Source organism: Turicimonas muris (assembly GCF_002221595.1).
Lineage (GTDB): Bacteria > Pseudomonadota > Gammaproteobacteria > Burkholderiales > Burkholderiaceae_F > Turicimonas > Turicimonas muris.
In genome coordinates, this window is record NZ_NHMP01000004.1 from 55,425 (window position 1) to 286,110 (window position 230,686).

At 44.6% G+C, this 230,686-nt stretch carries 207 protein-coding genes, 5 tRNA genes, 1 other RNA gene and 4 pseudogenes (2 of these 217 only partly in view); 111 read left to right on the plus strand and 106 right to left on the minus strand.

Going from position 1 to position 230,686, the window contains the following annotated elements:
• The 3 genes in view from ADH67_RS07320 to yihA are tightly spaced (at most 21 nt apart) and all read left to right on the plus strand, a layout consistent with a single transcriptional unit that may run on beyond the window.
• Positions 1-701 carry the 3' portion of a GMP reductase gene (locus ADH67_RS07320; RefSeq protein ID WP_066594972.1) on the plus strand. It extends 340 nt beyond the left edge of the window, so 701 of the gene's 1,041 nt are visible here — the last part of the coding sequence; its start codon lies beyond the left edge, outside the window; its stop codon occupies positions 699-701.
• 21 nt (positions 702-722) lie between these two features.
• Positions 723-1,850 (plus strand): polyphosphate kinase 2, encoded by a 1,128-nt coding sequence (gene ppk2, locus ADH67_RS07325; protein ID WP_236578412.1) that lies wholly within the window; start codon positions 723-725, stop codon positions 1,848-1,850.
• Positions 1,851-1,862: 12 nt separating this feature from the next.
• Complete coding sequence (gene yihA / locus ADH67_RS07330; protein ID WP_066594977.1) at positions 1,863-2,504, plus strand: ribosome biogenesis GTP-binding protein YihA/YsxC; 642 nt, start codon at positions 1,863-1,865, stop codon at positions 2,502-2,504.
• Positions 2,505-2,648: 144 nt separating this feature from the next.
• Here the strand turns inward: yihA and ADH67_RS07335 are convergent, their stop codons facing one another.
• From ADH67_RS07335 to ADH67_RS13470, 4 genes are all read right to left on the minus strand, one after another.
• The gene (locus ADH67_RS07335) at positions 2,649-3,161 is read right to left on the minus strand and encodes a DUF4411 family protein (RefSeq protein ID WP_066594982.1); all 513 of its coding nucleotides are present in this window, start codon (positions 3,159-3,161) and stop codon (positions 2,649-2,651) included.
• Positions 3,158-4,282, minus strand: a complete 1,125-nt coding sequence (locus ADH67_RS07340) for an ImmA/IrrE family metallo-endopeptidase (RefSeq protein ID WP_066594984.1) — start codon at positions 4,280-4,282, stop codon at positions 3,158-3,160. Before ADH67_RS07340 ends, ADH67_RS07335 begins: the two co-directional genes overlap by 4 nt.
• Positions 4,283-4,664: 382 nt before the next feature.
• Positions 4,665-5,462 (minus strand): PD-(D/E)XK nuclease domain-containing protein, encoded by a 798-nt coding sequence (locus tag ADH67_RS13465; protein WP_236578413.1) that lies wholly within the window; start codon positions 5,460-5,462, stop codon positions 4,665-4,667.
• A 111-nt stretch (positions 5,463-5,573) separates the two neighbouring features.
• Positions 5,574-6,299 (minus strand): AAA family ATPase, encoded by a 726-nt coding sequence (locus ADH67_RS13470; RefSeq protein ID WP_236578414.1) that lies wholly within the window; start codon positions 6,297-6,299, stop codon positions 5,574-5,576.
• A gap of 284 nt (positions 6,300-6,583) precedes the next feature.
• On the opposite strand from ADH67_RS13470, the gene hemB reads away from it, so the two are divergent.
• Positions 6,584-7,594, plus strand: a complete 1,011-nt coding sequence (gene hemB, locus ADH67_RS07350; protein WP_066594985.1) for a porphobilinogen synthase — start codon at positions 6,584-6,586, stop codon at positions 7,592-7,594.
• 152 nt (positions 7,595-7,746) lie between these two features.
• Here hemB and ADH67_RS07355 read toward each other — a convergent pair whose 3' ends face one another.
• The 3 genes from ADH67_RS07355 to ADH67_RS07365 are packed head-to-tail and all read right to left on the minus strand — an operon-like array spanning position 7,747 to position 11,628.
• Positions 7,747-8,373 (minus strand): response regulator transcription factor, encoded by a 627-nt coding sequence (locus ADH67_RS07355; RefSeq protein WP_066594986.1) that lies wholly within the window; start codon positions 8,371-8,373, stop codon positions 7,747-7,749.
• Positions 8,330-10,165: a sensor histidine kinase gene (locus ADH67_RS07360; protein ID WP_066594987.1), complete on the minus strand. Its 1,836-nt coding sequence runs from the start codon at positions 10,163-10,165 to the stop codon at positions 8,330-8,332. Before ADH67_RS07360 ends, ADH67_RS07355 begins: the two co-directional genes overlap by 44 nt.
• Positions 10,162-11,628 carry an FAD-dependent oxidoreductase gene (locus tag ADH67_RS07365; protein ID WP_066594988.1) on the minus strand — a complete coding sequence of 489 codons (1,467 nt, stop codon included), beginning with the start codon at positions 11,626-11,628 and terminating at the stop codon, positions 10,162-10,164. The genes ADH67_RS07360 and ADH67_RS07365 overlap by 4 nt, the downstream gene beginning before the upstream one ends.
• A gap of 190 nt (positions 11,629-11,818) precedes the next feature.
• On the opposite strand from ADH67_RS07365, the gene ADH67_RS07370 reads away from it, so the two are divergent.
• The 3 genes from ADH67_RS07370 to ADH67_RS07380 all read left to right on the plus strand — a co-directional run bounded on the left by ADH67_RS07370 (position 11,819) and on the right by ADH67_RS07380 (position 14,345).
• Complete coding sequence (locus tag ADH67_RS07370; RefSeq protein ID WP_066594993.1) at positions 11,819-13,411, plus strand: FAD-dependent oxidoreductase; 1,593 nt, start codon at positions 11,819-11,821, stop codon at positions 13,409-13,411.
• A 67-nt stretch (positions 13,412-13,478) separates the two neighbouring features.
• Positions 13,479-13,811, plus strand: a complete 333-nt coding sequence (locus tag ADH67_RS07375) for a cytochrome c3 family protein (protein ID WP_066594995.1) — start codon at positions 13,479-13,481, stop codon at positions 13,809-13,811.
• A gap of 78 nt (positions 13,812-13,889) precedes the next feature.
• Positions 13,890-14,345 (plus strand): FMN-binding protein, encoded by a 456-nt coding sequence (locus tag ADH67_RS07380; protein WP_066594997.1) that lies wholly within the window; start codon positions 13,890-13,892, stop codon positions 14,343-14,345.
• Between the two features lie 62 nt (positions 14,346-14,407).
• Here ADH67_RS07380 and ADH67_RS07385 read toward each other — a convergent pair whose 3' ends face one another.
• A complete protein-coding gene (locus tag ADH67_RS07385) occupies positions 14,408-16,219 on the minus strand; it encodes an IS1634 family transposase (RefSeq protein ID WP_089275736.1) in 1,812 nt (603 codons plus the stop codon).
• Between the two features lie 144 nt (positions 16,220-16,363).
• The gene (locus ADH67_RS07390; protein WP_066594999.1) at positions 16,364-17,368 is read right to left on the minus strand and encodes a MalY/PatB family protein; all 1,005 of its coding nucleotides are present in this window, start codon (positions 17,366-17,368) and stop codon (positions 16,364-16,366) included.
• Positions 17,369-17,454: 86 nt separating this feature from the next.
• Between ADH67_RS07390 and ADH67_RS07395 the strand changes: the two genes are divergently transcribed.
• Positions 17,455-18,009, plus strand: coding sequence for a helix-turn-helix domain-containing protein (locus tag ADH67_RS07395; RefSeq protein WP_066595001.1), 555 nt, complete (start codon positions 17,455-17,457; stop codon positions 18,007-18,009).
• 305 nt (positions 18,010-18,314) lie between these two features.
• Here the strand turns inward: ADH67_RS07395 and hmpA are convergent, their stop codons facing one another.
• The 5 genes from hmpA to ADH67_RS07420 all read right to left on the minus strand — a co-directional run bounded on the left by hmpA (position 18,315) and on the right by ADH67_RS07420 (position 26,069).
• Positions 18,315-19,478 (minus strand): NO-inducible flavohemoprotein, encoded by a 1,164-nt coding sequence (gene hmpA / locus ADH67_RS07400; protein WP_066595002.1) that lies wholly within the window; start codon positions 19,476-19,478, stop codon positions 18,315-18,317.
• Between the two features lie 150 nt (positions 19,479-19,628).
• Positions 19,629-21,443: an ABC transporter ATP-binding protein gene (locus ADH67_RS07405; protein WP_066595007.1), complete on the minus strand. Its 1,815-nt coding sequence runs from the start codon at positions 21,441-21,443 to the stop codon at positions 19,629-19,631.
• Positions 21,443-22,858 carry an ABC transporter permease gene (locus ADH67_RS07410; RefSeq protein ID WP_066595008.1) on the minus strand — a complete coding sequence of 472 codons (1,416 nt, stop codon included), beginning with the start codon at positions 22,856-22,858 and terminating at the stop codon, positions 21,443-21,445. The genes ADH67_RS07405 and ADH67_RS07410 overlap by 1 nt, the downstream gene beginning before the upstream one ends.
• On the minus strand, positions 22,855-23,832 hold the full coding sequence (locus ADH67_RS07415; protein WP_066595009.1) for an ABC transporter permease: 978 nt from the start codon (positions 23,830-23,832) through the stop codon (positions 22,855-22,857). Before ADH67_RS07415 ends, ADH67_RS07410 begins: the two co-directional genes overlap by 4 nt.
• Positions 23,832-26,069, minus strand: coding sequence for an ABC transporter substrate-binding protein (locus ADH67_RS07420; protein WP_066595010.1), 2,238 nt, complete (start codon positions 26,067-26,069; stop codon positions 23,832-23,834). The genes ADH67_RS07415 and ADH67_RS07420 overlap by 1 nt, the downstream gene beginning before the upstream one ends.
• A 243-nt stretch (positions 26,070-26,312) precedes the next feature.
• Here ADH67_RS07420 and ybgC point away from each other — a divergent pair, with 243 nt between their 5' ends.
• From ybgC to ADH67_RS07445, 5 genes are read left to right on the plus strand one after another with little or no spacing between them, the layout of a single operon-like run.
• The gene (ybgC, locus tag ADH67_RS07425; protein WP_066595012.1) at positions 26,313-26,720 is read left to right on the plus strand and encodes a tol-pal system-associated acyl-CoA thioesterase; all 408 of its coding nucleotides are present in this window, start codon (positions 26,313-26,315) and stop codon (positions 26,718-26,720) included.
• Between the two features lie 23 nt (positions 26,721-26,743).
• A complete protein-coding gene (gene tolQ, locus ADH67_RS07430) occupies positions 26,744-27,424 on the plus strand; it encodes a protein TolQ (protein ID WP_066595013.1) in 681 nt (226 codons plus the stop codon).
• Between the two features lie 12 nt (positions 27,425-27,436).
• Positions 27,437-27,856, plus strand: a complete 420-nt coding sequence (locus ADH67_RS07435; protein WP_066595015.1) for a biopolymer transporter ExbD — start codon at positions 27,437-27,439, stop codon at positions 27,854-27,856.
• Positions 27,856-29,097 (plus strand): cell envelope integrity protein TolA, encoded by a 1,242-nt coding sequence (gene tolA, locus ADH67_RS07440; protein ID WP_066595017.1) that lies wholly within the window; start codon positions 27,856-27,858, stop codon positions 29,095-29,097. The genes ADH67_RS07435 and tolA overlap by 1 nt, the downstream gene beginning before the upstream one ends.
• Positions 29,098-29,130: 33 nt before the next feature.
• Positions 29,131-30,657 (plus strand): mechanosensitive ion channel family protein, encoded by a 1,527-nt coding sequence (locus ADH67_RS07445; RefSeq protein WP_066595018.1) that lies wholly within the window; start codon positions 29,131-29,133, stop codon positions 30,655-30,657.
• 43 nt (positions 30,658-30,700) lie between these two features.
• On the opposite strand, the gene ADH67_RS07450 is transcribed toward ADH67_RS07445, so the two are convergent.
• Together ADH67_RS07450 and ADH67_RS13475 are read right to left on the minus strand one after the other, a co-directional pair.
• Entirely contained in the window at positions 30,701-31,654 is a 954-nt protein-coding gene (locus ADH67_RS07450; protein WP_236578600.1) for a M20/M25/M40 family metallo-hydrolase, read from the minus strand.
• On the minus strand, positions 31,543-31,935 hold the full coding sequence (locus tag ADH67_RS13475; protein ID WP_236578415.1) for a hypothetical protein: 393 nt from the start codon (positions 31,933-31,935) through the stop codon (positions 31,543-31,545). The genes ADH67_RS07450 and ADH67_RS13475 overlap by 112 nt, the downstream gene beginning before the upstream one ends.
• A gap of 211 nt (positions 31,936-32,146) precedes the next feature.
• On the opposite strand from ADH67_RS13475, the gene ADH67_RS07455 reads away from it, so the two are divergent.
• A complete protein-coding gene (locus ADH67_RS07455; protein ID WP_066595020.1) occupies positions 32,147-32,692 on the plus strand; it encodes a methylated-DNA--[protein]-cysteine S-methyltransferase in 546 nt (181 codons plus the stop codon).
• A gap of 81 nt (positions 32,693-32,773) precedes the next feature.
• On the opposite strand, the gene ADH67_RS07460 is transcribed toward ADH67_RS07455, so the two are convergent.
• A complete protein-coding gene (locus ADH67_RS07460) occupies positions 32,774-34,519 on the minus strand; it encodes a proline--tRNA ligase (protein WP_066595022.1) in 1,746 nt (581 codons plus the stop codon).
• Positions 34,520-34,626: 107 nt separating this feature from the next.
• On the opposite strand from ADH67_RS07460, the gene ADH67_RS07465 reads away from it, so the two are divergent.
• The gene (locus ADH67_RS07465; RefSeq protein ID WP_066595025.1) at positions 34,627-35,166 is read left to right on the plus strand and encodes an RNA pyrophosphohydrolase; all 540 of its coding nucleotides are present in this window, start codon (positions 34,627-34,629) and stop codon (positions 35,164-35,166) included.
• A 68-nt stretch (positions 35,167-35,234) separates the two neighbouring features.
• On the opposite strand, the pseudogene ADH67_RS07470 reads toward ADH67_RS07465, so the two are convergent.
• Positions 35,235-36,191: pseudogene (locus tag ADH67_RS07470) on the minus strand (RNA-guided endonuclease InsQ/TnpB family protein); the annotation flags it as partial.
• An 18-nt stretch (positions 36,192-36,209) separates the two neighbouring features.
• On the opposite strand from ADH67_RS07470, the pseudogene ADH67_RS07475 reads away from it, so the two are divergent.
• A pseudogene (locus ADH67_RS07475) lies at positions 36,210-36,367 on the plus strand (transposase); the annotation flags it as partial.
• A gap of 70 nt (positions 36,368-36,437) precedes the next feature.
• Here the strand turns inward: ADH67_RS07475 and proB are convergent.
• The 5 genes from proB to ADH67_RS07500 all read right to left on the minus strand — a co-directional run bounded on the left by proB (position 36,438) and on the right by ADH67_RS07500 (position 41,115).
• Positions 36,438-37,574, minus strand: a complete 1,137-nt coding sequence (gene proB, locus ADH67_RS07480) for a glutamate 5-kinase (protein WP_066595029.1) — start codon at positions 37,572-37,574, stop codon at positions 36,438-36,440.
• Positions 37,561-38,664 carry a GTPase ObgE gene (gene obgE / locus ADH67_RS07485; RefSeq protein WP_066595031.1) on the minus strand — a complete coding sequence of 368 codons (1,104 nt, stop codon included), beginning with the start codon at positions 38,662-38,664 and terminating at the stop codon, positions 37,561-37,563. The genes proB and obgE overlap by 14 nt, the downstream gene beginning before the upstream one ends.
• 300 nt (positions 38,665-38,964) lie before the next feature.
• Positions 38,965-39,225 carry a 50S ribosomal protein L27 gene (rpmA, locus tag ADH67_RS07490; RefSeq protein WP_066595033.1) on the minus strand — a complete coding sequence of 87 codons (261 nt, stop codon included), beginning with the start codon at positions 39,223-39,225 and terminating at the stop codon, positions 38,965-38,967.
• 26 nt (positions 39,226-39,251) lie between these two features.
• Positions 39,252-39,563, minus strand: coding sequence for a 50S ribosomal protein L21 (gene rplU / locus ADH67_RS07495; RefSeq protein ID WP_066595037.1), 312 nt, complete (start codon positions 39,561-39,563; stop codon positions 39,252-39,254).
• Between the two features lie 262 nt (positions 39,564-39,825).
• Positions 39,826-41,115 carry a ferric reductase-like transmembrane domain-containing protein gene (locus ADH67_RS07500; RefSeq protein WP_066595038.1) on the minus strand — a complete coding sequence of 430 codons (1,290 nt, stop codon included), beginning with the start codon at positions 41,113-41,115 and terminating at the stop codon, positions 39,826-39,828.
• Between the two features lie 783 nt (positions 41,116-41,898).
• On the opposite strand from ADH67_RS07500, the gene ADH67_RS07510 reads away from it, so the two are divergent.
• Positions 41,899-43,230: a dicarboxylate/amino acid:cation symporter gene (locus ADH67_RS07510; protein WP_066595042.1), complete on the plus strand. Its 1,332-nt coding sequence runs from the start codon at positions 41,899-41,901 to the stop codon at positions 43,228-43,230.
• Positions 43,231-43,279: 49 nt separating this feature from the next.
• On the opposite strand, the gene ADH67_RS07515 is transcribed toward ADH67_RS07510, so the two are convergent.
• Positions 43,280-44,470: a M20 metallopeptidase family protein gene (locus ADH67_RS07515; protein WP_066595044.1), complete on the minus strand. Its 1,191-nt coding sequence runs from the start codon at positions 44,468-44,470 to the stop codon at positions 43,280-43,282.
• A gap of 258 nt (positions 44,471-44,728) precedes the next feature.
• Here ADH67_RS07515 and ADH67_RS07520 point away from each other — a divergent pair, with 258 nt between their 5' ends.
• The 4 genes from ADH67_RS07520 to ADH67_RS07535 all read left to right on the plus strand — a co-directional run bounded on the left by ADH67_RS07520 (position 44,729) and on the right by ADH67_RS07535 (position 47,465).
• Entirely contained in the window at positions 44,729-45,709 is a 981-nt protein-coding gene (locus ADH67_RS07520) for a polyprenyl synthetase family protein (RefSeq protein ID WP_066595046.1), read from the plus strand.
• A 23-nt stretch (positions 45,710-45,732) separates the two neighbouring features.
• Positions 45,733-45,809: transfer RNA gene (locus ADH67_RS07525), tRNA-Pro, on the plus strand.
• 184 nt (positions 45,810-45,993) lie between these two features.
• Complete coding sequence (locus ADH67_RS07530) at positions 45,994-47,337, plus strand: tyrosine-type recombinase/integrase (RefSeq protein WP_066595052.1); 1,344 nt, start codon at positions 45,994-45,996, stop codon at positions 47,335-47,337.
• A gap of 51 nt (positions 47,338-47,388) precedes the next feature.
• A tRNA-Pro gene (locus ADH67_RS07535) sits at positions 47,389-47,465 on the plus strand.
• On the opposite strand, the gene mobC is transcribed toward ADH67_RS07535, so the two are convergent.
• Positions 47,466-48,068 (minus strand): plasmid mobilization relaxosome protein MobC, encoded by a 603-nt coding sequence (gene mobC, locus ADH67_RS07540; protein WP_066595053.1) that lies wholly within the window; start codon positions 48,066-48,068, stop codon positions 47,466-47,468.
• 1,239 nt (positions 48,069-49,307) lie between these two features.
• Between mobC and ADH67_RS07555 the strand changes: the two genes are divergently transcribed.
• Together ADH67_RS07555 and ADH67_RS07560 are read left to right on the plus strand one after the other, a co-directional pair.
• The gene (locus ADH67_RS07555; RefSeq protein ID WP_236578416.1) at positions 49,308-50,645 is read left to right on the plus strand and encodes a site-specific DNA-methyltransferase; all 1,338 of its coding nucleotides are present in this window, start codon (positions 49,308-49,310) and stop codon (positions 50,643-50,645) included.
• A gap of 5 nt (positions 50,646-50,650) precedes the next feature.
• A complete protein-coding gene (locus ADH67_RS07560) occupies positions 50,651-53,428 on the plus strand; it encodes a DEAD/DEAH box helicase (RefSeq protein WP_066595061.1) in 2,778 nt (925 codons plus the stop codon).
• Between the two features lie 188 nt (positions 53,429-53,616).
• On the opposite strand, the pseudogene ADH67_RS07565 reads toward ADH67_RS07560, so the two are convergent.
• Positions 53,617-53,805, minus strand: a pseudogene (locus ADH67_RS07565) (HU family DNA-binding protein); the annotation flags it as partial.
• Between the two features lie 264 nt (positions 53,806-54,069).
• Between ADH67_RS07565 and ADH67_RS07570 the strand changes: the two are divergent.
• The 7 genes from ADH67_RS07570 to ADH67_RS07600 all read left to right on the plus strand — a co-directional run bounded on the left by ADH67_RS07570 (position 54,070) and on the right by ADH67_RS07600 (position 62,314).
• Positions 54,070-57,762 carry an autotransporter outer membrane beta-barrel domain-containing protein gene (locus ADH67_RS07570; RefSeq protein ID WP_066595063.1) on the plus strand — a complete coding sequence of 1,231 codons (3,693 nt, stop codon included), beginning with the start codon at positions 54,070-54,072 and terminating at the stop codon, positions 57,760-57,762.
• A gap of 45 nt (positions 57,763-57,807) precedes the next feature.
• On the plus strand, positions 57,808-58,272 hold the full coding sequence (locus ADH67_RS07575; protein WP_066595065.1) for a hypothetical protein: 465 nt from the start codon (positions 57,808-57,810) through the stop codon (positions 58,270-58,272).
• The gene (locus ADH67_RS07580; RefSeq protein ID WP_066595067.1) at positions 58,273-58,548 is read left to right on the plus strand and encodes a hypothetical protein; all 276 of its coding nucleotides are present in this window, start codon (positions 58,273-58,275) and stop codon (positions 58,546-58,548) included.
• Between the two features lie 339 nt (positions 58,549-58,887).
• Complete coding sequence (locus ADH67_RS07585) at positions 58,888-59,406, plus strand: DNA-methyltransferase (RefSeq protein ID WP_066595069.1); 519 nt, start codon at positions 58,888-58,890, stop codon at positions 59,404-59,406.
• Between the two features lie 65 nt (positions 59,407-59,471).
• On the plus strand, positions 59,472-59,762 hold the full coding sequence (locus tag ADH67_RS07590; protein ID WP_066595070.1) for a hypothetical protein: 291 nt from the start codon (positions 59,472-59,474) through the stop codon (positions 59,760-59,762).
• A complete protein-coding gene (tnpB, locus tag ADH67_RS07595; protein WP_066595071.1) occupies positions 59,759-60,115 on the plus strand; it encodes an IS66 family insertion sequence element accessory protein TnpB in 357 nt (118 codons plus the stop codon). The genes ADH67_RS07590 and tnpB overlap by 4 nt, the downstream gene beginning before the upstream one ends.
• 177 nt (positions 60,116-60,292) lie before the next feature.
• Complete coding sequence (locus tag ADH67_RS07600) at positions 60,293-62,314, plus strand: IS66 family transposase (RefSeq protein WP_066595072.1); 2,022 nt, start codon at positions 60,293-60,295, stop codon at positions 62,312-62,314.
• 182 nt (positions 62,315-62,496) lie between these two features.
• On the opposite strand, the gene ADH67_RS07605 is transcribed toward ADH67_RS07600, so the two are convergent.
• The 3 genes from ADH67_RS07605 to ADH67_RS07615 all read right to left on the minus strand — a co-directional run bounded on the left by ADH67_RS07605 (position 62,497) and on the right by ADH67_RS07615 (position 68,913).
• Positions 62,497-63,183 (minus strand): hypothetical protein, encoded by a 687-nt coding sequence (locus ADH67_RS07605; RefSeq protein WP_066595073.1) that lies wholly within the window; start codon positions 63,181-63,183, stop codon positions 62,497-62,499.
• A gap of 92 nt (positions 63,184-63,275) precedes the next feature.
• The gene (locus ADH67_RS07610) at positions 63,276-67,784 is read right to left on the minus strand and encodes an autotransporter family protein (protein WP_236578417.1); all 4,509 of its coding nucleotides are present in this window, start codon (positions 67,782-67,784) and stop codon (positions 63,276-63,278) included.
• A gap of 817 nt (positions 67,785-68,601) precedes the next feature.
• Positions 68,602-68,913, minus strand: coding sequence for a helix-turn-helix domain-containing protein (locus ADH67_RS07615; protein ID WP_066595077.1), 312 nt, complete (start codon positions 68,911-68,913; stop codon positions 68,602-68,604).
• A 239-nt stretch (positions 68,914-69,152) separates the two neighbouring features.
• Between ADH67_RS07615 and ADH67_RS13645 the strand changes: the two genes are divergently transcribed.
• Together ADH67_RS13645 and ADH67_RS13650 are read left to right on the plus strand one after the other, a co-directional pair.
• Positions 69,153-71,324 (plus strand): autotransporter outer membrane beta-barrel domain-containing protein, encoded by a 2,172-nt coding sequence (locus ADH67_RS13645; protein WP_255202347.1) that lies wholly within the window; start codon positions 69,153-69,155, stop codon positions 71,322-71,324.
• Positions 71,321-71,791, plus strand: coding sequence for an autotransporter outer membrane beta-barrel domain-containing protein (locus ADH67_RS13650; protein WP_255202346.1), 471 nt, complete (start codon positions 71,321-71,323; stop codon positions 71,789-71,791). The genes ADH67_RS13645 and ADH67_RS13650 overlap by 4 nt, the downstream gene beginning before the upstream one ends.
• On the opposite strand, the gene ADH67_RS07625 is transcribed toward ADH67_RS13650, so the two are convergent.
• A complete protein-coding gene (locus tag ADH67_RS07625) occupies positions 71,788-72,000 on the minus strand; it encodes a hypothetical protein (RefSeq protein ID WP_066595079.1) in 213 nt (70 codons plus the stop codon). The two genes, ADH67_RS13650 and ADH67_RS07625, sit on opposite strands and share 4 nt — an antisense overlap.
• A 13-nt stretch (positions 72,001-72,013) precedes the next feature.
• Positions 72,014-72,196, minus strand: a complete 183-nt coding sequence (locus ADH67_RS07630) for a type II toxin-antitoxin system RelE/ParE family toxin (RefSeq protein WP_084081567.1) — start codon at positions 72,194-72,196, stop codon at positions 72,014-72,016.
• Positions 72,197-72,726: 530 nt separating this feature from the next.
• Between ADH67_RS07630 and ADH67_RS07635 the strand changes: the two genes are divergently transcribed.
• A complete protein-coding gene (locus ADH67_RS07635; RefSeq protein ID WP_066596006.1) occupies positions 72,727-73,104 on the plus strand; it encodes a DMT family protein in 378 nt (125 codons plus the stop codon).
• Positions 73,105-73,107: 3 nt separating this feature from the next.
• Here the strand turns inward: ADH67_RS07635 and fumC are convergent, their stop codons facing one another.
• From fumC to ADH67_RS07655, 4 genes are all read right to left on the minus strand, one after another.
• A complete protein-coding gene (gene fumC, locus ADH67_RS07640) occupies positions 73,108-74,520 on the minus strand; it encodes a class II fumarate hydratase (protein ID WP_066595080.1) in 1,413 nt (470 codons plus the stop codon).
• 218 nt (positions 74,521-74,738) lie between these two features.
• The gene (locus tag ADH67_RS07645) at positions 74,739-75,935 is read right to left on the minus strand and encodes a cation:proton antiporter domain-containing protein (protein WP_066595082.1); all 1,197 of its coding nucleotides are present in this window, start codon (positions 75,933-75,935) and stop codon (positions 74,739-74,741) included.
• 77 nt (positions 75,936-76,012) lie between these two features.
• Complete coding sequence (locus ADH67_RS07650) at positions 76,013-76,807, minus strand: ABC transporter permease (RefSeq protein WP_066595084.1); 795 nt, start codon at positions 76,805-76,807, stop codon at positions 76,013-76,015.
• Positions 76,804-77,724, minus strand: a complete 921-nt coding sequence (locus ADH67_RS07655) for an ABC transporter ATP-binding protein (RefSeq protein ID WP_066595086.1) — start codon at positions 77,722-77,724, stop codon at positions 76,804-76,806. Before ADH67_RS07655 ends, ADH67_RS07650 begins: the two co-directional genes overlap by 4 nt.
• Before the next feature lie 273 nt (positions 77,725-77,997).
• Between ADH67_RS07655 and ADH67_RS13485 the strand changes: the two genes are divergently transcribed.
• Genes ADH67_RS13485 through ADH67_RS07705 form a run of 11 tightly spaced genes read left to right on the plus strand, consistent with a single transcriptional unit; the run spans position 77,998 to position 87,222 of the window.
• Positions 77,998-78,501 carry a hypothetical protein gene (locus ADH67_RS13485; RefSeq protein WP_236578418.1) on the plus strand — a complete coding sequence of 168 codons (504 nt, stop codon included), beginning with the start codon at positions 77,998-78,000 and terminating at the stop codon, positions 78,499-78,501.
• Positions 78,502-78,546: 45 nt separating this feature from the next.
• Positions 78,547-79,389: a hypothetical protein gene (locus ADH67_RS13490; RefSeq protein ID WP_236578419.1), complete on the plus strand. Its 843-nt coding sequence runs from the start codon at positions 78,547-78,549 to the stop codon at positions 79,387-79,389.
• Positions 79,390-79,393: 4 nt separating this feature from the next.
• The gene (locus ADH67_RS07665; protein ID WP_066595087.1) at positions 79,394-81,535 is read left to right on the plus strand and encodes a TonB-dependent receptor plug domain-containing protein; all 2,142 of its coding nucleotides are present in this window, start codon (positions 79,394-79,396) and stop codon (positions 81,533-81,535) included.
• Positions 81,536-81,564: 29 nt separating this feature from the next.
• Positions 81,565-82,146, plus strand: coding sequence for an MptD family putative ECF transporter S component (locus tag ADH67_RS07670; protein ID WP_066595089.1), 582 nt, complete (start codon positions 81,565-81,567; stop codon positions 82,144-82,146).
• Positions 82,124-82,894 carry an energy-coupling factor transporter transmembrane component T family protein gene (locus tag ADH67_RS07675; protein WP_066595091.1) on the plus strand — a complete coding sequence of 257 codons (771 nt, stop codon included), beginning with the start codon at positions 82,124-82,126 and terminating at the stop codon, positions 82,892-82,894. The genes ADH67_RS07670 and ADH67_RS07675 overlap by 23 nt, the downstream gene beginning before the upstream one ends.
• A complete protein-coding gene (locus tag ADH67_RS07680) occupies positions 82,894-84,318 on the plus strand; it encodes an ABC transporter ATP-binding protein (protein ID WP_066595092.1) in 1,425 nt (474 codons plus the stop codon). Before ADH67_RS07675 ends, ADH67_RS07680 begins: the two co-directional genes overlap by 1 nt.
• Before the next feature lie 14 nt (positions 84,319-84,332).
• Complete coding sequence (hutX, locus tag ADH67_RS07685; protein WP_066595094.1) at positions 84,333-84,836, plus strand: heme utilization cystosolic carrier protein HutX; 504 nt, start codon at positions 84,333-84,335, stop codon at positions 84,834-84,836.
• A 6-nt stretch (positions 84,837-84,842) separates the two neighbouring features.
• The gene (locus tag ADH67_RS07690; RefSeq protein WP_066595096.1) at positions 84,843-85,340 is read left to right on the plus strand and encodes a flavodoxin family protein; all 498 of its coding nucleotides are present in this window, start codon (positions 84,843-84,845) and stop codon (positions 85,338-85,340) included.
• Between the two features lie 9 nt (positions 85,341-85,349).
• Positions 85,350-86,018 (plus strand): MotA/TolQ/ExbB proton channel family protein, encoded by a 669-nt coding sequence (locus ADH67_RS07695; protein WP_066595099.1) that lies wholly within the window; start codon positions 85,350-85,352, stop codon positions 86,016-86,018.
• An 11-nt stretch (positions 86,019-86,029) separates the two neighbouring features.
• Positions 86,030-86,419, plus strand: coding sequence for an ExbD/TolR family protein (locus ADH67_RS07700; protein WP_066595101.1), 390 nt, complete (start codon positions 86,030-86,032; stop codon positions 86,417-86,419).
• Positions 86,419-87,222, plus strand: coding sequence for a TonB family protein (locus tag ADH67_RS07705; RefSeq protein WP_066595103.1), 804 nt, complete (start codon positions 86,419-86,421; stop codon positions 87,220-87,222). The genes ADH67_RS07700 and ADH67_RS07705 overlap by 1 nt, the downstream gene beginning before the upstream one ends.
• A 68-nt stretch (positions 87,223-87,290) precedes the next feature.
• Here ADH67_RS07705 and ADH67_RS07710 read toward each other — a convergent pair whose 3' ends face one another.
• Together ADH67_RS07710 and ADH67_RS07715 are read right to left on the minus strand one after the other, a co-directional pair.
• Entirely contained in the window at positions 87,291-87,650 is a 360-nt protein-coding gene (locus ADH67_RS07710; protein WP_066595106.1) for a cytochrome c3 family protein, read from the minus strand.
• Positions 87,651-87,722: 72 nt separating this feature from the next.
• Positions 87,723-89,432, minus strand: coding sequence for an FAD-dependent oxidoreductase (locus tag ADH67_RS07715; protein ID WP_066595107.1), 1,710 nt, complete (start codon positions 89,430-89,432; stop codon positions 87,723-87,725).
• A gap of 382 nt (positions 89,433-89,814) precedes the next feature.
• Here ADH67_RS07715 and ADH67_RS07720 point away from each other — a divergent pair, with 382 nt between their 5' ends.
• The gene (locus tag ADH67_RS07720; protein ID WP_066595109.1) at positions 89,815-90,087 is read left to right on the plus strand and encodes a DUF6429 family protein; all 273 of its coding nucleotides are present in this window, start codon (positions 89,815-89,817) and stop codon (positions 90,085-90,087) included.
• 185 nt (positions 90,088-90,272) lie between these two features.
• A complete protein-coding gene (locus ADH67_RS07725; RefSeq protein ID WP_066595111.1) occupies positions 90,273-91,235 on the plus strand; it encodes a LysR family transcriptional regulator in 963 nt (320 codons plus the stop codon).
• A gap of 50 nt (positions 91,236-91,285) precedes the next feature.
• On the opposite strand, the gene dcuC (ADH67_RS13290) is transcribed toward ADH67_RS07725, so the two are convergent.
• Complete coding sequence (gene dcuC / locus ADH67_RS13290; RefSeq protein WP_066595112.1) at positions 91,286-92,629, minus strand: C4-dicarboxylate transporter DcuC; 1,344 nt, start codon at positions 92,627-92,629, stop codon at positions 91,286-91,288.
• Positions 92,630-92,654: 25 nt separating this feature from the next.
• Positions 92,655-94,133, minus strand: coding sequence for an argininosuccinate lyase (locus ADH67_RS07730; protein ID WP_066595113.1), 1,479 nt, complete (start codon positions 94,131-94,133; stop codon positions 92,655-92,657).
• Positions 94,134-94,439: 306 nt separating this feature from the next.
• Between ADH67_RS07730 and ADH67_RS07735 the strand changes: the two genes are divergently transcribed.
• Positions 94,440-95,525, plus strand: coding sequence for an RloB family protein (locus tag ADH67_RS07735; RefSeq protein WP_158212632.1), 1,086 nt, complete (start codon positions 94,440-94,442; stop codon positions 95,523-95,525).
• Between the two features lie 95 nt (positions 95,526-95,620).
• Positions 95,621-96,160, plus strand: coding sequence for a rubrerythrin (rbr, locus tag ADH67_RS07740; protein WP_066595116.1), 540 nt, complete (start codon positions 95,621-95,623; stop codon positions 96,158-96,160).
• 67 nt (positions 96,161-96,227) lie between these two features.
• Here the strand turns inward: rbr and ADH67_RS13495 are convergent, their stop codons facing one another.
• Positions 96,228-96,980, minus strand: a complete 753-nt coding sequence (locus ADH67_RS13495) for a 4Fe-4S binding protein (RefSeq protein WP_066595117.1) — start codon at positions 96,978-96,980, stop codon at positions 96,228-96,230.
• A gap of 222 nt (positions 96,981-97,202) precedes the next feature.
• On the opposite strand from ADH67_RS13495, the gene coaE reads away from it, so the two are divergent.
• The 3 genes from coaE to ADH67_RS07760 all read left to right on the plus strand — a co-directional run bounded on the left by coaE (position 97,203) and on the right by ADH67_RS07760 (position 98,975).
• Positions 97,203-97,814 carry a dephospho-CoA kinase gene (coaE, locus tag ADH67_RS07750; RefSeq protein WP_066595120.1) on the plus strand — a complete coding sequence of 204 codons (612 nt, stop codon included), beginning with the start codon at positions 97,203-97,205 and terminating at the stop codon, positions 97,812-97,814.
• A gap of 151 nt (positions 97,815-97,965) precedes the next feature.
• Positions 97,966-98,739, plus strand: a complete 774-nt coding sequence (gene zapD, locus ADH67_RS07755; protein ID WP_066595122.1) for a cell division protein ZapD — start codon at positions 97,966-97,968, stop codon at positions 98,737-98,739.
• A gap of 5 nt (positions 98,740-98,744) precedes the next feature.
• The gene (locus tag ADH67_RS07760; protein WP_169711908.1) at positions 98,745-98,975 is read left to right on the plus strand and encodes a DNA gyrase inhibitor YacG; all 231 of its coding nucleotides are present in this window, start codon (positions 98,745-98,747) and stop codon (positions 98,973-98,975) included.
• Here ADH67_RS07760 and ADH67_RS07765 read toward each other — a convergent pair.
• The 4 genes from ADH67_RS07765 to secA form a co-directional block, all read right to left on the minus strand.
• Positions 98,962-99,360, minus strand: coding sequence for a (deoxy)nucleoside triphosphate pyrophosphohydrolase (locus ADH67_RS07765; RefSeq protein ID WP_066595125.1), 399 nt, complete (start codon positions 99,358-99,360; stop codon positions 98,962-98,964). The genes ADH67_RS07760 and ADH67_RS07765 overlap by 14 nt on opposite strands.
• Positions 99,350-100,231, minus strand: a complete 882-nt coding sequence (locus ADH67_RS07770; RefSeq protein WP_066595127.1) for an ATP-binding protein — start codon at positions 100,229-100,231, stop codon at positions 99,350-99,352. Before ADH67_RS07770 ends, ADH67_RS07765 begins: the two co-directional genes overlap by 11 nt.
• Before the next feature lie 6 nt (positions 100,232-100,237).
• Positions 100,238-101,467, minus strand: coding sequence for a bifunctional glutamate N-acetyltransferase/amino-acid acetyltransferase ArgJ (gene argJ / locus ADH67_RS07775; RefSeq protein ID WP_066595129.1), 1,230 nt, complete (start codon positions 101,465-101,467; stop codon positions 100,238-100,240).
• A 79-nt stretch (positions 101,468-101,546) separates the two neighbouring features.
• Positions 101,547-104,249, minus strand: a complete 2,703-nt coding sequence (gene secA, locus ADH67_RS07780) for a preprotein translocase subunit SecA (RefSeq protein WP_066595131.1) — start codon at positions 104,247-104,249, stop codon at positions 101,547-101,549.
• A gap of 245 nt (positions 104,250-104,494) precedes the next feature.
• On the opposite strand from secA, the gene ADH67_RS07785 reads away from it, so the two are divergent.
• A complete protein-coding gene (locus tag ADH67_RS07785; protein ID WP_143597736.1) occupies positions 104,495-104,818 on the plus strand; it encodes a hypothetical protein in 324 nt (107 codons plus the stop codon).
• A gap of 32 nt (positions 104,819-104,850) precedes the next feature.
• Here the strand turns inward: ADH67_RS07785 and ADH67_RS07790 are convergent, their stop codons facing one another.
• Positions 104,851-105,597, minus strand: a complete 747-nt coding sequence (locus tag ADH67_RS07790) for a GntR family transcriptional regulator (protein ID WP_066595133.1) — start codon at positions 105,595-105,597, stop codon at positions 104,851-104,853.
• Positions 105,598-105,872: 275 nt separating this feature from the next.
• Between ADH67_RS07790 and purB the strand changes: the two genes are divergently transcribed.
• The gene (gene purB, locus ADH67_RS07795) at positions 105,873-107,219 is read left to right on the plus strand and encodes an adenylosuccinate lyase (protein ID WP_066595134.1); all 1,347 of its coding nucleotides are present in this window, start codon (positions 105,873-105,875) and stop codon (positions 107,217-107,219) included.
• A 56-nt stretch (positions 107,220-107,275) separates the two neighbouring features.
• On the plus strand, positions 107,276-108,688 hold the full coding sequence (locus ADH67_RS07800) for a DASS family sodium-coupled anion symporter (protein WP_066595135.1): 1,413 nt from the start codon (positions 107,276-107,278) through the stop codon (positions 108,686-108,688).
• Between the two features lie 98 nt (positions 108,689-108,786).
• Here ADH67_RS07800 and lpxC read toward each other — a convergent pair whose 3' ends face one another.
• From lpxC to rnpB, 17 genes and pseudogenes are all read right to left on the minus strand, one after another.
• Positions 108,787-109,704 carry a UDP-3-O-acyl-N-acetylglucosamine deacetylase gene (gene lpxC / locus ADH67_RS07805; RefSeq protein ID WP_066595136.1) on the minus strand — a complete coding sequence of 306 codons (918 nt, stop codon included), beginning with the start codon at positions 109,702-109,704 and terminating at the stop codon, positions 108,787-108,789.
• 834 nt (positions 109,705-110,538) lie between these two features.
• A pseudogene (ftsZ, locus tag ADH67_RS13500) lies at positions 110,539-111,504 on the minus strand (cell division protein FtsZ); the annotation flags it as partial.
• A 69-nt stretch (positions 111,505-111,573) separates the two neighbouring features.
• Entirely contained in the window at positions 111,574-112,896 is a 1,323-nt protein-coding gene (ftsA, locus tag ADH67_RS07815) for a cell division protein FtsA (protein ID WP_066595141.1), read from the minus strand.
• A complete protein-coding gene (locus tag ADH67_RS07820) occupies positions 112,886-113,686 on the minus strand; it encodes a cell division protein FtsQ/DivIB (protein WP_066595143.1) in 801 nt (266 codons plus the stop codon). The genes ftsA and ADH67_RS07820 overlap by 11 nt, the downstream gene beginning before the upstream one ends.
• Positions 113,687-113,689: 3 nt before the next feature.
• Positions 113,690-114,640, minus strand: a complete 951-nt coding sequence (locus ADH67_RS07825) for a D-alanine--D-alanine ligase (RefSeq protein ID WP_066595145.1) — start codon at positions 114,638-114,640, stop codon at positions 113,690-113,692.
• The gene (gene murC, locus ADH67_RS07830) at positions 114,630-116,033 is read right to left on the minus strand and encodes a UDP-N-acetylmuramate--L-alanine ligase (protein WP_066595146.1); all 1,404 of its coding nucleotides are present in this window, start codon (positions 116,031-116,033) and stop codon (positions 114,630-114,632) included. The genes ADH67_RS07825 and murC overlap by 11 nt, the downstream gene beginning before the upstream one ends.
• A gap of 8 nt (positions 116,034-116,041) precedes the next feature.
• Complete coding sequence (gene murG, locus ADH67_RS07835; RefSeq protein ID WP_066595147.1) at positions 116,042-117,118, minus strand: undecaprenyldiphospho-muramoylpentapeptide beta-N-acetylglucosaminyltransferase; 1,077 nt, start codon at positions 117,116-117,118, stop codon at positions 116,042-116,044.
• Positions 117,115-118,350, minus strand: coding sequence for a putative lipid II flippase FtsW (gene ftsW, locus ADH67_RS07840; RefSeq protein WP_066595148.1), 1,236 nt, complete (start codon positions 118,348-118,350; stop codon positions 117,115-117,117). Before ftsW ends, murG begins: the two co-directional genes overlap by 4 nt.
• Positions 118,344-119,774 (minus strand): UDP-N-acetylmuramoyl-L-alanine--D-glutamate ligase, encoded by a 1,431-nt coding sequence (gene murD / locus ADH67_RS07845; RefSeq protein ID WP_066595149.1) that lies wholly within the window; start codon positions 119,772-119,774, stop codon positions 118,344-118,346. The genes ftsW and murD overlap by 7 nt, the downstream gene beginning before the upstream one ends.
• Before the next feature lie 7 nt (positions 119,775-119,781).
• Complete coding sequence (gene mraY, locus ADH67_RS07850; protein WP_066595151.1) at positions 119,782-120,945, minus strand: phospho-N-acetylmuramoyl-pentapeptide-transferase; 1,164 nt, start codon at positions 120,943-120,945, stop codon at positions 119,782-119,784.
• 2 nt (positions 120,946-120,947) lie between these two features.
• On the minus strand, positions 120,948-122,309 hold the full coding sequence (locus ADH67_RS07855; protein WP_066595156.1) for a UDP-N-acetylmuramoyl-tripeptide--D-alanyl-D-alanine ligase: 1,362 nt from the start codon (positions 122,307-122,309) through the stop codon (positions 120,948-120,950).
• Positions 122,302-123,762 carry a UDP-N-acetylmuramoyl-L-alanyl-D-glutamate--2,6-diaminopimelate ligase gene (locus ADH67_RS07860; RefSeq protein ID WP_066595162.1) on the minus strand — a complete coding sequence of 487 codons (1,461 nt, stop codon included), beginning with the start codon at positions 123,760-123,762 and terminating at the stop codon, positions 122,302-122,304. Before ADH67_RS07860 ends, ADH67_RS07855 begins: the two co-directional genes overlap by 8 nt.
• Complete coding sequence (locus tag ADH67_RS07865) at positions 123,755-125,686, minus strand: peptidoglycan D,D-transpeptidase FtsI family protein (protein WP_066595164.1); 1,932 nt, start codon at positions 125,684-125,686, stop codon at positions 123,755-123,757. The genes ADH67_RS07860 and ADH67_RS07865 overlap by 8 nt, the downstream gene beginning before the upstream one ends.
• On the minus strand, positions 125,683-126,030 hold the full coding sequence (gene ftsL, locus ADH67_RS07870; RefSeq protein ID WP_066595165.1) for a cell division protein FtsL: 348 nt from the start codon (positions 126,028-126,030) through the stop codon (positions 125,683-125,685). The genes ADH67_RS07865 and ftsL overlap by 4 nt, the downstream gene beginning before the upstream one ends.
• On the minus strand, positions 126,030-126,992 hold the full coding sequence (gene rsmH, locus ADH67_RS07875; protein WP_066596012.1) for a 16S rRNA (cytosine(1402)-N(4))-methyltransferase RsmH: 963 nt from the start codon (positions 126,990-126,992) through the stop codon (positions 126,030-126,032). Before rsmH ends, ftsL begins: the two co-directional genes overlap by 1 nt.
• 15 nt (positions 126,993-127,007) lie before the next feature.
• Positions 127,008-127,439 (minus strand): division/cell wall cluster transcriptional repressor MraZ, encoded by a 432-nt coding sequence (gene mraZ, locus ADH67_RS07880; protein ID WP_066595167.1) that lies wholly within the window; start codon positions 127,437-127,439, stop codon positions 127,008-127,010.
• 231 nt (positions 127,440-127,670) lie between these two features.
• An RNA gene (gene rnpB / locus ADH67_RS07885) (RNase P RNA component class A) lies at positions 127,671-127,966 on the minus strand.
• A gap of 207 nt (positions 127,967-128,173) precedes the next feature.
• Here rnpB and ADH67_RS07890 point away from each other — a divergent pair.
• The 5 genes from ADH67_RS07890 to ADH67_RS13655 all read left to right on the plus strand — a co-directional run bounded on the left by ADH67_RS07890 (position 128,174) and on the right by ADH67_RS13655 (position 134,809).
• Positions 128,174-129,322: an outer membrane beta-barrel protein gene (locus tag ADH67_RS07890; protein WP_066595169.1), complete on the plus strand. Its 1,149-nt coding sequence runs from the start codon at positions 128,174-128,176 to the stop codon at positions 129,320-129,322.
• 70 nt (positions 129,323-129,392) lie between these two features.
• Positions 129,393-130,685 carry a glutamate-1-semialdehyde 2,1-aminomutase gene (gene hemL, locus ADH67_RS07895; RefSeq protein ID WP_066595171.1) on the plus strand — a complete coding sequence of 431 codons (1,293 nt, stop codon included), beginning with the start codon at positions 129,393-129,395 and terminating at the stop codon, positions 130,683-130,685.
• Positions 130,682-132,772, plus strand: a complete 2,091-nt coding sequence (locus ADH67_RS07900; protein WP_084081570.1) for a protein-disulfide reductase DsbD family protein — start codon at positions 130,682-130,684, stop codon at positions 132,770-132,772. The genes hemL and ADH67_RS07900 overlap by 4 nt, the downstream gene beginning before the upstream one ends.
• A gap of 165 nt (positions 132,773-132,937) precedes the next feature.
• Positions 132,938-134,272: a sodium-dependent transporter gene (locus tag ADH67_RS07905; RefSeq protein WP_066595173.1), complete on the plus strand. Its 1,335-nt coding sequence runs from the start codon at positions 132,938-132,940 to the stop codon at positions 134,270-134,272.
• A gap of 411 nt (positions 134,273-134,683) precedes the next feature.
• Complete coding sequence (locus ADH67_RS13655) at positions 134,684-134,809, plus strand: hypothetical protein (RefSeq protein ID WP_269089519.1); 126 nt, start codon at positions 134,684-134,686, stop codon at positions 134,807-134,809.
• A gap of 12 nt (positions 134,810-134,821) precedes the next feature.
• On the opposite strand, the gene ADH67_RS07910 is transcribed toward ADH67_RS13655, so the two are convergent.
• Entirely contained in the window at positions 134,822-136,711 is a 1,890-nt protein-coding gene (locus tag ADH67_RS07910; RefSeq protein ID WP_066591418.1) for an IS1634 family transposase, read from the minus strand.
• 361 nt (positions 136,712-137,072) lie between these two features.
• Between ADH67_RS07910 and leuC the strand changes: the two genes are divergently transcribed.
• From leuC to pyrF, 4 genes are read left to right on the plus strand one after another with little or no spacing between them, the layout of a single operon-like run.
• On the plus strand, positions 137,073-138,482 hold the full coding sequence (gene leuC, locus ADH67_RS07915; protein ID WP_066595175.1) for a 3-isopropylmalate dehydratase large subunit: 1,410 nt from the start codon (positions 137,073-137,075) through the stop codon (positions 138,480-138,482).
• Positions 138,483-138,486: 4 nt separating this feature from the next.
• The gene (leuD, locus tag ADH67_RS07920) at positions 138,487-139,095 is read left to right on the plus strand and encodes a 3-isopropylmalate dehydratase small subunit (RefSeq protein ID WP_066595178.1); all 609 of its coding nucleotides are present in this window, start codon (positions 138,487-138,489) and stop codon (positions 139,093-139,095) included.
• A gap of 41 nt (positions 139,096-139,136) precedes the next feature.
• Complete coding sequence (locus ADH67_RS07925; RefSeq protein ID WP_066595179.1) at positions 139,137-140,351, plus strand: MFS transporter; 1,215 nt, start codon at positions 139,137-139,139, stop codon at positions 140,349-140,351.
• 24 nt (positions 140,352-140,375) lie between these two features.
• Positions 140,376-141,188, plus strand: a complete 813-nt coding sequence (gene pyrF, locus ADH67_RS07930; RefSeq protein ID WP_066595180.1) for an orotidine-5'-phosphate decarboxylase — start codon at positions 140,376-140,378, stop codon at positions 141,186-141,188.
• Here the strand turns inward: pyrF and ADH67_RS07935 are convergent.
• Positions 141,185-142,153 (minus strand): LysR family transcriptional regulator, encoded by a 969-nt coding sequence (locus tag ADH67_RS07935; RefSeq protein ID WP_066595182.1) that lies wholly within the window; start codon positions 142,151-142,153, stop codon positions 141,185-141,187. The two genes, pyrF and ADH67_RS07935, sit on opposite strands and share 4 nt — an antisense overlap.
• Positions 142,154-142,542: 389 nt before the next feature.
• Here ADH67_RS07935 and ADH67_RS07940 point away from each other — a divergent pair, with 389 nt between their 5' ends.
• Together ADH67_RS07940 and dcuC (ADH67_RS07945) are read left to right on the plus strand one after the other, a co-directional pair.
• Positions 142,543-143,973 carry a lyase family protein gene (locus tag ADH67_RS07940; protein ID WP_066595184.1) on the plus strand — a complete coding sequence of 477 codons (1,431 nt, stop codon included), beginning with the start codon at positions 142,543-142,545 and terminating at the stop codon, positions 143,971-143,973.
• Positions 143,974-143,975: 2 nt separating this feature from the next.
• Entirely contained in the window at positions 143,976-145,346 is a 1,371-nt protein-coding gene (gene dcuC, locus ADH67_RS07945; RefSeq protein WP_066595189.1) for a C4-dicarboxylate transporter DcuC, read from the plus strand.
• A gap of 65 nt (positions 145,347-145,411) precedes the next feature.
• Here the strand turns inward: dcuC (ADH67_RS07945) and ADH67_RS07950 are convergent, their stop codons facing one another.
• Together ADH67_RS07950 and ADH67_RS07955 are read right to left on the minus strand one after the other, a co-directional pair.
• On the minus strand, positions 145,412-145,735 hold the full coding sequence (locus ADH67_RS07950) for a hypothetical protein (RefSeq protein WP_084081571.1): 324 nt from the start codon (positions 145,733-145,735) through the stop codon (positions 145,412-145,414).
• Positions 145,736-145,797: 62 nt separating this feature from the next.
• Entirely contained in the window at positions 145,798-146,421 is a 624-nt protein-coding gene (locus tag ADH67_RS07955; RefSeq protein WP_066595192.1) for a hypothetical protein, read from the minus strand.
• A gap of 396 nt (positions 146,422-146,817) precedes the next feature.
• Here ADH67_RS07955 and fdnG point away from each other — a divergent pair, with 396 nt between their 5' ends.
• From fdnG to nrfD, 3 genes are read left to right on the plus strand one after another with little or no spacing between them, the layout of a single operon-like run.
• Complete coding sequence (gene fdnG, locus ADH67_RS07960) at positions 146,818-150,000, plus strand: formate dehydrogenase-N subunit alpha (protein WP_066595194.1); 3,183 nt, start codon at positions 146,818-146,820, stop codon at positions 149,998-150,000.
• A gap of 2 nt (positions 150,001-150,002) precedes the next feature.
• Entirely contained in the window at positions 150,003-150,932 is a 930-nt protein-coding gene (locus ADH67_RS07965; protein ID WP_236578422.1) for a 4Fe-4S dicluster domain-containing protein, read from the plus strand.
• Positions 150,933-150,944: 12 nt separating this feature from the next.
• The gene (gene nrfD / locus ADH67_RS07970) at positions 150,945-151,850 is read left to right on the plus strand and encodes an NrfD/PsrC family molybdoenzyme membrane anchor subunit (protein WP_066595197.1); all 906 of its coding nucleotides are present in this window, start codon (positions 150,945-150,947) and stop codon (positions 151,848-151,850) included.
• Between the two features lie 42 nt (positions 151,851-151,892).
• Here the strand turns inward: nrfD and ADH67_RS07975 are convergent, their stop codons facing one another.
• A complete protein-coding gene (locus tag ADH67_RS07975) occupies positions 151,893-152,540 on the minus strand; it encodes a YczE/YyaS/YitT family protein (protein ID WP_236578423.1) in 648 nt (215 codons plus the stop codon).
• Positions 152,541-152,735: 195 nt separating this feature from the next.
• Here ADH67_RS07975 and ADH67_RS07980 point away from each other — a divergent pair, with 195 nt between their 5' ends.
• Genes ADH67_RS07980 through ADH67_RS08000 form a run of 5 tightly spaced genes read left to right on the plus strand, consistent with a single transcriptional unit; the run spans position 152,736 to position 156,209 of the window.
• Positions 152,736-153,503 (plus strand): DUF4198 domain-containing protein, encoded by a 768-nt coding sequence (locus tag ADH67_RS07980; protein WP_066595198.1) that lies wholly within the window; start codon positions 152,736-152,738, stop codon positions 153,501-153,503.
• Positions 153,504-154,112 carry a cobalt transporter CbiM gene (cbiM, locus tag ADH67_RS07985; RefSeq protein ID WP_066595200.1) on the plus strand — a complete coding sequence of 203 codons (609 nt, stop codon included), beginning with the start codon at positions 153,504-153,506 and terminating at the stop codon, positions 154,110-154,112.
• Positions 154,096-154,728, plus strand: coding sequence for a hypothetical protein (locus tag ADH67_RS07990; protein ID WP_066595205.1), 633 nt, complete (start codon positions 154,096-154,098; stop codon positions 154,726-154,728). Before cbiM ends, ADH67_RS07990 begins: the two co-directional genes overlap by 17 nt.
• A gap of 24 nt (positions 154,729-154,752) precedes the next feature.
• The gene (locus ADH67_RS07995) at positions 154,753-155,469 is read left to right on the plus strand and encodes an energy-coupling factor transporter transmembrane component T family protein (RefSeq protein WP_066595206.1); all 717 of its coding nucleotides are present in this window, start codon (positions 154,753-154,755) and stop codon (positions 155,467-155,469) included.
• A gap of 8 nt (positions 155,470-155,477) precedes the next feature.
• Complete coding sequence (locus tag ADH67_RS08000; protein WP_066596022.1) at positions 155,478-156,209, plus strand: energy-coupling factor ABC transporter ATP-binding protein; 732 nt, start codon at positions 155,478-155,480, stop codon at positions 156,207-156,209.
• 211 nt (positions 156,210-156,420) lie between these two features.
• On the opposite strand, the gene ADH67_RS08005 is transcribed toward ADH67_RS08000, so the two are convergent.
• The gene (locus ADH67_RS08005) at positions 156,421-157,785 is read right to left on the minus strand and encodes an FAD-dependent oxidoreductase (protein WP_066595207.1); all 1,365 of its coding nucleotides are present in this window, start codon (positions 157,783-157,785) and stop codon (positions 156,421-156,423) included.
• A 101-nt stretch (positions 157,786-157,886) separates the two neighbouring features.
• On the opposite strand from ADH67_RS08005, the gene ADH67_RS08010 reads away from it, so the two are divergent.
• Positions 157,887-158,849: a LysR family transcriptional regulator gene (locus ADH67_RS08010; RefSeq protein WP_066595209.1), complete on the plus strand. Its 963-nt coding sequence runs from the start codon at positions 157,887-157,889 to the stop codon at positions 158,847-158,849.
• Between the two features lie 414 nt (positions 158,850-159,263).
• Here the strand turns inward: ADH67_RS08010 and dcuC (ADH67_RS08015) are convergent, their stop codons facing one another.
• Complete coding sequence (gene dcuC / locus ADH67_RS08015; RefSeq protein ID WP_066595214.1) at positions 159,264-160,634, minus strand: C4-dicarboxylate transporter DcuC; 1,371 nt, start codon at positions 160,632-160,634, stop codon at positions 159,264-159,266.
• Between the two features lie 205 nt (positions 160,635-160,839).
• Here dcuC (ADH67_RS08015) and ADH67_RS08020 point away from each other — a divergent pair, with 205 nt between their 5' ends.
• A complete protein-coding gene (locus ADH67_RS08020; protein ID WP_066595216.1) occupies positions 160,840-161,940 on the plus strand; it encodes an adenosine deaminase family protein in 1,101 nt (366 codons plus the stop codon).
• A gap of 112 nt (positions 161,941-162,052) precedes the next feature.
• Here ADH67_RS08020 and groL read toward each other — a convergent pair whose 3' ends face one another.
• On the minus strand, positions 162,053-163,687 hold the full coding sequence (groL, locus tag ADH67_RS08025; protein WP_066595218.1) for a chaperonin GroEL: 1,635 nt from the start codon (positions 163,685-163,687) through the stop codon (positions 162,053-162,055).
• A 43-nt stretch (positions 163,688-163,730) separates the two neighbouring features.
• Positions 163,731-164,018 (minus strand): co-chaperone GroES, encoded by a 288-nt coding sequence (locus ADH67_RS08030; RefSeq protein WP_066595220.1) that lies wholly within the window; start codon positions 164,016-164,018, stop codon positions 163,731-163,733.
• A 294-nt stretch (positions 164,019-164,312) separates the two neighbouring features.
• Between ADH67_RS08030 and dacB the strand changes: the two genes are divergently transcribed.
• From dacB to ADH67_RS08050, 4 genes are read left to right on the plus strand one after another with little or no spacing between them, the layout of a single operon-like run.
• Positions 164,313-165,944 (plus strand): D-alanyl-D-alanine carboxypeptidase/D-alanyl-D-alanine endopeptidase, encoded by a 1,632-nt coding sequence (gene dacB, locus ADH67_RS08035; protein WP_236578424.1) that lies wholly within the window; start codon positions 164,313-164,315, stop codon positions 165,942-165,944.
• Positions 165,945-165,977: 33 nt separating this feature from the next.
• Entirely contained in the window at positions 165,978-166,280 is a 303-nt protein-coding gene (locus ADH67_RS08040; RefSeq protein WP_066595222.1) for an ElaB/YgaM/YqjD family protein, read from the plus strand.
• A 4-nt stretch (positions 166,281-166,284) separates the two neighbouring features.
• Entirely contained in the window at positions 166,285-166,701 is a 417-nt protein-coding gene (locus ADH67_RS08045; RefSeq protein WP_066595223.1) for a phage holin family protein, read from the plus strand.
• Position 166,702: 1 nt separating this feature from the next.
• Positions 166,703-167,107, plus strand: a complete 405-nt coding sequence (locus tag ADH67_RS08050; protein ID WP_066595225.1) for a hypothetical protein — start codon at positions 166,703-166,705, stop codon at positions 167,105-167,107.
• A 57-nt stretch (positions 167,108-167,164) separates the two neighbouring features.
• On the opposite strand, the gene ADH67_RS08055 is transcribed toward ADH67_RS08050, so the two are convergent.
• The 13 genes from ADH67_RS08055 to glyA form a co-directional block, all read right to left on the minus strand.
• Complete coding sequence (locus ADH67_RS08055) at positions 167,165-168,226, minus strand: C45 family autoproteolytic acyltransferase/hydrolase (RefSeq protein ID WP_066595227.1); 1,062 nt, start codon at positions 168,224-168,226, stop codon at positions 167,165-167,167.
• A 260-nt stretch (positions 168,227-168,486) separates the two neighbouring features.
• Positions 168,487-169,722 carry a M48 family metalloprotease gene (locus ADH67_RS08060; protein ID WP_066595229.1) on the minus strand — a complete coding sequence of 412 codons (1,236 nt, stop codon included), beginning with the start codon at positions 169,720-169,722 and terminating at the stop codon, positions 168,487-168,489.
• A gap of 194 nt (positions 169,723-169,916) precedes the next feature.
• Positions 169,917-170,885 carry an AEC family transporter gene (locus ADH67_RS08065; protein ID WP_066595231.1) on the minus strand — a complete coding sequence of 323 codons (969 nt, stop codon included), beginning with the start codon at positions 170,883-170,885 and terminating at the stop codon, positions 169,917-169,919.
• Between the two features lie 282 nt (positions 170,886-171,167).
• Positions 171,168-172,493, minus strand: coding sequence for a hemolysin family protein (locus ADH67_RS08070; protein ID WP_084081572.1), 1,326 nt, complete (start codon positions 172,491-172,493; stop codon positions 171,168-171,170).
• Between the two features lie 3 nt (positions 172,494-172,496).
• Entirely contained in the window at positions 172,497-172,985 is a 489-nt protein-coding gene (locus ADH67_RS08075; RefSeq protein WP_066595233.1) for a CinA family protein, read from the minus strand.
• Positions 172,985-173,518 carry a phosphatidylglycerophosphatase A family protein gene (locus ADH67_RS08080; protein WP_066595234.1) on the minus strand — a complete coding sequence of 178 codons (534 nt, stop codon included), beginning with the start codon at positions 173,516-173,518 and terminating at the stop codon, positions 172,985-172,987. The genes ADH67_RS08075 and ADH67_RS08080 overlap by 1 nt, the downstream gene beginning before the upstream one ends.
• 3 nt (positions 173,519-173,521) lie before the next feature.
• Entirely contained in the window at positions 173,522-174,559 is a 1,038-nt protein-coding gene (gene thiL / locus ADH67_RS08085) for a thiamine-phosphate kinase (RefSeq protein WP_066595236.1), read from the minus strand.
• Positions 174,559-175,020 (minus strand): transcription antitermination factor NusB, encoded by a 462-nt coding sequence (nusB, locus tag ADH67_RS08090; RefSeq protein WP_066595238.1) that lies wholly within the window; start codon positions 175,018-175,020, stop codon positions 174,559-174,561. The genes thiL and nusB overlap by 1 nt, the downstream gene beginning before the upstream one ends.
• A gap of 19 nt (positions 175,021-175,039) precedes the next feature.
• Entirely contained in the window at positions 175,040-175,525 is a 486-nt protein-coding gene (ribH, locus tag ADH67_RS08095) for a 6,7-dimethyl-8-ribityllumazine synthase (protein WP_066595242.1), read from the minus strand.
• 106 nt (positions 175,526-175,631) lie between these two features.
• Positions 175,632-176,237 (minus strand): riboflavin synthase, encoded by a 606-nt coding sequence (locus tag ADH67_RS08100; RefSeq protein WP_066595243.1) that lies wholly within the window; start codon positions 176,235-176,237, stop codon positions 175,632-175,634.
• A 25-nt stretch (positions 176,238-176,262) separates the two neighbouring features.
• Positions 176,263-177,354, minus strand: a complete 1,092-nt coding sequence (gene ribD, locus ADH67_RS08105) for a bifunctional diaminohydroxyphosphoribosylaminopyrimidine deaminase/5-amino-6-(5-phosphoribosylamino)uracil reductase RibD (RefSeq protein ID WP_066595244.1) — start codon at positions 177,352-177,354, stop codon at positions 176,263-176,265.
• Positions 177,351-177,827 carry a transcriptional regulator NrdR gene (gene nrdR, locus ADH67_RS08110; protein WP_066595246.1) on the minus strand — a complete coding sequence of 159 codons (477 nt, stop codon included), beginning with the start codon at positions 177,825-177,827 and terminating at the stop codon, positions 177,351-177,353. Before nrdR ends, ribD begins: the two co-directional genes overlap by 4 nt.
• Positions 177,828-177,841: 14 nt before the next feature.
• Complete coding sequence (gene glyA / locus ADH67_RS08115; protein WP_066595249.1) at positions 177,842-179,107, minus strand: serine hydroxymethyltransferase; 1,266 nt, start codon at positions 179,105-179,107, stop codon at positions 177,842-177,844.
• 190 nt (positions 179,108-179,297) lie between these two features.
• Between glyA and erpA the strand changes: the two genes are divergently transcribed.
• Positions 179,298-179,669 carry an iron-sulfur cluster insertion protein ErpA gene (gene erpA, locus ADH67_RS08120; protein ID WP_066595251.1) on the plus strand — a complete coding sequence of 124 codons (372 nt, stop codon included), beginning with the start codon at positions 179,298-179,300 and terminating at the stop codon, positions 179,667-179,669.
• 73 nt (positions 179,670-179,742) lie between these two features.
• Here the strand turns inward: erpA and ADH67_RS08125 are convergent, their stop codons facing one another.
• Both ADH67_RS08125 and ADH67_RS08130 read right to left on the minus strand, forming a co-directional pair.
• The gene (locus tag ADH67_RS08125) at positions 179,743-180,843 is read right to left on the minus strand and encodes an anhydro-N-acetylmuramic acid kinase (protein WP_066595252.1); all 1,101 of its coding nucleotides are present in this window, start codon (positions 180,841-180,843) and stop codon (positions 179,743-179,745) included.
• Between the two features lie 44 nt (positions 180,844-180,887).
• Positions 180,888-182,213 (minus strand): M23 family metallopeptidase, encoded by a 1,326-nt coding sequence (locus ADH67_RS08130; RefSeq protein ID WP_084081573.1) that lies wholly within the window; start codon positions 182,211-182,213, stop codon positions 180,888-180,890.
• Positions 182,214-182,409: 196 nt separating this feature from the next.
• Here ADH67_RS08130 and tyrS point away from each other — a divergent pair, with 196 nt between their 5' ends.
• Genes tyrS through ADH67_RS08145 form a run of 3 tightly spaced genes read left to right on the plus strand, consistent with a single transcriptional unit; the run spans position 182,410 to position 184,776 of the window.
• On the plus strand, positions 182,410-183,660 hold the full coding sequence (tyrS, locus tag ADH67_RS08135) for a tyrosine--tRNA ligase (RefSeq protein WP_066595256.1): 1,251 nt from the start codon (positions 182,410-182,412) through the stop codon (positions 183,658-183,660).
• A gap of 1 nt (position 183,661) precedes the next feature.
• Positions 183,662-184,111, plus strand: coding sequence for a D-aminoacyl-tRNA deacylase (gene dtd / locus ADH67_RS08140; RefSeq protein WP_066595258.1), 450 nt, complete (start codon positions 183,662-183,664; stop codon positions 184,109-184,111).
• Between the two features lie 11 nt (positions 184,112-184,122).
• Complete coding sequence (locus tag ADH67_RS08145; protein ID WP_066596036.1) at positions 184,123-184,776, plus strand: YbhB/YbcL family Raf kinase inhibitor-like protein; 654 nt, start codon at positions 184,123-184,125, stop codon at positions 184,774-184,776.
• Positions 184,777-184,836: 60 nt separating this feature from the next.
• Here ADH67_RS08145 and argC read toward each other — a convergent pair whose 3' ends face one another.
• The 3 genes from argC to hemG form a co-directional block, all read right to left on the minus strand.
• Positions 184,837-185,895, minus strand: a complete 1,059-nt coding sequence (gene argC / locus ADH67_RS08150; protein WP_066595260.1) for an N-acetyl-gamma-glutamyl-phosphate reductase — start codon at positions 185,893-185,895, stop codon at positions 184,837-184,839.
• 132 nt (positions 185,896-186,027) lie between these two features.
• Entirely contained in the window at positions 186,028-187,725 is a 1,698-nt protein-coding gene (locus ADH67_RS08155) for an AMP-binding protein (protein ID WP_066595262.1), read from the minus strand.
• Positions 187,726-187,803: 78 nt separating this feature from the next.
• Entirely contained in the window at positions 187,804-188,349 is a 546-nt protein-coding gene (hemG, locus tag ADH67_RS08160; RefSeq protein WP_066595264.1) for a menaquinone-dependent protoporphyrinogen IX dehydrogenase, read from the minus strand.
• A gap of 224 nt (positions 188,350-188,573) precedes the next feature.
• Between hemG and infA the strand changes: the two genes are divergently transcribed.
• Positions 188,574-188,837, plus strand: a complete 264-nt coding sequence (gene infA / locus ADH67_RS08165) for a translation initiation factor IF-1 (RefSeq protein ID WP_066595266.1) — start codon at positions 188,574-188,576, stop codon at positions 188,835-188,837.
• Positions 188,838-188,964: 127 nt separating this feature from the next.
• Here the strand turns inward: infA and ADH67_RS08170 are convergent, their stop codons facing one another.
• Both ADH67_RS08170 and ADH67_RS08175 read right to left on the minus strand, forming a co-directional pair.
• A complete protein-coding gene (locus ADH67_RS08170; RefSeq protein WP_066595267.1) occupies positions 188,965-189,438 on the minus strand; it encodes a YjiG family protein in 474 nt (157 codons plus the stop codon).
• Positions 189,431-190,126: a nucleoside recognition domain-containing protein gene (locus ADH67_RS08175; protein ID WP_066595268.1), complete on the minus strand. Its 696-nt coding sequence runs from the start codon at positions 190,124-190,126 to the stop codon at positions 189,431-189,433. Before ADH67_RS08175 ends, ADH67_RS08170 begins: the two co-directional genes overlap by 8 nt.
• 195 nt (positions 190,127-190,321) lie before the next feature.
• Here ADH67_RS08175 and ADH67_RS08180 point away from each other — a divergent pair, with 195 nt between their 5' ends.
• The 5 genes from ADH67_RS08180 (at position 190,322) to ADH67_RS13365 (ending at position 193,134) form a co-directional block, all read left to right on the plus strand.
• Positions 190,322-190,555: a hypothetical protein gene (locus ADH67_RS08180; protein WP_066595269.1), complete on the plus strand. Its 234-nt coding sequence runs from the start codon at positions 190,322-190,324 to the stop codon at positions 190,553-190,555.
• Positions 190,556-190,823: 268 nt separating this feature from the next.
• Positions 190,824-191,687: a hypothetical protein gene (locus ADH67_RS13350; RefSeq protein WP_201415695.1), complete on the plus strand. Its 864-nt coding sequence runs from the start codon at positions 190,824-190,826 to the stop codon at positions 191,685-191,687.
• A 92-nt stretch (positions 191,688-191,779) separates the two neighbouring features.
• Positions 191,780-192,019 (plus strand): hypothetical protein, encoded by a 240-nt coding sequence (locus ADH67_RS13660; protein ID WP_330873121.1) that lies wholly within the window; start codon positions 191,780-191,782, stop codon positions 192,017-192,019.
• Positions 192,016-192,882, plus strand: a complete 867-nt coding sequence (locus tag ADH67_RS13360; protein WP_201415697.1) for a cbb3-type cytochrome c oxidase subunit I — start codon at positions 192,016-192,018, stop codon at positions 192,880-192,882. The genes ADH67_RS13660 and ADH67_RS13360 overlap by 4 nt, the downstream gene beginning before the upstream one ends.
• Before the next feature lie 24 nt (positions 192,883-192,906).
• Positions 192,907-193,134 carry a hypothetical protein gene (locus ADH67_RS13365; protein ID WP_201415698.1) on the plus strand — a complete coding sequence of 76 codons (228 nt, stop codon included), beginning with the start codon at positions 192,907-192,909 and terminating at the stop codon, positions 193,132-193,134.
• 108 nt (positions 193,135-193,242) lie between these two features.
• Here ADH67_RS13365 and ADH67_RS08190 read toward each other — a convergent pair whose 3' ends face one another.
• From ADH67_RS08190 to ADH67_RS08200, 3 genes are all read right to left on the minus strand, one after another.
• Positions 193,243-194,358, minus strand: a complete 1,116-nt coding sequence (locus ADH67_RS08190) for a M20 family metallopeptidase (protein WP_066595270.1) — start codon at positions 194,356-194,358, stop codon at positions 193,243-193,245.
• Positions 194,359-194,497: 139 nt separating this feature from the next.
• Complete coding sequence (gene pncA, locus ADH67_RS08195; RefSeq protein ID WP_066595271.1) at positions 194,498-195,118, minus strand: bifunctional nicotinamidase/pyrazinamidase; 621 nt, start codon at positions 195,116-195,118, stop codon at positions 194,498-194,500.
• Positions 195,111-196,175: an NAD(P)H-dependent flavin oxidoreductase gene (locus ADH67_RS08200; RefSeq protein ID WP_066595272.1), complete on the minus strand. Its 1,065-nt coding sequence runs from the start codon at positions 196,173-196,175 to the stop codon at positions 195,111-195,113. The genes pncA and ADH67_RS08200 overlap by 8 nt, the downstream gene beginning before the upstream one ends.
• A 192-nt stretch (positions 196,176-196,367) precedes the next feature.
• On the opposite strand from ADH67_RS08200, the gene ADH67_RS08205 reads away from it, so the two are divergent.
• The 3 genes from ADH67_RS08205 (at position 196,368) to mnmA (ending at position 199,630) form a co-directional block, all read left to right on the plus strand.
• A complete protein-coding gene (locus ADH67_RS08205) occupies positions 196,368-197,357 on the plus strand; it encodes an MlaD family protein (RefSeq protein WP_066595275.1) in 990 nt (329 codons plus the stop codon).
• A gap of 162 nt (positions 197,358-197,519) precedes the next feature.
• Complete coding sequence (locus tag ADH67_RS08210) at positions 197,520-198,482, plus strand: LysR family transcriptional regulator (protein WP_066595284.1); 963 nt, start codon at positions 197,520-197,522, stop codon at positions 198,480-198,482.
• Between the two features lie 68 nt (positions 198,483-198,550).
• Complete coding sequence (gene mnmA / locus ADH67_RS08215) at positions 198,551-199,630, plus strand: tRNA 2-thiouridine(34) synthase MnmA (RefSeq protein WP_066595285.1); 1,080 nt, start codon at positions 198,551-198,553, stop codon at positions 199,628-199,630.
• 59 nt (positions 199,631-199,689) lie between these two features.
• Here the strand turns inward: mnmA and ADH67_RS08220 are convergent, their stop codons facing one another.
• From ADH67_RS08220 to recA, 5 genes are read right to left on the minus strand one after another with little or no spacing between them, the layout of a single operon-like run.
• A complete protein-coding gene (locus ADH67_RS08220; protein WP_066595287.1) occupies positions 199,690-200,403 on the minus strand; it encodes a TerC family protein in 714 nt (237 codons plus the stop codon).
• A gap of 11 nt (positions 200,404-200,414) precedes the next feature.
• Complete coding sequence (gene sucD / locus ADH67_RS08225; RefSeq protein ID WP_066595292.1) at positions 200,415-201,308, minus strand: succinate--CoA ligase subunit alpha; 894 nt, start codon at positions 201,306-201,308, stop codon at positions 200,415-200,417.
• Position 201,309: 1 nt separating this feature from the next.
• The gene (gene sucC / locus ADH67_RS08230; RefSeq protein ID WP_066595296.1) at positions 201,310-202,476 is read right to left on the minus strand and encodes an ADP-forming succinate--CoA ligase subunit beta; all 1,167 of its coding nucleotides are present in this window, start codon (positions 202,474-202,476) and stop codon (positions 201,310-201,312) included.
• 49 nt (positions 202,477-202,525) lie between these two features.
• Positions 202,526-202,999 (minus strand): recombination regulator RecX, encoded by a 474-nt coding sequence (gene recX / locus ADH67_RS08235; RefSeq protein ID WP_066595298.1) that lies wholly within the window; start codon positions 202,997-202,999, stop codon positions 202,526-202,528.
• Complete coding sequence (recA, locus tag ADH67_RS08240) at positions 202,992-204,098, minus strand: recombinase RecA (RefSeq protein ID WP_066595299.1); 1,107 nt, start codon at positions 204,096-204,098, stop codon at positions 202,992-202,994. Before recA ends, recX begins: the two co-directional genes overlap by 8 nt.
• Positions 204,099-204,360: 262 nt before the next feature.
• On the opposite strand from recA, the gene ADH67_RS08245 reads away from it, so the two are divergent.
• From ADH67_RS08245 to ADH67_RS08265, 5 genes are all read left to right on the plus strand, one after another.
• Positions 204,361-204,436 (plus strand) — tRNA-Lys (locus ADH67_RS08245).
• 2 nt (positions 204,437-204,438) lie between these two features.
• Positions 204,439-204,514 (plus strand) — tRNA-Lys (locus ADH67_RS08250).
• Positions 204,515-204,720: 206 nt separating this feature from the next.
• Positions 204,721-206,463, plus strand: a complete 1,743-nt coding sequence (locus ADH67_RS08255; protein WP_066595300.1) for an IS1634 family transposase — start codon at positions 204,721-204,723, stop codon at positions 206,461-206,463.
• A gap of 264 nt (positions 206,464-206,727) precedes the next feature.
• Positions 206,728-207,099 (plus strand): hypothetical protein, encoded by a 372-nt coding sequence (locus tag ADH67_RS08260; RefSeq protein ID WP_066595304.1) that lies wholly within the window; start codon positions 206,728-206,730, stop codon positions 207,097-207,099.
• Between the two features lie 167 nt (positions 207,100-207,266).
• Entirely contained in the window at positions 207,267-207,614 is a 348-nt protein-coding gene (locus ADH67_RS08265; protein ID WP_066595306.1) for a hypothetical protein, read from the plus strand.
• 184 nt (positions 207,615-207,798) lie between these two features.
• Here the strand turns inward: ADH67_RS08265 and ADH67_RS08270 are convergent, their stop codons facing one another.
• The 4 genes from ADH67_RS08270 to iscB form a co-directional block, all read right to left on the minus strand.
• Positions 207,799-208,005 carry a tautomerase family protein gene (locus ADH67_RS08270; RefSeq protein ID WP_066595308.1) on the minus strand — a complete coding sequence of 69 codons (207 nt, stop codon included), beginning with the start codon at positions 208,003-208,005 and terminating at the stop codon, positions 207,799-207,801.
• 3 nt (positions 208,006-208,008) lie between these two features.
• Complete coding sequence (locus ADH67_RS08275; RefSeq protein WP_066595310.1) at positions 208,009-208,593, minus strand: pyridoxamine 5'-phosphate oxidase family protein; 585 nt, start codon at positions 208,591-208,593, stop codon at positions 208,009-208,011.
• Between the two features lie 83 nt (positions 208,594-208,676).
• Positions 208,677-209,609, minus strand: a complete 933-nt coding sequence (locus ADH67_RS08280) for a helix-turn-helix transcriptional regulator (RefSeq protein WP_066595312.1) — start codon at positions 209,607-209,609, stop codon at positions 208,677-208,679.
• Complete coding sequence (iscB, locus tag ADH67_RS08285) at positions 209,606-210,961, minus strand: RNA-guided endonuclease IscB (protein WP_066595313.1); 1,356 nt, start codon at positions 210,959-210,961, stop codon at positions 209,606-209,608. Before iscB ends, ADH67_RS08280 begins: the two co-directional genes overlap by 4 nt.
• A 613-nt stretch (positions 210,962-211,574) precedes the next feature.
• Here iscB and ADH67_RS08290 point away from each other — a divergent pair.
• The 14 genes from ADH67_RS08290 to trmB all read left to right on the plus strand — a co-directional run bounded on the left by ADH67_RS08290 (position 211,575) and on the right by trmB (position 227,894).
• Positions 211,575-213,356 carry a sensor histidine kinase gene (locus ADH67_RS08290; RefSeq protein ID WP_066595314.1) on the plus strand — a complete coding sequence of 594 codons (1,782 nt, stop codon included), beginning with the start codon at positions 211,575-211,577 and terminating at the stop codon, positions 213,354-213,356.
• Positions 213,349-213,972 carry a response regulator transcription factor gene (locus ADH67_RS08295; RefSeq protein ID WP_066595316.1) on the plus strand — a complete coding sequence of 208 codons (624 nt, stop codon included), beginning with the start codon at positions 213,349-213,351 and terminating at the stop codon, positions 213,970-213,972. Before ADH67_RS08290 ends, ADH67_RS08295 begins: the two co-directional genes overlap by 8 nt.
• Before the next feature lie 12 nt (positions 213,973-213,984).
• A complete protein-coding gene (locus tag ADH67_RS08300; RefSeq protein WP_066595319.1) occupies positions 213,985-215,373 on the plus strand; it encodes an FAD-dependent oxidoreductase in 1,389 nt (462 codons plus the stop codon).
• Between the two features lie 99 nt (positions 215,374-215,472).
• Complete coding sequence (locus tag ADH67_RS13260) at positions 215,473-215,613, plus strand: hypothetical protein (protein ID WP_157108113.1); 141 nt, start codon at positions 215,473-215,475, stop codon at positions 215,611-215,613.
• 105 nt (positions 215,614-215,718) lie between these two features.
• A complete protein-coding gene (locus ADH67_RS08305) occupies positions 215,719-217,608 on the plus strand; it encodes an IS1634 family transposase (protein ID WP_066591418.1) in 1,890 nt (629 codons plus the stop codon).
• A gap of 71 nt (positions 217,609-217,679) precedes the next feature.
• Complete coding sequence (locus ADH67_RS08310; protein ID WP_066595320.1) at positions 217,680-219,164, plus strand: FAD-dependent oxidoreductase; 1,485 nt, start codon at positions 217,680-217,682, stop codon at positions 219,162-219,164.
• An 11-nt stretch (positions 219,165-219,175) separates the two neighbouring features.
• Positions 219,176-219,514: a cytochrome c3 family protein gene (locus tag ADH67_RS08315; protein ID WP_066595322.1), complete on the plus strand. Its 339-nt coding sequence runs from the start codon at positions 219,176-219,178 to the stop codon at positions 219,512-219,514.
• A 379-nt stretch (positions 219,515-219,893) separates the two neighbouring features.
• The gene (locus ADH67_RS08320) at positions 219,894-220,604 is read left to right on the plus strand and encodes an SAM-dependent DNA methyltransferase (RefSeq protein ID WP_201415699.1); all 711 of its coding nucleotides are present in this window, start codon (positions 219,894-219,896) and stop codon (positions 220,602-220,604) included.
• Positions 220,597-222,135: an Eco57I restriction-modification methylase domain-containing protein gene (locus ADH67_RS08325; protein ID WP_066595324.1), complete on the plus strand. Its 1,539-nt coding sequence runs from the start codon at positions 220,597-220,599 to the stop codon at positions 222,133-222,135. Before ADH67_RS08320 ends, ADH67_RS08325 begins: the two co-directional genes overlap by 8 nt.
• Before the next feature lie 157 nt (positions 222,136-222,292).
• Complete coding sequence (locus ADH67_RS08330; protein WP_066595326.1) at positions 222,293-224,869, plus strand: DEAD/DEAH box helicase family protein; 2,577 nt, start codon at positions 222,293-222,295, stop codon at positions 224,867-224,869.
• A 368-nt stretch (positions 224,870-225,237) separates the two neighbouring features.
• Positions 225,238-226,296, plus strand: a complete 1,059-nt coding sequence (locus ADH67_RS08335; protein ID WP_066595328.1) for a methionine ABC transporter ATP-binding protein — start codon at positions 225,238-225,240, stop codon at positions 226,294-226,296.
• Positions 226,286-226,939 (plus strand): methionine ABC transporter permease, encoded by a 654-nt coding sequence (locus tag ADH67_RS08340; protein WP_066595330.1) that lies wholly within the window; start codon positions 226,286-226,288, stop codon positions 226,937-226,939. The genes ADH67_RS08335 and ADH67_RS08340 overlap by 11 nt, the downstream gene beginning before the upstream one ends.
• Positions 226,940-226,986: 47 nt before the next feature.
• Positions 226,987-227,060: transfer RNA gene (locus ADH67_RS08345), tRNA-Gly, on the plus strand.
• 114 nt (positions 227,061-227,174) lie between these two features.
• Complete coding sequence (gene trmB / locus ADH67_RS08350) at positions 227,175-227,894, plus strand: tRNA (guanosine(46)-N7)-methyltransferase TrmB (protein ID WP_066595332.1); 720 nt, start codon at positions 227,175-227,177, stop codon at positions 227,892-227,894.
• Positions 227,895-227,972: 78 nt separating this feature from the next.
• Here trmB and ADH67_RS08355 read toward each other — a convergent pair whose 3' ends face one another.
• The 3 genes in view from ADH67_RS08355 to mnmC are tightly spaced (at most 8 nt apart) and all read right to left on the minus strand, a layout consistent with a single transcriptional unit that may run on beyond the window.
• Entirely contained in the window at positions 227,973-228,800 is an 828-nt protein-coding gene (locus ADH67_RS08355; RefSeq protein WP_066595334.1) for an undecaprenyl-diphosphate phosphatase, read from the minus strand.
• Positions 228,801-228,808: 8 nt separating this feature from the next.
• Positions 228,809-229,159: a hypothetical protein gene (locus ADH67_RS08360; RefSeq protein ID WP_066595336.1), complete on the minus strand. Its 351-nt coding sequence runs from the start codon at positions 229,157-229,159 to the stop codon at positions 228,809-228,811.
• Positions 229,160-230,686 carry the 3' portion of a bifunctional tRNA (5-methylaminomethyl-2-thiouridine)(34)-methyltransferase MnmC2/FAD-dependent 5-carboxymethylaminomethyl-2-thiouridine(34) oxidoreductase MnmC1 gene (gene mnmC, locus ADH67_RS08365; RefSeq protein WP_066595338.1) on the minus strand. Its footprint extends 354 nt past the window's final position, so the window shows 1,527 of its 1,881 coding nt (coding positions 355-1,881); the start codon falls outside the window, past its right edge; the stop codon is at positions 229,160-229,162.

Here is a 230,686-nt window from a genome sequence, read left to right on the forward strand (position 1 = left end):
TCATGAAGGCCGCTCCCGATGCAATTAAATATGTCTGCATCGACGTTGCTAACGGTTATACGGAGACTTTTGTTTCCTTCGTCAGCTCTTTCAGAAAGAGCTTCCCGAACATGGTCATTATGGCCGGTAATGTTGTTACAGGAGATATGACCGAAGAATTGCTCTTAGCAGGTGCTGATATCGTTAAGGTCGGTATCGGCCCAGGTTCCGTCTGCACAACCAGAAAGATGACAGGCGTTGGTTATCCTCAGCTCTCTGCTACGATTGAGTGCGCAGACGCAGCTCATGGCCTAGGCGGACTGATTTGTGCTGACGGCGGTTGCACAAGACCGGGGGACATTGCAAAAGCATTCGGTGCCGGTGCAGACTTTGTTATGCTCGGCGGCATGTTTGCCGGCCACGATGAAAGCGGCGGTGAAGTTTTAGAGAAAGACGGCAAGAAATACAGAGCTTTCTACGGCATGAGCAGTAAATCTGCTATGGATAAGTATGCCGGCGGAGTCGCTCACTACCGTGCCGCAGAAGGCAAGACAGTTCTGCTTGAAGACAGAGGCCCTGTCGAAGGAACTATTCAAGACATTCTCGGCGGCGTTCGCTCCGCATGTACTTATGTCGGTGCAAGACGTCTGAAAGAGCTTACAAAGAGAACCACGTTCGTTCGTGTAACTCAGCAGCTCAACGAAGTTTTCGGGAAGTCATAAAACTCAATTTTGGAGAAGACAGTGACGGAACAATTGAAGCAAGAGGAACAAACCGGTTTAGAAGAGCTGGACACTAAGCTTTTTGATCTCAGTTCACTCGAGCCGGCTTCGAAGTATCTGAAGACTGCTGTCAAAGCGTTAAACGGAAAATCCCCCAAGGAAGTGACGAAGATTGTTCTTTCTCATTTAACGGCTGACGGGAAGCAGCGTCTCCTAGAAGACCTAGTTGCTGATAAGGTCTTAAAGGAAGACAAGAAAGCCTCTCCAACCGAAGAAATGGATGAAAGAAATCCTGACACGTCTCCTTCGGCCTATCCGTATATTCATGGCTACAATCCGGACCTTTACAAGAAGCAGCTATATCAGCTTCAGATTGAATTGCTGAAACTGCAGAAGTGGGTTAAGGAAAATAACAAGAAGGTTCTGATTCTTTTTGAAGGCCGAGACGCGGCCGGAAAGGGAGGAACCATTCTTCGTTTTACCGAGAGCCTGAATCCTCGCGGCGCTAGAGTGGTTGCTCTGCCGAAACCTACGCCGGAACAGCAAGGTCAATGGTATTTCCAACGCTATTCGTCTCAACTGCCTTCTCCGGGCGAACTCGTTTTCTTTGACAGATCCTGGTACAACCGTGCGGTAGTAGAGCCAGTCATGGGATTCTGCACGGAAGAGCAGACAAAGCAGTTTTTGCAGGAAGTTCCTTATTTCGAAAAGAGCATTATCAACAGCGGGACGATTCTGATTAAGTTCTGGCTTTCTGTTTCCAGAAAAGAACAAAAAAGAAGATTTAAGCAGCGCCGCACGGATCCGCTGAAGAGGTGGAAACTTTCTCCTGTTGATTTGGCTTCATTAGACAAGTGGGATGAGTACAGCGAAGCTATTCATAATATGTTCGTAGCTAGCGATAATTTCTATGCCCCTTGGCTGGTAATCCGCAGCGACGACAAGATGAGAGCACGTCTCAATGCCATCCGTTATGTATTGAAGACCATAGACTATGCTGAAAAAGATCCTAAGGCGATTGGACAAATCGACCCGTTAATCTTGTATCCTGCCGGTTCTTGCCTTGGCGAAACTAACGACAAGCTTGATATGCCAAGGGAAGATAAGAAGGAAAAGTCCGAAAAGCACAAGGACAAAAAGAAAAAGTAAAGAAGGACAAAGATGAGTTCATTATTTGATTCTGCAAAATTTGTGATGTCCGTAGCCGACATTGAAGGTTTGCCGGACTCTGAACTTCCGGAGATTGCCTTTGCGGGCCGTTCAAACGCAGGGAAATCAACCTCGATCAACTGTATTTGCCGCCAGTCCCGTTTGGCATTTTCCTCAAAGACTCCGGGCCGTACTCAGCTTTTGAATTTCTTTGAGCTCTCTGTAAAAGGAGAAAAGCCTAGAGAAAGAATTCCAAAAGGCTATTTGGTTGATTTACCGGGATATGGCTTTGCTAAAGCCGCGCCTGAAACCAGAAAGACCTGGGAAAACTTAGTCGGCGGCTATGTTGTCGGAAGAGAGCCGCTCAAAGGCATTGTCATCGTGATGGATGCTAGAAGACCTTTTATGCCGGCCGATGAATTCTTGCTCGACTTTCTGCTTCCTCGAGAAGACCTGGCGATTCACTTTCTTTTGAATAAGTCTGATCAGCTCAAAACAACTGAGAAGAGAGCCTCCATGGAGATGGCCCGCAAGAGGGCGGCCGAGCTTGGCGGCAACATTACATATCAGCTGTTTTCCGGCCTTAAGAAGGAAGGAATTCAGGAACTGCAGGATGTGCTGACCGGTTGGCTTGGGTTGCCGAAAGGATCTTAAAGATATTTTTTTCAGTAATTTGGAAGCGGGCGTAGGCCCGCTTTCGTTTTGAGAGTGTTGAACGGAATTCTTATCCGAAGGAATTTCTTCTAAAGGTTTTAATCTTATGCAAGTTTCCTATTTTTCTTTTGCTAGACGTTTGCTCTAAAGGAAAGGATCTGTTTTTAACTCGAAGATAGGCTTGCACTTTCTAATAAGAGAGTACAGTCCAATGGATTTACATCCAAATTTTCTGGCTACGGCTGGTAACTTCGGAGACTTACAGTTGGCGTCTATATCAGTTTTTTCTAAAGTGACAATGGTTGAACCGTTGATACTGGCGTGTGCTACAAGCCACGGATCAGCTCCATCCAAAAAAGCATCGACTTTTCTTTCCCATTGCGGCTGACTCACAGTATAAGTGCAGACTTCCTTGTATTTTGTCATCTCTTCTGGTGACGGACTCTTTACTTTTGGCTCCCACAGCGCAACTCGTTGGCTGAGTTCGTCTCGTCCTTTTCTTAATTCTTCATAGACTCGCCGATGAAGAATAAAGGTTCCGTTATTTATCCCCAAATCCAAAAACTTCCAAAAGCCCGGATGAAATTGTGGGTCGTAGTATGAATTTTTGGATGTAATAAATACATTAGCATCCAAGATATATTTTTGTTCTATCACAGGCCCATCTCCAAGGCTTTTTTCTGAATTGTATTTGCACTGTATAGAGTTAACCGCATTGCTTCAGAAAAAGGAATCTCTCCCGAATAGGCTGCTTTTATAGCGTTATCGATCAGCAACTTTCCTAGGCGAGCTTGTTGAATCACGGTGTAACTGGGCCCTCCTTTTCCTTTTTCTTTTGGTTTACTGAAAGCAAGAAGTTTATTTAATTCCTCATGGAAGAAAGCATCCGATATGAGATGCAATTCATGAGCGCGACGAATTATCACCCACTTACTCACACAAAACTCTTCGGCCAGAGAATCTAGCAGTTCTAAGGTCTCTTGGGAATCTCCTCTCTCCCAGCAATTTCTAAAATCCTTTTCGGGGACCAAATACTCTACAGTGATACGGTCACAAAGTCGTTCTACACCGCGAGCGCTACCATCGCCTCCAGATATGCCCGTCTCCCCAAGCAAGATATGACAAAATTCATGGATCAAAGTAAAAATCTGCGCCTTAGACGAGTCGTTTTCATTGAGAAAGATCAGAGGACAGTACTTGTCACATAATGCGAATCCACGGAATTCGTCGCTGTCCAACTTATGTTTTATAGAGTTAAGCACATGGCTATTTTTTTGTATTAACACGCCTAAATTTTCGATAGTATGGAGAAGGTTCTTAAAGCGATTTTCCTGGCTACTAAGCTTCTTTTCTCCCAGGAGCTTCTTTAGTATGTTTGCTCCTTCTTTCGGAGTGTTATGTTGAGAAAGGACTCCTTCATATAAAAAAGGTTCAGCGTCCGCATTTTCTAAACGTTCACTGAGGAAGGCTTGGCACTCTTTTGCGTGCTCAATCGTTTTTCTTAGGCCTAAACTAATTTCTTTTACTGGATGGTTCCCTTTTGTTCTGAAATCCGGAAGTAATGGTATTTCCTCTGGAGGAGAAGGTAAGCAAAAATAACCAAAAGGTACAGACAGCTTATTGGAAAGCTTCTGAGTTTGTGTGATTGTCGGCTTTCGTTTTCCTTCTAACCAGCTCTGAATAAAAGGAAATTCTTTGACTAGATCTCCAGCAGTGTATCTGGCTCTCTTAAGAGCCCAGGCTAAAATTTTCTCATTAAAAACAATAAATTCGCTCATATTTTTCAACCTGCTAACTCAAATAGAACCTCTGCAGACAGCTTTATTATTTTCAGAGAAATCGCAATACGCCAGTTCCTTTGACGACACATCTTCTAATTTTAGATTATCACAGATTAAAAACAATACGCCACTTGTAGTGCGAAGGCTGAGATTAACCTTTTATAAAAAGAAGTGGCTAGAGCATCCAAAGTTTGTCGCTGGTTCGACAGTTCCGAGGAGCACAGCCAATCCAAGGCCATATAGAGTTAAAAGATTTTTCTCCAGACAAAAGTTCGAACGAGAAGAGGACACGTAGTTCCGAAGCCAAGAACTGACAGATAAGGACTTTTTCGAAAGGTAAAGTTAAAGGAGTATCGCTTTCGTTCTCCTCTAGCAAGTCTTATGAGCTCTGCACGGCAGGTTCAGTGCAACGATGAAACTTTCGTATCTCAGCACTCCTTCCAACGAACAAATTCTCTTTTGTCCAGGCTATAGACCGGATTTTTTCAAGACTGGAAATTTGCTCTCCGTACTTCCTTTCTTCAATCTGGCGTACTGCTTCATCAAGTTTATTTTGGGCATCTTCATTTCCGTGAGAGGTTTTGAATTCAAGGAGCCAATGCCTATTGCTCGCGCCAACATCCAAATCGCTTCGGCCATGAGAGTTGGGACGTTCCACGATTGGATCAAGGCCTGCGGCGGCAAAATAGATCTGAACAAAAGCTCTGACGGAGAATTCGTCTCTGACAGGGAACCGATGATAATCAATGGAAAGAAAAAGTCGATTAAGAATGTGGAATAACGATTCAGGACCGTCTTCAGACAAAACCTGGACAATGGGACCCGCGCCGACTTGTCCCGCAACGCGCCCGCCAAGCAGTTGCTCCATGTAAAGTTGAGCCATCACTGTCCTGACCTCTTTGTTTGGATAGCCGACAAAAACAGAAGTTCCGTATTCTATGGTCTTAATTGTGAGATAGCCTGTTTGAGTCAACAGCGCGACATCGGTCAAAGCGTTGAGCTCAGTAGAGCTGCTAAGAATACCCAACGACAGAGTTTTGTCTTTTCTATATTCTTCGGGATTTCTCAAAGGGCTGGATTGTAAAGACTTGAGAAGCACGCTTGGATGGCCGCCGCTTGCAAACCAATAGTCTTTGAAACCACGGTTGGGAGAGGAAAAAACTTTAGTAGAGACCATGGAGAAAAGACTGTTTGTTTTGCGGTTTCTTCAAAACAGAGGCCATCATAGTATTCAAGTAATTCCTCTATTAACTTTGGCTTATCTTTTTGAAGAACTTGAGAGGTACTCTCAAGGAAAGCACCAAAATATTTTTTGGACCTCTTCACGAGTAAAGCCGAGAAGAGCACCGTAGTCAGGTGAAAGTGAAATATCCGACAAGTCATTGAGTTCAGCGAAGAGGCAGGTTTTATTGAATTTCGTAATTCCGGTAATAAACAAGAATCTCAGAGCTCTACCATTTGTCTTAAGAACCGCATAGAACTCGGTTAACTTGCGGCTCACATATTCAAACTCATCGGCGCTGTCCAAGCATACGGTGAGCGGAGCGTCATACTCGTCAATCAAAATTACAAGTTGATTGACCGGCTGTGTTTGCAGCCAATTCGATAACTGTTCGGTTACGGAAAGGGCACTATCCTCCTGGTATGAGAAACCAGCAGACCGAAATTTCCGAGCAAGCAAGGACGTCAATTTTTGAGAAAATTCTTCAACATTCTCAAAGTCCCGAGTTTCTGAAAAATCAAGTCTAACAACGGTATATTTTTTGTCATCTTTCCATTTCTTTTCAATCGCTAATCCTTTGAAATCTCGGATACCGTTTTTAAATAAGGCTTCAAAGGTTGAAACGAGCAAAGATTTACCAAATCTTCTAGGACGCGATAAGAAAACCTGGGCTCTTATGGATGCAAGCTTGAAAATATATTCACTCTTTTCCACATATATTTGGTTGGCATTGCGTAAAGCTAAGAATGAAGAAGTTCCTAGCGGTAACTTTTTTATTAAAGGCTCTTCCATTTTTACGTTTATATCTTCTCGATTTCATTATAAGAATTGCTTCTTTTCAATTCTCTCAGTTAATCAAATGAAAGACGAATATGGGACATCATAGGTTTTCTAAAATTTTTTGGGAAAGGACATACATTCGCTCTCAAAGCACGGATGGCGGCCTTGAGTCTTCATTTTGAAAATATTCTTAATAATCGATTTCCTTGAATAGAGAGCCATTCTGCCTTAATAAATTCTTCAAAAAAATTGACTATCATTAAAAAGTTAATCATTGACTCTTACCGTTAAAGAAAATGCAAACTTTAGGAAAATACCCATCCGTAAGAATGAGAAGAATGAGACATGATGATTTCTCCCGTAGATTGATGCGTGAAAATCGTTTGAGTCCCGATGATTTAATCTACCCGGTATTCGTTGTTGAAGGCGAAAACAGAAGAGTTCAGGTTCCTTCTATGCCCGGCGTAGAAAGACTTTCTTTGGATTTGTTGACTAAGAAAGCTGAAGAATGCGTCAAGCTCGGAATTCCTGTGATGGCTCTATTCCCATCTATTGACGACTCTCTTAAGACTCCGGACGGCAGTGAAGCTGCAAACCCGAACGGATTGATTCCTCGCGTTGTTCGTTCTCTCAAGAAAGATTTTCCTGAACTTGGAATCATGACAGACGTTGCTCTTGATCCATACACTACCCATGGACAAGATGGCTTGATCGATGAAACCGGCTACATTCTCAATGACGAAACAATTGAGATGTTGGTTAAGCAAATGCTTACTCATGCAGAAGCCGGCGCTGACATCGTTGCTCCGTCCGATATGATGGACGGCCGCATCGGCATCATCCGTGATGCGCTTGAAAGCAGAGGTCTAATCCATACCAAGATCATGGCTTATTCTGCTAAGTATGCTTCTTGTTACTACGGTCCGTTCCGTGATGCCGTTGGTTCCAGCTCTAACTTAGGTAAGAGCAATAAAGCCGTATATCAGCAAGATCCTGCTAATTCCAACGAAGCTTTGTGGGAAGTTGGTCTTGACTTGGCCGAGGGTGCTGACATGGTGATGGTTAAACCAGGTTTGCCGTATTTGGACGTTCTCTGGCGTGTTAAACAAGAATTCATGGCTCCGACATTCGCCTATCAGGTCAGCGGCGAATACGCCATGATGAAAGCCGCTTTCCAGAACGGATGGCTTGATGAAAAGAAGACGGTTTTAGAATCCCTCTTATGCTTTAAGAGGGCAGGCGCCGATGGCATTTTGACTTACTTTGCTGTCGAAGCCGCAAGATGGCTCGCTGAAGACAGACTGTAAAACTATTCTGTTTTTACTCGTACCCGCTCAGTGCTAGTTCCCGAGCGGGTTTAATTTTTTGTGCTTTTTCAAAAAAGAATTCTGTCTATCGTGGTAGTTGCTTCTAATTGGATTTGGCTCCTGATTTTTACCGAAAGCTCAGAGTCGATTTGCTATGAATTCACGGCAGCTTCTAATTCCTCCTTTATTAGGAAGAATTTATCTTTTAATTGCTCAGCTGAGTTCACGCCTAGCTTGCGATAAGCTGCCGCTCTGTGGTTTTCTACGGTTCTTGGAGAGAGATTCAACCGTTCCGCAATGCTTTTATTGGAGATGTCCTGGAAAATTAACCCGATAATCTGTTTTTCTCGATCGGTAAGCTTCTCGGCAAGCAAGAGCAAATCTTGAGGATTGTAGAGGTTACCGGTCCTAAGCTGATCCAATTTGAGGGCCTCTTGCACTATTTCTAAGAATTTGTCGGCGTTAACCGGTTTTTGAAGGAAGTCCAACGCTCCTTTCTTGACGGCTCCCACCGCAATATCAATGTCTCCGTGGCCGGATAGAAAGATAATCGGATGAGGGTATTTGCGTTCAATCAGAATATTCTGAAGTTCAAGTCCGCTCATGCCCGGCATGCGGATGTCAAGAATGATGCAGCCCGGTACCGAGGCTGCGTCACCTGCTAAAAAAGCTTCGGCACTTTCGTAAACTTCACTCTCATATCCCTCGGACATGAGCAAATATTCCAGACCATTTCTAACGGAAGGATCGTCTTCTACTACTCTTATTGTTTTGGGCATTTTGTTCTTCCTGTTGATTATTCTTGGAAGTAATGAGCGGCAGGAGAATCGTCACCTTTAAGCCGCCTTGTTCACTCTTTGAGAATCGAATCTCTCCGCTGTGAGCTTGGACAAGCGTTCGAATAATAGATAGGCCGAGACCCATCCCTTCCGCTTTTGTCGAATCTCCAATGAGAGAGATTTCTTTAATTTTTTCTTCTGATAATGCCGGGCCTTTGTCCCAAATTTCAATCTGAACATAAGGTCCAACGTTGGAGACTTCCATCCACGCGACCGCACTCTTAAGATGAGACTGGGCTTGGGCCGCATTGCGAAGCAAATTGGTGAAGATAAGTTCCAACTCGAACTCTTCGCCGCGAATCACATGGTCGCCACCGTGATCCATGAAATGGACAGGCATGTCTCCGACGCTGGTGGTTTGAAAGTCTGCAATGGACCTCTGAAGAATTTCTTTCAAATCCTGCTGGTTTTGTCGGGAGGATTTGTTCTTAGCATAGTTCCTGACTTGCTCGACAATGGCGCTTGCTCGTTCGGCTTCAGCTTCTATTCCTTCAATACCTTTATCAATAAATGCCTTCGCTTTTTCCGGATTTTTAAGGAAGCGGCGTAAGCCGTTGGCATAGCAGTTAATCGCGTTCAGAGGCTGTCTGAGTTCATGGGCAAAAAGGCTCGACATCTGGCCGATAACCGAAATCTTTTGAAGTTTCTCATAACGTCGGTTAGCTAGATTGGCTTCTTTATGGAGAAGTTTCTGCTGTTCCAAGGCTTTTGATAGTTCTTCAGTTCTTTTGCGGACGATAAATTCGCTTCGAATACTGTGAAGAATTAGCAGCAGGATGAAGGCGGCGGCAGCGGCAAACCATTTCCAGTAAGCTTTGGCGAACTCGGTAATGGTTTGAGAAAAGTCTTTTTGCCAAGGTCCGTTTCTAAGATTCTGAAGAATTCTGTCAATGGCACTGAAGTCAGTCGCTACGCCCCAGGTCATACCGTCCGTCTCATCCATACCAAGCAAAGCTGTTGTAATTGTCTTCGATTCATAGGGAGACAGGCTGGGCATCGAAATGACCGTGATGCCGGGAAAGGGAGCGGCAGAATGCATACATGACAAGGACTCATCCTGTCGGGGAAGAAGTATGCGGAGCCAACCTGTGTCATCTGTCGTTTGCTGACTATAGCGCTCCAAAGAACAAGCGGGGACGACCGCTAAGTCTGCTTTTCCTTCTTTGAGTGTACGAAGCACATGGCTGAGGTTGGCCGGTACATAGATGATGTCCTTAAAAAAATTATCGGGCTTGACTTTGAGCTGCTCTGCAATCGTGCTTAATAAGGACGCAAGCCCTGAAAGTCCGAATTCTTTACTCGTCACAACAGTCTTTCCTTGCATTTCCTGCAGGGTAGTGGCTTTTGTTCTTTCTCCGTCGACTAGGAAGACACTGGATTCCGCACGGTTTGTATTGGTTGAGTTCTCATGGTCAAGAGAGGCTATATCACGGGCACCTTGAAGAATATAAGTTCGGGCAAAGCTGCTCGGAGCAATGACTAAGTCCAAACGGTTTTCTTTAATTTCTTTGGCGAGCTCTTCGTCATTTAAAAACATGACGCGCAGCGAGTATCGGGAAGTCAATGCACCTTGCAGGTCGGAAATGGTTTTAATCAGGAAATCTTCATAGTCACTAAAAGTTCCGGAGGTAGAAATGCCGATCTGGACGACTCTTGAGTTGACATTAGACAACGCAATTACCGAATAGACGCTCAATACAACCGAAAAGACCAGGAGGAGAAGTTTTTTCATTCCTTGACCTCCCGTAAAGCTTTAGTCGCCGAGAGGCCAGCGATTCTTCCGAAGCCGAAGGCTGATGACAAGGGTACACCCATCGCCGCGGCTGCCCCATGCACACCTCCCGTGACTTCTCCCGCTGCCCAAAGGCCGGAGATCGGTTTTCCGGATTTGTTCAGGACCTGGGCGTCCGTGTTGATTTTTAGCCCTCCGTAAGTCCCGAGAAGAGCCGGTTTAACAGGAATTACATAGAACGGCGGTTTGACGATTTGGGCCAGTTTTGCCTTTCCCGTAAGGTCCTTTCGGTAAAAGTCAGGATCTTTTCCGAGTTTGGCGATGGCTTCGTTATACATGTCGACCGTGTCTTTGAGCCCGACCGGATCAATGTGAGCATTCTGAGCTACCTCTTCGACCGTCTTTCCGGAAAAAACGGGTAAATTACCTATTTTGCCTGTGCCCCAAAACTCTTTTAGAGGACCAGAGGAGTTAGCTAGTCTGGAAACCGTTTTACGAATCTCATCATCAAAAACCAGATAGCTCTTTGCTTCATGCTGCTGAATGACTTTTTGAGCGATTTCTTTGTATGGCGCAGATTCGTTGACGAAGCGTGCACAGTCGTCATTAACAATAATCGGACCATAGTAATACGCGAAAGTCATGTCTTGGTAGGTAGAGGGATTGTCAGTGAAGGCATAAGAGGCTTTAATGTGTTCGAGATCAGCAGTGGCAGCCCCGACCTTAATCCCCATTTTTAATCCGTCACCGGTCAAACCAGGAGGGGCGATGGTCGCTACGTTCTGCAAACCTTCTTGTACCGATTCCAAGAGGGACTTGTTTCTTGAAAATCCTCCGGAACACAAGACAACACCCAGAGAGGCAAAGGCTTTCCTGTCGGCTCCCGCTCTAGTAAAGACAACTCCTTTTATCCTGCCTGTAACCTTATCTTGGATAAGGTCTTTAACAGGACATCCTGTCCAAATTTTGACACCGAGAGACAAGGCTTTTTTACGCAGAAAAAAGATGACTTCAGGCATATCGAATTTATGGATTCTTCGCACACCCTTTTCTGCAAAAAGCGCAATGGGACGGATGCCGTTTTGTTCAAACCAGACTATTTGTTCTCTGGCCGCCGGAAGCATGGCATCGAGCAGACTTTCATCGTTTTTGCCCAAACCTTCGGACTTTAGGTAGAGGACAGCATCATGGTCAGAGTCTTTAACTCCCCGAGTGGTTTGAGAAGCAGTGCCTGAAGCAAACCACGTTCCTCTTGCAATAAGTGAAGATCCTCCGATAACCGGATTTTTCTCTAGGACAAGGATATCTTTGACACCGTTTTCTGCAGCAATGCAGGCGCAAGTGAGTCCTGCTGCACCGGCCCCTACAATGATGAGCTGAAAATGATCCATGGAAGACGAAGCCCAGCAGAGCGGGCTTAGAGCCGTCAGAGCGGCGGTTCCAATCAGTTGTCTTCTTCTCATTTATTTCAGCTTAGGATTTCTTTAATCCCAATTTAACCGCTTTCGTTTTTCTGTCAAACCATGGTTTTTACTTAGACATAAAAAAATCTGAAGAAAGTTTGATCAAGGTCAAACTACCTAGGTAATGACTTTGGAAAAATGAGCACATCCGAAAGGAACAACGATTAACCAACCACCAAGGAAAAACAAAATGTCAAAGCTGATTTCCAAGAGAAGTTTTCTTAAAGGTTTCGCCGCTGCAGCCGCTGGTGCCGCTGCTGCTCCTTTAGTTCATGCAAAACCCGGTGATCCTCTTCCTCAGAAATGGGACCGCGAAGCTGACGTCGTTATTTTAGGTTACGGCGGTGCAGGTGCTTCTGCTGCCATCACAGCCAAAGACGCAGGCGCTGATGTCGTTATCTTCGAAAAATGCCCGCAGGGCGGCGGCAACACAGCTGTTTCTTCCGGCGGCATGATGATCCCTAACAACAGAGAACGTGCCATCGAATACTTGAGAAAGACATACGATTTTGCCAACAGCGAAAAAGATGACGAACTCTTGACAGCTTTCGTTGACGAAGCCATGAAGTCCAAAGACTTCCTCCTTTCCTTGGCTCCGGATCAGAAGGTTTACATCTACGGTCACGCCGGTTTCCAGAGCATTCCTGAATCCGATGGTATCGACAAATGGCGTTTCCGCACTCCGAAAGGACAGAAGACACGCGGCGGCGATATGCTCTTCAATAACTACCGCTACGCTGTTGAAACCGTCAGAAAGATCCCTGTTGTTTACAATGCACGCGCTCTTGAATTGATCACCAGAAACGACGAAGTTCTCGGTGCTTGGATTGAAATCGACGGCAAGAAAGAAGCTGTTAAGGCTAAAAAGGCAGTTGTTCTTGCTACAGGCGGCTACGAATTCGATGACAAGATGCTCTCTAACCACACAATGGGTCAGAAGTTCCATCGCTTAGGCCACCCGGGCAACACCGGTGACGGCGTTCGCATGGCTCAGGCAGCCGGTGCAGACCTCTGGCACATGAATGCTCTTTCCTGCCCATTGGGACTCGTTGTTCCGGGCTTGAAGACAGCTCTTCAGATCAACATGCTTGCTCCTTCTCACATCTATGTTGACCAAGACGGCAAACGCTTCGTTAACGAAAAGATGGACAACCACACCTGCATTTACGGTGTTAACCTTCTTGACGCTGTCAAGCATCGTTATCCGAGAATTCCTTGCTTCGTTATCTTCGATGAAGAAGCCCGCAAACGCGGCCCGATCATCGGCGGTGCAACTTCCGGCTACGCTTTGAACCGTGAAGACTACAAGTGGAGTAAGGACAACAGTGCTGAAATCGAAAAAGGCGTTATCGTCAGCGCTCCGACAATCGAAGAATTGGCTAAGAAGAACAACGTTTCTGCTGAAAACCTTGTTGAAACCGTCAAGAGATGGAATGAACAGATTACAGCCGGTGCCGATAAAGACTTCGGACGTCCTCTTGAAAAGAAAGACAAAGTTGCTTTCGAAGGCCGTGAAGCTCCGATCATTTCTCGTCCAATCGGTGAAGGCCCATACTACGCAGCTGAACTCTACCCAGCCATTCTGAACACTCAGGGCGGCCCGAAGAGAAACAAACTCGGTCAGGTTCTTGATCCGTTCGGCAACCCGATTCCACGTTTGTACAGCGCCGGTGAATTAGGTTCTATGTGGGGCCACATCTACCAGGGTGCTACCAACAACTCCGAAGCATGCGTATTCGGAAGAATTGCAGGACGCACAGCTGCCGGCGAACAAAACTGGTAATAAGCTCTTCAATAAATTCTTTTAACTAACAAGTGCCGCGCAAGCGGCACTCCTCCCGAGATTTATCATGTTAAAGACCGTTGTTTCCATCTTAGTTTTAGCTTTATCAGCTACGACTTCTTTTGCAGCTGATAAGATGCTCGCTGATCGCCACATGGAAAGAGGCGGTAAGTGCGAAGCATGCCATACCACAATGCCTCCGAAAGCGGTAGCCACTCAGCAGTGTCTGGTTTGCCACGGAAGCTATGACAAAGTCGCAGCCCGTACCGACAAGAATGACATCAATCCGCACGACTCACACATTGAAAATCCGGATTGTACAAGCTGTCACCGCGGTCATAAGAAACCAGTTCTCTTGTGCGACGAATGCCACGAATTCAGAGAACTTAAGGTTCCTTAATTAAAAACCGGAGAGGCCCGGTCACCAAAAAAACCTCATCTCAATTTCTCTAATCAACTTCAAATCAAAGGTTTTGTTATGAAACAGATCACATTGGCCGTTTTAGCTGCCTTTGCAATAGCAGGAACATGTTCTGCAGCCGTCAAAGACGGTACATATACTAAGACGGTTACGGGCCACAATGCGCCGATCACAGTGACCGTTGACATCAAAGGCGGCAAAATTGCTTCCATCGCAACTAAAGACCTGGAAAGTCCGGGCGTCGGTAAAGTTGCCATCAAGAAACTCGAAGACAGCGTTATCAAGAACCAGTCTACAAACATTGATATCGTTTCCGGCGCTTCCGTAACAAGCTTCCAGCTCCTTGGCGCCATTAAGGATTGCTTAAAGCAAGCAGGTGCTGAAAAAGGTGACTTCAACAAGCGTATAACAGACGCCAACAAAGCTCCCGTCACAGAACGTGCTGACGTCGTGATCGTTGGAGGCGGCGGAGCTGGCTTAGCTAGCGCGGTTTCCCCCGTCTTTAGCTTGTAAAAATAAAACAAAACTCTCTTAATTCAGAGAGTTATATAATTTTTGAAGCAGACAAAAGTCACTTATATTGGCAATCTAACTCCGAGACGCTTCGTAATATCAACCACGGTGGTGAGTGTTGGAAGCGGCTCAACTCCAAAGACAGCCATCACTTTTTCCGCTTCTTGGTTTAGATCCACGCTCTTCGAGCAGCTGCTTTCCGGTTTCTCCAGCTCTTGTTCTCCTGTTTTAAGGTACAGCTTCACTTTGTTTTTTACCCCTTCAATCGGAGAGACTGTCGGAGACATCAGCAGTTCAACCATCATCTCCGCAGAGTACTCTATGCCTTGCTCTCGCAGCTTAAATGCCATGAACCTCTCCAAAGCCAGTGCCAGAACACAAACGACAAAGTGACCTCGGATATGTGCTTCTGTTCTTACATAAATCGGTCTCGTACACAGTACTGATTTCATTACTCGGAAGCAGTTCTCTATCTTCCATAATTCTCTTAGTCTCGAGTAAATCTCCTCATCACTCAAGTCTTCGCAGCAAGTAATCAAACCGTAATAACCTGCAAACCTTATTTTTCGTTCATAAAGCTCACGGTTTAATTCATAACGCTCCTCCGGCGCCTTTTCATCTGGATCTGACTGCTTTACTCTTTTCAAAAATTGTCTCGCGCCTCGTTTAAAAGAGGCATCAATTCTGCCGGTGCCGGCACTTACCATTTTTTTGGCTTGCTCCCATTGCAAATTTAATTCCTTCATGTCATGGGCATACCGCTTAGCCGACCAAGTCACTATCAAACGCGGTTTAACAGCTTCTTGTGATTCTTCTTGCTTAACCGCATCAGGACAGTCCATTGTCTTCATCTTCCATGACATCTCTCCTGTTTCTGAATCAAATTTATATTTCCAGCCGTCCTCGCTAAACAAGCTTCCCAACTCTTTGCTGCTGAGCCGCTGAAGACTGTGCGCCACGATAAAAGCACAGTCGTTTTTAATCAGTTTGGAGAGATTGTCTTTGCTGTTGAGTCCTCTGTCGGCTACAACAATGGGTTTGCCCTGCGGACATTTTTCTCGGAACGACTCAACAACTTTCATTAAAGTTTTAACTTCTGCCGTATTGCCGCGGTAGATTTCATAGTCGAGAGGAATGCCGCAACGATCAATTAATAAACCGAGCAGAACCTGTGTCTCATGAGTCCGGTGTTCTTTACTCATGCCTCTTTCACGTAAACAATCAGGTTCAAAGCTCTCAAAGTAAAAAGTGGTTACGTCATAAAAGACTAAGGAACAGTCCCGCGAAATTTCTTTGCATACGGCTTCATCAAGTTTTTTGATAATAGTCGGTTTAGAAGCAGCCAGAATGTCTAAAGCTTCGTAGTGATGATCCAGTGAGACAGAGTCAAACTTGAACAAATGACGGGGACATTGACGCCTCATTCCTCGCCGGCTCAAGGGACTGAGAATACGGCTGGCCACTTGATAGAACACGGCTAAATCTAAATCCCAGGAAAGTTTTCTGTTGTATCCGGCCTTACGGAACCACGCGTTTAATCCAAGCTTTTCCCAGACTTTTCGTATGGGCGCCATTCCGTAATGGAGCCGAGGAGATGAGGCGTCTGCCGAAGAATTAAAAACCGCGGGCGCAATCCGCCGAACCGCAGCCTCTTGGAGCTGTTCTGCACGTGAGGCATCCGAGCGCAGAGCTGTGACTCTGTCTTTTAAAGATTGAAGGTAGTTCGGATCCTCCTTCATTTTTTCAGAAATATCTCCTAAAGCTTCCAAAGTCCGAGAAGAGTTCTTACGGGTAACCGGGTCTCGAAAGGTTTCGATGATGCTGGCGTAATAGTGCGATCCTCGTTTGTAGTGCTGCAGAGCAATAGTAGGCATATCCTCTCCAGAATCTAATTTTTATTAATTATACCACAAAAGTAAAAACTAAGTATAATATAAATCAAATATAAGTTAAATTTGTCTTCTATAAAAAGTGGGAACAATTAAGCATTCACAAGGGTTGGAGAAGAATTTACATGGCTAAAGACGGGAATAAGTAGCTTCAGGAACTCTGTATTTAACCTTTGGAAGATTTTCTTTCAAGAACTTGTCAAGAAACAAAGCATTGCCATGCAGATATGTTAGAAGAGCCTCGAGCCAAGTTTCTCCTTCATTGTATGCGGCAATCTGAGCAACGGAACCAAAACTGCCGGGCCATAAGTAGTAAGGAGCCATCCGATAGCGAAACTCTTTTCGAATCTTCTCATTCGGAATAATGATGTCAGACACAAGAAGTCCCGCCAAATTGAAACTCTTCGAAGGTGAAGTACAGATAATGCAATTGTCTGCGGCTTTTTCGGAGATAGTGGCATATGGAATAAATTTACTTTCTCCAAGAATGAGGTCTGAATGTATCTCATCGACAACAACTTTGACGTTGTTCCTCTCACAGATTTCATGAACCATTTTCAGTTCGTCTTTTTCCCAACATCTTCCAACAGGATTATGCGGACTGCAGAGAATTAGCATTCGTGTATCTTTTTGTGAAGCAATTTTCTCGAGCTCAGCAAAATCCATCTCGTATCTTCCACCCTTGTTTAATAAAGGATTGAAGGCAATCTGCCTTCCTTTGTAGGTAACATAGTCATAATATGGATAATAGACGGGAGACTGAATAATGACTTTTTCTCCCGGTTCCGTAAACATTTCAACTGCAACAACAATAGCCATGTTTATCCCCGGAGTATAGGTTATCCAGCCTGACTCAATCTTCCAATGATTTCGTCTCTTTTGCCAATTTACACAAGCGTCTAGATACTCTTCACTGCTGAAACCGTAACCATACGTTTCGTGAGCGGCTCTTTTATTGATAGCTTCCACTATTGAAGGAGCGCATTTAAAGTCCATGTCCGCGATTCCCATCGGGATGACATTACTGTCGCCATACATCTTTTGCCTTAACGAAGAAGACCATTTGATCGAAATAGTGCTGCTTCTATCTATAAGAGTATCAAAATCAAAAACGTTTGGTTCTATCGGCTTCATATCGATCTCTTTCTTATTTAAAATTAAAAGATTAATGTTGTTTATTATACAGAACAGTTGTTCTATTTAACGAACAAGGAGAAATTTTGGAAGATATTTTTTTAATAGTTGCGCAAAATTTAAAACAAATAAGAAACGAGCGAAATTTGAGCATTAATGAACTGGCAGAAATGTGCGGTTTGAGCAAAAGTATGTTGTCTCAGATTGAAAAAGGCGGAGGAAATCCAACGCTTGGCACATTGTGGAAAATAGCCAATGCACTTTCTCTTCCATTTGATGCTCTGGTTAAAAGGAAGAACGCTGATTGCGAATTAATAAATCTTTTTAACATATCTCCAATTCTTGAAGATGGAGGAAAAACTAAGAATTATTCTGTTTTCCCGGATGACGGCATTCGAAACTTCGCCGTATATTTCTTAGTCCTTGAGCCAAAGTCCGCTTGGAGTTCTGAGCCTCATGTTCGCGGGACAACTGAGTTTATAACTGTTGTAGAGGGTCTCCTTGAGCTCACGATCGGGACGGCGAAAATGGTTATTAAGAAAGAAGAGAGTATAAGGTTCTCCGCAGACGTCCCTCATGCTTACAAGAACATTGCAGAAGGGGTAACGAAGCTGCATATGATCCTTTCAAGGCAAGATTAAGACTCAGATTTTTAGGAGTTGCCAGAATCCAAGTTCTTTGCGAAAACCCAGTGGATATGGCTCTGTATTTGTTAAGTTTTGACCTTCAAGAAGCGACAGAGTTGCATGCTTAGAATACTGGCAAGCAAACCGAATCTCTCTATCAGTTGAGCTTCAAGAACAAAGTTAATCTCAATACTTATTACGAACGAGGTTCTTTGAAATTACTTTATAAAGGTGCTTGGACTGCAAACCCGAGTACTGAAAGAGAAATACTCGATTTTGCAGCCCGATGATTTATCTTGCTCTGGTCACTTAAGATAGGACTAGAGAGCCCCTGTGCCGAATTTTTCAGTGAAGATGTGCTCCTTGGCAACGTTAGCCCTTTCCAAGGCTTGAGTTGCATCCTTCATGAAACCAACAGGACCGCAGACTAGATATTCGGTATTCGGTTTTACTAAGGAAGTGAAGAAGGCTTCGTCCGGACGACCGGATTTAGAAGTAACGCATGTCACTAATTCAACAGATCCGGATTTGGATAAAGCTTCGACTTCATCGAAAAGCGGATAGTCTTTTTCCTCTTTGCATATATGAACGAAAGTAACCTGACGTTGAGGATTATGAGCTATCGCCTCTTTCAGCATTGCAAGCATTGGTGTGATGCCGATACCCGCACTGATCAAACAAAGCGGATTATTGCCTTCCGGAACATTGAACTCGCCTGTCGGGAAAGAAACTTCGACCAAGTCCCCCTGGTTAATATCCTGATGCAATGCGTTGGAAACCATACCGGCAGGAGAATTACCTTCAGCGACGATCTTTTTAACGGAGATACGCAAAGAATGCTTTGTAGCATCCGTCACTGTGTACTGGCGGGGCTGAATCAGATTTTCTTTCTTGACGTAAACACGGACTGACACGTATTGACCAGCCTTTGCCTTCGGCATCTTGCCGTGATCAACCGGGACCAATGTGAAGCTGGTAACTTCATCAGTTTCAGGTTTCTTTTCTTCGACTTTGAAGAATCTCCAGCCTGACCAACCACCTTCTTCATTAGCGTGCTTGTCGTACAAAGCTTTTTCGGCATCGATCAGAACATTGGCCAACTGCCCGTATGCTGTAGCCCAGGCATCAATCAATTCCGGAGTTGCAGCCTCACCGAGGACTTCTCTAATAGATGCCAAAAGATGTTTTCCAACGATTGGATAATGTTCTGCGCGAATACCGACAGAAACATGCTTATTGGCAATGTGTTTAACCGCATTAAGGAGGACGCCTAAATTTTCAATATTTTCTGCGTAAGCAAGAACAGCCCCGGCCAAAGCTTGTTGCTGAGCGCCTGCTCTTTGGTGACCTTGATTAAAAACCTGCATCAGCTCCGGATTATGGCTGAGCATCCTCTTGTAAAAGTGAGAAGTGAGAGCAACTCCGTGTTCTCTAAGCACCGGTACAGTGGCTTTAACGAGTGCAATTTGTTCTTGTGTAAGCATAGAATTCCTCTAATAGATTAGTATTTTCTAATGGTAAACCAGAGCCTTTTTGTCACCCTTAAAAAATTGTTAAGAGCGTTACTTATCACTTCACAGGCAGAAACAAGCCGCATATATTCAGAAACCGCCCAATTTGCAGATTGAAAAAGGTTATTCCACGCTTGGCCTGAAGTGAGGTACTGCTTCAAGGAGTTTCTGAGTATAAGAATGCACTGGAGAATTTAAGACCTGAGAGGCTGGTCCTGTTTCCACAATTTCACCCGACTTCATCACCACAATCTCGTCCGATAAATATTGGACAACACCAAAGTTATGCGTGATAAACAGATAAGAAAGTCCACGCTCTTTCTGGATATCATTCAAAAGATTCAAAATCTGTGCTTGAACGGAAACGTCTAAGGCAGACGTAGGTTCATCACAAATCAATAACTCCGGTTCCACGACAAGGGCCCTGGCTATCGCAAGACGCTGTCTCTGTCCTCCTGAGAACTCATGCGGATAACGATAAAGAGAGTCGGTCCTTAAACCGCATTTCTTCAGCATCTCGGCAATTCGATCTAAGTTTTCACTGAGGGAGTGCTCCGGATGAAGACTTTCCAGCCCTTCTAAGAGCACTTCTTGAACTCTCATTCGAGGATTCAAACTCGAGAAAGGATCCTGGAAAACAATCTGCATTTTTTTACGCAGTGTTTTCAGTCCCTTTTCATTGACAGCACCGAGATCGACTCCCTCTAACCTAGCCTCACCGGAAATGAATGCTTGTCCTCTCAGAAGCTGCAGCACACCTCTGGCCACGGTCGTCTTACCGCTGCCGCTTTCCCCGACCAGGGCAGTGGTCAGTCCTTTCTTCACAGCGAAATTTACGTCTTTAACAGCCTTGAAATAAGACTTCTTTTTAAAGATAGAACCTCTATTCGGAAACCAAACGTTGTAGTTTTGAAGCCCAAGTACCGTCGGCCTTTCCTCCGGTCTTGTTTCTACCGCAGAAGCCGGTAAAGGCAGTACAACTTTTTCCTCAATAGGGAATAAGCAGCGAACTCGATGACCGGCTAAATCATGCAATTTAACCGTTTGTATTTTGCATTCTTCCCTTGCCTCAGCACACCGCTCTGCAAAACGGCAGCCTTTAAAGTCAGTGGTGAGAGGCGGAACTACCCCGGGAATAGCATCAAGCCGTTCAGTTTTGCGCTTGCCGTCCGGAAGAGCACGCAGCAAAGTCCTTGCATATGGATGGAAAGGTCTTTTAAAGAAACTTTTGGCATCTGCTTCTTCAACCATTTCTCCGGCATACATCAGGCCGACTTTATCGGCAACCTGCGCCACCACGGCTAAATCATGAGAAATTAAGAGGATACCGATTCCTTCCGAATCTCTAATTTCTTTTAAGAGATTCAAGATCTGTGCCTGAATGGTCACATCCAAGGCGGTTGTGGGTTCGTCAGCAATTAAGAATCCCGGCTCGGCCGCTAAGGCAAGAGCAATCATCACTCTTTGCTTCTGACCTCCGCTGATTTCATGCGGGAACATATCTATTCTTTTTTCCGGCTCCGAAATTCCGACTTTGTTCAGCCAATCTAACACTTTGTTTTTAGCACTTTGCCCACGCAAAGAAGTGTGAAGATAAATCGTTTCAAGAATTTGATCTCCGATTGTCATGACAGGGTTCAACGAGAGCCCGGGCTCTTGAAAAATTAGGCTGATCTTGCTTGCACGAATACGTCTCATCATGGATTCGGGCAACCCCATAATTTCAGTCCCGTCAACGGTCACAACACCGGATGACACGAGGCCTGTCTCCGGCAACAAACGCAAAAGAGAGAGCGCTGTCATTGACTTTCCGCAGCCGGATTCTCCCACGAGAGCGTAGATTTCTCTCGGAGCTATAGTTAGAGTTAAGTCATCAACGGCTTTGATTGTTCCTTCTTGAGTTTCAATCTCGGTGACGATATTTTTGACTTCCAGCATTACTTGTCTCTCTTTCTTTTCAAAGCCAAACGCGGGTCAAAGGCATCTCTCACCACTGACGCAAATAAATTGGCTGATAAAACCAGCGTCAGCATAAAAGTAAACGAAGCTGCCAAGTTCCACCAAACTACCGGACTGCGGGAGAGCTCAAGTCTTCCTGCATTGATCATCGAACCAAAACTATGAGTCGTCGGATCCACACCGACTCCCACGTAAGAAAGCACGGCTTCATAAAGAACAATTCCCGAAAAATCCAACACGGCTACGATAAGAACAATATGAATTAAATTGGGAAGTATATGGCGTCTCATGATTGTCCAATGACTGACACCGAAAGTTTTAGCCGCTTGAATATAATCCAACTGAGAAATTCGTAGAGTCTCGGCTCTCAGCAGTCTCGCTAGTGTTGCCCAACCGGTAATTCCTATAATCAAAGAAAGCATGAACAGCCTTAGGTCAGCCCTCTCCAATCCGGTTTCATATAAGTCCGGATGGCCGTCGATAAAGACTTGTATCATCAAAACCGCCGCAGCGATCAATAAGACACTCGGAATAGAAGACAAAGTCGTGTAGATGTACTGAATCAAGTCATCCACCCAGCCTTTAAAGTATCCAGCGCAGATTCCGAAAATAATGGCAAACGGTAACGTCGTTAAAGTCGCTAATGAACCGATAACAAGAGCTGTTCTCAAAGACTTTAAAACTTGGTAAAGAATGTCGTTTCCTGTCTGATCCGTGCCTAGCACGTGGTAAACCGGCCAAAGAAATGCGACTAAGCAAATCAGAATAATGAACACCGTCAATGGAAGCAGAACATATTCATACGGAATCGCATCTCTGCGCTTAAAGAATCGGGAGAACTCTTGACCTAAGGTCACGGACTTTCTTATTGCCGCAACCTTGGCGACCAAAAGCCACAACAGAATACTCAGAGCACTTCCGGCACTGAATCCCAAAAAGACTCTCCTACCTATATCAAAGGCTTTAGATTCTCCTTGAGCTAAATGAGCCCCTCCTGCGGCTAAGGGCTCGTAATCACGTACGGGTTTGTCGTTTTCTATGCGTGAGATTTTTTCAAACGTCTTCGTGGCAAAGGGTTCGGAATACGTTTTTTCCTCTGCCGAAGCCGCTTTCCCTAAACTTTTATCCAAAAGAGAGCTTGTTTTCACATCGTAAACAACCTGCTCCCCGTTTGTATCGATTGCGCTTCGGAAGTGAATGGAGTCAATGATAGCTACAGTCAGAAAAACAGTAAGAATCGTACAAGTGCACAAAGCCGCGGGAGAATGGAACACATGGCTCCACCTCATTTTCAGTTCGTCAGAGCGACGAACGTGAAAAATATAAAAGACCAAAGCCGCCACAAGGCAGAAAAGAACGCAGTCAGTTGCCAGAAATACAGGTTTAAACATCATTTCAATCTAATCCTCGGATCGGCAATGGTGTAGGCAACATCCGTCAAAATCAAACCAATCACGTAGAGCACCGTACCAACGAACACCATGGTTCTGACAATGGCGAAGTCCTGAGCATTGATCGCATCGATAGTAAAACTTCCAAGGCCCGGAATGCCAAAAAAGCTTTCCATAATCAAAGAACCGAGAAACAGCATGGGCAAAACAGCGACCGTTGAAGTAATAATCGGCAAGCTGGCATTTCTAAGGACATGCCTGAAGAGAACAGCAGTTTCCGAAAGACCTTTCGAGCGAGCAGTACGAACATAGTCCTTGTTAATTTCTTCTAAAAACATGGAACGGTACAGCAGCGCATCACCACCGATGCGGGAGAATACTCCAATCGCAATCGGAAGAATCAGAAAAGTAATCATGGCCGTTCCGGTTTCAAATCCCGAAATAGGAAAGAGTTTAAAAACTTTAGAAAACAGCCACTGCCCGAAAATGATGTAAAAGAGCGAGGAAATAGACATCATCACGACCGCCAAAATGACTCCTCCGTATTCGAGTTTAGTCCTGCGAAAGAACACCAAACCCAAAGAAAAAGTCACAATAACGATCACTCCGAGCAAAAATGTCGGCAATGCAAGAGCAAGCGAAGGCCACGCTCTTTCCTTAATTTCATAGGCAATATCTCGGCCCGCATCCGAAGATCCTAAATCCCCGACCATCAGCCTTGCGCTATGAGTCCAAAAAATAGTATCTGTCGCTTTTTCCGTTCCTTGAGCCTTGGAATTCCAAATCAAAGGCTTATCGTAGCCGTGAGCTTCTTTCCAATTCTGAATGGCTTCGGCCGTCACTCGCTTACCGCCGATATTCAGTCGAGCCATATCATCGGGCGTATTGACCGCAAAGAACAATAAGAAGGTCAAGAGGTTGACACCCAGCAGAATCAGAAAGCCGTATCCTATTCTTCTTAAAAGATACCTCAGCATTACGCTTTCTCCTTTCTTGCTGTCATCGCTTCTCGTTTCTTATGAAGCAAGTACATCGGCACAATGATGAGAGACAAAAGCACAACAATTCCAAACAGCGGCCAGTAAATAGGTTTGTTCCACTCTTTGATTTTTTCAATTCTAAGTTCCGGATTTATTCTCAAGTACTGAATATGATTACGGACAATTTGAGTCGGCTTCCCGTTATAGACCCATTGATGAAATGCCGCTGCACTCGTCGGAAAATAGCCGAAGGTCCATGGAGCATCTTTCTGCGCAATAGCAATTAATTGCTCAATAGCTTTGGCTTTTTCCGGTCCGTCGCTCATATAACGCATTTTCTCGAAGATGCGGTCGTATTCGGCGTTTTGATAGTTAGAGGCATTCTCCCCGGATCCTCCGGTCTTAGACTTGGCGTTAGGTCCGTAAAGCAGGAAAAGAAAATGCTCTGCATCCGGATAGTCTGCTAACCAGCCCCATAAAAAGAGCTGGTGACTGCCGTTGATCACTTTATCTTGGAAACGGTTATAGTCCGTTGCTCTAATATCAAGCTGAATGCCGAGTTTAGCGAATTGTTTTTGATACCAGTCGAGAACGGCTTTTGTCCCCGGAGAGGCGGCTGCCTGGAAGTCCAGACTCAGCACCAACGGTTTTCCCGTTTTCAGATTCCGGCCGTCAGGGTAACCGGCTTCCGCTAATAACGTCTTCGCCTCTTCCAAAGATTTACGTATAACGGTCCCGTCTTCAAGTTTGTTATACACATACGGATTGAAGCCCGCGGAACCCTCCGGATTATGACCAAATAGACCAGGCGGAAGCGGACCATGAGCCGGGGTTGCCAAGCCTTTCTCAAAAATCTGAATATATTCTTCCCAATCCATCGCAATCGCAATGGCCTGTCTGAGTTTTCTATTTTTTTCTTTTTGTTCTGGGGTTGCGCCCTCCCCTATAACGGGGTCAAGCCAGTTGAATCCAAAATAGGTGTTGTGAGCTTCAATAACTTTCGGAAACTGAAGTTTTTTATTTTTGTATTCTTCTTCCTTCTCTTTACTGTCGGCCATCCCGATTAAAAAACCTTGCCCATTGTCCAATCTCTCGATTTGCGGAGAGTCGTAATAGCCCTGTAAAAACTTTGTCCTAAGAGGCACACTTTCTTTTTCTGCGGAAATCTCGATGCGATCGATAAAAGGCAGCGGTTTGCCGCAATCTTCCAAGTAGCCTTTTTCCTTGTCGCCCGGCTCGCCCTCGCAAGGATACAGCTCAGTCTTTCTAAACAGAGGATTTCTCTGCATCACATGCCGTCTATTTTCAATTGATTCAACCAACTGATAGGGCCCCGTGCCCACAGGCCAGTAATTCAGAGAGAGGTTGTTTTTAGCCATTCCCCTTTGAGCATAGAACGCTTCCGCCTCCCAGGGGATTGGAGCAAAAAATGTCATCGCCAGCCAATTCGGGAACTGAGGATACTTTCCCTTGACTTCTATTCTGAGTAAGTGAGATTCAGGTGCAGATACCCCTTCCAGTTCAAATTTACGCAGATCCAGAAAAGGCAAGTCTCGCTGGCTCGCAGGAAGATTGGCTCTGAGCTGTTTATCGTATTCACGAACTTGCGCAGCCAATTTTTCCAATCCCGGCAAATGAGACACAATTGTTCCATAAATCGGGGAAATGATCCTAGGATTGGTCAGGCGCTTGATGGCATAGACATAATCTTCCGCGACTAACTCTCGGGTTCCTTTGTTCGGCAGATCCAGAGGATTACGTAGTTTTTTTGTGACTTCCTCGGATAAGTGATGATTTACATAATTGCCTTTTTCATCTTTTGCAAAAGCCGGATGAGGAGCAAACAAGATCCCTTTCTTGATAGGAATTTCGTAAATGCTCAAGGCGACTTTATCTGCCGGAGCATCCTCCGGAAGCACATTGCCCTCTTTATCCAAAAAAATCGGAGCCGGAACTGCAGCTGCCGTGCGGGGAATCAGCTGGTAGGGACGTTTCAAATAATGATATTGATAAAGCGGCTCATAAATACTGTAAGTAAACGGCGTCTCATCAGAAGAATAAGAACTGGTCGGATCCAAATGCTTCGGACTGCGGCCGGAGAACGGCGTAAACAACGTATTGGAACTTAATTCTTTAATGGAATGAACGGAATTTGGGATAGGACCGCAAGAACTCAGCATTAATACAGCTGCCAGACACCCGACAGCTGAGGTTAATAGTCTTTTTTGGTCCATCTTTTCCTTTGAATTAAGTCTTTGGTTAATATACTGCCTACTTTGAGGCTATCGATTTTATCAAGAACTCTTTGATTTTAATGAGTTGAATTAACTTCTGATACAGCTTCAAACAGGTTGTATCAAAGTGGCTCCGGATGATATTCCTTTCCATTATGACCACCCAGACTTAGCAAAAAATTACGAATCTCACTCTAAGATTTCTACAATTTAGGCTTCTAAATATGATTTCTAATAAACGCAATGAAATTAGTACAATTTGAGTGGCTGGTGCGCGTTTACTACGAAGACACGGATTGTGCCAGAGTGGTTTACTACGCTAATTATTTAAAATTTCTTGAAAGAGCCCGCACTGAGTGGCTCAGAAGCCTCGGTTGGAGCCAAGATCAGATGCTCAAAGAACTCCATTTGATCTTTGTGGTAGCCGGTGTAGAAATCAAATACAGAAAACCTGCAAGACTCGATGACCAGTTAACAATCAAGTGCCGCACACTCAATGTAGGGAAGGCCTCTATCGTTTTCGAACAAGAAATATGGCGCAAAGATGAATTATTAATCTCCGCACAGGTAAAATGCGGGTGTTTAGACTCAGATACTTATAGACCTAAGTTAATGCCTGAGGCGTTGGCAGAAAAATTTCATCAAAAATAGGATTTGGATAAAAAAGGATTGCAATGGAAGCTACTGCAGATTTATCAATTATCACGTTAATTACTCGTGCGAGTATTGTCGTCCAAATCGTTCTAGCAATTCTCGTCATTTTCTCTTTGGCGAGCTGGACTGTAATTTTTCAGAAATGGTTCCAAATTAGCAAAGCGAGAACTGAAGCAAAGAACTTTGACAAACGCTTCTGGGGCGGTGCTGATCTGAATCAGCTTTATGAAACTGCTTCTGACAACAGAAGTTCCATTGGGCCGATGGAAGGCATCTTCTATTCCGGCATGACGGAATTTCTCCGCTCCCGTTCCAGACCCGAGAGTGCTAACGGAAGCTTCACCCTTATCGACAGCATTGCCCGTGCAATGAGAGCCCGATTCCAAAGAGAGTTGGACGGCCTTGAATCCGGCCTCAGTCTTTTGGCTACCATCGGTTCCGTTTCTCCGTACATCGGTTTGTTCGGGACAGTATGGGGCATTATGGACGCCTTTACCGGCCTTGGAAACTTAGAGAGCGCCTCTCTTGCCGTTGTTGCCCCTGGTATTGCCGAAGCCTTGGTAGCTACTGCTATTGGTCTTTTTGCTGCTATTCCTGCTGTTATTGGATACAACAGATTTGCTTACTCCATTGATCGCTTATCCATCCAATACGAGAGCTTCATGCAAGAATTCCAAAACATTCTCAGCCGTCAAAACTAATAGGAGTCTGAGATGTCCAGAGGAAATAGCAGACGCCGTCTTTTAGCGGAAATGAATGTGGTTCCGTACATTGACGTGATGTTAGTGCTCGTGGTCATTTTGATGGTGGCTGCCCCATACGTTAATCCGTCAATCGTTGACCTCCCGAAGGTTCATAAAGCTGCAAAAACACCCGACACCATTGTCGAAGTCGTTGTCGCTCCTGACGGCAAACTTTCTATCAAAGATAAGAAAAACATTATGCCGGTTGACTTCCCGGCGCTTGTTGCAACTATTGAGTCTTTGCAGAAAGACGGAACTCAGGTCCCAGTTGTCATTGCCGCAGACAAGACAGTTGCCTACGAGAAAGTTATTGATGTTATGAGAGAGCTCCAAAAAGCCAACATCAACCGAATTGGACTTTCTCTAGAACTTGAGCCTGGTATACGTTAATGAGCACATCCTTACCAAACAAACCGAACGGATCTTCTGAAGGATATTGGGGCGTCTCGTTTATTTTGGCACTGATTGCCCATGGACTTCTCTTTTGTTTACTGTTTGTAGCCTTTCAGTGGAAATCGCAACCGATTGGGCCTGTGTACGCAGAGTTATGGTCACCCTCTGCAATGAATGCCGCAGAAACTCCTTCCGTTGAGGAAACGGCCGAACCGGAATCCCAGCCAGAGCCGGAACCTGCTCCCGAACCAGAGTCTCAAGCGGAACCGGAGCCACAGCCGGCTCCTGAACCAGAACCTCAGCCTGAACCCGTTCCGGAACCAGAACCTCCGGCAGAGCCGCCTGCGCCTGCAGTTCCTCCAATTGCCAGAACTGACTTGGATACCCAGGCTAACCTTCTTGAAGATCCCGAAATTGTTCAGGAGCGCCTAGACCGTGAAGTCAAGAAGCAAGAAGAGGAACGTCAGCGTATTCTCGAACGAGAAAGACAACTAGAAGAAGCTCGCCGCGCTGAGGAACAAAGAAAGATAGAAGAACAAAAACGGGCTGAAGAAAGACGACTTCAGGAAGAACAAAGAAAAATCGAGGAACAAAAGAGACTCGAGCAACAGAAGATTGAGGAAGAAAAGCGCCGTCAGCAGGAAAAGATCGAAGAAGAAAAGAGACTTGAAAAAGAACGTCAGCTCGCTGAGGAACGCCGTAAACAAGAACTTGCTAAGCAGCAGCAGGAACTCAAGCGTCAGGCACAAGAGCGTGAAAAACGCATTGCTGAAGAAAAAGCAAAACGCGAAGCTGAGCTTGCTGAGAAGAAACGTCAGCAAGAAGAACTCAGCCGTCAGCACGCAGAAGCTGAAGCTCAGCAGAAACGCAGAGCTGCCCTTCTTAACAGATTGTCAGGTCAATCGGGTTCTGCAATGGGCCAAGGAAGCGGCATGACTAGCTTCCAGAAGGCTCAGTATGAGAATCGCATCCGCAGCTGTATCCGTCCTCATATAACATTTAACCCTCCTGCTAGTGCAAGAAGAGGACAATACGTTGCTAAGTTTGAGGTCAGTCTTTTGAGAAACGGCAGACAAACCGGTCAGCCTAAGATGCTGCAGAGCAGTAAACTCGGAGCCTACGATAAAGCCGTTGAAAAAGCTATTCTCAGCTGCAATCCTTTCCCGAAACCAGCAGTGGGAGATATTCCGTCAACGATCATTCTCAACTTTGACCCTGTTGACGATACTTCAAACTGATACTAAAACTAATTAAAAGTTGAGGGTGACAATATGCCTACCGCAGCTGAACTGGAACTACAAAAGGTAGTGAAAGCTACCCATTCTGCAGAAGATTTATTGGCGGGAGACCATAATATTCTGGACCAATTTATGGTGATGTTTGAAGAAGGATTCTTCAAACCCATCATTTATTGGCAGCTTTTATCAGTAATCGTTCCAATCTTTATCGGCTGGCTGGTTTTCTACTGGCTGAGAAAAAAAACTCTAAATGCCTATGCGCAAAAACTTGCAATGGAGCATTTAGAAAAAAGCCAGAGGATTGAAGGAATTACGGATGAAGAAGGAGCAGCGGAAAAAGCTAAAACCAAAGAAGAACTCTTCTGGTTAGGCATTAAACGCGGCCTCTTTAGCCTTTTCATGAGCATCTGCTGGCCGTTAGTCAGCTTGTTTTTAATCTTCATCTGCACAGTAACGGCAAGGTTATTTAAGCTTCTGCCTCAGCAGCCGTTACCCATCGAATCCGTGGTTTGGCTGATCTTATGCGCGTTCGTTGTAATTCGAGTCTGCGTCTTTATCATTCATCACAGTTTCCGAGCCGGCCGAGCCGCCTCAAGCCTCGAAAGCTTTATTTCCTTCTCTTTATGGATCGGCGTAGCACTGCAAGTTGTAGGTGTTCTTCCAAAGTGCCGAGAGTGGCTTGAGTCAACCAAATTTGCTTTAGGATCTTCGGATGTTTCCCTTTGGTCCATGCTGCTGTCGTTCTTTACGATTGCGTTAGCCTTATTCATCGCGAAATGGCTCGGACAGTTAGCAGAAAAGTGGCTCAACTCCATGAACGGCCTTCATACGAACCTCAAAGTCGTTTTGATCCGAATCCTCAAGGTCGCTTTAATGTTCATTGCGATTTTGATTGGCTTGTCATCGGTAGGTATTGACGTCACGGTTCTCGGAGTATTCGGCGGTGCGGTTGGTGTGGGTCTTGGTTTCGGCTTACAGAAAATTACTTCAAACTACATCAGTGGCTTCATTATCCTTCTGGATCGAAGCGTAAAAATCGGTGACTTAGTGACCGTATCCGGCGTTGAAGGCATTGTTGCTGATATCAAAACCCGCTATACCGTAGTCCGAGCTTTTGACGGCAGCGTCACGATTATTCCGAATGAGTCGTTTGTTACGGGCAATGTGAAGAATACCTCTTACCTCTCCGGCCCCGGCCGTACAACGGTAGCAATCAGTGTCGACTATTCTTCCAATATCGACGACTGCATCAACACGATGAACGACATTGTCCGCAGCCAGCCGCGTGTTTTGATTAACCCTGCTCCCTACACCATTCTTACAAACTTCGGCAATGACGGAATAGATTTGACTTCATATTTCTGGGTAGCAGATCCGGAAAGGGGAACAGCCGTCTTACGCTCTAACATCAGCCGTGCAATTCTCAAAAAATTTAATGAAAAGGGGGTCAACATTCCCTTTCCTCAGCGAGATCTTAGGATTCTCCAAATGCCGGAAATTTCCTGCAAGTTTGAGACAGGCACGCCTGCTAAGGCAGCGCCTGAGCCGAAAGAAAGTTAAAACCTTGAGCCTCTTAGCGAGGCTCTTATTTTCCTTTGATATCTTAATAAATCGGCTTTGACACATCAGTCAAACCGGCAAGAAGCATGAGCATCAAGATTGATTTTTGCTCGCACAAATACACGTCTTTCGGATCAAACCACTCTGCCAGTGTATGAGTGCCGAATTCTCTGCCCCCGCGTCCCAATGTCACAGCAGGAATTCCTCGGGCAATCGACATATTGGTGTTAGTACATCCTCCGGGCTTAAAATTGGCTTCCAGCCCAACGGCCGCAGTAACTGCCTTCGTAGCTTGGATAATCAAGGCGTCGTCATCTTGATTTCCGGCAGGAACATCCAGAATTTTTTCATAGCTGACCTTAACCTCTTTCTCGTTACTGTATTTTGCATTTTCTTGTTCACAGGCCAAATGAAAGATTCGTACGAGCTCTTCGTTGAGCTTATTCAGTTCAACCTGACTGTTGGAGCGAGCATTGATTTTGAAGCTAGCCTGTTGGGCAATGCCATGAATGGCTTGTCCACCTTCAATTAAGCTCACTGTAATGGTCGTCTTCGGATCTTCCGGCAAGCAAAGATCGCTAATCATAGCTACCGCTCGAGCTGCAGCATGGATAGCACTTGGAGTTTTGAATGCTGTCCATGCATGTCCGCCCGGTCCAGAGAAAATAACATCCCAATCTACCATTCCGGTAGCGTTGGCGTAGAAATCAACAGCTGTAGGCCCATCGATTGAAACAGTCGCCACAATATGGTTCTTTTTAGAGAGATCTTCCAGAATCCATTTCATGCCGCACATTCCACCTAAACCTTCTTCGCGGACGGTTGCCCCGATAACGATATCGTAAAAAGGTTTGATTCCGGAATCAATAAGTGCTTTGGCGACGGCTAAGTTAGCAGCAATCGCCCGTGTATCGTCGCAAATACCAGGGCAATGGAGCTTTCCGTCTGCACCTTCAATAATTTCTTTGACATCTCCGAATGAGAAAACAGTATCCAGATGGCCTTCCAAGAGGACACAGTTCCCTTTTTTTCGCTGCCGCGAATCCACCCCCAAACATTATTATGTTCGTCAGACTCAACATCATTTAAACCGACAGATTTGAGCAATTCTTTATATCGTTTTGAACGTGTTTCTTCGTGGCCTGTCGGCGCTTCAATGAGCACAAGCTCTTTTTGAATTTCGATAGTTTCAGGTAAGTTAGTCTTAACCACATTCAAAGCGGTTTTGACTTGTGAGTTTTCAAGAACTTCTTTCAATGTTTGACAAATTTCACTCATTTGTTTTCTCTCGGGATGTTTTTGGGAAATAAATTAGAGTAAAGGCTAACAACCTAGCCATTGAGTGTCAATCATTTTTCACTAGTTCTAACCATAAGTTAGAGAAAAATATCCCGGCTTTCGATAAATCAAATCTAGAGACTTCCTTCTAAAATGGAATAACTGTCGCCTTTTCATTTAAGCTCAATTTTTTTAATCCTTAGGTCAAACAATGCAATACACCAAAACGTACGACTCACCTTTAGGAGAAATTCTTTTAGCAGCCGACGAACAAGGACTGACAGGCTTGTGGTTTGACAAAGAAAAATACTTTGCACGAAACCTTGATCCGGAGCACAAACGAGGAGATCCCCCGGCGCTAAAAGAAACCTGCCGCTGGTTAGATGTTTACTTTTCGGGAAGGGAGCCAACATTTACTCCACCTTTGCATATCATCGGCACGCCTTTCCAAAAAGAAGTTTGGCAGATCCTTCTCCAAATTCCTTATGGAGAAACCGTAACCTACGGTGATATTGCACACCAAATCGCATCCAACAGAGGGGTGGGAGAAATGTCAGCCCAAGCCGTGGGAGGTGCTGTTGGTCACAATGAAATTTCGATCATCATTCCTTGTCACCGTGTGGTCGGAGCCAACGGATCGTTAACAGGATATGCAGGTGGAGTTGATAAAAAGAATTTTCTTCTGAGATTAGAAGGAGCGGATATATCGAAATTTTCTATTCCGACAAAAGGAACAGCGATCAAATCCGAGTGGTAAAACGAAAAGAGGCTCCGGATTTTCCGACAGCCTCCTCATTCAAAGATTTTGGAACTGGCCAGCAACAGACCAGTTAATTTTTTAGTATTTCAATTTTTCTTTGAGAAGCTCTTCAACTTGCTCGTAAGAAACTTTTTCGGTATTCATATCGCGGCGGTTGGTATATTCCACCACACCGTCCTTAAGTCCTTTGTCGCCGATGGTAATGCGATGAGGAACTCCGATAAGCTCCCAATCGGCAAACATGACACCCGGTCTTAAACCACGGTCATCGAGGATGACATCAACGCCGTCAGCTTTCAGTTTGTTGTAGAGAGTATCTGCCTTTTCTCTGACAGCTTCGCTCTTGTCGTACCCTAATGCGCAGATAACAACTTCAAAAGGCGCCATGGCTTTTGGCCAAATGATTCCCTTGTCGTCGTGGTTCTGTTCAATAGCAGCGCCCAAAAGACGGGAAACACCAATTCCGTAGCAGCCCATGTGAATAATCTGAGGCTTGCCGTTTTCGTCCAAGAAAGTGGCCTTCAACGGTTTGGAATAACGATCGCCTAAGTAGAAGACGTGACCGACCTCAATGCCTCTTTGCATTGTCAGTTTGCCTTTTCCGTCCGGAGACATATCACCTTCAACGACATTGCGAAGGTCAACGACTTGAGTCGGTTCCGGCAGATCCCGACCCCAGTTAACACCGGTAATGTGATATCCCTCCTTATTAGCACCGACAACAAAGTCACTCATGTTGGCAACAGTAAGGTCAGCAATCACCGGAACGTCTTTGGACAATCCGACCGGCCCTAAATAACCCGGCTTGCTTCCGAAGGTATTCATAATTTCGTCGTCAGTGGCAAAACGATAGCCGCCTTTAAGAATATCTACCTTACCTGCTTTCACTTCGTTCAAAGAGTGATCGCCGCGGACTAACAAAAGCACAACTTTAGCCGGAAGTTCCTTACCTTCTTCATCTTTCCGGTCAATAGCCAAAACGATGGCCTTGACGCTCTTTGTCAAAGGAAGGCCAAGATACTCGGTCATGGTTTCGCACTTTTCTTTACCCGGCGTAGCGACCATCTTCATTTCTTCAGTTGGTTCAGCTCTCTTTTCGATAACGGATAAAGCCGGAGCCAATTCAATGTTGGCTGCGAAGTCGCTTTCCGGGCAGTAAACGATGACATCCTCACCGGTGTCTGCGATTACTTGGAATTCTTGAGACAAATTACCGCCGATGGCGCCCGAGTCAGCCCTAACCGGTCTATAGACCAAACCAAGTCTGTCAAAGATCCTGCAGTAAGCATCGAACATCAGTTTGTAGCTCTTTACAGCCTGCTCTTCATTACGGTCAAAAGAATAGGCGTCTTTCATGACAAACTCACGGCCTCTCATCAAGCCGAAGCGAGGACGTCTTTCATCTCTGAACTTGGTTTGAATTTGATAGAAGTTGACAGGCATTTGCTTCCAAGAATTGATCTCCTGTCTGGCAATATCAGTTACTACTTCTTCAGAAGTTGGCTGGAGTGCAAATTCTCTTCCATGACGGTCTTTGAGACGTAGCAATTCATCGCCGTATTTCTGCCAACGGCCGCTTTCCATCCATAATTCAGCGGGCTGAACCATCGGCATAACGATTTCCAAAGAACCGGCTTTATCCATTTCTTCACGGATAATTTTTTCAACTTTCTTTAATGTCCTTACGGCCAACGGCATGTAGTTATAAATACCGGCGGCTTCTTTACGGATCATTCCTGAACGGAGCATGAGCTTCTGGCTCACAATCTCAGCGTCTGCAGGAGCTTCTTTCTTTGTCGAAATATGAAACTGACTTGCTCTCATTGTGTGGACTCTAATAATTTGAGTAACTTTAAACCTGAGCAAAAATCACATCTGAATGCCTTTATATATAATGCTCAGGCGCAAAGTATTTATTTTAATTTAAGTTTATGCTCGATAGAGAAGGATATCGGCCAAATGTCGGCATCATTTTGGCTAATCCGCTTAAACAGGTCTACTGGGGAAAAAGACCTCGTCAACATTCCTGGCAGTTTCCACAGGGCGGCATCAATAGAGGAGAGACTCCTAAAGAAGCCATGCTCCGGGAACTATGGGAAGAGCTCGGTTTAACTCCTGACAAGGTAAAAATTATTAACAGCACGAAAGACTGGATTCGTTATGACGTTCCCGAACGCTGGGTGCGCCGAGACCTCAGAGGCATCTATCGAGGGCAAAAGCAAATCTGGTTTTTACTTGAGCTTACCGGTAAGAACATCGATATCGATATCAACGCCACTAATCATCCGGAGTTTGAAGCTTGGAGATGGAACAATTATTGGGTTCCGCTAAGAGATGTGATTGAATTTAAACGTGACGTATACAAGAAGGTGCTTTTAGAGTTTGCTCCCTCCTTGTTTACCTCTCATCGTGATCTGACGCCGCCTGAGAATTGGGGCAAAGTTGAGAGCACTTCCCGCTTTCGCAGATAGTACCTTCCATTGACTTCCTCCTCTTCGTAAATGAAGAGGATTCCTACCACCATTACAACAGCCGTAGCCTATTGTTGTAGAAAGTCTCGTTGGGTTCCTGCTGACAACAGCCTTACTGCACCGTTCATTTCACAGGCTAACCGGGCGTGTCCGGCCCTTAATACATTTATCGCTCCCACGATATCGGCATTTTCTTTGTATCCGCATTTGACACATTCGAAATGTGCTTGCGTTTGTCTGTTTTTTGCCGAAATATATCCGCAATTCGGACAAGTTCTGCTCGTATTTTTCGGAGGAACCAATACCAGCAACCCTCCTCTTTCTTCCAGCTTGTAAGCCAACATTGTCTTGAAAGAAAACCATCCTTGGTCAAGAATTGAACGATTTAAACCGCTTTTCTGTCTGACCTTTTTTCCGGGCTGCTCAACTATACCTGACGCCGATGCAGACATATTCGATACTTTTAGATCTTCCATGAACACAATACCGTGGTTTTTGGCTATTGTTGTCGTGATTTTATGCAAAAAGTCTCTTCTTATATCTGCTATGCGTTTGTGCAGTTTCGCGATTTTGGTTTTGGTTTTCTTAGAATTGCTACTTCCTTTTTGTTGTCGAGATAATTTCTTTTGTAGTTTAGCTAACTGCTTTAGACAATTTCTCAAACTATTGACCGGCTCTACAAAAGTCCCGTTCGAAAAAGTAACAAACTTCTTAACGCCCATGTCAATTCCGATTTCGGAATTAATCATCCGCTTAGGCTCTATTTCAAATTCAGTCTGAATGGAAACGAACCATTTTAGACCCTCTCGAGATACCGTAATATTCTTTGGTTTGCCAATGATGCTTCTGCTCTTTCTATAGCCGACTGTCCCTATTTTCGGCAAATAGATCCTTTGTTTATCCTCATCTATTTTGAATCCCTGCGAGAATCGGAATGAATCGCGCTGAAATTTCTTTTTGAACCTTGGAAATTTCGTTCTCTTGGCAAAAAAATTCTTGTATCCCTTCTCCAAATCTTTCAATGCTTGTTGGAGGACTGAGAATTATCGAGCCGTCTTATTCGAAAAAAGAAATATCCCTCCATTCGTAGTCAATTATGGGCAACTACTCTCTGGTCGCCTTCTTATTTCATCGCAAGTTGTGGAGGCGCCCTACTTCTATTATCAACCAGTACATTGAACAGCAGAATACGCCTGACTGAAAAAATTTTAGATCCGGCCCTTATATCACCGTCCTAAAGAACGGTGTTTTACGGGCCTGCCTGATAAAGATTAATTCGCTGACTGGATGAGAACCATATTGTCGTGGTGAATGAGTTCCTGACGTTCAATATAACCAACAGTATCTTCGATTTCGCTACTGTGCTTTCCTTTCAGCTTTCTCGCAGTCTCCGCAGAGAAATTAGAAAGACCTCTGGCAACTTCTTTGCCTTCTTGGTCGAAACAAGAAATGACCTCGCCCTTCAAAAATTCGCCCTGAACGGATTTAACGCCAATCGGCAGTAAGCTCTTGCCTTTTCTGATGGCTTGAACTGCGCCTTCATCGATCACGCAGTAACCTTTGAGCTGAAGATGATCTGCCATCCATTGTCTGCGCGCAGAGAGAGGCTCCGATTCGCTTACTAACAAGGTTCCTAAGGATTCGCCTTCAGACAGGCGAACTAAAACATCCGGAATTCTTCCGCTAACAATAACGGTTGAAGCGCCGCTTCTCGCAGCTCGTTTTGCGGCTAAGATTTTAGTTAGCATTCCGCCTTTCCCGATGGAGGATCCTGCTCCGCCTGCCATAGATTCCAAATCGGCAGAGCCGGCTGCGGCACGTGAAATCAATTCTGCATTCGGATCATTGCGCGGGTCAGCGGTAAACATGCCTTCCTGATCAGTCAAAATAACCAGAATATCGGCATCTACCAAGTTGGTCGTCAGCGCCCCTAAAGTGTCATTATCCCCGACCTTAATTTCGTCGGTGATGACAGTATCGTTCTCGTTAATAATGGGAACCGCTTTGAGTTTTAAAAGGGCAAGAAGCGTGTGACGAGCATTCAGATAGCGTTCACGGTTAGCTAAGTCAGCATGGGTAAGAAGCAATTGAGCCGCGACCAGATCGTGGGCAGCAAAACACTTCTCATACGCGTGAGCCAAACCCATTTGACCTACCGCAGCGCAAGCCTGTAATTCATGAATTTCCGTTGGCCGTTTTTCAAAGCCTAATCTGACGACACCTTCAGCAATAGCGCCGGAGCTCACCAGGATAACTTCCTTACCCTGTTCCTGGAGGTGTCGGAACTGACTGACCCAACGATTAATAGCCTCTTGGTCCACTCCTTTCCCTTCATTGGTAACAAGAGAGGATCCGATTTTGACTACGATTCTTTTAGCTTTTTCCCAGATCTCTTTATTTTCTTTCATCGCCTTCGATTTTTTGAGCATTCTCCTCATCTTCATCGAAATCATCGATGACAGGCTCGGAGTCTTCGATTAGCATCTGCCGCTGTTGCTGCAAATCTTCGGAGATAGCTTTAACTAAAGTGTCGCAGCCTTCTCTGGTAGCAGCTGAAATCGGGAAAATAGGTGTTTCATCACCGAATTCCCTGCGGTACTTGGCAATGACCTCTTCTCTCTCGTCTTCGGGCACTAAGTCCATCTTATTAAGTACCAACCAACGAGGTTTATCAGCCAAAGCCGGATCGAAATTATAAAGTTCTTTAACGATGGCACGGGCGGCTGCTATTGGATCAGTAGTTTCATCAACAGGAGCAACATCAATAACGTGCAAAAGCAGGCTGGTTCTAGATAAGTGCCTCAGGAAGAGATGTCCCAAACCGGCTCCTTCAGAAGCACCTTCGATTAATCCGGGAATATCCGCAATAACAAAGCTTGTTTCCGGACCAACTCTGACAACCCCCAAATGCGGGTGCAAAGTAGTAAACGGATAATCCGCAATCTTTGGTTTTGCATTAGAAACTGCTGAAATCAAGGTTGATTTTCCAGCATTCGGCAAACCCAATAGGCCGACGTCGGCAAGAACTCTCAGCTCAAGGTTGAGTTCTCTTTCTTCCCCAGGCTCTCCCGGTGTGCACTGACGAGGAGCCCGGTTTGTTGAAGATTTGAAGTGCAAATTTCCGAGTCCTCCCTTTCCTCCTTTTGCAAGGAGAGCTCGTTGTCCGTTTCTATCTAAGTCAGCAATGACCTCACCTGTGTTTTTATCTGTAATAACCGTCCCTACGGGAACTTTCAATTCAATATCAGGCGCACCTTTGCCGTAGCAGTCACTGCCGCGACCGTTTTCTCCGTTTTTAGCCAAGAATTTTCTGGTGTAGCGATAATCGATAAGAGTATTGATATTTCTATCTGCAACCGCGTAAATAGAACCTCCTCGGCCTCCGTCTCCACCGTCCGGACCTCCTTTCGGAATAAATTTCTCTCTTCTAAAAGAGGCAACACCGTTGCCGCCCTTTCCGGCTTTAACTTCTATTCTTGCTTCATCAACGAATTTCATGATTTAACAAATTTTCTAATATGCTTAACGATTTCTCAATGATAGTCAAAAAATGGGACTCACCTCCTAACTTCTGCCTACTCTAGTGCACACAAGTTCCGGAAAAAGAGGAGAGGCAACGGTTTGGAGGAAGATCTATAACAGTCCGAAGCAATGCCGCTCGAATGGTCCAAACAAGATTATTGCAGCACTACCAGAAAGAAATAGTGGAAAACAAAAAGGAGGCCTGCAAAAGAACCTCCAAGAAAAACAAAAACCTCAGACCAACTAAGGAATGAGGTTTTAAAGCCGAACCTGAGATTAAGCTACAGGAACAACATTCACATAATGACGGTTAAGGCGACCGTGAACTACGAATTCAACCTTACCTTCAGCCTTTGCGAACAAAGTGTGATCACGGCCCATGCCTACATTTTCACCGGCATGGAAATTTGTGCCGCGCTGACGGACGATGATTGCGCCCGACTTGATCATCTGTGAACCGAAAACCTTAACGCCCAAACGCTGTGCATTGGAGTCGCGACCGTTTCTTGTGGAACCGCCACCTTTCTTATGTGCCATTTCAAATACCTCTTATCAAAAATCAATTAAGCAGAAATCTCATCAATCTTGAGTTCTGTGTAGTTCTGACGGTGACCGGCACTCTTGATGGAGTGTTTACGGCGACGGAACTTGAAAATACGAACTTTTTCATGACGGCCATTGGCGACAATAGTTGCTTTAACTGCTGCGCCTTCGATTGTAGGAGCGCCAACTTTCATACCAGCGTCATCTTTAATAGCGAGAACTTGTGTAAGTTCGATCTGGGAACCTACTTCTCCGGCCAAGGACTCGACGCGGAGCTTATCGCCAACAGCAACAGTGTACTGTTTGCCGCCGGTCTTAATAATTGCGTACATAAAAACCTCTTCACTTCAATGCAGTCCACGATCTGCTGAAGCCTTTTTGTGTGGTAAAAGAGTAATTCGTGGAACGTGCGATTATTACACAACTTTCCTCTCAAATCAAACAGTAAAGTTAAAAATAGGAAAAAAGCCCTAGCAACTCGAGAAATCCACTAGAAACAAAATAGAAGAAAATCTGACTCCGTCCATGTGCGAGAGCCTTTTGAAGAAATCAGTCTGTCTGCGGCTTATCCAAAAAGCTTCTTTCTGCCAACAGTTAAATGTCGCGCCAGTTGAAGACTTCATGTTTGATTATGAGATTTTTCGAATAATTTTCGTTCCGCAGCTGCTTTTGAAGCAGAGCCAGTCCGCAAAAAGCTACAAACTCCGGTTTACCTTGCATGATTTGCTTCACCGTAAGTCTGGCCTGACTTTTGTCAATCAGCATTAAAGGAACGTCCGCTTCCTCTGCTTCCTTACGCACAGCCTCTACAAAAGGCGCAGTTCTTTGATCTTTTACGGTCCAAAAAAGTGTGATCGAACCATGTTTGTTCTTGGCGGCTGCTTTAAGCCATGCATTAAAAGGCGCAATTCCTATTCCGGCGGCACACCATGACTGAGGCTCTTTCGAAAAAATCGGGATGAACTCTCCCCAAGGACCTTCAACCTCAAAAATATCTCCCGTGTGCAGCCTCTCTAGGAGGAAATTGGTAAAGTCGCCTGACTTCTTAATCCACAGTATTACTTCGTCATCGCTAAATTCCGCAATAGAAAACGGATGGCCTTCATCTCCGGGAAGATGCACAAACAAAAACTGTCCGGGCAGTACCTCTTTACCCAAAGGAGTTTTCATTTCAAGACGAATGCAGTCGCTGCCAACTTCTGAGATAGAAGTGACGTGGGCTTTCATCTTTTTTTGCCAACCGGGTCCTTTTCTTAACAGATTGATGCTTGCCCATAATCCCACGACCGTAATCGCAACGATACTTAGTCCGAACGGCATGTAAAAATCGGACACTTTCATCAAGCGCAGAGAATGCAAACTTAAAAATATAAAAACCCAAGCAAAAACAGAATGGATTTTTAACCAGCGTTTGTAAGGAATCTTCTTCGTTAGACAAAGAAGCACAAGAATCAAAGCTATCCAAGTAAGCCATACGGAAGACTCTTTGGCCACAGTTCGACTCATAGACCACACCAAATCCCAAAAAGCCGGATCGGCGAGCATCTCTTTTTTCGGTGGTTTTGGAAGCGTCCAGATAAGTCTTAGGATCGGACCGAAAATGTCTTTCACAAAGTAATGTACAAAGGCCATTGCAACGGCTGCAAAACCGAGCCATTTGTGAAAAACATACAATCTGTCGAGCGGTGAGCGAAAAACCTTTTCAATCCAAGACGGACGAGCAGCGATGACAAGGCAAATGGTCATCCACAACCAAGCAATTGCGCCGGTAATATAAAAAATCTCATGAGTATAGGAGCGGGCGTCAAAGTTCGGCGGAAAACACCACAAGCCAAGAATCCAAAAAATGAAAAGTGAAATGGTCAGGATTGAAGTAAGTATCATTTTTCTTTCCTTGCAAAACGTCTTCAATTCAAGTTTAAGAATGGGAATCCTTGAATTCAAAGTCTTTCATCAACCATTTGTTGGAAAACTTTTAAAATTGTTTGGTTCCGTAAATTTTTCAAGCAAAACAATTAAGGCACTTCTGATACTTAATAATTCATACTTTGCTTGTTCACGTTCAATCCACTTAGCAATTACGTGCATTCAAAAATCTTCCTACCTCCAATTAGTATTCTTTTGCCTGGCAGGAATTTACGAAATACATTGTTTTTTCCCTTCAGAGCTGACAGTTTTCTGTTTTCTTCCAGTAATCAAAGAGTTGAACACAGCTGGAAGGAAAAGAAAGACGGCAAAATAATATGATGAAATCTGCGAAATCCAACTGAGAAATAACTATTCAAACAGAGTGTTCTCCAGTTATGTCCACTGAGAATTTATTTTTTACTTTATATGCGAAACATTTTGCATTGAAAAAATATTATTTCATAATACAAAAACAATTTCACAATAAGCAAGATTTAACAACTAAACACAATTTTAAAAGAGCCTAAGTTCTTCGTTTTGAAGATCGGATCATTTACTTAGAAATTAACTGAGCGTCAAACCATTTCAGAAAATTTTTTTTAAATATTTATAAGGGTAAACATTTACATTTATTCTCTAAAAGAAGTAAGAAACTATTAATTTTCTATCTGACACATAGAGGAAATACCTATATTTTCTTCTATTATTTTTTCGAAAGCACAACTTTCAACCCCATCAACTTAACGAAAGAAGGGCTATATGAGAAGTAGAAGACCTTTATATAAAACCCTGTACTTCCAAGTTATTTGCGCCATCATTATCGGCGTTCTTTTGGGATATTTTTACCCCGAGCTTGGTGCCCAGATGAAACCCCTTGGCGACGGCTTCATCAAATTAATCAAAATGATCATTGCTCCGGTAATTTTCTGTACCGTTGTTATCGGTATTGCCGGAATGGAAGATATGAAAAAAGTTGGCCGCGTCGGTGGCTATGCTCTTCTGTACTTTGAAGTGGTATCAACCTTCGCTCTGATAATCGGCTTATTGATGGTTAATCTCCTCTCCCCCGGTTCAGGGATGCATGTCAATCCGGCCACTTTAGACATGTCGGCCGTCTCCGCCTACACCCAGCATGCCTCTTCCCACTCCACCGTTGACTTCTTTATGAATATCATTCCGTCAACAGTGGCAGGTGCCTTTGCATCCGGAGACATTCTTCAGGTCTTATTCTTCTCTATTCTTTTTGGTTTTGCCTTACAAAAAATGGGCGGCCAGAAATCTCAGCTTTTCCAGTTAATTGACAAAACCTCGAAAATTCTTTTCTTGATAGTCGGCTGGATCATGAAAGTTGCCCCTATCGGCGCATTCGGTGCAATGGCTTTCACGATTGGCAAGTATGGTATTTCTTCCCTACTTCCTCTGGCCAAACTAATGGGTGCTTTCTACTTCACCTGTTTCATCTTCATCTTCGGTGTTCTCGGAGCTATCTGCAGAAGCCACGGTTTCTCTCTTATTAACTATTTGAGATATATCAAAGACGAACTTCTCATCGTGCTCGGCACTTCCTCTTCTGAATCAGTGCTTCCGAGAATGATGGTAAAAATGGAGCATGCCGGCATCAGCAAGTCCGTCGTCGGCCTGGTAATTCCGACCGGCTATTCATTCAATCTTGATGGGACAGCTATTTATTTGACAATGGCAGCTGTGTTTATCGCTCAAGCCTGCGACATTCAGATGACGCTCTTCCAGCAACTGACTCTTCTTGCGGTGCTCCTGTTGACAAGTAAGGGAGCTGCCGGCGTCACTGGCTCTGGCTTCATTGTCCTTGCCGCTTCCCTTTCCTCTCTCGGCGATGTTCCGGTTGCCGGATTGGCGTTGATTCTCGGCATCGACCGTTTCATGAGTGAAGCACGTTCCATTACCAATATGATCGGGAACGGCATTGCCTGTATCGTAGTCGGCAACTGGGTCAAAGAGGCTGACATGGACACCGTTAAGAAGCACACTCACCCGGCTTACATCCATCTAGCAGAACAAGCATTGGAAGCTCTCGAAGGCAAAAAAGCACAAAACCTAGAACCGACAGCCTAATATTTATTCTGCAAAGGCCGCTTTCGCGGCTTTTGCTTTATCCGAGGCCTTAAGAAGCTGCGCGATTCAGCGCGATTGTAAGTAAAGTTGCGGCACCTACTTGAATCGCTTTATCGTTAAAGTCAAACATTGGATGATGAACACTGGCAAAGTGAGTTTCATCTTTCATGCCCAGACGGAACAAACATCCAGGCTTGGCTAAAAGCATAAAGGAGAAATCTTCTCCACCGCAGGTTCTATGCCATTGCTTGACGCGCTCTTCGCCCAATAATTCTTTAGCATAACCGGAAGCCTTTTCCACCAGCTCAGGAGTATTAAACATCGCCGGATAAAGCTTGGTGTACTCAACTTCGACCTCCATATCATTGGCAAGAGCAATTCCATCGGCAACCTGCTTCATTCTCCTAATAATTGTTTCCTGAACTTCCGGTTCAAAAGATCTGGCTGTTCCCGATATCTTGGCTTCTTGCGGAACAACGCTCGGTCCATCTCCAAATCCACTTTGAATGCATCCGGCAGAAACTACAGCGGTTTTCATCGGATCTACACTTCTAGCTACAATCGTTTGGAGTGCCAATACACATTCACAAGCTGCCACCAGAGGATCTTTTGTCATATGAGGACGAGAGCCGTGTCCGCCTTTTCCTTTGAAGGTGATTTCGAACTTGTCGGCATTTGCAGTGGCGTATCCCGGAATAAAACCGACATCACCGAGATTAAGGCTTGGCTCGGCATGAAGTGCATAAAACTCATCGATACCAAATCTTTCTACCAAGCCGTCAGCAATCATGTGTTTTGCGCCGGCAAAACCTTCTTCTCCGGGCTGGAAAATTGCAACTAATGTTCCAGCAAAATCTCGATGCTGGGCCGCATAATGACAAAGCGTCAGTAGTGTCGCGACATGTCCGTCATGGCCGCAAGCATGCATTTTCCCTTTGACTCGACTTGCCCAGGCAGCGTTGGTTTTTTCCTCCAATGGAAGTGCGTCAGAATCTGCGCGAAGCCCGATTGTTTTACCTGGTTTTGTCCCACGGATAACGGCAACTACGCCGGTCACATCTTTTCCTCCAACATACTCATACACTTCATTCAAAGAAAAAGAGGCAAGGCCTTTCGTTATTTTCTCTTGAGTTTTATATAAACAAAGACCAAGCTCCGGTTCTTCATGGATTTTGTGGCGGATATCGGTGCCGATTTTTGCGCTCTCTGCCATTTGTTCCGGCTTAATTAATATTGTCATTAGTCGTGCTCCTGAAAAAAAGGTTTTGAGAATTCAAAGTGTAGCAACCGTCAGTGCTGCATATTCGTAATTGATAGATGTGCGGTTCTAAGCGATTTCAAAAAGTTAAAAATTTTGCTGATTTCAGCGTAATAAATTTTTGTCTACGATATTTTCTGTTTCTAATCTCAAACTTAGACCTCAAAACCTCTTTTTTATCTCTTCACACTCAGAAAAAATTCGGTAATATGCTTTGGTTAAGAACTAGGAGGAGGAGCAATGTCACACGTTGCAGAAACAGTAAAACAGATAATTGAACCCGTCGCTTCTGATTTAGCTGAAGTCGAGAAAGCGGTACTTAGCGATCTGCAAAGTGATATTCCTCTGATAAAGAAGATAAGCGATTACATTGTTTCTGCCGGCGGCAAAAGAATGCGACCTTTAATTCTTATCCTTATTGCCAGAGCGTTGGGCTATCAAGGAAAGGAACATATTTTCCTGGCTACGATGATTGAATATGTCCATACAGCCAGCCTCCTGCATGACGACGTCGTCGATGAAAGCGATCTCAGACGCGGAAAATCAACAGCTTGCTTTAAGTGGGGAAATTCAGCTGCCGTTCTGGTAGGCGATTTCATGTACTCTCGGGCTTTCCAATTAATGGTCAAAACCAAAAACATCCGAATCTGCGAAATCGTCTCCGGTGCCGTCAATCGAGTCTCCGAAGGCGAGGTAATTCAGCTTCTTAACATCCACGATACCACTGTAGACGAGAAGCGCTACTTTGAAGTCATTGAAAGAAAGACCGGAGTTCTATTCGAAGCCGCCGCCCGGATGGGAGCAACGATTGGAGGAGCAACTAAAGAAGAAGAAGAAAAGCTCACACAGTACGCCTTAGCCTTAGGAACGGCCTTCCAAATTATCGATGACGTTTTAGATTACCGCGGCGATGAAGAAAAGACCGGCAAAGCCTTAGGTGCAGATTTGCGTGAAGGCAAAATGACGATGCCCTTGATCTATGCATTGAGAAAATGTTCAGACGAAGAGGCCAAAGAAATTAAAGAAGCCGTTAAACAAGGGGAAGGAGATCTCAACTCCATTACTCGTATTCTTGAAGAGACAGGAGCAATTGAAGAATGCGCAATCACCGCAAAACAAATTGTTTCTTCCGGAATAGATGCGATTTCTTTCTTAAAACCTTCCCTTTATAAAGAATCTTTGGTAAAATTGCTCTCCTTGACTGTGGAGAGAGATTTATAATTACTCTCTGAAGTTAAAAATGTCGGAGTATAGCTCAGCCCGGTAGAGCACTGCGTTCGGGACGCAGGGGTCGTAGGTTCGAATCCTGTTACTCCGACCAAATCGGAGTGACAAGCAATGACAAGTCATACAGAAAACTCCGTAAATGTCGCTTTTTCGAACACCTTTTAGTAAATCTCCCTGTGACAAACCGTGCCAACCAGTGCCAAACAATGACATGGTTTTAGGATGACTATTTTTATGTCTGTTAAAATTATAAAAAACAGCACTCTCAATAGTCATCTATGCCACAAAGAGCGAAAGAGTTATCTGCACTTGCCGTTAAACGACTTACCGAGGTTGGGTTTTACTTTTTGGGCGGAGTGCCAGGCTTTGCCCTCAAGGTCCAAAAGAACTCAGCCAGTTACGTTTTAAGATATTCGGATGCCTACGGAAAAAAGCATGACGTTTTCATCGGTCCGCGCTCTGTTCTGAGCTTATCCCAAGCACGGGGTATTGCATTAGAGCTGAAAGCCAAGATTCTTGCGGGAAGAGATCCTCTTGAAGAAAAGAAACAAGCTCGACAAAAAATCAAAGAAGAGAAAAAACAGCAACAAATCCCAAACTTCGAAAAAGTAGCTAATGATTGGCTTAAGGATCGCGCAAGAAACGGATTTTTCCGAAACAACCCGGAAGGTGAAATCCGAACGTTTTGGGTTTTAAATCGGCATATTTTCCCAAAACTCGGGGCTAAATCTATCAATGCAATAACACCTGAAATGATCAGGGATATTATCGGACCTTTATGGGAAACTAAAACAAACACTGCTCAAAAAGCACTAACCTACTTACGGCAGATTTTCAACTGGTCAATTGCTCTTCGGATTAGGGAAGACCGCGAAAATCCTGCTGATTTGAGATCTGCGCTAGGCGTTCTGCTCGAACCTCAAAAACGAAATCGACGCGAAAAAGAAAATCATGCTGCCATCAGCGTTGAGGAGCTTCCAGCGCTTTATGCCGCGCTGGATAAACTTCAGGGAACCTCTCCTCGTGCTTGTCAGTTCGCGATCCTTACCGCTTCTCGATCCAAAGCGGTACGGCTCGCAACTTGGGATGAGTTCGATCTCGAAAACAAGATATGGAATATTCCGCTTGAACACGACAAAATGAAACAGGCGAAGAGAGACAGAACCATTCTTCTTTCTGACGAAGCTGTCCAACTACTTAAAGATTTGCCAAGATACACCGGACAAACAAAAGTCTTCTTAAGTAATCAAATGCAAACATTGTCTGATATGACTATGTCGATGGTTCTTAGGCGATTGCATAAAAAGCAAAAAAATATAGACGGTATCGGTTGGATTGATAAAGAAAAAAGCCAGAGAACCGAAAAAGATTGCATCGTTACTCCTCACGGTTGTGCACGTGCAACATTCAGAACTTGGGCAAAAGACGACACTATTGGGAACAATAAAGTCTTTGATCAAGAAGCTGTAGAACTTTGTTTATTGCATTCAAAAAGAGACGTCTATAACGGTGCTTATGACAGGGCGAGGCTTTTAACCGAAAGAAGAAAAATAATGGATGCCTGGGGAAAGTATTGTATATCTGCGGTTCGAGAAAAAACATCTCAAATAAAAGACTCGTGAGAAACTTACTTTATTCTGTAGACGTGATAGACTACGTGTCTTTGGTGAAATCGGGGTGTAGCTCAGCCTGGTAGAGTACTGCGTTCGGGACGCAGGTGTCGGAGGTTCAAATCCTCTCACCCCGACCATCACATTTTTATATTAGTTCTCGTCTTTGCGCTTTTCAAAATCTTCTCCGTTTTGTACAAATGATTTTCAATAAATGAACTTAATTTGGCAATTTGGAGCTTAAGTTCTTTGAATGGGATTGACCTTTTCTCGCGATTGTCCACCAATATATTCAAGGCATGAGCAATTTGGTTTAAGTTAACTCCGATTTTATTCATCGCAACTGTCGAATCGATAACGGCCTCCCTTTCTTTTTCCAACAACATTATCGTACCTAGAAGATCCTTTCTAAGAAGCAACGTAAGGTAACCTTGTTTAGAAACGCCGAACTCTTTGGCTCTGCAATCTAATGCGGCCAGCTCACTTTTTGTTAACCTTAAGAAAAGAGGAATCTTTTTCTCTTCTGGGAATTCTTCTGCTTTGGCTTCAGAAAAAACAGTCCTAATAACACTTTTGTCCGAAGAGTTTTTCTGGCCTTTCAGCTTTTCTTCGATAGTTGCATTAATAAATGCCGAAAGACTTTCTCCGGATTTTTTCGCATACTCCTTGGCTGCATCTTTTGTTTCCGTTTGAACGCGAGCCGTAAGAACACTGGTTTTCTTTTCTGAACCTCTTTTTGGCATGACAAACCTTTTTGGTATTAACTCAGATCGTGTGTAACGTATCCACCGAACGCTCCCGCGTTCGACCGCCTTAGCGGTGTGGCAGGACAACCGAAAATGAAATTTTCGACCGAGCCCTCGGCGAGGTGTTGATGCATCTATGGTATCAAATGTATACATTTGATATCAAGATGCGATCCTGCCTTAGCAGTAGTTAGTCGTACATCCTCAGTTGTTATCCCCAATTCAGCTTGTCAAAATTGTGGGTAACTACTCTGGCTGCTGAGAGTTGTCCGCATTTTCTCCCGGTAAGCGCTTGTCTCCGAAACTGGCCGTAGTGAACCAAGTGAAAATTCTGGGCAACTCGAAGCCGAAAAGTTGATACGGATCAACTTTTGACTTCTCACGAAGTGGAGGCTCTATCTTTTGAAAAATCCGGCAGTAACCCATGCTGGCGGAATTTTCCTCTCTTCAGCATTGCCGGCAGAGACGGAATGCCGAAGCTGATTTCTGATTTGATTTTCAGAAAAAGTTGTTCCAGAACAACTTTTTCCCGATCCGATTTTTCTGTTGCCGTCTTTTTCAGCAGTTATCCCTAATCCGGGTTGCCAAGGATTGTGAGTAACCGCTCTGGTTGCTGAGAGTTGTCCTCATTTTCTCTCGGTGAACGCTTGTCTCCGAAACTGGCCGTAGTGAACCAAGTGAAAATTCTGGGCAACTCGAAGCCGAAAAGTTGATACGGATCAACTTTTGACTTCTCACGAAGTGGAGGCTCTATCTTTTGAAAAATCCGGCAGTAACCCATGCTGGCGGAATTTTCCTCTCTTCAGCATTGCCGGCAGAGCCGGAATGCTGAAGCTGATGTCCGATCTGATTTCAGGAAAAGTTGTTCCGGAACAACTTTTCCCCGATTCGATTTTCCTGTTGTGGATTTTTTCAGCAGTTATCCATAATTTGGTTTAGCAAAATTGTGGGTAACTGCTCTGACCGCTGAGAGTTGTCCTCATTTTCTGGAAGTTCTGCTATGGCAATGTTTTAGAATTCAAGGGCCTGAAAGAATCAATTTAAAGAATACCAAAATGCCGCTTTTAACTTGGATTAACGACAAAAGAGCACGTAGTGCTGCGACAGAAGTTCCCTTCCATCTTTTAAAGAAAATCTCCTCCTATGGTGATGAGAAGGCCGTAAAAGAAAATCTGCTAATTCAAGGAGATAATCTTCTCGCACTCAAGGCATTACTGCCATTTTATCGGGGGGGGGGTGAAGTGTATTTATATTGATCCTCCTTATAACACTGGGAGCGCTTTTGAACACTATGATGACCATTTAGAACATTCTCAATGGCTTTCCATGATGTACCCTCGTTTGGTCCTCCTTCGTGAGTTTTTATGCGAGACCGGAACGATTTGGATAACATTAGACGATAGAGAAGTTCACTATGCGAAGGTTATATGCGACGAAATTTTTGGCCGTAAATGTTTTGTTAGTAGCGTAATTTGGAAATCAAGTGACAATAGCAACAACGATGAAAAGAAAATTTCAACCGACCATAACGAGATATTAGTTTATTCAAAATCTGAAGGATGGATTAGCAACAAACTAAACGATCCGAATAAGAGAGCACATTTCAAAAATCCGGATAACGATCCAAACGGCCCTTATTTTGATGGGAATCCCCTTAACTCTCCAAACTACCGGGAAAATTTAATATATGACATTGTGGCCCCAAACGGAAACATCATAAAGCCACCAAAAAATGGTTGGAGATGGTCGAAAGAAACGTTAAAGGACAAATTGCAAAGTGGGGAAATCCGTTTCAACAATTCTATGAATGGGATCTTTAGGAGGACGTACCTTAAAGATATGGCTGGTCTTCCACCGTCTTCTCTCTGGGTTGACCATGAAGAAACCGGACACAACCGTAGAGCAGCTACGGAACAAAAGCAACTAATAAAAGATAGTGGACAAACTCCTTTCAAGACTCCTAAACCAGAGACTCTGATTAAGAGGATTATTGAGATTTCTACTTCTCAAGGCGACCTTGTTCTCGATTCATTCCTTGGTTCTGGAACTACTGCGGCGGTTGCACATAAAATGCGAAGGAAATATATAGGAGTTGAACTTGGAGAACACGCACGCACACATTGCCTGCCCCGGCTTGAAAAAGTAATACAGGGAGAAAGGGGCGGCGTTAGCGCTGTTGTTGGATGGACTGGTGGGGGAGGTTTTTCCTTTTATGAGTTAGGTCCGAAAGTTTTCGATCAATTTGGCAGTATCAACACAAATGTTGATTTTGAAACTCTCGCTGCATATATCTGGCAAAAAGAAACAAATACTGTAACAGTTCCGTCTAAGTCTCCTTATCTCGGAACCACTGACGAAGTTTCTATTTTTCTCCTTTATAACGGAGTCCTAGGCGATAAAAAACCGGAAGCAGGTAATGTTCTTACTCCAAAGATCCTACGGATATTAGAAAAAGAGTATCCGATAAGCAGACAAAAAATCATTTATGGGGAAGCCGTAATTGGCCTCTCGGAAACAGAGCTCAATAAAAAAGGTATCACTTTTAAACAAATCCCCTACGATATAACGGAGTAATTTTTATGTTCGAGCTGAAAAAATATCAACAAACGGCGATAGATACCCTCGCCGAATTTCTTTCCGTTCATCAACAGAAAGGAGCGCAAGAAGCTTATAGAAAACTTTGCGTGCTCAACGGATGGGGACAGCAAAGTGAATATTGCGATCTCTTTAATGGAGCACCGGCCGTTTGTCTCCGTGTCCCTACGGGGGGTGGAAAAACGATAATTGCAGCCTCTTCTATCAAGACAATAGACCAAGGAACATTGGACACCGGAGCCCCGGTCGTTTTGTGGTTAACACCGTCTGATGCCATTACAACTCAAACCTTTTCGGCCTTAAATAGTCCCAGTCACCCGTATAGAAAATCCTTGGAAAAACAATATCCCGGAAAGGTCAAAGTTTGCGATATTGACTCAGTTCAAAGCTTGGCTCCAAGTGATTTTCGTCAATATTGCATCGTCATAGTTTCTACCAACCAAACCTTCAATATTCGTGACACCGGTAAGAGAAATGCATATTCATTTAATGAAAATTTAGAATCTTTTTTTCTTGATTTGAGCGCCGAACAAACAGAAAGCCTCGAAAAAGTCACGAAACAAGAAATTGAAGAGTATCCAAATGGAGTTCTGACAAGGCAGGATGAAGGCCGAGTCAAATATTCCTTAGCAAATTTATTAAAGTTGTACCGGCCAATACTTATTGTCGATGAGGCACACAACAACCGCACTGAGACTTATTTCAACACTTTGAACCGGCTCAACCCTTCGGCCTCTTTGGAATTAACTGCAACCCCGCAGAAAATGAACAATACTATCTTTACGGTTAGTGCTTGGGATTTAAAGGCCGAAAACATGATTAAGATCCCTATCCTTCTTACGGGAGAAGAATTGGGATGGGAACACTGTTTGATTCAATCAATAGAAAAATTGAAAGAATTGGATAAGCTTTCTATTACCGAAAATAAATACATCAGACCAATTTTACTGATACAAGCAGAGAAAAAAGAAGGGACGGCTACCGTCGATATGATTAAAAAGTATATGACAGCTAATTTAAATATTCTCGAAAAAGAAATTGCTGTCTATACCGGAGAAACCAAGGATTTTTCAGGAAATGAACTCTTTTCTCCAAATTGCCCGATTCGATATGTAATAACCATCAAAGCTTTGGCTGAAGGTTGGGACTGTTCCTTTGCCTATGTTTTATGCGGACTTCAAAACATAAAGAATGCAAAAGATACGGAGCAGCTTCTTGGAAGAATTTTGAGAATGCCCTATGCAGAAAAGCGGGTACATCCGGAGTTGAACAAGGCTTACGCTAATATTCAATCCTCTGCTACGATGAAGCTTGCCCTGACTTTAAAAGAAGGTTTCGTCCGTAACATGGGCTTTGACAGACAAGACGCCTCAGACTTGATCCAACTTTCTGTTAAGCCAGATATTGAGACTTGTCCAGATCAACCTTCTTTATTTGAGCTCGGTGACGATAGGAAAGATTCGGATAACGCTAAAAAAAGAACTCCTGTGGCTCAAATAGCAGTAACGCTCGGCAATAAAGACCTCACTAGCTTGATTGAAGAAAAAGAAATTAAAGACATTCAAGTATCTGAGCTGAACCCGGATGAATCCAAAAAAGAAAGGACATGGATTATTACCACGCCCACCTTAAACGAGGAAGAAAACCGGAAGCTGATAGACATAATTTTGTCCAATACCCCAAAGAAACTATTAGATACCAATAAAGAAAAGATAGACGATCTTTATTACCAACAAAATAAAGAACGTTGTAAGAGCATTCAAAAAGAGCCTATAAAGCCAATCCCTCTTCTTCTACTTAAAGACCCAGAGGGGGAGGACAGAATTTTTTCCTGTGAGGTTCTGAACAGTCAGGAATGGGAGCCTTCCAAATATGGATACGAATTAAAAGGGTTTACACCTGTTAAAGAGTTGAAAGGCTACCTGTTTGATTCGAAAGAAAACGGAAAATTCCAGCTAAACGAGATTCGATCTTCTATCTCTCAAAAAACTCCTGTCTTCAATTCCGAGTTTGAATTGATAACGAAGGAACAACTGATATATTGGCTGTCCAGAGAGGTCAAACGGAATGATCTGACTCCTCAAACTGTCAGAAAATTTGTGGAAGCCATTGTTACGAGAGATCTTCTTACGTCCAAGGGCTATTCTCTTGAAAGCTTATATCAAAGTCGTGTTCCGCTGGCTAAGGCAATTAAAAACCTTCTCGAATCAAATTTCAAATTATCAAAGTCGGCCAATTACCAATGGGCCCTTCCACTTACTTTTATGGAGCCTGCCAAGGAGGAATTTTGTTTTAAATTCGATCCTCAAAAATACACCCCAAGAAATTGTTATGTAGTTGAACAAGGTTCAAGACAATTCGAAAAGCACTATTTCCCGAAGATCCATGACTTGCATTACAAAACTCCCAGCGGCAACGCTGTCTCTGAAGAGTATTTATGCGCGGTTGCAATTGATATGAATCCGAAAGTTGAATTTTGGATTCGGATCATAGAAAAGTCTGATGACTCTTTTAGGCTGGAAACGCCTTTCGGTTTCTTCTATCCCGATTTTTATGTCCAATTAGAAGATGGTCGACGATTCATTGTCGAATATAAAGGCGAGCAACTGTGGAGCAACACCGATTCACAATTAAAAAGAGACATCGGCAAGCAATGGGAAAAAGCTAGCAATGGAGAATGCCTTTTCCTAATGTGTCGATATGAAGACAAAGGCTTGGATATCTCTGAACAAATCAACAATAAGATAGACGGAATCCGTTAATCTTTATTTTCGAAACTCCGGAGTTTCGACCGCTTCTGATTTCCGATTTGATTTGCTGGGAAAGTTGTTCCGGAACAACTTTCTTCCGACTCGGCTTTCTTAACTATGAAAAAAAGACCACAATAAAACAGTCTATCGGGTCAAAAAAAAGACCGCAGAGAAAGCGGCCTCTTTTATTTAAAAGTAAATTATTTTGTATTTAGTGCGTCTTTAAAAAGTTTTCCTGCAACAAATTTCGGCTGAATCAAAGCTGGAATTTTAAGTTCTGCACCTGTCGCAGGATTTCGACCAACACGAGCCTCGCGCTTGGCTGACTTAAAAGTGCCAAAACCCATTAAAGTGACTTCATCTCTGGATTTTACCGTTTTGATGATTTGACCGTCTACCTAGCTCCTTCTCTTTTTTCTCATTTGGTTCTTCAAAGACATACTCAGGCGTGTCATAGGAGATCACCTCTTTATGCGCCATCGTCGGCGGTTATAACTCTAAGCTGGATTTACTTCTTCGTTAGATTTAATATAGGGAAATTCCCAGTATATGCCCCCCCCCGATAGAGTCCAGAAGCATTGTGAATTTGTTCGAATTTAGTACAATAATTATAAGAAAAAGTCTCAAGATAAAAAACACACCTGAGGAATTAAATGCTACTAACACTCTCTTCGGACTGTGATCATTGTCCGATTTATAAAAAAAGAAAGATTTTTCAGATCTTGTCTGAACTTTTAAATAAAAATTTAACGGTGGGGCAGCGCAGTAAGTTTGCATTTTTGCCAATCGTAGGTCTAGGGACAGTCGTGGCTGCAGAGCCACCTGTTGAGCCAACAGATGTGTTGGAAATAACGGCGCAGGTTACATCAAGCGAGACTTACAATGATTTAAAAGAAATTTCCTCATCTGTAAAGAATGTCTTTCAACTTGCTAACACGAGTGGCGAACAAAACCTTCGATTTAATAATGTTGCACAAATTAGTCTAATAAATAAAAGCAATAGTAGCGGATTTTATATTTTCCAAGTATCTTCTCCCAAAGATACCCAGAAACAAAATATTTATTTTACACAAAAAGCCCCTCTTATCAGTTCTTCTTCTGGCGTGATTTTCTCTGCAATAGGAAATTTAAATGGACGACTTCTGAGCCAGCAGAATGTCTATGGAGATATAGAAGAACTCTTCGTTACTAAGGGATCAATTGCTAGACCACTAAATATTGATGGAGAGTTCACCCCAGAAACACCGAGAAAACAGGGTGCTCCGTATGGCGTTATTTCGCTAACTACAGGCGCTCGTCAGGTTTTTTATGGGAATATTGGTGCCATATCAACAGGTTCGAATGCTCTTGGTACGGCGATTTATGTCCGTGGAGATAATCCGAATAGCACTTCTTATCCTGCTCCTACTGAACAAGCTTTCCTAGGGACTATCGGAGATATTGGTTCTGCTTCCAATCGTTTCCTTTACGGAATTTCAATGCTTCAGCAGGCTGATCAATATATAGAAGAAGTCGGAACAATTTATGCAACCTTTAGAGGGGTGCGTAATTATAGGTCGGAGCATGGTTCAGGAAACCAGCTAACAACATTCGGAAAACCAACTGGACAGTACCTTAAATCTGTAGAAATGATAGATTTAAAACGAGCTGGAACTTCATATAACACTATTGCTGTTTATAACTGGAACGATAATGGCAACAAAAGTTGGGGAAGACAATACATTGGGCTCAGAGGGAAAAAAATTGGTGACGAGTATGTCGGAATAAGTGTAGAAGACAGTTTACGAGTACCAATTGCACTGCAAAATATTGGAGGCGTGCAGGAAATAGAAGCATTAAATCATGAGGGAGTAGCAATCAATTTAATAGGTAATGCAGGCTATACAGCTTTCGTACAGGGACAAATTAACAATAAAAACGACTCGAGTCGGGAAAGCGTTCTCACAAAAACAAGTTTTACAGGGCCATTTACAATTACTGCTCCACTAAAGGTAAGGTCTACCTTATGGATAGGGTCCTCAGCTAAACCTCCCTTGGAAAAAGGAATTTCTGCATTAGAGTTTTCTTCCAACGAATTTGGCAGAGGAAGTAAATTTAATCCCGGAGCTTACATTGATATTGAAAAGAGTACAAATACAACACCTTTACAAGGGGATGAAAATGCTTATAACAATACAAGACTAATTTTTTCTAACTCTGGTCTGACCTGGAGCTACTCAAACTACATCCATAATCTAGGCGTTTTGCGTTCCTCACCTCTTGTTAATCCGTCCCAGGGAACGTCATTGGCTACATCCTCTTTTGAATTTAATACTGTTTACATTAGTTCTAATCATGTAAATCCAGATAATCAGCCTTCACCCCCTCCCTCTCCCGATACTGAAGAGCCAGATCCCGACTCTCCGGATCCAGTATTCCCTGAAGGTGGCAGCCCTGAGGGTGGCAGTTCAAAAAATGACGGTGGGGCGATAAAGTTTAACAGTTTGACACCTTCTGCTCTTATAGGAAGTACTGCTTCTCAGACTCCGGATGAAGGTTCTGAAGAGCCGAAAGATCCAGATGAGCCGGATATTGAGGTTCCGGAGATCAAGGTAAGATATAAGTATCCCTATGGAAATGGTCCTTACATGAATTATTGGGCTATTGGAAGCTCCGCAACTACGGCCCCTTATTTCTATTTTGAAAAAATAGAAACCTCTGATGGAAAAGCTGTCAAGGCAGACCGCTCCAATGCATCTTCTCTGGATTTTTATGTAAAACCAACAAATTTCTATAAAGATGGGGTTTCAACAGTCGGAACATTAAATGCAGATAATTTTTGCGCCGGAGAAAGCTGCGGAGATACTAAAGAAATTGCTCCTGGATGGCAGGGAGCACCAAGTGATAAGCGCTTGGCAGCTGCTTTTTGGTTGCTTAGAAGTGCTGCAAACTCAATTTATGCTAAAGAGGGAATAGAGAACATTGGTTCTCAGGATTACATTCTGATTAAAGATGACTATGAGGAAGGTTTTAATGGTCTGACTAAAGGAACTATGTGGATTAAAACCACAGATGAAGAGGGAAATGAAATTGTTAAGAGAGACGATCCGAACGGAGAAAATCCTAAGTATGCTCATGCTGCAGGTTGGGTGATTATTCCGGAAGGTGTCGTTAACCATGCTCTTAAAGCTCAATGGTATTTTGAGGATATAGATCTAGTCCAAGAAGCAAATAGTGAGGTACCGGAAAAAGTTAAAGATGCAGGGGCAAAATACAGAGGTGAAATCATTGATCTCGCAACATGGTTCCCTTGGGAGCCTATGGAACCCGGGTTTACTCATCCCATTCCTTTGATTCCTGCTACACCTATTCCCAAGCCGCAGCCTACTCCAACGATGAAATCCATAGAGTCGGTATCTCTTAGTCATTATTTCACTTGGCGTCAGGAAATAGACACCCTCCATCAAAGACTGGGTGAAGTTCGAGATAATTACGAATTGGAAGGTCTTTGGGCAAGAGGCTACGTCGGACGCAATAGATTTAACCATAACGGTTATTACTTCAAGGATAATTACAAGGGTATCCAGATCGGAATAGATCGGAATTACTTCGAATACAAAGACTCCTACCGCTGTCGCGATAAAGACGGAGAAAATTTCCCCTGTAAGAGAGAGAAGGCCCATGAATGGATTTACGGTGCAGGTCTGTCCTATACAGACGGAGACCTGAAACTTAGCAGAGGCGGAAATGCAGACAATTGGATGGCCAGTTTCTGGCTCTACGGTGTTAGGAAATTTTCCAATGGCGGTTATCTTGATCTCGTCGGTAAAGTCAGCCGATTCTCCAATAAGTTCTCCGCCTGGAGCAGCGACTATCTCCTAAATACCAAAGGTCATGACAGAACTTGGGGCTACACATTAAGCGCTGAGTACGGTAATAAGCATTACATTTACAAAAATAAAGATTGGTACTTTGACCCACAGCTTCAGATCATTTATGGCAGAATCTTAGGCTCTGATTTTAGGACTAACAATAATGTTAACGTCCGCCATAAAGCGGTCAATAGTTTGATAGGTCGTGCTGGCATTGCGCTTGGATATGAAGCAAAGGAAGGTTCCGCATTTGTCAAAGTTGATGCACTAAGAGAGTTTAAAGGCCGCTTAGATACGACATATAAACTCGATGACGGCAGTTCTAACCGTTCACGCTTTAATCTTAAAGAGACTTGGGGAGAAGTCTCTGCTGGGGGCACTTATACCTTCTCACAGAAAAAAGACAAATTTGCTCACTTCTACGTAAAAAGAAGTTTTGCCTCTAAGCTGAAGGCCGATTACCGCGTTGATATCGGATTCGAATACATTTTCTAATAAGAGTTGCCTTTGCTAAAAACGCAAAGGCAGCGGAGAGATACAATGAACAGTAAATCACTACTGCTGATGCTTAGCATTTCCACAATGTTAAGTTTATTTGGCTGTGCCTCCATAGTTGATAAAGACGTACAGGAAATTGAGATTACAACAATTCCGGAAAATTGTTCGATTTCAATCAAGGATAAGGATGGTGAAAATGTTTATACGGGACAAACGCCGTTTAAGGAGGAACTGACAAAAGCAAAGGGATATTTTTCCGGACAAAGTTATGACATCCATATTGAAAAAGGCGGATATCGTCCGGTAGATCTTGTAGTCAAATCAAGGAATAGTGTTTGGTATGTATTCGGGAATACCTTCAGTGGCTTTATCCCAGGATGGATTGGGGTGGATGCAAAAACACGTTCAATGTATGAAATGTCACCTTCAAGAATTGAGATTAGATTAATTTCAGATACCGAAACTGATTTTCCGGGGCAATTGGAAACAGAAAAAGGACAAAATTAAATGAGAAAGATTCTTTGGATCGTGTCGCTGTTTTTACTAGCCGGCTGCACTACAGTAGACAAAACGTCTATTGAAGAGCAAGAGGACGGTTCTTTCAAGCTGAGTTCTATTAGCGAAAACGAGTGGTCCGGTTCTTTTTTATCGGCTAAGGCCATAAAAGAAGCGGAGAAATTTTGTATGGAGCGTGGAAAAGTCTTAGAAAAAATAAAACTCAAAAAAATGAATGATGGCAGGTTTAATTGTGCAGAGTCGCAGTTGTTTTTTGTGTGCCGATAAGCAATAAGAACGGTTCATGCTGAGAAGGGAAGGCCTTGAATTTTAATGGATTTAACAAGAAGCTCTCAAAGTTTAAGGCACTCCCGAAGTTTAGATAGAAGCTTAGTGACTTCTCTTCTCCCGCTAAGCGCTTATCTCTGAAACAGGCTGTAGCTAGCCGGAAAATTATGGGGGACTCGAAGCCGAAAAGTTTATACGGATCAACTTTTGAACTCTCTTGAAGAACAAAACTTTGCCTTTTGAAAAGTTCCGTCACACCTGCATCCTCACGCTCAAGCAGGGGAATTTCGAGGTATTTGGTAAAATTCGAATAAACGATACTTTCGAGGTCTGAAAAAATTGAAACCCATTTACAAAACGACTGAAGGAGAACTTTATCAGTACGATTGCCTCGACTTTCTAAAAAACATTCCATCCGAAAGTGTAAGCACGGTTTTTGCCGATCCGCCTTACAACATTAAGAAAGCCAAGTGGGATTGTTTTACTACGGACGAAGAATATATTAACTGGTCCATTGAGTGGATATCCGAGTGTTCGAGGGTCTTAAAAGAAGAAGGAACGCTTTACGTTTGCGGCTTTTCAGAAATTTTGGCAGATCTTAAAAGACCTTCCATGCAATACTTTAAAAAATGCCGTTGGCTTATTTGGTATTACGATAATAAGGCCAATCTAGGGAAAGATTGGGGCCGAAGTCATGAGAGTATTCTCTGTTTTAGAAAAACAGAGGATTTTATATTCAATATTGACCAAATAAGAATTCCATATAATTCTCACACCTTAAAGTATCCCTCCCGTCCGATGTCTGGGAAAACCAGCGTAAGGTTCCCATGGCTCGATAAGAGCGTAAGGTTCCCATGACTGTGATGAATATTTTCTAGCGAAGGTGAAAAATTGGCTTATTGAACAACCGAGAGGAGTTTTACATGAGCCAAGCCGACTACGTTCTTTCCTTTCCATCCGTTACAGTGGAAGCCAATCCGAGCCCAACAGTTGTCCCCGACGAACTTGAGGCAGCCGAGCAAGATATGCAAGAAGACGAGGTTGAGATATTTGAAATCGAGCCGGCCGCAGTAGAAAAGCCGGCAGAATTAGGACCAGCCTCGAAGCAAATTACCGTTTCTGTAAGATCGGAGGTTACTGTGAGCTATGAAACGGCGGATCCTAGCCTTGAAGCCAGAGGTTTGATAAAGATGCTTCTCGGAGTGCAGCCATGAGTTTTCTGAACTTTAAAGGATGCAAGATTACGGTCGTCACCACTGCCACTGATCTACGAGCCGGTTACTTTAGACTGGAAGCCTTTGCTAGAAGCACTCTTAATATAGACATCTGCTCGGGCCATCATTGTGTTGTGTTTTTATCTCGTACACGGGCGCTGGCCAAGATTATCGCAGCTGACCAGTCGGGAATGACTTTGATAACCAGACGGCTGCATCATGGGAGCTTCCAACAGCTAATGAGTCTTCTTGACAGCCCGGCTAAAAGAAGCCTAACAGCTGAACAGCTCGTATCCTTTTTAAATGGAAAACGCATTGAAGGAGCCCGCAAAAACTACTTTAAGGAACAATAAGTTGTAACACTTTGTTTGATAACCAGCGTTAAAAAAATCCATCCTATAAACCTTGATCACCAAGGCTTTTAGCCATGGTATTTGAGAGCTTTGGAGGGGACTGCGAAGGCCGGTTTTAATCTGCTTTCAGTTGCTTCATAATTGAACAGTGTTCGGCATTCCCAACCGGAGAGCAAAGTGTTCAACAAGAAGCAGCTCAAAAATTTGTCACAAGAAGAACTCATTGAGCTTGTGCTTAAAACGGAAAAAGAAAAAGAAGAAATACAGGCGCGATTTCGCGGGCTCTCCACAATTGTCATCAACGCATTTCACAACTGTAAAGAAGTGGCCTTATTAGCCGACAAATATCTGATTGCCGAAGATAAATGGATGGGGCTAGCCATTGAACAGCAGATCAGCCATATGCTTGAATCGCTCAGAGTCTTGGCTGAAAATAGTTCGAGTCAATTTCAAGCGTTACTGGGAAAAGGATCGGAAAAAATTGGTAGGGCTGAGGTTGATAAAGAACTCAAAGAAAACAAAGGTTCGTGGGTTAACGGCAGCAAAGAACTGATAGAGGCCACACGCATCGTTGATCAAGTCGTTAAATCGTTGCCGGAAAACACTCCGTTAGCCGGAGAATTTAAAAGCATCGTCAATGAGCCTGCTGCTTCAATTGCCGCTTTAGAAAAGAAGCCGAGCCTTGGGCGCCAAAAGGTAAATCCAAAGGTAAGAGAGCGCACCGTTGTTCCTGCTTCCGACAAAGTTCCTCACTGCAAAGGCTGCACGGAAGAGATGATAAAGCTCTCTAGCTTTGTAGAAACAATAAGAAGAAAGACACTGCCAAAACTGGACAATCTTGAGGCTCTCTCTCAGCGGCAAGATGTTTATGTATGTCCTAAATGCGGACAAGCACATGTCAGGCTCCCGGTCGATGCAGAGCATCCGGTTAACTGCGCACGCACAGTCGGTACATCGATGCTGGTTGAGCTAGCTATGGGCCTTTACAGCGGAATACCGCTGCACAGACAGATTAAGGAGCTGCAGCAAAAGCTTTGCTTGGGCCATGACACCGTCTCGTACAACTTGCATGATTTAGCCCGCTTTTACCTGCATCCTCTTGCTCTGCTTTATGAATCCTCTTTAAAGAAAGCCGATGTACTAATCGCAGATGAAACTGTATTTCCGGTGCTTGAAGCTCAGGGAAGAGGAAAGTGTGCCAAGGAGCGCATGAATGAGTCTAAGCTGCGCAAACAGAATTATCTTCTGGCTCTGACAACAGCAGCTTCAGCGCCTGAACAAATATTTATCCTTAAGTATTTACCAAGCCGAAGCGCTCAAGCAATTAGCTCACAAATCACATCAGACTTCCAGTTCAATACTTTAGTAACCGATGGCTATAGCGCCTATGAAACAGTTCTTCAGGCACTAGGCGGGGAAAGAAAGCATCAAAGCTGTTTAATTCACTACCGGCGCAAACTTCTCAGTGCTCTGTTAAGCAGCAGTCTTTTAAAAGAACTTCATCAATCAGCGCTCGGTGAAAAAGAAAAGCTCAAGCAGATGAAGATAAGAGTCCAACAGGCTGAGCCGGGCAGCTGCGTGCTTATCTGTGTTGAGGCACTATCAAAGCTGTATAACCTGCAAGAGGCAATATCGAAGGAAGTCTCGCAGAGGAAGCAGGAAGAATACCGCAGGCGCCAGGACTCTTTATTAACGGCGGTAGACAAAATAATGTCCTACCAAGCCGACAAAATCTGTATAAAAACTCAATCTGGTTTATATAAGAAAGGAGTCGGAGGCGGGTTGTACTCAGCGGCATGCGCTTACTATATGAATTTGCGCAACGAATTTAAGGTCTTTATCGATGACTTCAAAGTACCGGCTGACTCTAATCTGGTAGAAAGCCGCTTGAGGCCGGTGACAGTTCTGAGGAAAAACATTTGGTATAAACAATCGGTTGAGTATGCGGTGGATATGTGCGACATCTACTCTATCTTTAAGACGCTCGAACTCAACGGCATAGCCCCAGTGGAATATTTGAAAAAGTACTGTCGGAGCGTCTATGGTCACGTCCTCGATAAGGCTTGGACGGAAGCGTTAAAAGACGGACACGATAAAACCAAGAAGATAGGTTCCTTGGACTTCAAGCACGGACTGGAAGATTACGACCTCAAGCCATGGCTTCCGTCTACCTACAAACAATTGCAAGCAGAGAGCTAATGCCGGAAAATCCACGGCTCTTATCGAGCCATGGGAACCTTACTAAAAATTGAGCCTTGATTTTTTCAAATCAAAGCCCCAACCAACGACGCTGCCCGAGGGAATAACTTCGTTTTTGACGGTCTAACTACAACAAAAATACAACAAAAACAAATTAAATCTTTACCGCTTTCTTGATGCTATCAAGGCAGTTTGTTTTCCAGCTGTTTTACGCTTTCAAAAACCATCTGCTTATAAAAGCGGCGGACAAACTCGGTATGAAAGTCCATATTATTAAAATAGGAGAAAGTAAATCTCTTCGGATCTTGTCCAAGCTCTTTTTCTTTAGAGTCTTCATGTCCGATGAACATGTGATCCGTTGTCGGAGTTGCTTCCAATTCCGGCTTATCTTTTAATTGGACGGTCATCTTCATCGTCATGTCATACTCATAGACGATTTTTTCAGGATGATTTTCCGGATCTGCTTTCTTGGCTTCGATTGCGGTTTTTGTCTTGGGATCCATTTCTCTGGAAAGATCCACCACGACTTCACCTTGTCTATCTTCTGCGTCTGCTTTTACGATCTTAAATAAGCCGGTTTGCTCAAGATAGCGCTCTGTTGCAAACCACAGGCCGTATTGCTCACGCCAATCGGCAGGACGCTTTTCAAAAGGTTCTGTCACAATGGGGCGCCCTTCCCAAAGATAGTTAACAACCAATGAAACTTTTAATGGTTCTTCAACTTTCTTAAACTGATAGGCTTCGATCACGGTAGTCGGCTGAACAAACCAGCTTTCTCTCGGATAGTCTTTGTGATCATAAGCGCAGCCGCTGAGCGCCAAGCTAAATGCGCAGATCGATGCTGCCAATAATGTCTTTTTCGTTGTCATGATGAGTAAATTCCGTAAAGTATTCGAGTCGGGTTGCGGGGCGCAGAGTTTTTGCTCTGCGCCGCCTCAACAGCTAAAAGATCTGCTCTCGGCTAGAACATGTACTTGATGCCGATCTGAGCGGTTTCGTTGTGATAACCAGCTTTACCGGCCTGTACGCCGAAGGTCGCCCAGCCTAATGTGTTGCGGGTGATGTGACCTTCTAAGCCCATACGGAATTCACCGAGGTTGCGTCCGCCGTCCATGTAGACTCTGTCGCTTCCCATCTGAACACCGGCTTTCTTGGTGTTATGAATCCAGTTACCTTCGATAAAGCCTAAGCCCTTGTTCATGTAGTTAGCATGAAGTCTGGCGCCGACACGCAGCGTTACGTTGTCCGTTCCTAACTGACGATACTTGGTGCCGGTAGCGTCTGTTGCAGAATTGGCCTTAACTCCGTCCCAAATCAACTGGGCTTCAGGCTGGAACGTCCAAATCAGCTTGTTGTAGTCCTTGGTTCCGGTTTCATTCAGAGGGATGGTGTAACCGGTTTCCACTGACCAAACCCAGCCATGAGACTTGTAGTTAAACGGAGAGAGTTCATCGCCCCAAACCTTGTTGTCATAGCGTCCGAAGAGAAGCCAAGAGTCGACATAGAAGCCGTCATCAGGGCTGTTGCCTGTATAAAGCGTTCCGTAGATGCCAAGAGAGTAGCCGTCTGAACGAGACTTGGCGCTATCCCAAGAGCGGCTGTCTGTACGGTTATAAAGACCGCCGGCAAAGACACCGCCGATATACTTCCAATCCTCATTAAACTCGTTTCTCAGTAAATCTCCGCCAATCTGAGTAACCGCGGTACGAGAATGACTCTTGCTTTGACCACCGCCCATATTGAAGTGTGAGTGAGAGCCAACCTGACGAACCCATGCGGCTGCCGGCTTTTCCTCTCCGTCAAACGGATCGATGTAGTAGGCCTGACCGAAGCGGTCATGCAGTCTCATATGCATCTTCGCCCAGGATTGAGAGGCTCCGACATAAGCGCCGGCTTCAGGTCTGAGAACCGGAACTTCAGGTTCTACTGGTTCGTAATGATCTCCATCATCATCGGAGTTGTAGAGAACCCACGTTCTTCCTCCGTTTTCATCTTCGTTATAGCCCAATGAGTAAACCCACTTATAGGCCTCATCATCCTTAGCGACGACACCAAAGGGTTTCATTTCGAGTCGAAGCTGACTTCCGCCTTGTCCCTTGTCGGTAATCACAAAAATCGGAATGCCTTCACTCTTGATTGTCTTTTCCCCGCGAGATTCTGCGAAGACGCCGCTAACCGGAATCTTGTTGTGGTCATCTCCAAAAGATACCGTAGAAGTACCTGTGGCCGTTAGTGCATGAATAACGTCAACGGAAGAGTTTGCAGGGCCCTGGACCAAACCTCTGTAGTGAATAACAGAACCTTCTTCACCTGCATAGTTTTCTGCAACATGCACATGATTCAGATTAGAGATCTGATTATCCCCACCGGACAGGAAAACATCTCCGGCATTCTTAATGCCATATATATTGGCAATGCCTGTTGAGCTAAGGAATGATAACGAAGATCTTGAAGAAATATCCGCAGTTCCCTTGACTAAGGCATCTTGATGGTAAAGTTCAGCAGAAGCGTTACGCAAGGCGTAAGTACCTAAAAAGTCCGGATTTGCGCTGTATACGGAAGATGCTCCATATGTGACAATCAACTTAGATTGATCGTTACCGGTCAAATTTCCTCTAATCGTTGCAAGTTCACTTCGTGTACTCGGTCCAAGAACGGTCAGCTCTCCCCCAGTACTTCCCTTGAGAGCTTCGTCCGTACCATCCGGCGCTGTTAAATTAACGACAGCTCCCTCAGCAACATCTAATCCACCTACAGTTTGGGTAAATCCCATTAAGTCATAAGAACCCGTGGTACCATCTTCGCCCTTAGCAAAGGCTAACAATTGTGTATGAATTGCCTCTGAACCTAATGCGTTATTTATCCCTTGAATAAGGTGTGCATTTTGACCTACCGTTGTCACACCAATATAACGATTTTGGTTTTCTGCAAGGTTTTGTTTTTGGTATGGATTTTCAGGGTCACCCACCACAACTGTTGTATTATCCGCAATATACAAACCTCCGCGTCCAGTTACTTGTGCAGAAAGCTGATACCGGCCTCGTTCATAGTTCTCTGTCTCATTCTCATTTAGTCCGTAGAGAACTAACTGTTGTCCTTCTAGAACATTTAAAGATTTGAGCCAGTACTTAATTCCTATGCCCCCTTCCTCTCCTTCACCTGTTGCCTTACTGCTGAAGTCTCTATCGACCCCATCCAAATCCGTCACGGTAAAAGTCTCATCTTTCCCGTCAAAGTGCATGTATTTATAGAAACCGTAGGTAGCTATAGCGACAGGAGTCGGGCCTCCCTGATAGATTTCAAATCCAGGAATATCGATCGTCATATCTTCCCAGCTTGTTGAAGTATTCCCGCCTTTGATAGGCTCTTTGTAGTAAAGCTGATTCCTATCGGCGTTCATGAATATGCCGATTGCTGTATTTCCAAAAGCATTTGTTCCCTGTCCGGAGTCCTCCCGGAACTTTGCGATTTTATCGAAATCTATGGCAACAGATCTCACATCTTGCCCGTTTGCATCCTTGCCGTTATTAACCCCTAAATATAAGACTAAGCCATCATAATGGTAACGGAAATTGTGCATCAAAGCCTCTGAATGGTCCGTAGAAGACGAAGCGTCTACGTTCTTGCTGAACACCATTCCATCGTCATGAGTGAGGAGAGAAAGATCTCCTCCTTCATATTGATGGCGAACTTCGCTTCCATTAAATAACTTGCTTTCAGTTTTTAAGGACTTACCTTGACCATCTACCTTGTTCGTTAAATTGGTGTAGGCTGCCACCCAAAAATTATGATCACCATTTGTTGAGGGGCTATCATTAGAATTACGTTGAGAAAGACTCGAATTAAAACCCCTTCTATTAACGACATAAGAGCCGGCGACAAGTTGTCCGAGCTTGATTGCCTCAGGATCATCAGGATTAGAAATTCTTACTAGGCCCGGATTGTCGGTCTCATTAGCTGGTCCATCCACATCTTTGTTATATAACAGGTAGAAATTCTGGATTACATTGGTATCTTGATCAAACACCATCGTATTGGGATCAAAATACTGGCCGAAATGCACATATCTTGCGTATACGCTGTCAGCAAAGTTGGAGCCGGCCACGTACACGATTCCTCGTCTTCTATTAACAGGATGCAATTCATCTTCATTGAAGAAAACCTGACCATCTGCTCCGTAGTTAAGATCACTGTTCGTAGATATTACCGTATCGGCAGTTGCTGTTCCATATACTGCATTACCCGGCATTATTTTTACGTTATGAAGAGAGACAACATTTGAATGAAGTTCTCTCAATCCATTTTGCCCAGTCAGCTGATTTTGGAGTTCAAAGCCGCCATAAACATTTCCATTAATAATTGAATTTTCTACTACAACGATATTGTCTTTAGCAGAACCTGCGGAGTAGCCGCCGAATACTGAATATTTACACCAAGCTGTAGCGTCCGCATTGTTCGACATGTTGTCGCTAGACCATTTATAGGATGAATCAAGACCCAGATGACTGTTAGAAATAACGACTACGTTGTTATTTGCAATAGCGCTTTCTGTGCCGTAGGCCAGTGAACCTTTGTCGGCATAGCCTGTATTGAGGCGGTAACTAAAAAAACCTCTTCCGCCTATAACACCCATGGCTTCTGTCTTATTGCTTTGTCCGACAAGAGTGGCATCTTTGATGCTCACAAAATTCTTCGAGGCATTCCATCCTTCAGCCCCCCAAATTCCGGCTCGTGAGAGTATCTCTGCATTCCCAGGCGCTTCGTTATTAAATGCGTTTTTACCCTTCAAAGAGGAGCCCTGGACGATGACTTGGTTGTATTCGGTAGCATAGCCACTGTATGACTGGAACTTTTCTTTTTGAGCAGACCGGCCCCCAAAGAGAATTTGGGCAGCTAGAACTGCATCTTCACCCAGAGTCACGTTCAGCGTGTTATAAGAAGAATCGCCGTCGCCGTTCCCAAAGTAATCGTTTCTACCGCCGTAAAACTTCCCCGTTACAGAAGAACCGGCCGATATCTCAACATTTAAAATATATTGGGAGTTTTTGCTGCCTGTTGTCGGCGTGTATGCTTTCTCTGGATTATCGGTGTTATCGCTCGTTAGATAACGGTTAGGTGTCGTATTATCATTTAATTTATAAACACCGTTGGCCTGTTCTGTCGATGAGACGCCCAACAACGGCTTTACAGTAGCTTGCGGCCCAACCAATGATATGAAAGTTGCCGATCCGTAGATCCTGTTTGAAGGGTCGAATTTTTGAACATCTGAATATGCGGCGCCAACGATCAGCCCTGCACCATTAAAAGTCAAGGTCAGTACATGATCGCCTTCTCCGGAGGTTTTATTCAAGTAGTAATAATGACCAACTGTGGGACCATCAAGTCCATCTTCATAGTTAATGGCATCAACCACTGCACCATTTGTTCCGCCAGCATTTATAGTTAGATTTTGTGCCTGAGCAGGCGTCAAAAAAGCGACTGAAGAAATGATTAATAGAGTAAGTAAATTACGCTTAAAAGAGGTGGCAGGGGGGGTAATAAAATACTATTATTTGCTTTCATGATTTCCTCGGGGTATTTTTATCTTTGCATTTTCATTATAGAAGTACTGAAGGATATGCAAAGTGTTAATTAAGATTCAAATCTAGAGGAAAACCCGCAATAAAATTCAGTCTACCCCCCCCCTTCCCGTGAATAAGCTATCTTTCTAAAATCTTCAAGCGATCAATATTGCTTAAAAAATTGTTTCATGATTTATGCTTTAACTGGATTTACAGGTGTTTTTCTTTTATTTATCCGAGCATTCAGGCAGTTAGACTTCACTTATCCAGATCAGATGCATTGGTACCAAAGTAATCTGCTTTGAAACTGAATTTCCACCGAACCTTATAAGCTTAAGTCCGCAAACAAGCTGGTTTTCCAATCTTGTTACTGTTGACCTTTCAGTCGAAGTGGACTCCGTACTAATTGAGTACAATTGACTTCCTCCTCTCCATAAATAAAGAGGACTCCTACCGCTTCTCCGGCAGCCGTAGCTTAATGTCGAAGTTGCCTCGGAGGGTTTCTGCTTCAGCGGGATTGCCCAAAGGAGTACAGCTTGGTTTTTGCACGTTCTCCAAAAGGAGTTTTACGCGCTTGAACACAACCGTATACTCCTTCAGGTCTCACATCTCTCCACAGACTTCACTTCGGGACAGCCCGCCCCTAGATCTGAAAAGATAGAGCCAGTTTAGCATAGCCAGTCCTTCGGACTGGGCCCTTATTTCACCGTCATGAATGACGGCGCTTTACGGGCTAATTGGTAAAGGAATGACTACTCCCTTTCCGGAGGGAAGGATCACTTGGAGCGAGAGATGACCGCCAAGAGCATTCACATACTTAATGAGCGTGGACAACTTCACATCCTCTGCGTTTTTCTCAATCTTGCAAACAGCAGGCTGTGAGATATTGAGGTTATTAGCTAACTCCTTTTGAGACATTTGCAGTTCTTCCCGAAGCCTGGATAGAGAGTATTCCATCGCCATTTCGGAATACTGTTTATCCACTTCTTTGCGGAATTCCGGACTTTTTGAGGCTAAATATTCATCAAGGGGGATCATAATTTGACTCCGCCTAACGTAGAAAGATGTTCTCGATATTCCTCCTCCGCAATTCTGCGGAGCGTCACCGCCTATATTGGGGTGCAGAAAAACTTCATAGTGCTTATTATCGTAGATCATTCAACGTTGTTTAATTGATGCAAAGATTGATTTTTTCAACATGAAAAGAATGAGAAATTAACCTAATTCTCTTTCGTTGAATTCTTTCCAAAGGAAAGTAAAAAGTTTAGACATTCGAAATGAAGAAAACTACTTTTCCATATGCAAAAACTGTTTTGACAATGATGTTTTTTGCATCTACAAAGCTAGTGCTGGCTGGTCAATTCGATGCTTTGCATGGAGGCTTTAATCAAGTTAAAAGTTCACAAATTGAAACTTGGAATCAATTTTTTCCAGGCTTAGAAGATAAGATCAACGCTGCTTTTGAGGAAGCTAAGAAAACAGGAAACTTTATCTTTCATAGCAATGCAGCTCCAGTAGCATGGAACATTGCTGAGAATGGAGATATATACATCAACTCAATCAATGTCGGTTATTTTAAAAACCGCTACGACCCGGTAACCCATAAGCCTCTTTTTCCAGGGCTTACGGTAGAAAGCCAAAATATTAATATCTCAGCTGGAAATAATCTTATAGTTACGCCGGTACCGGTAGAAGAGCAAGGCTTCGGTTACGCTCTCAGCGTAGATCCGGATCAAAAAGTAAATATCCGTGCCCAAGGTCAAATTGTTTTTATGGTACCCCAAGACTTTGACACTGATTCCTTTTTTGATGAACTTTCTATTGCACTTTCTGAAGGCTCGTCTGCAGAGCTTCAAGCTCAACAAATTCTAATATTTGGGGGAATTTCAGCCCAACATGGCAGCCAGTTAAAAATGGTTGGTAATTCGGGAATATATTTCTTATCTCCAAGCGAAAAATTAGAAACTTCAATTTCAACCATCCAACTCATGGGTTCTCAGATGAGTATGGATGCTCCAGATATTTTGATTGACAGGACAATTCAGATCGGTCAAGTTATTTTTGGACAAGGATATCCCAGTGTTTTAAACATAGGTAAAGATCCCAGTCTTACAGGTTTTACTAAGAATGTATATTTCACAAAAAAAGTGGATGTAGAGCGGGATAGCCAGCTTAATGTCTCCTCTGAAAATGCTGCAATTTTTCAAGATCATTTGAATTTGATTCAGAATGCCCAAGCCAACGTTGAATCAAGACAAATTGCGATTAATAAACTTTTTCTTGGAAATCTCGGTGCGCATGCAAAATTTTTAGTAAACCCTAATGGGTATATGTATGTCAATGAAACAGTTTTAGTCGGCATAAATTCCCAACTTACAATTGACCTAGGAGAGAATTCAGTTCTATCCAGTGTTTTTAAGACACACAAGGACGGTCAAAGCAATCTGAACTTGCAGCGTAATTCATATTGGTTTGTTCCCCAAAGCAGCACGTTGTCTACCCTTTCCGTTGAACCCGACAGCTACATTCAGTTGGGACAAAGTAACACTTCCGTTCAAGTTGAGATGGAAAATCTCAAGGGAAGCGGGAGTTATTTTTATCTCCCTGCAGGCGCGACAGGAGCTTTGAATATAACTGAAAGCAGCGAAGGTAAACATACCGTCCTATTGGGCTCAACTGGTTCGTCTTTGAGCAAAAGCGGCTATCTCAACCATGTTATAGCAAGTGACGCATCCCCAGACGGTCAAGATAAAGCTCAGTTTTCTCTCGCTAATGATGGGATTATTGACGCTGGTCCCTATGAATATAAATTAGGACTGTATCCGTTTAAGCAAGGGGATTCTCGTGTTTGGGCAATTCTTGGAACTCAAACACTCAAGCCAATCGTTCCCATAGATCCGTCTCCTCCCGAAGAAAATATTCCTAAGCCTGATCTTCCGGATCTTCCGTTTAACCCTAATGATCCGCCTCAAATTGATAATCCGATCGGATTGTCTCCTGCGGCTAAACTAACTCTAGCAAGTGTTTCCTCCGTAAACCATGTCGCTCAGTTTTTAGGATCGCTTGAAGATCTGCGAGGGAGAGTTGGAGAGATTCGTGAAGGAGTCCGAGACGGTATATATGCTTTGTATCGACATGATCAAAGCCGTTTTAATTCAAGTTATTCCACAAGTAGCAAGTTCAAGTACTCAGCAGTTACATTTGGAGCGGACAATAAAATCAATCCAAATTGGCTCATAGGAGCTAATTTGATTTTGACAAGAGGTAAAATTCGAATTCATGATGCGTCTGGCAGCGGCTCCCGAATAGAATCAATCGGTGCGAAAGTTTATGCGGCTTGGATAGGAGATCGAGGACAATATGTCGATTCAGTTGTCTCTTTGAATCGCTATAAGAATGAACTACATGCTCAAAATCTAGACGAGAGTTCTACTACAGCGGATTATTGAACTACGGTTTAGGCCTATCTTTCGAAGTAGGTCATCGACTTAAACTCCTAGAAGATCCAAAGGGTTTTTGGTTTATTGAGCCTCAAATTCAATTAAGTTATTTCAGAACGACGGGTAATTCCTTCCATTTTAGCAATGATATGAGTGTTCATGCAAAAGCCGCAAATAGTCTGAACGGTCGGATAGGAATTGATGTGGGAAAAAGTTTTTATGATGCCGATGGAAAGGCTTTGGGACAAATATACCTAAAGGGAGGAGTTAATCACGAATTTTTAGGCAAAAGCGTGATCCAAATGAATGAATTTTCTTTTAAAGACCATTCTATTGGGACAAGGTTCTACTACGGGCTCGGAGGGGAAATAAATATTCAGGATCGAGTGAAGGCTTTTGCTCAGATCACTAGAGAGTCAGGAAATAGTTTCAAGACAGACTTTCAATTTAAAGTCGGCCTTAAGTATCTCTTTTAGAAAATGAGCGTGGACAACTCCACATCCTCTGCGTTTTTCTCAATCTTGCAAAAAATATTGAGGTTATTAGCTAACTCCTTTTGAGACATTTGCAGTTCCTCCCGAAGTCTGGATAGAGAGTATTCCATCGCCATTTCAGAATACTGTTTATCCACTTCTTTGCGGAATTCCGGACCTTTTGAAGCTAAATATTCATCAAGGGTAATCATAATTTGACTCCGCCTAACGTAGTAACGTAGAAAGATGTTCTCGATATTCCTCCTCCGCAATTCGAATGAGGCGCAGGTAAAAAGTTTTGTCATTAGACTTGTCCCCGGCACACAGAATTATCGCTTTGCGTTCTGGATCGAATGCAAAGAACGCACGTATTGGGCATCCTTTTTCCTGAATCCGAAGCTCTTTCATTCGAAAGGCTCGAGCCCTCGAAGTGAGAAACCTCGTCCGTCAGGACGGGGAGAAGTCACCAACAAGCTGACTGAACATTTAATAAGAAACACGCGAGCCCCTTTGCTTATGCTCTGGGGCTCTTTACTTACGCGCCTAGCACATCAGCAATAAAACCGTAACGACCACTAGTTTAATGATGATTCGAGTTAATTGCCGTATACTAAAGGTTGTTGATGCTTTGTCGAGCATGAATCAACTCCCTTCAAGCACCTCCTGACTACGAATCAAGGAGGCGTTTAACATGGTTTCTACTCCGAACAGAAAGATAACCAAGAACTTTCCGATTCCGTCCCTGTCATGCCCACCAGAGTTGGTTTTTGCATTCTGGCAAAACAGCTTGGAACTATATATGGCGAGATGTTCCTTCTCTCATATTCCATCAAGCATACAGGTACTTATAGATGACTTTTTGGATTATATTTTCTCGATACATCTATAACTACTTGAATTTATTTGAATATTATAATGCTCTCACTGTCGAAAAAAGAATGGAAACATTGATTAATTTATGGCACTCGATGCCCCCGGTCGCTAAAACGGTTCTCCTTCTTCTGATTTCTAACACATTCATGAGCTTTGCTTGGTATGCTCATTTAAAAAATCTCGGTAGCGCTCCTCTTTGGGTGGCAATCGTAACCAGTTGGCTGATCGCTTTTTTCGAATATATAGTCATGATTCCGGCCAACCGAATCGGGTTCGGCTCTTTATCTCTCGGCCAACTAAAGATTCTCCAGGAAATCGTTTCGCTTTCTATCTTCGTTCCTTTTGCGGTACTGTACATGAAAGAGCCGCTCAAGCTTGATTACCTCTGGGCGGCTCTTTGCATGTTGGGTGCTGCTTACTTTATCTTCCGTGACCACGTTTGATAACTAGTACCCGGGCTGAAGCATATGGCTCGGATTAACGAAGCTTTCGAATTCCTCGGCATCACATACTCCCAAGTCAAGAGCTGCTTGTTTAAGAGAAATATTGTCCTTATAGGCTTTCTTTGCTACTTTTGCCGCATTTTCGTAACCCACAAGCGGCGCCAACGCTGTGATTAGCATCAGAGAGCGCTCGACATTCTCTTTTAATTTATCCGGGTTGGCCGTTATGCCCTCAATGCAGTGAACCGCAAAAGAATTCTGAGCATCCGAAAGCAAACGAATGCTTTGATCGAGGTTATAAGCAATCAGCGGCAAAAATACATTGAGCTCAAAGTTACCTTGAGAAGCCGCAATGCCAACTGCATTATCATTGCCCATCACCTGTACGGCGACCATAGTCATGGCCTCACTTTGTGTCGGGTTAACTTTACCGGGCATAATGGAAGACCCCGGTTCGTTAGCAGGAAGATTGATTTCACCTAAACCGCAGCGGGGACCAGACCCTAGCCAGCGGATATCATTGGCAATTTTCATAAGATTGGCCGCCAAGGACTTCAGCGCTCCATGCATAAATACGGCACCGTCCTGAGATGTGAGGGCATGGAATTTATTCGGTTCGCTGACGAACTTCTCGCCTGTCATTGCGGTTAATTTTTCACATACTTTGGTTCCGAACCCAAATGGAGAATTCAATCCTGTTCCAACCGCCGTCCCTCCGATAGCTAATTCACGGCAAAAACGCAATGCTGCGTTTATTTGTTCGGCATTATGGTCAAGCATCGAAACATAGCCGCTGAATTCCTGACCTAAAGTCAGAGGTGTAGCATCCTGCAGGTGCGTCCTTCCGATTTTGATTAAATCTTTGAATTCCTCTGCCTTACGATTTAAAGCTTCACGGAGTGTTTTAACCGCAGGCAACAAGCGGCCCGTAACCTCCAGAACAGTCATAATGTGCAGTGCGGTCGGAAACGTATCATTAGAGGACTGGGACATATTGACCTGATCGTTTGGATGAACAACTTCTTCTTTGCTCAGTCTGTCTTTAAATCGGAAATCCCCGTTCAGAATTTCGGTCGCACGATTCGCCACCACTTCATTTACATTCATATTGGTTTGAGTCCCAGAACCGGTTTGCCAAACGGCTAAAGGAAAATTTCCGGGCAACGCGCCGGCTAGCAATTCATTGCAAGCCTGGACTATGGCGTTTTTACGCGTTTCATCCAGCTTACTGAAGTCACAGTTGACTTCTGCACAGGCTTTCTTCAAATACAGCATGGAACGAATCAGAGATTCAGGCATCTTTTCGATACCAATTCGGAAGTTCTCAAAACTTCTTTCCGTTTGGGCTCCCCAGTACTTATTGTCATCAACTTTTATATCACCTATGGAGTCATGCTCAATGCGGTAATCTTTCATTTTGTTCTCTCTAACAAGACAAATTTCGACGCCGGACTTTGTCTCGAACGTCTTTAATATTTCTCAGAGTCTACCTTGGTACAGAGTTTTCGATTAGATAAAAAGTCCAAACTTGGCACCTTAATCTGAAAGAATCTGATTGAGTTCAACCTGTTATTAGCAAATTGAACATCCGCATTCAGACTTGCTCATCAAAATGAAAATTAGAAAAATAAGGATCAGTTCTTCTGAAGGAGCTTTTGATAGCTTCCATCGATTGCTATAGTCCCAATGAAGGAAGTAAAGAAAATTCCAACTACTGCAACGGAAAGCACCAAATGCCCGCAAGGAAGCCCCATTGCTAACGGCACAGAACCGATGGCAGCTTGCACGGTAGCTTTCGGAAGATAAGAAAGAACGCAAAACAGCCGTTCGTCAAAATTGAGATTGGTGCCCAGCAGGCTCAAAACAACCCCTAAAGAACGAAGCACTAAGCCAATACATACGATCCAAAGTGCTGCGAGTCCGGCGTTTAGGATATAACTGATGTCAATTGCTGCCCCTACCGTCACAAATAAGATGACTTCAGCGGCCAACCACAACTTGCTGAACTTTTCTGACAGTCTTTTAGTGACAGAAAATGATGCTTTGAAATTCAAAGTACACGCCATACTCATCACTGCAAAAAGTCCCGAGACGCTGACAATTTCTTTGGTCCATCCTTCCAGAGCAATCAGAATAAAGGCAACGCCTAAGACAACCATTACTTTGAGGCTGTTCCGAACATAGTGCTTTACAGCGTAAGCGGTTTCAAAAAACCAACTGAGCAACAATCCGGCCCCGACACCGACCGCCATTCCAAGAATCAGCGAAATCGGCACTTGAATGAAGATCCCGAGTTCCGTATGTCCGGCCTGAGTAAAACCAAGAAATGTGGAGAAAAGCATGATGACGAAAACATTATCCAGCCCTGCTCCAGCCATAATCATTTGAGGAATGCTTTTCTCCGTTCCGTAGGCACGGTTGGTCAACATCACCATTCGAGGAATAACTACTGCAGGTGAAACAGCAGCTAATACGGAACCCATTACCAACGCTTCGAGTTTCGAAATGCCGAAGAAATAAGGTGCAAAAAAGAAAAAGGCAGCAATTTCGAAAAGTGCCGGAATGCAGCCGAGCAAAAAGAGTGGACGTTCAACTTGCTTAAGTTCCGAGACTTTTATGGACAGTCCTGCTTTGATAATGATGATGACCAACGCCAACTTCCAGAGGTCCGGCGATATGCTGAGAATTTTAGGATCCAACAAATTGAGGGCCTGAGGTCCGAGCACAATACCTGTAAGCATCATGCCGATGATTGCAGGTACTCTTATCGCTTTGCAAGCCGCCCCGATTGCCAAACCAAAAAGAAAAATAAGTGCCAGTGAGGTAAGCATCTATCCTAAAATCTCAGAAGTGAACGTTCATCTCAAAAAATTCTACTCGCTGCCTTATTTCTTTTTTGCAAAAAGGCCTATTTTTGAATCTTATAGCCTCGCTGCATAAGCAAAACCGCGAAGGCCGCTGACCCAACGGCACATACTAAGACAACACTAAGACTTATCCATGGATTGAAATCGCTTTGGGAAAAGAAACCATAGCGGAATCCGTCAACGATGTAGAAAAACGGATTGAATTGGGAAAGAGTCCGCAAAGTTCCCGGTAATTGCTGGATGGAGTAGAAAACACCGGATAAGAAAGTCAGCGGAAGAATAACGAAGCTTTGAAAAGCTCCGATTTGATCGAACTTATCGGCCCACAAACCAGCTATCAATCCCAGAGAGCCCATCAGGACCGCACCCATAAATCCAAAGACTACGACCCATAAAATATGATCTACAGGAGGAGCTGACCAAAAAATAGAAACCAACAGCACTCCAGCCCCCACTATCAGTCCTCTGGCGACGGAAGCTCCTATCATCGCCAATCCAAGCTCCCATCCTGCAAAAGGAGGCAATTGAATGAAGATAAGGCTTCCCATAATTTTTGCTGAGAGCATGGAAGATGAGCTGTTGCCGAAAGCGTTCTGCAGCAGAGACATCATCACCAGGCCCGGAACTAGGAAGTGAATATAACTTACGCCTTCAAACGTCGGCATTCGTCCTCCAAGCACTTGTCCGAAAACGACCAAATACAGTGCTGCCATGAGGATCGGTGCAAAAATCGTTTGAATCGCAATCTTCTTAAAACGCAGGACTTCTTTTTCCAACAAGGTAAGAAAAGCGGCACCTCTGCTGTATGGTTTTGGGTCTATTTTGAATTGTGTCATTTGCCTGTAATCCTTATGAAGGCTTCTTCGAGATTTGCTTTTCCAATTTCAAGTTTTTCCGGCATTAAGCCCACTTTTGAAAGCTCATTTAAAAGCGTGTGCAAGTTTTCCGGACTGCCGTAGGCCGTACAGTAAGACCCGTCAGAAAGCTTCGTACAATTGATAGAAAAATCCTTCGGCAGTTCACTTGGCAAAGAAAACAAAATTCGTTCTTTTGAGTATTCCTTGAGCAAACTTTGAGTGCTCTCTAAGGTCACAATTTTTCCATGATTAAGCAAAGCTACATTACGGCAAAGCTTCTCTGCCTCTTCCAGATAATGTGTCGTAAGAATAATCGTATGACCTTTTCGATTTAGATCTGCCATGAACTCCCACAGACGATGGCGCAGAGAAATATCCACGCCTGCTGTCGGTTCATCGAGCACAATCACCGGCGGCTGATGAACCATGGCCTGGGCAATCAAGACACGTCTTTTCATTCCTCCCGAAAGGCTCATCACACTGGAGTTTTTCTTATCGGATAGGTCCAAAACATCCAGCAGCCGTTCAATCCACTTCTGATTGCCGCGAAGACCGAAATAGCCGCTCTGCAGACGAAGCGTGTCGTAAACAGTAAGAAAAGGATCAAACGTGATTTCCTGAGGAACGATACCCAAGCACATTTTGAATTGACGCCATTGAGTTTCTAAATCAAAACCCAATGCCTTGATTGTTCCTGAATTCAGTTTAACTGTCTTTGCAAGAACTCCAATAAGCGTACTTTTGCCAGCACCGTTCGGTCCTAACAAACCAAAAAAATCACCTTGTTCTATTGTGAAGGAAACATCACGCAAGGCTTGTTTCGACTCGTTTCCTCGATAAAAGGTTTTTGAAACGTTTTCTAACGAAAGAGCCGGTAAAAGAAATTTTTGACTCATATACAAAACAAAATTAACCCCGCCTTAAGTCTTAATTAAGTAAACGAGGAAATAATTGGAAATAAGTTTTTTCTAAAATTTAAAAATTCACTCTTTATTCTTGCCTAACTTAATTTGATTTAAGAATCATATAGTTGTCTTTATCAAAAATACACCACCTTTCCGTTTACTAGGGAAATCTCTAATGAGAATGATAATTACTTAATAGAATTGTTCAATTAATATTGGCATTAATGATAATCATTCTCATTCAGTTTTAAAAGCAGAATCTATATGACAGTAATCAGCGGCGTCTCATCGGACAAAACGAAGATCGTTAAATTTAACAAGATGATGAGAAAAGACTCTGACTCTCCTTCTTGGAAAGCCAACATATCTGACAATCCACTTGTCGAAGCATTTCCTGAGTCTATCGATATTCATCCCGGCCTGCAAAGCAGTCCGATTGCACCGGCTCAAGTTCAGTCAACTCTTTCCGATTTGACTTTCCGCAAACGTACCAGAAGGACGGTTACCTATATCAATGTGCCTTATTGCGAAACAAGGTGCCTGTACTGCCTTTTTTATATCAAGCCTTACAGAAACAAAGAAGAAAGCAAGGCCTACGCCGACACTCTTATCAAAGAACTTCAGCTATGGGCCGACAAACCGATTCAGCAAAACGAACCGGTACATGCGGTTTATTTCGGGGGCGGTACGCCGACGGCTCTTGAAGCCGCAGATATCGAACGCGTCATTAAAGCCGTTCGTCAGTACCTCCCACTGGCCAATGACTGAGAAATCACTTATGAAGGCAGATTATCGGGTTTCGATGCAGAGAAGATGGAAGCTGCGGTACAAGGCGGGGCCAACCGTTTCTCCCTAGGCGTACAGACTTTTGACACCAAAGTTCGTCAAGCTGTCGGCCGCCGTTCCACTAAAGAACAACTCGTCTCCCAGCTAAGCCGCCTTACTCGCTTCAACCAAGCAGCTGTCGTTATCGATTTGATTTACGGTTTTCCTTTCCAAACCATGGGAACTTGGAAAGAAGATCTTGCCATCAGCCGTGAATTAAACCTAGACGGAGTGGACTGTTATCAGCTTCGCGTTTTTGAACGCTCTCCGCTCTTTAAGTACATTGCAAACGGAAAACTTCCGGCCGGTCCGAATCACGAACTCCGTGCCCTTATGTTCGCTGAAGCAGTACAAAGCATGCGAGAAGCAGGATGGAGCCGCCTATCCATCAGCCACTGGGCTGCAAATACAAGAGAACGCAACTTCTACAACTATTACGCCAAAACTCGTTCGGACTGTTTAGCTTACGGTCCGGGAGCCGGCGGCAATATCGACGGCTATGCATACATGATGGACAGAACACCAGATACTTGGAAAAAAGCAATAGAAGAAGGCATCAAACCGGTCTCTATGATGCTTGAACCGGCTCCGCATTGGCAATTATGCCGAGCCGTTGCAGAACAGCTTGAACTTAACTTCCTAGATCCGTCGAGATTAGCTGCGGAATTCACTCCCCAACTCCTCTACGTTTTTGAACCGTTGGTAGAAAATTGGACCAAAGCAGGATTGCTTAGTCCAATCGGAAGCCGCTATGAGTTAACGGTCGCCGGCCAATTCTGGCAAGGCCGCATGAACCAACATCTTCTTAATCAGATTAAATCTCTTCTCTAATATCATGAAAAACATTGTCAAACTAAGCGTTCTTTGCGCCGCTACTTTAAGCGCATGCTGGTCCTTGTCTCATGCCCAAGAAGTGCATAAGACCGGTGAAGTCAAGGTTACGGCAGGCCGAGTTGAACAGCAACTTCTTGATATTCCGATGAGCGTCTCCGTGCTTACCGCGGAAGAGATTCGTGATTCTTCCGCAAGAAATATCGGAGAACTGTTAGCAGACGTTCCCGACGTAGAGGTTGGAGGTGATGGTTCCCAAGGTCTGAAACGCATCAAAATCAGAGGTGAAAACGAATACCGCAGCCTAATTCTCATCGACGGCCAGAAAGTCTCCGAACATAAGTCCATGTCCGGCCCTGCCCTTCTCATTGATCCTTCCTCCGTTGAAAGAATTGAAGTGATTAAAGGACCTGCCTCCGTACTTTACGGGTCGGATGCTATCGGCGGTGTCATCAATATCATTACTAAGAAAGGCTCTAAAAAACCTTTTGAGGCAGAGGCCTCTGTCGGTTGGAACGGAGCAGGACATGGCTGGAGCGAATCCGTTTCCCTCGGAGGAAGCGCAAAAGGATTTAAATATCAATTGGATGCCGGCTATCAAAGCCACGGCAACATCAAAACTCCGAAAGGCTATCAAAAGAATACCGAGTTCCGCCAAAAGAACCTCGGTGCCTTCCTGAGCTATGACCTGACCGATAATTTCACGGTCGGCATGCATGCGGACATTTTTGATTCCAAAATCAATTCTTCCAGCTGGACCTATGAAAACGATCCGGACTCCGACTTCTTCGTCAAAATTCCAAAATGGAGAAGAGACAAGATCAGTCTGTTTGCCGAAGTCAAAGATATCAACGAATATCTGACTAGACTGAGAGTTGACGGCTACTGGCAAAAAAATCACAAGATGATGCAGAACTACGTGAGCCAGTCTGAGAAAAGTCCAAAATCTTCTATGAGCGTCACTACTGATTCTCATGCTGACAACAGAATTAAAACTCTCGGCTCCAGCCTGCAAGCGGATTGGCAATTGGGAGACAACAACTTCCTTATTACCAGGTATGAATTTTCTCAAGATCGTCTGACGGCAAATACAGAAGCAGATTTTGCTATGTCTATGAAAATGACCGGGATGCCTCGTCCAATGCTCGACCAGTCCTACGTTACAGACCGTTATGTAAAGGGCAAAGAAACGACTAACGCTATTTTTGCTGCAATGGAAACTACACTGCCTCATGACTTTTCTTTGAACTACGGGGTGCGCTATACCTGGGTAAGTTCTGAGCTTTCTAAGGCAACTTCCTTCCGGAACGGTTATAAAACCACTCCGGCGGGAACAACGGTTTTCAACAATACGGCGGTCAATGATTCAGGCACTCCAGGCAGCGAAAACAACAGCCGTCCTGTTTTCAATTTAGGTGTAATTTGGAAAGGCCTGGACAACACCTCCTTGCGTGCTCAGTGGGCTCAAGGATTCCGTGTTCCTAACCTGCAGGAAAAATTCTTGATTAACAGCATGGGAGGCGGTACCGTCTACGGCAATCCGAACCTCAAACCCGAGAAGTCCAATAACTTTGAAATCGGAGCCCGCTACAGTACTGATTTGATGGATATCGATGCGGCTTTGTTTTACAACCTCTCCGATGACTATATCTCCACAGAAATCGTCGGTGATGCTGATAGTGGAATCAGTCGATACGTCAATGCCGATAAGGCAAAGACATTCGGTTCAGAACTTTCTCTTAACTTGAGAGCAACGGAAAACCTTAATCCTTATTTCTCTCTGTCCTGGATCAAGAGAAAAACGGAATGGGCTGACGGCACCTCAACGTATGCCTCGGGCACTCCTGAATTCACGGCTCGTTACGGTCTGCGCACAATTTACCCGCTCTTTAACGGCAAATGGACAACCGACACTTATTTGAGAAGCAGTACCGCGAAGAAGTCGTACTCACTGTCAACTAAAGAAACCACTCGTATTGCAGGCTACACCACCTTGAACTTTGCAACCGCATATCACTTCGGTCCAAAACAGGCTTTTAGCGCAAACTTTGAAGTTCTCAATATTACTAACCAGCTTTACGGTTATGAGACCTCCATTTACGAGCCGGGCAGAAGATTCAACCTCAAGCTGACAGCCCGTTATTAATAAAGATGTAATTTATTCCGCTGAAAATCATGACAACAATGACTTTAAAAAGGGCCCGAACATCGCGCCTAGCCGACTTCTGTGGAAGATGGTCTGCCCGTGAACTTATCATCATCGGCGTTTTTGCAGCCACTGCAAAAGTCTCTACTGTACTGATTGCCATGGTTGGAGGCGGAATGAATCCTCTCTCCCTGCTGCTGAAGAACATGGTATTTACTACCTTGTTAGTGGCCATGCTCTTCAAAGTGTGCAGGCCCGGCACTCTCTGTCTTTTTGTCATCGTCAGCTCAGTAGTGAACTTCCTGCTCCTCGGCGGAAATTTGACTTTGATTCCGCCGATGCTTTTAGCGGCCGTTATTGCCGAGCTTTTGATGCGTTTTATTCAGAAGAACAACCTCCCGGGAGCTGTTTATTGGGGAGTTGGGTGCTTTGATTTACTTTGCAAGTTCGGCTCTCTCGGCATCTCGTTTTTAATGATGCGTGAATCTCCCGCCATGATGGCTGCGGTAGTGCCGATAGTCATCATCGGCTATATCGGTTCTTTAATCGGCCTGTGGACAGGCAGCAAATCAATTAAGGAGTTGCGACATGCAGGCCTCATCCGTTCCTAATTTATCTCTGCTCAACGCAGTGGACATCCGCGTCAAGATGATGATTACGGCTCTGGCATCCGTGATGACAGTAGCTATATCTTCCCTTTACGCACAGTGCTTTCTTTTTGCTGTTTCTTTTCTGTATTTATTGATGATCAGAAGGCCTAAGCTCATCCTTGTGTCATACCTTCTGTTCTTGATAATGATGGCCATTGCCTGCGGTTTCGGCCTGGTGTTAGCTCATTTTCTTCCTATGATGGGAAAAGGCATGGAGCTGAAATCTTTAGCTGTTCCGTTCATGAGAGCTTTTACGATGCTCAATGTCGTACTGCCTCTGGCATTCACAGGCAGACTCCAGCAAATTCTGAATTCGCTGCAGAAGCTTAAATTGCCCTTCGTCATTTATCTTCCTGCCGCCGTCATCGTTCGTTTTATTCCAACGTTTACTAACGACATTAAACAAATCTGGGAATCGCTCAAAATCCGTGGTTACCGCATCAATCCTTGGACGATGACGATTCATCCCTTTCAGACGACTCGACTTCTTTTTACACCGCTCTTAATCAGAGCCTTAAAAACAGGAGATGAACTCGGCATTGCCGCAGAACTCAAAGGCCTTAATGCAAATACTTCTGCCATCAAGAAGGATCCGCCATCTTTCACTAAGAAAGACTATGCCGCCGTTTCTTTGACCGCAGCTGTCCTTGTTGCCGCCGTTATTCTGCAAATTTATTTTCCGAACACTTCACCGGTCCTGATGAAATAATGATTGAATTAAAGAACGTAACTTATACCTATCCGCACAGTGACAGACCTGCCCTGAGCAACCTTTCTTTTATGGTCCGTCCCGGAGAGGCTATTCTTGTCACCGGTGTATCCGGATGCGGCAAATCGACACTTATCAGACTGATTAACGGACTATGTCCTCATTATTACGGAGGCAACGTAGAAGGCACAATTTGCATCGATGGAAAAGACAATATGAAGGAAAAGCTCTGCGATATTTCGCACCGAGTAGGAACTTTGTTCCAGAATCCAGAAAGTCAATTTTTCGCTTTAGGAGTTGAAGAGGAGATTTCCTTCATTTCGGAATGCAAAGGGGTGCATCCGAAGGAAATTCAAACAAAACTCTCACAAACCGCAGAACGTTTTAATTTAAAACCGTTTCTTAAAAGCATTATTCATGAACTGTCGCAAGGGCAAAAACAGAAAGTTGGCCTTGCCTCTCTCATGATGGAACCTCTGAAGGCCTTAATCCTGGATGAGCCCACAGGGAACCTGGATCCGGAAGCAACCCTAGAATTGGCCGAAGAAATCAAAAAACTTAAAGCTCAGGGCGTTGCCATTCTGATTGTAGATCACCGTCTGTACTGGCTCAAAGATGTTGTCGATAAAGTGATCGTCTTGGAAAAAGGTAAAGTGGTTCGGGAAGGCATCTTTCCGGATTTAGATTCTGAATTTAGAGAAAAATACGGCCTGAGAAAGCTCGAGGTCACGGACAAGCGCCTTCTCCTTCCGGTCAAAACGTCTTCCGGTAAACCTATCATGAAGATTTCAAAGCTGAGTTTTTCCTATCCTCGCCAGCCTGAAATCATCACGGACGCCTCTCTCGAGTTTCAACAAGGCATCTGTGGAATTTTCGGAGACAACGGTGCAGGCAAAACAACTTTGGCACGATTGATTACCGGTCTGAATAAAGCAAAATCCGGCACTTTTCAGGTTAAAGGGAAAACAATCCGTCAAAAGGACTGCTTAAAGCACGTTGCGGTAGTTTTACAGAATTCTGATCATCAGCTCTACATGAGAACCGTCTTTGAGGAGTTGAGAGCCAGCTTGGAAGCAGCCGGATGCAAAGGCGGCAACGATGCTGCCGAAGAGCTTCTTGGCATCTTCGATCTTCAGGAGCTAAGAGACCGTCATCCGCACTCTCTTTCAGGAGGCCAGAAACAAAGACTTGTTATCGCTTGTGCATTTGCCAAAAAGCCAGACGTCATTATTCTCGATGAGCCCACTAGCGGCTTAGATGGAGCCAATTTAAAAAGGATTGCCGGCGCCCTCAAGAAACTGTCTTCAGAAGGCAAAGCCGTCCTTGTTATTACCCATGATTTGGAGCTGGTAGATCTTATCTGCGACACAGCTCTACATTTACCGCTGCCAGTTCAAACTGCCAACCAACCTTTTATTAATTGATTTATAGGATTTTTATGACAAATAAAGACCCACAGCAAGTTATTCAAGAAGTTATCAACTCGGGCCGTCCGGTTACTTTGGACTCTTTGGCTTCCGCACTGAACTGCTCGGCCCTTGAAGCTGCACATCATTTGCCTAAAGAAACTTGTACTTTTGCTCCGGGAGAAGATTTTGAAAAAGTTTGGGAAAGCATTTCTCAGTGGGAAAAAGCAACATTTATCGTGATTGCCGGAGAAAACGTCATTGAAGTAGAAACCAAAGTGGCTTGCGGCAAAAAAGCCATGGGTTATTACAACTTGATGGGCGGCAAAAGCCCGCTGCAAGGCCACTTCAAATACGAAAACATTATTGAGATCGGGTTTATTACCATGCCGTTTATGGGAAGAGAAAGTCATTTTGCCGCCTTCTTTGATAAAAACGGAAAATGCGCCTACAGCTTTTATGTCGGCCGAGAAAAGCATAAATTAATCGAATCTGCAAAAGAGCAGTTTTTAGCTCTTCAATCTTCTTATAGGTGATTCGATATGAAAGTACTAGTTGCATATTCCAGCATTACAGGCAATACGGAAAAAATCGGTAAAACTATTGCGGAAGCCATTCCTAATAGCGAATGCGTCAAGCTTCCTACCGACAAAAAAGCTGAAGACTATGACTTAGTATTCTGCGGTTTTTGGTGTGACAAAGGGGTTCCTGACAATAATTGGAAGCAATTCTATGAATCCACAGGTACAGTTCCTGTCGCTGTTTTCGGCACCCTCGGAGGAGATCCGCACAATGAAGGCGGGATGAGATTCCTTCAGAAAGTCAAAAATGAAATTCATAAATCCTCTTTGCTTGATCTGCGTTTGTGGCAAGGAAAAGTCGATCCGAAAATCATTGAAATCATGACACGTATGTCCGGGAAACCAATGACCGAGGAACGCAGACTGAGACTGGAAGAAGCAAACAAACATCCGGACAGCAAAGATTTAAGAGAGGCCGCTCAATGGGCATTTGAGATTTTCAAATCCCGACAAGCATAGGAAGAGAATATGAACTTTAAAGAGATATATGACCTCATCGGAGGCGCCGGAGTGATGTTGATTTTGGTCGGCATCGCCGCTTGCTACATTACCATCTGGAATGTAATTTATCTGCAGGGCGTCTTGCGCCGGTTCAAGAAATCCAAGATTGGAAAAGACCGTTCTTCCTCTCGGGAACTTCATGACAAATTCGGAGCCAGCACAAATCCCTTGATTTGTATTGTGCGCGACATCGTCACAACTCACAGTGCTCACTCCGAAGATATCCGCGCCGAGGTCTCTTATCTCTTTCATAAAAACTTCAAGCCGGTTAATAATGCATTGACATGGCTCAAGCTTTTCGCCGCAATCTCCCCGCTGCTTGGACTGCTCGGCACAGTCCTCGGAATGGTTCAGGTTTTTAAAACCATCGCCGCGAGTGCCTCACCGGATTCGGCTCTCTTAGCTGCGGGAATTTGGACTGCTCTGATTACCACAGTAATGGGCCTTGTGGTTGCCATCCCTGCTCTAATGGCCTACTACTATCTCTTCCTTAAAGTTAAGGAAATGAGGATTGAAGCTGTGGAATACAGTTATCGAGCTATTGAACTGTCCAAGCCTGATTCTCCAGCTTCCGTTGTTTGCAAACATCCGAATGCTTCCTGTGTGCTCCATGGAAAACAAGCCCTCTCTGCCTAGGAATAAAATTCATGTTTGATGATTTAGATGAAGAACCGAAAGTCGATCTGACGCCTTTAATTGATGTCATTTTCATGCTTGTTATTTTCTTTGTCATGACCATGACTTTCAGCAAGCCGGTCATTGATTTGACATTACCTGCCGCAGAAAACTCTTTGGCTCAGAAAAACAATCAGGAATTGATCCTGCAAGTCAACGAAGCAGGAACCATTCTCTGGAACGACAAGGCTCTTTCTAAGGAAGAGCTGCCTGTCTTTCTTGATGAGCATCCGGAAGGGCTTCTTACTCTTATGATTGACGAAAAAGCGCCTTTTCAAAGTTTCGTCTGGATCGTGGATGTAGCCAAAGTAAAACGAGAGGGCCGTTTCGTTATCGGTACCAGAAAGAATAATAGTGGCTAATGATGGATACCTGTACTCAGTTAGATTTGAACGGCATAAGGAAAGCCAAGAACGCAGCTCGGCTGTTTATTATTTCCGCTTGTGTGTGTTCTGTTTACTTGGCGACCCTTCCCTCCCAAATAAAACCGCTCACCGTTACAGCGCTCCCTACAATTGAACTGAGTTTTGTGCAGTTTGAAGAACCGCCCCTCCCTACGGAGCCTGCACCCGTTGAGTCTGTTGAACGTTTGCTAGCCGAGGAATCCGAGATAAAAGTAGAAACTCCTCCAGAACCTAAAGAACCTGCAGTTGTTCCGGCGGAGCCGCCTGTAGCTGAACCAACGGTGATTCCTCCTCCGGCAATACCTATCAAGAACATCAAGAAAAAAATAGTTCAAGAAAAGCCTCGTAAAAAAGAAGTCAACCCTGTGCCAAAACCTTTACCCATCAAAAACAGCAAACCTGAGACTAAGCCTTCTTCAAACGAATCTATAAAACCCGCTTCATTAGCAGGAAGTGCCTCTGATCTGCAAGCAAACAACAAGCTTGCTTCCCTTTTGATTGCCTTGATTGAAAAAAAGAAAAAATACCCGAAAGCTGCGATTCGAAGCGGAACTGAAGGGACTTGTCATGCGAAATTCAGATTCGATAAAGAGGGCAGGATTATCGCCGCCTCTCTTTCCGTGCCGTCCGGAAAAGGAGTTCTTGACCGAGCTTCCAATCAATTGGCCCAGCAGCTGATCGGTACAAACTTTAATATTCCAAATTCCGGAATCGGAATCGAAATCCAAGTCCCTATCAAATTTGAACTGGTGAACAGATAGGATCACCATTTTCTCAACAAAAAGGCGCCTGAAAACAGGCGCAAAATGAATGAGAAACAATAGCTTGTTTAGGGTACCTTGAAATTGTAGTAGTGACACTCAGCGCAATAATTAACGCTTGGTTTGTGTCCCTTGTGGCATGTTGAACATGGCAGATTACCGTCATGCTGGCTATGCGGATTCATTTCTTCCGGATTCTCCGGTGTGGTCTTCTTAGCTACTTGATCATAGAAACCGTGACATTGGACACATGGTTCATGTCTTTGATCATCTTCTTTGAGCTGGGCCGAAATTTGCGGTCCGTGGCATACTTGGCACTGAACTCCGCGCGCAACGTGACGATCACCTAGGAACTGCGGCTTGTCCTGGGCGATAGCGCTGAATGAAAGAAGAGCGCCAAAAAATAAAACAACAAGCTTGGTTTTCAATTTAGTTCTCCTTTACACAATCGGCCGGAAACTACGTTCACGGCCGACTGTACTATTGCTCAGAGAAAGCGATTATCCGCGGTTAGGCTGTTTTGCAACTTCCTTACCGGCAACCTGACCGAATACTAAGCATTCTGTCAAGTTTCCGCCACCCTGATAAACGAACTTCAAAGCAGAAGCGATTTCACCAACAGCGTAAAGGCCAGGAATCGGCTGGAGGTTCCAATCGAGAACTTCACGCTTAGCGTTAGCAGCCAAGCCGCCTTTAGTATTTGGACCGCCGGCTACGAGAGGAACAGCATAGAATGGACCGTCAGAAACAGGCTGCAATGTGCTCTTGAGGCGTCCGAACTCTTTATCTTCGCCTGCTGCGCAAGCAGCGTTGTAGTTCTTAACGGTTTCTGCAAGAGCTGCAGGATCCATCTTGTTACCGTTTTCCTTGATAGCTTTGATCTTCTTGCCGAGTTCTTCAATAGTGTCAGCTTTCAGGATCCAGCCTTTCTTAACAGCATCGCTGTTGTCAGCTGCGCCGTAATCAACAAAGCCATAACCCGGAGTGGAGATGCCGAGACCTACGAGAGGTTTGCTCTTACGGAGAGTTTCGTCGAAGATGAACCAAGACGGGCTGTTTGGATAGTCGAGTTTGTCGATATCAAACTTAACGGCTTCTTTATAGAAGAAGTAGCGGCTTGGATCCTTAGTAACTTTGTGTTCAGCAGCGTAACGTTTACCGTAGTTATTAACAACGATAGCGTGGCCGGAACCAACTGCAGGAGTGATCATGCCCAAACGCATGCCGTTGTGGCGTACTGGAGCAGGCATAATGATACGGGAAGCGGCTTTACCGGCTTTCATAATACCGGCGCCAGCCTTCTGACCCATAGCGATACCGTCGCCTTCATTAAATGTTGTACCGTAGAATGCCCAGCCTTCAACGCCCGGGCCTTCCAAGAATGCTTGACGCATCGGGAGGCTGTATTCGTAACCGCCGGAGCAGAGAACAACGCCCTTGCGTGCCTTGTAAGCAACTTTTTTGCCGTTCTGTTCTGCGATAACACCGATAACTTCGCCCTTATCATTCTGAACGAGGTCGCGGCCGCGAGTTTCATAATCAACTTTGATCTTGTCGGCACGGGTCTTGATACCGTTGTCTAAGCAAAGCCAGAAAGCTTCACCGGAAATTGCTTTTTCCTTAGGACCGTTGTAGCAAGGAGTATTGAAACCTGCCGGGATACGATCAGGATAAGAAGAACGATAAACCTGATAGCCACAGTCCTTAGCGCCTGGGAATGTCGGGAAAGCTGCACCCTTGAAGCCCGGAGTAGCAAATGCCTGAAACTTCGGATCCTGTTTCTTCATCCAGTCAAGAAGGCCCGGAGTGTATTCGGCCCAAGCTTCGGCCAAGCCGTCGGAAACCTGAGGCTGTTCGCCTTCGAGTTTTCCAGGAATGTTTTCGCCGGAGAACATGGCCTTAGCATATTCTTTCAATGCAGCCTTATTGCCTGATTTATCCGGGCAGTGGAAGATACCGCCGGACATACGAGTATTGGAGCGAAGTGTTGCGGCTGGCTGTCTTTCGATAACGATAACATCTGCACCGTTGTCGGCAGCAGTGATAGCTGTAGCAGCGCCTGCACCACCCAAACCTACAACGATAACGTCGGCTTCCTTATCCCATTTTTGCTGCTGAGCAGAAGCGGTTGCAGCGGTAAATGTACCGACTGTAGCAACAACGCCTACGCCAGATGTTTTAAGGAAACCACGTCTTGAGATATTGGTCATTTATTTCTCCTTGTTTTGTTTTTTGAGATAGCTCACTGAGCTACGTATTTGAATTTACACGGTTGCAAAGGGGGCGTAAAGGGAGAAAGTGCGGTTGATTTGACCAAAAGAGAAGAGTAAACTTTTTAAGTTAAGCTTAAGGAATTGCCCGTAGCCTCAAGCAATTTTTCTCAGAAATGCAATCGCAATTTCTCCCTTCTCTTTCTCCTCACCATTTACTTTTGAAACAATTAGTTACTTTTGTTGAGTTCTAAATTGATGATTTTCTATTTCTTATAACAAAGTCTTTTCATAGAAAACCATGTTGTACTCAATTGCGGGAAGATCCTCCCCTGTAGAAAAAAAAGATTTTTATCATGCTCTTTAACTTGGAGATCTTCCGATGAATCTGAACGAAACGGCTAAAGAAACTCTCGTTGAGAACTTGACTCTCGTCCTCTTGTACCTCACTAGCAGGTGCGAAGAGCTTCCAGTAACTCACGAAAAAATTTACTCGACTTGGAAAAGTTATGACTGGAATGCTATGGATAAGCTAATTGAAAACGGCTGCCTGTTTCCTCCAAAATGTCGAAGAACACATACGAGATACTTGACCGATGAAGGCGTAAAAAAAGCAAGAGAACTCTTGGAGGAACTACATCTGACAGCAAAATAGCGTCCATAGCAGTCGAGCACTTCCCCCGCTAAAAAACACTAGTTTTTCTATGAGAACTTTTACTATAAATCTTAAGGCTACTCTGAGATTATGAAAAAAGACCCAATCAATTAATACTTATATTCCTGTGCAAAAGACTCTTTGATTTAGAATGTTTTTTGTTCTTGGTTATCCTACGGTGTTTCATGCTAACAAATCAATGGAAGTCCAAACATTTGGGAATGTGGGAGCTATTATTTAAAGTTTTTGAGAAAGGTTCCGTAAGTCGCGTTGCTGATGAGACTGGGGTCGATCGAGGACAACTTTCTCGCATGATAAAGGCCTTGGAAAACGAAGTCGGTTGCGAGCTGGTGGAAAGAATTGGACGAACCGCAAAGCCAACTCTTGCCGGCGCCCAAGCAAGAAAAGAGATTTTACCGTTATTGGAATCTCTGGATAAAACTATCGTTGACTTAACTACCTCCCAACAGCTATCCATCGGCAACATTAGATTCGGAGCTATGCCAGGATTCCTTCAAACTCAAATCGTTCCATTGATTGCCGAATTCCAAAAGCTGCACCCAAAAGTGACTTTTGATGTCATAGGTGACGATGATCCAAAAGCCATAATGTTCGGACAAAGCGATGTCATGCTCTATTACGGACCAAACAATAATCCGCACCTCGTTGAACACTGGGTAACTCGCTCTCTTTTCATTCCTTGTGCGGCGCCAAGTTATTTGGAACGCTATGGTTCTCCAACATCGCCTACTCAACTCGTGGATCACGCCGGAGTGATATATAACGGCAAAGTCCGGCCTCTCTCTCCCGCCTTGGTCAAAGGATCTCTCCAAGAAACAATCCATTGGAAATCCGAAATTCGATTTAACAATATTTTGTTAGCCAAAACAGCAGCCCTGGAAGGCTGCGGAATAGTGCTGGACATGCCTCTGCATCACTGCTACCAAGAAATTCTTGCCGGAAAATTGGTTCCAATACTCAACGGCTGGCATATTCCCAATCTTGATAATTACATTGGAACAACCTTAGAAGCTCACAAACTAAAAAGAGTTCAAACCTTTATCGATTGGTATGTAATGAGAAGAAGAGAAATAGAGGGCGAACAGAAGAGGCTTGTCCAAGAAAAATTTCCCTTTATTGTTTACTAGAAAGCCTGAGAGCTTCAGTTGACGGCTCAGGCTTTCAAAAAGAGAATAATTTAAAACATAAACATACAGAAGGTTGTGACCACTAAGGCGACGATAACCGGAATCGCTGTTCGTTTGGCAATTTCCATTGGGTTAACTCCGGCTAATCCCGCAAGAATAATTACGCCGCCTGCCACTGGGGACATGGTGCGGCCGAGACCGGCAGCAATTTGGGCAACAGCGCCTAACTGCACAATAGTTAAGCCGAAATCTGCTGCATGCGGAGTAATAGCCTCGTTAAAAGCCAAGGCAGCGGCATTTCCAGAACCGGAGATCGCGGCCATAACAAATGGGCCTGCTGCTGCAGCGAACATGGCCACTGACTGAGACCCCTTCATTGAGTCAACTAATGCTCCAGTAAGGCCAATAGATTTCATACCGGCAGCAAATAATGCGGCAGCGGCAATAAGGATGACAACATCACAGAATCCGTCTCCAGCGCCTCGGCAGAAACGCTTGGAACAATCGCCTATTTTTTGTTTGTTGATAATGGCAACCATCAAACCGATAGCTGTTCCAATAAGCATACAAACCGGAACCGAGAATACTTTTGTGGGTAATACGCCTACTTGCTTTGAGGCCAAAACAAGAAGAACAAGAGGAACAACAGGTACAACGGCGTAGATAGGATTTACCTTGAAATCCTTCTTGGTTTCTTCTGCCAGTCCTCCTTCTAAAGCGTCTCCTGCGGAAGACAACTGAGTAGAGCCCACACCTTCTTTCAAGAACATACAAATCAGAGCGAGCACGGCGGCAACGACTAGTGCGCCAATTGCACAGGGCAAAAACTCTTGCATAATAACAATCATCGCATCAGGAGCACCAATCTCTTTTGCTTTGAATGCAATGTCAGCAATCTGGGGATTAAACATCAAACCCGGGCTTACAACCGATCCCCATGTTCCAGCAAAAACAGCAGATGCTGCCATGACAGGCCTAACTTTTAGTGCGATTAGAGCCGGTACCAGCAGCACACCGACAGCCGCGGCAATCCCGGCCGCAGAAGGAAGAACGATGTTAAGCACCCACGTAATTAATACTGCGCCGGGAATAACAATCGCCGGTACGTATTTCAACGGCTTTACCAGAGAGTTGACTAAGTGATCTGAGCATTTTGTGAATGTCATGACATATCCGAAGCCCATCACTGTTACAATGGTCGGCACTAGACCACCGTTTACCAGCTGTTTGATGAAAGCGTCAACAGCAGTGCTTAATGTGACATTTGATCCGCAAACATATTGCCCTATCAAAGCCATCACAATGCCTGATAAGCACAAAACAAGACGAGCTTCATAATTCTTATATATGAGCCAAAAAGTAACGACAACTATTGCTAATCCAATCCAGATCATATGTATCTCCTGAGATTTATTAGGTTTATAACTTTGAAAACTCTGCGTCTAATTTGATTGCTGCCTCTGAGAGATCCTTCTTTTTCTTATTTAGCCAAAGCTCATCCTGCTCGAGTTGTTTGGCAATTGAAACTAAGTTTTTAGAAGTACTTGTAGGTGAAGGAGCTCCGGTTCCAACGCGAGACCTCACAACATTTTCAGGTGCGAGATAGCCTCTGAACTCCTGCTCGGAAAGTGGCAGATGCTGGGATTTTCCCTCCAATTTCTCTGTTATTTCTTCATAACTTTTTCGAACCGTTTCGAAAGGAATATTTTTAGGTAACCAACCGTTTTTGCGACCTTTTGACACCACATCACTGGCAAAGTTGTGCCCGACCCTGAAAGGCACCTGGTAGTGCATTTGAAGAGCTTCAGCCAATGCCATGGTGCATGTCCAGTCATTTTCCAATTCCTCTAAGGCACGTTCTTTATTGATGCGAAGCATGGAAAAAGCCTGGGTAGTAAGAGCCAACATAGACACAGCCAAAGAAAACACCTTGGCATTATCTTCAAGCACGCTTTCCTTGTTGTCATACATCCCGAGATTGAGGTTATGGGCCCTAAAAAATGCACTTGTAGAAGCACCAATTACGTCAGAGGCTCTCGCGCGGGTCTTATTTAAGATTCCTGGATTTCTTTTTTGAGGCATTGCCGAGGAGCCATAAGCATCCGAATCATCCAACATAATCCAAGGCCTCGTCTGCGAATACTGCTGAGCTAAATCTTGTATTAATACCGTTATTCTTACGGCGATATTGGATGCAATTGAAGCCGCTTCTAATGGAACGTCAAAAAGGCTTACTTGACTGCTATCCAATCCATTGATAATAGGAGCATCAAATCCAAGTAACTCGGCCAATCTTTCTCTTGAAAGAGGCCATGCTGAACAAGCAAGGACACCGCTTCCAAGTGCGCACTGATTTACGCGCACCCAGGACTCTTTGATTCTGGCCGCATCTCTTTCGAACGATTCCAAAAATGCCCAGAGATAAAAACCTAGTGTTATAGGCATTGCCTGTACACCGTTGGTATAGGCCGGCATCCATGTTTCTACATTGTGTTCCGCAACTGCTAACAGTTGCCTTCTTAATTTGTTCAGTCTGTCAAAAGTGTCGAGAACTGCTCTTCGTAAACGTGCTTGGTTGAGTGTGGCAAAAATATCCTGACGACTTCTTCCGGTATGGATGAGCGTAGCTTCCTGCCCGCAATGTTTGATTAGAAGCTTCTCCAGAGGCATGATATCGAAAATTGGAGCAGTCCCAGGCGCATTCAACTCTCTCTCAGCTTCTCGCTGTGCCTCTGCAATCTTCTCTGTTTGCTCCTTAGAAAGAATTTTCTGTTCACTTAACATCACTAGAGAGGCTCTGTTTATCCTGTTTTGCCAATACTGCCAGGTCTCATTAGCTGCCTCTTCACTAGTTGGTCCTAACGTGTCAGGACCCCAAGGAATTCGAGAATTTGTCATAAGGTACCTCAAACTTTTTTCTTCAGTCTAATTTGAGGAGCCCATAATTGCGATGATTTTTTAAACAATAAAATGTTTAATATTTCTTCAAATAATTCTTGAAACAAAATTATTTATTGTTCTTTTCTTTTGATATTCATGGGAAAATCAAACATACGAAGCTTAAGAAAATTATTTAGTGAAGAATTTATCATCCTTACTATATGCATTTTTTCATCATATAAGGGGAAATATCTAGAAGAGTTAAACGTGTGCTTGACATTATTTGTCGCAAGGGGTGACCAAAATAAAGAAAAAGGACCTCCTATGCGATTCAAGAAAAATAACAACAACTCTTACCACGTCTACTCTAGTACAAAGCCGGGCTCAGACCTTTTTTGCAAGATTTCCTTTTGTCCGTCAGAAGGAAACCTGGAAGAACAATATCAATTCGAATGGAAAACGGAAGATGAGAAAATTCGACGACAGATTATTCGAGAATGGAAATCCAAACAAAAGAAAATACCGTTTCTCACCATTCTTTGCGAAGGAAAAACCGAGCTGATTTATCTTTCGGAGATTATCAAAATCCTCGGCCTTACCAATAATGTCGCCATCTCCTCTTACAATGGCGGCGATCCAAAAGTTCAATTTATCCCGGCTACAAATAACTTCCTTTGGCAAAAGCAATTCAAGCATGACTTTAACCAGGAACTCTGGTTTGTCTTCGACAAAGACGATCATCCAGGCTACAAGAGTCTGACTGAAATGCCCAAAATTAATTCCGATGGGATCTTTTTAGCGTGGTCTAATCCATGCATTGAGTATTGGTTCTTACTTCACAGTAAAAAATTTAAAGACGAAGATCTGCCTCGAACACAAAAAGAAGAAATTGAAAGGAAATCTTGGGTTGAAACTGGAAAAGGCGATCACGTTGAGAATGTCCTTACGCAAGTCACATACCAGTCTCAAGTCTCTCCGGAGGATTGTTTTGCCAAACTCAGGTCTCAGTCTAGAGGCTATAGCAAAACTTCGCCGGATCTTTTCCATCGTTTTTCTCCTCATCTTCCATTCGCACTGAACAACTGTAAAAACAGAACTAATCCGGCTCAACATGGAAGTGCCATGCCGCTTCTAATTGAGCGCTTGATTAAATATTCACCTTATTCTCGTACTGCAGCTTTGAAATTGCTGAGCAACGCGAAACCTGCCCCGAAGAAAATTAAAGCTCCTCCTTCTCAATGGTCAACAAAGGAATTCAATCGTTTCAAGACGTTGGCAGGTACTGTGCAAAGCTCTAAAACAATTAGCGACGACAATTCAGAATTTATGGTGTGTTTCTTGAAAAAACTCCTCACAAACATCTCTCAAAAAACAAAACCGGAAATTATCAAAAACTACTTTCCCAATTGATTACTTCTATACTCTAATTTGCGTATTAACGATTTGGTGCCGAGCGTGTAGAATGAGCCAACCGTTAACTACTTCTTTCGAACTAAGGAGAACTCATGACTAAGTCTTTAAAAGGAACAAAAACTGAAAAGAATCTTTGGACAGCATTTGCCGGTGAATCACAGGCCCGCAACAAATACGACTATTTTGCAGGCGTAGCTAAGAAAGAAGGATTCCAGCAGATTGCTGCCATTTTTGAAGAAACTGCTTCCAACGAAAAAGCTCACGCTAAGATTTGGTTTAAAGAATTGCAAGGTATCGGCAACACAGCTGAAAACCTCAAAGCCGCTGCCGGCGGAGAACACTACGAATGGACCGATATGTATGATACATTCGCAAAAGAAGCTGAAGAAGAAGGATTCCCTGAATTAGCAGCTAAGTTCCGCGGCGTTGGCGCCATCGAAAAGCACCATGAAGAACGTTTCTTGAAGCTTCTCGACAACATCGAAATGCAGAAAGTATTTGAAAGAAGCGAAATCGTTATGTGGCAATGCAGAGAATGCGGCAACTTGGTAATGGGCCCAAAAGCTCCAGAAGTTTGCCCGGTTTGCAGCCACCCGCAAGCCTACTTCCAATTGCAGGAAAAGAACTTCTAATTCAACAGTTCTGAATTAAGAATAAAGGCTGACGAGTCGAATAACCGTCGGCCTTTTGTTTGGTTAATCAATAGAAAAACTCATTAGCTTTTCTCACTCCGGCCAAAGGAGAAAGTTTTGCTAAGAGCATTTCCTGCACTTTTTGCGGAAGAACTCTTCCTTGACTAGGACAGTTCTGCACACAACGCATACAATCAATACATTTCAGGGCATCAGTCTGAGTCGGATCTTCTTTTGAAATGGCTCCAACGGGACAGTTGGTCGCGCAAGTCCCGCATTTGAAACAAGAGGCTGGATCAGCTATCGGTGCCACCGGCATTCCGGCAAATTCTCGATATGGCTTTGAGCCAGGCACTTTTGGCTCAGAGTAATCCATCTCATCGTATTTGTATTTTGCGCGGTTAGCAAACGCCTCTGCTTCCTGGAAGTCTTGTTTATCCGGTCTGTCAGCAGCAACCTCCGGATGGAAAACATGTCGGGCCACAAACGCAGCACTGGCGAACACCTCGAAGCCGTCACCAACAAGAATGCTATTTAGTTCCAATAAAGCATCGTCATAAGCTCGATTTCCATAAACAACCATAGTTATTACGTGTGATTGATCGCCTCGCATGCGCTCTAACTTTTCTACCAAAGGAACCGGAAGCCGTCCGCCGTAAACCGGCGCTGCAAAAATAACAATGTCTTCTCTCTGAAAGTCGAGACGTCCATCAGAACGTGTTAGATCGACGTAAATAGGATTCGGGCCGAGGGTCTCGGCAACCTTGACGGCGTACTCTTGCGTGCTTCCGCACGGGCTATAGTAAAGGCAGTAGAGCATATTTTGTTTTTTAATCTAAGGGTTGAGGATATTGATATTTTCTCAGAAAATCCTTGTATTGAAGAGTGCAGATGCTGATTTCCTTATCAGGATTGAGAGAGCCATAGGCCGCTTTTCTCCTTACTCTTCAGCGAGTGCCGGTCCTACGAGAACTCGTTGCTGGTCCATCCCGTTTTCCCTCGACTACAATTAGTCAACTATCTAAACATCTAAGGTGCAGCTTTGTTAATCGGACTAACTGGCGGAATCGGATCTGGCAAAACAACGGTCTCCGATCTTTTTGCGGAGCTTGGCATAAAAATTATTGATACCGATGTTATTTCTCAGAATTTAACAGCTGCGAGCGGAAGTGCAATTTCTTTGATCTTAGAAAACTTTGGCCCGCAATCTATTGCCCTTGACGGAAGCATGGATAGAAAATTTATGAGAACAAAAGTCTTTAACTCATCCAATGAAAGAAAGAAACTCGAAAGCATTCTGCATCCTCTTATCCGTGAAGAAGCTAAACGTCAAATTCAAAACTTAGACGGCCCCTACTCCATCCTCGCTGTCCCTTTGATGAATAAAGATTCAAGTTGGATCCGGCTTTGCGATAGAATTCTTTTAGTGGACTGTCCGAAAGAAGAACAAATCCGCAGAGTGGAACTTAGAAACGGACTTGGACCGACAGAAATACAAAAAATCATCAATAGCCAGTCTTCAATTCGGGACAAACTATCTTTCGCAGACGATGTGCTTTTCAATTACGGAGAGAGAGAGTACCTCAAAAAAGAGATTCTGCGCTTACACCAAATCTATTTAAAGCTATCTGGAGCCTGCTCAAAATCGGTTTAAATGAGACGACCTTTACTTCTGTCTTACTTTTGTTATTTAGAATGCGAAGCTTTATCGATTCACTTTATTTATATGCTCGGCGACTTGATTTTTAATATTTAGTCCTAGCGGTATGCTAAATTATTAAGTGGTGCATAGGGTCACAGAACACATGAGTAATGATCTTTTGAGATATGAGTTTCCGTCTACAGAAAAGACTCGTACTTTTCTGAGACTTTCTTATCTCTTTAAACAATTGGAATGGTTTGCCGAACAGGAGTTCCCGCAAGATCATCAGGCTGCAATACGAAAATATTTTGAAATCCAAGAAGTAACAAACCGAGGAGATCAAAAGAATGATATTTTGCAGGAATTAGAAAGATTTAGAGTCTATTTGTCTCCTCTTGCCTCCAGTCCAAATGTCGATCAGTCTTCTCTTAAGAACACTCTCAACGAGATTCAGGCTTGCCGCTCCGCTCTTACTAGTGTCGGAATCCGAATCTCTCATTTAGCGACTTTAAACGAATTCCTTAAGCTTCTCGCTCAGCGATCTTCCATTCCTGCCGGCACATGCGAGTTTGATCTCCCTATATACCACCATTGGCTTAATTTACCGGCAGAAAGAAGAAAAGCCGACCTTCAAGGCTGGATAACTCCCTTAAAACCTTATCACCAAGGGATCGACCTAATTCTTAAACTTCTTAGAGGAAGTGCTGAAGTTACCGAAGCAATTGCTGAAAAAGGTGGGTATCAGAAAGATCTTCAGGGCAAAACCTTCACACTTTTGCAAATTTACGTAGACCCAAAATACGAGGTTGTTCCGAAAGTCTCTGCAAACCGGTACATGCTCTCCGTACGCTTTATCCCGGTATCTTTTAATAAACCCGCCGTCACCGGCGCAATTTCTCAAGATATTCCGTTTAAATTGGGAATCTGCAATATTTAAAGAAAATGGCTATTCAAGTTAAATGTCCGCAGTGCGGAAAAATGACTGAGTATTCAGATAAGAACCCATGGCGCCCATTTTGCTGTGAGAGATGCAAAATTATTGATTTAGGCGCATGGGCTAATGAGGATTACGTAATTCACGGACGTCCCATTGAAGGCGATGATGATCTGGATATCTCAAAAGATTCTTTGGCAAAAGGGAAAATCCATACCAAAAAATCTATTGAGCATTAATCAAAGAAGGCAACAAGGGCACTGTTGCCGGTAGAATGGGAGCAGGAAGATTATTCTCAGAAAAGAACCCGTAGTCCTGTCCCTCTTTACAAGTGATGCTCCCTTCCCAGTCAGTACATCTGAAAAAATGCAGGCGAACATCTGCGTGGGGATAGGAAAATTCTTCGCAGTCCACCTCTTTAAAATCTTTAGGAATTATTCCTAACTCTTCTTCAAGTTCTCGGGAAAGCGCCTGTGCAAGATCCTCCCCTTCTTCAACTTTACCGCCCGGCAACTCCCAGTAACCTGCGTAAACCTTTGGTTCGGGACGGCTAGAAAGAAGAATTTCTCCTTCCTTGTTGATTAGTGCCGCAACTACAACTTCCGTAAACTTCTTATTTGTCATTCTTCAGCTTATTTCTGCCGGTCCAATCTCTTGCGAACTGATAAGCGACTCGGCCGGAGCGAGAGCCTCTTTGTAAGGCAAACTGCAAAGCTTCTACCTTCCATTCTTCATTGATTGGCCCATTAAAGTGTCTTGTCCAACCTTCTGCAATCCTCAGGAATTCCTCCTGACTGAAAGGATAGAAACTGAGCCAAAGTCCAAATCTTTCGGACAAGGACATTTGCTCTTCCACCGTTTCCGCAGGATGAATTAATCCAGTTTCATCCATGCCGCAGGCCAAATTGTCCTGCATCTTTTCAGGCATTAAATGACGCCTGTTGGAAGTTGCATAGATAATCATGTTCTCGCTCGAGGCCGAGATAGAACCGTCAAGAATCGCTTTTAAAGCCTTATAAGCCGCCTCTCCGGGCTCAAAGGACAAGTCATCACAGAAAATAATGAACTTCTCCGGGCGAGTCCGAACTAAAGCTGTTATTTCTCCCAAATACTTCAGATCCGCCTTATCGACTTCGATCAGACGCAAGCCCTCAGGATAGAACTTAGACAAACACGAACGAATCAATGAAGACTTTCCGGTTCCTCTTGCACCCGTCAGCAATACATTGTTTGCCGGCAGTCCCTTCACAAACTGCTCGGTATTCGATAAAAGGATCTCCTTCTGTCTTTCGACGTTCTGAATGTTTTTTGGATCAACGAAAGCTACTTCTACGATAGGTTCCAGAGTTCCTAATTCCACGCCGAAATAACTTTTCTGTCTCCAACGAAAGGCTGGTTTAGACCAGTCAATCTCATCAGGAGAAGAGGGCAGAAGAGGTTCGATCTTTTCAATGAAGTGACCAAACCTTTCATAAAACTCTTTTCTTTGGCTCATAGACAATTAGCTGCGGTAATCGGCATTAATGGAAACGTAATCGTGAGAAAGATCAGTTGTCCACACTGTTTCGCTGGCTTCTCCTCTTCCGAGATTGACGGTGACGAAGATTTCCGGCTTATTCATAACGGCTTGGCCGTCTTCTTCTCGATAAGAGGCATAACGGCCTCCATTCTTGGCAACAAGGACGTCATCAAGCCATAAAGAAATCTTATTGGCATCCAAGTCATCGATACGAGAGTTTCCGACCGCAGCCAAAATTCTTCCGAGGTTAGGATCGGAAGCAAAGAAGGCTGTCTTGACTAAAGGAGAGTGAGCAATAGCGTAAGCCACTTTAAGAGCTTCCGCTTCGTTCTTTGCACCGTCAACAGTAATCGTAATGAATTTAGTAGCACCCTCTCCGTCTCGAATCATGGACTGAGACAATTTCTGAGCCACTTCAATTAAAGAATCAAGAAGATCGTTGTATCTAGGATCTTCATCGCTTTCAATCGGAGGGCAATCCGCGCGGCCGGTCGCAATAAGAATAAAGGAGTCATTCGTTGAAGTATCGCCGTCCACTGTGATGCGGTTGAATGAAGCATCTGCAACAGCACGAACTGTATCCTGAACGAGCTCAGCAGACATTCCGATATCTGTAGCAATAAAGCCGAGCATTGTTGCCATATTCGGTTCAATCATTCCTGAACCTTTGCTGATGCCAGTAACGGTAATCTCAACCCCATCCAGCTCAACTCTCTTGGAAGCAGCCTTTGGCACCGTATCCGTTGTCATGATCGCTCTGGCAGCATCAATCCAATTGTTTCTGCCCATATTCTGAGCTGCTTTGGGGATACCGGTCAAAAGTTTTGTCATTGGCAGCGGTTCCATGATCACGCCTGTTGAGAAAGGAAGAACCTTAATCGGAAGCGTGTTAAAGATATCAGCCACGGCCTGGCAGGTTTCTTCTGCATCGTGCAAACCGGTCAAACCGGTACCGGCATTAGCGCATCCTGTGTTAACCACAATTGCTCGGATGTCATTAGTCTCAAGCAAGTGTTCTCTGCAAATCTGTACCGGAGCGGCTGCAAATCGATTCTTTGTAAAGACCCCAGCGACCTTTGATCCGGGAGCTAGTTCCATCAACATTAAATCTTTTCTGCCAACTTTCTTGATACCAGCTTCAGCGGTTCCTAGAACCACCCCGGAAACCGGGAGAATGTCTTCAGCGACGGGAGCCTTAAGATTGACTGCCATGTTTTTTCCTTTTTAAAGTGATCTTTTTATTGTATAAAAAGAAAACCGACCATAAGGCCGGCTTCTTAAAGAAAAACCATTATTTCAGTTTTCCGTGGCAGTCTTTGAACTTCTTGCCGCTTCCGCACGGGCAAGGATCATTTCTGCCTACATGAGCAAATTTCTCTGCTTCCTCAGCTTCTTGTTCGAACATTGGTCCCTTCAACTGACCTTCGGACTCATCAACGTGAGCTTCCTGAGCCTGCATAGCCTGTTGCTGGGCCTGTTCTTCAGGAGTCGGCTGGCGGATCTGAACGTTCATCAGAACTCTTGTGACATCCTCACCGACAGTCTGGAGAAGAGCACTGAACAATTCGAACGCTTCGCGTTTGTATTCCTGCTTAGGCTGCTTCTGAGCATAGCCGCGTAAATGAATGCCTTGACGAAGCATATCGAGCTGGCTGAGATGTTCTCTCCAATGCTGATCCAAGAACTGAAGAAGAACATTTCTTTCAAATTCTTGCCATGCCTCTTTACCGACCAAAGCAACTTTACCGTCATAGACCTCATTAGAGGCCTTAATAACCATATCCAAAAGTTCTTGATCGTCAGAACTTTCAGATTTTTCAAGAGTAGCTTTCAGCGGAAGATCAAGGTTCCATTCTTCCTTAAGCACTTTTTCAAGACCGTCGAGATCCCATTGTTCTTCAACTGTGTCTTCCGGGACATAGCTGCGGAACAAAGAAGTGAAGAAGCCGTCCCTGAGTTCTTTAACCGGGCCGGACACATCTTTGTTTTCAAGAATTTCATTTCTCAAAACATAGATTTCGCGGCGCTGGTCATTGGCAACGTCGTCGTATTCAAGAAGCTGTTTACGAATATCGAAGTTTCTGGATTCAACCTTACGCTGGGCGCTTTCGATAGAACGAGAAACAATACCGGCTTCAATAGCTTCGCCCTCAGGGAGACGAAGTTTGTTCATCAAAGCCTGCATCTTTTCACCGGCGAAGATTCTCAAGAGAGGATCTTCCATAGAAAGATAGAATCTGGAGCTTCCCGGGTCGCCTTGACGGCCGGAACGGCCTCTGAGCTGGTTATCAATACGTCTTGATTCGTGACGCTCGGAACCAATAATTCTCAAACCGCCGAGGGCAACTACTTTCTCATGATCCAATTGCCATTGATTCTTGATGGCATCAATCTGAGCTTTCTTTTCGTCAGCAGTGAGATTCGGATTGTTTTCTACTTCGGAAACAGCTTTGCTGATACCGCCGCCAAGCACGATATCGGTACCGCGGCCAGCCATATTGGTAGCAATGGTGACCATACCGGGACGACCGGCTTCTAACACGATCTGAGCTTCTTTTTCATGCTGCTTAGCATTCAGAACATTGTGCGGAATGCCCTCTTTGTCAAGCATGTGGCTGATGAGCTCAGAATTCTCAATGGATGTAGTACCTACAAGAACCGGCTGTCCGCGTTTGTAGCAATCTTTGACGTCATCGAGAATAGCTTTATATTTCTCAGCTGCAGTTCTGTAAACCTTATCCTGTTGGTCATCACGAATCATCTGGCGGTGAGTCGGAATAACAACAGTTTCCAGGCCGTAAATTTCCTGGAATTCGTATGCTTCCGTATCAGCAGTACCGGTCATGCCGGAGAGCTTTTCGTACATACGGAAGTAGTTCTGGAAAGTAATGGAGGCAAAAGTTTGGTTTTCCTGTTGGATCTTCACGCCTTCCTTAGCTTCAACCGCCTGGTGAAGACCGTCGGACCATCTTCTGCCCTGCATCAAACGGCCGGTAAATTCGTCAACGATAATGACTTCACCGTTCTGAACGACGTAGTGCTGATCTTTGATAAAGATTGTATGAGCTCTCAATGCTGCATTGAGATAGTGGAGAAGCATGATGTTCTGAGGAGAATACAAGCTTTGTCCTTCAGGAAGAAGGCCCATTCTGCTCATAATTGCTTCAACTTTTTCGTGACCGGCTTCAGACAACTGAACGGTATGAGCCTTCTCATCCACCCAATAGTCGCCCTCGCCTTTTTCTTCTTTCTGTCGAGTCAGCTGATCCGGAATCTTATCGATCTGGACATAAACGTCTGTCTTGCCTTCGGCAGGACCAGAAATAATCAGTGGTGTTCTTGCTTCGTCGATCAAGATGGAGTCCACTTCATCGACGATTGCAAAGAAGAGACCTCTTTGGCGTCTGGCGTTGACGTCATATTCCATGTTGTCGCGCAGATAATCGAAACCATATTCGTTATTGGTTCCGTAAGTAATATCTGCTTGATAAGCGGCCTGTTTTTCTGCATTCGGCTGGTTAGAGAGAATGGTACCGACCGACATGCCCAAGAAGTTATAAACCTTGCCCATCCATTCAGCGTCACGCTTTGCCAAATAGTCGTTAACAGTAACGACGTGTGCGCCTTTGCCGGGCAGAGCATTCAAATAGACGGCTAGAGTTGCAGTAAGAGTCTTACCTTCACCGGTTCTCATTTCAGCAATCTTGCCGTCATTCAAAACCATACCGCCGATGAGCTGTACGTCGAAATGTCTCATCCCTAGAACGCGCCAGCTGGCCTCTCTTACTACAGCGAAGGCTTCAGGTAAAAGCTTGTCTAAGGTTTCTCCGTCAGCAAGTCTTTTCCTGAACTCAACGGTCTTGGCCTTTAATTCTTCGTCACTCAGAGCCTTAATTGAAGGTTCGAGTTTGTTAATTTCTTCAACTTTACGGCGATATTGTTTGATAAGTCTGTCGTTGCGACTTCCAAAAATCTTCGTCAGAAAACTAGCCATTCAGTATTCTCTTTTAATTGAGGGCGTCAACACAGAACCCTGACACCCGATTTCTCACATATAAACTCGGTGATTTTACACTCTATCTTGCTACTTCTTGTCGGTAAATGTGAATTTAACTATGATTGATAAAACTTGTTGAAAAAATCTTTTCTAACTATTTCCGTAACGCAATGATTCCATTTGCAAAAAGAAAAATTTCTGCCTATGACAGATTGAAGAGAACTCCTATTGGAGTTGCGGTCATGAATGCTGAATTAGCCAACAGAATCGCGCGCATTATCAACCCTATTTTCAAACAAATGAATTTGGGTATGGAGATCACCGGAGCTCAGTGTTTTCTGACTCAGGAGACCGTTAGAAAAAAAGACAATAATCCTTACGATATCGACCCAAACGAAGATCCAAACTTCGCTTACGAGAATGTTCTCGTTTTAAATGTTCTCTTTCCTCACCCTGCTTTTCTCACGAAATTTGCGTCGATCAAGCCGGAAGTAGAAAATGCATTGATGCTAAACGGAATTACAACCTTAAAAGTCATAGGCAAAGTTGTGCAACTCAAGCAGTGAAAGCATCCTCCTTGATTTTCAATTTCAAGAAATCATGACAAAAAGCCAAAAGAATGCTTTTTGCGATTAACGACAGTGAAGGCAAAACGTTCTGCGGGATGAAAAGATTCAGAGGCAGTTATGGTATTTCCTTCCCGGTCCAAATAGCATCGAACAATCTTCAAAGCGGGAACTCCTGGTTTCGAATTGAAGTGCTCGGCTACGTCAGGGCTCATCACGACCGCCGAAAAAGTTTGCCTTACTTCCGCACATTCAATGTCTAGAAAACCTTCAATCAAAGAAACAATAAGTTCCCTCGGATGTCTTTTAGCTTCTTCAGCCACATAGGCCATGCTTTTTCTGACGTAAACATAGGTTACAACCACCGGCTCATTTAAGTTTTTATCGGCCACGCGAATATTTTTAAATCGGACCCATGGCTCATTTTCGGTTAAACAGAGCTGTTCAGAGAGCTCTTTTGTTACGATCACATCCTCCGTCGCTTCTATAAGCCGCGGAAATTGATTACCGTAGTAGTCAATCGCACGAATATCAGAGAGTTCATGAAGAAATTTACCGTTTTGGACTTTGCTTTTAACTCGAGTTCCAATATGTGGACGCCTCTCAACCAATTCTGCTTTTACCAAGGCATCCAGCGCTTTCCTAACTGTATCCCGACTGACTGAGAGCTGCTCGGCGAGCTCAATCTCTCCCGGGATGATCGAGCCCACAGGCCAATCACCGCTTGTAATCTTAGCAACCAGCTTTTCCGAGACTTCCTGCCACAATTTTTTTCTCATGATGCCTCTTTTGTAGGAATGAAATAGTCACGAAACCATATCCATTTTTAGAGATCTCGCTGGGAGAGAAGGCTTCTTCTATTTGTTGCCGACATAATATGTCTTATTTGTTTGCCAACATATCACAACTATTTAATTTTTAAAAAGAAAATAAACCTTAACCTCGGAAAAGTTTGATCAGTATCAAAACAAATTCATTCTTTTGTACGTACATATTCTATCTCCAGCACAATGACCAAAGCACATTCATTGTTAAGTTTCCACAGGAGATTAAAGTGCCTTCTACCGCTATCGACAGCCAAATCCATGGATGCATGTTCAGCACCGATGAAATGAGGAAAACTCTGAGTGACGAAGCCTGGGTTCAAAAATGGCTTGACACCGAAGCCGCTCTTGCAAAGGCTCAAGGCGAACTCGGAATTATCCCAAAAGACAAAGCTGACATCATCCAGAAATACGCCAAAGCCGAGCTTCTGGATATTCCTTCAATCGGAGAGTTCTATAAAAGCTCCATCACTATTGTTCCTTTACTGAAAGCCTTCAAGAAAGTCCTTCCTGACAATGCAGGAGAGTTCGTTCACTGGGGCGCGACCAGCCAAGACATTGTTGACACAGGTATTGTTCTTCTTGAAAAAGATGCCTATGAAATCATCCTTCGTGATATGAAGCTTTGCCAAGAATATTGTTTAGACCTTGCCAAAAAGCACCGCAACACCGTTATGTCCGGCAGAACTCACGTCGTACACGCTCTTCCGATTACTTTCGGCTACAAAGCCGCAATCTGGGTAGATGAGCTCGGACGTGATATCGAACGCTTAGAACAGATCCAAGACCGAGTTTTTGTTGGTGAAATGGCTGGGGCCGTTGGGACTCTAGCTTCCCAGCCCGAACACGGACTTGCAGTGCAGAAGAGAATGATGGAAATTCTCGGTCTCAATGTTCCTACAATTGCATGGCACGTTGCTCGAGATAATCAGGCAGAGTTTGTTTCCGTTTTAGCTCTTTGTGCCGGAACTCTCGGCCGCATCATCCATGAGATTCTGACTCTTCAGAGAACAGAAATTCTCGAACTTGAAGAGCCTTTCTTCATGGGCAAAGTCGGTTCCTCTACGATGCCCCACAAACGCAATCCTGCCGTTCTTGAAAACGTTTTAGCTCTTCTTCGCAACGTCCGCTCTATAGCACCATCTATCGTTGAATCGATGATTAGTGAAAATGAAAGAGACTGGGGTTGCTTCCTGTCCGAATGGGAAGCCATTCCGCGCGCCTGTCACTTGATGGCAGCTGCTCTCGAAAAGTCCAAGAACATTCTCAAAAACTTGATTGTTTATGAGCAGCACATGGAACGAAATCTTTTCAAACAAAAAGGCCTCATGATGAGTGAATGCGTCATGATGCATATGGCTCCGCGTCTTGGCCGCATGACTGCGCATGAAATCATCTACAAAGGCGCCATGGAAGCTTACGAAAAAGAAATTCCGTTCAAAGATGTGCTGATGAATACTCCGGCAGTCAAGGAAGAATTTACGGAAGAGGAAATTGATCACATGCTCAATCCTCACTCTTACATCGGATTAGCTCCGGAATTCGTCGATCGAGTTCTTGCCAAGTATTCCAAATAATTTCCTTTCATCCGGCTGCGGTATATGCAGCCGAATCTCAATTCAAAGGTATTTGTATGCCTCAACGTTCAATCAAGCTGTGGCAGGCGGTAACTCCTGTCCTCGTCTGTTTACTCATATGGTTATATCCGGTACCGGAAGGCCTAAAACCTGAAGCTTGGTATATGTTTGCCATCTTTGTTGCAACTATTGTCGGTATTCTTTGCGCTCCGCTTCCTTCAGGCGCTATTATGTTCATTTCTTTGGCGGTCTGTATTTTTACAAATACGCTGACTTTCAAAGCGGCTTTATCCGGGTTTGCCTCCGGCACAGTATGGATGATTTTTGCCGCTTATGTTCTGTCTTTAGGCTTTGTCCAGTCTGGACTCGGCCGACGCATTGCCTACAAGACGCTTTCTTTATTCGGCGGTTCTTCACTTGGCATCGCTTACTCTCTGGGCCTGGCAGATTTGTTCTTAGCGCCTGCTATGCCGAGTGTGACAGCCCGTTCCGGCGGTATCATTCTGCCAATTTCAAAGTCTATTAACCAAGTGCTCGACAGTGAACCAGGTCCGAAGCAGAAACGGCTCGGTGAGTTCTTAACCATGACCTGCTTTCAGTTCACACCGATCACCGGCGCTATGTTCATGACTGGTATGGCTGCGAATCCATTGTGCGCGACACTTGCTAAAGAAGGTCTGGGCCTCGAGCTCTCTTGGATTGGATGGTTCTGGGCTGCCGTTGTGCCATCCATGATTTGTTTCTTCGTGATGCCTCTTCTTTCTTACAAGATTCTCGATCCCGGCTTAAAAAAAACTCCCGAAGCCAAAGTCATGGGCAAAGAACAGCTTTTTGCAATGGGTCCCATGTCCTCGCAAGAAAAGAAAGTTGCTCTCGGTTTCATCATCGCGTTATTAGGTTGGGGAACGACGATGTGGACTGGTTACAACGCCAATGCCATCGCTATCACTCTTGCTGCTTTCTTGTTTGCGACCGGAGCAGTTAATTGGAAAGACGTTTTAAACGATAAAGCAGCTTGGGACACCGTAGTTTGGTTCGGCATCATTATTTCCTTAGCAACCGGTCTTACCTCTTTAGGCTTTATTAAATGGATGAGCGCAGGATTTGCTTCCATGCTCACAGGCATGGACTGGATGGTTGCGTTCATCCTTCTCGGCTTCCTGTACATCTACCTTCACTATGTCTTTGCCACTGCATCAGGCCATGTTGCAGCCATGTACGTTCCGTTCTCTATGGTTGCGATCGGCGCAGGCGCCCCTCCGATGATGGTTGCAATCTGTTTTGCAATCTTCTCGAACTTTATGTGGGGAATCACCGAATACGCCGGCGGACCAGGCCCGATCTATTACGGCCAGGGCTACTTTGAAAGACCTCGGTTTTACGGCATCAACTTTGTACTGGTGACCATTAACGTTCTGATTGTTTTTGCCAGCGGCATGCTTTGGTGGAAACTTATCGGCCTCTATTAAGGCTAGAACCAACCTAAAAATCGCAGAGGATGCCATCAGGCATCCCCTTTGTTTTTGGCGTCTAAAGTCCTTTTGAAAAGTATCAGAAGAACAAATGATCAGATACTTGGAATAACAAGTGCGTTGGTAAAGGCAGAAGGGGCCTTTGAGCTATCTTCAAAAGTCACGAATTCCCAGCTGTCCGGTTCAGACAACAGTTTCCTGAGAAGCTTATTGTTCAAATCATGACCGGACTTGAAGGCCTTGTAATGAGCAACGAGAGGATGGCCTAAAACATAAAGATCTCCCATGGCGTCAAGGAGCTTATGTTTGGCAAACTCATCATTGGAACGAAGGCCGTCCGGATTAAGGACGTGATAGTCATCCATCACCACGGCGTTATCTAATGTACCCCCCTGAGCCAGCCCATACGAGCGGAGCATTTCCAAATCATTGACGAATCCAAAAGTCCGGGCTTTGGCGACATCGTTGATATAGGTATGGTTGTCAAAGTCAACTTCAACAAACTGTGCTGTTGCATCAATAGCGGGATGACCGAAATCAATGGCAAAGGACAGCTTATAACCGTTAAACGGTTCTAAAGATGCCCACTTATCGCCGGCGTGAATTTCAATTGACTTTTTAACACGAACAAATTTCCTTGGTGCGTCTTGTTCTTCAACGCCTGCCGCTTTAATCAAGAAAACAAAGGATGCACCGGAACCGTCCATGATTGGAACCTCAGCACCGTCAACTTCTACGTAGCAGTTGTCAATGCCAAGTCCGGATAAAGCACTCATAAGATGCTCAATCGTCGCAATCTTGGCTTGGCCTTTATCCAGAGTCGTTGCCATACGGGTATCGTTGACTCTTTCCGGTTCGGCTTTAATTGCAACCGGCGGATTCAAGTCAATTCTTCGGAAAACAATCCCGGTATCGACAGGGGCCGGGCGCAAGGCTAATTTAACTTTGCGTCCGGAATGCAAGCCGATACCGACAGTTTCAAAAGCTTTTTTAATCGTTCTCTGTCTAATCACTGAATTCGGTTCCTTGGATTAGTTCTTCTTTCTAAGAAAGGCCGGGATTTCATGTTCGAACTGCGGCTTTTCTTCTTCCTGCTGGGCCTGTTCGGCTGTATTAGAAACAGAAGCGTTGTTAGACCATAGTCCGCTGCCTTGTCCATTACGAGGATTCAAACTGGCAAAACCCCCTTGGTTGAAGCCCATACCGCTGTTCATCATGCCGAAAATTGTATTGTCTTTGCGTGCTGGAGGCACTTGGAAGCTGTCATCGGGTTGTGCGATTGGTCTTGAAAATGCTCCAGCCGCCCCAAAAGGGCTATGAGCTCCTTGATCCTGCTGAGGATGTTGAGGAGGGCGCGGCTCAGCGGCTCTCTGAACTTGCGGTTCCGGCTGAACCGGCTGAGAAGCAGAAGCCTGCGTCTGAGAAAATTGAGAAACAAAGCTCGGTGCATTCGACTGGGGCGCAGCTGCAGGTTGCTGAATAGGCTGAACCACTTGCTTTGGTTCTGGCATAACATTGACTCTGACTTCAGCGATTTCTTCGACCTGCACAGGCGCCGGCTGTTGAACCGATTCTCTGATTTCAGGGGTGGAGAAAGGGGCAGACGGCTGCTGTTTTAACGGATTCGAAAATCCGGTAGGATTTCTGATTTCGAACGGATTAACCGAAGTTTCCTGGACAACTGGCTGAGGCTCTTTAACCGGTTTTGCAGGTTTCTCTGGCTGACCAAAGAGGTCAACTCCCATGGCTGCAGGAGGAATCGGATCAGTATGGGCCTGCGGCTTCCATAAGCCGGCTGCCTGGTTCTGAGGAGCAGCTGTCGGCTGAGGAGTTGGGATGGTATAGCTAGGATCGATAGAATCCTGATCCAAGCCTGTAGCAATAACGGTAACGCGAATCTTATCTCCGAGAGAATCGTCATAAACACTGCCGAACACAATATTGGCATCAGGATCAGCGAAGTTGCGCACAGTTTCCATGGCCATACGGATTTCAGACATCTTGACAGCCTGGCTGCCCGAAATGTTGACCAGTACACCGCGCGCACCCTTAACATCAAACTCTTCAAGCAGCGGGCAGCTGATGGCTTGAGAAGCTGCCTGGAGTGCCCTGTCTTGACCTTCAGCTTCTGCGGATCCCATCATGGCGGTACCTCGTTCGCTCATAACAGTTCGAACGTCTTCGAAGTCGGCATTGACCAAGCCAGGAGCCTGAATAATTTCGGAAATACCGGCCACGGCGTTGTACAGAACTTCATCAGCACGGGCAAAACATTCCCCGATGGTGGCGTCCTCACCAAGCTCCATTTCGAGCTTGTCGTTAAGAATAATGATCAAGGAATGTACGCGAGCCTTCAAAGCTTTAATACCAGCCTCAGCATTTCTCATGCGGCGGTTGCCTTCAAAAGAGAACGGCTTGGTAACAACGGCAACGGTAAGAATGCCCAATTCTTGAGCCACTTCGGCCACAATTGAAGCTGCACCGGTTCCTGTACCGCCGCCCATTCCGGCTGTAATAAAAACCATGTTTGCGCCGCGCAAAGCGTCGGCAATTTCTTCGCGAGCTTCATTGGCTGCCTGCTGGCCGACTTCCGGTTTACTGCCGGCACCTAAACCAGTGTGCCCAAGTTGGATTTGTACTTCTGCTTCACTTTGGGATAAGGCCTGTCGATCCGTATTAGCAGCAATGAACACCACATTGCCTTTGACCTGCTTACGGATCATATTGTTAATTACATTGCCACCGGCTCCGCCGACACCAATTACCTTAATCAGTGCACCGCTTTCGCCGTTTTCCATCATTTCAAACGCCATCTGCTACTCCAAATTTATGCGGCTTTACCCACATTAAAACTTCTTAATTCTATTAGGAAAATGAATTTCCTAAAAGTTTCCTGTAAACCAGCTTTTCAACATATTTTTTACCGTTGTAAGCCCGCCCTTCTTCCGTGGCGCTCCGCCTCCTCCGTAATATCTGGCAGTTTCGTCGGCCAGATAACCAAATAAAGTGGCATATTCGGGAGATGAAACTCCCGCTAGTTTCTCAGGCAGTGTCTCCGTTGAGAATTTATTAGGTGAATAAAAAATATTTGTTTCGTACTCAATAATCGGATAACCGATTCGAACATTGATATATCCGCCAGCCATATATCCGCTGAACACTTCTCTTACCAGCCTTTCTATACCCTTGAGCTGTGCACCGCCGCCGGTCAGAACCACGCCGTAAGAAATCAAGTGACGAAGGTTCTTATCTCGCAGACGGTTGTAAATCGCCTCAAGAATGTCGCGCAATTTCATATCAATAATTCCCGAGAGAGCTTGTCTTGTCAACACTCGGTTATGTTCATGCGCAAACCCTGCGTAAGACGGTAAATCATAAGAATCGTTTTTGTCGCAATGCGGGTCAAAACGGACGTGCCCCATAGATACTTTGAGATTTTCTGCATCGATTTTGGACAATTGCGTCTTGATAGAAATCTCATTAGTCAAAGACTCTCCGCCTCCTGGAAATACCGCCGTGTACTGGACAGCATTGCCGTAATAAACCGCAACCTCGGTTAACTCAGCCCCAAGGTCGATCAAAATCACACCAAGATTCTTTTCTTCTTGTGTAAGAACAGCAGAAGCAGAACTCAGCGGATTAAAGTTCAAACGGCTTTCGATGAGCTCCAGACCGCTTCTTCGAATTGCCTTACCAATGTTCTGGCAAGGAGAGGTCTGAGCCGTAATTACATGCAGTTTGGCATCCAAACGATTGCCGTCCATACCGACCGGACGGTGATATCCCCATTTAAAATCAATAGCATACTCCTCGGCCAGAACTTGGAGATACCGCATTGACGGCGGCAAACTAGTTTGCTGAACGTTTCTGAAGATTTCATCCACGTCAGACTGTTCAATCTCGCCTCTGCGCGTCACGACCGTCATATGGACATTGTCTGACATGATATGGGTACCTGAAATGCCCGCAGCCACTCTCGATATATTCACATCGGCAGACTTTTCAGCTTCTTCTACTGTTTGTCGAATAGCATCGACTAAAGGATTAATTTCAACAACCACACCTTCTCTTACGCCGACACTGCCGCACACTCCCATTCCAACAATGCGATAAGTTCTGTCGGATAACGGTTGGGCAATTGCACAGGCAATCTTAGAAGAACCTATGTCCAACGCGGCTATTAAGTCATCTGCCTTACTTGGCATCTTTTATCTCCGTTTCCAATACGTCTGAATCGTCCGGTTCAGGTTCTATTTCCGGACGTTGAACAGCTACGCCTTTTGTATATCTTGCGTCAATTTTTCGCGGATGCGTCCCCAAATGGTCCTTCATCTGAGGCATCATGTTCAGTATTCTCTCCAGCCTCAGACTCATAGCCTGATTTGTATCGCTCCCTTTAAAAACAACTTCAACAGTCTTGCTTTCGGAATTCTTGAAAACAAGAAACCAACCGCTCATCGGAGTCAGCGTCAGAGACACAATCTTCAATTCTCTAGGTTGGCAGATTTTGTCGAAATCTAAGTACTGCTGGTAAATTTTTGCACTTAGCTCAGGCGGTCCGTAAATATGCGGAAGTTCTCCTTCGCTTTCTGCTACCGCCTGGTTTTCTTCAAAAATTACACCATCTTGCGACAAAACCTCTTGTTCTCCCCACAGCGCAACCGGCTTATGAAGATACAAGAAGATCTTCAGCCGATTCGGCCACTCTCTCTTTACGGATACATCCTTTACCCAAGGAATCTCTTTCAAAGTATCTCGGATCTTCGAAATATCGACCGTAAAAAAAGTTCCGCTGATCTTGCCTTTTAATTTTTCTGCAACAACGGGGGCCGTGATGGCTTCTTGATTGCCGTGAACCACAACATCGATTCCCCTTAACCAAAAAACCGGTTTCTGGATTGCCCACCAGGCGGCAAAAACCAACAGTACGAGGATGATTAAAATCGAGACGAAATCCGTCAGGAAATTAAAAGTTTTATCACTCCACTTGGACATCCACTAACCCTTTAGTGCAGCCCCTTCTGCTACAAGGCAGACCAATTCCTGATAGCTGAGACCGTCGGTCTTAGCTGCTAAAGGCACAAGTGAGTGCGGCGTCATTCCCGGTGCCGTATTGATCTCTAAAAGAACAAAACTACCGTCAGGTCTGAGCATGACATCTACTCTTGACCATCCTTGGATTCCCAAGACTGCAGCTGCTTTTTCTACCGCTGCCAAAATCGCGTCTCTGACATCATTGCTGACTGCGGCAGGGCAAATGTACTGAGTCTCATCCGAGAAGTACTTATGTTCGTAGTCATAATCGCCCTTAGGAGCCACGATTTCAATAATCGGCAGCGCCTTAAGGCCTTGCCCGTCATGTTTATCTAACACTGCAACAGTAAGCTCTCTGCCGATCACAAGCTCTTCGACCATTACCTGCATGCCGTCTTCCGTAGCCTTTCTCAAGGCCTCTGAAAGAGATTCCGGAGTCGCGTCATTGATACGGTAAAGACCAATGCTGGAACCTTCTTTGCTCGGCTTCACAATCAGGTTTTTACCGAGCAAACGAATGATTTCAGCCATGTTGCTGTCAGCGGTTACGGTTGTTCCTCTCGGTACAGGGATGCCGATTGACTCCCAAACCTTCTTGGTCATAACTTTATCAATGCTGATAGCAGAAGCAAACACGCCGCTTCCTGTATAGGGGAGCTTGATATATTCCATTAAACCTTGGATCACGCCATCTTCCCCGCCCTTTCCGTGAAGAATGAGGAAGGCCCTGTCATAGTCCTTGCTGACAAGCTCTTCTATGTCCTGCACCTGAGGATCAAAAACCTCTGCATCGACTCTGGCATCGCGTAATGCTTTAAGTACGCCCGACCCGCTCATTAAAGAGACTTCTCTTTCTGCAGACGTTCCGCCCATGACAACAACAACTCTGCCTAATTTTTTTTCTTTACTTGCCATAATTCTTTCCTTTAGCCATTAATTTAGACGGGATACCTCCAATACTGCCGGCGCCCATCACTAGCAAAACGCTGTCATTGGACACGTGCATTTCAATTTGTTCTTCTACTTCTTCAAGATTGGCGGCAAAAATAGGCTCTACCTTTCCTGCCACTCTGATAGCTCTGCAAAGGCTGCGACTGTCGGCACCAACAATCGGTTCTTCCCCTGCCGGATAAACTTCACCAAGAATCAGCTTATCGACTGTTGAGAGCACTCGTACGAGATCTTCGAAACAATCGCGTGTTCGGGAATAGCGATGTGGCTGGAACGCCAAAACAAGCTCTTTACCCGGATAGGCTCCGCGAGCAGCCTTAATCGTTGCCGCCATCTCAGCCGGATGATGACCATAATCATCAACCACCAAATATTTCTTTCCTTCTTTGGTCGTTGCTTCTCCCCAAATAGAAAACCTTCTTCCCACGCCAGTAAATTCTGTCAATGCCTGCTGAATAGCCTTAACCGGAGCCTCCACGGAAAGAGAAACACCAATTGCGGCAAGAGCATTCAGAACGTTATGCATTCCCGGAAGGTTCAATTGAATTTCAAACGGTTTTACAGGGAACTTAGAAGTTTCCACCGTAAATTTCATCTGGGTGCCTTCGGCACGGATATTGGTGGCGCGAATCTGAGCATCCTCTCCGAATCCATAAGTAATGACCGGTTTAGAAATCTTCGGCAAAATAGAACGAACGTTGTCGTTCTCAACGCAAACAACGGCCTTTCCATAGAAAGGCAGACGCATTGTGAAATCAACAAAAGCCTGTTTCAGTTTATTGATGTCATGGCCGTAAGTATCCATATGGTCGGCATCAATATTGGTTACAACGGCTACTACGGGTGTGAGATACAAGAAAGAAGCGTCAGACTCATCAGCTTCGGCCACGATGAACTGCCCCTTCCCTAATTTTGCATTGGAACCGGCAGCATTCAATCTACCTCCAATCACAAAAGTCGGATCAAATCCTGCTGTCTTGAGAATGGAGGTAACCAAAGAAGTTGTTGTTGTTTTTCCATGTGTTCCGGCAATAGCAATTCCGTTGCGCAGTCTCATCAGCTCGGCAAGCATAATGGCGCGGGGAACCACCGGAATATTGTTTTCTTTGGCATAGACAACTTCAGGATTGTCTCCGTGGACGGCACTGGAAATAACAACTACATCAGCATCACCGACGTGATCTCCAGAATGGTTATAAAAAATCCGGGCACCTAATCTTTCTAAACGTTCTGTCGCCGCATTGGCCTTCAAATCCGATCCGGACACTTCATAACCAAGGTTTAACAAAACCTCAGCAATACCGTTCATTCCGGTTCCACCAATGCCTACAAAATGTAGCCGTTTGACTGCAAACATGCCTTTTCCTAATCAGTAATATGTTCAATAAAATCCGCAACTGTGGTTGCCGCGTTCGGCTTTCCGAGCCCTTTGGCTTTCTTAGCCATTTCCAATAACTTCTCTCTGTTGAGGCTTCCAATAATCTCAGCCAGTTTTGAAGGCGTCAATTCTGTTTGCGGCAAGTAAATGGATGCACCCGCATCCTGCATGTACTTGGCATTTCCAACTTGATGAGAGGTAGTTTTAACCACAAGGGGCACTAATATAGCAGGAACACCGGCTACCATTAACTCAGAGACGGAAATTGCCCCCGCCCTGGCCAGCACTACGTCTGCTTTCATGTAGGCCGCGGCCATGTCATCAATGAAGGGGACGACTTCAGCCTCAACTCCGAGCTCCTTATAGAGATTTTTGACCTTCTCCAAGTCATTAACTCCGCATTGATGGACGACCGCCGGTCTGACGTTTTCCCGTACCAAAGCAATTGCCTTCGGAGCATTTTCATTGAAAACACGTGCTCCTAAAGAGCCCCCGAAGATCAAAAGATTCAACCGGCCCGTCCTGCCCGCGTATCTTTCTTCAGGAGATGGTAGAGAGACGATTTCTTTTCTGACTGGATTGCCCGTCACGACTGCACGTTTTCCGGCTTCCTTTGCAGCTTTGCCGTCAAAGCCGCACATCACACCGCTCGCATTGCCTTGAATCATCTTAATGCTGAGAAGCGGATCCGCATCACTGTTCATTAAAACATAAGGGATACCTTTTAGCCCGGCTCCTAAACACACAGGCACTGCAATATACCCGCCAGTGGAGAAAACGGCATCTGCTTTGACTTCAGTCAAATACTTTTTGGATTGGAAGATCGATGAAAGAAGCTTAACTCCGCCGAATAGAAAGGTTTTAATACCTTTTCCTCTCAAGCCTTCAAAATCCAGTGCTGTAAAGGGAATTCCATGTCTTTCGACAAGACGTTTTTCCATTCCGGTCCTTGTCCCAATCCATGAAACCTCCCAACCGCGCGAGATCATGATCTTAGCCACGGCAATACCGGGCATCACGTGACCTCCAGTACCCGCAGCCGCTATAACTAAATGCTTCTTCATACCATTCCCCCACGCATTGTAAGTTTATTTTCGTAATCGACCCGAAGCAGCAAAGCAGCAGCCGCTAAACATGCTAAAAGTGCCGAACCTCCGTAGCTGACAAATGGAAGAGTCAGCCCCTTAGTCGGAAGCAGCCCGCTTGCCACGCCGACATTGATAAAGGCCTGTACACCAAACCAAATGGCAATGCCCTGTGCAACAAGCCCCGAGAAAAAGTGTTTCAACAATATAGCTTTTCGGCCGATTTCGAAGGCTCTTTTAACGAGCCAAAGGAAGAGTGCAAGGACTACTAAAACACCGACGAAACCCAGTTCCTCCCCGATAATGGCCAAAATAAAGTCCGTGTGAGCTTCCGGCAGATAATTTTGTTTTTCAATGGCATCTCCCAGACCCACTCCGAACATCTCTCCGCGGCCGAAAGCGATCAATGAGTGAGAAAGCTGATAAGACTTACCGAGCGCATGGTCGGCTGACCAAGGATCCAAGTAGGCAAAGATGCGAGCCATACGCCATGGAGACGTCAAAATAACGCCGATAAAAATACTGATCAACACCACAAAGATGCCGATGAAGATCCCGAAATTGATTCCTCCTAAAAAAAGAATTCCCATCGAGATACACACAATCATAATCAGCGCACCCAGGTCAGGCTCCAGCAGCACAAGCAAACCAACCAAACCGATAACGATCCCCATCGGCAGAAAACCTTTCTTGAAGCTATGCATAAAGTTCTGCTTACGAACCGTAAAATTGGCGGCAAACAGAAGGGCCGCAACTTTCATGAATTCCGTTGCCTGAAGTTGGAAAGGCCCGACTTGAATCCAACGATAAGAGCCGTTGACGTTCTTACCAATCCCAGGAATCAGCACGACAATCAGCAAAACAAAGCCTAAGAAGAAGATAAGGGGCGAGAACTGCTTCCAGACTTTCATCGGGATTGTGGTGACAATCACTGCAACCACGGCAGCAACTCCTAAGGAAATGGCATGCTTGACGAGGAAAGCATCAACGGCAACTTTATACTTAGGAGAATCTGACAGAGAGATCGATGCTGAAAAAACCATCAATGTTCCGATAAGCACTAAACTGAAGACAACAAACAGCACTCCCCAATCAGGAGAAATACCTGTCATCGATCGGCTCGGTGCGTAAGGAATCGCAGCCTCACTGGCGTCTCCCTCCGTTGTGTTGATCTGGAGATCGCCTTCTCCTTTTCTAAAATACTTCAGCACAAAGTTCCTTCATCTTCTGCAATTTGCTTGGCGCAATCAATAAATTGTTGCGAACGATCGGCGTAGTCTCTGAACATGTCCCAGCTGGCGCAAGCCGGCGACAACAAAATCACATCACCTTCTCGGGCATTTTGCCGACACGCCGTTACTGCTTCTTTCATATCTTTGGCGAGAATCTTCGGAATATCCACCTCAGCTAGCACCTCTTTAATCTGAGGAGCATCTCTACCAATCAAAACAACTGCACGGCAATGTTCTTGAACCGGCTTCATCAGAGGAGTGAAATCCTGGCCTTTTCCATCCCCGCCAAGAATAATGACGACTTTTCTGTTCCCAAAACCTTCAAGAGCTGCCGCGGTGGCTCCGACATTGGTACCTTTGGAATCATCAATATATTCAATGTCTCTTGAAGTTAGAACCGTCTGAACTCGGTGTGGCTCACCTCTGTAAGTCAGCAGTGCCTTCTGAAGATCCGAGAGTTCAATACCCGTAGATAAAGTTAAAGCAGCCGCAGCCAATGCGTTGGCCTTATTGTGATTTCCCCGAATCAAGAGAGAATTTGCCGGAATGATATTTAAAACTTCTCCTTCTTCATCCTCGTAAGAAAGCCAGGGGAAAGCACCAAATTGTTCAATACCGAAGTCGCCTTTGTTTTCCAGAGCGTTCAAACCGAATGTACGGACTAAAGAAGGATTTACTGCCCGACCAAAACTAATCGACACAGAATCGTCACGGTTTAAAACGCGAATCGTCTCTTCCGAAAAAATCTTGGCTTTGGCAGCGGCATAAGCTGCCATCGATCCATGCCAGTCCAGGTGGTCTTCCGTTACGTTAAGAAGGGCTGCTGCATCACATCTTAAGGAAGAAGTCGTCTCTAGCTGGAAGCTCGAGAGCTCTAATACCCAATAGTCCGGCAGCCTATGCTCTTTTTCCAAGCGAGTTATTTCAGCCAGAGCATTAGGACCGACATTGCCGGCAAAGCAGACACTATGTCCGCTTTCGCTGACGATATGAGAACTAAGCATGGTCGTCGTAGTCTTGCCGTTAGTGCCGGTAATTCCAATTACCTTAGGAGCGTAACCGGTTTCTTCCTTAATCTTTGCCAAGTGTCGGGCAAACAGTTCGATTTCTCCGACAACATCAATTTCTTTTGCTTTCGCTGCGGAAACAAGCGGCGCTATAGCCGAGAAATACGGAGAAATACCCGGAGAGAGGACAAGCAGTGACTCATCGGTTAACTGAACATCGTTTAAATCTCCGCCAATAAACTTGACCTGCGGAAGCTCGGTCTGCAGGACCTTTAGATTTGGCGGACATTCTCGTGTATCCAACGCAGTCACATTCCAGCCGTTTGATACCAAATATCTGACGGCAGTCATCCCGGAGGCACCAAGGCCAACTACTATTGCCTTTTCTTGCTGCATAGCAATCCTAACGAATCTTCAAAGTTGAAAGACCAATTAATACCAATACAATCGTGATAATCCAGAAACGAACTACCACCTGAGTTTCTTTCCATCCCTTCATTTCGAAATGGTGATGAAGAGGCGCCATTAAGAAAATTCTTTTACCGTGGGTGAGCTTGAAGTAACCGACCTGCAGAATAACTGACAGAGTCTCCATCACAAAGATGCCTCCCATGATAAAGAGCACTAATTCTTGTCTGGTGATGATGGCCATAGTTCCTAAAGCGCCTCCCAAAGCTAAAGCTCCTACGTCGCCCATGAATACTTGGGCAGGGTAAGCATTGAACCAAAGGAAGGCCAAACCAGCTCCGATCAAAGCGGCTCCGACCACAACAACTTCACCGGCTCCCGGGACATACGGGAACAGCAAATAGTTGGCGTAGTCCACACGGCCAACCACATATGCAAAGATACCCAGAGCAACGCTTACCAGAGCACTCGGCAGAATCGCTAAACCATCCAGACCGTCAGTTAAATTAACGGCGTTGCTTGTTCCAACGATGACAAAATAACTGAGAATAATGAAACCCCAAATTCCAATCGGAATAGATACGCCCTTCAGGAACGGTATCAACAATCCGCTCCTATCTGGAAGCTGAATAGAACCGAACCCATTGGCAATCCAGTCTCCAACCAGTGACCAAATACTCGAAGTATCGGGAGCCGCCACTGCAAAGGCCAAGTAAACGGAAGCCGTTATGGCGATAAGAGATTGCCAGAAATACTTTTCCCTTGATTTCATCCCTTCCGGATTGTGATGTACAACCTTTCTGTAGTCATCTACCCATCCCACGGCTCCGAGACCAAGAGTCACGAATAGGACAACCCAAACAAAACGGTTGTTCAAATCCATCCACAGAATCGTAGATAATCCAACGGCAATCAAAATAATAATGCCGCCCATCGTCGGTGTGCCGTCTTTAACCAAGTGAGTTTTAGGTCCGTATTCGCGGACTGCTTGACCCACTTTCAAGATTCTTAGTTCCTGAATAACTTTCGGTCCGATAGCCAGTCCGATAAAAAAAGCGGTCAGAGCTGCAAAAACTGCTCTTAAAGTCAAATAGTTAAAGACTCTTAACCATCCCCATCCACATGTGTCAGCCAACCACTGAAACAAAGCTAATAACATGTTTATTCCTTTCCAACCTTTTCTTCAAGTTTTGCGGCTATGTTATAAAGTTTCATAAAATTTGAAGCTTTTATGAGGATTGCGTGAGGACCGCTGCTTAAAAGTTCTAATACTGCTTCAAGCAGTTCTTCTTTATTTTCGAAATGCTTTGCTCCCGAGCCAAAGCTTTCAACGGCATCGATCATTCGATTGCCGGTACAGAACAGAGTTTGAATGCCAACGTCTGCAGCATACTTTCCAATTTCTTTATGACAATCTACGCTTTGGACTCCGAGCTCACCCATATCTCCCAAAATCGCCAGGCTGGGCATATCACTTGCCGCCAGCATTTTTAAAGCCGCAATCATGGAATCGGGATTCGCGTTGTAACTGTCATCAATAAGAATGCTCCCGTCTTTGAGTTTGAAGATTTCACCTCGATGAGCAACGGGTCTGAAATTTTCCAACCCCTCCTTAATGTCACAAAGATCTCGGCCAACCGCATATTCAACCGCAGCAGCACAAATAGCATTAACAATATTATGATCGCCCAACACATTCAGCGCGATATCGATTTCTCCTGACGGAGTTACCAAACGGAACCCTTTATCGTTTTTTTCACCGGAGACATCGCTGCATGGAGTACCAAAAGAGACAATTCTTCTTGGACCGGCTTGTTCATGCCAAAGATTACAGTACGGATCGGCTTCGTTAATAACAGCAACCCCGTTAGGAGGAAGCATTTCATAAACCAATCCGTTTTCTCTGGCGGTATCTTCCATCGACAAGAGAAACTCTTGATGGTCGCGCATCGTATTGGTAACCACGGAAACTGTCGGTGCGACAGCTTTAACGAGCGCTTCCATTTCCCCAACATGGTTCATACCAATCTCAAAAGCGGCCACTTGGTGATGAGAACGCAGTCGCCATAACATCAGAGCCACGCCCATATCGTTATTAAGATTGCCTAATGTACCAACCCATTGTGTTGGTTCGTAGCGGTTGCTGATAATTGACAGAATCATTTGAGTTGTCGTGGTTTTACCGTTGCTGCCCGCTACAGCAATAACCGGCAGAGAAAAATGCTTTCTCCACAGACTAGCCGATTCCAAAAGGGCCTTTCTCGTGTCGGGCACTATTACCTGCGGGATGGAAACGGGGACGATATGAGAAACTACAGCGGCCGCTGCACCGTTATCTGCAGCGTCCTGAACAAAATCATGTCCGTCTCTTTCGCCTTCGATGGCAAAAAACAACCCATTAGGCTGAACTTTTCTTGAATCAATTTCTACGGAGGAGAATTTAATTCCCGAGGCTCCTTTGACGGATGCTTCCGGACCTAAGGCCTGGGCCAACTCACCAATCGTCATTAGAGATTCACTCATTCAAATTTTCCTTTCTATTCATTAAGTTTTTACGTGCTTCTTCCACATCTGAGAAATGATGTTTAATACCGTTTATCTCTTGATAATCCTCATGGCCTTTTCCGGCGATAAGAATGACATCCTCAGGAGCAGCATTCTTTATTGCAAAGCGGATTGCTTCTGCGCGTTCGGGAATTCTGGTCACTTTTTCTGCTCCGGAAGCCACTTGCTCAATAATTTTTAACGGATCTTCGCTTCTCGGATTGTCGCTGGTGATAATTGGTTCATCGGCCGTGGCTGCCACCCGTCCCATCAAAGGACGTTTACCGGGATCACGATCACCTCCGGCACCAACTAGTACCCAGAGTTTGCCTTTACGCTGAGTTTTTACTTCCTGCAATGTTTCAATCGCCTTCTCCAACGCATCGGGAGTATGAGAGTAATCGACAACGACTAACGGATTGACTCCGACTTCCGCTATCTGCATACGTCCCGACGGCGGGACCAACTTTTGAGAGGCTTCGCAGACTTTCTCAAAATTAATTCCTGCGGCTAGAGCACAACCAACGGCAGCAAGATAATTTTCGACATTGAAGTTTCCAACAAAATTGCACTGAATGTTTTTAACTTCATCGTGCCAATGCAGATCGAATGCTATTCCATGCTCCGTGTGACATAGATTAGAGGCGTAGAGATCCGCTTTTTTCTTTCGGCTATAGATAATCCGAGTCACGTCACGGTTTCTGATCTGCTGGATATAACGCTGCGAATACTCATCATCGAGATTAATCACTGCACTTTCCAACTCAGGCCAGTCAAACAAAATTCCCTTGGCAGCCGCGTAGTTTTCCATAGTCCCGTGATAGTCGAGATGGTCACGAGTCAGATTTGTAAAGGCAGCAATTCTAATGCTCAAACCTTCCATGCGGCCCTGTTCAAGACCAATGGAACTTGCTTCCATCGCAAAAGCCTCACACCCTTCATCTCTAAGCTGAGAAAGAGTTGACTCCAAGGTCAGAATGTCCGGTGTTGTCAGCGAAACAGTAGGAATCTTTTTACCTTCGAAATAGCATCCGATGGTTCCGAGCACAGCACAAGGCACTCCGCAAGAACTCAACAAATAAGAAATCCAATGAGTCGTTGTGGTTTTGCCGTTTGTTCCGGTTACGGCAATTCCTGCCATAGATCGTGACGGATTGCAGAAATAAGCTGCGGATATTTCAGGAAGCATTTCCCTGAGGTTGCTGACTTCTAACTGGTTGTCAGGAAGTTCCAAATCTCCGAGGCCCTCCCGGACAACACAGGAAGCACCGTTTTTTAAAGCAATATCAATAAAATCTCGGCCGTCATGTGCTCCTCCCATGACGGCAAAAAACACATCTCCGGACTTGACCATTCTACTGTCAAGGCAAAGCCTGGATTCAGCCCGTGCGTATCTAGTTATAAAGTCCAGTATGTCTGAAAGGTCAGGCACCGCCAGTCTCCTTCTTCAGTCCTTTGCCTACGTCATTAGCGGCGCGAATTCTCGGCAGCTTCTTAACCGGCTCAGTTTTATTACTTACAGGCTGCGACGCGGCCTTTTTAGCTTTGCCTTGGACAACCGTCTTGAGCGATTTGTCCTTCACCTGTTGTCTAGAATCATTCTTTACGTAGGTTGTCTTGGGAGCGACAACTTTATCAGGATTAACTGCCATAATTCTTAAAGTTCCCGCCACAATCTGGGAAAACAGCGGCGCGGCTGCAGTTGAACCCCAGTGTTTGCCCTTCATCGGCTCATCAATCATTACTCCAACTACAATTCTCGGGTTCGAAGCCGGGGCGTAACCGGTAAAGCTCGCCACATATTTCTTCACATACTGACCGCCTTCGAGTTTGTAAGCAGTTCCGGTTTTGCCGGCAACACTGAAGCCCTCAACCTGTGCTCGCGTCCCCGTTCCGCCCTTTTCGACTACGCTAGCAAGCATAGCTTTCATTTGATTAGCCGTTTTCGGACTATAGACCACCTGAGGCTGTGCCGGCTCTCTATCTTTCATAATAGAAAGAGGCACCATATCGCCCTCTCTGGCAATAGCAGTGTAAGCTTGGACCAGTTGAAGCAAAGAAACCGTCACGCCGTGGCCGTAGGACATTGTCGCCTGTTCAATCGGACGCCAGCTCTTGGCCGGTCTCAATCTTCCCGGAGCAGCTCCGGGGAACCCGATATTGGGAGCCTTCCCGAAGCCTAACTTGTCATAGTAGGACCACATGGTCTGAGGCGACATCAGCAAAGCTATCTTTGAGGTTCCTATGTTACTGGACTGCTGAATGATTCCGGCAACGGTTAGTTCTTTGCTGTAGTGAGAATCACCAATACTTCGGCGTCCGAAAGTCATGCGATGGCCGATTTGGAATAATGTATTGGGTGTAACTTTCTTTTCTTCCAGACCAGCAGCTACCGAGAACGGCTTCATCGTAGAACCAGGTTCATATGTATCGGTGATAGCTCTGTTGCGGATAGCCTGACGGCCAATCTTTCTTCTGGCATTCGGGTCAAAGCTTGGATAATTAGCCAAGGCCAAAATATCTCCCGTCTGTGTATCAGCAACGACAACAGCTCCCGCTTTAGCATTTAAATCCTTAACTTGTTTCTCGAGTGCAGAATAGACCAAGTACTGAATTCTGGTATCGATTGTCAGTCTTATATCCTCACCATTTTGCGGTTCTCTGATCCATACGTCATCGATAATTCTCCCGAGACGATCTTTCATCACACGGCGGGAGCCTGTTGTACCAGTCAGAAGCTTATCGGCTGAAAGTTCGACACCTTCGACTCCGTTTCCGTCTATACCGGTTAAACCGACAATCTGAGCAGCAATAATGCCGTCTGGGTATTGTCTTAAGTATTCACGGGTGGAGTGAAGACCAGCAATATTCAATGCAAGAACCTCATTACCCACATCATTAGGAACCTGGCGCTTCAAATAAACGAAAGTTCTCTTTGAAGAAAACTTCTTCTTGAGCTCTTGTTTAGAGACTTTCAGCAATGAGGCTAGTTTTTTTAGCTGTTCCTCCGTAATATTGGTGTCCTGCGGAATAATCCACAAACCTTTTCCTGGAACGCTGGAGGCCAGAACGGCGCCGTTTCTATCCAAAATTCTTCCACGCACGGCAGAGACATCTAAAGTTCTCTGAAAGCGCATTTCTCCCTGTTTTTGAAGAAAGTCGGTATTGAATCCGAGCTGTAGGTAAGCTAAACGTCCAATCAGAATCAAAAAAGAAAGAACAATGATGAAATACAGAAACCGAACGCGTCCGGCAGGAACACGAATAGACAGCAGATCCTGAACGCTGTCATTTACGCCTCTGACTTCCTCGGGAGAAGAAGATATCCAACCTTTGATTTTATTAATTATTTTCATGGTACGGCAGCCCCCTTAGTTGGCTTCGCGCCGGCTGACCCGTTGGAAGAAGGATTTTTAAGCGACGGGGTCGGGTGGATGATGACTACCTCGTTATTATTAACAGGTGCGAGTCCTTGGAACTTCGCCGATGACACAATGTTTGACGGCTGTTCCAAAGAGGCGAGTTCCACTTTTGCCCGATTTAACTCATCGATCAGGGAGTGGTAAGTCTGCTGTTCTCTTTCAAGCTGAATAAACATCGTTCTATAGGTATGGCGGTTGTAGACAACACGAAGCCCGCAAGCAAAAATGCCTACTTCGATCAAGATGATTACAAACACCAAAAACCTGAACTCTTTCATTATGTTAACTCCAGTCCCTTCCAAGGAGTACCTGTTCTGGATGCAAAGCGAAGAATTGAACTTCGAGCTCTGGGATTGATTTCTAACTCTTCTTTTGTAGGCACGACTTTCTTGCCTTTGCTGAACAGAGGCTGAGGGAGCTGCTCTGCACGCAGCGGCAATCTAGGATCAATTCCTTTGTCAGGATTTGCGCACATATCAAAGAAGTGTTTAACAATGCGATCTTCCAAAGAATGAAAACTGATGACTTCTAAAATTCCTTCCGGCTGCAGCAGCGAACCAGCTGCATTGAGAGCTTGTCTCAACTGTCCGAGTTCATCGTTAATAAAAATACGGATACCTTGGAAAGAACGGGTTGCAGGATGCTGATCGCGATCCTTTTTATTTCTCGGTACCACCGACGCAATCAAATCTGCTAAAGCCTTGGTTGTGGTAAAAGGCTCCTTAGTTCTTCGTTCACAAATAGCGGCAGCGATCCTAGAGGAGAATTTTTCTTCTCCGTAAAGCTTCAAGACGGAGGTTATTTCTTCAGCGGCTGCTCGATTGATCCATTCCGCTGCGGTCATTCCGGTACTAGTATCCATGCGCATATCGAGAGGTCCGTCAAATCTGAATGAAAAACCTCTTTCTGCATCATCGATTTGAGGACTTGAGACACCGATATCTAGGAGGATGCCGTTGACAGAAGTAATACCGAGCTCGATGAGCTTCTCTTTCATTTCTGCAAAAGGAGCATAAATGATCCGGAAACGAGGATCCGATATCTCTTCGGCGGCTTTGACCGCTGCCTCATCTCTGTCAAACGCATACAGCTTCCCCTTTGGAGAGAGTTTTTCAAGAATCAGTCTTGAGTGTCCTCCTCTTCCGAAAGTGCCGTCTACGTATATGCCTGAAGGATCTCTAACCAGAATGTCAGGAACCTCTTTAGCCAGCACAGGAATGTGTTTGAAATTCTTTGCGATGTCCAAAGCCAATCCTTAAAAATTAAATGCAGCTGCTATTTCGGACAGATTCTCTGACTTTGCTTGTTCTTCGCTCTCTTCCAACTTCTGGGCATCCCATAGTTCGAAATGCTGACCTAAACCGACTAAAACAACCTCTTTACGGTTTAAGCTGCAGCTGCTTCGGATCTCCTGCGGAATCAGCAGACGACCGTTAGCATCCTTCTCAACATCTATAGCTGAACCCATAACAATTCTTTGGAATGCGCGGGCAGCAAAAGGAAGGGCCATTAACTCTTCTTTCTTTTTCTGCCACACAGGACGAGGATAAAGAAGTGCGCATCCATCAGGGTGTCTTGTAAAAGTAAGTTGTCCGGAGCACAACTCCTCCAGGGCCTTGCGAAACCTCGCAGGCACTGAGAACCTCCCTTTGGAATCGAGAGTAATGTGAGGAGAGCCTTGGAACAATTTTTATTTCCGAAACATTAATACACCGTGGAACTCTAATTTTATCCACTTTTTAGCCACTTTTTCCCACTTTTTAGCGCTCGGCCCTATCGGTAGGACACTAATATAGATTCATAGATAAAACTTTGTTCCCAAAATGATTTTTCTTTGGCGTAAAAAAATTGTTTTTTCCACTTGTTGAACTTTGTTTTCAAAAAACGAAACAAAACGTGAAGAGGAGGCAGGAAAAGAAGGAAAAGTTTGCCGTAAGCCGGATTCTGTCCGCAATAAATTGCGCGATGATCATTCATCTAGAATATAAGTCGCCTTATATTTCGAGCCACCTACCCACAGTCTCGCCGGACAGGGTCAATAACTGTCTATTTGGTGTTGCTCCGCGTAGAGATTGCCCGTTTCAACCGGACTTAACCGGCTCGTCTCTGTTGCTCTAATCCTCGCCTCACGGCGGAGAGGTGTTACCTCCTACGCTGTCCTATGGAGTCCGGACTTTCCTCAGGGCTGAGCCCTACGATCATCCGGCAAACTTCGGGTATTACTTTAGTTGCTTTTTACAAAAATTTCAAATAGCTGATATCAAGTAATTACTCACTTCAAAATCTGCGGATACATTTTCATTTGCTTTTAACAAGTTATTGACGATCTAGATACACGGTCTGCTGCCCATTTAAAAAAATCGTTCTAAATCGCAATAGAATTAAATCGTAGAAAAATCTTATAAATTTGTTGGAAATCAAGTGAAAACAAAAACAAAGGCTCTTCTTGCACTTCTACCTCTTGTTGCGTTTCCTTCGATTGCTTCTAGTTCGGGATGGGATTCTTTTTGGTCGGCAATCGGTGAGACGCTTCCGGCGTCTGTCAGCGACAGTGATGAAGGTTATTTTTCTAAAACCTGGGACGGTTTAAAAACCATTATGCGTGATGGAAACACAGGCCTCTTAGTGCCTGCTTATACCATTCATCCGGCGTGGGACTATCCAAACAGACGTCAGGAAAACGGCTACACATGGGGCGGAGGCATCTCCAGCAACTACATTGATGCACGCGGCAACCGCCGAATTCTTTATGCGATGGCTTTTTCCGATTCACACAATATTATTGAGCCTTTCATGGGCTACGCCTGGTTGGCTAGATGGAAGCTCGGCGCAAGTCCTCTACATCTGGAGACGGGATACACCCTCGGTTTAACAGCTCGTGCTGATTACCGATGGGTCCCGATTCCTGCTCCACTGCCTCTGCTCGGGGTCGGAACCGATAACTTAACTTTCTACGGAACTTATGTTCCCGGGGCCAACATTTTCTTTTTCTTCGGCAACTTAGTTTTTTCCGACAAGAGCTTCAGCAATTCCGAGCTTCCTGAAGAATCTAGATTCAATAACAGAGTCATGCTTTACGGAGGGGGCGGTTGGCAGAAAACCGATATGAACGGACTCGGAGGAGCGAGCGTATCCTCGAATCCCGCTTGGACAGCTGGTGCTCGTGTATTTTTAACCAAAAACTGGGCGATTGACGCCAATGTCATCCAAAGCAAACATAACCTTAAATATTTCGGTCAAAAAATAGGTTCTTACAAATTGACCGGATACTCTTTGGCACTTCAATATCATTTCTTAGCCTCCAAAGACGTTTCTTTGTATGCCGGCATCGGTGCAGGATTCTTCAGACTGAACAATTTACAGCAGAACCCCGGCTGGCACTCGAGAAAGAACGCCTTCTCTCCGGTTATTCAGATTGGGGCAACCTTTGCATTGACCAAACATATTCAATTAACCGGAGGTTTGGATATGGCATTTCCGCGATACAAAGGAAGAAACCCCTACGGGGAAACATACTCTTTGAGACCTTCTCCGGCTACGTTCAAGGCTGCGATCGGCATTACATTTTAAGGTTTGAATTAAGTTTTCGGATTAGTATAGCGTCCTTACTAGGACGCTTATTTTATTAATCGGAGTCAACATGGATCGCAATGAAGCTCTTTTTGACAGAGCCCAAGAATCAATTCCCGGAGGCGTGAACTCTCCTGTCCGTGCATTTAAGTCAGTTGGCGGAGTTCCTCCTTTTATCAAAAAAGCTTTAGGCCCTCATCTATATGATGAAGAAGGCAAAAAATATATCGACTACGTTGGCTCCTGGGGTCCGATGATTCTCGGCCACAACAATCCTGCAGTCATTCAAACCGTCAAGGAGGCCGTTGACAACGGTTTGAGCTTCGGTGCTCCGACTCAAGGAGAAGTGTTAATCGCTGAAGAAATCAAGAAGATTATTCCTTCCATTGATGAAGTTCGCTTGGTTTCCTCCGGCACAGAAGCCGGCATGAGCGCCATCCGCTTAGCCAGGGGCTACACCGGACGCAACAAGATTATTAAGTTTGAAGGGTGCTATCACGGTCACAGCGATGCTCTTTTGGTCAAAGCCGGCTCAGGCTTACTAACTTTCGGCACACCGAGTTCTGCCGGTGTCCCGGCCGACGTGACTAAAGACACCATTGTTTTGGAATACAACAATTGCGACATGCTTGAAGAAACCTTCGAAAAAGAAGGTGAACAAATCGCCTGCGTTATCGTAGAAGCCATCGCAGGCAACATGAACATGGTTCCTGCTACTCGCGAGTTCATCACCAAGATGCGCGAACTGACAGCAAAACACGGCACCGTGATGATTGTTGACGAAGTGATGACAGGCTTCCGAGTCGCTTTGCACGGAGCTCAATCCTTATACGGCGTTACTCCTGATCTGACTATGTTCGGCAAAGTCATCGGCGGCGGCATGCCTGTTGCAGCATTCGGCGGCAAGAAAGAAATCATGGACTGCATTGCTCCGCTTGGTCCGGTTTACCAGGCCGGCACACTCTCCGGCAACCCGGTTGCCGTTGCCTGCGGTCTTGCTACATTGAAGGCCATTCAAGAACCGGGCTTCTACGACAGACTGTCCATTCAAACCGCCAAACTCATCAGCGGTTTGGTTCAAATTGCCAAAGAAGAAGGCGTTGCTTTCTCCGGACAATGCACCGGCGGTATGTTTGGCATTTACTTCCGCCCGACTTGTCCTGCCAGCTTCAAAGAAGTTATGGAATGCGACACCGAAAAATTCAAGACTTTCTTCCATGCCATGCTTGATAACGGTGTTTACCTTGCTCCAAGTACTTTCGAGGCCGGTTTTGTTTCCATCACTCATGACGATTCTGTCTTGAACAAGACTTTTGAAGCTGCACGAAAGGCTTTTAAAGAAGTAAGAAAGGTTCACGGATGATGGAAAGTTCTCTGCTTTTTCGCATATTCTTTATTTTTATTTTTCTTTTTGGCATTCAGATTCAGGCCGCTCCTTGGGCGCCAAAAACCAAAAGTAATTTCGTAAAAGCAGAGCTTATCTCTTCTATGGCCGAAGCCACGCCCGGCTCGACCATCGAAGTCGGCCTGAAACTAACTCACGATCCTCATTGGCATACTTATTGGAGAGCCACCGGCGACAGCGGGCTTCCCACCGAGATCCAATGGACGCTCCCAGATGGGTGGAAAGCCGGCGACATTCAGTGGCCCATTCCCAAAGTATTTAAACTCGGGACGCTTATCAATTATGGTTATGATGGCGAAATCCTTCTTCCCGTAAAGATCACTATCCCCGCCAACCAACCTCTTGATTCCTCAGCTTCATTGAAAGCGGAGGTTTCTTGGCTCATGTGTGCGGAACAATGCGTTCCAGGCAGAGCCTCTCTTTCTTTAGATATTAAAGTCGGGCCAAAGCCTGTTTCCTCTGCCGCCTATGGCATCTTCCAAGAAACACTTAGGAATGTTCCTTCCGATAGCATCCCCGTTACGGCAAAAATTGACCATACAAAGAAACTTATCGAGTTGTCTTTTCCTGATAGGGGAGCATTAGAAAACGTCTACATCTTTGCCCAAACTGCAGATTCCATCTCTTATGGAGCACCGCAAGAGGTTGTACCAACGGCCAATGGTTTTTCCGTTTTCCTTCATGCTACCGAATTCATTAATACAGGCGACACCTTCGAGGGATTAATTTTGGTCAACGACGGTAAGGAATCCCAAGGTGGCTGGGCTAAAAATTTCAGTGTACCGTTAAAAGAAGCCTCCTTGACGATTCCGGTTAAGTCAGAACAGCTTAATTTGTCTCAAAGCTCATTACTGGTTTCTGCCTTCTTTGCCTTCCTCGGGGGCTTAATTCTGAATTTAATGCCTTGTGTCTTCCCGGTTCTTTCTTTGAAGATAATCGGCATTGTAGAAAACCGAGGTACGAAGAACTTGTTACCCCACGGTTTCGGATTCTTAACGGGCATTTTGCTCACAATGCTTGCCCTGTCCAGCCTGCTTATTGCGGTTAAGTCCACCGGTGCAATGATCGGCTGGGGCTTCCAGCTTCAGTCTCCTTTCTTTGTCTGCGCATTAGCCGCCTTATTTATTGCTCTCTCGGCCAACCTTCTAGGATTTTTTGAATTTAGCTTTACTCCAGGAGTTCTCGAAGTTGGTGCAGCGAAAAAACGTTCCCCTTTTCTAGAGAGCTTCCTCACCGGGGTTCTTGCGGTTTTTGTTGCCTCCCCTTGCACTGCTCCTTTCATGGGAGCTGCATTAGGCTATGCGTTAAGCGCCTCTTATATTGAAACTTTATTCATCTTCTTAGCCTTAGGTTTAGGCATGGCTCTTCCCTGGTCCTTACTCACCGTTTTCCCGTGCCTTACACGTTGGCTTCCTAAGCCCGGGCAATGGATGAACACACTCAAAAAGTGGATGGCTTTGCCTATGGGCTTGACAGCCCTCTGGCTTCTTTGGGTTTTATCTCAACAAATCAGCATTCTTGCGTTTTCCTGCATTTTTGCCGGCTTTCTCTTGTGCTGTGCTGCACTTTATTTTTACGGAAAGTTTCAATTTGGCAAGCTTTCGGCTAAATCAGTTGCCGCTGTTCTTGCTGCCGCAACATTATTTTTAGTAGGAGGAGGCTTAACGCTCTCAGCCATCTCTCCAGTTCCAGAAACTCACCAAAGAACTGACAGTTGGTCCCCGCAAAAGGTAGACGATGCCCTCAAACAAGGGAAACGAGTATTTGTGGACTTCACGGCATCTTGGTGCTTGACATGTCAGGCAAACAAATTAGCCGTTCTGCGCACCTCCGAAGTCCAAAAAGCTTTCAAAGACAATGAGTTTGTCGTGCTTGAAGCAGATTGGACAAACTACGATGAAAGAATCACGAAAGTCCTAGAACATTTCGGCAGAAGCGGTGTCCCTCTCTATGTCATTTATGAACCGAACGGATCCACGGAAATTCTTCCGGAACTGCTGACACAAGAAATTGTTCTTAAGGCCATCAAAAAGAGCATGAACTAATCGCCTTTTGATAAGTTCAACACGGAAAAGGATGAGAAGAGCCAGAGAAGTTTCTCCTTATTGTTTGTACTTATGAGGTGATAATAAGTTCATAGTTCAAAACTCTAAATTCGAGGAGGAAGCCTGTAACATTCCTTACAGTTAAAATAAAAAGAAGATTCAATCATGGCTGTCGCATCCTCCTGGACATCTCGCTTAGGCTTCATTCTCGCCAGCGCCGGTTCTGCCGTAGGCTTGGGAGCAATTTGGAAATTTCCGTACTTAGCCGGAAACAACGGCGGTTCCGTTTTCCTTTTATCGTACTTATTATTTACCTTTACCGTTGGTGTAGCCATGCTCATCAGCGAGTATGTTGTCGGAAGGGCCGGGCGTGCAGGTCCAATCGGCTCCCTCACTAAAGTAGCGGGAAAGGGATGGAAAATTTTCGGAGCGATTGGAGTTCTGACGGCCTTCTTGATTCTGTGCTTTTACTCGTGTGTCGGTGGCTGGTGCATTAAATATTTCATTGACGCATTATTCGGAAACGGATTGGTATCCAATGCTGATGAACTCAATAAAAATTTCGGCAATTTCGTCAGCAACGGCGTAGTCGCCTATCTTTATCAGTTGGTATTCTTAGCTATTAACGCTTGGATAGTATCCAGAGGAGTACAGAAGGGAATTGAACGTTTGGCAAAAGTTTTAATGCCTGTTCTTTTCGTACTCATGTTAATTCTTATTGTCAGAGGATTAACTCTTCCGGGTGCGATACAAGGTCTGGAGTATCTGTTCAAACCTAATTTCTCAGCTTTCACAACTGAAGCCGTCTTTAATGCGATGGGCTTCACTTTTTTCTCTCTGTCGCTTGGGGCAGCTGTCATGGTTACCTATGCCGGCTATCTCTCGGAAAAAGTTAACCTGGTCTCTTCGACTGCTTGGATTGCATTTTTAGCCATCTTATCTGCAGTCCTGGGCGGCTTAATGGTCATGCCTGCAGTGTTCGCTTTCAATCTCAGCCCCACAGCGGGTCCCGGACTGACATTTGTCACGATGCCTGCCATCTTTTCCCAGATGCCTTTCGGTGCATTCTTTGCAGCCTTGTTTTATTTCTGCTTGGTAGTAGCTGCAATTACCAGCTCTATCTCAATGTTGGAAGCCGTAGTGGCCGCCGTTCTAACCTCCAGAGGAACTGACAACCGCTCAATTATTACTTGGATTATTACCGCTGCCGCTGCCCTCATCGGACTTTTCTGCACATTAAGTTTCGGATCTCTGGCTGACTTTAAGATCTTCGGCAAGAACGTTTTCGATCTCCTCGATTTCCTGACAAGCAACGTCGGCATGCCGATTTCTGAGATTGGCTTCAGTCTCGTTGCCGCTTGGATTGCTTGGGAAGTCACTGCTAAACAGCTTGCGAGTGTCAAACCTGTAAACAAGACACTTCTCTGGGTTATCAGGATTGGCATCGGTGTTTTAGCGCCGCTGCTCATCATCACAGTAGTCCTCACCGGCATCTTCTGATATCTTTCCATCAAGTTCCTTCTTGCGTTCTTCATCGATAACCGCTGAAGGAACTTTTTATTATTCAAAATCAAATTATTTAAATAATCTAGTTTTAAATAATTTGAAACTAAATTATTTAGCTGTCAAAAGGTTTAACCTGTCTTCCATAAGCTTGACTCAATCGGCTACACGCTCCTTAATCGAAAAAGGAATCTTGAGAAAAACGGATAGAGGTTTATCGATTTATGACTTCCTTTTTAATGCCTGGATCAAAAAACACTACGTTTAAACAAAACCAACTTACGGCCTCTTAATTGCGATTCATGCGAGTTGTCTGCAGGCTGTCTGTATGTTTTCCAGAGTGCACGATGCCGCTACGTCGTAAAAAATGTCGGAAATAGTAAAATCTAGCCAACCCAAGGAGTTTTTATGAAAGCCCAAACCTTATACGACAAAATAATTGAGCTTCACACTATTGAGAACTTAACAGCCGACGGCACCCGTCTTTTATGCCTACGAATTAAAAAAGGGCCTGTGAGGCCCCGTCAGCTCTAGTTTCTCTTTTTCTTAATTTTCTAAACTTATTGTAGTAGAAGAGAATAAATCTTTGACAGAAGTGTAGAGTCGCATTTTCTTCCTCAAAGCGCTTGGGTCTTCGTAAGTATTTGGAGGCGTCAAGCCAACTAGATTCATAATGTTTCGTACTGTAGAGTCAAAGCCAGCGGTGCCGTAAAACTCAATCCCGGAGGTTGGATTAATCAATGATATCGTGGCTCGGTTCAGTCCTCTGATAATTCCATCGGTCGTGGCCGGAGTATTATTTGCCCGAAGTTTATATTCCAAATAACGATGGACGCATAAAGCTAAAAAGCAGATTAGGAAGTGTCCGCGCACATGATCCGGCAGCCGTAAATATACTGGTCTTGCCTCAAAAGTACTTTTTAAATGGCGGAAACTATCTTCAATTCTCCATAAGTTTTTATAGATTCTTACCACTTCTGAAGCAGGTGAACTCAATGATGTTTCGATAACATGAATTCCATCAAATTGCTCCTGTGCTGCAATTAGTGATTCATTTATTCTTGCAGTCTCCAAATCCATATCTAAGAGAATAAAACTTCTTCCTCCTCTTTTGAATGAGGTCTTGATCTTAGAAGGTTTTCCAACTAGCTCCTGAGCTTTCTTGATTAACCTTTCTCGGTCTTTTCTGTCTTTTCTGGCTCTGGCCTCGGTCCAGGTAACGATGAGTCTGCGTTTTAATTGGCTTTTTACGTATTTCCCAGATTTCGTTTTTGTATGGTTTAAGTTTTTCTCAAGTTGCTTTTCTTTCTCTTTGTCACCGTCTTCAAAGACGTATTCCGGCGACTCGTAGCTGATAGGACCGTTCAATTGAATTTCTTTGTACCAGCCGAAGTCTAAGATTTCCCCGTCTTCGGAGACTTTCTGTATTGGAACTCTGCCTTCCTCAGAGAGAACTTCTCTTTGTATATCGCTGCTTGCGCCTCTTATCTTGGAGGCTAGAACGTAGTTATCTCCGAGTTTTATCAGAGCGTCGATATTAGCTTGGCTGTTCAGACCTCTATCGGCAACTACCGTGAAGCTTTTAACATTAAATTTCTTCTTTAGTTCACTAACAAAGGGCACCATAGTAGCCCCCTCAGCCTGATTGCCTCTGTAGAGACCATAGTCGAGGGGCAAGCCTTGTTTGTCCGTAGCTAATCCCATAACTACTTGGACTTCATTAAATTTCTTGTCCTTGGAATAGCCAAAATCTCTTAGCGCATCTTGATCGGTACTCTCAAAGGCATATGTAGTTATGTCATAAAGACAAATCGAAGTATCCCTGTCGGGAACCAGCTTGCTGATTTGACGATTCCAGTATCGGATGATGTCGCTTTTATTCGCACAGAGTACATCCAGAGCTTTGTAGATTTGATTTAGATTATCAAACTCCATGCCAAGATAACGCTCGGGTCCTTCGATTGAGGAACGTCTCTTGGAGGACGGGGCAAGAATTCTGAGCAAAATTAGTTCCTTGGCAATTTCTGCTAAGTCATACTTGAAAGAGCCTTTCGTTGCAATGTAATCGAACTTAGCATCCAATTTAAGTTCATCATAGAGGCGGCGCAAGATAAGATAGCCGGCACTACGAGTACAAAAAACGGCACTAGGATCCAAAGTTTGTCGTTGAAGAAGCTCGGATAAATCTTTAGAAAGTAACTCAAGAGAAGTGGGAGTGGAAAGCAGTTTCCTACCCTCACAGTTGAGGTTCATCCGGTCAACCTCTTCTTGGATCTTTTGTAGTGCCGCAGGGTCTTTAGCTAAGAGGTCTTTTTTCTTTCCAAAGCGTTTAATGATTTCTCGAACGGGATGTTTGACACCTGGCTTTCGAATAGAACACTCGATATAAACACTAGAACTGTCTTTGTTAGAACTAAACCCCAACCTATAACGCATAGGACCCCCAAGATTTATCATTAAGCTAATTATACTACAGTTAATACATATTATTAGAAAATAAATTTAGGCAAAAATAAAGAACCCATCGGGGTTCAAAACGGATCAGACTAAATAAAAAGTATTAAAGACAGGAAAAAGGAATCTTGAGAAAAACGGATAGAGGTTTATCGATTTATGACTTCCTTTTTAATGCCTGGATCAAAAAACACTACGTTTAAACAAAACCAACTTACGGCCTCTTAATTGCGATTCATGCGAGTTGTCTGCAGGCTGTCTGTATGTTTTCCAGAGTGCACGATGCCGCTACGTCGTAAAAAATGTCGGAAATAGTAAAATCTAGCCAACCCAAGGAGTTTTTATGAAAGCCCAAACCTTATACGACAAAATAATTGAGCTTCACACTATTGAGAACTTAACAGCCGACGGCAGGGAGAGACTTGTATACATTGACAGGACGGTAGTCAATGAATATACCAGTCCGCAAGCCTTTTCTCTCTTACGAGAAAACAAACTTCAAGTTTGGCGTCCCTGCGCCACACTCGGCACGGTAGATCACGTTAATTCAAGCGCTCCTGATCGAACCGAATTTCCTTCAGAAAAGAATTCATGTACCCAAGTTAAATATCTTCTGAAAAACGGCGCGGATTTTAATTTTGAAGTCCTCAATAACGGCAACCCAAAGCAAGGCATTGAACATGTCGTCATGGTGGAACGAGGAAAAGTTCTTCCAGGAATGCTTATCGGTGCAGGTGACAGCCATACCGCCATGTACGGCGCTCTCGGAGCAGTTGCATATGGAATCGGGACTTCTGATATTTATCATTACCTCGCAACCTCCACACTTCGCTATAAAAAGCTTAAGAATATGAGGGTCTGCGTTACCGGTCAAAGAGGCGCAGGAGTTTCTGCTAAAGACATTATTCTTTTCATTGTCAAAAAACTCGGCGCGGGCGGATGTACAGGTCACTGCGTTGAATTCTGCGGTCCGGTCATCAGCGAATTAACGGCAGAAGAAAGACTAACTCTATGCAATATGGCGGTCGAATGCGCAGCTCGTTCTTCAGTCATCGCACCGGATAAAAAAGTATTCGAATATCTAAAAGGCAAAGAATGCAGTCCTACCGGCGAACTTTGGGACGAAGCTGTCAGCTTTTGGAGAACTTTAAAATCGGATTCCGACGCCGCTTTTGATAAAGAAGAAACTATTGACATCACAGGCCTCGAACCTTCTGTTACTTGGGGCACTAGTCCTGATCAGAATTGTTTTATTTCAGAGACTATTCCAAATCCGGAAGAAATCGAAGATCCTAAAGTTCGCGCAGACTTCAAGAGAGCCCTCTCGTACATGGGGCTGAAAGCCGGACAAAAAGTTAAAGGCTTACCGATTACTCATGCTTTCATTGGTTCCTGCACAAATTCAAGAATTGAAGATCTTCGAGCTGCTGCCGCTGTACTAAAAGGCAAGAAGCGTGCCCCAGGCGTCTGGGCAATGGTGGTACCGGGAAGCACTCAAGTACGTGCTCAAGCTGAACGGGAAGGAATTGACAAAATTTTCAAAGCTGCCGGCTGGGAATGGAGAAACTCCGGCTGCTCTCTTTGTTTAGCAATGAACGGAGACATTCTCGACGCACAAGATCGCTGTATCTCGGCTACCAACCGCAACTTCGAGGGACGACAGGGAGTTCAAACCAGGACTCACTTAGCCAGTCCTCAGATGGTCGCTCTCGCTAGTGTTAAAGGTTTTATTGCCGATATTCGGGAGGAGTAGTTATATGTCTCAATTCACAAAACTGACAGCTGTCGCTGCACCGATGCCGGCATCCAACATTGATACTGACATCATCATGCCCAAAGCCTTCTTAAAAAGAATTGATAAAGAAGGCCTCCTCGACGGACTTTTCCATGACGTCCGCTTAAACAAAGACGGGAACGAAAGAAAAAATTTCGTTCTCAACAAAGAAGAATTTAGAAGTGCTGAGATTCTGGTAACGGGTCCTAATTTCGGATGCGGTTCTTCTCGTGAACATGCCGTCTGGGGCCTTCAAAAGAGGGGAATTAGGTGTCTCATTGGGTCTTCATTTGCCGGTATTTTCTTTGACAACTGCGCTAATAACGGTATCTTAGCTATCGTTATTGAACCAGACTGTGCTTCCTCTTTGATGCAAGAGCTGTCCACAAACGAATCAAAGAGTATTACCATAGACTTGGAGGCGCAGACTATAAAAACGCCTTCAGGAACCGTCATTGCTTTCGACATTGAACCTTCAAGGAAAGAAAAGCTGCTTAAAGGCTTGGATCCTGTGGGTTTGACGCTGAAATCTAAAGACAAAATAAAAAAATTTGAAGAAAAATACTTTAAGCAATTCCCTTGGCTTGCTTGATAAAGAATAACTCTCTCGCATCATTTAGTGTTGAGGTTTGAATGAACTGGAAGATTTCGCTAGGAATTCTGACAACTTGTACGATTCTCATGTCAATGAGCTATACCATGCTCATTCCTTTCCTACCCATGTATCTCATTCAAGATTTGGGAGTAGCCAAAGCCGACGTAGACATGTGGTCCGGCCTTATCTTTTCGATTACCTTTCTTATCAGCGGCATCATGGCTCCGATTTGGGGTGCTCTTGCTGATAAAAAGAGCAGAAAGTTAATGGCTTTGCGCGCGGGGTTCTGTTTAGCGATAACTTATTTCCTCGGCGGCATTGTTACCAATCCTTGGGAACTATTCGGCGTTCGATTCATCCAAGGTCTTTCCGCCGGCTTATGGCCTGCTCTTCTAGCTATTATCTCGGCGAGCTCACCAAAACTGAAACTTGGGTTTTGTTTAGGCGTGATGCAAGGCGGCATGACTGCCGGAGGCGTTCTCGGCCCCCTATTCGGCGGTTTATTGGCTGACCAATTCGGTATGCGCGCCTCTTTCTTTATCGCCGGCGGCGCACTTTTTATTATTTCCTGCGTCATTCTTTTCTATATTAAGGAAGAACCCAGAAAACCAAACCCGAACGCCAAGCCTGTCAAAGTTTGGGACTTCTCTTTGTTAAAGATTCCTGCCGTCAAACGTATGTTAATCTGCGCCGGAATCGTTCAAATGAGTATTCTTCTTACCCAGCCAATCATGCCCTTATACGTTGCGGAACTCCAGGGATCAATGGATAAAATTGTTCTGGTTTCCGGAATAGTGTTTTCCATTGTTGGCGTTTCAGGCGTCATTGCCTCTCCTATTTGGGGCATTCTGGGGCAAAACTGGGGCTATCGTCAAGTACTTTACTTAGCTCTCTTTGGCTCAGCAGTTTTCGGCATTGTGCAAGTCATTCCATCCTCGTTAGAGGGATTTACTATTTGGCGTTTCATCGGAGGATTAACCTTCGCAGGCATTTTCCCTGCGATTAATGCCGTTCTCACCATTTCTACATCTCCGGCTGACAAAGGCCGTGTTTTCGGGTTATCTTACTTAGCCCAGCAGATCGGTTCAGTGATGGGACCAATTTTCGGCGGTATGCTCGCCGCGGCTTTCTCCTACAAGATTATTATCGGGGCCTCCGGTGCTATTCTTCTGCCGTTAGTGTTTTATCTCTGGATTAATCGTCCGAAAGAGAAAGTCATGGCAACCGGCACACCTCTGGAAAAAGACCACTAAACTCAATTTTTACGAAAGAACATTATGAAATTCAGTCAGATGCTTAGCTCCTGTTGGGAGAAAAATGATTCCTTACTGTGCATCGGTTTGGATCCGACACCGGCAAGATTTCCGGAAAAGTTTAAAACTTCCTCTCGCCCGATCTTCGATTTCTGCGCTGAAATCATAGATGCAACAGCAGATTTGGTTTGCGCTTTTAAACCCCAAATTGCCTACTTCTCTTCTTCGAGCGCCGAACAGGAACTCATTGACATTATTGACTGGATCCACACTAACCACCCCGGCATCCCTGTCATTCTCGACGCAAAAAGAGGAGATATCGGGAGCACGGCAGCTCATTACGCTAAAGAAGTTTTTGAACGCTTTAAGGCCGACTGCGTTACTCTGTCTCCGTACATGGGCAAAGACTCCGTTGAGCCTTATCTTGAATACGTTGAAAAGGGCGAATTTGTTCTTTGCCGAACCAGCAACAAAGGCGGCGATGACTTCCAGATGCTTGATATCGGAGGAGTACCTCTCTACATCAAGGTTGCTGAGAAAGTCGCTGAATGGGATATAAATGGTCAGATGGGTTTAGTCATCGGTGCCACTTATCCTGAAGAATTGAAAAAAGCCCGTGCAACCGTTCCCGAGCTCACATTCTTGGTTCCCGGCATCGGAGCCCAAGGCGGCGACATTAACGCAGCTGTAAAAGCCGGGATGAATAAGGATAAGACAGGTTTAGTCATCAACTCCAGCCGTGCCATCCTCTACGCTTCAAAAGAAGCGGATTTTGCCGAAAAAGCCAGAGCTGAAGCACTGAGGACAAGGGACGCAATCAATAAAGCACGCGGTTAAACTTCCCGCGTCACAGTCTCTCTAGGAGGCTCCCAGTAGGGACGGACTATATCTTCTTTCTGAGAAAAGAATTTCTTCAGTCTGTCCCGGAACCACTCCATAAAGATCCGATGACGCCGCACTCTCCAGTGAGAAGTCGACGTTATGATAAAACATTCATGAGGCGGGTTGACCCAACCGGGAAGGATGGGAATTAGCTTTCCCGCGGCAATTTCTTCCGCACAATGGATTAACGGCAGATCGACGGCAAGACCCATTCCATCAAGTACGGACTTTCTGATTGCCAGGATATTGGCAACTTTCATAATGTTACCGCAGACCACTTCTTCTTCGACTCCGTTTTTAACGAGAACCTTCGTTGGGTTTCTAACGGTTCCCGAATAGAGCAAAACACGGTGATTTACCAAATCTCTCGGATGCAGCGGCATGCCGTACTTTTTGATATATTCCGGTGAGGCAACCGGGACGTAGACGTTTCTTCCGCGGGAGAAACTAACGATTCTCGCATCCTTGGGCTTGTAGGTGACCACCGCAATATCAGAACGGTATTGAAGAATATCTTGGATTGCTCCGCCCCCTCCGACTTCAAAACTGATATCCGGATACATCACGTTGAATTCCATCAGCATCGGCATCATAAATCGAGTAACGAACCCAGGGGCTAAGGAAAGACGGATTTTGCCGCTAAGTTGAGAAGAGCCCTGCTGCAAATCTGAAATCATCTCATTGTGCATTTGAAGCAAAGGAACGATATGGCTCCTAGCTCTTTCGCCGACTTGCGTTAACTGCAAAGGCCGAGAATTACGCGAAAAAAGATCCTGACCAAGGGCTTTTTCCAGCCCTCCGATTGAACGCGAAACCGTGGAAACATCAATATCAAAATCGGCGGCAGTATCGGAGAAACTTCCAGTCCTGCAGAGGCTAACGAAAATTCTCCAGGCGTTGAGATCGTTTAACTTAGTCATTGGGATTCCTTTTTCGCAGAGTCTAATTATCTCTTGCAATTTCAACAATAACTTTGTATTTAACGCAAAACCGCCTTGCAGAAATCGCCAGATATGGTGAGAGAAAACCTCAATACCAAAACAAGGGATATTTTATTTAAGCAATTCAAGTTAGAGGTTTATATTTCGGGATCTCACTGATTTTTAAAGGGCTATCCCTATTAGAGAAACCTAGGAGTTTTAAAGCTTCTTCCCTGCCTCCCTCCTTTCTTCCTGATGAAGAGAATTCTGGTTTGCTCCGACATTTTGCATTCTCCGCAAAGTACTTTTGAAGAACTTGCCTAGTCTTTTCTCTGAATCAAAGGTAATATAAAAAAACAAAAATATTCATACTTTCCCACGGAGTTTCTATGGCAGTAAGAGACGAATTCTTTTGGTTAAGCAAGGTTAACCAAGCCACAATAGTTATCAACAGCAAGCTCGGCCTTCTTCCTAAGCCAATCGCAATTGAAGCAGCCAGAGCTCTCAGAGAAGTTATCGCCGACGGCGAAAAAGATCCCGCTCTTCGTCCTAAGACTTACATCACCTTTGAGCCAAAGATGATTGCAAAAAGCGGACCTGAAATCACGATCATGCATGCAGGCAGATCCAGCCAAGACATTCATGCTACCTACCGAGCAGCCACTCTTCGTGAAAAGGCCCTTGAAGTTGCCGACGGTCTTCTTACCGTCATGAAAACAATCGAAAAACTGGCTATAAAACACAGAGGTGTTGTATTGCCCAACTACACCAACGGTGTTGCCGCTCAGCCTAACGCCTACAGCCATTACTTAATCGCTTTCTTGTACGGATTCCTGAGAGATTTCGCTCGTTTGGAAGAATTCTACGGAAGACTCAATGTCTGCCCGATGGGTTCAACCGTATTAAACGGTACTTGCTGGCCTCTGGACAGAAGAGAAATGGCCAAAAGACTTGGCTTCTCCGGCATTGCCTACAATGCTTTTGATGCCACGCAGGTTGCTCAGTCCGATTTGCCTGTTGAATTCTCTTCCATCGTTACCGCTATCGCCATCCATATCACTTCTTTCCTGACTGACTTGATGGTGCAGTACGCCCAACCTCGTCCATGGATCCTTTTACAGGAGGGCGGAGACAATACCTACGTTTCTTCCGCAATGCCTCAGAAACGCAATCCCGGCTTGGTCAACAACTGCCGCACTGAAGCCAGCGAAGTTATCGGCCAAGCACAAGGTGTGGTATTCCGCGCTCACAACCTTGAAACCGGCATGCTGGATCCGAAAAAACAAGAACTCCATGCTGCTTTAGGCAATCGTGCCGTCAATATGCTCAAGCTGTTCAACAAGGTCCTCAATGCCCTTGTCGTTGATAAAGAACGTGCTCTGGAAGAACTTAATAACGACTGGACCGCGAGCCAGGAAGTCGCTGACGTCTTAATGCACGAATTCGGACTTCCGTTCCGCGTAGGCCACCACGTTGCCAGCCAGATGGTTAGCTTCGCCCGTGCCAACAAGATTCTTCCTCTGGACTTCCCTTATGAAGAGATGAAGAGAATCTACAAAGAAGTCATTGAAAAAGAATATCCGTCTGCCAGTTCAGAACTTCCGATGTCTCTGGAAAGATTTAAGGCTGCCTTGGATCCTGTTGCCATCATCAACAACCGCAAAACCGAAGGCGGTCCTCAACCGGCTGAAATTGAGAAGATGCTTCAGGATGTCAAAGATAAAAACGAAAAACGCACACAATGGCTTGAAAAACAAGTCACTCAAATTAATCAATCCCTTCAAAACCTCGAATCTGAATTTAATCAAATAGGAGAATAACCATGTTAATGCTTATGCCATGGTTTGCTTTAATTGTCACGATTATTACCGGGTGGCTCATTATCAAGCGCTACCCAACAGCAATGGTCTTATTGTTTGCCGGTTTAGCAATGTTTGTTTTCGCTGTTCTTTGCGGCGTTAACGGCTTTCTTCCAAAAGGCGTCAAACCATCTGGCTTCATCTGGTTTGACATCTTTGATTTACTAAGAACAATTGCCACCAAACAAGCTTCAGGCATCGGCTTCCTGATTATGGTCGCCGGCGGCTTCGCAGCTTATATGGATAAGATCGGTGCTGCCAGAGCTTTGGTTAATGTCTGCATTAAGCCCTTAAAAGCTCTTTCTTCTCCATATCTCGTTTTAGTTCTCGGCTACTTCATCGGCCAGACTTTGGTCCTCGTTATACCGAGCGCGGCAGGCCTTGCAATGCTGCTCTTAGTGGCTCTTTTCCCGATTCTTCTCGGTGTAGGCGTCTCTCCTGCAGCAGCGGCCTCTGTCATCGGTACAACAGCAGGCATGGTTCTCGGGCCAGCCGGCGGAACTGCAAACCTTGCCGCTAAAACAGCCGGCTTAGATCCGATTATCTACTTTGTAGAATGCCAGCTTCCGGTTGCTATTCCAACATTGGTTGTTGTCGGCATTGCCCACTATATTGTTCAAAAGTACTACGATAAGAAAAATGACGACGTCTACACTCAGGCCATTCTTACTCAAAAAGAAGATGTTCGCGATGTTCCCAACTGGTATGCCATTCTTCCATGCCTTCCAATCGCTTTGATGATCATCTTCAGCAAACTGGTTTATTCTGCAATCAAACTCAATACCATTTCTGCTCTCCTTTTGGTTTGGATTCTTACCGTCATCATTGAATTAATAAGAAGAAGACAACCTAAGGAAGTATTGAAAGACGGCCAGTTTATCTTCAAATCTATGGGCGGAATGTTTGCATCCATCGTTGCCTTAATTATCTGTGCCGAGTTCTTTGCCAACGGTCTTAAAGTTACCGGACTTATCGACGCCCTCATTTCTCACGCTCAGCATTTGGGTCTTGGTTTGAACGGCATGACCATTGTTCTTACAGGCGTCGTCGGTCTCGTCACATTCCTCACCGGTTCCGGTGTAGGCGCCTTCTCCAGCTTTGCAGCATTGGCTCCTGACGTTGCAGGCGGTTTAGGCGGAACAGCCGCGGCTTTCGTTACTCCGATGCAGTTTGCTTCCGGCATGCTTCGTGCCATGTCTCCGGTTGCCGGCGTGATCATTGCCGTAGCCGGTGCAGCTGGTGTCTCCCCAATGGCAATCGTCAGAAGAAACTGGATCCCGATGATGGCCGGTATGATTTCCGTCATCATCTGCAACTATATCTTCTTGGGATAACAATTGTTTCCTAGGACGCAAAAACCGCCAAAAGGCGGTTTTTGCTTGTCAACATAATTTGAATATTAGACGCCAGTAGGACTAGTCCAATTTGGTTCCTGCAGAGGCATCTTTGGGCTCTTCAAGGCCGACTCCGGGAAATCCAATCTTTCGGGCAACTTCTTTTCTTTGGCAATGGCCAAATGAAGAACGCTCAGAGCAATAGAGGGCCAAATGTCAAACACCCATTGAGGAGGCTCAGCCTGAAGTTTAGCTTCATAGTCCTTAACGGCAGACTTTACGCCTTTCTTCGTATTGTCTGATTCATAGCCCATCTGATGCATAAAAGCCAAAACCAAAGCGTCAAAATCCGCATTGGGATCTTGTGAGGGCGGCACTTTAAACGTCAAAATAGTCTCCTTTTTTTCTGTTAAAGCTAAATAGATAGTTCTTAGCTTACAGACTCATCCAGTTATTGCTGCGCACTCGGGGCATTTTGAGCAGAAGAAGCTCCTTGCTGGAACTGGCCCGGTTGGACGGGGATCAAGACTTCTTCCTGGGGAAGCGGCTGCGGAGCTAGCTGCGCTTGAGGAGACTGTTGTACTTGAGGAGCTTGCTGAACTTGAGGGACTTGCGGGGGCAACTGTTCTTGCGGAGCAGGTTGAGCAGGCTGCTGTTCTACAGATGGAGCCGGCATTACTTCAGGAGGCAATGGTGTCACAGGCTGTGGAACCATTTCGGCTGCCTGTTTCTGAATATCCATAAACGTAGCTAACGAACCAGCGATATAACCCATCCCGACCAGTGCTTCGTCACGGGTTACTTCAACGCCTTCGGCCTTAGCTTTGTTCATTAAAAATTCGGTAGCTCTATCCAACTCTTCCTGAGTGACAGGAAACTTGCCGCTGTTTTGCATAGCAACTAGTTTATTGATGACCACTGCAGCAGGACCAAATTGATTTGCACTTTGAGGTGCCGGAGCTTCAGCTTGAGGAACAGGCGCAGGAATCGGAGCCTGCTCTTGCTGAGCAAAAGCAGAAGAACCAAAAGCTAGAGCTGCTGCGAGAGATACAGCGACTAATTTGAAACCTTTCATTTGTGTCTCCTAAAACACATTCGGATGCGGGTCAATATACTCTTTGGCCTGAAAAACGATCACTTCCAACGGTCGTACGTTTCCCGAATTGGTAGTTATTTTTTAAAGAAAAATCCTAAGAAGCCAGACAGCAAAAGAGTTTCGAGAACTCTGAAATCCATTGATCCAAAAAGTAAGGTTTGTTTCAAAGTTTCTCCTTATGAGAGGTTTCGAAAATTCTTTGAAAAGTTCTGAAAAAGAAGAAAAAGCAAAGTTTTTCCAACCAGGTCAGAATATTTAAATTTTCAAATTGCTTATTTTAGTGGGTATTTCTACTTATTTCTTTAGGGTTGTCCATAATCGACAGAAACAGGAATATTTTTTGTTATTTAACTAACTATACGCATAAGGTTCACTATGATTACTATCCAAGATGTATTAAGCCCGCGTACAGAATCTAAATGCTCCCGCCTTAGAGGAGCCAAGGTTGGTTCAACTATCTGCCAATACTGTGCAGTCGGTTGTTCTCAGCTGGCCTTCTTCCAAGGCAACACGCTGGTAGACATTGAAGGAGATCCCCGAAGTCAGGTAAACCAAGGCAGACTCTGTCCTAAAGGCGGTTCAACTTATGCTCTCGTAGACAACCCCTATCGTATTACCAAGCCGATGTACCGCGCTCCGGGATCCGACAAATGGCAGGAAGTCACCCTTGATTGGATTCTTGATGAAGTTGCTAAAAGGATTTGGGACAGTAGAGCTAAAGGCTTTATTGAAAAAGACGAAACCGGACTGACCGTCAACCAAGTTCCGAATATCGGCTTTATCGGCGGTTCGGCAAACGATAACGAGGAATGCTATTTATTCCGTAAGCTGTTTACCGGCGGTTTGGGCCTAATGCCGGTCGAAAACTCCGCTCGTTACTGCCACTCTACTACTGTTGCGGCTTTGTCGCCTACTTTCGGTTTCGGAGCATGCACTAATCCACCGAGAGATTTGCTAAATAGTGACTGTATCGTCATCATGGGCTCCAATATGGCAGAAGCTCACCCGGTAGCCTTTTACTGGCCGATGCAGGCTAAAAAGAAAGGTGCGGTTACCATCCATATTGATCCTCGCTATACGCGAACAAGCGCATCCTGCGACCATCACGTTCATATCCGTCCTGCCACTGACATTGCCTTCATTTCTGCAATTATTAAGTACATCCTGGACAACGATTTATGGTTCCATGAATACGTTTTAAATTATACGAACGCTGCGACCTTAATTAATCCGGGATTTAATTTTGACCAGATCACCGGTATGTTTAACGGCTGGAATCCTGAAACCAACTCTTATTCTCTGGAACCTGATTCGTGGGATTATCAATACGAAATCAATTCTGACGGAACGAAAGGAAAGCCAAAAACCGATCCAACGCTTCAAGATCCGAACTGCGTATTCCAGCTGCTGAAGAAACAAGTCGAGAAATACACACCGGAAGCCGCAGCAGATACATGCGGATGCCGACCTGCAGATATTATCAAAGTTGCAGAATTAATGGCCCGAAATTCCGGAAGAGATAAGACAACGGCTTTCTGCTATGCCACAGGCTTCACTCAACACAGTGACGGCACCCAGATTATTCGCTCAGTAGCCATTCTTCAACTTTTGCTTGGAAATATCGGGCGACCGGGAGGCGGCATTCTTGCCCTGCGCGGTCACTCGAACGTGCAAGGCGCTACAGATATCCCGACCCTTTTCGCAGCACTTCCGAACTATATTCCTATGCCGGAAGCAAAGCCGGGGAATGCCACCCTTAAAGATTATCTAGCAAACGGCCATGCTTTCTGCGATGCACGCGATAAATCCAAGGGTATGTGGAAATTGGAAACTGAAAGAGGATCTTGGGCCGCTCTGCCTAACTACATGATCAGTCTTCTAAAAGCTTGGTACGGAGACGGTGCAACCAAAGAAAATGAGTACGGCTACCAGCATCTTCCGAAACTCCCCGGAGATGAGTCATTAACAATCACAATGCAGCGCGCCCTTGAAGGAAAAGTCGACGGCTTGATTGTTTTTGGTCAGAACATTGCCGTGACCAACCCGAATACGGGCTGGAGCCGCGATGCGATAAGAAATTTGAAATGGCTGGTCGTCTGCGATATGTTCGAAAACGAGACAGCTTCCGTTTGGTATGCGGATCCTGATGCTCCTGATCCATCAAAGTGCAAAACAGAGGTCTTCCTCTTACCGACCAATGCTCTGATTGAAAAAGACGGCTCTGCCAACAATACAGAACGTCTGATGCAGTGGCACGACAGGGTTAAAGAAGCTCCAGGAGACAGCCGCTCCGATGCTTGGTGGATTTACCAGCTTGGTCTTCGTTTTAAGAAAATGGCAGAAAAGTCAATGCTGCCTCGCGATGAAGGAATGAGAGCACTGACCTGGAATTACGGTGTTGCCCCGAATACAGTTAACGTCATGGGACTTCCTGCCGTCGAAGGCGATGCAGATATTGATGCTGTAGCTCTGGAAATGAACGGCGTCAATTTGGAAACCAATCTGCCGATTCAATCAAGTGCAGAACTGAAATCTGACGGTACTACCATTTGCGGATGCCGTTTGCTAGCCGGCTTTATCAATAAGGAAGGCAACAACCTGATGAAGAGGAGAGAGCCGGGAGAAGTTGATCATGAACTTGATCTGACCTACCGTGTGTCTTGGCCTACAAATACTCGAATTCTTTATAACCGCTGTTCAGCGGATCCGAAAGGAAAACCCTGGTCAGAAAATAAGAAACTAATCTGGTGGGATGAACTTCAAAAGAAGTGGGTTGGCTATGACAAACCCAACTTCGATGAAACCAAAGCCCCCGACTATGTACCTGCGGAAGGAGCCAAAGGCGGAGCTGCGTTATCCGGCACCGAACCATTTACCGTTCATTCTGACGGTAAAGCTTGGCTCTTTGTTCCATATGGAATTAAAGAAGGGCCCTTCCCAGTCTTCTACGAACCAGCTGAATCTCCGTACAAAGACGCTTTCTTCCAGAATAGTAAGACTCCGGGAATTATCACTATGGATAGCGACAAGAACAAGCTCGCTCCTCAGGGTGATCCTATGTTCCCGACTGCTATGACTACCTACCATATGACCGAACATTGGCTGAGCGGCGCAATGACGCGACATGTTCCATGGCTTGTCCAGCTGCAGCCGCAAACCTTTATCGAAATTTCTCCTGAAATGGCAGAAGAAATCGGTATTCAATCCGGCAACTATGTGACAGTTAAAAACCTAAGAAACTCTCTGCAGGTGAGAGCCCTGGTAACACCGCGACTCAGAAGCGGAATCGTCCACGGCAAGCCATCGAGCATTGTGGGTTCTTTTGTTTGCTCCGGCTATAAGGGCAATATGGTCAGCGCCATTACCAATGACTTAAGTCCGGCCATTGAAGCTCCTGACGGCTTGATCCCTGCCTCTAAAGGCTTTGTGGTGAAAGTTGAAAAAGGCGATCCAACTAAAGTTGAAAAACTAATTCCGGAAAAAATTCAATATCCAGAAGCGATGATTGCGCCGATTCCTAATACTCCGTGGGCCTCTCAGCCAGAAGGGAGGAGCTAATCATGAAATTAAAAGAAAGCAATATTTTTAATCTTATCAGCAAGGCCTTCCCTGCCGGTTCTCCCAAGAAGGAAGGAAGATTCGCTCCGATTTACGGCCTCTTCGAACGCCATGAGCCAAAACCTAGACAGACTGAGATGGCATTCTTCACCGATACTTCTATCTGCACGGGCTGCAAATCCTGCGAAGTAGCCTGCAAGCAGTGGAATCAGATAAAGGCACCCACGCCGAAATGGTCCGGAAACAGCTATGACAATACTCAGGATCTGTCTTACTTGAACTGGCGTCACGTCAAATTCATCGAGAGATTCCCGGAAAAAAACGAGGTTAATCATCCGGCTCCGAAGAATATTGACAATTTGTTAGCTGAGAAGAAAATCGGCGAATGGCTCTTTATGTCGGATCAATGCAAGCACTGCCGTCAGTCTCCGTGTCATCAAGCATGTCCGACAGGCGCCATTATGCGCAATGAATTTGGCGGGGTTTATTATCAAACCGATATCTGCATGGGCTGCGGAATGTGTATTGCGGCCTGTCCTTTCGGTGTTCCGGAAATCAATCCGGACACCGGCCACTCCGTCAAGTGCGCTCAGTGTTACGACCGTCTGCGTGATGGTTTAAGACCAGCCTGCGTTACTGCCTGCACCACGGGCGCTATCGATTTCGGACCGCGTGAAGTGATGGTTGAAAAAGCCCGCGCAAGAGTGAAATTCTTACACGAGCACGGCCACCCGGAAGCCAACCTATACGGATGCGATGATTTTGAACATTACAGTTCGTTGAATTCTTTCTATTTACTGATGGACAAGCCATCTGTCTATGGGCTTCCCGAGAATCCGATTACACCGACCGAACATATGCCGATGGACTATCTCAGAGCAGCGGCAACACTGATTCTGTGCAGTGCAGTAGTCGTTGGAACTTTAATGTAAGGGAGAAAAATAATGAAAGAAAAGACTTGGGTTAGCGGTTCATTATCACCTTACCAGCTGCATGACATTACACATCGCCCTGACTGGGAAAATCTCATTGTTTGGGATGCCTATCTCAACAATATGACTTCCGGCTTCATGGTCATCACAGGACTTGCGTGGATGGCAGGACCTGGGTATTTCACTGCACTTTTACCGTGGGCAATTACGGTTGCTCTGGCAATTGTGGTAGTGGATTTGATCCTGCTGATTTTTGACTTAGGAGATCCTTTCCGCTTCACGAACGCTATGCGTGTGATGAGGTTTACTTCTCCTCTTTCGGTCGGCGTATGGGGACTTGCCAGCTATGCGACGTGTGTAGGATTTGCCGTCGGCCTTTACTGGCTGTCCTACATTTCTGCCCATACCACCGACTTCTTGAATCCGTATATCGATATCCTGGATATGCTGACAAGAATGTTTGTGATACTGGCTTTTTTAGGCGCTTTGGTGGTTATCTGCTACAAAGGCGTCGCCTTCAGCTGCACTTCTCAACCGGGAGTTAAAAATGCAAGATGGCTGACAAGCTTCATGGTTGCTGATGCCATGCTGATGGGTTTAGGCGTCTATTCCATCATGGTAGCTATTCTGCAGGCTCCGGAAGCTATCGCCTATTTAATGCTTCCGACACTGATCCTGATTATTGCCAGATGCATTGCCTTCTACTTGCTCAGCTTAGATCTCAACCCGAGAGCCAAACTGACCAACAGCAAGATGGAAAACTTCTGGGTTAAGTTTTCAGTTTATATTCTCGGCGGCGTAATCGCTTTCGGATGCTGCTTCATCGGTCCGTTCGGTGTTACCGTTGCCGGCGTGATTGCGTTAGTGGTAGGCCTTATTGAAAGATATTGGATTATCAGCACTACAAAGAAAATTTAGTTTAATTATTTAGGAAGGTTAAGCGGTCTTCGGGCCGCTTCTTTATTGGTCATCAGTCTTTTTGCCGGTGACAAGGCGGAATAATGAGAGCCAGCCTTTTACAAAAATTCCGACACAAATGGCAGAGATAATCGTTCCTTCTCGGATACCTTGAAGTTCTTTGAAGAAAAAGTAACTTAGCAAGACTGCCAAAACCACTAACATCACATCATTGAACACTTTAACTTTCGGGAAAGGTTTCCCCGAGAACAGAGCCATTGCAACAACCAGACCTTCTCCCGGAAGCACAGCAGCTTTTGAATAAATCTCTAACGAAACTCCAAGAGCGAGAACGACATTACCAAGCATGCTGAATGCGATTCTGTGCCAATAAGTCACAAGATCGATTGTCTGAACCCAGCTCATCGAGAAATCGATAAGGACAGAGAAAAAGTAAGTCATCGGCAGCTGCAGCAAAAGCACAAGCCATTTGACGTTTTTACGCAGCAGAAGCAACTGACCTAGAATCATTGCTACGTTGATAATCAAGGTAGTCTGGCCGAAGGTAAGACCTGATATATAAGAAGAAACCAGCGGCAAAGCGCTGATAGGAGTGGTTCCCAAGCCGGCAACAGTAACAATACTGATGCCAAGACTCATGATAGAGAGACCTAAAAGAAAAATAGTCCAATTAATAATGTGTGTTTTCAATCCTTTCTCCGAAGAAGATTGAATTTTACTATATGAAAATTATTTTCACATAAAGATAACCCCACAGCGTATTCACACTGGATGCTGCAGTCTTACCCATATTGGGAAAGATTAAAAATATATTTTCCTTTTACAAGTGATAACGTAAGATCTTATTAAAAAGTTACAGGGTCCGTTAATTTTTCAGGAGACGTCATGATTAAATTTCCAGCTTTTTTTGCTGCACTTGCTTTTTCTGCCACTGCTTCTGCACACTTCGGCAGCGTTCTCCCCGATAAACAGATTGTGGAAAATCAAAAAGATAATGTAGTGACATTGACTGCCGCCTTTAATCATCCGATGGAACAAACCGGCATGACAATGGACAAGCCGCAGAAATTCAGCGTTTTTAAAGATAATCATGCTCAAGACTTAACATCAACATTAAAGCCGGCCACCGTACTTGGCAAGGATGCTTGGACAACACAATACAAAATCTCCCGACCCGGCTTGTACCAATTCCTTCTTGAGCCAACTCCTTACTGGGAACCGGCCGAAGATAAGTTCATCATCCACTACTCTAAGTTATATGTTCCGGCTTACGGCATAGAGGAAGGCTGGGAAAATCCTTTGGGAGTAAAAACTGAAATTGTTCCTCTGACTCGGCCTTTCGGCAACTATGTCGGCAACCTTTTCCGAGGCAAAGTCCTAGTTGACGGGAAACCAGCTGCTAACACACCTGTTGAACTTGAGTTCTACAACAAAGGAAAGATAGCCGAGGCACCTAACGATATTTTTGTCACTCAAACGGTTATGACCGACGAACAAGGCATATTCAGTTACTCCGTCCCTTGGGCCGGTTGGTGGGGCTTTGCCGCCTTGACGGATGCCGACTATCAGATGAAAAAAGACGGTTCCGACAAAGATGTGGAACTTGGTGCTGTATTATGGACAGAATTTGTCTCTCCCAAGTTAAAGAAATAAATGCATATTGCTGAAGGAGTTCTATCTGCACCCGTACTGATTACGGGCGCAGTGGTTGCTGCGGCCGGTATCGCGTATGGATTGAAAAAGATTCCGGCCAATCATTTAATGCTGGCAAGCTTATTAGGATCTGCGTTTTTTGTGGCCAGCTTAATTCACGTTCCGATTGGTTTTTCCAGCGCACATCTTATTCTCAATGGACTCATCGGAGCCATCTTGGGAGCCGCATCTTTTCCAATCATTTTCGTTGCATTGCTCTTGCAAGCCGTGCTTTTCCAGTTCGGAGGATTTACTGTCTTAGGAGTGAATACAGCGACTATGGGAATTGGCGCCTGGGCAGCCGGATTAATCTTCCGCTGGCTAACGGGTCCGGCAACCAGCAAGAATTTAAAAACAGCAGGATTTGCGGCCGGGTTCAGCGGAGTTTTTATCTCAGGTCTTCTCACAGCCCTGGCGCTAGCCTTTTCTAATGAAGGCTTCGTTGCGGCGGCTTGGACGATTTTCTTAAGTAACCTGCCCGTCATGTTTATCGAAGGCATCCTCACAGCGATCGTGGTGGTGTACATTAAACGCACAGATGCAGGAGTTTTTGATGCAAAAACAAGCTAAGGTCATCCTTTCCCTTTTGGTTCCCCTTCTCTCTGTGTCTACGGGTAGCACAGCGTTTGCTCATCGGTTAAATGTATTTGCATACCCGTCCGGATCAGAGATTTGTGTAGAAGCATCTTTTGCGGGAGGAAATCCTGCAAAGAACGCTGACATAAAGATTGTCGATGAGCAGGGAAAGGTTGTTTTGACATCGAAGACATCCAAAGACGGCAAAAACTGTGCGGCAGTGCCCACAGACTTTAAGCCCGTTTCCTTAACTGTTGTTGTCAACGCCGGAGAAGGTCATCGGAATCAATGGACAATTGAGAAATCTGAATTCGATGGAATTTCTACACCTATCCCCCCTAATTCTCCTTCACCTGCAGCAATAGTCCCTCAGGCAGAAAGTAAGCTTCCGAAGTCCGGAGTGAAACTCTTCTCCCAGCAAGAAATGGACGAAGCAATCCGAGCGGCTAAACGCGATATTGAAGTTACCGTAATAGCGCCTCTAAGAAAACAGCTTGCAGAAGCTCAGCTGCCAAAAACAACCTTCAAAGATATCATCGGAGGAATCGGCTGGCTGGTAGGCATTGCAGGACTGATTGCTTGGTTTACCTCCCGAAGAAAACAGAAATAACTCATTTTGTCCGGCCGCTTTGCGATGAATATTTCTTCTTTTACTCCCGCCTCAAAAATACTAAGCGCATTAGTATTTGCGGCGGTGGCCGCCATTCTTCCGACAATTCCGTCGGCTTGTCTGGCCTTTCTTTGCAGCCTTATCGTCCTCTGCATATTTCCTCCTTCTTGGAATTCTTTTCTTAAAAGAGCTGCAGTGATCAATATTTTTGTATTGTTTATTTGGTTCTTTACGCCCTGGACAACACCGGGTGAATCTATGTGGGAAGGCAGCTGGTTCACAAAAGAGGGAGTTGTGTTGTCTTTGCTGGTAACTCTTAAAGTAAATGCGCTGTTTTGTATTTTTTATACCTTAGTCAGCTCCATGAGTTTCAGCCAGCTAGCTGCGGGGCTCAATCAGCTTGGATTTCCAGACAAACTTGTGGCGATGATTCTTTTCTGTGCCCGCGGAATAACGATTTTTGAAAAAGAGTATGCAAACTTAACGGAAGCCGCTAAGTTAAGAGGCTTTTATATGAAAACTGACCTTCGGACTTATCGAACTGTCGGTGCTATGGTCGCTTTGTTGTTTTCGAAAGCCTTCCGGAAGGGGAGAATCTTGGAACAAAGTATGATTCTGCGAGGCTTTAATGGCAAAATCAGAACATTAACCAAGTATCAGTGGACTGGAAAAGACATTGCTCTGTTGGGGGCCTTTTCCATCGTTTCTTTCTGTTTGAGCATAAGCGGATGGATGTTGTAAAGAACAATATGGCAGACACAGAGTTATTGTTGGAGCTAAAGGGCATTAGTTTTGGATTCTCGGAAAAAAAACCGCTTTATCGCCAAACCGGACTTTCTCTGCGTAAAGGTCAAAACCTCGGATTTTGGAGTCCGAATGGCAGCGGCAAAACAACTCTTTTCAAGATCATTACGGGACTAATCCAGCCTCAGGAAGGAGAAATATTCTTAAAAGGCAAGCCTATTAGCTCTGAGTCCGATTTCAGAGAACTTCGTTCAAAAGTTGGTTTTGTTCTTCAGCATTCCGATGACCAATTATTTTTTCCGGAAGTCATTGATGATGTCTCTTTCGGCCCTTTAAATCTGGGCTTTTCTGAAGAGGAGGCTTTATGCGCCTCTATGAATGCTTTGGAACGCCTTGGAATTTCCTCTCTAGCCCACTCATTAAGCTTTGAACTCTCGGGAGGCCAAAAGAAACTGGTTACTCTTGCAGCCGTCCTCTCCATGAGTCCGGAAATTCTGCTTCTAGACGAACCTTCGAACGGATTAGATGAAAAAAGCCGACATCTTCTCATCTCCCAAATCAATTCACAGGACTGCGCCAAAATCATCATCAGTCATGAGCCCGAGCTGTTGATTGAGACATGTGACAGTTTCATCACCATTCAGGAAAAGAAGATAGTTCCAGTACCGGCGCCCACCATACATGAGCATAGACATGCTCATTTCTTTGGAGGAACAGAACATACGCACGGGTCTTAGGACTCAGATTCAGTTACACGCAACCTACGATAATCTCCAATATTGAAGCCATATCCTTTATAGAATTATTCTACAGGAAACATCTATTGCTTTGTCTCCTCGTGGTTGTATAGCACTCTCGCGGGAAAACTGATCCCGTTAGATAACGCACCGAAATGTCAAACCCGCTCTTAAGCGGGTTCTATGCTTTCTGGAGAAAAGAAATATCTGATTATTTACTCAGGATATGTTCTGCTGCCTTTCTGCCGGTCCAAAGACTATGAGGTGTGCCGGAATCGTATGTAAGCTCTCCTACGGCATACAAATTGGGAATGATTTTCCCATCGATTGTTTTGCACTGCATAAAGTCATTTACATCTAAGCCTCCAACTGATACCTGAGTCCCAGGAAGAAGGCTGGATGCATAGTAGGGAGGATGAGTAAAATCTGTCTTCATGTTTAATGTTCTTCCAAAGGCTTCGTCTTTACCTTTTCGTACGGATTCCCCGTAAGTCTTTAACGTCTCTTCCAGATTCTTCTCTGGCACTCCGATCTTCCTGGCTAATTCAGCAACTGTTGGGGCCTCTACGAAATAACCTTTCTTTAAAAACCCTTGCAGACGTTTAGATGCTTTCATTGATTTGTCATCGATAATTACGAAACTTTTACCTTCCGGCTGAGCCATCATTTGTCTTGCCATCTTGGTATAGTCAGGATAGTAATCATCACAGAATCGTTTTCCTGCAAGATTAATCATAATTCCACCTTCCAATCTCGCAGCACTCATAGAAACATTTATTCCGTCCTGAGAATGGATTGAAGGATTTAGGCCAACTTCGGACGCACCTTTAACTGCCGCTTTTAGCTTTTCAGCTAAAACAATACCATCTCCTGTTGCACTCACCGCTGTAGTCGTCGGAAGTCCTTTCCATTCGGGGGCATATTTGGCAATTAAGCCTTGGTTATTATTGAAACCTCCTGTTGCAAGAACAACATTCTTTGCAAGTACTTCCTGTTTCTCGCCTCCTTTTTGCTCTATTTCAACGCCGAGAACCTTACCATTTTTATAAATTAAATTGACCACTTTTGCATTGGTCATGATTGGAATACCAGCCTCTTTCGTTTTTTCAGCGAGAACTTTCATTATTTTGGAACCAAGAGAACTTCCGTCAGAAATCCCGAGTTGGTAGTCGCTGATAACTCGCGTAAGCCCTACTCCTTTTTCGTTCAGCCAGTCGACATTTTTTTGAGAGTCATACATTCTTTGAGCGGTCCGAGGAAGGTTTGCGGCATTCCTTCCTGACTTTTCTGTCCTCTTAAGATAATCCGGTACCGACAGCACTTTACCTGCTGCTTGATGTTCTCTTGTGTTTACAGAAACGAAATATTGTGCTGCGAGATTAGTTGTGCCACCGAGGAAAGGCATTTTTTCCAGCACTAGAACGTCTTGCCCATATTTATTTAAATCTAAGGCGGCTGCAAGCCCAGAGATACCGCTTCCAACAATTACAGTACCTGTATGGATTGGCTCTAACGCATAAACGTTAGCAACAAGAAGCAATGCTGAGGTGAATGTAAAGACGGACTTGTATTGCATATCTTTTTCCTCCTAGGATTGACAAGTAGATAGAAGAAGTCTAGTTTCTGAAAGATAAATTTAATATTTTGATTTTTTTATAAAATATTTTTAAAAATTAAATGAATCTTCAAGCCCTAAAAATTTTCTATACAGTCATGACAACCGGCAGTTATTCGGCAGCCGCCCAAAAACATAATTGCTCTCAACCTACGGTAACCTTTCAGATACACCAATTGGAAGAATATCTAGGTATCCAACTGTTTGAGAAAATAGGACGTCACAATTATCCGACTGACCAAGCAAGAACACTGCTTCCCAAAGTAATCGGACTGCTAGACAATTTAGCTCAGATAGATAAGTTCAAGGAGGTTCGCAGAGACCTAAAAGGAGAGATTTATATTGGAATATGCGACGGAGTTTTTTCTTACCGTCTTCCGCATTTGTTTAAACGCTTTAATTTTCTGGCACCCAATGTGAACATCATCACACACTGTGACACAGCAGCAAGCCTAATTAGCCAGATTAACAAAGGAGAGCTTGACTTAGCTCTTACTTTTAACCGTGGAAATTATCCTGCTTCTGCCAGTACGTATCCTTTAAAAGTGATGAAATTATCTTTAATCGTTAATAGCCAAACAAAGATAGGGAAAAATGCTTTCATGTTTCCTAACCAAAGAATAGATCATCCTTTTATAGTCAGTAATCTTAACAGCGGTCCTGCAAAATTTTTTTTAAAGTTTTTAAAAGAATTCTGCATTGAAACCAAAGGAATGATTCAACTGAATAATGTCGAGAGCGTTAAACATTTTATTCTTAGCGATTTTGGCTTTACTTACACTCTTGAGCATAATTTTGACAGTGAAATTAAATCCGGAGCTTTGAAAGTTCTTCCAACGGCTCTAGGGCAGGCGAGTATTGGATTAATACTTATGAAGAACCGGAATAAGGTTGAGAGTCCTTCTGTCAGTTTGCTCTCTCAGCTAATTATCGAAGAACTTTCAAATCCAAAGGAAGAGTTCAAAGATTTTTACACGAAAACTCTTTTGAAATACCAGCTTCCTTTACGCAAAAACCGCTCTTAGAGTTAAAAACTATTCATCAAATTGTTGCTCAATCCTATACGAATTAAGAGAAAGCCTATCTTTTTCGATAAAAGACATTAATTTTTCTCTCCTGCCAGTTAAAAATTAGCAAACAAATTGGGCGTTACTTCCGCAACCATCCTTCGCTATGTCGTTCGAACAAATTGTTTGAGACTCTAGTCACCATGGGCAACCATCGCTACTTTTCTTTCTTAGCGTTCTCCCATTTGATAAAAGAAAAAGAAGCAAGTGCATCAGGTATGCCCGCGTCTCCAGCTACGATCAAAAATCAGATCTTCAATCTAAAAACTTGAGAGAAGTCTCTTAAAAATATCTCAAAATAGTGAACCATTAATTTGAGAAATTGCAATTTGATAAATAGAAATAAGGCGCAAGCTCTTTGGGCACAGAATACTAAATATATTTCAAGAAAGACAGCAACAACACAGTCAGTACACCAGCCATCAATGGCACCCAAGTTCTTTTCACCAACACCAGCGGATTAACTTTGATAGAGGCCGAGACAATAATTACCACAGCGGCAACCGGCGACATAGAACGGAACAAGTTGGACATACATTGCATCGGAAGAGCAACCATGATTGGGTCCAGCCCTGCTTTTTCAGCAATCTGCGGAATTATTTCGATAAAACTATAAAAGGCAGCATTACCGGAACCGCTGATGAAGGTAATCAAACCAGTAATTGCAGAAAATGCCAGCATAAGACCTGCTTTGGCGTTTTCAAAGTCAGACACAGAGCGAGAAATTGCATCTATGAGTCCGAGTGCGCGAAGGCCAGCAACCATTGTGGCGGCAGCAACGATTAATACGACTACCTTTGAAAAGCCGTCTCCCATTCCATTGAAGAAAAGTCTCAAATCCTTCATTGTTTCTTTGGCATTCTTATTTCGAACAAGTTCGCTAACCACGGCAGGAACTAAAGAGAAGAGAGTTATTTCAACTAAACCTACTTTTGCTTTACGGAAAAATACCCAGAAAAAGATGACAAGAAACAGCGGTAAAACCGGAAAAATTGAATACCAAATCGGTGTATTTTTTTCAGGGCGATTCTCTTCGATCATCGACTCTTGATTTAAGACCTCAAGTTCCGATCTTTGACGTTTGTCTAAGTAAGTTTGCCAGAAATAATGAACAATACCCATAACAAACAAAGCAGGAATGGTAATTGGTGCGCAGTGATAGAACACATAATCGACAACATTTTCAAAACCAAGAACGCGAGCAGCTACCACGTTATCTCCACCCAGCGGAGTCGGAACAATCGTAGCGGTAGTAGCAATAAGAGCTGCAGCAGTAAGAGTCGAAAGTCCTGCCGCACGGAGGACCGGATAAAGTGTGGCCATTAAGATTACTGCCAAAGAAGCCGCACTTGGGATAATGATCTGCAAGCAGGTGCCTATCCAGAAAACCAGCGGGATCAATAATGCCGGGTGTTTAATTTTGGAGAGCGGCTTTGTTAAAACTTTAATGACCATGTCGTTTGCGCCGATATGAGACATATAAGCTGCAAAGCCGAAGAGCGTAAGGATAATTAATCCTGCATTACTGAATTGCCTTACGAACTGTTCCCTAATTACCTTAAATGGATCGGCCCAAGCGAGCCCTGATGTAGCTTTAGCTCCGAGGACATCGTTCCCACCGATAAGGGCCAAATAAAGCATTACTAGGCCGGCGGCAAATAGAACAACCTTTGCATCATAGTTTTTAGCGATCGCCCAACCAGTAATTACAAGAATAATGACCGCAAGGATGCAATCAATCATTGTGAGTCTCCGGGATTTTTATTTAATAATTTTTTCATTTTAATGAGCATCGCCATTCAGAACATTTCGGAATGGACCTTACGGGTTAAAACTATGGGTAACAACCAATTGTTTTAACAATAAAATAAATGAAAACCCTATGGTGACAAGAGATTATGAACTTGAAAGATGTATATTGCTTTTGAATAATCTCACGGAGACAAAAATGCGAAAAGACAATCCTGGTTTTGTACCTGACTCTCCTTTTCAAAGATCCTTGCCTAAAGAGTGGATAGACTTCTTCAGTTCTTTCCCAAAAGTTGAACTTCACTGCCATTTACTTGGCACAACAGGAAAGGATACTTTTGAGGATTTGGTCAAAGAATCAGGGGCGGACATTCCGCAGTCCACAATAGATGAGTTTTATACACGCGGAGAGAAACCCGTTGGTGTGCTTAGAATTTTTCGAACACTCGAATCGCAGATCCTTTCAAAACCGGAATTCTTAAAAAGAATCACCTTTGAACATATGAAGCGTGTAGCGGAACAAAGTGTCCGTTACATCGAGTTCTACTGGAATTGGACTGGTCTTAAACATTTTATGAACTTTGAGGATGCTCAAAAAGCCATTGTAGAAGGCTTAGAAGACGGCGAGCGTGAATTCGGCGTAATTGGGAGGTCCGTTCCCGCGATTGACCGTGAAGCCTCTGCTGAAGATGCCGTTGAACTAGTCCAAGAAATGATTATCCATCGCCATCCTAAAACAATCGGACTTGGCATTGACTACCGCGAAACTAATCATGAACCTGAAAACTTCTGGAAAGCATTCAAGTTAGCAAAAGAAGCCGGCTTTAAGATCACAATTCATGCTGGAGAGTTCGGAGAACATTGGCGCAACGTGGAAACTTCGCTGAAGCTGCTGGGAGCTGACCGCATTGATCATGGCTACACTATTATTGACAATCCGGAATTAGCCGAAGAAGCGCATAGAAACGACGTCCATTTTGCTGTGGTTCCTACCAACTCTTACTATCTCAGAACCTTCACAGATGAAGAATGGGCATATAAGCATCCGGTGAAGAAAATGGCGGAATTTGATCTCAAAATTTTTCCAAACAGTGATGATCCCACAATGCATCAAGTATCAATTTCAGAATCGTGGCTGCTGATGTTCAACTTTCTTGGATTCTCATTGGAAGATTTGAGAAAAATGCTTGAAAACAGTATAGAAGCTGCTTGGGTTGATGAAGCTACCAAAAAAGAATGGAAAAGAGATTGGCTCCTTGAGTTCGACAAATTAGCAAAGAAGCTTCCCTCTCTTGCTTAGTCATCTGATGAATCCTATCCAAGCTAAAGCAATTGATAGTTTTAACTGATCAAATAAAACCTCCGAGAGGCTTGACACTTCATCGGAGGTTTTCATTTGAGCTAGATGTTTATTACATCATGCCAGGCATCCCGCCCATTCCGCCCATCGGAGGAACTTCAGGCTTGTCTTCCGGCAAATCAGCAATCATGCACTCAGTTGTGAGAATGAGGCTGGAGACAGAAGCGGCATTCTGAAGGGCTGTGCGGGTAACCTTAGTCGGATCCAAAACGCCCATTTCGATCATGTCACCATATTCGCCTGTCTGAGCATTGAAACCGAAGTTCCCTTTGCCGTTAGCAACGCGGTCAACTACAACGCTTGGCTCATCACCAGCATTGCGAACGATCTGGCGCATTGGCTCTTCCATGGCGCGCAAGACGATCTTAATACCAGCGTCTTGTTCAGGATTGTCACCCTTAAGATCTTTGATAGCCTGTTTAGCGCGGATAAGAGCAACACCGCCGCCGGCAACAACACCTTCTTCAACAGCAGCACGTGTAGCATGCAGAGCATCTTCAACACGGGCTTTCTTTTCTTTCATTTCAACTTCAGTAGCAGCGCCGACTTTAATCAATGCGACACCGCCTGCCAACTTGGCAACACGTTCCTGAAGTTTTTCGCGATCGTAATCGCTGGAGGTTTCTTCAATCTGCTTGCGAATCTGTTTAACTCTAGCTTCGATCTGATCTTCCTTACCGGCACCGTCGATGATAGTTGTGCTTTCTTTGTTAACTTCGACTTTCTTAGCAGAGCCAAGTTCGTTCAAAGTTGCTTTATCAAGGCTCAAGCCGACATCACTACTGATGACTGTACCGCCTGTGAGGATAGCGATATCTTCGAGCATGGCTTTACGACGATCACCGAAGCCAGGTGCCTTAACTGCAACAGTCTTCAATACGCCGCGGATGCTGTTGACAACCAATGTTGCAAGAGCTTCGCCGTCGATGTCTTCAGCAATGATGAGCAATGGTTTGCCGGCCTTAGCAACCTGTTCAAGGATTGGGAGAAGATCACGAATGTTGCTAATCTTCTTTTCAACCAACAGGATGTATGGGTTGTCTAACAAGGCGACTTGTTTGTCAGGATTGTTAATGAAGTATGGGGAGAGGTAGCCGCGATCGAACTGCATACCTTCGACAACTTCAAGTTCATTGTGGAGGCTCTTGCCGTCTTCAACGGTAATAACACCTTCCTTGCCAACCTTGTCCATGGCTTCAGCAATGATGTCGCCGATTTCATGATCAGAGTTAGCAGAAATAGCACCAACCTGTGCTATTTCTTTGCTGGTTGTTGTTGGTTTGCTGAGTTTATGGAGTTCTGCGATAGCAGCAGCGACAGCCTTGTCGATACCGCGCTTCAAATCCATTGGGCTCATACCGGCAGCAACAAACTTCATGCCTTCGTCAACGATGGCTTGTGCTAAAACGGTAGCTGTTGTTGTACCGTCACCGGCGTTATCGCTGGTCTTAGAAGCAACTTCCTTAACCATCTGAGCGCCCATATTTTCAAATTTGTCTTTGAGCTCTACCTCTTTGGCAACGGAAACACCGTCTTTAGTGATTGTAGGACCGCCGAAAGCGCGTTCCAAAACAACGTTGCGACCTTTAGGTCCCAAAGTAACCTTAACGGCGTCAGCCAAAACGTTTACGCCGCGAACCATGCGAGTGCGGGCGTCATTGCCAAACAATACTTGCTTAGAAGCCATTTTGAAAAGATCTCCTATTTCTAAATTATTTATTCTGTGCCGCTTATTCCAAGACACCCATGATGTCTTCTTCGCGCATTACAAGATATTCTTCTCCGTCAACTTTAACGGTCTGCCCGGAATACTTGCCGAACAAGACACGATCGCCGACCTTAACGTCCATAGGAATTAATTTTCCTGCATCATCGCGCTTGCCAGGACCGACTGCCAAAACTTCACCTTGATCCGGTTTTTCGCCGGCAGCATCAGGAATGTAGAGGCCGGAAGCAGTACGGGTTTCTGGTTCAACGCGCTTGACGATCACGCGGTCGTGCAAGGGACGAATATTCATCTTATAACTCCTTATCTTTTAAAAATCTAAGTCACGCAACTGTGCTAGTGAATATGTGGGGACCATCTTTTATTTTTCAAGTCCCCGCGTGCGACTAGGTGTAAATACTAACAATATCCAAAATAGGTTGGGTGTTATTTCTCGACAATCTGTAAGAAATATCGAATTTTATACTCTCGAATGTTTCTTCATGTGCCCAAAAAAGGTTTATCTTCCAAGCTCAAACTAGAAAGAAAATAAATCTGTGTTAAACCACATCCTAACTAAGGGCGCACTAAGTTAGAAGAAGACGCGATGAAGAGTAAATTTGTTCAGTACATGTGCTTGTCGGCTTTTGCATTAACCTGTTCTTTAGGAGGGCTTGCGAACGCCTCTGCTCCTACTAAAGAGCCTCAAAAAAATAAAAAGACGGCAGTATCTAAGAAAGTTGCTGTGCCAAAAAAAGCTGTACAGCCAGCCAAAAAAAACGTTAAGAAGAATACAGTAAGAACGGCGTTGACTAAGGCAAAAAAGGCGGTTGTACCAATATCCGCGGCGGCCATTCCTTCAGCTTTGGCTCTTTCTTCCGGGAAGACCTCTAGTGCAGTTTCAGAATTGCCTTCTGAAATTTCTCATGCAATGCTAAGGGCCCGCGTAGATAAAAACGATCTTTCTATCGCGGTCATTCCGCTTGGATCTGAAGGTAAAAAACTTTTGATCAATGCCAACCAGCCGAGAATCCCTGCTTCCGTTGAAAAAATAGTCACCTCTGCTGCAGCTCTGGATTTGCTTGGTCCCTCAAATGTTTGGTCGACGTATATTGCTTCTGAGGCCGAGCCCGAAAACGGCATACTGAAAGGGAACTTGTATTTGATTGGTTCCGGAGATCCTTACTTAACTATTGAGAGATTTTGGCTGCTGTTGGATAACCTTCGTGCCCGAGGAATCAAAACCATTGATGGTGACATAATCCTAGATCGAAGCTCTTTCCAAGTGCCGGCACATGATCCATTTGCTTTTGATGGAGAAGGCAATCGGCCTTACAACCTCGGCCCTGATGCTCTGCTAATTAACTCTCGCTCCTTAATCATTAAATTCAGACCAGATCCGAAAAAGGGCGTTGCTTATCTATACCCTGAGCCAATCCTGGAAGGCATCAAGCTTCCCGAAAATATTCCGCTCAGCAAGGAAGTTTGCGGAGCTTGGCGAAAACAAATTAATCCGGACTACTCCAATCCCTACCATCCGGTCTTTAAAGGGAAATATCCATCCAGCTGCGGTGCTAAGAATTTGATGTATACCGCCTTTGCGCAAAACGAATATGTGAACGCGATTTTCTCCTCTATGTGGAAACAGATGGGAGGAGAATGGAAGGGAACGGTCAAAAACGGAAAAGCTCCAGAGGAACGCACCGTCTTGGCTAGCTCTTATTCTGACCCGCTCACCAAACTTGCCTACAACATGAACAAGTACAGCAATAATCTGATTGCTCGGCAATTGTTCTTGGCGTTAGGTAAAACAGCAAAAGATGAGCCCAAGAATTTAGCTAAAAGCCGCGAAACAATGAAAGAGTGGGCGCAGACTTTAAAAATCTCGCCGAGAGAACTCTATCTGGATAACGGGTCGGGCCTATCTAGGAGCTCTCAGCTTTCAGCAGCCGCTGCCGCCAGAGTACTTGAGTATATGTGGAACCATAAAGTCATGGCTGAATACATGGCTTCCATGCCGATTTCCGGAATTGACGGAACAATGAAAAAACGCCCTGTTGCCAAGGGACAAGCTCACATAAAGACCGGATATATCTCCGGCGTCCGCTCGATTGCCGGATACGTGCTGACCGCCTCAGGTAAGCGCTACGCGGTAGCAGCCATCATCAATGGGAACACCGCTATCAACGCAATACCCGTAATGGACGCGATTATCGACTGGGTGTACTCTGAGTGCTAGACTTTTTACAGTTATATAAGGAGATCTACACCTATGAGCGAGAGAGTAGAAAACATGATTCGTGACAATATCAATGAAGCTTTGGAACAAGCAGATGAGCTGCTTAAGAAAGCTGCAAATGCATCCGATGAAAATGCAAAAGAATTGCAAGAACAAGCTAAGAAGAAGTTGCGCATTGCTCGCGAAACACTTGCTGATTTTTATCAAAACGCGTCCTCTCAAGGTAAGGAAATTGCCGATGATATCAATTCATGCGTCCATGAAAATCCGTGGCGTGCTGTCGGTATCGCTGCTGCAGCCGGCGTCCTCCTTGGTTTACTTATCGCAAAGAAGTAAATAAATGACAAAGTCCGTTCCACCGAAGAATGATGCTTCGCTGAGATCTGTTCTCGACTTGTTCGTTGAAGGCTTGTCCACGCGTGCTCAGATTTTCGGTCTTGAGCTCTCGGTGGCTAAGGACAACACGGCGAAAAGCGCCCTCAATATGGTGTTAGCCGCATTGTTCGGCATTTTCGCCTTAGTCTTCATCTCAGTGGCCTTATTGGTTATCTTCTGGGATGACCACAGAATATTTGTTGCGTGCTGTCTGGCAGGCTTTTACACGGTGATGTTTCTTTTTTTCCTCGCAAGAGCAAAAAATTTGGCATCCAATCTTCCGTATGCCTTTACAGAGTCGAAGCAGATTATATCTAACGACTTAGAAGCCCTGCGTCGTTCACTAAACACTCCGACTCATAAAGATCAGGAGGAGAAATAAGATGCAAGCTAATGAAAATGTCGCCAAAAAGCTAGCTGACCTCACCATGAAGGCAAAGCTCGAGAGAGCCGAACTTCAGCAGGAAATATACGAAATCCGCAACAAACCTCGAACTTTAGCAAATGTCGGAGTTGCCGCCTACAAGACGGCTCGCTCGATAGGTTTGGATGATATGAAAGTTATTCTCCCTATTGCTAAGACGGTACTTCTGCCCGCAGGGATAGCTCTCGGAAGAATTCTTGCTGAGAAAAGCAGCCCTAAAAGAGTCGCCGGAGTTGCGGGTATAGTCCTGGGAGCTTTTGGTATCTTAAAAGGCATCCAATACGACAAGAAACGCAGAGCTCTCCGAGAGGAAGAAAAAGGATATCTTCCTGAAGTAATTGAAGAGCCAACCTCCAAAAAGTAAACGTTTTCTGAACGCCCTAGAGAGAAGACGCTGGTAAGGCGTCTTTTCTGTATTAAGTTAAAGAGAGTATTCTCTTGCTTGCGTCTTGCACGGATTGCTATCCGTCAAATACAGTTTCTTGTCTGTAACATCAACAACCATCGACCACAAAGACCGATGACGGTGATACACCGCAACTGTTTCGTCATCATGACGGCAGACGCCTTCAGGATGTCCTGCGTGATCCGACAAGACTCGGAAAAGGCCTTCGACAGTCATTTTTCCTTCTTGTTTAACCAACCTTCTGGCTCGGTCCAAACGGATGAACGTTGAATTGTAGGAATAATTAGTTGCTTCTCCTCCCAAAATCATCTTCATTGAAAGCCAATGGTTGGAGTGGCAAATTGTTTCGCCGTCAGACAGCAGAATATCCATATCGATTGGCGCATATTCAATGAAAAGAAGCAAACCATCAGAGCTTGCCAATCCGACACATCCGCTTCCGGCGCGTTTGGCTTTCGCAACGGCATCGATGGCTTTAGGAATAGTTGGGCAGGACAAAGCACCTCTTAAAAGTACTATTGCCGGAACACCAATCCTTCCATTCCGCGCGGATAAAGCATTAAGAGACAGTGCGATGCCGTTTTCATTCAAGCCTTTTCCGCCTACCAAACCTGCTTCGGTAATAATAAGTACTTTGGGATAAGGAGTTTGCTCCACCTCCACAATTACAGTAGTACCTTCACCGATGGCCCACCAGTCCCAATTCTGAGCTAGGTAGGTATGACCACTTGCGCTTGCCTCCGGCGGAACTCCAATAGTTGTGCAAGCATCTTCTGCTAGTTTTGCTTTGGCAAACATAATCTCAGAGCGGCAATTCAAAGTCAGGATTGTGACAAGGTCAACGCCGGCACCGTCTGCAATGCCTTGCATTTCGTCTATCAAATCCGGACGATAATCTTCTATTTCTTTCCGAAACGGTTCGGAGAGCTTAATAGCCTTGTCCCAACTGATGGAAGCTTCTTTTTCGAAAAGAACTTTATATTCTTCAATAACCTTAAAAATTCTTTCCTTTGCTTGGCTTCCGTACTGGAAACCTCTTTCATACGGAGTGCCGGAAATCTTTATGAACTGATGCATCTATTCATTCCTTTTTCTCTAGAGTTAGCCGTTCGCATTCAAGTAGCCGCAAACTGAAGATTACGAATTGACGGCGATACTTTGTTCGCTACATTGTAGAGATTAAGTTTAGCTTTTGCTTCTGAGTTCACTCAAAGGCTTCTGGAAATCACCTGTTCACTACAAGTGTTCCAAGGAAATCCCAGGAAAATGGATGATAGCCAAACTGGACCTCTCACGAGATTTATTACCGGTCGAGAAAGTCCAGCTTGCAGTTCTTATTAGGCACTCGGCAGCCAAGAGTCTCTTTGACGCGTATGGCGCGGAGCTAAGTGCTGTATCAGTTTAATCTTGTGCATTGGGTCAGGATTTTCGCTTACAAGCTTGAAGTACATTGAATCGGGCACCATAGACCCGGCACGGTGAGCAGTTTCTTTAGCGATCGCACTAATCATTGCATTCCAGTCAACGAGAAGCACTGAATTCTCTTCGGCTTTCTCATCACGTTTCCATGAAAAAGCATTTCTCAAAGGAATTAGAGGAGAAAGGAAAACGTAGGCCGAAACCATAAAGAGCACAAAAGCCGTACCATATGCCGATGTATCCAAGCCATGGACACCGAGCCCTTCGTAAAACCAAGGCTTAGAAACAACCTCGCCAAGAAGCCAGAAGAAAAGGAAAGAGACAATAAGCAAAGCCGCCCAAGTCATAAAGTTATGAGTTTGCTTGTACTGACAGACCTTATTGGCGATGAGTGCCTCAATTTCAAGCGGGGATAGGTGCTCAAGAACGTACTTGCTGAGGATAATTTTCTTATTGAATCCGTATCCAACAATTTGTACGCCCTCCGAGGTTTTTGCATCCTTTTCTTCATCCACAAAAAGTTTTGCTGATTCAAAACGGATCCGTCGTTGAAAAGCCTCCAACCGTTCTTTCAGGTCAACGTTAGTCATTGGACGTACAGCAACTCCATTAAAAGAAAGCCCCAAATGTACGGCAACGCCAATTCCATATACAGCCAAAGCAGCCCAAAACCACCACAAACCAGTCCCCAACATCCAAATCGGCAGTACCACTAACGGAACAAGTGTGCAGAATACTAAACGCTTCAAGAAATGGCTTTTCCCGGAAACTGCCAGCTTAGTTTGTCTAAAAGCAGAAAAGAGCAAGTCGATAGCGACAAAAACAGCTAACACGCCAAATACGATGAAATATTGGGTTAGCAATCCACTCCCGAAATTAGCAATCAGTGTAGAACTAAACCAACCTAAAACTCCTCCATATGTAAGAAGAAGGATAGCCACTAAGTTTGTAATTCTACGAATCTCGAACACTTTCGCTTCGTAAAGGCACAAATCGGATGTTTTCTGATGCTCGGACAAACTTACGTAATCAGAAAAGACATGAGGGACAGTGTCTCGGTGCAGTTTGACGGAACGAACTTGCCTTACATAAAAATAAAAAATCAATAAAGCGTTTCCAAATAAGAACAATAAAAAGAGAATTTCAAAAGCCATTACCTCACCCGTCTTTCTTGTATTTTTAGGATCTTAGGAATTACCAGTACAAAGATAGACGAGCGTAACGCTTTAGGCGCATAAAACGCACCATAAGGAGCGCTCCAATTTGTAACGGAGCCTTAACTATCGGCTCGCTGATTACATCTGGAAGCGCTTTTGCCTAACTTCTGCAAAGTATTTTCAGAATTTCTCTAGATCAGGTTAACTGCTATCAATAAAAAAGGAAGAACAACAATCATTCCAACGGTCGAAGCACCGATGGCTTCTGAGGCAAATTCTTCATCTCCTCCGTATCCCTTGGATAAGACGGCAATCACAGAAGACACAGGCAATGCGGAAGCAAGGATGAAACACTTCCGCATAAGAGGATCCATATCCAGCGACATTGTGCATAAATACATCACGAGGGGTCGTATAACAAAGCAGGACAGGAGAACAAGCCAGACCTCTCGCGGCATCTTTCTTAACTTCTCCACCCCAATCTGGTGAATGGTAATACCTACAAAAATAAGTGCTAAAGGTGTTGTCAGCTGTCCTAGATAGCGAGTCGAGACTTGGATAAAGTTTGGAACCGTTATTGAAGAAAGAACCACCACGAGACCTAAAAGAAACGCCAATAAGGGAGGAGACAAAAGCATCCTCAAACCTTTAAGCGAAATAATTTTAGGAGCGACTCCCGTTCCTTTGCGCACTCCGTCCACCTGAATATTAAAAAGACCAACCGTCCAAATAAACACGCAGTTGGCAAAGAAGTACACCAATAAGTACGGAATACCGTCTGAACCATACATCGTCGACACCAAAGGAACACCGACAAATAAAACGGTTGCCGCCGAAAAAGCCGCGATAAAAGTCCCTTTCAAATGAGGTCTTACCCAACCTAAGCGGATAAAGAGCAGAGAAATAAAATAATTAATAGCGACTGTTAGAAACGGGACTCCCGCAAAAGTCAAAAGATTGAGTAACTCATCATGAGAAAATTTTGAAATTACCGAATAGAACAGAAAGCATGGAATTGAAGTGTTTACCAACTTCGAAACAGTGGCGCGGCTAGACGGCAAATCGAAATATCTTTTTCTGGACAGCCATACTCCAAAGCAAATAATGGTCAATAAAACAAAAAGCGCGGAGATAGACTGTAATATCGTTGAGGCTAGCATTCTTATTTTTCTCCTGAGGCTGTCTAAGTCTACCTCACCCGAAGTCCTCTCTATCTCTTAAAGGAAATCTTTTTCCTTGTTGCAGTGAAAATCTGCACGGCAGTCATTCATGGATTCATTGCTTGAAATATCGGATTTTGCATGACGCAATGACTTTAGGAGATTCCCGATAGTTACTGCATCGTAGTCAGAAGAAAATTCCTGCATGATGCAAAGTAAAAGCTACAGGAGCCTCCGCCTTTGCAGGAGTTCACTGCAGCTTCATACTGTCTTACGAGTAATTTAAGATGCTTTCTCAGAAAGATTATCTTCCGGAAGTTTAGAAATTAAGATTCTGTCAAGACGCCGTCCGTCCATTTCTAACACATAGAACTCCCAGCCGTCCCATTTGACCTTGTCACCTTGTCGAGGAATTCTTTCGAGCAGGAACATCACCATACCTCCAACTGTGGTGTAATGGTCTTCCTCTTCTTCCGGAACTTCATCGATATCGAGCAGGTCCTTCAACTCCGGAATAGGGAGCAAGCCATCTACTTCAAAAGAGTTCTCTCCCTTTTTGATAATTTGAGCATCCTCCGGAGTAGTCGGAGTAAATTCTCCTGCAATAGCTTCCAGCACGTCGTGCGGAGTCACCAAGCCGAGAATTGCTCCATATTCATCAACAACAAAAGCTAAAGAAGCAGAATTCTTCCTAAAATTTTCCAAAAGCTCCATACCGGTTAAAGATTCCGGTACGAAAACCAAGGGTTCATATTGATCCTGAGCCTTGAAGTTAGGCTTTCCGGTCTGAACCATTTGTTTAAGAAGCTGACGAGTCGTCACAATGCCCTTAACTTCATCCAAACCGCCGTCGCAGACCGGCAAACGAGAATAAGGAGAATTCAGAATCTTCTCCATATTAACTTCTCTGCTGTCCTGTAGATCGATAAATTCCACTTCACTTCTTGGAATCATCAAAGAGGCAACTAATCTGTCGTCGAGACGAAATACATTTCTGACCATTGTATGCTCTTGAGCATCCAATACTCCGGTTTCTCCGCCTTCTTCAATCATCGAGTGAATTTCTTCTTCTGTTAGTTGCTGACTGTTATTTTGAATACCAAGTAACTTCAGTAAGGACTCAGTAGAAACTGAGAGCAGTTTGACAAATGGGAGTGCAATAAAAGCAAGCCAATGAATGGGCTTAGCGACAAATCTTGCGATGGCATCAGCAGCAATCTGACCGACTCTCTTAGGAACAAGCTCGCCTATGACAATGGAGAAATAAGTAATGCCGATTACCACACACGCCATAGCTAACCCGCGGGCAGTCGCCTCGTTGAGCGGGAAAGCTTCGGTCAGTACCTTGGAGAGAGGATCAACAAGTGCAGACTCGCCGACAATACCGGACAAAATTCCGATAGAAGTAATGCCCACTTGAATTGTCGATAAAGCCCTTGTCGGATTTTCAGAGAGCATAAGAGCCAACTTGGCTCCCGGGGCCTCATCTTCAGCAAGCATTTGTAGTTTGGTACGCCGGGCCGTAACAATGGCAATTTCGCTCATGGCAAAAAAGCCATTCACACAAATTAATAAGAACAAACAGCCGACATCTATCCAGACGCTCATTTATTAACCTTTCAGTAAATCCAATAACCCATTGACAGCTTCTTCAACACACTTCTCTCTGACTTGCTGTCTGTCGCCTTCAAAATGAAAGCAAATAATATTCGGCATTTCGTCTTTAAGACCCCAACCTAAGAAAACGGTTCCTACAGGCTTGCCCGGTTCTTCACCGCCGGGGCCTGCAATGCCGCTGACTGCTACTGCAACTTGAGCATTTGAGTTCTTTAAAGCTCCTAGAACCATTTGAGCAACACAGTCGTTGCTGACGGCACCATACTTTTCCAAGATGCTCTGAGACACTCCCAACATTTCATGCTTTGCTGTGTTGTTATAAGTCACAAAGCCTCTGTCAAACCAGTCGCTTGCTCCGGGAAACTCGGTCAAAGCAGCTGCAATCATGCCGCCGGTGCAAGACTCGGCAGTCGCAACTTTCAAATTACGGTCTTTTAATACATCTGCCAGGTCGGCAATCTTTGCTTTTAATTCGTTTCTCATTAGAAAACCTTCCACATTAGTTCTGCATTAAGGAAATACACAAGCAGCCATGCAACCCCGTTGACAACCAAAAGCGTATACAAAGCTGCAAAAACATCATCAATCAACACCGTCCAGCCTGATTGGGGACCATTATCAAGTCCGGCTGCTGGCGGCAATTTAACAATGTCAAAAAATCTAAACACCAATACACCGGCTAATTGCCAAAACAAACCGGTCGGACAAAGAAGAAGCACAAACCAAACGGCAACCACTTCGTCTATCACGATTGAACCGTGATCCATTTTTTTTAACACGGCCTCGCACTTCGGAATGGCAATAACTCCGACAATAAAACATAGAATCGTCAGAATCCACATCAGCCCTCTTCCGCCCAATGGCTCCAAAATAAGAAAAGCCAACCATGCTGCAAACGACCCCCACGTTCCGGGCCCCGGTGTTAAACAGCCCGCTCCGAAAAAAGTCGTAAATATGAGCCACGGGTTCTTGTAAACCTCTTTAATACTTGGCGCAGTGACAGAATAATCTTTCATAAATTATGCAAAGTGATTAAAACTTTTTGAAAGCTCAATGGACTTTCCATCTTGATCCAATACTTTTAGAGGTTCAGCCGCCGGGGCAATTTCTCCTATTCTCGTCACTTTGACGGCTCCTCCCTCATTAAGGTTCTCGATCTGAGCTCGTTTATTCTTCGGTGCCGTAAACAGAAGTTCGTAATCATCGCCGCCCGAAAGGACACACCTTCTCTGGACTTTCTCAGGGAGCCGTTTCATTTGCTCTGAACGAGGAAAATCTTTCCAGTACAAAATTGCCGAAACCTTTGATCTCTCAAGAATATGGCCTAAATCTCCGACCAGACCATCGGAAATATCACAACAGGCCGTCGCCACGCTTTTTAATTTTTGTCCAAGCTCAACTCTGGGCGTCGGCGTATCCATGCGTGCTTTGAAATAAGAGAAATCGTTTACGGGAACTTCAAACTGACCCCAGATTGAACCCAAGGCCGCGTAGGCATCTCCCGGAGTTCCCGAGACCCAAATGTCATCGCCCGGCTTTGCCCCTCCGCGGGTCATATAAGAATCCCCTTCAACTTCTCCCATAGCGCAGATAGAAATACAGGTCTTTCCCGGCAAGCCGTTAACGGATGCGGCTTTGGTAGTATCCCCGCCTCGCAAAGGACAATGAAATCTCTCTGCTGCCTCAAAGAGACCTTCAGAAAAACCTTTTAGCCATACAGGGTCGGCTTCAGGCAGCGCAATAGAGAGGAAAAAAGCTTTTGGAGAGGCTCCGGCCGCTGCCAAATCTGACAAGTTAACGGCCAAAGCTTTTTTGCCGACCGTATAGGGATCGGCATCATCAAGAAAATGAGTGCCTAAAGCCATCATATCTGCGGTGACGGCTATCTTCACGGCCCCAATGGTAAGGATGGCGCAATCGTCTCCGATCGAAGAGGAAGGCCAAGCGCCCGCGCCTATCTCCGGACGAACAAAGAATCTCTTGATCAAAGAAAATTCGTCAAGAGATCCTTGGCCCTCCGAGATACTACACGGACTGTCGTCTGCATCTGCCGGCATTATCTAGCTTCGTGCGGACGAAGTTCCGGAACCAATTTATCCAGAACGCCGTTGACATAACGGAAACCGTCTGTACCGCCAAAGCTCTTAGCAAGCTCGACACCTTCGTTAATAACAACACGATAAGGTGTAGTTGTATGCTTCAACTCATAGGTACCAATCAAAAGAATAGCTCTTTCGACCGGAGAAAGGCTCTTGGTTTCGCGATCCAAATGTTTTTGGTAAACCTCTTCAAGTCCGGCAAAGTCTTCAACGGCACCGTGGAACAATTCGCGATAAAAATCAGAATCGGTTTCCGAGAAACCTTCCATCTCATAAATGTTGAGATCGATACCGTCCGGATCATTTCCGGTTAAAAGCCATTGATAAATGCCTTGAAGAGCAAACTCTCTTGCACGTCTGCGTGCACTTCTGCCGCCGCGTTTCTTGGCAACAGGAGAGTCAGATTGCTGTGATGCCATCTTTGTTATTCCTTGTTTACTACTCGGCTTGTCCGTAGCCAAGCAGTTTGTCAGTTCTTACTTTTAAGTTACCCATTTCTACGGCAACATTAGCAGCGTCCGTACCTTTTTCTACAACTCTTGCTTTTGCCTGCTCTTCGTTTTCAACAGTCAGAATGCAGTTAGCAATAGAAATGGCTTCGGCGCCAATCATGTCGGTAATGCCTCTGGAGGATTCGTTAGCAACTAATTCGAAATGATAAGTTTCGCCTCTGATAACACAGCCAATTGCGACCATGGCTTCCAATTCTGTGGATTCGTAAAGCTGGTAAAGTGCAAACGGGATCTCGAGAGCGCCGGGAACTGTCACAACAGTGATGTTTTCTTCCTTAACTCCAAGATTCTTCAATTGAGCAAGACAAGCTTCGAGCATGGCGTTGCAGGCCCACTCGTTAAATCTTGCAACAACGATACCGACTCTTAATGCGCTTCCGTCTTTATTTGGTTCAATGAAATTAATAGCCACAACTGACTCCTAGAAAAGAGATTTTTTGATTCTAACAAAGCGGTGCTTAGAAGGAGTCTTCTTCGCACCTTCTTAAGCACCCAGAATATTTAATTTTTAAAAATAATTAGCAATGTGACAATGAGTACATACGCTCAATGTAGCGAGCCACGGTATCCACCTCAACATTGACAAGGTCACGCTTCTTGGTGTACTTGAAAGAAGTGTGTTCAAAAGTGTGAGGAATCAAGTTAATGGAAACTCTTGTTCCGGCAGGAGTATCTTCAACGGAGTTAATTGTCAAAGAGACGCCGTTGATGGTGATTGATCCTTTGTATGCCAGGAATTTTGCGAGCTTCATTGGGCATCTGACAACCAAATGCCAAGATTCTGCCTTCTGTTCCATCACTTCAACTTCACCGACACCATCAACATGGCCGCTAACGATATGGCCGTCAAGACGATCGCCGAGTCTCATGGCTTTTTCAAGGTTTACATAGCCCCAACCGTCAAGACCAGCGGTCTTCTCTAAGGACTCGGCCGAAACGTCAACTTTGAATCGTTTTTCATCGACTTCAACTACGGTCATGCATGCGCCGTTGATGGCGATAGAGTCTCCGATCTTCACACTGTCGAGTCCCAAATCCGGAGCTTCTACGTGAATTCTCAATCCATCACCAATCTCTTCGTTGTCACGAATTCGGCCGACAGCCTGAATAATTCCTGTAAACATCTTCTTCCTTTATAAAGTTAATTTTTTATTTTAACGGTCTAAGCTGAAATCTGACATCCTCACCGACTTTCTGCATCGATTTGAATTCCAGTTGAGGGACTGCCTCCATATTATGAAATGATGGCAAACGGAAAGCACGCATCCCCTCTCCCAGAAGCTTAGGAGCCATATAAATCAGGTACTCGTCGATAAGACCTAGTTCAGTCAAAGCACCGTTTAATTTCGGGCCTGCTTCAACATGAATCTCATTGATTTCGCGCCTGGCAAGTTCTTTGATCAAAGCCTGCAAATCTACTTTGCCGTCCGCACCCGGTAGTTCCAGAACCTCCACACCCATATCCTCGAACACTTGAGCACGGACTATGTCGTACCTAGAGCATACTAAAAGCACAGGCCCCGTCTCAAAAATCCTAAGCTCAGGGTTAAGCGTCAAATGAGAATCAACTATGACTCTCAAGGGCTGTCTCTGAACATCAGGGAGTCTTACGTTCAACTGCGGATTATCAACCGCAACAGTGCTTGAACCCGTCAAGATGGCGCCTGCACGAGCTCTCCACATCTGCCCGTCTTCCCGGGCAAGTTTGCCGGTAATCCATTTACTTTGACCATTGCTCAACGCAATGTCGCCGTCCAAACTCATTGCGATTTTGCTGCGGACGAAAGGGAGTCCGGTTCTCATCCGTTTTAAGAAACCGATATTCATTTCTTCTGCCTCTTCGGCACAAATACCAGATTCAACCTGCACCCCCTTCTCTTCGAGCATCTTTAAGCCTCTTCCCGCAACGGCAGGATTCGGGTCTTTCAAAGCTGCAACTACGCGCCCGACTTTTGCGTTAATTAACGCCAAAGCACAAGGTGGGGTCCGTCCATAATGCGAACAAGGTTCCAACGAGACATAGACCGTCGCTCCTTCGACGCTCTCACCTCTGGATTGAGCGTCTCGAAGCGCCATTATCTCAGCATGAGCTTCACCGGTTTTCTGGGTGAAGCCCTCGCCGATAACTTTGCGGTCTTTTACGATCACACAGCCGACAGCCGGATTCGGAGGGCAGTTCGGCAGGGCGTTTTCAGCAAGAGCTAACGCCCTCTTCATGAAACTGATATCAGAAAAACTCATTTGCTTTTCTCCCTTTCGAGAACGTCCCCGAGTTTTTTCAAAGCTTCAGTGAAGTCCTCAGGCTTGGAGTAATTGAAATAGACTGAGGCAAAACGAAGATAAGCCACCGAGTCAAGTTTTCTTAACTCACCCATCACCAACTTTCCTACTTCTTTGGTTGAGATTTCTTTCTCTTTTCTCAGCTTCAGGTTTCTCTCAATCCTATCGATCGCCTCTTCGAGAAGATCTGCTTTAATCGGCCTTTTCCTTAAAGCCAATTGCATTGAATTTCTTAACTTTTCTTGGCTGTAAGGCACTCGGGTTAAACCGTCTTTTTTAATTAAGACGGGTATGCTCAAAGCAACCTTCTCGTAGGTCGTAAATCTGCTGTCACATTTTGGACACTTGCGTCTTCTTCGAACGGTTGTTCCCTCATCGCTTGTTCGGGAGTCAATTACCTGAGAATCCCGGTATCCGCAGTATGGACAATTCATAGCTCTCTCAACTTTTATGGTTCTCTGTAGACCGGGAAACGAGCAACAAGACTCTGCACTCTTTCTTTAACGTTCTTCAGTACCGCCTCATCGTGAGGAGCATCTAAAACATCGGCAATTAAAGAAGCAATTTCACGTGCTTCCTCTTCCTTCATGCCCCTTGTTGTCATAGCAGGGGAACCGATTCTGATGCCGCTGGTGACAAATGGTTTTTGCGGATCATTCGGAATGGAGTTCTTATTTACGGTAATACCGACGTCGTGAAGAACGGTTTCTGCTTCTTTACCGGTAATGTTCTTTGAACGGAGGTCAACCAACATGACATGGCTTTGAGTCCCGCCGGAAACAATACGCAGTCCTCTCTTCTGCAGTTCATCGGCGAAGACAGCTGCGTTTTTGATAACCTGCTTTTGATATTCCTTGTATTCAGGCTGCAAGGCTTCATGCAAGGCAATTGCCTTACCGGCAATGACATGCATTAAGGGACCGCCCTGAATGCCCGGGAACATAGCGGTATTAATTTGTTTTTCCAATTCCGGCTTGCAGAAAATCATGCCGCCTCTTGGCCCTCTTAATGTCTTGTGAGTGGTAGTTGTGACAATATCTGCGTAAGGGAAAGGAGAAGGATAAACACCAGCGGCAATCAAGCCGGCGTAGTGAGCCATATCAACCATGAAATAAGCGTCAACTTTCTTAGCAATTTCTGCAAAGCGCTTGAAGTCAATATGCAAAGAATAAGCGGACGCACCGGCAATGATGAGTTTCGGCTTATGCTCGAGAGCCAGCTTTTCTAAAGCATCATAATCAATGGCTTCTTTTTCATTCAGACCATAACTGACGACGTTGAACCATTTACCGGACATGTTAAGTTTCATGCCGTGGGAGAGGTGGCCGCCTTCTGCCAAAGACATTCCCATGACGGTGTCGCCAGGATTAAGCAATGCAAAAAATACTCCCATGTTGGCCTGTGCGCCGGAGTGAGGTTGGACATTCACAGCCATTTCTACGCCGCATGGTTCGCAAAAAAGCTTCTTAGCGCGTTCTTTAGCCAGTGTCTCAACTTCGTCAACGTATTCACAGCCGCCGTAGTATCTTTTTCCGGGGTATCCCTCAGCATACTTATTTGTCAGAATACTGCCCTGCGCCTGAAGAACAGCAGGAGATGTGTAGTTTTCGGATGCGATCAGTTCAATCTGTTCTTCCTGTCGTTGGCTTTCTCTTTGAATGCTTGCCCATACTTCTGGATCAATCTTTTCGATAGTGTTGTCCTTGCTAAACACGGTTGCCCTCCGGAATTGTTAAAGATAGTCACCAAATTATAGTGGTGACATGGGGCAATCTCCGCTTCTTCCAAAAGTTATGTAAAGAATTCCGAGAAAAGATTGTTATTTTTTGAATATTCTTTCTTTTTTACCTTGACGACTTCCATATAATTATCAACAACTAATTATCTTTTAAGGAATAAAAGAAATGGCAGATAATACTCAAACAAACGCTGAAGAAATCAAGCTTCCGGATCCAATCATTTTTACCGATGCTGCCAGCCTCAAAGTTAAAGAATTGATTGAAGAAGAAGGAAACCCTGATCTGAAATTAAGAGTTTTCGTCCAAGGCGGCGGATGCTCCGGTTTCCAGTATGGCTTCACATTCGATGAAGAAATCAACGAAGACGATGCCACAATGGTAAAGAACGGCGTTACATTGCTCATCGACTCCATGAGCTATCAGTATCTTGTCGGCGCTGAAATCGACTACAAGGAAGACTTGGAAGGTGCTCAGTTCGTTATCAAGAATCCGAACGCCACCACAACTTGCAGCTGTGGATCCAGCTTCTCCGTATAGTAAAACTTTGAGCTGAAGTTCAATCCCGTTCAATCTCTGTTGGATGGGATTTTTCTTTAAGCATCCCGCTGTCCTAATGCGGATAGAGTGCCCCCAGAATTCTCTTCCCTTTCGCACCCGTAACCGCGGGAAGATTCCCAGGCAATCTCTCAACAAATTGTTTTGCTAGCCATGCGAACGCCGCGCCTTCAACATCTTGTGTACCGAGTCCAAGAATATCCGTCGGCTGTACGATTTTGCCGGGCAGGTACTTTTGCAAGTATTCCATTAAAAGCGGATTTTTTGCACCTCCTCCGCAGGTAAAGACTTCCTTTGTTTCCGGTTGATATTTTTCGATGTCTTTAGCCACCGCTAACGCCGACAAAGCAGTTAAAGTGTGCTGTACATCTTCCGGTTTCATTCCGGCACGAAGATGCTTATTGAGCCATTCGAGGTTAAACAACTCTCGACCCGTACTTTTCGGACAAGATTGGCTAAAGTAGGGCTCCGAACTATAGAGACAACTGAGCCAATCTTCATTTAAGACCCCTGCTCTCGCCCATTTAGCATCTTTGTCATAAGTAAGACCTAAATTGTCTTTAACCCAAGCATCTAAAAGGATATTAGCTGGTCCGCAGTCAAAACCGAAAGTCTTCTCCTGGTCCTCCCTTCTTCCCAAGAAAGTTACGTTGGCAATCCCTCCGAAATTTACAATTGCTCGAGGCTCATCAGAAGCAAAAACAGATGCATGAAAAGCCGGGACAAGAGGAGCTCCCTGGCCCCCGGCTGCAATATCACGATTTCTGAAATCGATGATCGTGTCAATTTGCGTTAGTTCAGCCAGCAAAGCGCCGTTGATGAGCTGAGTTGTAGCCCCGTTTTGCGGGTTATGGCGGACGGTCTGTCCATGAGCCCCAATCGCTGTGATATGAGACGCAGACAAGCTCAAATCTTTCAGGAGAGTACAACAAGTCTCAGCGTAGATTCGTGCCAGCCGATTGCCTGCAATTTGGCAGCGATTGATTTCATTGGGTCCAGTAAAACAAAGAGATAACAGGAGTTCTTGCAGCTCTTCCGATAGGCTAAGTGACTTAGAACCAAGAACTTTAAGAACCGTGTTCGATTCGAACTGCACAGCCACGGCATCCACCCCGTCCAGACTGGTGCCCGACATCATTCCGATATAAATGCTCATAAAAAACGAGACCTCCAAACGGAGGCCTTTTTACATTTAACTATTTACTCAATGGAAACTGAAGAATTTGAGTTATGGGCCAAATGGAATTTTCCAAGGAGTGCCAGCTGACGTTTAATTGGAGAAATCGCTAAGTCGAACTCTTGCTTTACTGCTCCTGTGAGAGGTTCTCCCGTACGCAAATCCGCCGTCAAAGGATTAATCTGCTGCCCGTTGTGTTTAAGCTCATAGTGGAGATGAGAACCGGTAACCATACCTGTTCTTCCAACGTAGCCGATGAGCTGACCTTTCTTGACTTGAACTCCTTCCTTCATACCGGGAGCATACTTGCTCATGTGCGCATAAATTGAAGAATATCCGGATCCGTGATTAATCTCTAACCAGTAGCCGTAGCCTCTTCTCTGATAGCGCTTGGTAACGATCTTGCCGTCGCTGGAAGCATAGATTGGGGTACCTGTTGGAGCAGCCAAATCGATTCCCCAGTGGGGACGAAGACGTCCCGTCACAGGGTGCTTTCTAACACGGTTGAAAGTTGAAGTTAAACGGGCCTCGCAAGGCATACGGAGAAATGTTTTTTCAACGCTTTCTCCATCTGCATTGAAGTAGCCTTTAAAGTTATCATTTTCAAACCAGTAGGCCTCGACCGTCTTGTCTTTTCCGAAAAATTCAAGAGCAAGCAAACGCCCCGGGCCTAAATCAGCACCGTCAAGCTGTCTTCTTTCATAAATAACATTGAAAGAATCGCCGTTAGCAACCTTCTTAACATCAAAAGAGTCACCCAACTGTTCTTTGACCTGCTTCATAACCCCGGCAGGAATCTTCGCAGACTGAGCAGCTCCGTCTAATGTACGTTCTACATATGCGGAGGCGGCAACCGGCAAAGTCGTAAAAGCGCTGGTTTTGTTTTCATGAACAAACTTTGACTTGCCTGTATTGGACCGGCTGATCTGAAAATAGGTAATATCCTCAGAAAGTGTGTCAATCGGTTTGAATAATTTAATTGCGATAACTTCACCCTTCGGAGTCAGCCTTGCTTGGATCAATCTTCCGGGAACTAATCTTGCGAAAGGATTTTCTTTAGGTTTGATGGAATTGACGTAACGTTTAAAAGCGCTATCTTTAATCCCTAATCTTTCAAAAATCTTGTTGCTGTTGTCTTTATTTCTAATGACAGTTTCAGCATAAACATGGTCCATCTCTCCGGCCCACTCTTGAATGAGGGCGCCGAGATCCACTTCTCCGGCCTTTTCAACAACTTTAGAGGGTTGTGCAGTTTCTGCGGATATAGCCGAATGGGATGAATAAACCGTACAAGCTAAGACTAGACAGCTTGTTCCTAACGCTTTCATCAGCATCTTAAAATTCATCATCACGGCTTATTCACTCACTAACAATTAATAAAAAATAACTCCCTTCCCTAGCCAGCAAATAGTAGACTTTTGTCAGATAAAATTACGGTTCGGATTGGAATAGGCCCGCTTCGAATTGAAGCGTCGCAATTATAGTAAATAATCGTTTTCCAGTCCCTTATAGATTACCTTAGCTTTTTTCAGGATGTTTCCAACAATGGCTGATACAGTTCAAGAGAAAAAATTACCGGTCTCTCCTAAAGTCAAGAGCGCCATGGCCTTGATTAAGAGAGGAATTGACACGATGTTAATTGAGGAAGAGTTGGAACAAAAACTCGCCAGATCCGAGCTTACGGGAAAACCCCTGCGCATTAAATTAGGGTTAGATCCAACTGCTCCGGATATCCATATTGGGCACACAGTTGTTTTAAACAAGCTTCGTCAATTCCAAGATCTTGGTCACACCGTTATTTTCTTGATCGGTGACTTTACAAGTTCTATCGGCGATCCCTCCGGCAGAAACACGACTCGTCCGCCGCTCACACGCGAACAAATCGAAACTAATGCTAAGACCTACTTAGATCAGGCAACTTTGGTTTTGGATAAAAACAAGACTGAGGTCCGATACAACTCCGAATGGACAAACAAGCTCGGCGCCGACGGACTCATTAAATTAGCATCCCGCTACACCTTGGCTCGTCTTTTGGAGCGGGATGATTTTGCTAAGCGCTATGCAGAAAATGCTCCTATCGCCATGCACGAACTCATCTATCCATTGATGCAAGGTTACGACTCCGTTGCTTTGGAATCCGATGTTGAGCTTGGCGGTTCCGATCAGAGATTTAATCTTTTAGTCGGCCGTGAACTCCAACGCCAATACGGTCAGGAACCGCAATGCATCATCACAATGCCTCTTCTTGTCGGTCTTGACGGCGTCAACAAGATGAGCAAGTCTAAACACAACTACATCGGCATTACCGACGAACCGAATGAAATGTTCGGCAAGGTGATGTCTGTCTCCGATGATTTGATGTGGAATTGGTACGACCTTCTTTCTTTAAGAAGCAATGAAGAAATCGCTCAGTTCAAAAAAGAATGCGAAGAAGGCAGAAACCCCAGAGATATCAAAGTTCTTTTAGCCAAGGAAATCGTTGAACGCTTCCACAGTAAAGAAGCTGCTGATGCTGCAGAACAAGAATTTATCAACCGCTTCAAGAAAGGCGCCGCTCCCGCCGATATGCCGGAAGTAACCGTCACAACTGACGCGGATGAAACCTCTTTAGCCAAAGTTCTTAAAGAAGCCGGTTTGGTCCCGACTTCTTCCGAGGGCTACAGAAATATTGAACAAGGCGGTGTACACATTAACGGTGAAAAGATTGCCGACAAGACCTATAAACTTAAACCCGGTCAGTACACCGTTCAGGTGGGCAAGCGCAAATGGGCCAAAATCACGTTGACTAAGGCCTAAGATGATTGCCCTTCTTCAGCGCGTGCTGGAAAGCAGCGTCAAAGTTGACGACCAAACCACGGGAAGCATCGGAAAAGGTTTGCTTCTTCTTGTCTGCGCTCAAAAAGGAGATACTGCGGCAAATGCTAAAGCACTTGCGCAGAAAGTCCTCAAATTCCGAGTGTTCGAGGACAAAGCGGGCAAGATGAATTTAAGTGCTCTTGATACAAAAGCAGAAATTCTCGTGATTTCTCAGTTTACGTTAGCCGCTGATACAAACAGCGGCAACCGAGCGAGCTTCACACCTGCTGCGGAACCAGCCTTAGCAAAGGCTCTCTATGATCTCTTTACTGACGAAGTCAGAGCTTCCGGCTTAAAGACAGAAACTGGAATTTTTGGTGCAGACATGAAAGTTTCTTTGGTCAACGACGGTCCCGTAACTTTCTGGCTGCAGATTCCAAAAAACAAATAATGGGAGAAAAAATGGAAAGTATTTTTAGAGTTTGGAGCGATTCCTTCCCGGATGGGCAGAGAATCCCTGAAGGTTTTGCCTTTGCCAAAATTTCTAGTACTCCCGACGAACACACGGTGCCCGCAGGCAACCGAAATCCGCAAATCGCTTGGTCTAGTCCGCCTGCCGGTACTAAGTCGTTAATCCTTCTTTGCACGGATCATGATGTCCCTGCCGATTTTTCATCGGCCAATAAAGAAGGCTGCACTATTCCGGCAGATGCCCCGAGAACAGACTTCCATCACTGGGTTTTAGTTGATATCTCTCCTGAGGAATCCTGCATCGATCCCGGAACATTGTCTAAGGGCTTCGTTACACACGGGAAGAAAGGGCCTGCTTGCGCAAATGGAATGCGACAAGGTCTGAATGACTATACCAAAGCCTTTGCCGATGATCCGGAGGTGAGAGGCAAGTATTACGGGTATGACGGTCCATGCCCTCCCTGGAATGACCTCCGCCCTCATGGTTATGTCTTTACGCTCTATGCCGTGGACTTTCCGCTTTTACCATTGTCCGGTCCGTTTACAGCGGAAGACGTCCTCGAAGCCATGAAAGGCCATATCCTTGCCTCCGGCTCCGTTACCGGGATGTATTCCTTAAATCCGGAAGTAGCAAACAAACTTTGAGCAACCAATTGTTCAAAAAAGCCGAGTACTCAATGTCTCGGCTTTTTTGTGTTTTTAAGATTAAGGAGCCAGGGCTATCTGTTCTAATCCGGTAGTTTCCGGCAATCCAAACAGAATATTCATTGCTTGAACTGCTTGACCTGAAGAGCCTTTTACCAAGTTGTCTTCGACAACGAGGATAACCAATAAGTTCGGTTCTTTACGGTAAAGAGCAATACGAACGTAGTTGGAGCCTCTTACCATGCGTGTCTCGGGCAACGCTCCTTTAGACATCACATCAACAAAAGGTTCGTTGGCGTAGCGCTGTTCATAGAGTTTTTGGAAATCTTGTTCCATGCCCTTCTCGGTCAGTTGAACATAAATAGTGGAGAATATTCCGCGAATCGTCGGAAGTAAGTGAGGGATAAAGGTCAAAGAGACTTTTTCTCCGGCGAATTCACTTAACTGCTGAACAATTTCAGGAGAATGGCGGTGACCGCCTACTCCATAAGCCTTAAAGTTATCCGTTGCTTCTGCACAAAGTAAATTAACTGCTGCTTTTCTTCCTGCACCACTGATGCCGGATTTACTATCGGCAATGATTGTTTGCTTAATATCAACTATATTGCCGACTTTCTTGTGAAGTTCAAGCAAAGGCAGCAATCCTAACTGGATGGAAGTCGGATAGCAGCCTGCCATGCCCAATACCATTGCGTCTTTCATTTTGTCGCGCATGGTTTCTGGCTGCCCGTAAACGGCTTTTTTCAAAATATCCGGGCAAGTGTGCTCCATCTTGTACCACTTCTTAAACTCTTCCGTGTCTTTGAGTCTGAAATCAGCTGCCAAATCGATAACCTTCACTCCGTTTTGGGTCAGCTCTTCAGCCATGGACATGGCAACTCCATGCGGTGTGGCAAAAAATACGACATCGCATTCTTTAAGAGGTGCTTCCTTCGGATCCTGGAAAACTAAGTCAACTCTTCCTCGAAGAGAAGGATACATATCTTCAACGCGGGTCCCAGCTTCTCCTCGGCTGGTGATAGTGACAATTTCTGCGCTCGGATGCTGCGTCAAAAGTCTGAGCAACTCAATGCCTGTGTAACCGCTTCCGCCGACGATACCGACTTTAATTTTCTTCATTTTTTTTACCGAATAAGTTAGAGAGGTTTTCAAATTGTGGACTGCCAAGAAATAAGTGTGAAGCAGCCTGGGCTTTTTTGCAAAAAATCCCGGGAAAACATCGAGCCTCCCGGGATCTTGTTTAGAAGAATTTTACTTCTGAACAATGCCTTTTAATTCTCTTCTGAGAATCTTTCCTACAGGTGTCTTAGGAATTGAATCCACGAAGACGATTTCTTTCGGCATCTTGTATCCGGTCAGATTCTGACGGCAGTAAGCAATAACCTGTTCCTTAGTTAAAGAAGGATCTTGCTTAACAATAACAGCCTTGACCATTTCACCGGATTTTTCGCTTGGTACGCCGACAACTCCGCATTCAAGCACACCGGGCATACCCTGAAGGACAGATTCAATTTCGTTTGGATAAACATTAAATCCGGAAACAAGAATCATGTCTTTCTGACGGTCCGTAATCGTAATTCGGCCGTTGGAATCCATATTGCCGATATCGCCTGTTCGCAGCCAGCCGTCGCGAATAGTAGCGGCGGTTTCATCCGCTCTGTTCCAGTATCCTTTCATAACCTGCGGACCGCGAACGCATATCTCACCGGTATGTTCTTGAATTTCGTTAGGGGTTGTCCAAGTTCCCAAATCTCTAAATCCTTCCCCGCGGATAGAGACTTCGGTCGAGGGGAACGGGAAACCGACAGAACCGTTCCACGGTGTGTACATCGGATTAGCGGATACGCCCGGAGAAGCTTCGGTCAAGCCGTAAGCTTCAATAATATGGCCTTTTGTTGAGTCAAACCACGCTTCAGCTACCGGCTTCTGAACCTGGGTTCCGCCCCCGACAGTTAACTTCAGCATTGAGAAGTCAAGATTCTTGAATTCCGGCACTCGCAGAAGACCGTTAAATAAGGTGTTGACGCCGCAGATAACGGTAAATTTGTTCTTAGCCCATTCTTTGACTAATCCCTTCATGTCGCGCGGATTAGTGATAAGAACGCACTTGGCTCCCCATTGAAGGAAGCTGCACATCGCCGTTAAAGAGAAAATGTGATAGAGCGGAAGAGCAACCATCACAACTTCTTCTCTCTTCTTGAATTCCTTAGAAATCCAGATCCCGGTCTGCATCATGTTGGCCAGCACATTGCGGTGTGTCAGCATAGCGCCTTTAGAGACGCCTGTAGTCCCGCCGGTGTACTGAAGGAATGCAACATCGTCAGATTTAATTTCAACCGGTTTAAATCCTTTGGAAGCACCAATGCTTAAAGCCTGGTTGAATTCCACGGCATCCGGAAGATTAAACGGAGGGATCATCTTCTTAACGTTCTTCAGAACAAAGTTGATGATTTGTTTTTTCGGGAAAGATAAAAGATCACCAACCTTGGTAGTAACGACATGCTTAACAGGGCTGTCGGAAGCTATTTTTTCGAAGGTTTTTGCAAAGTTCTCAATGATAACAAGAGCCTTAGCGCCGGAGTCTTTTAAGGTGCCGTTTAACTCTCTGGCTGTATAGAGCGGATTGACATTAACTACAATCATTCCAGCTTTCAAAATACCGAACAAAGTGACAGGATACTGCATCAGATTCGGCATCATGACGGCAACTCTGTCACCTTTTTCGACTCCTTCTAAACTCTGCAAATAAGCCGCAAAAGCAGAACTTTTTTCATCGAGCTCTTTATAAGACATAGTGCAGCCGAAATTTTGGAATGCCGGGGTGTTGCCATACTCTTCAGCAATTTTTTCTTCAAAATCGGGCAAAGAAGAATAAATATCGGGATTGATCGTCGCCGGTACCCCTTCAGGATAGTTTTTGATCCAAGGGAACTCTTTTTGTTCTGTCATCTCAAATCCAAAAATAAAAACGAAAACTCATTAACTTAAAAACCTTTGGCTTTTTCAGGCACAAAGGTTTCTCTTCTTCTACGACTGTTCTGCCAATTTACCGATATGCTCAGCATATCTCTTGACATCGTCCCAATCTGTAAAGTCAATACACATTGTCGGATCTGTTGGCCCATTAGTAATCTTCATAATGAGCTGAATACATTTCTTGTCAAAGAAATTGAGATTCGGATAGTCAATCTTGCCGGCAAAGCACTTGAGATCTTTAGGACGCCAAGGAGAGCGCGTCAAAAAGTTCTGCATGTATCTATTGCCTTCAACCGTCGCTTTAAACGGAGAGCGTGCAACTACAGTCACGTTAAACATCGCATTCGGTTTTCTGTCCAGACGAGTGCAGTTATTACGGACAAATTCATAGACGTTCGGGTGATAGGTTCCGTAGAGAACCGGAAAGCCGCAAAGCACAAAATCGTATTTGTCCCAATCTACTCCTTCCAAAAGCGCCTCGCTCACGGGCATTACCGTCACGTTATGACCCATTTCTTTCAAATGGTCTTCGATAGTTCTGACCATCCTTGCGGTATGACCTTTGCGAGAGTAGTAGACAATCAATATATTTTTCATTTTAAATTCTCCGAATGGGAGCGATGTTTCGTCAGCTAAAAGAAAACTGAATCAGCTAATAATAAGCCGTCATCCGCAGTTTTTCTTCAATTTCCAACTAACAATTTTAGCAAGATTGATTTTTTTGAGCTTCCCAATTCTTAAAAAGAGTAAAACTGTGTTGGAATCAAGCATTTGTGGAGTACAATCCACTCACTTTATTTATAGGACTACAAGCTTAATTTATGGCAAAAGAAGATTTACTTGAAATGATTGGTGTCATCACGGAAGTTCTCCCTGATGCTCGTTATCGTGTGACACTTGAAAATGGTCACGAACTCATCGGTTATGCAAACGGTAAGATGAGAAAACACCACATCCGTATCCTTGCCGGCGACAAAGTAGCTGTAGAAATGTCCCCATATGATTTGACTAAAGGCCGAATCACTTACCGCTATATTGAAGGCCGTCCGCAATCAACAACTTCTGCTACTTCTAAGAAGAAATAAGAGTCTCTTAGAGAGCAATCGACAAAAGCCTGCCGTTTGTGTGCAGGCTTTTTTCATACGAAAAAAGCCTTACGGAAAATCGAATCCGTAAGGCTCATTAACAGGAAATGAAAGGAAAGGAAAACTACTAGACAATAAACCGCATAATCAACATACCGATGACAGACATCAAAATGCTGTTAAGCATAAGAAGCGGCCAATACTTTTTAGGCACTTCAGCCACACCTAACAAACGGCCCATGTACTGAATCTGGGAAGCCATCAACAGAAGAGCCGGAGACATAATAGTGATGGCGGTACCGTCCAAAGTCCCAGAAGCAAGCAAGCTGGCAGCAACGCCGACACCGGCACCGCAGGACAACCAAGTGGCACAAAGTACGGTAATTGCTTGACCTGGCAGATCAAAGATACCCATAACGGGACCGCAAACCTTGCCTAAGAAGGCCATAACACCGAATAAATCCAAGATGTAGGCCAATACGAAAGCCATTAAAACATTGGGCAGGAGGTTGTTAATAGCAACGTTGAACCCTTTTCTCAATCCGATGATAAAAATATCAAACGGATTCTTTGTCTGGACTGTTGGCATTGCGTTACTCATTTTGAAAATCCTTCTTATAGAAAGTTGTAAGACAAACTCTGACAAAGACACCGCCGACAAATTTCAGGCAGAACATCACGACAAGCGGAATCCAGACAGGGACGAGGAAGGCAAAGAACAAAGCGGAAGCGATAGAGAAGTAGTTGTTAACCAAACCTGCACCGGCGTACTGCCATGCACTCATCACAACCAAATTCTTCTTATCGATCTTGCCGGTATCCAACAAACCTTTTGTTAAAGCGGCACCGGCATCAGTACTTTGCAAGTCAGTAATCAAAGCCAAACCAGTAACGCCTGGAACGCCAAGAATAGGCTTGAGCAGAGGTGTCATCAATTTTTGAGCAGCTTTTAAGGCTCCGTAGTAAGAAAGAACTTCCAGAAGGCCTAACGCGAGCATCACACCCGGCACCAAAGAGAGAGCGAAAAGGAAACCGGCACGAGCACTCACGCCGCCGCTGCCGACAAAGGAGGAAGCTCCGGAAATAGAGCCAAATTTGCCGATCAACGTTGTGAAGTCAAATGCTCCTAGCCAGCGATAGGCTTCAGGCATTTTGTAAAAAACTCCTGAAAAGAAACAGACCGCAAAAAAGAGAGAAACGTATGCGCCGACTCCGACTTTTTCTTCTTCCAAAGTGGCTTGTTCCTGTTGTTCAGGCACTTGGGGAGTTGAAAGAACATTAGAAACCATTTGATAAACCTGTAAAGATTTGTTAATCACAAATTCATTATATTTGTAAATAATTTGTAATTTTTAATTTTTATTTAAGTATCAACCCTGATATAAGAAACGATTAATTATTTTTTGATCTATTTGTTAATTTTTATGTCATTATAAATATGTAGTTGATAACCCTAATTGTTTTCTGAATATCAGGAGAAAATCATGCAAGTCCTCATTAATGAAACTGGTGAAAGACGCTCTCTCAACATGATTGACTGGATGGACGAGAAAGACTATTCAGAAGCTCTGACCATGGCAGTTTCCAGCCCCGGCACCTTCGTCTTTGACCCGGAACAGAATCTTTATTGCTGCTCAAGAGCCACCTGGGAATGGTGGAGAAGCTTCCTCTCGGGCCACAACCGTTATCCAGAAGCTAAAGCCGCTCTCTCTGCTTAAGACGTATTCCGATTAAGCCTGTCTCGGCTGAAGCTCTCTCTTCGGCCGAGCTCGTTTCGTCTTTTAGCAATTCTGCATTGACGCTCTTACGAGCTATTTCAACCACAACAAACAAACCATATTTCGACTCAAACCAACTTCATTTTTCCTTCAAGGAGCAACAATTAAAGACTTCGTTATTTTGATTTTTATGCCGATTTTGATTGTTTTACATTAGGCCGTTACTGGAAAACTTCTAATCTGTATCGGTCTTATGGGAGGAATTCTCATGACCGCTGAGAATAAAAGAAGCTGGTTTGGGAAAAACCTAAATTCATCTTCGAATACAGCAACACCATTAAGCGGCTGGTGGATATTCGGTCTGTGTGTAGCAATGATTGTAGGTTTCACTACACTCATCACACTGACTTGCCTCGCCTACGTAGACAAACCTCCGATTCCCGAACAAGTCGTTGATACAAGCGGGAATACAGTTTTTACCGGCTCTGATATCCGTCAAGGACAAGAGATTTTCTTGAGCAAAGGTCTCATGAGCAACGGAACTGTTTGGGGACACGGCTCGTACCTCGGCCCGGAATTCCCGGCTCTGACTCTCCACCGTATAGGTGAGCAGGCTAGAAACGACTATGCCTTTCAATTCAATAAAACCTATGATCAACTTTCTACAGAACAAAAAGGCGCCGTAGATGCCAAGGTCATCGAAACTATAAAAGCCAATCGATTCAACCCGTCCAAGTCCGTCCTAACTCTTACGCATTCTCAAGTTCGAGCCTATCAAGCTGAACCGGCTCATTGGGCGGAGTACTTCAGTAATCCGGGCAAGAACGGCGGTTTAAAACCCAACACCATTACGGATCCGGATGAACTCAAAAAGCTAAGCGCTTATTTCACTTGGATGGCATGGGCGAGTGCCGCCAATCGTCCGGGCGAAAGCTACTCGTACACCAACAATTTTCCGTATGCCCCGACAGTCGGTAATACGCCGACTACCGTTGCATTCGTCTATAGCGTGGCAAGCATCCTTTTCCTTTTGGGCGGCATTGGTCTGACCTTGTTCATCATTGGACGCCATCCTGAATGGGACTGGCATTCTCCGCAAAACGGCACCCTCCTTGGCTGCCTGCGCAGATGACATCTCCGAGTCAAAAGGCTCTCGTTAAATTTGTTGTTTTTGTCGCTTTCCTCTTCATCATGCAATGCCTTGTCGGAGGAGGAGTTGCGCATATGCGTGCAGATCCAACGAATTTCTACGGAATTAATTTGGCGGAATACTTCTCAAGTTCTTTATTGAGAACTTTCCACTTGCAGGCGATGATTTTCTGGCTCGCTACGGGCTTTGCTACCGGCGGCTTATTCCTCTCGAGGGTTCTCGGAGGCAAAGAAATGCCTAGGCAAGCGCCTTTGACGAACATTCTTTTTGCAGCCTTAGCTATTGTTGTCTTCGGCAACGTACTGAGCGAATGAGTGGGGGGGGACTGTCCGGTCTCTGGGACGGAATGACATTCTGGCTTGGCAGCCAAGGTTGGGAGTATCTTGAAATCGGACGTGCATGGCAGTGGCTTCTCATTGTCGGTTTACTGTTCTGGTTCTTCCTTGTCGTACGCAACACCGTTCCGGCCTTGAAAAGGCCTCCGATTAGGAAACTCTCGATCATGTTCTTGATCGCCGCTTTCTCGATTCCGTTCTTCTATTTGCCGGCCGTTTTCGTCGACAACACCACCAACTACACAATCGTCGATACATGGCGTTTTTGGATCATTCACTTGTGGGTTGAAGGCTTTTTTGAACTCTTTGCCACCACGATGGTCGCTCTTACGTTCATTGAGTTAGGCCTAGTCTCTAAGCAGATGGGTTTGCGGCTCATTTTCCTGGATGCTACCTTGATTTTCATGGGCGGGATCATCGGAACCGGCCATCACTGGTACTTCTCCGGCATGACTCAGCCGAACATGATGCTTTCTTCCTGCTTCTCAGCATTGGAAGTTGTTCCTCTGGTCGTTCTATGTGTTGAAGCCTGGTCATTCCGCAAAACTGCACTTCTCGGCCCGGATCAGACAATGGCAAAGAAGTTCTACTGGCCCCTTATGTTCATGTTAGGCGTTGGCTTCTGGAACTTTATCGGAGCAGGTGTTCTAGGATTCCTCATCAATATGCCCATTGTCAGCTACTTTGAAGTCGGAACTTATCTGACGTCAAACCACGGTCATGCTGCTATGTTCGGTGTATTCGGAATGCTTTCCTTGGCACTGTGCTTGATGGTTCTCAGAGAATCTGCTTCAGACGAAGTATGGGCAAAAGCAGAAAAATGGATCAAATGTTCCTTCTGAGGATTGAATATCGGACTTATACTGATGCTTGTTCTAAGCCTAATGCCGGCGGGATTCATCCAGCTTTGGGAGGTATTCAGCAGCGGTTACTGGCACGCTAGAAGTGTGGAATTCACAAATTCCGGACTTCTTTCCTTCTTCGGCTACTTCAGAATGCTGGGCGACTTGGTCTTCATTTTCTTCGGCGCCATCCCCTTCTTTATCGCGAGCTGGAAAGTTTGGAGATTCAACAGTAAAACTTCTGTGAAGTAATTTTAGCTTCTGAGGCGAACGGCCCGGATATTCTTCGGGGCCGTTTCTGTTGACCTACAGGCAAAAATTAACCGGCGCAAAGGCCGGTCAGATCTGACAGCTTATCTATTAGATGAGAGTCAAGAAGCGGGAGATCATGCGGATACGTTCTTCAACTGTATCCAATCTCAAGTATTCTCTGTCGCAGTGGAATTCAGCACCGGCTGGGCCGCATCCGTCGATAACAGGGATATTCATTTCAGCCATGTGGTTGCCGTCGGAAGCTCCGCCAGCATCAACCCATTTAACGTCAACGCCTTCGAGCTTGCCGGCTTCAGTAATCTGGCTAACCAATTCTTTGGTGTTTTCAGACAACGGCATAGCAGGAATATGGCTGACGCGTACGAGTTCTTGAGTAACTCTCGGAGCCCATGTGCATTTAGCCATGTTATTGAGGGCATCATCAATGAGTTTGTCGCATTCCGGATTCCAGTAACGAACGTCGAGCTTAACAACGCATTTATCAGAAATAACGTTGGAAGCAGAACCGCCCTGGATCACGCCTGGGTTAACTGTAGTACCGACTTCATAATCAGCCAGACCGTAAGCAGCTAAAGCAAATCTCATTGCAGCAACGTTAGCGTTTGCTCCTTTGTACGGTGCGTTGCCGGCGTGTGAACCTACACCGTGGAATGTGACTTCATAAGTAGCGGAACCCTTTCTGGAGCGAACTAATTCGCCGCCTGCACGAGCAGCTTCGAATACGAGTGCGCGTTTGGACTTTGCTGCCAAAGAAGCAAGCCACTTGGCGGAGTTCTTAGAACCTGTTTCTTCGTCCGGGTTCAAAGCAACGGCGATAGCCAATCTTTGAAGATCTTCCGGTCTTGCATTCTTCAAAGCATAGAAGATAGCCAAAACACCGCTCTTGCAGTCAGAGCATCCTGGACCGTATGCTGTGTCACCTTTCATGGAGAATGGGCGAGCAGCAGCTGTTCCGTCAGGGAATACTGTGTCCATATGAGCATTCATAAGAACATCGTATTCTTTTGCATCAGGTTTGTTTGTTGCAAAAAGACCTTTACCGGCGTTAGGACCGAGATCTACTAGTTCTGCATGGAATCCGATGGATTCATAATGCTTCTTCATCATTTCGGCAATAGCTGTGACGCCAGCGACATTGCTTGTACCGCAATCGATGTTAACAAGAGGCTTTAAATCTTCGATAAAGGATTCAAGGACTGTCATGAAAATCTTCCTGTTAAAAGATATTGAGAAGCGAGAATAATTCTTGGTCATTCTCGAAAATTGCTCAAAATTGTAGGAGGCTCCTCAAGAATAAGATATAAGTACTAACACGAACAACGGATCAATCCTCGTACTCAGTTTATCTCAACGAATTACTGCTGATTGTCTCAATACCTTTGTCTTTCCACTGCTGCTTAGCAGCTGCCAAGGAACCTCCAACGTCAATACCACGGCATGCATCTTCGAGAACGAAAGTCTTAAACCCTTCTTTAACGGCATCCAAAGCGGACCAAGACACACAGAAATCCGTGGCCAAACCGCATAAGAAAACTTCCGTAATTCCTCGGTCTCTCAGCCAATCGGCAAGAATTGTTTTTGATTTGCCGTCAGCCTCAAAAAATGCGGAATAACTATCCACTTCCGAGTTGGTACCTTTACGAACCTTGAATTCGGTGCCTTTAACCGCAAGGGTCTCGGCAAGTTCCGCCCCTTTGCTGTTCTGTACACAATGAGCAGGCCACAGCACTTGTTGCCCGTAAGGCATCGTCGTCACATCATACGGTTTTTTGTTTTCGTGATTTGAAGCAAAAGATTTGTGCTCGGCCGGATGCCAATCTTGGGTTAAAACAACCGTTTGAAATAACGGCATCGCTTTATTGATGACAGGAATTACTTTAGAACCTTCCGGAACCGGAAGCGAGCCTGTTTCCAGGAAATCATTCTGAACATCAACAACAATGAGAGCTTGATTTTTATTCATTTTTTATCCACCCATGTACGTAATCAACAACTTCTTTTACAGAACCGGTCTTAACTTGATAAGCGCTCTGTCCGAATTCGATGTATGCTAAATCCATGCTGCCGAACTCTTCCGCTTTTTTGAATATGTCTTTGAGAGCAAACCACTGATAAGGGAAGTCCAGAACCGGAAGTTCGTTTTCTTGGATGGCTTCCAAAATTCCCGTGTACAAACTTCTTGAAGGTCGGCCCATGGCAAAAGAATTTACTTCAGAAGCCCCGTCAGAGAAATAAGAAAGCGGAAGTCTCCAAGTTTGAGGGAACGTAGATTCAGAAGTATTGATAAGACCATCCGAAATCACGATACCGGAGGCACCCAACTGCAGGGCAGCTTTAACAGCATCTTCGGAAAGTAGAGATGCATCCGCCACAAAAGGAATTTTTAGAGCGCGGTTCAATTCTGAAAAGTAGGTCAAAGAGTCAATCGCCGAAGCCGTTACAGAAGATTCGCAAAAGGATCGAAGGCCCGGAGCTCCCCAGCCCTGAGCCAAGATAGTTTTAACACCGCTGGCAACTAAAACCTTAGAGTCTTTTAAATTGGAAGATACTCCGTAAATTCTTACATCTTTCTCTTCCAAGGCTTCCATATACGGTTCACGAAGTCCACCAAGACAGACTCCCAAGATTTTGACATCTAAATCCAAGATCTTTTTGAACTGGGCCTCGAAATCAATCCCTTTCGGAACTTCAGGATCATCGAGTCCCAGATCTTCTCTGACCGGTCTCAGCGCCTTATTAAGAAGCTCGAACTTCTTTTCATCAAAAGCCGTTTTCTGTTCCGGGAATATTTCCACTGCAAAAGGCTTATCCGTAAGCTCCCTGATCCTCCCGACGTTTTCTGCCAACTCTTCAGGAGTCATCAAGCCTGCAGATAACACACCTAACGCACCGCTGTTGCTCGCCTGAGCAATAAGTTCCGGAGTTTGCCAGCAAAAACTCGGACGGCAAAAAATGGGTTTTTCTATATCGAAGTACCACTGGACTCTTTCTATTTGGTTTTGGTGATTTTGAGAACTCAATTGATCCTCTGCGTAATGGCTTTCAAAAAATGAAAATATAACTCGAATCCTTGCCCTAGAACTTAACAAGAGATCTTTGCTCACCATAAGATAAAAGACGCCAAGTGTCTTAAATTGAGGATTAAGATTGTTAAGGAGAGAGCAGATGTAAGAAAATTACAATTGCATTTTTGGGCTTAAGAAAGCAACGGCATGGCAGCAAAAAACAAAAAACGATATTTCATCATCGGGACGACAGTAATGGGTTTGCTTATCCTCTCGCTTATTGCCGTGGCCGTTATTGCCAGCCCTAATTTCTTTCGGCCTAAAACCTATGCAGAAACCTACTTTACTGAGTCCGTCAATGGATTAGATGTGGGTGCGCCCGTTAAATTCAGAGGCGTTCCGATAGGGAAAGTCACAGAAATCGATTTATCTTCGACCGTTTACCCTGAAAATCATATCTTTTTATTTTCTAAGAATAAGTCTGTAGCTGTCGTGAAGATGCTTCTCTATTTTGATGAAGGTCAAGTAAGACAGGAACTGCGCAAATATATTGAAGAAGGATTAAGAGCTCAGACTCAATTATCCGGCCTTACCGGCACTCTTTACATATCTCTGGACTTTCTCAATCCTAAAGAATTTCCTGCCCCGAAGAAACCTCCCGTCTGGGAAGCCAATTATTTGGTGATTCCATCCGCGCCAAGTCTTACTACTCAAATTACAGAAAGTGTTAGTTCATTCTTATCTCGCTTAGACAAGATCCATCCGGATCAAAAACTGATGGAAACGATTCCAAATGCAAAGGAATTAATTGCTAACTTGGATAGAATCGCCGACGGTCTAAATGCTCATACGCTCAATCTTATTTTAACGAACTTCGATAAACTGCTTAAAACAGCATCCAATAAAATCTCTGATTTAGACGTCAAAACTCTGAAATCTTTGATTGCTCAGCTTGATTCCACAGCAGCCGATCTTGATAAACAAGTAGGCACAAGCAATATTGATAAGCTAATGAACGATATCAATTCACTTTCGGCTAAGTTCGACGCAATGGCCAAAAACAATCAGTACGATGTACGAGCTTTAATGTTGTCCCTACTTCAAGTAACGCAGAATCTTGATCAGTTGACGAGCCAATTGGCCACCGACCCGTCTAGTCTCGTCAGACCAAGACCGGGCATTCCGCGCGTGGAATAAAAATAGCCGATCGCGGAAGCGACCGGCTTAATAACCCATTTCAACTACCAAGCTACGTTATTCTCAAAAACAATAACAACTTTATGCCTGTAGCGTTGGTGTAATTTTGCTATATTTCCATCAGTTCGTAAATTGCAATTATGTCCTTTCGTATTGCACAAAATGGAAATAAAAGTTAAGTCAATCAAGCTATTTTGCTCCATCGTTGAAACTGGCTCACTCATTGCAGCTGCAAATAAAAATTTATTATCAGCTCCGGCAGCCAGCCGTGTTCTTTCTCAATTAGAAGATCGGCTTGGATTCAAACTTTTTCACCGCACCAACCGTAATTTGTCTTTAACCGAAGAAGGCGCAGACTTTTACCGTATCGCCATGGAGTCGGTGCGTGCCTGGAAACATTTGGAAGACTATCCGATAAGACGAAATCACCATAAGAGAATCCTGCGTGTTGCTCTTTTAGCAAGACATACCAGCGACGTGACTCTGCCGGCTGTTGTCAAAATTTTAAAGAAGCATGAGGAGCACCTAAGGGTCACGATTGACGTCCATGCAAGCCGGGATATCTATTATTCCAAATACTCTCATCCCTTTGATGTCGGGTTTGGGATTCTTTTATCCGACCATGACGACTTGGTCAAAGTAAATTTGGCAAACCTGCCTTTCTGTCTGGTTATGTCTAAAGAGAATCCTTTGAGCAACCGCAAAATTTTGAAACCTGCCGATTTCGCAAGAGAACGTTTTATTGTTTTGTCCCGAGATATTAAAGAAAGAAATGCCTGCGGGCCCCTCCTAGGGAACATTGACGAAAATCAAATCGTCGGTGAAGTCTCCTCCACGCAAGTAGCTATCCGAATGACACGCAAAAACGTGGGAGTTCACTTAACGGATGTTTTAGCCGCCGTTAAGGTCAGTGACGACTGTGCCGCCATTCCGGTAGCAGATCCTCTGACAATTCCTTTCAGCGTTTTCTGGCCGAAAAACTCCACCGCACTCTCCCCTGAAGCCATTGAATGCATTGCAGAAATCATCAATAACATTCAGCAGTTAGGTATTGAAGTTACGGAAGACGGACAGAGCTTTTTACAAGGGGAAGTACCCGAAAAATATCTGGAAGCAGCTCAATAAACCTATCCAACGTTTGGAATTCTATAATTCGAAACTTGTGTACTTAGATCAAAGTTGAGGAGAGATCATTGACTGCAAACCGAGTAGTTGTTGGATTATCCGGAGGAGTTGACTCCTCCGTGACAGCTTACCTTCTTAAACAGCAAGGATATGAAGTCATCGGTCTTTTCATGAAAAACTGGGAAGACGACGATGACAGTGAATACTGCTCGTCCAGGCAGGACCTCATCGATGCAGCTGCGGCCGCCGATGTCATCGGAATCGAACTGGAGGCCGTTAATTTTGCCAAAGAGTACAAAGCGAGAGTGTTCTCCATTTTCTTGGAGGAATATCAAGCCGGTCGTACGCCCAACCCAGATATTCTGTGCAACTCAGAAATCAAATTCAAATCCTTCTTGGATTACGCTCTGAAGATGGGTGCAGAAAAAATTGCCACGGGCCACTACGCTCGAGTCAGAGAAAATAACGGTCTTTTCGAATTACTCAAAGGAGTAGATCCGGCAAAAGATCAAAGCTATTTTCTGCACAGACTCAACCAGCATCAGCTCTCCAAATCTTTATTCCCAATCGGCGGCTATTGCAAGACTGAAATTCGCAAAATTGCCGCGGAAATCGGACTGCCGAACGCCCGTAAAAAAGACAGCACGGGGATCTGTTTTATCGGAGAGAGGCCCTTCCGAGAGTTTCTTCACCGTTATTTGAGCAACAAACCGGGCCCAATTAAAACCCCAGACGGGAAGATTGTGGGAGAGCACATCGGTTTGTCCTACTACACCCTTGGTCAAAGGAAAGGAATTGGAATCGGCGGTACAAAAGATTCCAATGGAGAGCCTTGGTTTGCAGCGAGAAAAGACATCAAGGAAAACACGCTTTATGTAGTCCAGGGTCATGACCATCCTTGGCTGCAATCCATGACTTTAAAGGCAAGCGATCCGAATTGGATTCTCTGCACGCCCCCTGTTGCAGGAAGTCTACTCTCCGTTAAAACGCGCTACAGAATGCCCGATGAGCCCTGCGAGATTATTTCAGCAGATAAAAACTCTTTATTTCTGACCAGTAAAGAGCCCATGTGGGCGGTTACCCCGGGTCAGAGTGCAGTTCTCTACGATGGAGAAGTATGCTTGGGCGGTGCAGTAATCGACAAGTAATTAGCGTCCTTGTCAAAAAAGCTCCGTGTTCAGCGGAGCTTTTTCTTTACCGGAAGGTCTTATCCGGACGTCTTTTTACTGTTCTTTAGCCTTGCGATGATAAATCCCACCACAACAACAAAGACAGCCCCGGCGATTCCGCCCTCAACGTGAAGGTTCGGCAGATTCGGGAAGTGCGGAGAAATTCCCGGATCATCAACCATCAGCGTACCGGCAATCCAACCAAGCAAAGCACCACCGGCATAAACGATAATTGGGAATCGATCGATTACCTTCAAGATAATCTGGCTTCCGCCAAGAATAAACGGGATACTGACAAGAAGACCGAAAATAACCAACCACATCTGATGGTGTCCCGGAGCCTGTTCAGCAGCCCCGGCGATAGCAATAACGTTATCAATACTCATCACCAAGTCCGCAACAATAATGGTCTTAACGGCACCCCAAAGTCTCTTACTGGCATGAATTTCCTTTTCTTCTTCATCGTGAGGAATAAGGAGCTTGATACCAATCCAAAGAAGCAAAATACCCCCGCAGAATTTCAGGAACGGCACCTTCATAATCGAGACGGCGAAAGCTACCAAAATAACTCGCAGGAGAATGGCACCGCCGGCTCCGTAAAGGATGCCTTTGCCCCTCATGTGCGGGTCTAAGTTTCGGCAAGCCATCGCGATTACAACTGCATTGTCTCCGCCTAGCAAGATGTCAATAATGATGATCTGGAGTACAGCACCCCAATGTATGTCAGCAAATACCTCTAAAAAATATTCCACAATTTATCCTTTCAATTGGAAGAGTTCAAAACCTCTTTCAATAGACTTCCGATTTCAGACGGATTGCGTGTAGTTCTTATTCCGCATTCCTCCATAGTACGAAGTTTTCCTTCAGCAGTCCCTTTGCCTCCAGAAATAATCGCACCGGCATGCCCCATTCGTTTACCAGCAGGAGCAGTCACGCCAGCAATAAATCCTACCACCGGCTTGCTCATATGTTCTTTTGCCCACAGAGCAGCCTCTTCCTCATCGGAGCCTCCGATTTCCCCAATCATGACAACAGCGTCAGTATCAGGATCTTCGTCGAAGAGCCTCAAAATATCCTTATGTTTTAAACCATTTATCGGATCGCCGCCAATTCCAACAGCCGTCGACTGGCCCAATCCGAGCTCAGAGAGCTGAGCAACCGCTTCATAAGTCAAAGTTCCGGAGCGGGAGACCACTCCAATTCTTCCCTTCTTATGAATATGAGCAGGCATAATACCTACTTTAATTTCACCCGGTGTCACAAGACCCGGACAATTCGGTCCCAGGAGCAAGCTCTTAGACCCGGTTTTGCGCATATGCTCTCTAACCTGAATCATATCAAGAACAGGAATTCCCTCTGTGATGCAAATAATGAGGTCCATTCCTGCATCAGAAGCTTCCATAATGGCAGAAGCTGCGCCGGCGGGCGGAACATAAATTACAGAGACATTGGCTCCGGTCGCTTTTTTAGCTTCTTGGACCGTACCAAAAATGGGAAGACCTTCCCAAGTTTGTCCTGCTTTTTTAGGATTTACGCCCCCCACGAAACATTCTTTGCCGAATCCATATTCTCTGCAGGCAGCCGTATGGAACTGGCCGGTCTTCCCGGTCATTCCTTGAGTAATTACTCTTGAATCTTTATTAACCAAAATACTCATCTTATTGCTCCTTAGCCAGAGAAACCGCTTTAAGGGCTGCTTCTCCAAGAGTCTCAGCAGTAATGATCGGCAAGCCGCTTTCTTTGAGAATCTGTTTACCTAAATCCTCATGAGTTCCCTTCATGCGAACGACAAGCGGAACGGTCAAGGAAACAACTTTGCAAGCCTCAACAATTCCTTCAGCAATGGTGTCGCACTTCATAATGCCGCCGAAGATATTGACTAAGATGACTTTCACTTCCGGCTTGGACAGCATGATTTCAAAAGCAGCCGTCACTTTTTCTACGGATGCGCCGCCGCCGATATCCAAGAAGTTTGCAGGTTCTCCCCCGAAAAGCTTAATGGTGTCCATAGTTGCCATTGCTAATCCGGCGCCGTTGACCAAACAAGCAATATTGCCGTCGAGCTGGATATAAGGCAGTCCAGCCTCATGTGCCTTTAATTCGGTTTCGTCTTCTTGGGACGGATCAATAAGAACTTCTAATTCAGGATGGCGATAAAGAGCATTATCGTCAAAAGTCATTTTGGCATCGAGGGGGAATACTTCCCCTTCTTTGGTGACGATTAACGGATTAATTTCCAGAAGAGAGCAGTCTTTTTCCTTAAAGGCTTTCCAAAGACCCAATAAAACTTTCTCAGCCTTTTCACGGACTTTTTCATCCATGTTGAGCTTGACAACTACGTCTTTCGCTTGTTCTTTAGTTAATCCGACGGAGCTATCGATATATTCTTTAACGATTTTCTCAGGAAAATCAGCAGCTACTTTCTCGATTTCCATGCCGCCTTCCGAAGAAGCTAAAAGGACAGGAGATTGGTTGGCTCTATCAATAAGGAAGCCGACGTAATATTCGGAGACGATGTTTACGCCTTGTTGAATCAGAACCTTACTGACCAATGCACCGTCCGATCCCGTTTGCTTGGTAACCAATCTCATCCCGATCATGGTTTTTGCAAGTTCTTCGACCTGTTCTAAATTTCTGGCTAATTTGACGCCGCCGCCTTTACCTCTTCCGCCAGCGTGAACTTGAGCCTTGACTGCCCAAACAGTACCTCCAAGCTGTTCTGCGACTTCTCGGGCCTGTGAAGGAGTTTCTGCAACTTTTCCGGCAGGAATTGGGACGTCAAAGTCTTGCAATATTTCTCTGGCTTGATACTCGTGAATTTTCATGGTGATATTCGAAAATGTGCCAAAATGTGAAGTATAGCAAGCTCATCTTTTAGTCGAAGTCGTCCCCATCACCTTTAATAATTTGATTGATAGTTTTGAAAGAAAATCCTCTTGAGGCTAAGAACCTAAATTGTCTTGCTCTTTCTTTTTGATCTTCGGGAACTTCACCGAATTTTCTTTCCCAGAGTGTCTTTGCTCGTTCGAATTCCGACTCTTCAAACTCTTCCATGACAGAGTTAATCGTTTCAGAGTTGACGCCCTGGCACCGAAGTTCCCACTTAAGCCGCTGATCTCCGAATCGTGATGCTTTGGTTACCAAAGAAGCGCGAGCAAAACGTTCATCGGAGAGATACCCTTTACCTTCCAACTCATCGAGGCAGGCATCGATTATCGGCAAATCTTCCAGTTCAGAAAATTTTTCTTTTAATTTGTTGCGGAGAATAAAACGAGAGCGCTCCCTGACAGCAAGGAGCGCCACAGCTTTTTGTTTTATTAACCGAACTCTGTCGTCATCATCAAGCATTAGCTGTATCTTCGTAAGTTTCTTCCATTAAGGTTTCTTCATCGTCATCGTTGTTCAAACCGGAGTTCTCAGCAATCTTAGCTTTGATTTGCTCTTCGATAGCTTTCATTTCTTCCGGATGAGCGTGGAGCCAATCTCTAGCGGCTGTCTTACCTTGGCCGATCTTATTGCCTTGGTAAGAGTACCAAGCGCCGGACTTACCGAAGATATCCATCTCGGTTCCGAGGTCGATAATTTCACCTTCTCTGGAGATACCCTTACCGTAGATGATTTCGAATTCAGCGGACTTAAACGGAGGAGCAACTTTGTTCTTAACGACTTTAACTCTTGTTTCGTTACCTAAAACATCATCACCTTTCTTGACGCCGCCTGTTCTACGAATTTCCATACGGATAGTAGAGTAGAACTTTAATGCGTTACCGCCTGTCGTCGTTTCTGACGGACCGTACATGACGCCGATCTTCTGGCGGACCTGGTTAATAAAGACGACTAAAGCGTTGGATTTCTTAATGCTGGAGGTAAGCTTTCTAAGGGCTTGACTCATCAAACGAGCCTGAAGGCCAGGAAGGGCTTCGCCCATCTCACCTTCAATTTCTGATTTTGGTGTTAAGGCTGCTACAGAGTCGATAACGACAAGGTCAACCGCACCGGAACGAACCAAAGCATCGGTAATTTCAAGAGCTTGTTCACCGCTGTCAGGCTGAGAAAGAAGAAGATCGTCCACATTTACGCCCAAATCCTTAGCGTATTTGATATCTAAAGCGTGTTCAGCGTCGATGAAAGCACATGTTCCGCCCAATTTCTGCATTTCAGCCAAGATATGGAGTGTCAGCGTGGTTTTACCGGAAGATTCAGCACCGTAGATTTCGACAATTCTTCCGCGGGGCAGACCGCCGACACCAAGGGCCATATCCAAGGTAAAGGAACCGGTGGAAACAACTTCCAGATCTTCCTGGACGGTTTTTTGTCCCATCGGCATAATTGCTTCTTTACCGAACTGTTTTGCAATCTGATCAAGAGCGACCTTAAGAGCTTTTTTACGTGCTTCCGGGTCAACTACCTGCACCACCTGCGGTTTTGCTTTTTTCTTTTCTGCCATTTCTTTTTCCTAACTTTTTCTTATTTATAAACTGATTCTGTAAATACTAATTGGAATAGTTTTTCTTTGCAAAAGATTTATTTTTTCCAATCTTTTATGAGAATTATTCCTCTATATGCGTCAATTTATGTCTTTTATTTAACTATTTTTAGACTTTTTGGAAAAAAACAACAAATTTAATAAAAAATCGTGCAGATCGTTTGACGGATAAAAAAAAGGGATGTATAGTTCGACTCCTGGATTGATTCAACACAAATCAAACGGGTTGTTAGCTCAGTTGGTAGAGCAGTGGACTTTTAATCCATTGGTCGCAGGTTCGAGTCCTGCACAGCCCACCAGAGGGAGCATAGCTCAGTTGGTAGAGCAGCGGACTCTTAATCCGTAGGTCCCGGGTTCGAATCCCTGTGCTCCCACCAGAATACCACCCGTGACTCTTTCGAAGAGCGCGGGTTTTTCTTTTCATTCGACCCATATCACCCCTGAACTTTACTAAACTAGATATATTTCTCAAAATCTTTTAGCCGGAGCGCCTAAACCCCTTATCCAGAGCCTGTTTTGGCCGTTTGAGGTTTAGTTTTATCTTTATTTCTAGATATAATTCTTATATCTAGTGAGGCTCCCTATGTTTTTTCAAACTCTTTCAAATGAACTTCACCCACTGTTAGTTCAGAAAACCAAAAATGCTTCTTACGTTCTCAGGTGTAAAAATAAATGGGTAGACGGCGTTTCCAAACGCATTAGCAGCGAAACAGTGGGAAGAATTCTTGATGAAAGTACGGGTGCCTTTGAATTTAGCGAAAAATTTCTCAACAAGAATCCTCAGTTCCGTGGCCTGAACCTCTACTGGGATAAGGAACATTGCATTCTCACTTATCGAGATGCTCCGGATCTCGGGCCTACCACTCAATCAAGGCTGAATGCCGGGGCCTCCTATTTGTTTTTAGAAATAGCAGAACAGGCAGGAATCCTCGAAGATCTCAAAACCGTCTGGGGAGAAAAAGCTGCCGATATTATTTCTCTAGCCATTTACTTTCTTGTTCACCCGCATCTTAATATCGACAGTTATTTTCATACAGCAGAACGGACTTTACTGCCTGGGCAGCCACTCAGCGCCAAACGTTGTACAGAGCTTTTTGAGTCAATAACTTTCGACGAGCGTAATCAATATCTTAAATTGCGGGCCGCTAGGAGTTCCGAAACTAACAACCCCAATTACTGGGCCTATGACACAACTTCTATTTCTTCTTACTCCGAAACGATACCGCTTGTTAAATACGGCTTTAACAAAGAGCACGATCCTTTGCCGCAGATGGTGCTTGGGATTCTGATGGATTGCAATACCGGGGAACCTATTGACTATCAACTGCTTAATGGAGCTACGGCTGATGTATCCACTTTAAAAAAACTTTTTCTAGATCTCTCGAACATTGATGTCGATACAATCAATTTAATCCTTGATAGAGGATTTGATAGTTTTGAGAACCTGAAGCTGCTATATCTTCAGCATACGAATTTCATCCTGGCCGTTAAGTCCAACAGCACAATCATTGCCGATACATTTAAAGCAAATTGGAAAACTCTAAAGGCTCGAAACCCTCTCGAATATATCCCGGAGTACGAATGCTTCGGAAGAGCATGCAAGGCGAACTATAACTTCCAATCCAAAGAGCTCGGTCAGATTGATTCGGAGGTCTACGTTCATATGTTTTACAGCCCGGACAAGGCCGGGAGTGAACTTCATCGAGACGATTTAATCCTTCATGGATGTCTAGAAGAAATTACCGAAAGAGAAAGAAAAAAGCGGATGAATAAGAAATTGGGCGACCCGAGTACTTCTTTAAAAGCGTACTTTAGGAGAGCAGAAAAAGGAAAATGGGAGCTTAAAAGTGAAGAATGGCTAAGCATTCAGCAAAATTCCGGTTTGTTCTACCTGGTATCAAATTCGATATCAAGTCCGCGAGAATGCCTGTTCAAATACAGAAGCCGAGACGTTGCCGAAAAAGGCTTCAACAACTTTAAAGAACGATGTGCCGGAAGGAGAGCCAGATGTCAGGAACGTTCTTTACATGCCAAAATTTTTGTTATTTATCTAGCTGTGAGCTTGCGCATGATGCTTCGTCATCGTGTTAATCAGACAACAGAAGAAGAGTATCTTAGAACAGAGAAAATTCGGAACATTCCAGATAACAGCGTGCCGGAGATGATCGACGACCTTAACTATGTTGGAGTGACAAAGTGCATGGGAACTTCGCCGGTGAAATATTTCTGGGATCAACTCACTCCCAAGCAACGGGACTACTACAAATTTGCAAGAGTACCGCTGCCCGAGGGAACATTTGTCTTAGATAGTTTTATATCTAGGTAAGAAAAGTTCAGGATCACCCCTTCGTCTACTAACTTTCCTTATTAGTGAGAAGCTAGGAAAAACAGCGAAGCTTTTCCTTTAACGATTTCTCCAGCTAAAAACCAATTTGCCGCACAGCAATAAACGTGGAATCCTCAAATCTGAAGGAGAAAGCCTTGTTGGAATCAAAATCATTCAGGCCTATTTAGTCGCATCTGCTTCTATTATTTATTTCAATTCATTATGAAAATTATCTAACCAAACCCACCGACTCAGGGAGGAAATATGGGAGAACAACAAAAAGATTTCATTTTTGAAGGCAATAAAACACTTTTTAGGGAGGAACACGACACTGAGAAAGCAGGCGTCTTAGAACAATTTCTTAATCTTCCTAGGGAGATGACTGAAGAAGACTTTCTCGAAGAAGTGCACCGCGGAACTGTGCCTTATGCAGCCGCCCAAAAGATAGACGAGGAAACTGTATTACTAATTCGGCGAAATGTTAACGCCGGTCCTAATTGTTTAGACTGTGTGCTGAAAACCGACGGTAAATATTTGACCTTCGAGGACGCACTTCTGCGTCTTGAAGACATCCCGGAAAAATTAAAGTTGAAGCAGTATGCTTTTGGCCCAATGGATTTGAAGGAGAGATCGTAGGATCTCTGGGTACTAGAGAGTTTTCTTTTTATGTTCCGTTTCTGCAATTTTTCAAAGACGAAGTCCAGTTAGAGAAAGAGGTTTCTTTTGAATTTGCTGGCCTTCTGAACAAAGTTCGAAAAGTCCAACCAAAAAAATTTCACATTTCTACTGGTCCATTTTATGAAATGGCTCGTACTGAGTTCTTAAAGAACTATCCTGAAAAATCTGCTTCAGATTTTCCTTACGTGGTCGTCCGCACAAACGGGATGAAAATTCTTGATCCTTCCCGTTACTGTTCGTGGCATATGTTCCGAGGACCAGTGATGGAATGCTCTGCCCTCTTTATCAATGAACATCCGTTTTACCGCTTGAAGGTTCAAATCACAGACGGCGACAAAGACCTTGATTTATATGCGTACACTAGCTGCAAGCAATGTAGTGACTACATTCCACAAGTCGGCGACGACATCTGCGGCGAATTGTGGCTGATCGGGTACAAAGAAATTCCAGAATATTTGAGACTAAAACCATAATCTATTAACCATATATACTCATTAAGTTAAATTGGAGTAGGCTTCTAGTGTGACCTACTCTCTTCGCCCCACCATTTCCTAATGACTCTACAATTGCTCACTCTTTTAGAATAGCCAAAAAGTTTCTTCAGGAATTGTGAAAAAAGAGGCAGAAGACTCAATCCTCTACCTCATTAATCAGATGTTACTTCCTTCGGCGAAGTTCTCTTACAGTTACTCCTCCAATGCCATAACTATCCATAGGTACTTCTTCAATGATGACGCAGAGGTTGTGGGTGTTTTTGTGTAGAACCTCACCAATTACGTTAGTTATTTTGGAGATTAGCTGTTTTTTTGATTCAGTACTTGGAGATTCTTCATCTCCAGTGATTTTAATAGTGACGATAGGCATGCACTAACCTTTGTTCTTGCCAAAGTACAAGTGCTTATTACGAGATTTTCCGGAAATCTTTGTCGGAGTAACCTCCCAAACAGTAATGCCCTTTCCACCCTTATCGAAATATGCTTCAGCAGCCTTTGCACCGGCCTCCGGAGCATGGATCTTACAAATTTCTAATTGAATTTTTCTGAGTTCTTGTGGATCAGTGATCTCCTTGGCCGTGCCGGCAACAACCACAGAAGCGAAATCAACGGCGAATTCCTTTTGATTGATATCATCTTTACCGATGAAGCACAAAGAAACTCTTTCATTTTGTCGCAGGTTGTCTACCTTTCTTCCGCCTGCTTTAGAACAATGGAAATAGAGTTTGCCATTCAAAAGGATAGGTGTGACAGGAACGCCGTATGGAGTTCCGGAGTTGTCTGTTGTGGAAAGCACGGCATGAGGAGTATGACGGATAAGATAAAAGCATTCTTCTTCTGTTAATTGCCGATCCTTGCGACGCATTTCTCTTTCCGTACTTGTTCCAGAGGCAAATGCGAAAGGTGCAACAGAAGCAGCAAAGCTAGATACGAGGATTGAACGACGTAAGAGGTTCATTTTTTTCTCCTTTAGAGTTAAGCCATTAAGACCAAGCCTTTCGTGTTCAGCTTGTGAGCTCACTCTATTGGAATTTAGAAAAATCAGCTTTCTAAGGTTGATATTTCCGGCACTGCATTTAGCACATTAGGAAGCCTTTTTGCTTTCCACTCTGTGGCACTCACACCAAAATGACTTTTGAAAGAACGGCAAAAATTTTCAAAACTTCCAAATCCGCACAGCTCTGAAATCTCGCGGACAGAACGTTTTTGATAGCGGTGTTCGCGGAGTTTTCTTGCTGCCTCAGAAAGCCGAAGCTCCTTTAAACGTGCCATTACAGTGGTTCCGCTCGGGCTATAAATGTTGTTTAATTGTCGGCTAGAAATGGAAAAGAATGAGGCAACCTCCGTGGCCGTCAGTTCCTTATTATTAAGATTTTCTTTGAGATAGCTCTCAACCTTTTGCCTCAATATCTCATGTTTTGTGAGTGTCCCGTCTAATCCTTTGGCCTGACGACGAAATTGAGCAATAAGCGGCATAAGAATGTAAAGAAAGCCGATACACATGCTTTCGAGCTCAAGGGGATGTGCCTTCTTTAACATCCGTCGAACGGCCCTCAGTGTATCTAAGCTTGTTTTCCCTAAGTTGTTTTGGAGAGAAATACGCACTCCTAACAGTTGAGATGGCCGATATACCATGTGGCTCGACCAAACAGAAGACGAGATCAGCAGAAGATAAAAATTACTGTCTTCCACAAAATTGAGACAAAAGTCTTCACTAGGATCTACAAAAAAGACCGACTGGCTGGGCACCTCTCTTTGATTACCTTTCTGCTCGAGAAAAAAGTGTCCCTGCTGCAAAAAGATAAATGCTAACTGGTAGCTGTCATCCTTTTGAAAGACGCAAGAGCCTTTTACATCCTGGGCATAAAGCAGAAGAGAATTGTCGGACTGCGACATTTCTGACTGAGGTAAGTCGAGCAAATCCATTGAATTACGCGGGGCGTCCCTTATTTCACCCGGAAATTTTCCATTCATCTAACTTCTCCAAGGATACCTCGGGTTTCAACCCGAGGAGGAATTGGACAGCTTTTCCAACTGTAGGAATAGCCATCCGAGTGTGTAATTAATCTGCAATAGCGATAGGAAATACCTTGTATGGTTTGGCCGGAGGTTTGAAGATTGAAAGATCCTGTTTTACGGACAGCAACCTTTCCCACACACACGCCTTTTTTCTTGCCTTTCGGGATAATCGCTTTGACCATATCTCCGGTTGAAAATCCGTAAACTTTCTTCTGCCTCATGCAGATTCCTCGTGGGAATCCATACTTATCAGTTCTCGTTCTTTGATAGGCTCCACGGCCACAACATTTAATGTTCAGAACATTGAGGTTTCTCCAATTTGTCACTGATGGAACATTGCCCACACAGAGTGCATCTAGCCAATGCGCTTTTGGAATACCGAATTTTTTGCGGTTAAACTTAGTTAAAGCTCCTGAACCAACTTCAAAGGGAAAACCAGTTGATTTCAGTTTGTTAAACAGTTTCCAACGGGTGGCATTAACAGAAGCTGCGTCTTTAAGCGGTTGTTTTAACTGATTCTTGATTTGCCGCAGAACTTCCGGCTTGTCTTTCAGAAACTCCTCAATGCTCCTTGAGCCTTTCTTCTGATTGCATTGAACACAAGCTAAAACGAGATTGCTGACTCTGTTAGAGCCGCCTTTGGATTTTGGTATTACATGATCGATATTAAGTGGGACATTGTCTGCTCCGCAGTAGATGCACTTGCGGCCGAATTTTTCAAGCAGATACTCCCGGAGTTCGTAACCAGTCAGCTCTCCTTGTTGATACTCAATCCCTTCAATTTTCGAGTTCTGGGTAAGCTGCGTATCGAACTTTACAAGCTCTTGGCTGATTCTTTCAACAGGGGTTATCTTGCGCAATCGAGAAACCCAAGAAAGAATGCTGTCTGGTCGATGCTGCAGGGAAGGAGCAAGCCACCCCTCTGCTCTCCTGCGGTTCAGGAACCGGGGTGAGCGGTAACGGAGATTACGGCTTCTTCGGCTGCGTCTCAAACAACGCCTCTTGTGGAGTGCATTGCGAATCTGCTGACCTCGATGCTGAAGATTGATAAAGTACAAAGCATGATGCTCTTTGTTTTTCTCTTCCCGCACTAGAGCAATACCTGTCTCTTTGGAACCCGGATCAATCTTGATAAGCATCGGTTGGACAGATGAGTTTTCCAGTTCACGATCCGTTAGACGGATTGTAAACGGGAAAACCTTATGGACCCGTGCCCGTCCTTTTTTCAGGAGTTTCCTTGCTCTTGCCGGATGACAGGGCATCAGGCGCCGGCCTTTCCTATCTAATACAAATACGAATGTCGTCATAAATAAATTACCTTACGGTTACTGGACTTGTCTTTCGACTTGTCCGTGGCAAACACCTTTCGGTGTTGTTCCCCTCGCCAATGTTGCAGAGCGGCGTTTTGTTCCGAACCGTTTCGTACTTACCCATAGCTTGTCTGCTTTCGGAACTTTCAGGGTCCGGAGCTGAGGAAGCACCCCGGAGTGAGTCTTGAACCTCTTTGCAACGTAGTCAGCATTGCTGACTGAAGCTGGTCAACCAGACTTTTGCAAGCCTCGGGCTTTTAGCCCGGGGTAGTTGACCAAATTGATTATTTCAGAGATCTATTTGATGAAAAAGGAATATTGGTACAAACGACAATTACACATCTGGGACCTCAGCCGTAGAAGTAGCCGTAAGGGAAATTCCGACTTTAAATAATACTTTCTCCATCGGGCTTTTCACTTTTTCATCCAGCAGGACAGTCCTATCTTCTTCCTTTGAGTCCTCAACTTCTTACTTCTTTTTATTATCCTAATCAAGACTCTTGCGTGATGGGAACGCCAAAACCTTCTAAGACAATCCATCGAACTTTCTGTTCTGCTTGCAATCTTTCACCAATAGCTTTTCCCAGAAAAATGTGTAAAACTTTCTCAGATGAACACGGCATTTCTCAAACAGAAGTTACTTCTTCTTTGCTTTCTATTCCTTGCTTCTATTACACAAGCAAAAGAAGAAATCACTATTGGCCTCATTGATACGTTTGATCCCGACTTTTATCTCGAGACTTTTGTACCAACTGTCGAGCATTTGCAAAAAGAGTTGCCTAACTACAAACTAAAAATCATTGAGATATCACCGAAAAACATCATTGAAGAGACTGAAAAACTTAAACCTCAATTCCTTATAGCGTCAGCGGGCGACTTCTCTACCTTAATGAGCTTAAAAGGAGCGCAACAGATAGCTACAGTAAAACGTCCTCAAGCCATCAACGCTGAAAAAGCCGTTTTTGCAGCTTTTGTCGTCAAAAATGATCGGAAAGACCTTCAGACTCTCCGAGATCTAGAAAATAAAACCGCAGCTGCGGCTACCGAAACTGACTTTGAAGGTTGGCTCGTTCCTCTCGGCGAAATTGCCGATGCCGGATTCAATCCGGAAAAATTCTTCAAAAATGTTAAGTTCACGGAACATCAGTTCCCGGATGTCCTGACTCATCTAAAAGTCGGAAATGTCGACGTGGGAATTTTTGGGCCATGCCAATTAGAGCGATTGGCAGAAAACGGAGAAATTAATAAATCAGATTTTCGAGTGATAGGACTTAAGGATCCGAAAGAGTTATGCGCACGGTCCACGAAAATGTATCCGGACGTCGTGTTTTGTTCGATGGACGGCGCACCCTCTCAAGCAGTGAAAGCCATTACGCTTTCCCTGCTCTCTTTTCCTCCTCAGCAAAATAATTTTGAATGGATTCCGGCAAGCAGTTTTTATCAGGTTTTTGAATTGCTGAAATCTTTAAAGCTCGGTCCGTACCGGCATTTAAGAGAAACTACCGTTAAAGACTTTCTGGCTGCGCATAAACTCGAAATCGGGCTCTTTTTTGCGCTGGTAATTGCCGTGCTGATTCACATCGTCCGCGTCAATATGCTGGTTCGCCTTCGGACGGAAGAACTTAAAGCTTCTATTGCCGAACAGCATTTAATCGAGTCACGAGCATTGGAAAACCGCGAACGGCTCGAGATGCTGGAAAAAAGCCGCGTAATCTCTCAGCTAAGCTCCATGTTTGCTCACGAAGTTAAACAGCCAATCACCAATATCCTTTATTACACCAGCGGTTTGAAAGTTCTTCTTGAAAAACTAAAAATAAAAGATAACCAAGTAGAAATGGTACTGGATAAGCTCAGAGAACAAGCCCTGCGGACCGCCGATATTGTTGACCACGTAAGAAGCTACGCCAAACACAGACCGTCTAAAGAAGTTGAGTTCGATTTAATCCCAACCGTCCTGCGTGCTTTGAAAAGTATTAAAGAGCAAGAAAGAAAAGGCGTAGAAGTTAGAACTGTTTTTCCTAGCGAAAGCATTTCAGCTAAGGGAGATCCCTTTGAGATTGAATTGGTAGTTCTTAACCTTCTCAAGAATGCCCTTAGTGCCGTCAAGGACGTATCATCCCCGGAAGTCACTATTACGATTACAGAAAATGAAGATAAGATCCGCGTTCATATTGCCGACAACGGCCCTGCTCTTTCTGATGAACAGTTTGAAAAACTAGGGAAGCCCATCCAAAGCAAGAAATCCGACGGATTAGGAATCGGCCTCTCAATTGCTCTTAGTATCATCGAAAGCCACGGAGGCCACTTGACCTTTTCCAGAAACCAACCGAACGGCTTGATCGTAAGCTTCTCTGTAGAATACGCTGCGAATAAGGAGAACCACAATGGCTAACCTAACACCTCTCGTCCGTATCGTTGACGATGATCCCACTATTTGTGACTCTCAGTCTTTCTTTTTGCAGTTAGCCGGCTGGCAAACCGTCACCTACCAGGATCCCGTAACCTTTTTGGAACGAGACGATTGGGATCGGCCGGGATGCATTATCTTGGATGTGAGAATGCCTTCTCTCTCTGGATTGGAAGTGCAGCAGGAATTGAATAAACGCGGCGTTGATTTGCCGATCATTTTTCTCTCGGCCCACGGTGACATTGAGATGGCGATGAATTGCGTTGAGCAAGGAGCTTTCAATTTTCTAGTTAAACCTCCTATCCCAGAGAAGCTTAAGGATTTAGTTGAGAAAGCCATCAAACTGAATAAGTCTCAGAGAAAAATAAAAAAGGAAACCGAAGAACTACAGAAACTTTTTAGTCAGCTGACGTCGACCGAGCAAATGGTAGCCCGTCAGGTAGCTAAAGGTTTAACCAACAAAATGATCGGCGAAGTATTGGATATGTCGGAAAGGACCGTTCAATCACATCGGAGCAAAGTTTTTGCAAAGCTGGACGTTGGAAATGCAGTAGAACTTTTCCAATTCCTTAGCGACATGGATAATTCCTCAAACCTGTAACCGAACAAAAAGATGAAACGCCGCACACTAAACTCTTTACTTGCCTTCTTCAGCTTAGGTTTCGGTTTTGCCCCTTCTATTGTTGAAGCCGCTGTTACTTCCTGCGATGTGCTTGTAGTTGGCTCAGGCGCTGCCGGTCTTTCGGCTGCTTTAGAAGCTGCTGACGCCGGATGCAAAGTTATCCTTTTAGAAAAAGAAGCCTTCGTCGGCGGAGATACTCTGCGTTCAGGCGGGTTTTACAATGCTCCCGATCCAAAAATCCAAGAGCTCATTCATGTGACCGATAGTCCGGAATTCTTCTATCAACAACTTGAAGAATCAGCCCATGGAAAGGGCGATCCGGCCTTACGCAAAATACTTGCTTATAACTCAGTCGACACCTTGGAGTGGCTGAAGAAACAAGGTGTGGTCTTTGAAGAAAGAGTATTTCAAATTTACGGTTCCAAACACCCGAGAAGCCACAAACCAAGCCTCATCAGCGGCACTTCATATATCCAAAAATTATCTGAAGCCTGCCTTCAACGCGGGGTTAAGATAATGACAGGTTCCTACTTCTCGGACTTTATTGTTGAAGGTTCAAATGTTATCGGCGCTTTTGTAGAACACAAAGGCATGCGCCAGCAGATTTATGCCAAAACAATTGTATTGGCGGCGGGCGGATTCGGAAATAATCCGGAAATGGTCAAACGGTATGTTCCAAGCCTTAAATTCGTATTTTCTGATTCTCGCGGGCACGGAAGTGTCCTGCAGAAGGCAATTGATCTCGGCTTAAAGGCGGAAAACATGGATATCGTGGAATGCGTCCCGGAAGGATCGTTTCTTGATCAGTTCTCGGCCCGTATTTATGTTTTTGTGAAGAACACGTTTTTCGTTAATGAAAATGGAGAACGATTCGTTGATGAAGCCGCTCAGCGCAATGTCATCAGCAAAGCGCTTATCGCACAAGGCAACAAAAGATGCTACACAATCGTAGGATCGGAAAACATTTCGAAGATGGGCAAAGACTTGAGAAAAAACCTTTACCGAGCCTATTTCGCCGGACAAGTTTGGAAGGCCAACACATTGGAAGAATTGTGCGAAATCATAAAAATTCCGTTTGCACCAATCAAAGCCTATGTTGAACAGGGAGACAGCTCAAAAACTCCCTCAGAGCCTCCTTTCTGGGCTGTGCGAATGTATCCCTGGATTCACTATACTTTAGGCGGCCTCTCTATCAACACGGACGCCAACTGTCTTACCACATCCGGACAACCGATTCCCAATTTATTTGCCGCCGGTCAGATAACCGGGAACGTTCACGGAGAAAATAGACTCGGCGGATGCGGACTGACCGATGCTTTTGTTTTTGGAAGAATCGCGGGACAAAACGCAGCAAAATTTGCAAAATCCCTAGCACAGTAAAATTCAAAAATCAATAGATCTTTAACTGACGACTTGGAAAACGTAACAAATTAAGATTTCTCCATACTTTCGATAAGTATATTGACACAAGGAGAAAAAATGAACACTTCCAGACGTTCTCTTTTGAAAGGCGGAATCATTGCATCAATGGCTACCGGCTTTGCAGCCATGCCCGCTATAGCTTCTGCAGCAGAAGAAACAAAGTTTCCTCCTGTCTTTAATACTTTTTATTTAGTCTGATCCGTTTTGAACCCCGATGGGTTCTTTATTTTTGCCTAAATTTATTTTCTAATAATATGTATTAACTGTAGTATAATTAGCTTAATGATAAATCTTGGGGGTCCTATGCGTTATAGGTTGGGGTTTAGTTCTAACAAAGACAGTTCTAGTGTTTATATCGAGTGTTCTATTCGAAAGCCAGGTGTCAAACATCCCGTTCGAGAAATCATTAAACGCTTTGGAAAGAAAAAAGACCTCTTAGCTAAAGACCCTGCGGCACTACAAAAGATCCAAGAAGAGGTTGACCGGATGAACCTCAACTGTGAGGGTAGGAAACTGCTTTCCACTCCCACTTCTCTTGAGTTACTTTCTAAAGATTTATCCGAGCTTCTTCAACGACAAACTTTGGATCCTAGTGCCGTTTTTTGTACTCGTAGTGCCGGCTATCTTATCTTGCGCCGCCTCTATGATGAACTTAAATTGGATGCTAAGTTCGATTACATTGCAACGAAAGGCTCTTTCAAGTATGACTTAGCAGAAATTGCCAAGGAACTAATTTTGCTCAGAATTCTTGCCCCGTCCTCCAAGAGACGTTCCTCAATCGAAGGACCCGAGCGTTATCTTGGCATGGAGTTTGATAATCTAAATCAAATCTACAAAGCTCTGGATGTACTCTGTGCGAATAAAAGCGACATCATCCGATACTGGAATCGTCAAATCAGCAAGCTGGTTCCCGACAGGGATACTTCGATTTGTCTTTATGACATAACTACATATGCCTTTGAGAGTACCGATCAAGATGCGCTAAGAGATTTTGGCTATTCCAAGGACAAGAAATTTAATGAAGTCCAAGTAGTTATGGGATTAGCTACGGACAAACAAGGCTTGCCCCTCGACTATGGTCTCTACAGAGGCAATCAGGCTGAGGGGGCTACTATGGTGCCCTTTGTTAGTGAACTAAAGAAGAAATTTAATGTTAAAAGCTTCACGGTAGTTGCCGATAGAGGTCTGAACAGCCAAGCTAATATCGACGCTCTGATAAAACTCGGAGATAACTACGTTCTAGCCTCCAAGATAAGAGGCGCAAGCAGCGATATACAAAGAGAAGTTCTCTCTGAGGAAGGCAGAGTTCCAATACAGAAAGTCTCCGAAGACGGGGAAATCTTAGACTTCGGCTGGTACAAAGAAATTCAATTGAACGGTCCTATCAGCTACGAGTCGCCGGAATACGTCTTTGAAGACGGTGACAAAGAGAAAGAAAAGCAACTTGAGAAAAACTTAAACCATACAAAAACGAAATCTGGGAAATACGTAAAAAGCCAATTAAAACGCAGACTCATCGTTACCTGGACCGAGGCCAGAGCCAGAAAAGACAGAAAAGACCGAGAAAGGTTAATCAAGAAAGCTCAGGAGCTAGTTGGAAAACCTTCTAAGATCAAGACCTCATTCAAAAGAGGAGGAAGAAGTTTTATTCTCTTAGATATGGATTTGGAGACTGCAAGAATAAATGAATCACTAATTGCAGCACAGGAGCAATTTGATGGAATTCATGTTATCGAAACATCATTGAGTTCACCTGCTTCAGAAGTGGTAAGAATCTATAAAAACTTATGGAGAATTGAAGATAGTTTCCGCCATTTAAAAAGTACTTTTGAGGCAAGACCAGTATATTTACGGCTGCCGGATCATGTGCGCGGACACTTCCTAATCTGCTTTTTAGCTTTATGCGTCCATCGTTATTTGGAATATAAACTTCGGGCAAATAATACTCCGGCCACGACCGATGGAATTATCAGAGGACTGAACCGAGCCACGATATCATTGATTAATCCAACCTCCGGGATTGAGTTTTACGGCACCGCTGGCTTTGACTCTACAGTACGAAACATTATGAATCTAGTTGGCTTGACGCCTCCAAATACTTACGAAGACCCAAGCGCTTTGAGGAAGAAAATGCGACTCTATACTTCTGTCAAAGATTTATTCTCTTCTACTACAATAAGTTTAGAAAATTAAGAAAAAGAGAAACTAGAGCTGACGGGGCCTCACAGGCCCTTTTTTAATTCGTAGGCATAAAAGACGGGAAAATGAACACTTCCAGACGTTCTCTTTTGAAAGGCGGAATCATTGCATCAATGGCTACCGGCTTTGCAGCCATGCCCGCTATAGCTTCTGCAGCAGAAGAAACAAAGTTTCCTCAACATACTTATGACCTCGTTATCGCAGGTTTGGGCATCGGCGGCATCGTCACCGCTATCCGCGCCGCAGAAAACGGTTTGAAGCCAGTTGTTTTGGAAAAGATGGGCTCTGCTGCCGGCAATACTGTTTACTCCGCAGGTTTCATGCTTGGCGTCAACACAAAGATGCAGCAGGAAAAAGGTTTGAAGACCGGCGACACCACTGAAAAATTCTACGAAGACATGATGAAGGTCTCTCAAGGCAGAGGAGATCCAGCTCTCACACGTCTTGTCGCTGAAAATGCAGATGACACACTGAACTGGCTTCACGACTATGTCGGCGTTAAATACGGTGTCGGTGCCAAATTGGTTTGGCCGATGCTGCAGAGAGCTCACTTAACAATCGGCGAAGAAAAGCCGGGCGGAAAACAGTTGATGAGCTATCTCTTGAAAAAAGCAAAAGAGTTGAATATTCCTATCATCTACAACGCCAAAGCCGTTGAGCTCCTAGACAATCCTAAGAACGGTACCGTTACCGGCGTCAAGGTTAAGACCGCCAAAGGTTTTGAAGAATACATCGGCAAACTCGGTGTTGTCATGGCAACCGGAGGTTATTCTGCCAACAAGATGATGCTGACAATGATGGCAGGTGTTCCAGCAGCCAACATGCCAGTCCGCGGTTCCAACACCGTTACCGGCGAAAGCATTCTGCTGACAGCTCCTTATTTCCCGCGCGTTGTCAACGTTGATCAATACCACTGCGGTCCTATCCACGGCCCAACAGGTGCAAATCCGTTGAACATCGTCAATACCGGTATCGCAGTTTCTAAGGAAACCAAGAGATACACCAACGAAGGCCACACATACGTTGAAATGTCCCGCGACACAGCCGCTAAGACAAAAGACAACTGGGGCTACATGATTGTTGACGAAGATACTCATAATCTTCCGATGCTCAAGAACGACTGGTTTTCTTATGCTTCTAAGAAAGCTCCTGTTTATAAGGCTGACACCATCGAAGGTCTTGCAAAAGAAGCCGGCTTAAATCCTGAAGAATTGAAGAAGATTGTTGATGAATACAACACAGCTTTGAAGGAAGGCAAGCTTGATCAGCTTACTCCTCCAAACACTCACAAGAATCCGCGTCCAATTCTGAAAGCACCTTTCTATGCCGTTCCGTTCCAAGGCGGTATGACAGCCACATTCGGCGGTCCGCTTATTAATACTAAGGGACAAGTTCTGGATACAGAAGGCAAACCGATCAAAGGCTTGTATGCAGTCGGCAATGCCGCTGGCGGTCTGTTCTACGACAACTACGTTGGCGGTGCTCAGCTGACTTCTGCCTCCGTTATCGGCAGAGCCATCGCTGATCACATGAAAGCCTTAATGCAATAGGAGCTCATTGAATGAATGTCAGAATTTTTCAGGCTCTGTGCGTATCCGGCTTGCTGATCTTTTCCTGGAATGCATCGGCGCAGGTACAGCTCCATGGCAAACATGCACAGATGAATATGCAGTGTGACACTTGTCACGGTCAAACCAGACCTCGAGAAGTTCCCGATGAATCAGTTTGCCTTACATGCCATGTCAGCAGGGACGCCGTCAAGCAAAAGACTGCAGCACTCAAGCCTAATCCTCATTACGGCCACAGCGAGTCTCAGCCCTGCGGAGACTGCCACAAGCAGCATGAACCATCGGTTTTGACATGCGATCAATGCCACAAGTTCGGCTATAAGACTCCTTAGTTCCTTTTAGAAGAAAGGCCGACGAAATTGCCGACCTTTCTTTTAGGAATGAGATCCTCCTTACCGCCTTAATGGCGGTTCTTTTTTTGATAGCGTCTTCTAACTTTTTTCTCAAAAAATAAAAACCAGTCCAAAAATGCATTACTAGAGGGAGAGGATTCCAGACACATCCGAGTTAATAGTGCAACCTCTGATCATCTCTAAAATTCTTACCTGAACTTTAGTTCAGTCAAATCTAGACTTTTAAATTTTTATAAAAAATTTATAAGATATTTCGCACGAGTTGCTCTATGCTGTACAAACTCTCATTAATGCTCCCTTTAAAATAAAAGCGATGCGACTTATATCACTTTTTGGATTATGTGTGTGGGAGATCCAGGTGGCGAAACAGGTAAAAACAAAACAACGAGTCATTGATCACGGCGAAGTATTTACAGCTGAACGAGAAGTCAAAGCTATGTGCGATATGGTAGCTAGCGAGTGTCTAAGGATCGACTCTAGATTCTTGGAACCTGCCTGCGGAGAAGGCAATTTTCTCGCTGAGGTTCTTGCTAGAAAGCTAACCGTTGTCAGAACCAAATATAAGCAAAGTTCTTATGAACTCGAACGTAATTCGATTCTTGCTATTTCTAGTATCTACGGAATAGATATTCTTTCCGACAATGTTTCCGCCTGTAGAGAACGCTTGTATCAACTTTGGAATACCTGGTACAAGGGTGTTTGCAAGGATGAAAGCAATGACGCAACTCGAGCAGCCGTAAAATACATTCTAGAGAAAAATATAGTATGCGGTAATGCCCTAAGTATGAAGCTTGTTGATGACACTCAAAAAGATACCCAAGCGTATATAACTTTTCCAGAATGGACATTCCCTTTGAATGACGCACGTATCAAGCGTAGAGATTTTCGGCTTGATGTTCTATTACAAGAGAATACTGATAGTGCGCTCTATGATGGACAAATTGAATTATTCAGCGATGATGCAATGAATGCCAATAATTGGATGTTAGACCCAGTAACTCGCGAAATAATCCCTAAGCCAATAAGAGAGTATTCTCCTATTCACTATAGGAGGATAACTAATGACTGATACTGCCCCTGTAGGAGTCAAATACAACCCAGATGTTCTCAGCTGTCTGGCAAACCTATCAAATGACGAGGTTTTCACTCCTCCGGATGTCGCAAATAGATTATTGGATCTCCTCCCTCAAGATTTATTTGCTAATCCAGATACCAAATTCTTAGACCCCGCCTGTAAAAGCGGAATTTTTCTTCGAGAAATTGCAAAAAGGCTGTTAAAAGGACTGGAGCCTCAGATCCCAGATTTAGAAGAAAGAATTGCTCATATTTTCAAAAATCAGCTGTACGGCATCGCTATTACAGAACTAACCGGCCTACTTGCAAGAAGAAGCCTTTATTGTTCAAAATACGCTAACAATGAGTACTCAGTATTCAAATTCAGTACCCCACAAGGGAATATTTGCTACAAAAGGATGAGGCATAAATGGAAGAACCAAAAATGCATTTACTGCGGAGCCACTAAGTCTAAATATGAGCGAGAGGATGGGTTAGAGACTCACGCTTATCAACTAATACATTCACCTAAACCAGAGGAGATATTTAAAATCAAATTTGATGTAATCATTTCCAATCCTCCATACCAGCTTTCTGATGGTGGAGCTCAGGCAAGTGCAAAACCTATTTATCATCTCTTTGTTGAACAGGCCGAAAGACTAAATCCACGGTATTTGGCAATGATTATTCCTGCCCGTTGGTATGCGGGTGGTAAAGGTCTTGACGAGTTCCGAAATAAGATGTTAGATGATGAACACATAAGAGAGCTTCATGACTTTCCTAATACATCCGATTGCTTTCCTGGTGTAAATATCCGGGGGGGGGTATGCTACTTTTTGTGGGATAAAGAATATAACAATCAACAAGAGTTAGTCCAGGTTGTTACCCACACCAATAAAAACACGCAAGCCACTCAAAGAAGTTTGAAGTATCGTGACTTGGACATATTCTTGAGGTATCAACAATCGATACCTATATTAGAAAAAGTCATGAGCTCCGGTCAGAATGATATGTTGTCTGAGCATATCTCTCCTCGAAAACCTTTCGGCATCGATGCAGAATTTATTAAAACATCTAAACTCCAAAATAAACCAGACAACTTAAAGCGTGCCGTTCCATGTTATGGAAAAGGCAAAGAATTGTCCTATATTGAATTTGATGAGATTCCATCCCATCAAGACTGGATTGGAAAGTGGAAGATCTTTGCGCCAAGAGCAAATAATATTGGCACTGAATTAAATGATGACAATTTAAATGTTTTCATAGGTAAAGACGAAGTTTGTACAGAGTCTTATCTTGTGATCGGGGCAGAAATGAACCTCACTCAAGAAACGGCGACTAATCTTATCTCCTATCTTCAGACTAAATTTGTCCGTTTCCTTCACAGCTTAGCTAAAGCAAGCCAGGATGCGACTTCCAAAACATATCGTTTCATTCCAATGCAAGATTTTTCAAAGTCTTGGACGGATGAAGAACTATTCAAGATGTATGGCTTTACTGAAGGAGAAGTGGCTTTTATCGAGGCACAAATAAAGCCGATGTCATAAATCAACAAGGTTGATTTAACTTACAAAGGCAATACTTTCGAAGAGATCAGTGAGATGTCTCTCCCATAGCCCGAAAAGAAAATTTTTGGGCCAAGCATAGATAGAAGAGTACGGCTAAACGCTTTTAATACATACATAAAAAATTCCAGGAAGAAAAATGAGTCAATTTTTTGCTCCCCCACCCAAATTAAATCCCACTATTTATGCTTATGAGTTTGTCAATGTACCCTCTCACCAAGGGTATCTGAAAATCGGCTACACAGAAAGAGAGCCTGAAGTGCGGATAAAAGAACAACTACATACCTCCGCCGTTTCTTACAGAATTGTGTTTCAGACCTCAGCTATGCGAGCGGATGGTTCTTGTTTCACTGACCATGAAGTTCACTCTGTTTTGAAGAAAAACGGATTCTCGCAGTTAAATGCGGGTAAAGATAAAAACGAGTGGTTCAAATGCGATATCGATTCTCTTAAGGCAGCAATAATTGCTGTACGAGAAGGCAGAAACTACATAAAGAATCGGTTTCAATGTTTCAAGATGCGTCCCGAACAGACTAGAGCTGTCCAAAAAACAGAAGAATATTTTCGACGAGCACAAAAAGAGGACCCTAATAGAGCTCCTAAGTTTCTTTGGAATGCCAAAATGCGATTTGGAAAAACATTTGCCGCATATCAATTAGCCAAGAAAATGAGATTTTCTCGGGTCCTAGTTCTCACTTTCAAGCCCGCAGTTGAATCAGCATGGGCAGAAGACCTGAAAACCCATGTTGACTTTGAAGGATGGAGCTTTATTTCCAACAAGGATGCCAAAGATAGAGGAATTTGTATGGACGAAGCTTTTCTCCAAGCCGATAAAAGCAAACCAATCGTTGTCTTTGGATCTTTTCAAGACTTGCTTGGCACAAATGAGAATGGAGGTGTTAAGGCAAAAAACGAATTTATTCACACAACAAATTGGGACTTAGTGATATTCGACGAATATCATTTTGGAGCATGGAAAGAAAATGCAAAAAAACTATTTGAAGATCCTGATGAAGAGGCGGACATTGACTTCGACCAAGAAAAATATAAGAAAGATGAGGCTGATAATGCCTATAACGAAACTTTTCTACCCATCACATCAAATTTTTATTTATTCCTCTCAGGAACTCCCTTCAGAGCCATTAACTCAGGTGAATTCATAGAGGATCAAATTTATAACTGGTCTTATTCCGATGAACAAAATGCAAAAAGCAAATGGATAGGATCAGGCAACCCATATTTGACATTGCCAAGAATGGTTATGTTGACATATCAGGTTCCCGATAGTATTCAGCAAATAGCAAAAGGAGGAGAATTTAACGAATTTGACCTGAACGTTTTCTTCTCCGTAAAAAAAATGCGGAAAGGAGAAAAAGCGCAAAATGCTCGCTTTATATATGAGTCCGAGGTTAAGAAGTGGCTCCAACTCATCCGGGGAAGCTATCTCCCATCAAATATTGACAATCTCAAGCTCGGCCAAGACAAAAGGCCTCCAATGCCGTTTTCTGACGCTCGGCTGCTAGACATCTTGACACATACTTTGTGGTTCTTACCAAATGTTGCGTCCTGCTGGGCAATGCATCATCTTTTAACTCAGGATAGTTTTTTCAAGGACTACAACATCATTGTATGTGCTGGTTCCGGAGCGGGTATAGGTGTTGCAGCACTTACCCCAGTCCTAACTGCCATGGGAGATCCCTTAAAAACCAAAACAATAACTCTATCTTGTGGCAAGTTAACCACCGGCGTAACTGTAAAACCTTGGACTGGGGTTTTTATGCTACGTAATCTCAAAAGTCCGGAAACCTATTTTCAGACGGCTTTCAGAGTTCAGTCTCCATGGACTGTCGTGGATTCCTCAGGACATCAACAAATTCTAAAGGAAGAATGTTATGTCTTTGATTTCGCCTTGGACCGTGCTCTACGGCAGATAGCAGATTACTCATGTCGGCTTAACGTAAGTGAAGAGAATCCCGAAAGAAAAGTCGCAGACTTCATTCATTTTCTTCCTGTTCTAGCCTATGACGGTTCAACAATGAAACAGATCTCCGCTCAAGATATTCTTGATATCACTTTAGCAGGCACCTCTGCCACACTCCTTGCTCGTCGCTGGGAATCCGCCTTGCTCGTTAATGTTGACAATGAGACTTTAACTAGACTATTAAAAAACAAGAATATCCTCAAGGCTCTTATGAAAATTGAAGGTTTCCGAAGCTTAAATAAAGACATTCAAACCATCATTAACAAATCAGAAAAAGTAAAGGCTGCGAAAAAGAACAACACTAAAAAATCGCCGAATAAGATGAAAGAACTTTCTAAGGAAGAGAAGGAATACAAAACTCTACGAAAAAAAATACAAGAAAAGCTAATTAAGTTTGCGACTAGGATTCCTATCTTCATGTACCTCACGGACTATCGGGAACGTACTCTCAGGGATGTAATTACCAAACTGGAACCCGAATTATTCAAAAAAGTCACCGGGCTAGAGGTACCAGACTTTGAAGCTCTTTGCTCCCTTGGTTTATTTAATTCCAGCCTGATGAATGATGCTATCTTCAAGTTTAAACGATACGAAGACAGCAGCTTATCCTATACAGGGTTAAATCGACATGAAACGCAAGCGGTTGGAGGTTGGGATACGGTTCTTAAGAAAGAGGAATTTACTCAATTTTTTTATAACCAAGCTTTCTCTTCTGAAATTCAAAATCATCCGTAATCCACTAAAAATTATTGAAAAAACTCCCCCCATCGTGAGCTGTCTCGCTAATTGAGAAAGAGGGGAAAATCAAACATAGTTAAAGTTATTGAGAGGCATCTTTTTTCTTTCTGTCCTTTGTTTCTCGTCTCTCTGTTAAAGAAGCAACAGACGAAAACGCAACCTTAAATAGATAAGATCCGTGAATTCACTAAATTCGATGAAAAAAGTACCTTTCTTTTTGTTTTAATTAAGATTTCGAGGCTAATCTTAGAGTCTTCAAATTTTTTCAACAGGTAATCAAACCGATAGGCAACTATTGTCCGCTTACGAAACTATTTGTCCTTACCGGGACCTCGAGGCTTGCCTCTGAATTTGGAATTTTGACAATGATTGAACTACAGCACATAACACAAGAATATGACACTGCTGACGGAAAGGATAAATTTTTCGCCTGCAAAGATGTCAATGTCAGCATCAAGCCCGGAGAAATCTTCGGGATTATCGGCCGAAGCGGTGCTGGAAAAAGCACTTTAGTCAGATGCATCAACCTTCTTAACAGACCTACTTCCGGAACAGTCATTGTTGATGGAAAAGATCTGACAAAAATGTCTGATGAAGAACTGCGCAAAGAAAGAAGACAGATTGGAATGATTTTCCAACACTTCAACCTTCTCTCTTCCCGTACGGTTTTCGATAACGTTGCGCTGCCTCTGGAACTTGCCGGCGTCAGTAAAGCAGATATCCGGAAGAAAGTTGAACCTTTGCTGGAGCTTGTCGGTTTAACCGAGCATGCGAACAAATATCCTTCGCAGCTCTCCGGCGGTCAGAAACAAAGAGTTGGTATTGCCCGTGCCCTTTCCTCTGATCCGAAGATTCTTCTTAGCGACGAAGCGACCTCCGCGCTCGACCCGGAAACCACCCAGGCTACTTTGCAGCTTCTCAAAAAGATTAATCAAGAACTGGGCCTTACTATCGTCATGATTACTCATGAAATGGATGTCGTTAAGCAAATTTGCCATCGAGTCGTAGTGATGAATAAAGGACAAGTAATCGAAGAAGGAAGCGTTCTGGACGTTTTCCGCGATCCTAAGCATGAAGTTACGCAGGCTATGCTCGGAACCGCCTTAGCTGCACGAACCATCCCTGCTTCTATGAAAGAAAAGATTCAGAAGCTCATGCGCGGCACAGACTCTAAAGGAAGACCAATGCACTTGCTGCGCTTAACCTTTGTCGGATCCAATACGACGGAACCGGTTCTTTCCGCTGCTTGCCACAAATACGATCTTGACTTCAACATTCTTCTCGGCCAAGTCGACGAAGTCCAAGGCGAAAGCTACGGCACGCTTACCCTGGTAATGATGGGAGAAAAAGACGATTACCAAGCCGCCGTTGAATTCATTAAAGCCAATAACGTCAAAGTCGAGGAGTTAAGCGATGTCATCTAATATTATTCAACTGCTGTGGGACTCCTTTCTTGAGACCATATTGATGGTCGGTATTTCCGGAGGTCTCGGAGCCGCCATCGGCATTCCTTTAGGTGTATTTCTTTTCATCACCTCTCCTAAAGGAATCATGCCGAAACCTCTAGCCAACAGAATTATCGGCACTCTTGTGAACGCCGTTCGTTCCACCCCGTTCATCATTCTTTTGGTTGCCATCATTCCATTTACCCGTTTGATTGTGGGCTCTTCCATCGGTACCGTTGCCGCTATCGTTCCCTTAACTATTGCGGCTGCTCCTTTGATTGCCCGTTTAGTTGAAACCAGCCTTCGCGAAGTGGACAAAGGTCTCATCGAGGCTGCTCAATCCATGGGCGCCTCAAACCAGCAGATCATCATGAAAGTTTTGCTTCCGGAAGCTATGCCAGGCATTCTTGCCGGCTTAACCATTGCTTTCGTAGCCCTTGTCGGCAGTTCTGCCATGGCAGGTGCCGTCGGCGGTGGCGGTCTCGGTGATATGGGCATCCGCTACGGTTATCAGCGCTTCATGCCTGATGTCATGGCAGCCGTTGTGGTTATCCTTATCATTTTCGTTCAAAGTCTTCAAAGCTTTGGGGACTGGGCGGTTCGCCGGGTTTCTCACAAATAAAAAAATATGGAAGAAGAGTTCTAATTTGATGTAGAATTCCTTCTCCTGCGGGTGTAGCTCAATGGTAGAGCAGAAGCTTCCCAAGCTTACGACGAGGGTTCGATTCCCTTCACCCGCTCCACTTCTCCTCTCCTTCCACCACCTGAGTTCCTTTCGAACAAGGATACAAAATCCTTTAGGTTCAATACCGTTAAATAATTTAGAATTTCTGCAAATTATTAACTTGCAGTGAAAAATGTCACAAGAACTGACTCCGGAAAAACTTGAAGAACTCAAACATAGCCATATACGCAGTTTTAGTACTCGTAAAGGCAGAATCAGCCATGCTCAAGAAAGAGCTTTGAGCGAGCTTTTCCCAAAATACGAACTCACATACGACAAAGAGAATAAAGTTAACGCCAAAGAAATCTTCGGCAACGATAATCCTGTTGTTCTTGAAATCGGCTGCGGAATGGGAGAAACCACCGCTGCAATTGCAGAGGCTCATCCTGAGATTAATTTCATCGGCTGCGAAATCTTCCCCTCCGGCGTTGGAGCACTATCCCTTCTCTTAGAAGAAAAGCAGTTAAAAAACGTTCGCATTTTCAAACATGATGCCGTTGAAGTCGTCAGAGATATGGTTGCTGACGGTTCTTTAGACGGAGTGCACATTTACTTTCCCGACCCGTGGAGAAAAGCAAGGCACCACAAAAGACGCTTAATCTCTCCTTTCTTTGTTGATCTTCTCTCCCCGAAACTTAAAACCGGTGCTTACTTGCACTGTGCAACGGACTGGGAAAACTATGCCGAACAAATGATGGAAGTGCTTTCTGCAGCACCATTGCTGAAGAATAAGTATGAAGGATTCTCTCTGGTTGCAGAAAATCCAATCACCAAGCGTCCGGTCACTAAATTCAATGAACGAGGAAACCGGCTTGGACATGGCTGTTGGGATTTGGTTTTCTTAAAAAAGTAACCGTTAAGACTTTTGAACGTAAATAAGGCTCCCAATGGGAGCCCGATTTTTTGAATCCTAATTAGCTAAAAGCGTTGCTTACCACTTCACAAGACCCGTCATCCAGGTGACTAAGATAACACCGCCGAAGAAAATTCGATACCAGCCGAAAGCTGAGAAATCGTGTCTGGCAACATAATGTAAGAGCCAACGTACAACGATCAAAGCAGAGAAGAAAGAAACTACAAAACCGATACTGATAACCGGAAGACTATCCGCCGACAAGATGTCCCTAGACTGCCAAAGCTCATAAACCGTCGCGCCAAAAATGGTTGGAATAGCCAGGAAGAAAGAGAACTCAGTAGCAGCGGTTCTTGATAAACCGATGACAAGACCACCGATGATAGTTGCTCCAGAACGGCTGGTTCCAGGAATCATCGCGAGACATTGAAGGAAGCCGACCTTCAGCGCATCTTTCCAGGACATATCGTCCATAGTAGCGACTCTCGGGATATAGCTCTTCTTGTCTTGATATCTCTCGACGATGAGAATGATGATACCGCCGATAACCAAAGCCGTCGCCACAGATACCGGATTAAACAACCACTCTTTAATGTACTTGGCAACCATCACGCCAATAACTGCAGCCGGAAGAAAGGCAATAATCGTATTCCAAGCAAGTTTCTGCTGAGCCGGTTCAGTAAAGAGTCCTTTGCAAATTCTGACAATACGCTCGCGGTAATACCAGCAGACAGCGACAATCGCACCAGCCTGAATTGCGATGTAAAACGTGTCGGCTTCTTGACCCGTGTAGTCCAACAAGCTTCCGAAAACAATTAAATGGCCGGTAGAAGAAACCGGTAAAAACTCCGTCAGTCCTTCGACAATTCCTAAAATTACGGCTTTTAAATAAAGAATCCAATCCATGTCTGTTTTTATTCCGGCATAAAGAATTTTTTAAATACTGGTACTAAAGCTTTCTGCTGTTCAGAATTGAGCTGTTTGAACACCTCATCTGTCTTAGCGTTGCAATAAGATTTTTCGCGATTAGAAAGAATACCGCATCGGTAGAACTCAAAAAGCAATTCAGAATTAATAAGTTTGTGTGCTTTGCCAAGTTCTTTTTGAACGCTTTGATTAAAGGCCACGAAACTTTGTTTATCTTTTTCAATGGCGGCTGCCTCTTTTTCTGCGTCAGCCTGAAATTTAATAAACGATCCAGTTGCAACCACAACAACAAATGCCGTGACAACCCAAGGTCCGCGGTTTCTGGAAAAAATAAGCATCTAAGTCCTACTCAAAAATCTTGCAGGATTTACCGCATCCAGCAGATCTTTTTCAATCGGATATGGTTCACCTGTTACTTGGGCCGCAATTATACGTGCTCCCAAATCGCTGAAAATAAGGCCACGAGATCCCATACCCGTATTTAGAAATAAAGTGTCATTGACAGAATCTTTCTCTGATACAAAGCCTTCTATTAAAAATCCGGGAGGAACACTTCCAATCAAAGGAAGCCGATCAGAGGGAGCCGAACGAATACCTTCGTAAAACCCTATCGCAGTGCCGAACACTGCATTGGGGAACATCTTATGAAGCTTCTCTGCATTTTGCCTATGAGCCTCTCTTTCCTCCATGGATGCGCCTTCTCGCTCATAAGTTGCTCCTACGCCAACCCAATTGTCTCCATCATTGATGACATAACCGGGGCCGGTCATAGCTCCTTTCAATTTGGGAAATTCTTCTCCGCTTAAAAGGCTTAATCTTCCATGCCAATTAGTAACCGGAACATTGTCCGATGCTATTTTCAGAAGAGAACTTCCGGGACACAAAATGCAAACGGCGGCTCTTGCCAGTTCCTCTCCCGCATTCCCATAAGCGACCCACTTTCCTTCTTCTCTTCTTAAACTGGACACTCGGGTATTAAAGAGACACAATGCTCCGGAGGAAAAAAGTCTTTCTCTTACAAAACGACCGGCTTCCACTAATCCGGCTGCTGGGTGCAGTAAGGCTCCGTACGAAGTTCCGTAGCCGATTAGATCTGAGACTTCTTCCCGGCTTAACAATCTCAAAAAATTATGCGGAAACTGGAAAGGCTTGTTATTTTGAAACCATCTCTCCCACTTTTTGTACTCCGTCTCGTCTCTGGCGATCTGCGGCAATCCATTAAGGTGGAAATATTCAGGAAAATCACGGCTGATCTCTTTGAGCACGTCAAAACCAGCTCGAGAAAGTCTAAAAAGAAGATTTTCGTCGCCTGCCGGCTGGAAATGTGCGATAGCGTAACGAATTGCCGACGCAGCAGACGCGGCTACCCTTCCTTCGTCTATAACCGTTACTTTCCATCCTCTTCGTGCAAATTCACAAGCACAGGCCGCCCCAGCCATTCCGGCTCCAATAATTAGAAGGGAACGATCAGGATATTTTTCACTGTAAGGAACCTCTTGAGAACGTCTGTGAGAAAACTTCGGACGATAAATGCCTACCGTCATCTGAGATTTTTTGCCAAACCCTTGAACCTTTTGAACTTCAAACCCGGCGTTGTGCAAATCTTCGCGGACGTGCGACGATACGCACCAAGTAGCCAATGTAGCCTCAGGTTTGGCGAACTTCGATAAAGAAGTAAGTACACTGCGTTTCCACATTGCATCATTTTTTGCAGGAGAGAAACCGTCAAGATAAAGAGCATCGTATCTCAAAGCCAGCTTCTTAGACGCAAAAGCAACATCCATAAAATATAAAGACAAAACGACGCGACCGTCATCGAAATAAAGACGGTGAACGCCAGGAACACAGTCAGGCCACTGTTGAAC

Coding starts and splice junctions, on each gene's coding strand:
- ADH67_RS13365 (WP_201415698.1), top strand. CDS start 192,907: ATGCTTGTTCTAAGCCTAATGCCGGCGGGATTCATCCAGCTTTGGGAG.
- ADH67_RS07415 (WP_066595009.1), bottom strand. CDS start 23,832: ATGCTGAGGTATCTTTTAAGAAGAATAGGATACGGCTTTCTGATTCTG.
- ADH67_RS07560 (WP_066595061.1), top strand. CDS start 50,651: ATGTTCGAGCTGAAAAAATATCAACAAACGGCGATAGATACCCTCGCC.
- pncA (WP_066595271.1), bottom strand. CDS start 195,118: ATGAATAAAAATCAAGCTCTCATTGTTGTTGATGTTCAGAATGATTTC.
- ADH67_RS08055 (WP_066595227.1), bottom strand. CDS start 168,226: ATGCATCAGTTCATAAAGATTTCCGGCACTCCGTATGAAAGAGGTTTC.
- ADH67_RS07695 (WP_066595099.1), top strand. CDS start 85,350: ATGAACTTTAAAGAGATATATGACCTCATCGGAGGCGCCGGAGTGATG.
- recX (WP_066595298.1), bottom strand. CDS start 202,999: ATGCTTGATGATGACGACAGAGTTCGGTTAATAAAACAAAAAGCTGTG.
- ADH67_RS07910 (WP_066591418.1), bottom strand. CDS start 136,711: ATGCGTTATAGGTTGGGGTTTAGTTCTAACAAAGACAGTTCTAGTGTT.
- ADH67_RS08255 (WP_066595300.1), top strand. CDS start 204,721: ATGTTTTTTCAAACTCTTTCAAATGAACTTCACCCACTGTTAGTTCAG.
- ADH67_RS13470 (WP_236578414.1), bottom strand. CDS start 6,299: ATGGAAGAGCCTTTAATAAAAAAGTTACCGCTAGGAACTTCTTCATTC.
- nrfD (WP_066595197.1), top strand. CDS start 150,945: ATGAAAGAAAAGACTTGGGTTAGCGGTTCATTATCACCTTACCAGCTG.
- ADH67_RS08080 (WP_066595234.1), bottom strand. CDS start 173,518: ATGAAAGATTATTCTGTCACTGCGCCAAGTATTAAAGAGGTTTACAAG.
- ADH67_RS07515 (WP_066595044.1), bottom strand. CDS start 44,470: ATGACAATATTAATTAAGCCGGAACAAATGGCAGAGAGCGCAAAAATC.
- ADH67_RS08310 (WP_066595320.1), top strand. CDS start 217,680: ATGAACACTTCCAGACGTTCTCTTTTGAAAGGCGGAATCATTGCATCA.
- ADH67_RS07380 (WP_066594997.1), top strand. CDS start 13,890: ATGAAACAGATCACATTGGCCGTTTTAGCTGCCTTTGCAATAGCAGGA.
- ADH67_RS07580 (WP_066595067.1), top strand. CDS start 58,273: ATGAGAAAGATTCTTTGGATCGTGTCGCTGTTTTTACTAGCCGGCTGC.
- ribD (WP_066595244.1), bottom strand. CDS start 177,354: ATGAGTTTTTCTGATATCAGTTTCATGAAGAGGGCGTTAGCTCTTGCT.
- ADH67_RS08300 (WP_066595319.1), top strand. CDS start 213,985: ATGAAACGCCGCACACTAAACTCTTTACTTGCCTTCTTCAGCTTAGGT.
- groL (WP_066595218.1), bottom strand. CDS start 163,687: ATGGCTTCTAAGCAAGTATTGTTTGGCAATGACGCCCGCACTCGCATG.
- ftsA (WP_066595141.1), bottom strand. CDS start 112,896: ATGCCAAGTAAGGCAGATGACTTAATAGCCGCGTTGGACATAGGTTCT.
- ADH67_RS07570 (WP_066595063.1), top strand. CDS start 54,070: ATGCTACTAACACTCTCTTCGGACTGTGATCATTGTCCGATTTATAAA.
- ADH67_RS08290 (WP_066595314.1), top strand. CDS start 211,575: ATGAACACGGCATTTCTCAAACAGAAGTTACTTCTTCTTTGCTTTCTA.
- ADH67_RS13490 (WP_236578419.1), top strand. CDS start 78,547: ATGGAAGCTGCGGTACAAGGCGGGGCCAACCGTTTCTCCCTAGGCGTA.
- rpmA (WP_066595033.1), bottom strand. CDS start 39,225: ATGGCACATAAGAAAGGTGGCGGTTCCACAAGAAACGGTCGCGACTCC.
- ADH67_RS07375 (WP_066594995.1), top strand. CDS start 13,479: ATGTTAAAGACCGTTGTTTCCATCTTAGTTTTAGCTTTATCAGCTACG.
- ADH67_RS07940 (WP_066595184.1), top strand. CDS start 142,543: ATGGCAGTAAGAGACGAATTCTTTTGGTTAAGCAAGGTTAACCAAGCC.
- ADH67_RS08260 (WP_066595304.1), top strand. CDS start 206,728: ATGGGAGAACAACAAAAAGATTTCATTTTTGAAGGCAATAAAACACTT.
- ADH67_RS08130 (WP_084081573.1), bottom strand. CDS start 182,213: ATGATGAATTTTAAGATGCTGATGAAAGCGTTAGGAACAAGCTGTCTA.
- ADH67_RS08100 (WP_066595243.1), bottom strand. CDS start 176,237: ATGTTTACAGGAATTATTCAGGCTGTCGGCCGAATTCGTGACAACGAA.
- proB (WP_066595029.1), bottom strand. CDS start 37,574: ATGAAAGAAAATAAAGAGATCTGGGAAAAAGCTAAAAGAATCGTAGTC.
- obgE (WP_066595031.1), bottom strand. CDS start 38,664: ATGAAATTCGTTGATGAAGCAAGAATAGAAGTTAAAGCCGGAAAGGGC.
- hmpA (WP_066595002.1), bottom strand. CDS start 19,478: ATGCTTACACAAGAACAAATTGCACTCGTTAAAGCCACTGTACCGGTG.
- dtd (WP_066595258.1), top strand. CDS start 183,662: ATGATTGCCCTTCTTCAGCGCGTGCTGGAAAGCAGCGTCAAAGTTGAC.
- ADH67_RS07720 (WP_066595109.1), top strand. CDS start 89,815: ATGAATCTGAACGAAACGGCTAAAGAAACTCTCGTTGAGAACTTGACT.
- ADH67_RS07770 (WP_066595127.1), bottom strand. CDS start 100,231: ATGAGCCAAAGAAAAGAGTTTTATGAAAGGTTTGGTCACTTCATTGAA.
- ADH67_RS07680 (WP_066595092.1), top strand. CDS start 82,894: ATGATTGAATTAAAGAACGTAACTTATACCTATCCGCACAGTGACAGA.
- sucC (WP_066595296.1), bottom strand. CDS start 202,476: ATGAAAATTCACGAGTATCAAGCCAGAGAAATATTGCAAGACTTTGAC.
- fdnG (WP_066595194.1), top strand. CDS start 146,818: ATGATTACTATCCAAGATGTATTAAGCCCGCGTACAGAATCTAAATGC.
- ADH67_RS08340 (WP_066595330.1), top strand. CDS start 226,286: ATGTCATCTAATATTATTCAACTGCTGTGGGACTCCTTTCTTGAGACC.
- ADH67_RS08270 (WP_066595308.1), bottom strand. CDS start 208,005: ATGCCTATCGTCACTATTAAAATCACTGGAGATGAAGAATCTCCAAGT.
- ybgC (WP_066595012.1), top strand. CDS start 26,313: ATGAAATTAGTACAATTTGAGTGGCTGGTGCGCGTTTACTACGAAGAC.
- dcuC (WP_066595214.1), bottom strand. CDS start 160,634: ATGATTGATTGCATCCTTGCGGTCATTATTCTTGTAATTACTGGTTGG.
- ADH67_RS07435 (WP_066595015.1), top strand. CDS start 27,437: ATGTCCAGAGGAAATAGCAGACGCCGTCTTTTAGCGGAAATGAATGTG.
- ADH67_RS07460 (WP_066595022.1), bottom strand. CDS start 34,519: ATGAGAGCAAGTCAGTTTCATATTTCGACAAAGAAAGAAGCTCCTGCA.
- ADH67_RS07385 (WP_089275736.1), bottom strand. CDS start 16,219: ATGCCTACTATTGCTCTGCAGCACTACAAACGAGGATCGCACTATTAC.
- ADH67_RS07905 (WP_066595173.1), top strand. CDS start 132,938: ATGGCTGTCGCATCCTCCTGGACATCTCGCTTAGGCTTCATTCTCGCC.
- ADH67_RS08355 (WP_066595334.1), bottom strand. CDS start 228,800: ATGGATTGGATTCTTTATTTAAAAGCCGTAATTTTAGGAATTGTCGAA.
- argJ (WP_066595129.1), bottom strand. CDS start 101,467: ATGGCAGTCAATCTTAAGGCTCCCGTCGCTGAAGACATTCTCCCGGTT.
- ADH67_RS07735 (WP_158212632.1), top strand. CDS start 94,440: ATGCGATTCAAGAAAAATAACAACAACTCTTACCACGTCTACTCTAGT.
- ADH67_RS08295 (WP_066595316.1), top strand. CDS start 213,349: ATGGCTAACCTAACACCTCTCGTCCGTATCGTTGACGATGATCCCACT.
- ADH67_RS08265 (WP_066595306.1), top strand. CDS start 207,267: ATGGCTCGTACTGAGTTCTTAAAGAACTATCCTGAAAAATCTGCTTCA.
- ADH67_RS13465 (WP_236578413.1), bottom strand. CDS start 5,462: ATGGTCTCTACTAAAGTTTTTTCCTCTCCCAACCGTGGTTTCAAAGAC.
- infA (WP_066595266.1), top strand. CDS start 188,574: ATGGCAAAAGAAGATTTACTTGAAATGATTGGTGTCATCACGGAAGTT.
- pyrF (WP_066595180.1), top strand. CDS start 140,376: ATGAAATTCAGTCAGATGCTTAGCTCCTGTTGGGAGAAAAATGATTCC.
- ADH67_RS07800 (WP_066595135.1), top strand. CDS start 107,276: ATGCCTCAACGTTCAATCAAGCTGTGGCAGGCGGTAACTCCTGTCCTC.
- ADH67_RS08190 (WP_066595270.1), bottom strand. CDS start 194,358: ATGACAGTCCTTGAATCCTTTATCGAAGATTTAAAGCCTCTTGTTAAC.
- ADH67_RS07825 (WP_066595145.1), bottom strand. CDS start 114,640: ATGGCAAGTAAAGAAAAAAAATTAGGCAGAGTTGTTGTTGTCATGGGC.
- mraY (WP_066595151.1), bottom strand. CDS start 120,945: ATGTTATTAGCTTTGTTTCAGTGGTTGGCTGACACATGTGGATGGGGA.
- ADH67_RS07990 (WP_066595205.1), top strand. CDS start 154,096: ATGCAAAAACAAGCTAAGGTCATCCTTTCCCTTTTGGTTCCCCTTCTC.
- ADH67_RS07665 (WP_066595087.1), top strand. CDS start 79,394: ATGAAAAACATTGTCAAACTAAGCGTTCTTTGCGCCGCTACTTTAAGC.
- ADH67_RS07510 (WP_066595042.1), top strand. CDS start 41,899: ATGAGAAGTAGAAGACCTTTATATAAAACCCTGTACTTCCAAGTTATT.
- ADH67_RS13485 (WP_236578418.1), top strand. CDS start 77,998: ATGACAGTAATCAGCGGCGTCTCATCGGACAAAACGAAGATCGTTAAA.
- ADH67_RS13260 (WP_157108113.1), top strand. CDS start 215,473: ATGAACACTTCCAGACGTTCTCTTTTGAAAGGCGGAATCATTGCATCA.
- ADH67_RS07955 (WP_066595192.1), bottom strand. CDS start 146,421: ATGAAAGGTTTCAAATTAGTCGCTGTATCTCTCGCAGCAGCTCTAGCT.
- ADH67_RS08125 (WP_066595252.1), bottom strand. CDS start 180,843: ATGAGCATTTATATCGGAATGATGTCGGGCACCAGTCTGGACGGGGTG.
- ADH67_RS07605 (WP_066595073.1), bottom strand. CDS start 63,183: ATGACAACGAAAAAGACATTATTGGCAGCATCGATCTGCGCATTTAGC.
- ADH67_RS08330 (WP_066595326.1), top strand. CDS start 222,293: ATGAGTCAATTTTTTGCTCCCCCACCCAAATTAAATCCCACTATTTAT.
- ADH67_RS08045 (WP_066595223.1), top strand. CDS start 166,285: ATGACAAAGTCCGTTCCACCGAAGAATGATGCTTCGCTGAGATCTGTT.
- sucD (WP_066595292.1), bottom strand. CDS start 201,308: ATGAGTATTTTGGTTAATAAAGATTCAAGAGTAATTACTCAAGGAATG.
- ADH67_RS07700 (WP_066595101.1), top strand. CDS start 86,030: ATGTTTGATGATTTAGATGAAGAACCGAAAGTCGATCTGACGCCTTTA.
- tolA (WP_066595017.1), top strand. CDS start 27,856: ATGAGCACATCCTTACCAAACAAACCGAACGGATCTTCTGAAGGATAT.
- ADH67_RS08305 (WP_066591418.1), top strand. CDS start 215,719: ATGCGTTATAGGTTGGGGTTTAGTTCTAACAAAGACAGTTCTAGTGTT.
- ADH67_RS07355 (WP_066594986.1), bottom strand. CDS start 8,373: ATGCCCAAAACAATAAGAGTAGTAGAAGACGATCCTTCCGTTAGAAAT.
- ADH67_RS13350 (WP_201415695.1), top strand. CDS start 190,824: ATGACCGCTGAGAATAAAAGAAGCTGGTTTGGGAAAAACCTAAATTCA.
- ADH67_RS07670 (WP_066595089.1), top strand. CDS start 81,565: ATGACAACAATGACTTTAAAAAGGGCCCGAACATCGCGCCTAGCCGAC.
- ftsL (WP_066595165.1), bottom strand. CDS start 126,030: ATGAAAGAGTTCAGGTTTTTGGTGTTTGTAATCATCTTGATCGAAGTA.
- ADH67_RS07725 (WP_066595111.1), top strand. CDS start 90,273: ATGCTAACAAATCAATGGAAGTCCAAACATTTGGGAATGTGGGAGCTA.
- murG (WP_066595147.1), bottom strand. CDS start 117,118: ATGAAGAAGCATTTAGTTATAGCGGCTGCGGGTACTGGAGGTCACGTG.
- ADH67_RS07615 (WP_066595077.1), bottom strand. CDS start 68,913: ATGATCCCCCTTGATGAATATTTAGCCTCAAAAAGTCCGGAATTCCGC.
- ADH67_RS08145 (WP_066596036.1), top strand. CDS start 184,123: ATGGAAAGTATTTTTAGAGTTTGGAGCGATTCCTTCCCGGATGGGCAG.
- ADH67_RS07410 (WP_066595008.1), bottom strand. CDS start 22,858: ATGATGTTTAAACCTGTATTTCTGGCAACTGACTGCGTTCTTTTCTGC.
- ADH67_RS08065 (WP_066595231.1), bottom strand. CDS start 170,885: ATGCTAGCCTCAACGATATTACAGTCTATCTCCGCGCTTTTTGTTTTA.
- ADH67_RS08280 (WP_066595312.1), bottom strand. CDS start 209,609: ATGAATGGAAAATTTCCGGGTGAAATAAGGGACGCCCCGCGTAATTCA.
- nrdR (WP_066595246.1), bottom strand. CDS start 177,827: ATGAATTGTCCATACTGCGGATACCGGGATTCTCAGGTAATTGACTCC.
- mobC (WP_066595053.1), bottom strand. CDS start 48,068: ATGCCAAAAAGAGGTTCAGAAAAGAAAACCAGTGTTCTTACGGCTCGC.
- ADH67_RS07900 (WP_084081570.1), top strand. CDS start 130,682: ATGATGGAAAGTTCTCTGCTTTTTCGCATATTCTTTATTTTTATTTTT.
- ADH67_RS07370 (WP_066594993.1), top strand. CDS start 11,819: ATGTCAAAGCTGATTTCCAAGAGAAGTTTTCTTAAAGGTTTCGCCGCT.
- ADH67_RS07625 (WP_066595079.1), bottom strand. CDS start 72,000: ATGATTACCCTTGATGAATATTTAGCTTCAAAAGGTCCGGAATTCCGC.
- murD (WP_066595149.1), bottom strand. CDS start 119,774: ATGCAGCAAGAAAAGGCAATAGTAGTTGGCCTTGGTGCCTCCGGGATG.
- ADH67_RS13495 (WP_066595117.1), bottom strand. CDS start 96,980: ATGCTCTACTGCCTTTACTATAGCCCGTGCGGAAGCACGCAAGAGTAC.
- ADH67_RS08050 (WP_066595225.1), top strand. CDS start 166,703: ATGCAAGCTAATGAAAATGTCGCCAAAAAGCTAGCTGACCTCACCATG.
- nusB (WP_066595238.1), bottom strand. CDS start 175,020: ATGGCATCACAGCAATCTGACTCTCCTGTTGCCAAGAAACGCGGCGGC.
- ADH67_RS08155 (WP_066595262.1), bottom strand. CDS start 187,725: ATGACAGAACAAAAAGAGTTCCCTTGGATCAAAAACTATCCTGAAGGG.
- erpA (WP_066595251.1), top strand. CDS start 179,298: ATGGCAGATAATACTCAAACAAACGCTGAAGAAATCAAGCTTCCGGAT.
- ADH67_RS07530 (WP_066595052.1), top strand. CDS start 45,994: ATGCCACAAAGAGCGAAAGAGTTATCTGCACTTGCCGTTAAACGACTT.
- trmB (WP_066595332.1), top strand. CDS start 227,175: ATGTCACAAGAACTGACTCCGGAAAAACTTGAAGAACTCAAACATAGC.
- ADH67_RS07980 (WP_066595198.1), top strand. CDS start 152,736: ATGATTAAATTTCCAGCTTTTTTTGCTGCACTTGCTTTTTCTGCCACT.
- ADH67_RS07730 (WP_066595113.1), bottom strand. CDS start 94,133: ATGACAAATTCTCGAATTCCTTGGGGTCCTGACACGTTAGGACCAACT.
- ADH67_RS07575 (WP_066595065.1), top strand. CDS start 57,808: ATGAACAGTAAATCACTACTGCTGATGCTTAGCATTTCCACAATGTTA.
- tyrS (WP_066595256.1), top strand. CDS start 182,410: ATGGCTGATACAGTTCAAGAGAAAAAATTACCGGTCTCTCCTAAAGTC.
- ADH67_RS07785 (WP_143597736.1), top strand. CDS start 104,495: ATGAATGCTGAATTAGCCAACAGAATCGCGCGCATTATCAACCCTATT.
- ADH67_RS07675 (WP_066595091.1), top strand. CDS start 82,124: ATGCAGGCCTCATCCGTTCCTAATTTATCTCTGCTCAACGCAGTGGAC.
- zapD (WP_066595122.1), top strand. CDS start 97,966: ATGAGTAATGATCTTTTGAGATATGAGTTTCCGTCTACAGAAAAGACT.
- ADH67_RS08000 (WP_066596022.1), top strand. CDS start 155,478: ATGGCAGACACAGAGTTATTGTTGGAGCTAAAGGGCATTAGTTTTGGA.
- ADH67_RS07820 (WP_066595143.1), bottom strand. CDS start 113,686: ATGTCCAAGTGGAGTGATAAAACTTTTAATTTCCTGACGGATTTCGTC.
- ADH67_RS07655 (WP_066595086.1), bottom strand. CDS start 77,724: ATGAGTCAAAAATTTCTTTTACCGGCTCTTTCGTTAGAAAACGTTTCA.
- ADH67_RS08325 (WP_066595324.1), top strand. CDS start 220,597: ATGACTGATACTGCCCCTGTAGGAGTCAAATACAACCCAGATGTTCTC.
- ADH67_RS08175 (WP_066595268.1), bottom strand. CDS start 190,126: ATGGTTTCTAATGTTCTTTCAACTCCCCAAGTGCCTGAACAACAGGAA.
- tolQ (WP_066595013.1), top strand. CDS start 26,744: ATGGAAGCTACTGCAGATTTATCAATTATCACGTTAATTACTCGTGCG.
- ADH67_RS07925 (WP_066595179.1), top strand. CDS start 139,137: ATGAACTGGAAGATTTCGCTAGGAATTCTGACAACTTGTACGATTCTC.
- ADH67_RS07405 (WP_066595007.1), bottom strand. CDS start 21,443: ATGCTGGAAGTCAAAAATATCGTCACCGAGATTGAAACTCAAGAAGGA.
- ADH67_RS07715 (WP_066595107.1), bottom strand. CDS start 89,432: ATGACCAATATCTCAAGACGTGGTTTCCTTAAAACATCTGGCGTAGGC.
- ADH67_RS13655 (WP_269089519.1), top strand. CDS start 134,684: ATGAAAGCCCAAACCTTATACGACAAAATAATTGAGCTTCACACTATT.
- cbiM (WP_066595200.1), top strand. CDS start 153,504: ATGCATATTGCTGAAGGAGTTCTATCTGCACCCGTACTGATTACGGGC.
- ADH67_RS08210 (WP_066595284.1), top strand. CDS start 197,520: ATGGAAATAAAAGTTAAGTCAATCAAGCTATTTTGCTCCATCGTTGAA.
- ADH67_RS08030 (WP_066595220.1), bottom strand. CDS start 164,018: ATGAATATTCGTCCCTTGCACGACCGCGTGATCGTCAAGCGCGTTGAA.
- ADH67_RS07935 (WP_066595182.1), bottom strand. CDS start 142,153: ATGACTAAGTTAAACGATCTCAACGCCTGGAGAATTTTCGTTAGCCTC.
- ADH67_RS08040 (WP_066595222.1), top strand. CDS start 165,978: ATGAGCGAGAGAGTAGAAAACATGATTCGTGACAATATCAATGAAGCT.
- leuD (WP_066595178.1), top strand. CDS start 138,487: ATGTCTCAATTCACAAAACTGACAGCTGTCGCTGCACCGATGCCGGCA.
- hutX (WP_066595094.1), top strand. CDS start 84,333: ATGACAAATAAAGACCCACAGCAAGTTATTCAAGAAGTTATCAACTCG.
- iscB (WP_066595313.1), bottom strand. CDS start 210,961: ATGACGACATTCGTATTTGTATTAGATAGGAAAGGCCGGCGCCTGATG.
- ADH67_RS07645 (WP_066595082.1), bottom strand. CDS start 75,935: ATGCTTACCTCACTGGCACTTATTTTTCTTTTTGGTTTGGCAATCGGG.
- ADH67_RS08170 (WP_066595267.1), bottom strand. CDS start 189,438: ATGAGTAACGCAATGCCAACAGTCCAGACAAAGAATCCGTTTGATATT.
- ADH67_RS07445 (WP_066595018.1), top strand. CDS start 29,131: ATGCCTACCGCAGCTGAACTGGAACTACAAAAGGTAGTGAAAGCTACC.
- ADH67_RS07690 (WP_066595096.1), top strand. CDS start 84,843: ATGAAAGTACTAGTTGCATATTCCAGCATTACAGGCAATACGGAAAAA.
- ADH67_RS07420 (WP_066595010.1), bottom strand. CDS start 26,069: ATGGACCAAAAAAGACTATTAACCTCAGCTGTCGGGTGTCTGGCAGCT.
- hemL (WP_066595171.1), top strand. CDS start 129,393: ATGGATCGCAATGAAGCTCTTTTTGACAGAGCCCAAGAATCAATTCCC.
- ADH67_RS07790 (WP_066595133.1), bottom strand. CDS start 105,597: ATGAGAAAAAAATTGTGGCAGGAAGTCTCGGAAAAGCTGGTTGCTAAG.
- ADH67_RS08360 (WP_066595336.1), bottom strand. CDS start 229,159: ATGCTTATTTTTTCCAGAAACCGCGGACCTTGGGTTGTCACGGCATTT.
- ADH67_RS07590 (WP_066595070.1), top strand. CDS start 59,472: ATGAGCCAAGCCGACTACGTTCTTTCCTTTCCATCCGTTACAGTGGAA.
- dacB (WP_236578424.1), top strand. CDS start 164,313: ATGAAGAGTAAATTTGTTCAGTACATGTGCTTGTCGGCTTTTGCATTA.
- rbr (WP_066595116.1), top strand. CDS start 95,621: ATGACTAAGTCTTTAAAAGGAACAAAAACTGAAAAGAATCTTTGGACA.
- leuC (WP_066595175.1), top strand. CDS start 137,073: ATGAAAGCCCAAACCTTATACGACAAAATAATTGAGCTTCACACTATT.
- fumC (WP_066595080.1), bottom strand. CDS start 74,520: ATGAAAGATTACCGCATTGAGCATGACTCCATAGGTGATATAAAAGTT.
- ADH67_RS08020 (WP_066595216.1), top strand. CDS start 160,840: ATGCGAAAAGACAATCCTGGTTTTGTACCTGACTCTCCTTTTCAAAGA.
- ADH67_RS07630 (WP_084081567.1), bottom strand. CDS start 72,196: ATGAAAGAGCTTCGGATTCAGGAAAAAGGATGCCCAATACGTGCGTTC.
- ADH67_RS08070 (WP_084081572.1), bottom strand. CDS start 172,493: ATGAGCGTCTGGATAGATGTCGGCTGTTTGTTCTTATTAATTTGTGTG.
- ADH67_RS07340 (WP_066594984.1), bottom strand. CDS start 4,282: ATGAGCGAATTTATTGTTTTTAATGAGAAAATTTTAGCCTGGGCTCTT.
- ADH67_RS07455 (WP_066595020.1), top strand. CDS start 32,147: ATGCAATACACCAAAACGTACGACTCACCTTTAGGAGAAATTCTTTTA.
- rplU (WP_066595037.1), bottom strand. CDS start 39,563: ATGTACGCAATTATTAAGACCGGCGGCAAACAGTACACTGTTGCTGTT.
- yihA (WP_066594977.1), top strand. CDS start 1,863: ATGAGTTCATTATTTGATTCTGCAAAATTTGTGATGTCCGTAGCCGAC.
- argC (WP_066595260.1), bottom strand. CDS start 185,895: ATGAAGAAAATTAAAGTCGGTATCGTCGGCGGAAGCGGTTACACAGGC.
- ADH67_RS07650 (WP_066595084.1), bottom strand. CDS start 76,807: ATGACACAATTCAAAATAGACCCAAAACCATACAGCAGAGGTGCCGCT.
- ADH67_RS08205 (WP_066595275.1), top strand. CDS start 196,368: ATGGCAGCAAAAAACAAAAAACGATATTTCATCATCGGGACGACAGTA.
- ADH67_RS08275 (WP_066595310.1), bottom strand. CDS start 208,593: ATGAACCTCTTACGTCGTTCAATCCTCGTATCTAGCTTTGCTGCTTCT.
- ADH67_RS13660 (WP_330873121.1), top strand. CDS start 191,780: ATGCGTGCAGATCCAACGAATTTCTACGGAATTAATTTGGCGGAATAC.
- dcuC (WP_066595189.1), top strand. CDS start 143,976: ATGTTAATGCTTATGCCATGGTTTGCTTTAATTGTCACGATTATTACC.
- tnpB (WP_066595071.1), top strand. CDS start 59,759: ATGAGTTTTCTGAACTTTAAAGGATGCAAGATTACGGTCGTCACCACT.
- ADH67_RS07995 (WP_066595206.1), top strand. CDS start 154,753: ATGAATATTTCTTCTTTTACTCCCGCCTCAAAAATACTAAGCGCATTA.
- ADH67_RS13360 (WP_201415697.1), top strand. CDS start 192,016: ATGAGTGGGGGGGGACTGTCCGGTCTCTGGGACGGAATGACATTCTGG.
- ADH67_RS07360 (WP_066594987.1), bottom strand. CDS start 10,165: ATGAAAAAACTTCTCCTCCTGGTCTTTTCGGTTGTATTGAGCGTCTAT.
- hemG (WP_066595264.1), bottom strand. CDS start 188,349: ATGAAAAATATATTGATTGTCTACTACTCTCGCAAAGGTCATACCGCA.
- ADH67_RS13475 (WP_236578415.1), bottom strand. CDS start 31,935: ATGAGTGAAATTTGTCAAACATTGAAAGAAGTTCTTGAAAACTCACAA.
- ADH67_RS08060 (WP_066595229.1), bottom strand. CDS start 169,722: ATGGCTTTTGAAATTCTCTTTTTATTGTTCTTATTTGGAAACGCTTTA.
- ADH67_RS07465 (WP_066595025.1), top strand. CDS start 34,627: ATGCTCGATAGAGAAGGATATCGGCCAAATGTCGGCATCATTTTGGCT.
- ADH67_RS13645 (WP_255202347.1), top strand. CDS start 69,153: ATGAAGAAAACTACTTTTCCATATGCAAAAACTGTTTTGACAATGATG.
- ADH67_RS08075 (WP_066595233.1), bottom strand. CDS start 172,985: ATGAGAAACGAATTAAAAGCAAAGATTGCCGACCTGGCAGATGTATTA.
- recA (WP_066595299.1), bottom strand. CDS start 204,098: ATGGCAGAAAAGAAAAAAGCAAAACCGCAGGTGGTGCAGGTAGTTGAC.
- ADH67_RS07500 (WP_066595038.1), bottom strand. CDS start 41,115: ATGATACTTACTTCAATCCTGACCATTTCACTTTTCATTTTTTGGATT.
- ADH67_RS08180 (WP_066595269.1), top strand. CDS start 190,322: ATGCAAGTCCTCATTAATGAAACTGGTGAAAGACGCTCTCTCAACATG.
- ADH67_RS08335 (WP_066595328.1), top strand. CDS start 225,238: ATGATTGAACTACAGCACATAACACAAGAATATGACACTGCTGACGGA.
- murC (WP_066595146.1), bottom strand. CDS start 116,033: ATGTTTGCAGTCAAACGGCTACATTTTGTAGGCATTGGTGGAACCGGA.
- ADH67_RS07520 (WP_066595046.1), top strand. CDS start 44,729: ATGTCACACGTTGCAGAAACAGTAAAACAGATAATTGAACCCGTCGCT.
- ADH67_RS08315 (WP_066595322.1), top strand. CDS start 219,176: ATGAATGTCAGAATTTTTCAGGCTCTGTGCGTATCCGGCTTGCTGATC.
- thiL (WP_066595236.1), bottom strand. CDS start 174,559: ATGCCGGCAGATGCAGACGACAGTCCGTGTAGTATCTCGGAGGGCCAA.
- dcuC (WP_066595112.1), bottom strand. CDS start 92,629: ATGATCTGGATTGGATTAGCAATAGTTGTCGTTACTTTTTGGCTCATA.
- ADH67_RS07635 (WP_066596006.1), top strand. CDS start 72,727: ATGGAAACATTGATTAATTTATGGCACTCGATGCCCCCGGTCGCTAAA.
- ADH67_RS07865 (WP_066595164.1), bottom strand. CDS start 125,686: ATGAAAATAATTAATAAAATCAAAGGTTGGATATCTTCTTCTCCCGAG.
- ADH67_RS07965 (WP_236578422.1), top strand. CDS start 150,003: ATGAAATTAAAAGAAAGCAATATTTTTAATCTTATCAGCAAGGCCTTC.
- ADH67_RS07760 (WP_169711908.1), top strand. CDS start 98,745: ATGGCTATTCAAGTTAAATGTCCGCAGTGCGGAAAAATGACTGAGTAT.
- secA (WP_066595131.1), bottom strand. CDS start 104,249: ATGGCTAGTTTTCTGACGAAGATTTTTGGAAGTCGCAACGACAGACTT.
- hemB (WP_066594985.1), top strand. CDS start 6,584: ATGCAAACTTTAGGAAAATACCCATCCGTAAGAATGAGAAGAATGAGA.
- ADH67_RS07705 (WP_066595103.1), top strand. CDS start 86,419: ATGATGGATACCTGTACTCAGTTAGATTTGAACGGCATAAGGAAAGCC.
- ADH67_RS07855 (WP_066595156.1), bottom strand. CDS start 122,309: ATGAGTGAATCTCTAATGACGATTGGTGAGTTGGCCCAGGCCTTAGGT.
- ADH67_RS07365 (WP_066594988.1), bottom strand. CDS start 11,628: ATGAGAAGAAGACAACTGATTGGAACCGCCGCTCTGACGGCTCTAAGC.
- ADH67_RS08005 (WP_066595207.1), bottom strand. CDS start 157,785: ATGCAATACAAGTCCGTCTTTACATTCACCTCAGCATTGCTTCTTGTT.
- ADH67_RS08010 (WP_066595209.1), top strand. CDS start 157,887: ATGAATCTTCAAGCCCTAAAAATTTTCTATACAGTCATGACAACCGGC.
- ADH67_RS07765 (WP_066595125.1), bottom strand. CDS start 99,360: ATGACAAATAAGAAGTTTACGGAAGTTGTAGTTGCGGCACTAATCAAC.
- ADH67_RS07390 (WP_066594999.1), bottom strand. CDS start 17,368: ATGAAGCCGATAGAACCAAACGTTTTTGATTTTGATACTCTTATAGAT.